At 58.9% G+C, this 165,113-nt stretch carries 148 protein-coding genes and 2 pseudogenes; 69 read left to right on the plus strand and 81 right to left on the minus strand.

Annotation, left to right across the window (positions count from 1 at the left end):
• Positions 1-180: 180 nt before the first annotated feature.
• The 9 genes from FQ185_RS20435 to FQ185_RS20475 form a co-directional block, all read right to left on the minus strand.
• Entirely contained in the window at positions 181-1,683 is a 1,503-nt protein-coding gene (locus tag FQ185_RS20435) for a sensor domain-containing diguanylate cyclase (RefSeq protein WP_149418991.1), read from the minus strand.
• Between the two features lie 182 nt (positions 1,684-1,865).
• A complete protein-coding gene (locus FQ185_RS20440) occupies positions 1,866-3,185 on the minus strand; it encodes an OprD family porin (protein ID WP_149418992.1) in 1,320 nt (439 codons plus the stop codon).
• Positions 3,186-3,378: 193 nt separating this feature from the next.
• A complete protein-coding gene (locus FQ185_RS20445) occupies positions 3,379-3,603 on the minus strand; it encodes a hypothetical protein (RefSeq protein ID WP_149418993.1) in 225 nt (74 codons plus the stop codon).
• A gap of 216 nt (positions 3,604-3,819) precedes the next feature.
• Complete coding sequence (locus tag FQ185_RS20450; RefSeq protein WP_149418994.1) at positions 3,820-5,184, minus strand: heavy metal sensor histidine kinase; 1,365 nt, start codon at positions 5,182-5,184, stop codon at positions 3,820-3,822.
• A complete protein-coding gene (locus FQ185_RS20455) occupies positions 5,174-5,851 on the minus strand; it encodes a heavy metal response regulator transcription factor (RefSeq protein ID WP_077044915.1) in 678 nt (225 codons plus the stop codon). Before FQ185_RS20455 ends, FQ185_RS20450 begins: the two co-directional genes overlap by 11 nt.
• A gap of 8 nt (positions 5,852-5,859) precedes the next feature.
• Complete coding sequence (locus tag FQ185_RS20460) at positions 5,860-8,973, minus strand: multidrug efflux RND transporter permease subunit (protein WP_149418995.1); 3,114 nt, start codon at positions 8,971-8,973, stop codon at positions 5,860-5,862.
• Positions 8,970-10,130 carry an efflux RND transporter periplasmic adaptor subunit gene (locus tag FQ185_RS20465; protein ID WP_149418996.1) on the minus strand — a complete coding sequence of 387 codons (1,161 nt, stop codon included), beginning with the start codon at positions 10,128-10,130 and terminating at the stop codon, positions 8,970-8,972. The genes FQ185_RS20460 and FQ185_RS20465 overlap by 4 nt, the downstream gene beginning before the upstream one ends.
• A 607-nt stretch (positions 10,131-10,737) precedes the next feature.
• Positions 10,738-11,115, minus strand: coding sequence for a DUF6124 family protein (locus FQ185_RS20470; RefSeq protein ID WP_149419122.1), 378 nt, complete (start codon positions 11,113-11,115; stop codon positions 10,738-10,740).
• Between the two features lie 335 nt (positions 11,116-11,450).
• Positions 11,451-12,419, minus strand: a complete 969-nt coding sequence (locus tag FQ185_RS20475; RefSeq protein ID WP_149418997.1) for a LysR family transcriptional regulator — start codon at positions 12,417-12,419, stop codon at positions 11,451-11,453.
• A 192-nt stretch (positions 12,420-12,611) separates the two neighbouring features.
• Here FQ185_RS20475 and FQ185_RS20480 point away from each other — a divergent pair, with 192 nt between their 5' ends.
• From FQ185_RS20480 to FQ185_RS20495, 4 genes are all read left to right on the plus strand, one after another.
• Positions 12,612-14,111, plus strand: a complete 1,500-nt coding sequence (locus FQ185_RS20480) for an efflux transporter outer membrane subunit (protein ID WP_149418998.1) — start codon at positions 12,612-12,614, stop codon at positions 14,109-14,111.
• A gap of 136 nt (positions 14,112-14,247) precedes the next feature.
• A complete protein-coding gene (locus FQ185_RS20485) occupies positions 14,248-16,452 on the plus strand; it encodes an FUSC family protein (protein WP_149418999.1) in 2,205 nt (734 codons plus the stop codon).
• Positions 16,442-16,642, plus strand: a complete 201-nt coding sequence (locus tag FQ185_RS20490; protein WP_008153498.1) for a DUF1656 domain-containing protein — start codon at positions 16,442-16,444, stop codon at positions 16,640-16,642. The genes FQ185_RS20485 and FQ185_RS20490 overlap by 11 nt, the downstream gene beginning before the upstream one ends.
• A 10-nt stretch (positions 16,643-16,652) precedes the next feature.
• Complete coding sequence (locus tag FQ185_RS20495) at positions 16,653-17,516, plus strand: HlyD family secretion protein (RefSeq protein ID WP_149419000.1); 864 nt, start codon at positions 16,653-16,655, stop codon at positions 17,514-17,516.
• A 164-nt stretch (positions 17,517-17,680) separates the two neighbouring features.
• Here the strand turns inward: FQ185_RS20495 and FQ185_RS20500 are convergent, their stop codons facing one another.
• From FQ185_RS20500 to FQ185_RS20510, 3 genes are all read right to left on the minus strand, one after another.
• Positions 17,681-18,079 (minus strand): DUF4440 domain-containing protein, encoded by a 399-nt coding sequence (locus tag FQ185_RS20500; protein ID WP_149419001.1) that lies wholly within the window; start codon positions 18,077-18,079, stop codon positions 17,681-17,683.
• Positions 18,080-18,152: 73 nt separating this feature from the next.
• Positions 18,153-18,977, minus strand: coding sequence for an SDR family oxidoreductase (locus FQ185_RS20505; RefSeq protein ID WP_149419002.1), 825 nt, complete (start codon positions 18,975-18,977; stop codon positions 18,153-18,155).
• Between the two features lie 34 nt (positions 18,978-19,011).
• The gene (locus FQ185_RS20510) at positions 19,012-19,476 is read right to left on the minus strand and encodes a multidrug transporter (protein ID WP_149419003.1); all 465 of its coding nucleotides are present in this window, start codon (positions 19,474-19,476) and stop codon (positions 19,012-19,014) included.
• Positions 19,477-19,643: 167 nt separating this feature from the next.
• Between FQ185_RS20510 and FQ185_RS20515 the strand changes: the two genes are divergently transcribed.
• The gene (locus tag FQ185_RS20515; protein WP_256730458.1) at positions 19,644-22,508 is read left to right on the plus strand and encodes an RHS repeat-associated core domain-containing protein; all 2,865 of its coding nucleotides are present in this window, start codon (positions 19,644-19,646) and stop codon (positions 22,506-22,508) included.
• Between the two features lie 75 nt (positions 22,509-22,583).
• On the opposite strand, the gene FQ185_RS20520 is transcribed toward FQ185_RS20515, so the two are convergent.
• The 13 genes from FQ185_RS20520 to yaaA all read right to left on the minus strand — a co-directional run bounded on the left by FQ185_RS20520 (position 22,584) and on the right by yaaA (position 40,731).
• Entirely contained in the window at positions 22,584-24,035 is a 1,452-nt protein-coding gene (locus FQ185_RS20520; protein ID WP_149419004.1) for a mannose-1-phosphate guanylyltransferase/mannose-6-phosphate isomerase, read from the minus strand.
• Between the two features lie 208 nt (positions 24,036-24,243).
• Positions 24,244-24,897 (minus strand): alginate O-acetyltransferase AlgF, encoded by a 654-nt coding sequence (locus tag FQ185_RS20525; protein WP_149419005.1) that lies wholly within the window; start codon positions 24,895-24,897, stop codon positions 24,244-24,246.
• 14 nt (positions 24,898-24,911) lie between these two features.
• Positions 24,912-26,087, minus strand: a complete 1,176-nt coding sequence (locus tag FQ185_RS20530) for an alginate O-acetyltransferase (protein WP_149419006.1) — start codon at positions 26,085-26,087, stop codon at positions 24,912-24,914.
• Positions 26,088-26,098: 11 nt separating this feature from the next.
• Positions 26,099-27,664 carry an MBOAT family protein gene (locus tag FQ185_RS20535; protein ID WP_149419007.1) on the minus strand — a complete coding sequence of 522 codons (1,566 nt, stop codon included), beginning with the start codon at positions 27,662-27,664 and terminating at the stop codon, positions 26,099-26,101.
• A 146-nt stretch (positions 27,665-27,810) separates the two neighbouring features.
• Positions 27,811-28,935: a mannuronate-specific alginate lyase gene (locus FQ185_RS20540; protein WP_149419008.1), complete on the minus strand. Its 1,125-nt coding sequence runs from the start codon at positions 28,933-28,935 to the stop codon at positions 27,811-27,813.
• A 7-nt stretch (positions 28,936-28,942) separates the two neighbouring features.
• Positions 28,943-30,391, minus strand: a complete 1,449-nt coding sequence (locus FQ185_RS20545; RefSeq protein WP_149419009.1) for an alginate O-acetyltransferase — start codon at positions 30,389-30,391, stop codon at positions 28,943-28,945.
• A gap of 10 nt (positions 30,392-30,401) precedes the next feature.
• Positions 30,402-31,991, minus strand: coding sequence for a mannuronan 5-epimerase AlgG (gene algG, locus FQ185_RS20550; protein WP_149419010.1), 1,590 nt, complete (start codon positions 31,989-31,991; stop codon positions 30,402-30,404).
• A gap of 26 nt (positions 31,992-32,017) precedes the next feature.
• On the minus strand, positions 32,018-33,505 hold the full coding sequence (locus tag FQ185_RS20555; protein WP_149419011.1) for an alginate export family protein: 1,488 nt from the start codon (positions 33,503-33,505) through the stop codon (positions 32,018-32,020).
• The gene (gene algK / locus FQ185_RS20560; protein WP_149419012.1) at positions 33,502-35,004 is read right to left on the minus strand and encodes an alginate biosynthesis TPR repeat lipoprotein AlgK; all 1,503 of its coding nucleotides are present in this window, start codon (positions 35,002-35,004) and stop codon (positions 33,502-33,504) included. Before algK ends, FQ185_RS20555 begins: the two co-directional genes overlap by 4 nt.
• A gap of 15 nt (positions 35,005-35,019) precedes the next feature.
• A complete protein-coding gene (locus FQ185_RS20565; RefSeq protein WP_149419013.1) occupies positions 35,020-36,189 on the minus strand; it encodes an alginate biosynthesis protein Alg44 in 1,170 nt (389 codons plus the stop codon).
• A gap of 35 nt (positions 36,190-36,224) precedes the next feature.
• On the minus strand, positions 36,225-37,706 hold the full coding sequence (gene alg8 / locus FQ185_RS20570; protein ID WP_371926654.1) for a mannuronan synthase: 1,482 nt from the start codon (positions 37,704-37,706) through the stop codon (positions 36,225-36,227).
• A 122-nt stretch (positions 37,707-37,828) separates the two neighbouring features.
• Entirely contained in the window at positions 37,829-39,145 is a 1,317-nt protein-coding gene (locus FQ185_RS20575) for a nucleotide sugar dehydrogenase (protein ID WP_149419015.1), read from the minus strand.
• An 806-nt stretch (positions 39,146-39,951) separates the two neighbouring features.
• Positions 39,952-40,731, minus strand: a complete 780-nt coding sequence (gene yaaA / locus FQ185_RS20580) for a peroxide stress protein YaaA (protein WP_149419016.1) — start codon at positions 40,729-40,731, stop codon at positions 39,952-39,954.
• A gap of 270 nt (positions 40,732-41,001) precedes the next feature.
• On the opposite strand from yaaA, the gene FQ185_RS20585 reads away from it, so the two are divergent.
• From FQ185_RS20585 to FQ185_RS20610, 6 genes are all read left to right on the plus strand, one after another.
• A complete protein-coding gene (locus FQ185_RS20585; RefSeq protein WP_149419017.1) occupies positions 41,002-42,126 on the plus strand; it encodes a polysaccharide deacetylase family protein in 1,125 nt (374 codons plus the stop codon).
• A 337-nt stretch (positions 42,127-42,463) separates the two neighbouring features.
• Positions 42,464-43,858, plus strand: a complete 1,395-nt coding sequence (locus tag FQ185_RS20590; protein WP_149419018.1) for a PhoH family protein — start codon at positions 42,464-42,466, stop codon at positions 43,856-43,858.
• A 232-nt stretch (positions 43,859-44,090) separates the two neighbouring features.
• The gene (moaC, locus tag FQ185_RS20595) at positions 44,091-44,564 is read left to right on the plus strand and encodes a cyclic pyranopterin monophosphate synthase MoaC (protein WP_149419019.1); all 474 of its coding nucleotides are present in this window, start codon (positions 44,091-44,093) and stop codon (positions 44,562-44,564) included.
• On the plus strand, positions 44,561-44,803 hold the full coding sequence (locus tag FQ185_RS20600; protein ID WP_149419020.1) for a MoaD family protein: 243 nt from the start codon (positions 44,561-44,563) through the stop codon (positions 44,801-44,803). The genes moaC and FQ185_RS20600 overlap by 4 nt, the downstream gene beginning before the upstream one ends.
• Before the next feature lie 3 nt (positions 44,804-44,806).
• Complete coding sequence (gene moaE / locus FQ185_RS20605; protein ID WP_149419021.1) at positions 44,807-45,259, plus strand: molybdopterin synthase catalytic subunit MoaE; 453 nt, start codon at positions 44,807-44,809, stop codon at positions 45,257-45,259.
• A 306-nt stretch (positions 45,260-45,565) separates the two neighbouring features.
• The gene (locus FQ185_RS20610; protein WP_149419022.1) at positions 45,566-46,342 is read left to right on the plus strand and encodes an ABC transporter substrate-binding protein; all 777 of its coding nucleotides are present in this window, start codon (positions 45,566-45,568) and stop codon (positions 46,340-46,342) included.
• 133 nt (positions 46,343-46,475) lie between these two features.
• Here the strand turns inward: FQ185_RS20610 and FQ185_RS20615 are convergent, their stop codons facing one another.
• The 5 genes from FQ185_RS20615 to FQ185_RS20635 all read right to left on the minus strand — a co-directional run bounded on the left by FQ185_RS20615 (position 46,476) and on the right by FQ185_RS20635 (position 51,794).
• Positions 46,476-47,102, minus strand: coding sequence for a transcriptional regulator (locus FQ185_RS20615; RefSeq protein WP_149419023.1), 627 nt, complete (start codon positions 47,100-47,102; stop codon positions 46,476-46,478).
• A gap of 91 nt (positions 47,103-47,193) precedes the next feature.
• Positions 47,194-48,321, minus strand: a complete 1,128-nt coding sequence (locus FQ185_RS20620) for an FAD-binding oxidoreductase (RefSeq protein WP_149419024.1) — start codon at positions 48,319-48,321, stop codon at positions 47,194-47,196.
• 145 nt (positions 48,322-48,466) lie between these two features.
• Positions 48,467-49,414 (minus strand): ornithine cyclodeaminase family protein, encoded by a 948-nt coding sequence (locus FQ185_RS20625; protein ID WP_178113570.1) that lies wholly within the window; start codon positions 49,412-49,414, stop codon positions 48,467-48,469.
• Positions 49,415-49,552: 138 nt separating this feature from the next.
• Entirely contained in the window at positions 49,553-51,040 is a 1,488-nt protein-coding gene (gene rhlB, locus FQ185_RS20630; RefSeq protein WP_149419026.1) for an ATP-dependent RNA helicase RhlB, read from the minus strand.
• A 97-nt stretch (positions 51,041-51,137) separates the two neighbouring features.
• Positions 51,138-51,794, minus strand: coding sequence for an alpha/beta hydrolase (locus tag FQ185_RS20635; protein WP_149419027.1), 657 nt, complete (start codon positions 51,792-51,794; stop codon positions 51,138-51,140).
• 467 nt (positions 51,795-52,261) lie between these two features.
• On the opposite strand from FQ185_RS20635, the gene FQ185_RS20640 reads away from it, so the two are divergent.
• The 4 genes from FQ185_RS20640 (at position 52,262) to FQ185_RS20655 (ending at position 56,423) form a co-directional block, all read left to right on the plus strand.
• The gene (locus FQ185_RS20640) at positions 52,262-53,293 is read left to right on the plus strand and encodes an amino acid ABC transporter substrate-binding protein (protein WP_149419028.1); all 1,032 of its coding nucleotides are present in this window, start codon (positions 52,262-52,264) and stop codon (positions 53,291-53,293) included.
• A gap of 65 nt (positions 53,294-53,358) precedes the next feature.
• Positions 53,359-54,540: an amino acid ABC transporter permease gene (locus tag FQ185_RS20645; RefSeq protein ID WP_149419029.1), complete on the plus strand. Its 1,182-nt coding sequence runs from the start codon at positions 53,359-53,361 to the stop codon at positions 54,538-54,540.
• Positions 54,541-54,550: 10 nt separating this feature from the next.
• Positions 54,551-55,648 carry an amino acid ABC transporter permease gene (locus FQ185_RS20650; protein WP_149419030.1) on the plus strand — a complete coding sequence of 366 codons (1,098 nt, stop codon included), beginning with the start codon at positions 54,551-54,553 and terminating at the stop codon, positions 55,646-55,648.
• Positions 55,649-55,658: 10 nt separating this feature from the next.
• Positions 55,659-56,423 (plus strand): amino acid ABC transporter ATP-binding protein, encoded by a 765-nt coding sequence (locus tag FQ185_RS20655; protein WP_008147575.1) that lies wholly within the window; start codon positions 55,659-55,661, stop codon positions 56,421-56,423.
• Positions 56,424-56,488: 65 nt separating this feature from the next.
• On the opposite strand, the gene FQ185_RS20660 is transcribed toward FQ185_RS20655, so the two are convergent.
• On the minus strand, positions 56,489-56,971 hold the full coding sequence (locus tag FQ185_RS20660) for a type II toxin-antitoxin system MqsA family antitoxin (protein ID WP_149419031.1): 483 nt from the start codon (positions 56,969-56,971) through the stop codon (positions 56,489-56,491).
• A gap of 207 nt (positions 56,972-57,178) precedes the next feature.
• Here FQ185_RS20660 and FQ185_RS20670 point away from each other — a divergent pair, with 207 nt between their 5' ends.
• The 5 genes from FQ185_RS20670 (at position 57,179) to FQ185_RS20690 (ending at position 61,114) form a co-directional block, all read left to right on the plus strand.
• Positions 57,179-57,838, plus strand: coding sequence for a FadR/GntR family transcriptional regulator (locus FQ185_RS20670; protein ID WP_149419032.1), 660 nt, complete (start codon positions 57,179-57,181; stop codon positions 57,836-57,838).
• Entirely contained in the window at positions 57,828-59,135 is a 1,308-nt protein-coding gene (locus tag FQ185_RS20675; RefSeq protein ID WP_149419033.1) for a CynX/NimT family MFS transporter, read from the plus strand. Before FQ185_RS20670 ends, FQ185_RS20675 begins: the two co-directional genes overlap by 11 nt.
• Positions 59,136-59,259: 124 nt before the next feature.
• Positions 59,260-59,730, plus strand: coding sequence for a nuclear transport factor 2 family protein (locus FQ185_RS20680; protein ID WP_149419034.1), 471 nt, complete (start codon positions 59,260-59,262; stop codon positions 59,728-59,730).
• Positions 59,731-59,770: 40 nt separating this feature from the next.
• Entirely contained in the window at positions 59,771-60,091 is a 321-nt protein-coding gene (locus FQ185_RS20685; RefSeq protein WP_149419035.1) for a GIY-YIG nuclease family protein, read from the plus strand.
• An 87-nt stretch (positions 60,092-60,178) separates the two neighbouring features.
• Positions 60,179-61,114 carry a glutathione S-transferase family protein gene (locus FQ185_RS20690; RefSeq protein ID WP_149419036.1) on the plus strand — a complete coding sequence of 312 codons (936 nt, stop codon included), beginning with the start codon at positions 60,179-60,181 and terminating at the stop codon, positions 61,112-61,114.
• 33 nt (positions 61,115-61,147) lie between these two features.
• On the opposite strand, the gene FQ185_RS20695 is transcribed toward FQ185_RS20690, so the two are convergent.
• A complete protein-coding gene (locus tag FQ185_RS20695; protein WP_149419037.1) occupies positions 61,148-61,498 on the minus strand; it encodes a glutaredoxin family protein in 351 nt (116 codons plus the stop codon).
• Entirely contained in the window at positions 61,498-62,502 is a 1,005-nt protein-coding gene (gene yejK, locus FQ185_RS20700; protein ID WP_149419038.1) for a nucleoid-associated protein YejK, read from the minus strand. Before yejK ends, FQ185_RS20695 begins: the two co-directional genes overlap by 1 nt.
• 395 nt (positions 62,503-62,897) lie before the next feature.
• Between yejK and FQ185_RS20705 the strand changes: the two genes are divergently transcribed.
• Positions 62,898-63,179: an HU family DNA-binding protein gene (locus tag FQ185_RS20705; protein ID WP_007905514.1), complete on the plus strand. Its 282-nt coding sequence runs from the start codon at positions 62,898-62,900 to the stop codon at positions 63,177-63,179.
• A 198-nt stretch (positions 63,180-63,377) separates the two neighbouring features.
• On the opposite strand, the gene rlmF is transcribed toward FQ185_RS20705, so the two are convergent.
• The 5 genes from rlmF to FQ185_RS20735 all read right to left on the minus strand — a co-directional run bounded on the left by rlmF (position 63,378) and on the right by FQ185_RS20735 (position 71,334).
• Positions 63,378-64,400, minus strand: a complete 1,023-nt coding sequence (gene rlmF, locus FQ185_RS20710; RefSeq protein ID WP_149419039.1) for a 23S rRNA (adenine(1618)-N(6))-methyltransferase RlmF — start codon at positions 64,398-64,400, stop codon at positions 63,378-63,380.
• Between the two features lie 266 nt (positions 64,401-64,666).
• On the minus strand, positions 64,667-67,513 hold the full coding sequence (locus tag FQ185_RS20720; RefSeq protein WP_149419041.1) for a valine--tRNA ligase: 2,847 nt from the start codon (positions 67,511-67,513) through the stop codon (positions 64,667-64,669).
• Between the two features lie 240 nt (positions 67,514-67,753).
• Positions 67,754-69,070: an MFS transporter gene (locus FQ185_RS20725; RefSeq protein WP_149419042.1), complete on the minus strand. Its 1,317-nt coding sequence runs from the start codon at positions 69,068-69,070 to the stop codon at positions 67,754-67,756.
• A 203-nt stretch (positions 69,071-69,273) separates the two neighbouring features.
• Positions 69,274-70,509 (minus strand): HlyC/CorC family transporter, encoded by a 1,236-nt coding sequence (locus FQ185_RS20730; RefSeq protein WP_149419043.1) that lies wholly within the window; start codon positions 70,507-70,509, stop codon positions 69,274-69,276.
• A 12-nt stretch (positions 70,510-70,521) separates the two neighbouring features.
• Positions 70,522-71,334, minus strand: a complete 813-nt coding sequence (locus FQ185_RS20735; protein WP_149419044.1) for an inner membrane protein YpjD — start codon at positions 71,332-71,334, stop codon at positions 70,522-70,524.
• 210 nt (positions 71,335-71,544) lie between these two features.
• Here FQ185_RS20735 and ffh point away from each other — a divergent pair, with 210 nt between their 5' ends.
• The 11 genes from ffh (at position 71,545) to FQ185_RS20790 (ending at position 81,998) form a co-directional block, all read left to right on the plus strand.
• On the plus strand, positions 71,545-72,921 hold the full coding sequence (gene ffh / locus FQ185_RS20740) for a signal recognition particle protein (RefSeq protein WP_149419045.1): 1,377 nt from the start codon (positions 71,545-71,547) through the stop codon (positions 72,919-72,921).
• 250 nt (positions 72,922-73,171) lie between these two features.
• Positions 73,172-73,423 (plus strand): 30S ribosomal protein S16, encoded by a 252-nt coding sequence (rpsP, locus tag FQ185_RS20745; RefSeq protein WP_007944872.1) that lies wholly within the window; start codon positions 73,172-73,174, stop codon positions 73,421-73,423.
• A 5-nt stretch (positions 73,424-73,428) separates the two neighbouring features.
• Entirely contained in the window at positions 73,429-73,968 is a 540-nt protein-coding gene (gene rimM, locus FQ185_RS20750; RefSeq protein WP_149419046.1) for a ribosome maturation factor RimM, read from the plus strand.
• A gap of 2 nt (positions 73,969-73,970) precedes the next feature.
• Positions 73,971-74,723, plus strand: coding sequence for a tRNA (guanosine(37)-N1)-methyltransferase TrmD (gene trmD, locus FQ185_RS20755; RefSeq protein ID WP_149419047.1), 753 nt, complete (start codon positions 73,971-73,973; stop codon positions 74,721-74,723).
• A 45-nt stretch (positions 74,724-74,768) separates the two neighbouring features.
• The gene (gene rplS / locus FQ185_RS20760) at positions 74,769-75,119 is read left to right on the plus strand and encodes a 50S ribosomal protein L19 (RefSeq protein ID WP_003175895.1); all 351 of its coding nucleotides are present in this window, start codon (positions 74,769-74,771) and stop codon (positions 75,117-75,119) included.
• A 207-nt stretch (positions 75,120-75,326) separates the two neighbouring features.
• Positions 75,327-76,223, plus strand: a complete 897-nt coding sequence (xerD, locus tag FQ185_RS20765) for a site-specific tyrosine recombinase XerD (protein WP_149419048.1) — start codon at positions 75,327-75,329, stop codon at positions 76,221-76,223.
• Positions 76,224-76,389: 166 nt separating this feature from the next.
• A complete protein-coding gene (dsbC, locus tag FQ185_RS20770; RefSeq protein WP_123365749.1) occupies positions 76,390-77,121 on the plus strand; it encodes a bifunctional protein-disulfide isomerase/oxidoreductase DsbC in 732 nt (243 codons plus the stop codon).
• Between the two features lie 134 nt (positions 77,122-77,255).
• Positions 77,256-78,560, plus strand: a complete 1,305-nt coding sequence (locus FQ185_RS20775; RefSeq protein ID WP_149419123.1) for a homoserine dehydrogenase — start codon at positions 77,256-77,258, stop codon at positions 78,558-78,560.
• A gap of 64 nt (positions 78,561-78,624) precedes the next feature.
• Entirely contained in the window at positions 78,625-80,034 is a 1,410-nt protein-coding gene (gene thrC / locus FQ185_RS20780; RefSeq protein ID WP_149419049.1) for a threonine synthase, read from the plus strand.
• A 160-nt stretch (positions 80,035-80,194) separates the two neighbouring features.
• A complete protein-coding gene (locus FQ185_RS20785) occupies positions 80,195-81,547 on the plus strand; it encodes a transporter substrate-binding domain-containing protein (RefSeq protein WP_149419050.1) in 1,353 nt (450 codons plus the stop codon).
• Between the two features lie 163 nt (positions 81,548-81,710).
• Complete coding sequence (locus FQ185_RS20790) at positions 81,711-81,998, plus strand: DUF3509 domain-containing protein (protein WP_149419051.1); 288 nt, start codon at positions 81,711-81,713, stop codon at positions 81,996-81,998.
• Between the two features lie 170 nt (positions 81,999-82,168).
• On the opposite strand, the gene FQ185_RS20795 is transcribed toward FQ185_RS20790, so the two are convergent.
• Both FQ185_RS20795 and FQ185_RS20800 read right to left on the minus strand, forming a co-directional pair.
• Positions 82,169-83,005, minus strand: coding sequence for a TIGR02285 family protein (locus FQ185_RS20795; protein ID WP_371926657.1), 837 nt, complete (start codon positions 83,003-83,005; stop codon positions 82,169-82,171).
• Positions 83,006-83,075: 70 nt separating this feature from the next.
• Positions 83,076-84,275 carry a CaiB/BaiF CoA-transferase family protein gene (locus tag FQ185_RS20800; protein ID WP_149419053.1) on the minus strand — a complete coding sequence of 400 codons (1,200 nt, stop codon included), beginning with the start codon at positions 84,273-84,275 and terminating at the stop codon, positions 83,076-83,078.
• A 147-nt stretch (positions 84,276-84,422) separates the two neighbouring features.
• Between FQ185_RS20800 and FQ185_RS20805 the strand changes: the two genes are divergently transcribed.
• From FQ185_RS20805 to FQ185_RS20815, 3 genes are all read left to right on the plus strand, one after another.
• Entirely contained in the window at positions 84,423-84,965 is a 543-nt protein-coding gene (locus tag FQ185_RS20805; protein ID WP_028623872.1) for a YaeQ family protein, read from the plus strand.
• A 66-nt stretch (positions 84,966-85,031) separates the two neighbouring features.
• The gene (gene recJ, locus FQ185_RS20810) at positions 85,032-86,741 is read left to right on the plus strand and encodes a single-stranded-DNA-specific exonuclease RecJ (protein ID WP_149419054.1); all 1,710 of its coding nucleotides are present in this window, start codon (positions 85,032-85,034) and stop codon (positions 86,739-86,741) included.
• Between the two features lie 269 nt (positions 86,742-87,010).
• Positions 87,011-88,117, plus strand: coding sequence for an NADH:flavin oxidoreductase/NADH oxidase (locus FQ185_RS20815; RefSeq protein WP_149419055.1), 1,107 nt, complete (start codon positions 87,011-87,013; stop codon positions 88,115-88,117).
• Positions 88,118-88,186: 69 nt separating this feature from the next.
• Here FQ185_RS20815 and glpD read toward each other — a convergent pair whose 3' ends face one another.
• The 4 genes from glpD to FQ185_RS20835 all read right to left on the minus strand — a co-directional run bounded on the left by glpD (position 88,187) and on the right by FQ185_RS20835 (position 93,324).
• Entirely contained in the window at positions 88,187-89,725 is a 1,539-nt protein-coding gene (glpD, locus tag FQ185_RS20820) for a glycerol-3-phosphate dehydrogenase (protein ID WP_149419056.1), read from the minus strand.
• 314 nt (positions 89,726-90,039) lie between these two features.
• Positions 90,040-90,795: a DeoR/GlpR family transcriptional regulator gene (locus tag FQ185_RS20825; RefSeq protein ID WP_149419057.1), complete on the minus strand. Its 756-nt coding sequence runs from the start codon at positions 90,793-90,795 to the stop codon at positions 90,040-90,042.
• Positions 90,796-90,891: 96 nt separating this feature from the next.
• Positions 90,892-92,397 (minus strand): glycerol kinase GlpK, encoded by a 1,506-nt coding sequence (gene glpK / locus FQ185_RS20830; RefSeq protein WP_149419058.1) that lies wholly within the window; start codon positions 92,395-92,397, stop codon positions 90,892-90,894.
• A 75-nt stretch (positions 92,398-92,472) separates the two neighbouring features.
• Positions 92,473-93,324 (minus strand): MIP/aquaporin family protein, encoded by an 852-nt coding sequence (locus FQ185_RS20835; protein WP_149419059.1) that lies wholly within the window; start codon positions 93,322-93,324, stop codon positions 92,473-92,475.
• A gap of 369 nt (positions 93,325-93,693) precedes the next feature.
• Between FQ185_RS20835 and ybaK the strand changes: the two genes are divergently transcribed.
• On the plus strand, positions 93,694-94,164 hold the full coding sequence (gene ybaK, locus FQ185_RS20840; protein WP_149419060.1) for a Cys-tRNA(Pro) deacylase: 471 nt from the start codon (positions 93,694-93,696) through the stop codon (positions 94,162-94,164).
• Positions 94,165-94,270: 106 nt separating this feature from the next.
• The gene (locus tag FQ185_RS20845; RefSeq protein WP_149419061.1) at positions 94,271-95,053 is read left to right on the plus strand and encodes a PhzF family phenazine biosynthesis protein; all 783 of its coding nucleotides are present in this window, start codon (positions 94,271-94,273) and stop codon (positions 95,051-95,053) included.
• Between the two features lie 51 nt (positions 95,054-95,104).
• Here the strand turns inward: FQ185_RS20845 and FQ185_RS20850 are convergent, their stop codons facing one another.
• Together FQ185_RS20850 and argF are read right to left on the minus strand one after the other, a co-directional pair.
• Positions 95,105-96,214 (minus strand): ABC transporter ATP-binding protein, encoded by a 1,110-nt coding sequence (locus FQ185_RS20850; RefSeq protein WP_149419062.1) that lies wholly within the window; start codon positions 96,212-96,214, stop codon positions 95,105-95,107.
• The gene (argF, locus tag FQ185_RS20855) at positions 96,211-97,131 is read right to left on the minus strand and encodes an ornithine carbamoyltransferase (RefSeq protein WP_149419063.1); all 921 of its coding nucleotides are present in this window, start codon (positions 97,129-97,131) and stop codon (positions 96,211-96,213) included. The genes FQ185_RS20850 and argF overlap by 4 nt, the downstream gene beginning before the upstream one ends.
• Before the next feature lie 407 nt (positions 97,132-97,538).
• On the opposite strand from argF, the gene FQ185_RS20860 reads away from it, so the two are divergent.
• The 3 genes from FQ185_RS20860 to grxD all read left to right on the plus strand — a co-directional run bounded on the left by FQ185_RS20860 (position 97,539) and on the right by grxD (position 100,505).
• Positions 97,539-97,829 carry a hypothetical protein gene (locus FQ185_RS20860; protein ID WP_149419064.1) on the plus strand — a complete coding sequence of 97 codons (291 nt, stop codon included), beginning with the start codon at positions 97,539-97,541 and terminating at the stop codon, positions 97,827-97,829.
• Positions 97,830-97,963: 134 nt separating this feature from the next.
• Complete coding sequence (locus tag FQ185_RS20865; RefSeq protein ID WP_149419065.1) at positions 97,964-100,069, plus strand: molybdopterin oxidoreductase family protein; 2,106 nt, start codon at positions 97,964-97,966, stop codon at positions 100,067-100,069.
• A gap of 97 nt (positions 100,070-100,166) precedes the next feature.
• Positions 100,167-100,505: a Grx4 family monothiol glutaredoxin gene (gene grxD, locus FQ185_RS20870; RefSeq protein ID WP_149419066.1), complete on the plus strand. Its 339-nt coding sequence runs from the start codon at positions 100,167-100,169 to the stop codon at positions 100,503-100,505.
• A gap of 78 nt (positions 100,506-100,583) precedes the next feature.
• Here the strand turns inward: grxD and bfr are convergent, their stop codons facing one another.
• Positions 100,584-101,057 carry a bacterioferritin gene (gene bfr, locus FQ185_RS20875; RefSeq protein WP_017340571.1) on the minus strand — a complete coding sequence of 158 codons (474 nt, stop codon included), beginning with the start codon at positions 101,055-101,057 and terminating at the stop codon, positions 100,584-100,586.
• A 199-nt stretch (positions 101,058-101,256) separates the two neighbouring features.
• Entirely contained in the window at positions 101,257-101,475 is a 219-nt protein-coding gene (locus FQ185_RS20880; protein WP_149419067.1) for a bacterioferritin-associated ferredoxin, read from the minus strand.
• 310 nt (positions 101,476-101,785) lie between these two features.
• Here FQ185_RS20880 and FQ185_RS20885 point away from each other — a divergent pair, with 310 nt between their 5' ends.
• Positions 101,786-102,388, plus strand: a complete 603-nt coding sequence (locus tag FQ185_RS20885) for a peroxiredoxin (protein WP_149419068.1) — start codon at positions 101,786-101,788, stop codon at positions 102,386-102,388.
• Positions 102,389-102,463: 75 nt separating this feature from the next.
• Here the strand turns inward: FQ185_RS20885 and rnt are convergent, their stop codons facing one another.
• Both rnt and pyrC read right to left on the minus strand, forming a co-directional pair.
• Positions 102,464-103,141: a ribonuclease T gene (gene rnt, locus FQ185_RS20890; RefSeq protein ID WP_149419069.1), complete on the minus strand. Its 678-nt coding sequence runs from the start codon at positions 103,139-103,141 to the stop codon at positions 102,464-102,466.
• Positions 103,138-104,184, minus strand: coding sequence for a dihydroorotase (gene pyrC, locus FQ185_RS20895; RefSeq protein ID WP_149419070.1), 1,047 nt, complete (start codon positions 104,182-104,184; stop codon positions 103,138-103,140). Before pyrC ends, rnt begins: the two co-directional genes overlap by 4 nt.
• Positions 104,185-104,343: 159 nt before the next feature.
• Here pyrC and FQ185_RS20900 point away from each other — a divergent pair, with 159 nt between their 5' ends.
• Positions 104,344-105,252, plus strand: coding sequence for an OmpA family protein (locus tag FQ185_RS20900; RefSeq protein ID WP_149419071.1), 909 nt, complete (start codon positions 104,344-104,346; stop codon positions 105,250-105,252).
• Between the two features lie 129 nt (positions 105,253-105,381).
• Positions 105,382-106,599, plus strand: coding sequence for an argininosuccinate synthase (locus tag FQ185_RS20905; RefSeq protein ID WP_007898502.1), 1,218 nt, complete (start codon positions 105,382-105,384; stop codon positions 106,597-106,599).
• Between the two features lie 97 nt (positions 106,600-106,696).
• On the opposite strand, the pseudogene FQ185_RS20910 reads toward FQ185_RS20905, so the two are convergent.
• Positions 106,697-107,381: pseudogene (locus FQ185_RS20910) on the minus strand (hypothetical protein).
• Between the two features lie 568 nt (positions 107,382-107,949).
• Here FQ185_RS20910 and FQ185_RS20915 point away from each other — a divergent pair.
• Positions 107,950-108,576: a response regulator transcription factor gene (locus FQ185_RS20915; RefSeq protein WP_149419072.1), complete on the plus strand. Its 627-nt coding sequence runs from the start codon at positions 107,950-107,952 to the stop codon at positions 108,574-108,576.
• 91 nt (positions 108,577-108,667) lie between these two features.
• Here FQ185_RS20915 and FQ185_RS20920 read toward each other — a convergent pair whose 3' ends face one another.
• From FQ185_RS20920 to metG, 8 genes are all read right to left on the minus strand, one after another.
• Positions 108,668-108,847, minus strand: a complete 180-nt coding sequence (locus FQ185_RS20920; RefSeq protein WP_123410340.1) for a PA3496 family putative envelope integrity protein — start codon at positions 108,845-108,847, stop codon at positions 108,668-108,670.
• A gap of 106 nt (positions 108,848-108,953) precedes the next feature.
• Positions 108,954-109,592: an endonuclease III gene (gene nth, locus FQ185_RS20925; RefSeq protein WP_149419073.1), complete on the minus strand. Its 639-nt coding sequence runs from the start codon at positions 109,590-109,592 to the stop codon at positions 108,954-108,956.
• 25 nt (positions 109,593-109,617) lie between these two features.
• Complete coding sequence (locus FQ185_RS20930) at positions 109,618-110,205, minus strand: Rnf-Nqr domain containing protein (protein WP_149419074.1); 588 nt, start codon at positions 110,203-110,205, stop codon at positions 109,618-109,620.
• Positions 110,198-110,809, minus strand: coding sequence for an RnfABCDGE type electron transport complex subunit G (locus tag FQ185_RS20935; protein WP_149419075.1), 612 nt, complete (start codon positions 110,807-110,809; stop codon positions 110,198-110,200). Before FQ185_RS20935 ends, FQ185_RS20930 begins: the two co-directional genes overlap by 8 nt.
• Positions 110,806-111,798 carry an RnfABCDGE type electron transport complex subunit D gene (locus FQ185_RS20940; protein ID WP_149419076.1) on the minus strand — a complete coding sequence of 331 codons (993 nt, stop codon included), beginning with the start codon at positions 111,796-111,798 and terminating at the stop codon, positions 110,806-110,808. The genes FQ185_RS20935 and FQ185_RS20940 overlap by 4 nt, the downstream gene beginning before the upstream one ends.
• Positions 111,785-112,795 carry an electron transport complex subunit RsxB gene (gene rsxB, locus FQ185_RS20945; protein WP_149419077.1) on the minus strand — a complete coding sequence of 337 codons (1,011 nt, stop codon included), beginning with the start codon at positions 112,793-112,795 and terminating at the stop codon, positions 111,785-111,787. The genes FQ185_RS20940 and rsxB overlap by 14 nt, the downstream gene beginning before the upstream one ends.
• Entirely contained in the window at positions 112,792-113,361 is a 570-nt protein-coding gene (locus tag FQ185_RS20950; protein ID WP_149419078.1) for an Rnf-Nqr domain containing protein, read from the minus strand. Before FQ185_RS20950 ends, rsxB begins: the two co-directional genes overlap by 4 nt.
• Before the next feature lie 129 nt (positions 113,362-113,490).
• Positions 113,491-115,542 (minus strand): methionine--tRNA ligase, encoded by a 2,052-nt coding sequence (metG, locus tag FQ185_RS20955; RefSeq protein WP_149419079.1) that lies wholly within the window; start codon positions 115,540-115,542, stop codon positions 113,491-113,493.
• Between the two features lie 255 nt (positions 115,543-115,797).
• On the opposite strand from metG, the gene apbC reads away from it, so the two are divergent.
• The gene (gene apbC, locus FQ185_RS20960) at positions 115,798-116,892 is read left to right on the plus strand and encodes an iron-sulfur cluster carrier protein ApbC (RefSeq protein WP_149419080.1); all 1,095 of its coding nucleotides are present in this window, start codon (positions 115,798-115,800) and stop codon (positions 116,890-116,892) included.
• Between the two features lie 128 nt (positions 116,893-117,020).
• Here the strand turns inward: apbC and FQ185_RS20965 are convergent, their stop codons facing one another.
• Positions 117,021-117,779, minus strand: a complete 759-nt coding sequence (locus tag FQ185_RS20965) for an SDR family oxidoreductase (RefSeq protein WP_149419081.1) — start codon at positions 117,777-117,779, stop codon at positions 117,021-117,023.
• Between the two features lie 164 nt (positions 117,780-117,943).
• Between FQ185_RS20965 and FQ185_RS20970 the strand changes: the two genes are divergently transcribed.
• The 4 genes from FQ185_RS20970 to groL all read left to right on the plus strand — a co-directional run bounded on the left by FQ185_RS20970 (position 117,944) and on the right by groL (position 121,450).
• Positions 117,944-118,675, plus strand: a complete 732-nt coding sequence (locus FQ185_RS20970; RefSeq protein ID WP_149419082.1) for a HugZ family protein — start codon at positions 117,944-117,946, stop codon at positions 118,673-118,675.
• A gap of 66 nt (positions 118,676-118,741) precedes the next feature.
• On the plus strand, positions 118,742-119,218 hold the full coding sequence (locus FQ185_RS20975; RefSeq protein WP_149419083.1) for an FxsA family protein: 477 nt from the start codon (positions 118,742-118,744) through the stop codon (positions 119,216-119,218).
• Positions 119,219-119,463: 245 nt separating this feature from the next.
• A complete protein-coding gene (locus FQ185_RS20980; protein ID WP_007948593.1) occupies positions 119,464-119,757 on the plus strand; it encodes a co-chaperone GroES in 294 nt (97 codons plus the stop codon).
• A 49-nt stretch (positions 119,758-119,806) separates the two neighbouring features.
• Positions 119,807-121,450: a chaperonin GroEL gene (gene groL, locus FQ185_RS20985; RefSeq protein ID WP_149419084.1), complete on the plus strand. Its 1,644-nt coding sequence runs from the start codon at positions 119,807-119,809 to the stop codon at positions 121,448-121,450.
• 187 nt (positions 121,451-121,637) lie between these two features.
• On the opposite strand, the gene FQ185_RS20990 is transcribed toward groL, so the two are convergent.
• Entirely contained in the window at positions 121,638-122,381 is a 744-nt protein-coding gene (locus FQ185_RS20990) for a phosphatase PAP2 family protein (protein WP_149419085.1), read from the minus strand.
• A 218-nt stretch (positions 122,382-122,599) separates the two neighbouring features.
• Here FQ185_RS20990 and colR point away from each other — a divergent pair, with 218 nt between their 5' ends.
• The 5 genes from colR (at position 122,600) to FQ185_RS21015 (ending at position 126,334) form a co-directional block, all read left to right on the plus strand.
• Positions 122,600-123,283: a two-component system response regulator ColR gene (gene colR / locus FQ185_RS20995; RefSeq protein WP_020799911.1), complete on the plus strand. Its 684-nt coding sequence runs from the start codon at positions 122,600-122,602 to the stop codon at positions 123,281-123,283.
• Complete coding sequence (locus tag FQ185_RS21000; protein ID WP_149419086.1) at positions 123,273-124,556, plus strand: HAMP domain-containing sensor histidine kinase; 1,284 nt, start codon at positions 123,273-123,275, stop codon at positions 124,554-124,556. Before colR ends, FQ185_RS21000 begins: the two co-directional genes overlap by 11 nt.
• A gap of 161 nt (positions 124,557-124,717) precedes the next feature.
• Entirely contained in the window at positions 124,718-125,386 is a 669-nt protein-coding gene (locus FQ185_RS21005; RefSeq protein WP_149419087.1) for a class I SAM-dependent methyltransferase, read from the plus strand.
• 4 nt (positions 125,387-125,390) lie between these two features.
• The gene (locus FQ185_RS21010; protein ID WP_149419088.1) at positions 125,391-126,104 is read left to right on the plus strand and encodes a lipopolysaccharide kinase InaA family protein; all 714 of its coding nucleotides are present in this window, start codon (positions 125,391-125,393) and stop codon (positions 126,102-126,104) included.
• A gap of 2 nt (positions 126,105-126,106) precedes the next feature.
• Positions 126,107-126,334, plus strand: a complete 228-nt coding sequence (locus FQ185_RS21015) for a hypothetical protein (RefSeq protein WP_149419089.1) — start codon at positions 126,107-126,109, stop codon at positions 126,332-126,334.
• Positions 126,335-126,425: 91 nt separating this feature from the next.
• Here the strand turns inward: FQ185_RS21015 and FQ185_RS21020 are convergent, their stop codons facing one another.
• From FQ185_RS21020 to FQ185_RS21055, 8 genes are all read right to left on the minus strand, one after another.
• Positions 126,426-129,458, minus strand: a complete 3,033-nt coding sequence (locus FQ185_RS21020; RefSeq protein ID WP_149419090.1) for a multidrug efflux RND transporter permease subunit — start codon at positions 129,456-129,458, stop codon at positions 126,426-126,428.
• 13 nt (positions 129,459-129,471) lie between these two features.
• Positions 129,472-130,620 (minus strand): efflux RND transporter periplasmic adaptor subunit, encoded by a 1,149-nt coding sequence (locus FQ185_RS21025; protein WP_149419091.1) that lies wholly within the window; start codon positions 130,618-130,620, stop codon positions 129,472-129,474.
• Positions 130,621-130,826: 206 nt separating this feature from the next.
• Positions 130,827-131,924 carry a DUF1513 domain-containing protein gene (locus FQ185_RS21030; RefSeq protein WP_149419092.1) on the minus strand — a complete coding sequence of 366 codons (1,098 nt, stop codon included), beginning with the start codon at positions 131,922-131,924 and terminating at the stop codon, positions 130,827-130,829.
• Between the two features lie 14 nt (positions 131,925-131,938).
• On the minus strand, positions 131,939-133,003 hold the full coding sequence (locus tag FQ185_RS21035; RefSeq protein WP_149419093.1) for an imelysin family protein: 1,065 nt from the start codon (positions 133,001-133,003) through the stop codon (positions 131,939-131,941).
• A gap of 27 nt (positions 133,004-133,030) precedes the next feature.
• Positions 133,031-134,458, minus strand: coding sequence for a di-heme oxidoredictase family protein (locus tag FQ185_RS21040; RefSeq protein WP_149419094.1), 1,428 nt, complete (start codon positions 134,456-134,458; stop codon positions 133,031-133,033).
• A 278-nt stretch (positions 134,459-134,736) separates the two neighbouring features.
• A complete protein-coding gene (locus FQ185_RS21045; RefSeq protein WP_149419095.1) occupies positions 134,737-136,092 on the minus strand; it encodes an imelysin family protein in 1,356 nt (451 codons plus the stop codon).
• A gap of 253 nt (positions 136,093-136,345) precedes the next feature.
• Positions 136,346-138,397 (minus strand): bifunctional diguanylate cyclase/phosphodiesterase, encoded by a 2,052-nt coding sequence (locus tag FQ185_RS21050; RefSeq protein WP_149419096.1) that lies wholly within the window; start codon positions 138,395-138,397, stop codon positions 136,346-136,348.
• Positions 138,398-138,688: 291 nt separating this feature from the next.
• Entirely contained in the window at positions 138,689-139,165 is a 477-nt protein-coding gene (locus FQ185_RS21055; RefSeq protein ID WP_149419097.1) for a hypothetical protein, read from the minus strand.
• A 10-nt stretch (positions 139,166-139,175) separates the two neighbouring features.
• On the opposite strand from FQ185_RS21055, the gene FQ185_RS21060 reads away from it, so the two are divergent.
• A complete protein-coding gene (locus FQ185_RS21060; protein ID WP_123369326.1) occupies positions 139,176-139,442 on the plus strand; it encodes a DUF6124 family protein in 267 nt (88 codons plus the stop codon).
• A gap of 176 nt (positions 139,443-139,618) precedes the next feature.
• Here the strand turns inward: FQ185_RS21060 and FQ185_RS21065 are convergent, their stop codons facing one another.
• From FQ185_RS21065 to FQ185_RS21075, 3 genes are all read right to left on the minus strand, one after another.
• Positions 139,619-140,215, minus strand: a complete 597-nt coding sequence (locus FQ185_RS21065; RefSeq protein ID WP_149419098.1) for a superoxide dismutase — start codon at positions 140,213-140,215, stop codon at positions 139,619-139,621.
• A gap of 176 nt (positions 140,216-140,391) precedes the next feature.
• Positions 140,392-140,994 (minus strand): LysE/ArgO family amino acid transporter, encoded by a 603-nt coding sequence (locus tag FQ185_RS21070; protein WP_149419099.1) that lies wholly within the window; start codon positions 140,992-140,994, stop codon positions 140,392-140,394.
• A gap of 7 nt (positions 140,995-141,001) precedes the next feature.
• Entirely contained in the window at positions 141,002-141,403 is a 402-nt protein-coding gene (locus tag FQ185_RS21075; RefSeq protein WP_149419100.1) for an ACT domain-containing protein, read from the minus strand.
• Between the two features lie 96 nt (positions 141,404-141,499).
• Between FQ185_RS21075 and FQ185_RS21080 the strand changes: the two genes are divergently transcribed.
• The 4 genes from FQ185_RS21080 to FQ185_RS21095 all read left to right on the plus strand — a co-directional run bounded on the left by FQ185_RS21080 (position 141,500) and on the right by FQ185_RS21095 (position 145,420).
• A complete protein-coding gene (locus FQ185_RS21080; RefSeq protein WP_149419101.1) occupies positions 141,500-142,393 on the plus strand; it encodes a LysR family transcriptional regulator ArgP in 894 nt (297 codons plus the stop codon).
• Between the two features lie 68 nt (positions 142,394-142,461).
• Positions 142,462-143,454, plus strand: a complete 993-nt coding sequence (locus FQ185_RS21085; protein WP_149419102.1) for an NAD(P)-dependent oxidoreductase — start codon at positions 142,462-142,464, stop codon at positions 143,452-143,454.
• A 118-nt stretch (positions 143,455-143,572) separates the two neighbouring features.
• Positions 143,573-144,448, plus strand: coding sequence for an ATPase (locus FQ185_RS21090; protein WP_149419103.1), 876 nt, complete (start codon positions 143,573-143,575; stop codon positions 144,446-144,448).
• 123 nt (positions 144,449-144,571) lie between these two features.
• On the plus strand, positions 144,572-145,420 hold the full coding sequence (locus tag FQ185_RS21095; RefSeq protein ID WP_149419104.1) for a cache domain-containing protein: 849 nt from the start codon (positions 144,572-144,574) through the stop codon (positions 145,418-145,420).
• A 46-nt stretch (positions 145,421-145,466) separates the two neighbouring features.
• On the opposite strand, the gene FQ185_RS21100 is transcribed toward FQ185_RS21095, so the two are convergent.
• Positions 145,467-146,984 carry an MDR family MFS transporter gene (locus FQ185_RS21100; RefSeq protein ID WP_149419105.1) on the minus strand — a complete coding sequence of 506 codons (1,518 nt, stop codon included), beginning with the start codon at positions 146,982-146,984 and terminating at the stop codon, positions 145,467-145,469.
• Between the two features lie 81 nt (positions 146,985-147,065).
• Positions 147,066-148,229 (minus strand): annotated as a pseudogene (pobA, locus tag FQ185_RS21105) (4-hydroxybenzoate 3-monooxygenase).
• Positions 148,230-148,407: 178 nt separating this feature from the next.
• On the opposite strand from pobA, the gene FQ185_RS21110 reads away from it, so the two are divergent.
• Positions 148,408-149,304: a helix-turn-helix domain-containing protein gene (locus FQ185_RS21110; RefSeq protein WP_149419106.1), complete on the plus strand. Its 897-nt coding sequence runs from the start codon at positions 148,408-148,410 to the stop codon at positions 149,302-149,304.
• 9 nt (positions 149,305-149,313) lie between these two features.
• Here the strand turns inward: FQ185_RS21110 and FQ185_RS30220 are convergent, their stop codons facing one another.
• Both FQ185_RS30220 and FQ185_RS21115 read right to left on the minus strand, forming a co-directional pair.
• A complete protein-coding gene (locus FQ185_RS30220; RefSeq protein ID WP_170206612.1) occupies positions 149,314-149,490 on the minus strand; it encodes a hypothetical protein in 177 nt (58 codons plus the stop codon).
• Between the two features lie 126 nt (positions 149,491-149,616).
• A complete protein-coding gene (locus tag FQ185_RS21115; protein WP_149419107.1) occupies positions 149,617-150,522 on the minus strand; it encodes a LysR family transcriptional regulator in 906 nt (301 codons plus the stop codon).
• A gap of 114 nt (positions 150,523-150,636) precedes the next feature.
• Between FQ185_RS21115 and FQ185_RS21120 the strand changes: the two genes are divergently transcribed.
• Complete coding sequence (locus FQ185_RS21120) at positions 150,637-151,518, plus strand: MBL fold metallo-hydrolase (RefSeq protein ID WP_149419108.1); 882 nt, start codon at positions 150,637-150,639, stop codon at positions 151,516-151,518.
• A 55-nt stretch (positions 151,519-151,573) separates the two neighbouring features.
• Here the strand turns inward: FQ185_RS21120 and FQ185_RS21125 are convergent, their stop codons facing one another.
• On the minus strand, positions 151,574-152,455 hold the full coding sequence (locus tag FQ185_RS21125) for a LysR substrate-binding domain-containing protein (protein WP_149419109.1): 882 nt from the start codon (positions 152,453-152,455) through the stop codon (positions 151,574-151,576).
• 159 nt (positions 152,456-152,614) lie between these two features.
• Here FQ185_RS21125 and FQ185_RS21130 point away from each other — a divergent pair, with 159 nt between their 5' ends.
• From FQ185_RS21130 to FQ185_RS21160, 6 genes are all read left to right on the plus strand, one after another.
• Entirely contained in the window at positions 152,615-154,252 is a 1,638-nt protein-coding gene (locus FQ185_RS21130) for a 5-guanidino-2-oxopentanoate decarboxylase (RefSeq protein ID WP_149419110.1), read from the plus strand.
• On the plus strand, positions 154,249-155,697 hold the full coding sequence (locus FQ185_RS21135) for an aldehyde dehydrogenase family protein (protein WP_149419111.1): 1,449 nt from the start codon (positions 154,249-154,251) through the stop codon (positions 155,695-155,697). The genes FQ185_RS21130 and FQ185_RS21135 overlap by 4 nt, the downstream gene beginning before the upstream one ends.
• Positions 155,698-155,914: 217 nt before the next feature.
• On the plus strand, positions 155,915-157,018 hold the full coding sequence (locus FQ185_RS21140; RefSeq protein ID WP_149419112.1) for an extracellular solute-binding protein: 1,104 nt from the start codon (positions 155,915-155,917) through the stop codon (positions 157,016-157,018).
• 195 nt (positions 157,019-157,213) lie between these two features.
• The gene (locus FQ185_RS21150) at positions 157,214-158,122 is read left to right on the plus strand and encodes an ABC transporter permease (protein WP_149419113.1); all 909 of its coding nucleotides are present in this window, start codon (positions 157,214-157,216) and stop codon (positions 158,120-158,122) included.
• The gene (locus FQ185_RS21155) at positions 158,119-158,967 is read left to right on the plus strand and encodes an ABC transporter permease (protein WP_149419114.1); all 849 of its coding nucleotides are present in this window, start codon (positions 158,119-158,121) and stop codon (positions 158,965-158,967) included. The genes FQ185_RS21150 and FQ185_RS21155 overlap by 4 nt, the downstream gene beginning before the upstream one ends.
• 13 nt (positions 158,968-158,980) lie before the next feature.
• Positions 158,981-160,036, plus strand: a complete 1,056-nt coding sequence (locus FQ185_RS21160; RefSeq protein ID WP_149419115.1) for an ABC transporter ATP-binding protein — start codon at positions 158,981-158,983, stop codon at positions 160,034-160,036.
• Between the two features lie 122 nt (positions 160,037-160,158).
• Here FQ185_RS21160 and FQ185_RS21165 read toward each other — a convergent pair whose 3' ends face one another.
• A complete protein-coding gene (locus FQ185_RS21165) occupies positions 160,159-161,088 on the minus strand; it encodes an AraC family transcriptional regulator (RefSeq protein WP_149419116.1) in 930 nt (309 codons plus the stop codon).
• 335 nt (positions 161,089-161,423) lie between these two features.
• On the opposite strand from FQ185_RS21165, the gene FQ185_RS21170 reads away from it, so the two are divergent.
• Both FQ185_RS21170 and FQ185_RS21175 read left to right on the plus strand, forming a co-directional pair.
• Positions 161,424-161,777 carry a putative quinol monooxygenase gene (locus FQ185_RS21170; RefSeq protein WP_149419117.1) on the plus strand — a complete coding sequence of 118 codons (354 nt, stop codon included), beginning with the start codon at positions 161,424-161,426 and terminating at the stop codon, positions 161,775-161,777.
• 41 nt (positions 161,778-161,818) lie between these two features.
• Positions 161,819-162,049: a hypothetical protein gene (locus tag FQ185_RS21175; protein ID WP_149419118.1), complete on the plus strand. Its 231-nt coding sequence runs from the start codon at positions 161,819-161,821 to the stop codon at positions 162,047-162,049.
• On the opposite strand, the gene FQ185_RS21180 is transcribed toward FQ185_RS21175, so the two are convergent.
• The 3 genes from FQ185_RS21180 to FQ185_RS21190 form a co-directional block, all read right to left on the minus strand.
• Positions 162,050-162,679, minus strand: coding sequence for a flavin reductase family protein (locus FQ185_RS21180; RefSeq protein WP_149419119.1), 630 nt, complete (start codon positions 162,677-162,679; stop codon positions 162,050-162,052).
• A 249-nt stretch (positions 162,680-162,928) separates the two neighbouring features.
• Complete coding sequence (locus FQ185_RS21185) at positions 162,929-163,144, minus strand: hypothetical protein (protein ID WP_149419120.1); 216 nt, start codon at positions 163,142-163,144, stop codon at positions 162,929-162,931.
• Positions 163,145-163,492: 348 nt separating this feature from the next.
• Complete coding sequence (locus FQ185_RS21190) at positions 163,493-164,812, minus strand: MFS transporter (protein ID WP_149419121.1); 1,320 nt, start codon at positions 164,810-164,812, stop codon at positions 163,493-163,495.
• Between the last annotated feature and the right edge of the window lie 301 nt (positions 164,813-165,113).

The following is a 165,113-nucleotide window of genomic DNA, read 5'->3' on the forward strand; positions in this document are numbered from 1 at the left end:
AAAAAGGAAGGAAAGTATTAATATCGCGCATAAGAACGCCGGTTTGTTAGATGTGTTTGCTCGCACGAACATCATCAATCAAATCGGCGTTCTTGTTTCTGTGTTTCCCGGGATTCCGTGAAGAACCTTTTTTATGCCCCTGTCACGTGATGATCGTTCCCACGCAGAGCGTGGGAACGATCAATCCGCAGTGACCACCCGGTTACGCCCACTTTCCTTGGCCTGATACAGTGCTTTATCTGCTGCAAACAGCAAGCTTTCCAGACCGGTCTCGGTCGCGGTAGTCCAGGTTGCGATACCAATACTGACAGTAATCGGCATTTCACCTACCACCATAAACGGCAATTGCTCTACTGCCTTACGGATATGCTCGGCTATCTGTCGCGCACCCTCCTGATCTGTTTCCGCCAGGATGACTGAAAACTCTTCGCCGCCGTAGCGGGCGACCAGGTCCGTGGGACGCCGAACATTGGCGCAGATCACCTTGGCCAATGCACGCAAGGCATCGTCGCCGCCCTGATGGCCGTGGCGATCGTTGAATGCCTTGAAGTGGTCGGCGTCGATCATCAACACTGACAGTGGCTTGCCGGAACGTTGGGCGCGAAACCATTCGTGACGCAGGGTCTGGTCCAGGGTTCGGCGGTTGGCTACGCCGGTCAATGCATCAGTGGCGGCCAGCTGCGCCAGCTCCTGCTCGGCGTTGTGGCGCAGGCGCAGCTCCCGGCAGAGCAGCCAGGTCAGCCAAAGCAAACCCATGCACAACACGCCGGTGACGCCGCTGATCACGATCGCTGTGCGTTCCCAGGCTGCGAACACTTCGTTGCCGGAGAGGGCAACAATGACCGTCAACGGCAGGTTGCCGACCCGCGAGAAGGTGTACAGGCGTTGCTGGTGGCTGATGCTCGACACGCTTTCGAAGCTGCCGTTGCCCTCACGCAGGATCCGTATGACGTTGGGTCGGTTGGCGAAGCTTTTGCCAATCGAGTCGTTTATCAGGTACGGCTTTTGCGCCAACAGAATGCCGTCGTCATTGATGATGTTCAGCGTACTGCCGGTGCCGATGTCCAGGCTGTTGAACAACTGGTCGAAGTAAGCCAGGCGCATTGACGCGACCGCCACTCCCATAAACTCACCGGTGGAGGAGGAGATGCGTTGGCTGAAACTGATCCGCCATTCGTCGCCGTCTTCGCAATCGCAGGCGGGCTTGAACGGTCGGCTGATGAACATGCCGGTATCGCGGTTGGAAGCATGGGCGAGGAAATAATCGCGGTCAGCGAAGTTGCCAGGTTTGGGCTCGATCAGCGACGAGTCAGCGAGCACCTCCCCCTGTTTGTCCAGCAACAGGATGTCGCCCTTGAAACGCGCCGTGGTAGAGCGGTCGAACAGCAACAAGTGGCGGATCTGCGGCGAAACCTGTTTCAAGTCATCCCGTTGCGCAGCGGCAATCAGGCCTTGCAGGGTGAGGTCGTAGAGTTCGACGGTGCGCAATACGTCGGCGTCGATCAGTTGCGCGATCGTGGTGGCGCTGCGAGTAGCCGCCTGCCGGACATTAGCGTGTTCGCGAATCAGCAGAAAGGCAACAATGCTGAGAATCGCTATGACGGTCAGGGAACTGCCGAGGATCACCATGAGTTCGGGTCGCCCGGTCTTGCCTGTTACATGTGGGGTACGGCTTGCTGTCATGGGTCTGATGTCTGCTTGAGGGACTTTGTAAGCGTAGTTCCATAAACGTAGCTGCCGGTATAGAAGGCGGCTCGGCGCAAAGATCAGTCATTGAGGCTCTGTTGTCACGTGGCGAAGGTATAAGTCCCGAGTAAAAAAAAAGGCCAGCAAAACATGCTGACCTTTTATTGTGTTGCCGGGGATCAGAAAACGTTAAACGGGTAGTCGACGATCACCCGGTATTCATCGGTGTCCTGATCCAGAACCCCGTAACCATTGCCGCCGCGGTTAGTGGCCCATTGCAGGCGTAGCGCCAGGTCTTTGGCCTTGCCGCCCTGGATCACGTACTTGAGGTCGATGTCGCGCTCCCAGTGCCTGGCGTTTTTGCCGTCGGCGCTGTACCACGAGGCATAACCCGGGCTGTCCGGGTCGACTTTGCTCAGGTCCAGTTCGCCACGGGAATAAGAGACCGCCGAGGTCAGGCCGGGTAGGCCGAGTCCGACAAAGTCGTAGGCGTACTTGAGTTTCCACGAGCGCTCGTTCGGGCCATTGAAGTCTGAATACTGCTGGGAGTTGTCGAGGAAGACGCTGTCGCCCTGGTTGATGTAATCGAACGGCGTGTTGCCATTGACCCGCTGGTAGGCGGCGGTGACGCTGTGATTGCCCACGCCGACGGTGAAATGCAGGCTGTAGGTGTTGTTGTCGATGTTGCCCAGCAACGCATCGCCGGTGTCTTGCGTGTGATAGAAGTGCAGGCCCGGGTTGAAGCTGATCAGGTCGTTGAGCGCGTAGGTGTAATCCAGATCGTAGTAGTACTGGTTCCAGATGTCCTTGAGCTCGGCGGCATACAGGCTGCTGGTCAGGCCCGGCAAGCCGCTCCACGCCACACCGGCCCAGTTCAGGTGGCGGCTTTCGTCACCCTCGGCCAGGCTGCCGTAAGACGTGCCGATTCGAGTGTGACCACTCTGGTTGTATGGCTTGGTGAAACTTGCCTGTCCGGCTTCGATCATGACGTCGTCGAAGCTGTGATTGGTCAGGCTGACGCCGCGAAAAGTCTGGGGCAGCATGCGGGTTTCGCCGCCGGCAATCACCGGGTTGGTGAGGAACAGGTCGCCGGCCTTCAATTCAGTATCCAGGGCGCGCATTTTTAATGTGCCGCCTGCCGTCGAGAATGAGCCCGGCGCTTTGCCGTTGCCATCGCTGATCGGCAGGATGCTCGATCCATCGGTGCCGCCACCGCCATCCAGCTTGAGCCCGAGCATGGCGTGGGCATCCATGCCGAAACCAACGCTGCCCTGGGTGTAACCCGATTCGAAGAGGCCGAGAAAACCCTGGCCCCATTCGATGTTGTCGTCGGCCTGCTGCAGCCGGTTGCGGTTCATGTAGTAGTTGCGGGCGTTGAGATTGAGGCTCGAACCTTCGACGAAACCGTCGTTACTTGATTCATCTGCGGCATGAGTAGCAGAGGACATCGTTGCAGCGATTGCAATGAACAGCGGGCTGAATCTGAGAGGGAAACGCACTTGCGATAAAGCTCCTTGGGTCAACTAAGAACCTCATTGTTTTGAGATTCAGGAGGTTTCTTGTCAGGGCAGACGAACCAGGTGTGTTTAACACCGGAACGAAAAAAAGCCGCTGATAGCAGCGGCTTTGAAACAACAGTTCAAGGGGAAGAGCCCCTGAACCGTGTCGAGGGAAACGCAGTGACAGGCTCGATCAGCTGTCTTTCTCAACCTGAGGCTGGGGCTGAGTGGTCGATGCTTGAGGGGTTTGCGCGGCTTCGTTGGCCTTGGCCGTCATTTCGCTCTGATACGCATCGAACGCTGCGGCGCGTGCGGCATTGTGCGCGACGAAGGCCTGCGACTCTTCAGCCATGGCGATCGGGGACAGAAACAAAGAGGACAAAACGAAAGCGCTGGCAATACCCATAGTGTTGGACATCTTTAAAACCTTCTTGCTTGGCAAGTGCTGTTTGGTGCGGCAACGATAAGGGGCTTTAGAGACGGGAAAAAGAGCGGATTGGTGAAAGGACCGTTGCGCTTAAAGCAACAGTGACCGACTGACAGGCTGACCTGATCGTTCCCACGCTTCACGTGGGAATGCAGGCCGGGACGCTCCGCGTCCCACGCAGAGCCTGGGAACGATCATTTAGCGGGGTCAAACGGGGAGGTGGATGCCGAAGGTGTTCATGCCGTGATCACTGCGCACAAACACATCCCCGCCATGCATCAACGCAATCGCCTTGACGATCGCCAACCCCAGCCCGTGGTTATTGCCGCTGTTGCTGCGCGACGCATCAACCCGGTAGAAGCGTTCGAACAGTCGCGACAGGTGCTCGTTGGCAATTGGCGAACCGGGGTTCGCGACACCGATACTGACCTGATGCTCCTCGACTTCGATTCGCACCTGAATGACTTGCCCAGGCTCGGTGTGCTGCACCGCGTTGCTCAGCAGATTGATTAACGCCCGACGCAGATGAGCAATCTCGATCCGCACATGGGCATCGCCGCTGACCGCGACCTGAACCTGGGCGTCTTCGAGGATGAAATCCAGGTACTCCAGGGTCGTGGCCACTTCATCCGCCAGCGAAGTGGACGTGAGCTTGGTGGCTTTGCTGCCCTGGTCGGCGCTGGCGAGGAACAGCATGTCGTTGATGATCGAGCGCAGTCGCTCAAGTTCTTCGAGGTTCGATTGCAGGACTTCGAAGTAGTGCTCTGCAGAACGTCCGCGAGTCAGCGCCACCTGAGTCTGACCAATGAGGTTGGTCAACGGCGAGCGCAGTTCGTGGGCGACGTCGGCATTGAACGATTCCAGGCGCGTGTAAGCCTGTTCGACCCGCTCCAGCGTGGAGTTGAACGAGTTGACGAACTGATTCAGTTCCGGCGGCAGTGACGACATGCGCAAACGCCCGGAACGCAATGGTGGCGCCAGTCGCTGGGCTTCCTGAGACAACTTGATCAACGGCTTGAGGCCAATCCGCGCCACCCAGTAACCCAGCGCCGACGCCAGCAGTACGCCGACAATCGCCAGGCTGATCAGGGCAATCAGCAAATGATGCTGAGTCTGCAAAAACGTCTCGGTGTCGATGCCGATCATGAAACGCAACGGCGGACGCTGATCCTTGGCCGGGAACTGGCTGACCAGCACTTTCAATGGATAAGGCTGATCCGGTAGCGTCAAGTCACGCATGCCCAGCGGCCCCTGCGCGAAAGCGCGGATCTGCGGCGTCAGGTTGCCGTATTCGTAGTGCGGATCGCCGCTGATGATCCAGAAACTGATGCGCTTGTCTTCTTCTCCCAACAACTTGAGCTTGTTGTTGATCTTCACCCAATGTTCTGGCGTGCCGTAACGGCCGACCGTGGATTCGAGCACGCTATAGCGCGCATCCAGCTCGGCTTCGGGCAACAGACCCAATCCTTTGTCGACCTGCTGGTACAGCGCCCAGCCGATCAACAGGAACACCAAAAGCGCCACCAGCGTAAACATCCCGCTCAGGCGCAGTGCAATCGAATTACTGGACACCACGGCTCTCCAGCACATAACCCATGCCACGAATCGTGTGCAGCAGTTTTTCGTCGAACGGCCCGTCGAGCTTGGCACGCAGGCGTTTGATCGCGACTTCGACGACGTTGGCGTCGCTGTCGAAATTGATGTCCCAGACCATTTCGGCAATCGCCGTTTTCGAGAGGATTTCACCCTGACGGCGGGCCAGTACGCTCAACAGCGAGAACTCCTTGGCGGTCAGGTCCAGGCGGGTACCGGCGCGGGTGGCTTTGCGGCTGATCAAATCTATCCACAGGTCGGCGATGCTCACCTGCACCGGTTCATGACCGCCGCTGCGCCGGGTCAGCGCTTGCAGGCGCGCCACCAGTTCAAGAAAGGAAAACGGCTTGCCGAGGTAATCGTCGGCGCCGTCACGCAGGCCTTTGATGCGGTCTTCGACACGCTCGCGAGCGGTGAGCATGATCACCGGGGTTTGCTTGCGTGCACGCAGGGCGCGCAATACGCCGAAGCCGTCGAGGCCCGGCAGCATGACATCGAGGACGATCACCGCGTAGTCGCTTTCCAGCGCCATGTGCAAGCCTTCGACGCCATCACGCGCCAAATCCACGGTGTAACCCTGTTCCGTCAGGCCGCGGTGCAAATAGTCCGCGGTTTTTTCTTCGTCTTCGATAATCAGAACGCGCATGACTCGCCTCAGTCTGTGGTCGCCAACGCCGGTATAGGCGAAGGCGCTGGTGGAAGAGTGTGCCGATGCAAAAGCCGCTCAAGCGTTAAGTATATGACCGGAGTGGTAAACAACGTCAGCGCCTGGCTCACCAACAAGCCGCCGACCACCGCAATACCCAATGGCTGGCGCAGTTCGGCGCCGGTGCCGTAACCGAGCATCAATGGCAACGCGCCGAGCAGGGCGGCGAGGGTGGTCATGATGATCGGCCGGAACCGAGTGATACAGGCCTGGTAAATCGCTTCTTCCGGTGGCAAGCCACCTTTGCGCCGGGCTTCAAGGGCGAAGTCGATCATCAGGATGCCGTTTTTCTTGACGATCCCTATCAGCAGCACCAGGCCGATCAGCGCCATGATTGAAAAGTCCTGACCCCAAATCCACAGCATGATCACCGCACCGAGCCCCGCCGAAGGCAGCGTCGAGATGATGGTCAGCGGATGCACGAAACTCTCGTAGAGCACGCCGAGAATGATGTACACCGCCACCAGCGCCGCCAGGATCAGCCATGGCTGGCTGGCCAGCGAACTCTGGAACGCCTGCGCCGCGCCCTGGAAGTTGCCGCTCATGGCGGCCGGCATGCCGATTTCGGCCTTGGCCTGGTTGAGCATGATCACCGCGTCGCCCAACGCCACGCCGGGCGCCAGGTTGAACGACAGGTTGGCGGCCGGGAACATCCCGTCATGGGCGATGGACAACGGGCCGACGGTGGGTGCATCGAACTTGGCCAGCGCCGACAGCGGTACCATTTCCCCGCTCAGAGGCGAGCGCAGGTAGAAATAGTTCAGGCTTTCAGCCTTGCCGCGCTGCTTGGTGTCCAGTTCCAGGATCACGTTGTACTGGTTGATCTGGGTCTGGAATTCGTTGATCTGGCGCTGACCAAAAGCATCGTACAACGCTTCGTCGACATCGCTGGCGGTCAGGCCGAAACGTGCCGCCGCGCTGCGGTCGATACTGATGTGGGTGATGCTGCCGCCCAGTTGCAAGTCATTGGAAATGTCACGGAAAGCCGGGTTGCTGCGCAGTTTTTCGGTCAGGCGCTGGGTCCAGGTGCTGAGGGTCGCGCCGTCGTTGCTCTTGAGCACATATTGATATTGGGCGCGGCTCGGGCCGGAGCTGAGGTTGATGTCTTGCCCGGCGCGCAGGTACAGCACGATGCCCGGGACTTTCATCAGTTGCGGGCGAATCCGGTCGATGAATTGGCTGGCCGAGACGTCGCGGTCGCCGCGTTTTTTCAGGGAGATCCAGAAGCGGCCGTTAGCGATGGTCTGGTTGCTGCCCGAGACGCCGACCGAGTGGGAAAACGCCTGAACGGCAGGGTCGGCGGCGACGATTTCTGCCATCGCCAGGTGTTTTTTCACCATGTCGCCGTAGGAAATATCGGCAGCTGCTTCGGTGGTGCCGAGGACGAAACCGGTGTCCTGCACCGGGAAGAAACCCTTGGGAATGAAGATGTAACCGGCGATGGCCAGGCCCAGAGACAAACCGAACACGCCGATCATCAACTTCTGATGGGCGAGGGCGCGGCGCAGGCCTTTCTCATAGAGAGCCAGCAAGCGCTCGCCAAACCCCGGTTTGCTATGGGCGTGATGCACGGGCGCGCGCATGAACAGAGCGGCCAGGGTGGGTGCCAACGTCAGGGACACCACCACCGAGATCATGATGGTCGAGGTCGCCGTCAGCGCGAATTCCTTGAACAGTCGCCCGACCACGCCGCCCATGAACAGCAACGGAATGAACGCCGCCACCAGCGAGAAACTGATGGAAACCACGGTGAAGCCGATCTCGCCGGCGCCCTTGATCGCCGCTTCGCGCATGCCGTCGCCGGCCTCAAGGTGACGGTGAATGTTCTCCACCACCACAATCGCATCGTCCACCACAAACCCCACAGCCACCACGATCGCCACCAGGGTCAGGTTGTTCAGGCTGAAACCCATGATGTACATCAGGGCGAAACTGGCGACCAGCGAAACACCCAATACAGCGGACACGATCAGAGTCGCCGACCATTGGCGCAGGAACAGCGCCATCACAGCCACCACCAGCATGATGGCGATCAGCAGGGTGACTTCCACTTCATGCAGCGAGGCGCGAATGGTCTGGGTGCGGTCGATCAACACTTTGACCTGCACCGACGCTGGCAGCATGGCTTCCAGGCCGGGCAGGGCCGCTTGAATGCGATCCACGGTCTCGACGATGTTGGCGCCTGGTTGCCGGGAGATCACCAGGTTCACTCCGGGCCGATCACCGGCCCAGGCTTGCACGTAGGCATCTTCCGAACCGTTGACGACTTTCGCCACATCCTTGAGGTGAACCGGTGCACCGTCCTTGTAGGAAACGATGAGCTGGCTGTATTCGTCGGGGTGGAACAACTGGTCGTTGGTGGACAGGGTCGAAATGCTCGACTCCCCGTACAACGCACCTTTGGCCAGGTTGAGGCTTGTTTGCTGGATCGCCACGCGAATGTCCGCCAGCGTCAGGCCGATGGCGGCGAGTTTGTCGGCCGAGGCCTGGACGCGGATGGCCGGACGTTGCTGACCGGTAATGTTGATTTGGCCTACGCCGTCGATCTGACTGATCTGACGTGAGAGCAACGTTTCCACCAGGTCACTGAGTTCGGTGCCGGGCATCTGCGTCGAGTTGACGCTGAGGATCAGCACCGGGCTGTCGGCCGGGTTGACCTTGCGCCAGGTCGGCAGGGTCGGCATGTCCTTGGGCAGTTTGCCGGCGGCGGTGTTGATCGCTGCCTGGACTTCCTGGGCCGCGGTGTCGATGCTTTTGTCGAGGGTGAATTGCAGGGTCAGGTTGGTCGAGCCCAAGGCGCTGCTCGAGGTCATCTGGGTCACGCCGGGGATGGCGCTGAATTGCACTTCAAGTGGCGTGGCCACCGACGAGGCCATGGTTTCCGGGCTGGCGCCGGGCAATTGTGCCGCCACTTGAATCGTCGGGAATTCGGCTTCCGGCAACGGCGCGATCGGCAGCTTGGGGAAGGCGATGACACCGAGCAGCACCAACGCGAACGTCAGCAGGATCGTCGCCACCGGATGGTCGATGCACCAGGCAGAGACCGAGCCATGACCCTTCATGGTTTCGGCTCCGATTGCACCACTTGCGGTGGATCAGTCAGTACCTGAACCATCGAACCGGGCTTGAGCCGCGACTGGCCGTCGCTGACCAGCACATCGCCCGGTTTGACGCCCTTGATGATGTCCTGGCCGCTGCCCTGATGGACCATTTGCACGGTGACGGTTTCGACCTTGTCGCCGTTGACCCGATAGACGAAATGTTGATCGAGCCCGCGCTGTACGACCGTGGGCGGCACCACCAGCGCATCTTTATCCAGCGCTGTCTGAATCTTTACCGTCACCAGCAGGCCCGGCCAGAGTTTCTGCCCGGGGTTGTTGAATTCAGCCTTGGCGCGGATGGTCCCGGTGTTGGCGTTAATCTGGTTGTCGATCAGCGTCAGGTGGCCTTCGCCCAGCAGGTTACCGGTTTCGCCATCGGTGTCGGCACCGATGTAGGCCTTGACCTGGGCGTGCTCTGGATCGTTGATCAGGCCTTGCAGGGTGGGCAGCATTTGCTGTGGCAGGGAAAACTCCACGGCAATCGGGTCGATCTGGGTCACCGTGAACAAACCCTGGGCGTCGGTCATGCGCAGGAAGTTGCCTTCGTCGACCGTACGAATACCGACGCGGCCGGTGACCGGGGAGCGAATCTGTGTGTAGGAAAGCTGAACCTGAGCGGCGTCGATCGAGGCCTGATTGCCTTGGGCGGTGGCTTTGAGCTGGTTGACCAGGGCTTGTTGCTGGTCGTAGGTCTGTTTGGAAACGCCGTCGTCTACGCTCAGCAGTTTGTAGCGCTTGAGGTTGACGAGGGCCACTTGCAGTTGCGCCTGGCTTTCGCCCAGTTGGGCCCGCGCCTGGTCGAGGCTGGCGCGGATCGAACGGTCGTCGATGGTGGCCAGCAGGTCGCCTTTGTTCACCAGTTGGCCTTCCTTGACCAGGATTTTGGTGAGGATGCCGTCGATTTGCGGGCGCACCACGACGCTGTGCAGGGACAGTACCGAACCGATGCCGCTGACGTAGCGGGGGACGTCTTTTTCGCTGACGCTGACTACCCGCACGGGGATAGCGGTGGGGGCAGCCAGTTTGGTTGTCGCGGGTTTGGTGGCGTACCAAACGCCCAGCGCCGCCAGGGCGATCAGCAGACCTGCGATCAAGGCGTTTTTTTTCTGAATTCGCATGCGAGTGGGGCGCCGGGCTAGGTGGACGGGGATTGGGGCAGGTTTATGCTTTCCTTTATAAACCTGTTAGCCCGTCAGGAGAGTGACTGCTAACTGACGGCGCTGTCAGTTTGGGGCGATCCTGGCGATCTTGGCGGCCCGGTAGCCGACCATTCTCTTTCAGGTGTACATATCCATTTCTGGGGTAACGGCCGCTTGTGGTTCCGCCCTTACGGCGGGTCACTTGGAAGAGCCCCAAGTAACCAAGGGCTCTTGCCCCTGACGTTCGGTGCCTCGCTGTGGCTCGGCATGCCCTCGCTCCGGTCCTGCTCCGTGGGCCCGCCGCCATCGGCCATCCATGGCCGGGGGCGGCTAACCCGGCATCCATGCCGGGTTGCCCACTGCGCAGAACCTGCGCTCGGCCTCTCGATGGGGCGTGCACCTCAAGATCAAGAGCGGCAGGCGAGCTAACGCTCGGCCTGTTGAGTGGTGAGAAGCGAAAGGCGTATCCGATCCATTGAGGGAGCGAGCTTGCTAGCGATGACGGAGTGTTAGTCGCCATCAATGTTGAATGTTAGACCGCTATCGTCGGAACGCCGCCCGGAGCAAGCTCAGCTCCTACAGTGGATTAGCGGTGTGGTGCAGGTTTCGGCACGTCAATGTTATCCAGCACTCGGTTTGCCGTGATCTCCGCCAGCATGATGCTGTTTGAAATACCCAGCAGGGCATTGCGCGACCCACCGTCAAGATGGTCCACCAAGTGATGGACCATCACATCGACCGAGGCCAGCGTCTCGACCAGATAAACCACGAGGGTTTCGGTCGTAGCGTCTGGGTCCACTGTGAACAGGGTGTTGGGCGTGCGCGGGGTGGCTTTGATGTCGGCAATAGACGGGAAGTGGAAGTCGAGGGCGCGTTCGGCGGCTTCGTTGAGTTTGTTTGAATCGGTGGATTCGTAGGGGGAAACGTCGTCGGTTTCCGGGGGATTTGGTGTTTCTTTAATCATGCGGAAGTTACTCATTGGCAGATGAAGTGGAACTGCCATCTTTCGTTTTCCAGACGAAAGGGTGGCAGCCATGCGCGGACTGGAAAAACCGGTACACCCACCAAAAACCGGTAGACCCGAAGGTCTCCCGCGCACAGCCGCCATAACAAGGATTGCGTGCAGAAAAAAGCGCCGCAGTATGCCATGAGGTGTGATGAGCGTTGCCAGGTTTTCCAGACCTGATCGCTGATTTTGCAGCGACCCACAAAGCCTACCCATTTCCCTTCCGACCCAACAACCGACAGAACCCGTCGGAAACGTCCCCCAATATCACCCCGTCTGCGGGACCGGCGAAATCAATTCGCCACCCGAACCCCACCCATGCTCCCGCTCAACTCATACGCCGCCAGTTCCGCCTGATGCGCCGCCAATATCTCCGGCAACGAGCCGCGCAAGTACTCGACCCACGTTTTGATCTTCGCATCCAGATACTGCCGCGACGGGTAGATCGCATAAAGGTTCAGTTCCTGCGATCGGTAGTTCGGCATTACTCGCACCAGCGTGCCGTTGCGCAAGCCTTCAATCGCTGCGTAGACCGGCAAAACCCCAACCCCCATGCCGCTGGTGATCGCAGTCTTCATCGCGTCGGCCGAGTTCACCAAAAATGGAGAACTGTTAATGGTGACCATTTCCTGGCCTTCAGGACCATCGAAGGTCCATTTCTCCAGCGGAATCACCGGACTTACCAGGCGCAGGCAGGCGTGGTTGAGTAAATCGCTCGGTGTGTGTGCGCAGCCGTTGGCTTTTACGTAGGCCGGTGAAGCGCAAACGATGCTGTAGGTGATACCCAGGCGCTGGGAGACGAAGCCCGAGTCCGGCAGTTCGCTGGCGAGCACGATGGACACGTCGTAGCCCTCGTCCAGCAGGTCCGGCACGCGGTTGGCCATGGTCAGGTCGAAGGTCACGTCCGGGTGGGTCTTGCGATAGCGGGCGATGGCGTCGATTACGAAGTGCTGACCGATGCCGGTCATGGTGTGCACTTTGAGCTGCCCGGCCGGGCGCGCATGGGCGTCGCTGGCCTCGGCTTCGGCTTCTTCGACATAGGCCAGGATCTGCTCGCAGCGCAATAGATAGCGCTTGCCGGCCTCGGTCAGCGCGATGCGGCGGGTGGTGCGGTTGAGCAGGCGGGTTTGCAGGTGGGCTTCCAGGTTGGAGACCGCGCGCGAGACGTTGGCCGTGGTCGTGTCGAGTTGCACGGCGGCGGCGGTGAAGCTGCCCGCTTCGGCCACATAACTGAAGGCGCGCATGTTTTGCAAAGTGTCCATGGGGTGCTCTCGGGTGCGATGGCAAATTGTGACACGAAGTTACTGATTTTTTACAGACGACTATAGATGGACCAACGGATTATCGCGCTAACGGTAACAAAGATTCACAAGAAACCCAGCTTATCGCCAACCAAGTCCACCCCTAGAATTGCGCACCTCAGGAACAACTCCCCACCTCAGGAAATCGCAGCAGTGCCGCGTCGCATCAGCAGAGCGCTTCAGACGCTCAGTGTTTTGGCTTTAACCCTGGCAATCAGCGGCTGCATCGGAACCGGAGGTATTGCCCCACAGGGCAAGGCTCTCGAGGCCAATTCATTGGCCACTGACGAAGCTATCCAGCGCGCCGCGCAGGACGCTCACTGGCCCACCGCCCAATGGTGGCAGGCGTATGGCGACCCGCAACTGAACCGCTGGATCGACCTCGCCGTCCAAGGCAGCCCAACCATGGCCATGGCTGCGGCGCGGGTGCGTCAGGCCCGGTCGATGGCCGGTATCGCCGAGTCCGCCGAGTCGTTGCAGATCAACGGTGAATCCACTCTCAAGCGTCACAACTGGCCGACCGATCAGTTCTACGGGCCGGGCGAGTTGACCAATTCCACCACCTGGGACAACAACGCCGCGCTGGGCTTCAGCTATGCCCTCGACCTTTGGGGCCGCGAAAGCAATGCCACCGAGCGCGCGGTGGACATGGCCCACATGAGCGCCGCCGAGGCGCGGTTGGCCCAGCTCGAATTGCAGAACAACATCGTGCGCGCCTACATCGAACTCTCGTTGCATTACGCGCAACGGGACATCGTCGCGGCCACGCTGAAGCAGCAACAGCAAATCCTCGACCTGGCGCAAAAGCGCTTGAGCGGCGGCATCGGCACGCATTTCGAAGTCAGTCAGGCCGAAACGCCGTTGCCGGAAACCCATCGCCAGATCGACGCGCTTGACGAAGAAATCGCCCTGAACCGCAATCAGCTCGCCGCACTGGCAGGTTTTGGCCCGGGGGAGGGCGCGAAGTTGCAGCGACCGACGCTGTCGTTGGGTGCGGCGCTGAAACTGCCGTCGACGTTGCCCGCGCAGTTGCTCGGTCAGCGCCCGGACGTGGTCGCCAGTCGTTGGCAAGTGGCGGCCCAGGCACGGGGTATTGATGTCGCGCACGCCGGTTTCTACCCCAACGTCGATCTGGTGGGCAGCCTTGGCTACATGGCCACGGGCGGCGGGGCGCTGGAGTTTCTGACTGGCAAAAAACTCAACTACAGCGTCGGCCCGGCGATTTCGTTGCCGATCTTCGACGGCGGTCGTTTGCGTGCTGAGCTGGGCGAAGCCTCGGCCGGTTATGACATCGCCGTGGCAAAGTACAACCAGACACTGGTCAATGCGCTGAAAAACATCTCCGACCAGTTGATCCGTCGCGAGTCGATGGACAAGCAACAGGCCTTTGCCAGCGAGTCGGTAGCCACCGCGCAGAAGACTTATGACATCGCGATGATCGCTTATCAGCGTGGGCTCACCGATTACCTCAACGTGTTGAATGCCCAGACGTTGTTGTTCAAGCAGCAGCAAGTTCAGCAGCAGGTTCAGGCGGCACGATTGAGTGCCCATGCCGAATTGGTGACGGCGCTCGGAGGGGGTCTTGGTGCCGGATATGACGTGCCGGACACCGAGCAGACCCAGGCGCCGAAAACCCCGAACCTTTTGCGTTGAACACAACACCTGTGGGAGCGAGCTTGCTCGCGATGAGGGCGTGTCAGTCAGCAATCATGTCGCCTGACACACCGCTATCGCGAGCAAGCTCGCTCACAGGTTCCGGTTTTCACTGGAAATTATTGAGCAGGATTTGATGACTCCTTTGCCCGCACCCTTACGCTGGCTGTACTCCCTGGAATGGCGCCGCGGCTTCTTCGACTGGGCACGCAGCGATGGCGTGACCTGGGTCTATATTTTCAAAGTGCTGTTCGCAGCGTTCCTGACCCTGTGGCTGGCCATGCGTCTTGAGCTGCCGCAGCCGCGCACGGCGATGATCACCGTGTTCATCGTCATGCAGCCGCAAAGCGGCCACGTGATGGCCAAGAGTTTCTATCGCTTCCTCGGCACCCTGGCCGGGTCGGCGGTGATGGTCGCGCTGATTGCCATATTCGCCCAAAGCACCGAACTGTTCCTCGGCTCCCTGGCGATCTGGGTGGGCATCTGCTCGGCCGGCGCGGCGCGTTATCGTAACTTCCGCGCCTATGGTTTCGTGTTGGCCGGGTACACCGCCGCGATGGTCGGTTTGCCCGCACTGGCCCACCCGGACGGCGCGTTCATGGCCGCAGTCTGGCGGGTGCTGGAAATCTCCCTCGGCATCCTCTGTTCGACCCTGGTCAGTGCCGCGATCCTGCCGCAATCCGCCAGCGCTGCGATGCGCAACGCCTTGTATCAGCGCTTTGGCGTGTTCGCGCTGTTCGTCACCGACGGCTTGCGCGGTCGCAGCAAACGGGAGGCGTTCGAGGCGAGTAACGTACGCTTCATCGCCGAAGCGGTGGGCCTGGAAGGGCTGCGCAGCGTCACTGTTTTCGAAGACCCGCACATGCGTCGGCGCAATGGTCGGCTCAGTCGCTTGAACAGTGAGTTCATGGGCATCACCACTCGCTTCAACGCCCTGCACCAGTTGCTTGAACGCCTGCGCAGCAGCGGCACCGACCACGTGGTGGCGGCGATCAAACCGGGTTTGCAGGACCTCGCCGAACTGCTCGATGGCTTCACCGGTCGTGCCCTGACCAATGCCGATGCGGGGCGGCTGGTGGTCGCGTTGACCGCCTACAAAGAAGGCTTGCCCGCACGCGTTCGCAGCCTGCGGGCAACCTTTCAGGAGAGCGCCCCGAGCGACGCCGAACAACTGGATTTTCACACGGCGTACGAGTTGCTCTATCGCTTCGTCGATGGTTTGCACGGTTATGCACAGACCCACGCGTCCCTGGCCGATCACAGCCATGCCCGGGAGCGATGGGATGAGCCTTTCACCCCGCAAACCAACTGGATGGCCTCGGCCGCCTCGGGGATTCGCGCGACGTTCATTCTGCTGGTGCTCGGTAGTTATTGGGTCGCCACGGCGTGGCCGAGCGGGGCGATGATGACCCTGATCGCTGCCGCCACCGTGGGCCTTTCAGCTGCGACACCGAACCCCAAACGCATGGCGTTTCAGATGGCCTGCGGGACTTTGATCGGGGCGTTGATCGGCTTCTTCGAGATGTTTTTCATCTTTCCCTGGATCGACGGTTTCCCGTTGCTTTGTGTGATGCTCGCGCCGGTGATCGTGCTGGGTTCGTTCCTGACTTCGCGCCCGCAATACGCCGGTGTCGGCCTCGGGTTGCTGATCTTTTTCAGCACCGGTTCGGTGCCGGACAACCTCACGGTCTACAACCCTTACGCCTTCATCAACGACTACATCGCCATGGTGCTCGGCATGCTGGTGTGCGCGGCGGCGGGGGCGATCATTCTGCCGCCCAACAGTCGCTGGTTGTGGCGTCGATTGGAGCAGGATCTGCGCGGCCAGGTGGTGTACGCCATCAGCGGCAAACTCAAGGGGTTGGCCTCGGGTTTTGAAAGCAGCACGAGGGACTTGCTGCATCAGGCTTATGGCCTCGCCGCAGGGCAACCGCAGGTGCAACGGGACTTGCTGCGCTGGATGTTTGTGGTGCTGGAAGTCGGTCACGCGATCATCGAATTGCGCAAGGAACAGGCGATTCTGCCGGTGCACCCCGCTTATGCCGAATCCCAGCCGTGGCGCCAGGCGATCCGGGTGATGGGCCGCTCGTTGGTGCGGCTGTTTCTGCAGCCGAGCCAGAGCAATCTGGAGCGCAGCCTGATCGCGGTCGACCACGCGATCAGCCGGGTTCAGGCCACTGACGAACCCTTCGCCCCGCACTTCGACACCTCCGCATTGCGCCGGGTGAAGAGTTACCTGCACTTCATCCGCACCTCGTTGCTGGCCCCGCAATCGCCGCTCGCGGGCTACGTAAATTGCATCGCAACCGCCAAGCCCCAAGGACTTGAACATGCCTCGTGAAATCGCCTTCCACGGCGTGTACATGCCGACCATGACGTTGATGTTTTTCATCGCTGCGGCACTGGCATGGGCACTTGATCGATTCCTGTCCGGGTTTGATCTGTACCGCTTCTTCTGGCACCCGGCGCTGCTGCGTCTGAGTCTGTTTACCTGTCTGTTCGGCGCCCTGGCGTTGACTGTTTACCATTGAGATCACCCTGATGAAAAAGCTTTTCAGCCTGCTCGCCACCCTGCTGGTGCTGGCGCTCGCGATATGGATTGGCCGGACCCTTTGGGTGCATTACATGGATACGCCATGGACCCGCGACGGTCGCGTGCGCGCCGACATCATCAACGTTGCCGCCGACGTCACAGGCGAAGTGGTCAACGTGCCGGTGCGCGACAACCAATTGGTGAAGAAGGGCGACCTGTTGATGCAGATCGACCCCGAGCACTATCGGATCGCGGTCAAACAGGCGCAGTCACTGGTGGCCTCGCGCAAGTCAACATGGGAGATGCGCAAGGTCAACGCCCATCGCCGCGCCGACATGGACAACCTGGTGATCTCCAGGGAAAACCGCGACGACGCCAGCAACATCGCCGACTCGGCCCTGGCCGATTACCAGCATGCACAAGCGCAACTCGAAGCCGCTGAACTGAACCTCAAACGCACCGAGGTCCGCGCGGCGGTGGACGGTTACGTGACCAACCTCAACGTCCATCGCGGCGATTACGCGCGCATCGGCGAAGCGAAAATGGCCGTGGTTGATATGAACTCATTCTGGGTCTACGGCTTTTTTGAAGAAACCAAACTGCCCCACGTGCGGGTCGGCGATAAGGCCGACATGCAGTTGATGAGTGGGGAAGTGCTCAAGGGGCATGTGGAAAGCATTTCTCGCGGGATCTATGACCGTGATAACCCGGAAAGTCGTGAGCTGATTGCCGATGTGAACCCGACCTTTAACTGGGTGCGGCTGGCGCAGCGGGTGCCGGTGCGGATTCACATTGATGAAGTGCCGGAGGGGGTGCTGTTGGCGGCGGGGATTACTTGTACGGTGGTTGTGAAGCAAGGCGATGGTGCATAGCGTGTAGACCGAGTCGCGCCCATCGCGGGCAAGTCGGCTCGCCGCACCGCCGCTCCCACAGGATTCTGCTGGATGGCATAGACAGCATTAACACCGAAGATCCCTGTGGGAGCGGGCTTGCCCGCGATGGGCGCGACTCGGTCCCACTGACAGATAACGGCAGTTCACTCCTTGCAAAACGTCTCATGCAAATGCCGCCAAACCACCTTGCCATCCGCCTGCTTCTCAAACACCACCGTCGATCGGCGATCGGAATGCAGCCCCGTCGCATCGGTTTGCTGCTCGCGATAACTCACCACGGCGCCACTGTCGTACAGAGCGATGCCATGCAATTCGCTGAGCTCGATCCGGAACCCGAGTTTCCTGCCACCCGCCAGCAGGAACAACTCGCTTAACGCGTTGAAATCCAGCACCCGCCCCAGCGGCGAGACCATGGAAAACTGCGGCGAAAAACGCGTCAGCAACTGTTCAAGCTCTGACTCGTCTCGTTCCTCGGCCAACCACTGCTCGATGGCTATGTGGGCCTGGATTACTTCATCAAAGTATTCGGTGTAGTCGGTCATGTTGTTTCCTGAATTTTTGCAGCATCTGTCCTGACATCATCGCGGGCTTGCCCGCGATGATGTCGACTCGGTCTTAGAGTTGCCCACTCAACCCGAACCGCTTCATCAAACCCGACTCCAGCAATCCCTTGGGCAACAACCCCGCCAACAACGGCAACGCCCGGCTGCCATTGCCCAGACGAATCAGGCGCGGTGGTTTGCCCTGCTGCACAGCCTTGAGCAGCCCGGCAGCAAACTCGCTGGCCGGCGTCGGCTTGTCCTGGGATGCCTTGGCCCGGGCACGTATACCTTCACGCAACGGAAACCACGGTGATTGTTCGTTGATCAACTGCTCGGCTTCATGGCCGGCATTCTTGGCGAAGCTTGAGGCGATGGCGCCGGGCTGAACTTCCATCACACGAATGCCGAACGGCGCCAGTTCCATGCGCAGCGCATCGCTAAGTGCATGTACTGCCGCTTTCGAGGCGCAGTAAGCGCCGGCAAACGGCGTGACCAGTACGCCGGAGACGCTGCCGATGTTCACCACCAGACCCTTGGCCCGGCGCAGCACCGGGAACAGCGCGCGAGTGACGCCGACGATGGCAAACACGTTGGTTTCAAACTGGCGCTGCATGGCCGGCACGCCGCCATCGAGCAACGGGCCCATGGCGCCGTAACCGGCGTTGTTGATCAGTACGTCGAGGCCGCCCGTTTGCTGGTTGATACGCTCGCTCAATAGGCCGAGTGCCGCGCCATCGTTGACGTCCAGTTGCACGGCGGTGAAGCCGGCGGCGGCCAGAACTGCCACGTCTTCAGCCTTGCGCGCACTGGCCCAGACTTCGTAGCCGGCGACCTTGAACGCATCGGCGAGGGCGCGGCCAATGCCGCTGGAACAACCGGTAATCAACGCAACGGGCATGGCGCGGTCCTTGTGCAAAAAGAGAAAAGGAAGATCAATCGGAGAAACTACCCTGCAAACGCTCGGCGCGAAACTCCAGCGTTTGCGGGCGATAGCCCGGGCGCAGCGGAGGCAATGGCAAGCAGTCTTCCCAATTTGCCCCGGCTTGCAGTTCGCCGGGGCCGCGATAGCGGGGTGCGGCGTACTGATTGTCAGCCAGGTTGACCGTATCGCCCGGCGCGTAAGCCGCGACACGCCAGCGCAACTCGGTCAACGGCACGTCGTTGCCGTTATTCATGGTTAATTGCAGCGGACGATCCGCCGGGCAGCGTTCGGGCGCGTAGGCGATACGCAACTCCAGGCGCGCCAGTTGCTTGACCTCGCGGTTGTCCATCCAGATCACCCACATAGCCACCACACCCAATCCGAGGGCCGCCGCCACGGAGACCGGCAACGCCTTGGTCGGGTAGCGCAGCAACAAAATCAGCCAGGTGATAACCAGCAGGACGCCGATGAACATGTGTGAACGCTCCTTGAACTCATGACCACCATCCTACCGAAGGACCGAAGGAATGGACATTCGTCGATCAAGGTCTGTTGCCGTTGGTCGGCACTGTAATTTCTGACAGTAGCCTGGCCTGCCCACGAACGGTTAGATGACTGCTGGCAAACAGGGACGCCACCGACATGCAGGCCTTGACGATGGGAATGCACCACAAAACACCCGGATTGTCCGTTGTCGACCCGCGTGGCCTGCCGATCCGTTCGGTTGATTATTGGCGTGAGGTAGAAGGTGATCCCACTCAGGCACGCATCAACCGCACCTTTTACGATGCCGCAGGACATGGGGTTGAACAGTGGGACCCTCGGCTTTGGGCGCTGCCAGAAGAAGAGCCGTTGAGACGCGCCAACCTCATGATGGTGTTTTCGCTGGCGGGTAACGCGCTGTTCACTGACAGCGTCGATGCCGGTTGGCAGCTCAATTTGCCAGGTCTGGGCAATGAGGTATTGCAGGGGTGGGACAGCCGAGGTACGCGCCGTGAGGTTGAGTACGACGACTTGCTTCGTCCGTTGGTGGTGTTCGAACAGGGCACGACCGAGCCGCGAAGGACGGTTGAGCGCATGACTTATGGCGGTCCCGATGATGACGTCTGGAATCAATGCGGGCAGTTGATCCGTCATGACGACCCCGCAGGGACGGTGCTGTTCGAGGCATTTTCAATCACCGGCCAATGCGTGAAGCAAGTCCGCCACTTCACCCTGGATCCTGTTGCACCTGATTGGCCAGAGCTGGAAGTCGATCGCCAGCGGCTGCTTGAGCCGGGGGAGGGCGCCGCTTCGACGTGGAGTTTCGGTCCGCTCAATGATGTGCTGGAACAAGTCGATGCCAAGGGCAATCGCCAGGTCTTCAGCCTGACCCTTGACGGTCGCTTGCGTGAGACGCGTCTGCAACTTCAGGGGCTGACAACCTGGCAAACGCTGGTCAGCGATATCCAGTACAGCGCCGAGGGGCAGGTGACGCACGAAACCGCTGGCAACGGGGTTCAAACAACCCTCCTTTACCGCGCTGAAGACGGCCTGTTGATGGAGCGCCGGGCACAGGACGGGAGTGCTCGTTTGTTGCAATATTTGATTTACGACTATGACCGGATGGGCAACGTCCTCAGCATCGAGGACAAGGCACTGCCGGTGCGTTACTTCGCCAACCAGCGTATCGATCCGGTCAGTCGCTTTATCTACGACAGCCTTTACCAATTGATCGTGGCCTTTGGCTGGGAGGCGGGCGGTCTTAACCAGGGACCGGAATCGGTGGGACGGGCCGATCCGGCGGCGGTCAGCAACTATCACCAGACTTACAGCTATGACGAGGGCGGCAATTTGCTAAAGCTGACGCACGTCGGCGCGCAGGGGCCTGGACGTGATGTGAAGGCCGCGCGTGACAGCAATCGCTGCCTGCCCTGGCGCGACGGTGTGCCGCCCACCGAAGAAGCAATCGCCGCTGCGTTTGACGCCCTAGGCAATTTGCTGGAGCTGGATCAGGGACGGTTTTTGACCTGGAATCTGCGTAATCAATTGCAATCAGTGAGTCCTGTAGAGCGCGCCTCCGGGATCAATGACCGAGAGTTCTATGTCTACGACGGCGGTGGTCAGCGCGTACGCAAAATCCGCTCACTGAATACCAATGCCCGAGTCGTGGTTGCTGAAGTGCGTTACTTGCCGGGACTTGAACTGCGCACCGACAGTGGCACCAGGGAGGTACTGCAGGTCATCACCGCGCAGGCCGGGCTCAATAGTGTTCGGGTATTGCATTGGGAAACCGATCCGCCACCCGGCATAACCAACGACCAGTACCGCTACAACCTCGTCGATCACTTGAACTCCTGCACGCTGGAGCTCGCCGATAATGCGCGCATCATCAGTCGGGAAACCTATTACCCCTTTGGTGCAACCGCTTGGTCTGCCGGTCCGCACGACACCGATGGGGATTACAAAACCATTCGCTATTCGGGTAAAGAGCGAGATGCGACGGGGCTTTATTACTATGGATTTCGGTACTACATACCGTGGTTGCAGCGTTGGCTTAGTCCTGACCCCAAGGGGGCCATTGATGGGCTGAACCTGTATCGGATGGCCCTGAACAACCCGGTTAGCTTTATTGATGATGATGGAGCCGTCACGCGAAAAAAACTGGCCAACGGATTGTGGGAGCCGGTCATTGCAGCGGGTGCTGCGCGCGACATTCCGGGCGCGCGATATATCGATAGGGGCAAACCAAACTTGAGTGTGCCGGCGACCGGTAAACCGACCAACATTCATAAAGCCCTGGAGGTAGGCGAGTTTAGCCGGGTGGAGGTTAGCACCAAGTTCCTGGACCCGGTCCCCGGTCGCTATTCGAACACTACTGTTTCAGGGGTGAATAATAAAAGTGGCGGGAGCGAGTTTATCTTCACAATGGATAAACTCACTTATTCAGGAGAGAGCAAAGGGGCGTTCAATGCATTAAGAATTGTCGACATTCCGAAAGGCGAGATACCCGACAAAGACAATGCGGTATCAGGTTTCTGGGCTCCTCAGGGCGGTTATGTTGATATACCTCTAAAGCCCACGGGAACCGATCCTGATCATGTATTCACGCCAGGCTTCAGTGGTTGTTCCCTGACGGTGGATCAACTAAACGACAACGTGCTTCGCGTTCGGCATGTGGAGGGCTCGAAGGAAAACTCGCAATACAATGAACTTCCTGCAAAGGAACATGGGATGGGGCTCGCTGCGGCGATGGAGTTTCAGGACTACGGATATGCCCCGGACGGGCAAGGCCAACAGGAACAAGTCACAACCGGCGTCGCTTTTATGAAGTACGACCGAAAACAACAGGTCTGGAATATTCATTATCAGACCATTCAAGGGCAGAGCAGTATCGAGCGCTACGCGCCAGGTAAAACGGGATTGTTCAATCGCTCGAACGCTGCTGTTTCCGTTTATTCACAGACGAAGATTAGAAATACCATGGCCAAGCAGGTGGTCATGGCGAAGAAACGAGTCAATGGATAAAAAAAGCCCCCGACCAACCCGCTGCGGATAGGGAACGCAGCGTGCTGGACGGGGGCTTGTTGTGTTACCGGTCAATCACTGCGCGATGGTTTTCACCGACACGCCACGCTCGATCGGGTTGGAGCGACCGTAGATATCTTCAAACCGCTCGATATCGTCTTCGCCCAGGTAGCTGCCCGATTGCACTTCGATGATTTCCAGCGAGATCTTGCCCGGATTGCGCAAGCGGTGGACCGAGGCGATCGGGATGTAGGTCGACTGGTTTTCAGTGAGCAGGAACACGTTTTCGTCGCAGGTCACTTCAGCGGTGCCGCTGACCACGATCCAGTGTTCGGCGCGGTGGTGGTGCATCTGCAGCGACAGGCACGCGCCCGGCTTGACCGAGATGCGCTTGACCTGGAAGCGGCCGCCCATGTCCACCGAGTCGTAGGAGCCCCACGGACGATAGACTTCGCAGTGAGTCTGGGTTTCGCTGCGGCCCTGCTCGTTGAGGGTGTTGACCATCTGTTTCACGCCTTGGACCTTGTCCTTGTGGGCGATCATCATGGCGTCTTTGGTTTCGACGACCACGATGTTTTCGAGGCCGATCACCGACACCAGTTTGCCGTTGCCGTGGATCATGCAGTTTTTGCTGTCCTGGATGACCACATCGCCTTTGGTGACGTTGCCATTGGCGTCTTTTTCGTTCACTTCCCACAACGACGACCAGCAACCGACATCGCTCCAGCCCGCGGTCAGCGGTACAACGCAGGCGCGCTGGGTTTTTTCCATCACCGAGTAGTCGATGGAATTGTCCGGGCAGCAAGCGAAGGTGGCGGAGTCGAGGTCGACGGTGTCGGCATCCTGCTCGCTGCGTTCCAGGGTCAGCATGCAAGTGTCGTAGATGTCCGGATCGTGCTTTTTCAGCTCTTCGAGGAAACGGCTGGCACGGAACAGGAACATGCCGCTGTTCCAGAAGTAACCGCCGGATTCGACGAATTCGGTGGCGCGCTTCACGTCCGGTTTTTCGACGAAGTGCGAGACGCGGCTGACGCCTTCCGGCAGCAACGAATCATTGGCCGACTTGATGTAGCCATAGCCGGTTTCCGGTTTGGTGGCCGGTACGCCGAACAGCACCATTTCGCCGTTTTCTGCAGCGACCGTGGCCAGGGCCAGCGCGCGTTGCAGGGCTTTCTGGTCGTCCAGCACGTGGTCGGCTGGCAGCACCAGCATCAACTCGTCGCGACCTTCGTTGACCAGCATCATCGCGGTCAAGGCCACGGCCGGCGCGGTGTTGCGGCCGAACGGTTCCATCAGGATGCGCTGTACGTCCAGTTTGCGGGCGCCCAGTTGCTCGTTGACGATGAAACGGTGTTCCTTGTTGCAGACCACGATCGGGGTGTCCATGCCTTCGAACACCAGGCGTTCCAGGGTCTGCTGGAACAGTGTTTGTTCGCCGGTCAAGGCGAGGAATTGCTTAGGGAACTGTTTGCGCGAAAGCGGCCAAAGACGTGAGCCGCTACCACCTGACAAGATCACCGGAATCATGTTGTTACTCCTTGAAAATCGTATGGGTTAGAGCTACTGCGTTCTGTCGTTTCACTCTTTTTCTTATTCCGTGTCCCAATTGACACCTCGGTCCCTGTGGGAGCTGGCTTGCCTGCGATGGCATCACCTCGGTCTGAACGTTTCACCGAGTCGTCTGCATCGCGGGCAAGTCCGGCTCCCACAGGAATAGGTCAACCGGGCAAATGTATTAGCGCGTCGAAACCGGGCGTTTTACCCAGACTGGCGACAGGCTGCTGCCGCTGCCGGTGACATACAGCACGGCGGCTTCACCACGTTCCAGGGCAACCGGTTTCACGTCGCCGACTTTCTTGTCGCCATCGTATAGCGCCAGGCTGACTTTGACCGGGTTGATTTCACGCTCGCCACGGCCTTTGGCCGCAACGTTGGGAACCACTTCAGTCTTGCCGTCGGCGGTTTTCAGGGTCAGTGGCTTGTCGCTGAGGTTCTGTACGCGAACCAAGGACTTCTGCTTGTTTTTGAACGGCGGCTCTTCGATCAGTTGCGGTGCGCCGCTGGCGTTGTTGACCAGGGTGTAATAGTGGTCGCCGGCCAGTTTCACCGGCAGGGTCTGGCTACCGACCTTGGCGCTGTAATCGCCGCCCGGCATGAAGCTGAAGTCACTGCTGGCTAGCGGCGCGACTTCGCTCAGGCTGGTGGTGCCGACGGTGGCGCTGACTTCAGCATTACCGGCGTTGTAGACCCGTACGAAGCTCGAACCTTTCGGTGCGGTCGGGCCATAGAGTGCGGCGTCACCCGCGAAGGCGGACATCGACAACACGCTCATGCCTGCAACGAGGGCAAAGGTCTTGGCGAGACGGCGAGGAGTAGTAGTGAAAGTCATGGTGTACCTCTCTTTCAGTTTTGCGCCCGGTCGGGCGTCTCGGATTTAGTGTTTGCGGCTACGTTTTGTTGGCGAACGCCAGCTTCTTTGAGCTCTGCGACCCACTGCGGGTCGGCGTCACCGATTTCGTTGTTCACAGGCAGATAACGTTCAGGAAACTCCCAGATCAGCACCTGTGGCGGGCTGTTCTTGAAAGCATCGCTTTTCAGGTAGCTGAGCATCGGCAGAATCGGGCCGTGGCCGTCTTCGGCGTAATTGACCACGTCGCTGTTCAGCGCTTGTTTCAGCGCACCGACGAAGTTCCAGTTAGGGTTGGCGCTGTAGCTGGTGCCGATCAGGGCCACCGGCACTTCGGTGTTGGCGAACAGGGCGTCATCACCGGCAGCCTGGTCTTGTGCCGCAACGGTATTGCGCTTCTGCAACGGCTCTGGCTTGGGCATCAGGTTTTCGAACAGCGGGTCCAGCGGCAGGAACAACCGCAGGTCGCCCTTGTGAGTCACCTTCTGCGCAGGTTCAGTGACGAAGTGTTGCGGCTCGCCGCTCAGCGGCGTTTTTTCGGCGATCGTTGTGGCCAGGGTCTCAGCAGCGATTTGCGCGCCTTCCGGGGTCCAGTGAGTGTCAGTGCGCAAGAACACTTGCTGACCGTCCAGCTTGGCCTTCAGCATCGGGCCAAACAGGTCGGGAGCGAGGATCTTGTTGGCCGCCACACGTGCGTGGAAGTCCTCATAGAGGTTGGCGTGAATGCTCGAAGGCTTCACCTCACCCAGGTGTTCCGGATACAGGCGAGTCTTGGCCGGCACAATCGCCATCACCAATTTCACGCCTTTCTCTTTCAGGGTCTGGCGCACGCCTTCGACCAGCGCGTAGTTGCCTTGCAGGTTCAGCTCTTCGTTGACGATAGGGTTGAACTCTTCATCGCTGTACAACCATTGGTCGCGACCGAGCACGACGCCCGGACGACCTTCGTTGAACAGTTTGAAATCCAGCGCAGCCCAAAGGTTGGTGCCCAGGCGCTTGATCGGGAACTCGTCGTCGTAGTGCGTTTCCACGGCTTTGGCCCAGCGACCGTTGAGCACCGTCGTTTCGGCAGAGGTACTAAAGCCGAGGAAACTGCGCGTGGACCACAGGCCCAGGGCCAACAGCGTCACCATGAACAGGCCGATGTAGAGGATGCGTAATGAGCGGGTCATAGTCAGATCCCTCAGAACTGGAAGTAAAGGAACGGCGAGAAGCTTTGCGCCGAGAGTTTGAAAATCGAGGCAATGAACAGCACCAGCACCAGCGTGCGCATCACGTAACGCGACCAGTCCGCCGTCCAGTAGGCCGGTTGCACAGTCGCTTCAACGCCGACGGTGTAGCCAGGCTGGTGGATGCTGCCCGGGTTGTCGCCCGGTACGGCTTTGATCATTCCAGGCGTAGCGGCAGCCGGGCCATCGGCTTCGACGTTCACCGCAGGCTTGGTCTTCTCAGGCGGCAGGTTGCTGTAGAAGTCACGGATGCCGAAGAACGCCAGGGTCATGTAAGCCACCACCAGAGTCGCGACTTGCAGACCGGTGAGGCTGGCCGCGTTGAGTTCCGACAGCGACCATTGGCCGAAGCTGAACATCGCGTGGTACATGCGACCGGCAACGTGCAGGTTTTCCGAGCGGAAGATCACCCAACCCATGACCACGAGCAGGAAGGTCAGCGCCCAGCGGATCGGGTTGATGCTGCGCGGCGAGGTGTTCAGGCCGAGGGCTTTTTCGATTGCCAGCCACATGCCGTGCCAGGCGCCCCAGATGACGTACGTGATGTTCGCGCCGTGCCACAGACCACCGAGCAACATGGTCAGGAACAGGTTGCGATAGGTCATCAGCGTGCCTTTACGGTTACCGCCCAGCGTGATGTACAGGTAGTCACGCAGCCAGGTCGACAGGCTGATGTGCCAGCGACGCCAGAACTCGGTGATCGACTGGCTGATGTACGGCTGTTTGAAGTTTTCCATGAAGCGGAAACCCATCATCAAGCCCAGGCCGATGGCCATGTCGCTGTAACCGGAGAAGTCGAAATACAGCTGCGCGGTGTAGGCCAGTGCACCGAGCCAGGCGTCGCCCGTGGTCGGGTTCTGCAAGGCGAAGCAATGGTCGGCCACCACCGCGAGGGTGTCGGCGATGAACACCTTCTTGATGAAGCCCTGCATGAACCGCGTGGCACCTTCGGAGAACTTGTCGAGGGTGTGGGTGCGATTGTTGAACTGGTCAGCCAGATCGCGGAAACGCAATACAGGGCCGGCAATCAAGTGCGGGAAGATCGCCACAAACGCCGCGAAGTCGATCAGGTTACGGGTCGCCGGGGTGTCACCACGGTAGACGTCGATGATGTAGCTGATGGACTCGAAGATGTAGAACGAGATCCCGATCGGCAACAGCACGTGGGTCAGGATGAACGGCGACAGACCGACCGACGTCATCATCGCGTTGATGCTGTCGACGCCGAAGTTGGCGTACTTGAAGTAGCCGAGAATGCACAGGTCGACGCCCACGCCCAGAAGCAACCAGCGCTGTGCCGGTTTGGTCCGAACGCCTGCGGCACCGACTTTGAGGCCGATCCAGTAGTTCCACAACGTGACGGCTGCGAACAGCGCAAGGAAGTCCACACGCCACCAGGCATAGAACACGTAGCTGGCGAGCAGCAGCAGCAGGTTGCGATAGCGTATTCCGCTTAAGTAGTACATGCCGAGAAAGATCGGCAAGAACAAAAACAGGAACACGTTGGATGAAAATACCATCCCGGTCTCTCCATGTTTAACCAACAGTCAAGGGCCAACGGCCCCCCCAAACCCCCCACCGAAAAACCGGGGGTATATCACTCAACTCAAATCTTGCACTGACCCTGTGGGAGCAAGCTCGCTCCCACAGGGTTTTGCGTTTGGCTCTAGGAGCCTTTTTTGCCCTTCTCATTCGCCGGGTCGTAGACCTTGGTCAAATCCCCGCCGAGGCGGAAGGTCTTGAACGGCTGCATCCCATGCTTTTTCTCAAGCACATCCGGCGAGCAGGTGTAGAGCGTGCAGAACGGTTCGAGCCAGGCGAATTTCGAGTCGACCTTGAGGTCGGTCATGTCCTGTTCCTTGCCGTTCTTCTTTTCGAATTCGTCGGGGTCTTTGACGCCCGCGAGTACTCGATCACCCAGGCGTTTGAGCGCGCTGTTGTTTTCCTGACGCAAGTCCACACCGTTGACCTGAGCGAAACTGGCGATCATCGCCAGCGGCGGCAGGGCGTAGTTGTGATAGGCGAGGGCGCGTTGCTGGCGCTTGAGTTCGTTGGGCAGGAAACCTTGAGCGTCGATTTGATTGACGCCGACTTTGTATTCCTTCACCGACCAGTCGAACAGGTCGCGGCGATTGGTGGCGATAGACGTTGCCATCACCGACCAGGCGGACCAATACGAGTGGTTGTTGGTTTTTTCCAGCGGCAGGTTGTCCCAGTCGCTGACCACTTGATCAGCCATTTTGCTGAACCAGGCTTCAATCAACTGCGACTCTTGCTGATGGTTGGCCAACGGATGCGAGTCGGAAAACTTCAGGCGGATATAGGACGACGCCATGCTGCCCAACGCCCATTTGCGCATGGACTTGCCGGTGTGGTTGAAATCCTTGGACATCAACGCATCGGCCTTGGCCCAGGCGGTCAACCAACTGAGGGTGCATTCCAGCTGTTCCGGACGACCGTCACGCATGTACTGCATTACGCGCTTGCTGACGCCGCGCTCAATCTTGGTGATGTCGGCCGTGGTGTCGCGGAAGGCTTTTTCCGATGCCTCGTTCAGGGTCGAACGGGCCTTGTCGGAGCCTTCGTACTTGCTGCGAAATTGCAGTGAACCGGTATAGGGCGTTGGCATTGCGTCGCAGCCTTCGCTCTTGCCGCCGGTTTTGACTTTTTCAATCGGCGCGAAGTAACCCTGGGGCGGACGCAGGGGCGCGGCGGCCTGGGTGGCACCGGCGAACATCGCCAGTGTCAGCAGGGAGGGCGCGAGTAACTTTTTCAAAGTTCGGGTTTGCATAATTGCCTCATTGCCCGGCCTGAGCGGTACGTTGCTCAGCGCTTGGGAACACGTTGCGTTTGCAGATTTTCGCTTCAACTTTTTGCGGCGTGGCGCCTGCTTCAGGCCCCTGGATTTCGACGGCCAGCAGATTCTGCGAGGCCCAGTCTTCGTCCGTGCGCAACTCAAAGGCGAAACGCCCGTCGGTGTCGGAGGTTTCCGGTTTTTCGATCTTGATGTCCTCGTGGCGACCGTTCATGTACCAGAGGGTGGCTTGCAGAGTTTTCACCGACGGATCGGCGAAGCGAATGTCAACCTGGTGACTGCGGTTTTGCAGGTTCAGGTTCTTGCTGTTGACCATCAATTCGTTCTTGCCCGGTTTCAACGTGGTGCTGCCGGTCATCTGTGCATCCTTTCCTTCGCAACCGTTGTCCAGCAGCGCCATCATCTGGCGGTAGATGGTTTCCTGGTCGAGGCGATAGAGCGGCGAGAATTCCCAGATCAGAATCTTCGGCGGCTTGGTCTGGAACTCTTCGCTGCCCAGGTACTGGAGCATCGAACCTTCCAGGCCACCGCCGGGGAACGCCACGTTGAGGATGTCGGCGCCGATGGCCTCTTGGAGGAAACCGGCGAAGTTGTAGTTCTTGCCACTGTGGCTGGTGCCGACCAGGGTGATCTCCGGATTGCCGGAGTCACTGAACAGGTCGCCATCGCCTGCTTCGCCCTTGGGCTCGGTGGTGAATTGATCCATGTACTGGATCGCGTAGCTGGTGCCACAGAGTTGACCGGCCATGTTGTGTAATGTTCCGGTCTTGCCCATGCGACCCGACTTGTGGCTCTCGAATTCGCGTTTCGGCACGTCAGCGAAGGCCGGCAATTGCTTGATTTTTTCGCCGACGATTTTCGCTGTGCGCTGGGCGCCATAAGGCGTCCAGTGTTGGTCGCCGCGGAAGTAGAAGTCGTGAGCCGGCAGGGTGTCGGGCAGCGATTCATTGGTCAGTGGCGACAGGTCCGGCACTACGTAACCCATCTGCTCGAAACGACCGAGCATGGTCTTGTAGTTCTTCAGGGCCTTGTCGAAATCGAACTTGGCTTTGTCTTCCGGGTTGAGCTTGTTGCGGTTCACCAGGCCGCGGGTCGGCTGGTAAACCACGACCAGTTCCACGCCTTTGCTTTTGAACGCATCGTGCAATTCTTTCATGCGTTTGTAGCCGACAGGCGTGGTGTTGAATTCGGTGCGCAAGTCTTCTTGCGTCCGGAACAACCAGTCACCTTGCGCCTGCACCAGCGTGGTGAAGTTCTGCTGGTAGCGGGTTGTGTAGTTCTTCGCGTCGTGGGCTTCCGGGCACAGGTTGCAGCACGGTTCGGCGCTGAAGGCAGGTGCTTTGGCTTCATCGGCACGAGCACCGGCGCTGGCGGCCAGAATGCCGGCGGTCAGGGCCGACAGGCTGAGTAATTTGATCAAGTGTGGGTGCATAAAATTATCCTCAGTCCTGCATTTCGGTCTGGCGTTCGACAGGGTCGATCAGCACGGCTTTCTGCTGGCGCACCAGCAGGTCGAGAATTTCATCCTGACGCTCGCCGAGAATCCCGTTGAAGCTGATGCCGCTGGATTTGGTCGGTGCGAGCATCGACACGCGATACAACTCGACGCTCAGCGGCGAGTCGATGGACAGCGGCCCGCTGCCGTTACCGGCCAGTTCGCCGCCGACGATGATCAGCGACACCTGGGCGTCGAACGGGTCGAGCTTGATGTTCCGGTCGGTGTCGCTCAGGTCCTTGATGTGCCCGTAGACGCCGGTCAGGCCGTTGGCCATGGCGAGGTTTTCGTAAAGGCGAATGTTCACACTGTTACGAATACGGATGCCATGGCGACGGTTGCTGATCACCTTGTTGCCCCACAGCAGGTTGTCGCCACTCTCGTAGAGGGTGATGCCGTCGGTGTGGTTCTTGTAGATCTCGTTGTAGGCGATGACGTTGTTCACGCTGTTACGGTCGATCACCAGGCCCGACAACTTGTTGTCGTAACTGCGGTTGTTGAAGATGAAACTGTCGTTCACCTCACGGGAAATAATGATCCCGTGCTTCTTCTTGGTCCCGAATACTGTGTTGTCGGCGATGATCAGACCGTGGGAACGGTCATGCGGGTCGATGCCGTAGACGATGTTGTCTTTGTAGGTGTTGCCCTTGACCACAAAGTTCTCGGTTTCGTAACAGTAGAAGCCGTACCACATGTCCGAGAACTCGGAGTCGATGATCCAGCCGCTCGGCTCAGGGCGCTTGAGCACCTTGGCCATGTTTGGCGTGTACTGGGAAATACTCACGCCGTAGGACTTACTGTTGGCGTAGCCGAAACTGGCCATCTTGCTGTTGGCGATGTAGGTCTGGGTGCCGCCCCAGGACAGCAGGAACGGACGGAATTCCTTCGCCGACTTGAACGTCGCCGGGCCGTTTTCCTTCTCGCGCCAGCCGGTGATTTTGGTATCGCGCACAAACAGCTGGCCGTCGTTGACCAGGAACGAACCCGCTTCCTGGGACAGGCGCAACTCCTGGGTCTGCTTGTCGATTTCCAGGATGCCTTTGTTGCCGACCACGATCGGCAACTTCGCCAGGAACACGCCCGGCGAGGTTTCGCTGAAGTACTGTTTGGGCACCTCCTTGGCCAGATCCTTGAGGTTCATGTAGCCGTCGTCGACGAAGATGGCCTGCGGGATGCCGTGCTGACGCACTACCCATTCAGCCATCCTGTTGTCGCCGCCGATGAAATCCTTCAGGGCGTTTTCCTGCATCATCCGGCGCACGCTGATTTTGCCGGGCTTGGTGCGCACGATTTTCGCGGCGATGGCTTCGGCGGTGTAGCCGGAGGTGTCCGGCAGTTTTGGCTTTTCCAGTTCCAGCGGCGCGGTCGGTGCGCTGCTGACGGTGTAGGTCTTGGCCTGTTGCAACCCTTTGGCAATGGTCGGCTGCTGCCCTTTCTCGACGGGCGCGGCCGGCCCCACACTGGCGAAGGCCGCCGAGCTGGCCAGCACAATCGCGCCGGCCAGCAAGGTGATCGAGCCTCTCTTCGGATTGTTCATGTCAGGAACTCCCTTCGCGGTTCGCATCAGAAGCGCCAGATCACGTCGACAAACGCACGGTGCATGTACGAGTCGACGCCTTTGCCGTACGCGTCGCCGGGCTTGAACACGCCGCCACGCAAACGCACGAGGGCCGAAGGCTCATCGATCGATTGGCTCAAGGCGGCAGGCAACAGGCCTTGCTTGAAGTACTTGGTGACGACCACGTCCATTTCCTGACCGAGGTCTTTGTTGCCATCTTCCAGCGGCAGGGACGTGCTGGAGAGCACCGCGCCGGTGATGTCGTCGGTGTCGTTCTGCACGGCGTTGATGCCGTTGCTGCCGACTGGCTTGTTGCCGTCGACGCGCCAGAATTTGTGGTAGATGACACTGGCGTCGTATTCGTCGTTGAGCATCCACGAACCGAACAAGGTAGCGCTCTGCATATTGTTCGTTTCGCCACGGAAGGCTTCGCCGAAACGGTGAACCCGCGAGCGAGTACCGGTGTAGTTCGAGCGGTTGCTTTGCAGGCCGTTCTGTTCGTAATCAGCGCTGGCACGGGCATAGGCTGCACCGACTTGCCAATGCGGATCGAGGCGCAGACGCACGCCCAGGTCAGTGGCCCAGCCATCAACATCGCCACTGGTTTTGGCTTGTGCCGGTGCGGTGCCATCGGCGTTCAGCGGGTTGACCTTGTCGCGGTCGCCACTCATGCCGGTCACGCTGCCCCAGTAATTGACGGTGTTGGTGTTGCGCCAGTTGTAGGCATCGCTGTCGGCGGTGAGGCCGATCCAGCTGATGTCGCCATTCTCTTTCTTGTCCAGAGAATCGGCGGCCACACCGGGCTCGGCGTAATCGAGCTTGCCGTCATCGTGGGTGTGATGACCGCGAATGCCGACCCAGTTGCCCGGCGTCCACTGATACGCCGCATCGGCGTAAGCGTGCAGGCGATCCTTGTCCTTGGGCGCAAGTTCGGTGAGGTCGGTGCGGTATTCGCTGAAGCGTTCGGCAACACCGGCGTTGGCACGCAACAGGGTGGTGTCGAAGGTCCAGTTCAGGGCTTCGATGTTGGTGTCGCGCCATTGGCCATCGTCGTTACGCAGGCGTTGGCGACCGAGCTTGAGGATCTCGCCGGGGTACGGCGTGAGGCCGCTGTAGCCGACCCAGAACTCGCGCATCGCCAGGTAGTTTTTCTTGCTCTTGCGATCACCGTTGTCGGTGGCCTGGGTGCCGTCGCTGTCGGACTGCTGCAGAGTGTCGGTTTCGACGATGTCGGTGGACGTCACCGCCTGACCCATGGCGTAGCCGCTCCACGCGCCGCTCTCGCCATAAATCCATGGGCGCAAGTCGAGGCCGACGCCATTGACGTCGCCGCCGCTCTGCGTACCGAGGTCGGTGTCGTCTTCGGACTGGGCAGTGATTTTCACGTCAAGGCCGTAGTTCTTGCTTTCAGTCAGGGCCGCCAGGGTCGGGCACGACCACAGCAGGGCGAACGACAGGCCGATACCGGCCTTAACAAATGGATTCAACTTCATAGGGATTCCTCGCCGTCTTCTTCTTCCAGGGCATGCAGTTCCAGCGAGTTCTGGCTCAAGGAACTCCGAACGGCCTGTTCTTGTTTCAACAGGCGTTGGGCCTCGGCGAGCTGGGCAGGCGGCAGTTGGGCTTCGAGTGTTGTCGCAAGTTCGGTGGCTTGCGGGGTGTCCTGAGCCTTAGCCAATTGGCTGAAGACGTAAGCGTTGAGCGGGTCGGGCCGGGTGCCCTTGCCTTGGGAGAACAGTTGGGCAATGGCGAAGTCGGCGCTGTTCTGGCCGTTGCGCGCAGCCTTGAGCAGGTGATCCAGGGCTTTCTGCGAGTAGACCTTGCCCAGGTAACCGCGGCGGTAGATCTGGCCGAGGTAGTAATCGGCGGCGACTTCTCTGCCGACGGCTTTCTGGAAGTGTTCTTCGGCGACCTTTGCGTCGGCCGGGACCATTTTGCCTTCGTAGTAGAGCTTGCCCAGCAACAGTTCGGCGCGGGGCTGGTCGGCGGCGCGGCCGTTGTCCAGGTACTTCATCATCGTGTCGACATCACCGAGTTCCGGGAAGTCGTAGAGCAATTGCGCCAGGCTGACCCAGGAAGCGGGGTAGCCGGGGGCGATGCCTTCAAGCAGCGACTGAGCGGTTTTCTCGTCGGTCGTGCCCAGGGTTGCATTGCCGAGTACGCGGGCGACGCTGTCGACGCGCTGAGCGGAAACCGTGCCGCGAGCCTGAGCGGCTTGCATCTGCTTGATCAGCTCGGCCTGTTTCTCAGGTTTGGCCTGTTTCTGATAGACCGTGGCCAACTCGACGTAGCAGATGTCGGTAGTGTTCAACGCCGCTTTGCAGATCGTTTCCACTTCGTCCAGATGCTGGTCGTAAGTGCCCTGGGTGCGATAGAGCAGCACTTGGGCGAGGCCCGCTTCCGGTTTGCCTTCGGCGCGCCATTGGCTGATCTGTTGTTGCGCGTTGACGTTCGGGAAACTGTGCGGGTATTGCAGGTAAAGCATGGCCAGCGGGATCAGGGTGTTGCCTTCGCCATGGGCCGAGGCTTTCTTCAAGAGGCCTTCGGCTTCGTGCTGTTCGGCCTCGGTGGAACCGGGCTTGGCCACCAGCAGACGACCCAGGCGAGCCTGAGCCCGCGGCGAGACGTCGACCGCGGCGCGGTAAGTCGCCTCGGCCTGCTTGATCTGCGCCGGGTCACGGCTGTCGACCTGAATATCGGCCAGACCGACCTGTGCTTCGCTATAACCCAGGTCTGCCAGTTGCTTGTAGTTCTGCTGAGCCAGCGCAGTGTCGCCGCGCTTGAGGGCTTCATTGGCCAGACGCTGGTCGGGCAGGCCGGCGCAACCGGCCAGGCTGACTGCCAAAGCCAAGGCACACACCGTACCCATGTGGGAGCCAGCCTGCTGGCGATTCAAGCGGCTCGGTACATCAGACAGACCGCGGCGATCCCATCGCGAGCAGGCTCGCTCCCACAGGGACTGCGGCGTATTCGAAATTTTTGTGATGGTCACGGGCATGTCCTCTGCTTAAATACCGGCGGCCATGGCTTTGTCGATCAGCCAGTTCAGGTTCGGACCACGGGTGGCGTTGACTTCAACCGGGCGACCGGCGAATTTGCTGTCCAGCGGCTCGTCAGGCTTGATCAGCACGCGGATGTCGGACGACAGGTCGGCGCTTTTCAAGCTGGTGCTGCTGATGATCGTGCCGGAGCGGGTTTTGTCTTCGCCGGCGATCTGGAAGCTGACCGAGCTGCCTGGCAGCACGTCGCCGAACTGGCGATAGGAGAAGCGTGCTTCAACGTTGGCTTCGCTGTTACGCGGCACCAGTTGGAAGATCACGTCGCCCTTGCTGGCGTATTGGCCGTCGGCGACCATTTGTTGAGCCACGGTGCAATCGCACGGCGACGTCAGGGTGCCGGTCATTTGCTTGCCGAACAGCTCTTCAACCTTGGCCGGTTGCAGTTGGTTATCGTCCAGATGGCCCTTGAGTACGTCGAGCATGCTGGTGCTGAACGTCGCCAGCGGGGCGCCTTTGGCGGCAACGCCGTCGGGCTTGATCAGGCTCTGCACCGTGCCGTCGCGCGGCATGGTGATGTTCATGCCCGCCACACTGACCAGACCGGCCTGGGCGTGGCTGACGAAGTACATGCCGTACACCGACTTGAAGATGAAACCGAATGCCGTCAGGCCAACGAGGAAAATCGCCAGACTGAAGGTCACCGCACGCAGACGCCCGAACGGGGTCATGCCGTGGCCGCCATCCTTGTTCTTGCGCGCCTTGGTGAAGTTGTCGCGCTGCAGGGTTGCCAGCACTTCACCCATGCTGACGATGTCGCCGGCCAGGTGCGAGGTGATCAGGTGGCGCAGGGTCGAAATGTCTTGTGGTTCCAGGTTCTGGAACTGGCAACCGACACGACCGGTCTGGCGGTCGGAGGAGCGAATCAGCAACTCCACGTCCATGGCCAGGCCCAGGTTATCGATGACGAACTGCAGGCGAGCCTTGTACACGTCGCCGACTTTCAGTGGCAGCTGACCGGCGTTGAAGGCCAGGCCGCCAGCGGAGAGGTCGATGACTCGAGCTTCTACCGGGGTCCGGTCAGGACCGTAGAAGCGCAGCTTGGCCGGGATTTTCACTCGGGCGTGTTGGCGCTGGGCTTCAGATTCATGCACTACGTTGGCGTTGACGGCGGTATTCATATGGGCGATTTCCTAGTTAATTCAGGCGAGTTCGGTCAGACCATCATCAGCAGCACGGCAACAAAGATGCTGCCGGCGGAGAAGGTCATGGTCCGAGACGACCAAGTGTTGAACCAACCTTGAAAGCTGGCGAGATCACGGGTCAGGGAAGTGGGCTGGCGACTCCAGGACTGTCGGTCGAGGCGGAAGAACACGTAGATCTTCACCAGCGCGCCGACGATCTGGTTGTAATAGAGAATCGCCGGGTAGGCCGGGCCGATCGTGTGACCAGACAAAGACAGCAGCACGGTCAAGATCAAGCGGGTAATGCCGATCCACAGCAGGTAAACCAGGATGAACGCGGCGCCATATTTGAAGGTGGCGATGAGCGCGACGGTCAGGCCCAGCAGCGACGTCCACATCGACACACGCTGGTCGAACAGCACCACCGAAGTGAACAGGCCGAGACGTTTCATCCCCAGGCCCAAGGCGCGGGAGTTCTGCCGCAGGTTGTTGCCGTACCAGCGGAACATCAGTTTGCGACTGGCCTTGATGAAGCTTTTTTCCGGCGGGTGTTCCACGGTGTGAATGGCGGCGTCCGGCACATAAAACGTGTCGTAGCCCAGGCGCATCAAGCTGAACCAGCTCGACTTGTCGTCACCGGTGAGGAACTTGAAGCGACCCAGGCGCCAGTGTTGCAGCGAGTCGCTTTCCACGTCGGCGATGAATTCCGGGTTGGTCACCACGGTGGCGCGGAATACCGACATCCGCCCGGTCATGGTCAGCACGCGCTTGGACAGGGCCATCGAGCACATGTTGATGTGGCGTTGGGCGAATCGCAGTTTGTGCCACTCGCTCATGATGTAACCGCCGCGCACTTCACAGAACTCGTTGGTGGTCAGGCCGCCGACATTGCCGAACAGCTGGAACCACGGCACGGTCTTGAGCACAACGCCTTCGGCGAGCACGGTGTCGCCATCGATCACTGCAACCACTGCGCGGTCGTCCGGCAGGTGGCGGGAGATGGCGCGGAAACCGTAGGCCAGGCCATCGCGCTTGCCAGTGCCGGGAATGCGCACGAAGTCGAGCTTGACGCGAGCCGGTGGGTTCATTCGGGCCCAAAGGCTTTTCACCAGCTTCTCATCGGACATTTCCACGATGGAGCAGACCATGGTGGTCGGCAGGCCGCAGTCGATCGCTTCGCGGATCACCGAGGCGTAGACCTGGGCGGTGGTCAGCGCGTCGATACGAAAACTGGTGACCATCAGAAACACATGGGACGGGTCTGCCGCTTTACCCAGCTTGCGCACTTTGCGCCGCAGGTGCGGGTAGACCACGTACAGAAACAGCATGCCGCGCAGAAAGTGCGTAGCACCCATCGAGTAGCGCCAGATACCGACGATACCGATCAGGAGGATGAAGTCCTTCGACTCGGAGTCGAACGTGGACGAAGGCAACGCCATGGCGATGCCCATCAATAAACTTAGGTAAAACAGCCAACCGGCGACCTGAAGTAGGCCGTGCTTTAGCCTGTGCATAATCTGCATCCGTCTCTATCTCGGGCGAGCCTGTGGGGTGGCCCGATGGGGTTAAGGCAGGCGAAAAAGCCGGGAGGGTTTGCAGGCGATATGAGCGCCGCAAACCCTCCCGATGCCGCTTGTTACCAGCAGATGCCTTCAGTCCGGCCACTTACGCTCGTGGCTTGGGACATGAAGCCGACCAGGTCGATCACTTGCTTGCCGTGTGGAGCTTGTTGCGCCAGGGCGCGGAACTTCTCGTCACGGTTGCCAAGGATGATCACGTCGGAGTTGTTGATCACGTCGTCGAAATCAGCGTTGAGCAAGGACGAGACGTGAGGGATCTTCGACTCGATGTATTCCTTGTTCGCACCGTGAACACGGGCGTACTCGACGTTGGTGTCGTAGATGCTCAGGTCGAAGCCCTTGCCGATCAGCATTTCCGCCAGATCAACCAGCGGGCTTTCGCGCAGGTCGTCAGTACCGGCCTTGAAGCTCAGGCCCAGCAGGGCGACTTTGCGTTTGCCGTGGCTGGAGACGATGTCGAAGGCGTTCTGCACCTGGGATTCGTTACTGCGCATCAGCGAGTTCAGCAACGGAGCTTCCACGTCCAGGGAACCGGCGCGGTAGGTCAGGGCACGAACGTCTTTGGGCAGGCAGGAGCCGCCGAACGCGAAACCAGGGCGCATGTAGTACTGCGACAGGTTCAGCGTCTTGTCCTGGCAGACCACTTCCATCACTTCGCGACCATCGACGCCGACAGCCTTGGCGATATTGCCGATCTCGTTGGCGAAGGTCACCTTGGTGGCGTGCCATACGTTGCAGGTGTACTTGATCATCTCGGCGACAGCGATGTCCTTGCGGATGATCGGTGCGTCGAGTTCTTCGTACAGCGATTGCAGAACGTCGCCCGAAGCCTTGTCGAACTCGCCGATGACGGTCATCGGTGGCAGGTCGTAGTCGGCGATCGCAGTGCTTTCACGCAGGAACTCAGGGTTCACCGCTACACCGAAATCAACACCGGCTTTCTTGCCGGAGCAGTCTTCGAGGATCGGGATGACAACGTTTGCGACAGTGCCTGGCAGTACGGTGCTACGAACCACGATGGTGTGACGAGTGGTCTTGTCACGCAGGACAAAACCGATCTCGCGGCACACGGCTTCGATGTAGTTCAGTTCCAGGTCGCCGTTCTTTTTGCTCGGCGTACCGACGCAGATCATCGACAGGTCGGTGTCGCGAATCGCTTCGGCGAAGTTGGTCGTGCCGCGCAGTTTGCCCGTCTCGATACCCTTCTGCAGAAGTTCGCCCAGGCCCGGTTCAACGATCGGCGATTTGCCGGCGTTGATCATATCGATCTTGTCTTTGGCGACATCGACGCCAACGACGTCATGGCCCCGTGCAGACAGGCAACCGGCACATACTGCACCGACGTAACCCAAACCAAATATGCTGATGCGCATCGCATTTACCTCTGTATTTATCAAGCCATTACATGGCCGGAGTTAATGGTGTTCAGCGTCATAGTGCACTCGCAAGTGCGGCTAACAGGCGCCGCAGTGCCGTGTACAGGCATACGTAAGTTCTGAGTGTCTAAATAAGTGCACTCAAGAGGTGCAAGTAGGCCTTATTGTTATGACTTGCCCTGTTATGCAGCCGATCTTCTAATCAGAAGACATTCGTGCAAAGGTCTTGCGCGCCCAATGCCAGGCGATAAGCCCGTAAATCAAGCGGTTGGGTGCTCAGGTGAGCACGTTTATAGGGGCGCAGCCTTGGCCTTATAGGGGATATTTATGAGGCGTATCTCCTGTCCTTCATGTGTTGCCCAAATAAGGGATTAGTAAGCGGAAGTTAATGTGACAACTTTGCTACATGAATCTCTTCTCTGCGTAAGTTATCTCGTACAAGCTCCGAGAAAATGGTTACCGGTGGTATGAGCGACGCATCTGGACATAGTTCCAGTCCGCCCATCGCGAATTCTGAAATTTCTTGAAATATTAGGAAAGATGGCACTGCTTTCATACTGATAGCACTTACCGTTTGGCCCTTTATATATAGGCTAATAATCGAATCAGATAGTTTTGTGCCACTACTGATAAAAAATTTCAGTGCCACTACTGAAAAAAATCATCAAAGTCGAGTGAAACAAAAGTTAGAAAATAGAGTGCTTGAATTTTGGCGCCAATAAAGCGGCGAATGAAGCGGGGGATTGTTCGACGATCGGACGTCGGCGCACGACGAATTTTTGCGGTGTGCGCCGAGCTTTTGCTTACTCTGGCGGGTGATCGCGCAGGAACACTAAATTGTCCGGTTTAGACTGCTCGGCGCTGTAGCGATAGCCTTGTACATCGAACTGTTTGAGGGCTGCCGGGTCATTGACGCGCTCTTCAATGACAAAACGACTCATCATGCCGCGGGCCTTTTTCGCGTAAAAGCTGATGATCTTGTACTGGCCGTTCTTCAGATCCTTGAATTCGGTATTGATGATGCGCGCATTCAGGGCGTTGCGTTTGACCGCCGAGAAGTACTCGTTGGAGGCCAGGTTCAGCAGCACGTCATCGCCTTGATCGGCCAGGGCTTCGTTCAGCCATTCGCTGATTCGTGTGCCCCAGAAGGCATACAGGTCCTTGCCACGGGCATTGGCCAGTTTGGTGCCCATCTCCAGCCGATACGGCATCATCAAGTCCAGCGGGCGCAGCAGGCCGTACAGGCCGGACAACATGCGCAAGTGCTCTTGGGCGTAATCGAAATCGGCTTCGCTGAAGGTTTGCGCATTCAACCCGGTATACACGTCGCCCTTGAACGCCAGCAGTGCCTGTTTGGCGTTGGCCGGAGTGAACGCCGGCGTCCAGCTGCCGAAACGCGCGGCGTTGAGCCCGCCGATCTTGTCGGAGACGTGCATCAACTCGCTGATTTGCGCAGGGGTCAGGTCGCGCAGCTGCATGATCAACTCTTGGGAATGATCGAGGTATTGCGGCTGGGTGAAGCGCTGGGTCGACGGCGGTGTTTCGTAATCGAGGGTCTTGGCGGGGGAAATCACCATCAGCATGAAGTCGTCTCCTTTAATCGTGGGGGCGATTCTAGGGGGTTGTCCGTATTGACTCCAGCTATCGTCGCGATAGGCGCCAGACGGTGATCGTTACCACGCTCTGCGTTTGATCGTTCCCACGCTCCGCGTGGGAATGCCTCCCCGGACGCTTCGCGTCCGCTTCGGCGGTGACGCGGAGCGTCACTGGCTGCATTCCCACGCAGAGCGTGGGAACGATCAGGTAGCGGGATCAGCTATAGTGCGCGCGGGTTTTGTTATGGAGACATCCCATTGCGTATCGTTTTTCTATTCTCGGTCTGGCTGTTGAGCTTCGGTGCCCTGGCGGCGCCGGGTGATGTGGCGACGCTTGATCGCAGCACCTGGCCGGAACAGCTCAACAGCCCGACCCTGTTCGACGTCGCGTCGCGGGCCGAGATCCTGATGTTCGCCCGTGTTCTGCTGGCCAGCGAATCCCTGGATGAGGTGAGCCTGGCCCAGCGTCTGGGTCTGCGCACGATCAATCTGGAATCGATCAACAACCTGCGCCAGCGCATGTGGCAACGCCTCCTGACCAACTACAACTTCGCCCAGCAGAGCTGCGATCAGGATGCCTCCTTCTGTTATCTGGTCGAGGACATGGACACCCTGCGCCAACAAGCGGCCAAGTTTCAGGTCAGCGATGACAGCTACTACATAAAGTGGGCCGAGCCGAGCCGGCTATTCCATGCCCAGTACCTGGACGAGCAATTGCGCAAGGCGGCGCTGTTTCCGCAAACCAGCAGCGAAGTCGATCGTTTTGGCGACTATGAGCGCAACGGCGACGAGATGCATGACCGGCTGTTTCTGCTGACCTTCGACAGTGCCGCCAATGCCGCGCCGGACAACTCGGCCTGGGTCTCGGAATACCTGCGCAAGTCGAACATGAGCGGTACGTTCTTCGTGCTTGGCAAGGACGTCCAGGCGCGTCTGACGGAGCGTTCGGTGGCCAGCCTGCAAGCGACTTACTCAAAGCAGTGCATCGGCGTGCAAGGCTGGGAGTTCCGCTCCCACAGCCACTGGCAGGACTGGCAGGACTCGGTGCGACGCAGCGTCGAACTGGTTAAAAGCAAATTACCGGAGAACTACGTGCCGCTGTTTCGTCCGCCCGATGGCCAACGTCGCTCCGATGCCGAAGGCTTCTTCAAGGCTCAGGGTTTGCAAGTGGCATTGTGGGACATCGATGCCCAGGATGGTGCCGGCAAGCTAAAGGGCAATCAGAGCGCGCAACGGGTGTTGACCCTGATGCTGTTGTGGCGGCATGGGGTGATCAATTTCAACGTTAAGCAGGAGGCCGTGAAAACGGCGATGCCTTGGCTCATTACACAAACGGCGCCAAGCGGGATCGGTTGGGAAGACTGTCAGGATGCGTTTCGCTGAGAATGACGAAAGCCCGTAAACATTGGGCAGAGGGCGATTTTGGAAGAGAATTCGGTGCAGGCGGACTTCCGACTTTAACGGCACATTGCCTGCACGCCAAGGGCTATTCGTCACTCTGAAAAATAAACTTCAAAAAAACGTCAAAGTACTTTTTTCTGTCATGGGTTTTGGAGTATTACGAAGACAGACCGCCGAAACCTGCAACACAGGTGGCGTCTCCCAAGACCCAACTTGTTCGCAGTTCACTTGAGTCCCAACAGGTGAAATTCGGTGGCCACTTCGAGGCGCAGCACTGTCACGGTATTGCGTCGACTGGCTCCCACAAAGGTGACCGAGTATGGATGATCACGGACGTAGTTCTTCCTCCAACCAGCCAATCCTTTATGTACTCGATACCAACGTATTGATTCACGATCCAAACGCCCTGCTTAACTTCGAAGAACACCACGTCGCGATCCCGATGACCGTGCTTGAAGAGCTGGACAAGCTCAAGAGCGGGCATCACAGCGTGGCTGCAGAATGCCGTCAGGCGATTCGCCTGATCGACAAGACCCTGGGCGATGCCAGTCCTGAAGACGTCGAACTCGGTGTGCCGATCCAGCGTGGCAAAAGCGGACCCAAGGGTTTGCTGTCAATTCTGATGAGCAAGCGAGCCGAACCGAACATCATTCTGCCCGAGCATCTGAACGACAACATCATCATCAACCAGTTGATCGACCTGCACGCGCGCGATGCAACGCTGCCGGTGGTGCTGGTCACCAAAGACATCAACATGCGCCTCAAGGCCCGCGCCTGCGGGATCGCGGCCGAGGATTACAGCACCGACCAACTGGTTGACGACGTGTCGTTGCTGCCTAATGGTTATCACAACATGGACGGCTCCTTCTGGGACCGTGTGAGGAATGTCGATACCCGTCAGGACCACGGACGCACCTGGCACCAGGTTCAGCTGATCGACAACCTGCCGGCGGTACACGTCAACGAGTTCATCATCGATGAACAGGGCTTTGTCGGCTGGATCAAGGAGATCGATGAAGACAAGCTGCTGATTCTCGACCTGCATCAGGAACCCCTGTTGCACCAGGAAGCCTGGGGCCTGAAACCGCGTGACATCTATCAGAGCCTGGCGCTGTACGCCTTGCTTGATCCGGATATACACCTGGTCAACCTGACCGGGGCAGCAGGTTCCGGTAAAACCATCCTCGCACTGGCGGCGGCGATCGAGCAGACCATGGTCAGCAAACGCTACCGGCGCATCATCGCGACGCGTAGCGTGCAGGGCCTGGACCAGGAGATCGGTTTCCTGCCCGGCACCGAAGCAGAAAAAATGGAGCCTTGGCTGGGCGCCATCACCGACAACCTCGAAGCCTTGCACATGGATGACGAAAACACCCATGGCAGTGTCGATTACATCCTCAGCAAAGTGCCGTTGCAGTTCAAATCCCTCAACTACATTCGAGGCCGCAGCTTCCAGCAGAGTCTGATCCTGATCGATGAATGCCAGAACCTCACGCCGCACCAGATGAAAACCATCATCACCCGTGCCGGCGCCGGTTCCAAAGTGGTGTGCCTGGGTAACCTGGCGCAAATCGACACCCCTTACCTGTCCGCGACCAGTTCCGGCCTGACGTACCTGACAGAACGCTTCAAGGATTTCCCCAACGGTGTGCACATCACCCTGCAAGGGGTGCCACGTTCGATTCTGGCCGAATACGCCGAATCGCATTTGTAACCTTCACCAAAAACCGGGCGGCCGCAAAGTCGCCCGGTTTTTTATGCCTGAATGATTTCCGGTGGGAGCGTGGCTTGCCCGCGATGGCATCATCGCCGTAATCCTGTTAAACCGTAGCGCCTGCATCGCGGGCAAGCCACGCTCCCACAGAGGTTGTGGTGATCCCATAATCAAAGCTGCGGATAATTGACCCACAGGTTTACAATCGACACTCCTGATCAGGAGTAACCCCGTGCTGACTCATCTCGATTCCCAAGGTCGCGCCAATATGGTCGACGTCACCGAAAAAGACGTGACATTCCGTGAGGCGACGGCCCAAGCGCTAGTGCGCATGCTGCCCGAAACCCTGCAGATGATCGTCAGCGGCGGTCACCCCAAGGGTGATGTGTTCGCCGTGGCGCGTATCGCCGGCATTCAGGCGGCGAAGAAAACCAGCGATCTGATTCCTCTGTGTCATCCGCTGCTGCTCACCGGTGTCAAGGTCGAGCTCAGTGCCGAAGGCGACGACACCGTGCGCATCGTCGCGCGCTGCAAGTTGTCCGGGCAGACCGGCGTCGAGATGGAAGCGCTGACTGCGGCCAGTGTCGCGGCGCTGACCATCTATGACATGTGCAAGGCCGTTGACCGTGGCATGACCATCGAAAGCGTGCGATTGCTGGAGAAGCTCGGCGGCAAGAGCGGCCATTTCCAGGCGGATCAGCCATGAACGTCACCGTGAAGTTTTTTGCCCGTTACCGTGAAGCGCTCGGCGTGGATTCGGTGAAGGTTGAAGGCGACTTCGCCACCATCGACGATGTGCGTGCACTGTTGGCCCAGCGCGATGGCGCCGATGTGCTGACCGAGCAGAACCTGATGTGCGCTCGCAATGAAGACCTCTGCCAGCTCGATGAACCGGTGAGCGACGGCGATGAAGTGGCGTTTTTTCCGACCGTGACCGGAGGCTGATCCATGGCGATTCGTGTGCAAGCCACGCCGTTTGATCCGGGAGCTGAAGTCAACGCCATGCACGCCGCCAATGTCGGCGTTGGTGCGGTGGTGAGTTTTGTCGGCTACGTGCGCGACTTCAATGACGGGCTGGATGTAGCCGGGATGTTTCTCGAGCACTATCCGGGCATGACCGAAAAAGCCCTCGGCAAGATCGCGACAGAGGCCGAACAGCGCTGGCCGCTGCTCAAGCTTGAAGTGCTGCATCGCATCGGCGCCCTGGAGCCGGGTGAGCCGATCGTCTTCGTCGGCGCCGCCAGCGCTCACCGTCAGGCGGCGTTCGACGCCTGCGCCTTTGTCATGGACTACCTGAAAACCCGTGCACCGTTTTGGAAAAAAGAAAACACCAATGACGGGGCGCACTGGGTTGAAGGGCGGGATAGCGATCATGCGGCGGCGGATCGCTGGAAGCAGTAATTCCTGCAGTGTTCTTGAGTAAGTCTTCGCGGGCAAGCCCGCTCCCACAGGTTGATCTCATGTACACAAATACTGTGTACGACATAGATCGTTGTGGGAGCGGGCTTGCCCGCGATGGCGTCACCCGCCGCAGCAAAAATCCTGCTGCCTCACCACCCGACCATCGGCCCGGCACAACCCCGTTTGCCCGATTGACGATCTATACATAAAAGTCCAGTATGGAATTATAAGTACAAAAAAGGCGTTCCCCGTTTCTGCTCTGTCTTCTGTCTTGCCAAACCAACAACAACCCGCGAGAGAATGAACATGAAGAAATTCCCCCTCATCACTGGTCTGGCCTTGAGCCTGTTGGCGTGCAGCACTCTGTTCGCCGCCGATAAACCCCTGCGCATCGGCATCGAAGCGGCTTATCCACCGTTCGCCTCCAAAACCGACAAAGGCGAGATCGTCGGTTTCGACTACGACATCGGCAATGCTCTGTGCGCGCAGATGAAGGTCAAGTGTGTGTGGGTCGAAGGTGAGTTCGACGGTCTGATTCCTTCCCTTAAAGTGAAGAAAATCGACATGGCGCTGTCGTCCATGACCATCAATGAAGACCGTAAGAAGTCGGTGGACTTCACCCACAAGTACTATTTCACCTCATCGCGTCTGGTGATGAAGGATGGAGCGGTAGTGGATGACCAGTACGCCAGCCTCAAGGGCAAGACTATTGGCGTGCAGCGCGCAACCACCACCGACCGTTACGCCACCGAGGTTTTCGAACCGAAGGGCATCAACGTCAAACGCTACGGCAACAACGAAGAAATCTACATGGATCTGGCAGCCGGTCGCCTCGATGCGATTTTTGCTGACACCATTCCATTGAGTGACTTCCTGTCGATGCCTCGTGGCAAGGGTTACGCCTTTGTCGGGCCGGAGCTCAAGGACCCGAAATACGTGGGCGAGGGCGCCGGGATTGCGGTGCGCAAGGGCAACACCGAGTTGGTCAGCGAATTGAACACGGCCATTGATGGCATTCGCGCCAGTGGTGAGTACCAGAAGATTTCAGACAAGTATTTCAAGTCTGATATTTACGGCGATTGATTAACCGCCATCGCGGGCAAGCCCGCTCCCACAGGGATCTACGTTGAACACAGAATTTGTGTTTTATGCAGATCCCTTGTGGGGGCGGGCTTATTCGCGAAGGGGCCCGATCAAACAACACACCTCTCAGGTCCTAGCCCTTCAATTCCTTCAAATGCTTGTAAACAGTTGCCCGTCCCATGTTCAGCACATTGGCCACATAGTTGGAGGCGCTTTTGCCCTTGAAGGCGCCTTCGGCGTGCAGGGCCAGCACCAGTTCGCGTTTGTGATCGCGGGTCAGCACGTTCAGGCTCAGCTGACGCTCGCGCAGCCAGGCATGCAGAAAGGTGTTGATCCGTTCCTGCCAGTCATCGCGAAACAGTGAATCCGGTTGCGGGATCAGCTTGCTCGGCGACAGGAACAAATCCAGCGCGGCCTTGGCATTCTCGAACAGTGAAATATTCAGATTGATGCACAGCACGGCCAGCGGATGACCTTCGCTGTCGCGCAGCACGCTGCTCAGGCTGCGAATCTTCTGGCCATCCCAATTGAGTTTTTCGTACGGCCCGATGTTTCGTTCGCTGACATCCTCGCTGAGCATGTCCTCCAGCGCGGCGTCATCGCCGATTTCCCGTTTGGACAGGTTGTTGGCGATGTAATCGATCTTTTGCGTGCGCAGATCGTGCAGCACCACCTCGGCGTGGGGGAAGAATAACGTGGCGATCGCGTCGGCAATTGCTCGGTAGTTGTCCAGGGCCGGGTCTTTTTCAGGTGCATTCATAAAAGTGGAGCTCCAGGCAACGTCAGCGCCCCATAAAAAGGGCGCTGGAAGTTTGCCGCAATCGTGTCGACACGTCACCTGAGGACGAAGATCAGCCCAGGCGAGCGGGGGAGAGCATCGCGGCGTTCAGACCGAAACGCGCGAGCTGCTCGGGCAACGCTTCACCGCGTGCCAGTGCGGCGCTGGCCTGGCCCATGGCTGGCGAGGTCTGGATGCCGTAGCCGCCTTGGGCCGCGACCCAGAACAACCCTGGCACTTGCTGATCGAAGCCGGACAGCAAATCGCCGTCGTGCACGAAGCTGCGCAAACCGGCCCAGGTTCGGGTCGGACGGCGGATGGTCAGCGTGGTGGCTTCTTCGATCTGGTAGATGCCCATCGCGATGTCCAGTTCTTCGGGCTGCACATCGTGCGGTTCCACCGGGTCGGCGTTGGCCGGCGAGCCAAGGAACATCCCGGCGTCGGGTTTCATGTAGAAGGATTCGTCGAGGCTGACCAGCATCGGCCAATGGTGGATGTCCACGCCTTCCGGGCCGGCGAAGATGAACGCCGCGCGCCGTTTCGGTTGCAGGCCCAGCGGTTTGGCTCCGGCCAGTTCGCCGATTTTGTCGGCCCATGCACCTGCGGCATTGATGATAATCGGCGCGCTGAAGGTCTGAGTGTTGGTTTGAACGTGCCACAGGCCTTCGGCATCGCGGGTCAGGCTCAGGACTTCGCTGTCGGTATGGACCTCACTCTTATTGCGTCGGATGCCGCGCAGATAGCCCTGGTGCAAGGCATCGGTATCGATATCACTGGCGGTGGGGTCGTAGATCGCGCCATGGACTTTTTCCCGGCGCAAAATCGGCAGGCGCGCACACGCTTCGTCGGCGTTGAGCAGTTGCATCTCTGGCACCGTGGTTTTGGCGCTCAGGTATTGGTTGTTCAGCTCGGCCGGGTCGCCGGTGAAGTCCACGGTCATCTCGCCGCGCGGGGTCAGCAGCGGGTGTTCGCAGAAACCGCTCGGCGGCGCGTCGAAGAAATCGCGACTGGCCTGGGTCAGCGCCCGAACTTGAGGCGTGCCATAGGCTGCGGTGTACAGCGCGGCTGAACGTCCGGTGGAGTGATAGGCCGGATGGGATTCGCGCTCGAGCACGATCACCCGGGCGTGCTGCGACAGCCAGAAACCGGTGGAAGCGCCGGCAATCCCGCCGCCGATGATGATGAAATCTGCCTGGCTCATGAACGTCTCCTGGAGGGGCGCAAAATGCCATTGATATAGAAGAACCCTGTGGGGGCCGGGCTTGCCCGCGATTGCATCACCGCGGTGTGCCTGACAGAGCGCGGCGCCTGAATCGCGGGCAAGTCCGCTCCCACAGGGTCAGGTGTTAACGCTGTAGTTGGTAGAGGGCATTGGCCAGCGCGATGTCTTCCAGGCCCAGACCGATCGAGCGGAAGAACACATGACGGTCGTACTCTGGGCGTTGCACTTTCTCGCTGAGCAGGTCGGGCAGGTCGCCGATAATCAAGCGCTTGTCCCAGCCATGTTGTTCACCGGCAATCAGCATTTCGCCGGCCGAGCCCGGGGTCGTCAAACGATAGTCGCAGAAGACCTGCATGTCATTGAGGCTCCGGGGCGGCACTTCGTGGGCACGCGGGGCGTTGGTGCTGATCGAGGTGATCAGCGCCGGTTTGCTCAGGCTCGACGGGTCGATCACAGGTCCCGCGGACGAGGTGCAGAGCATGATCACATCGGCGTCCTGCATGGCCGCTTCGCGACTGTCGACGATGCTCAGGCGTGGATCGAGGCTTTTGAGCGGTGCCAATTCTTCGGGATTCTTGTCGCTCAGGCTCGGCGAGTAGAGGCTGATGCTCTGCCATTCGCGCAAACCTTTCACGTAGTGCAAGTGCGCCTGGGCTACTTTGCCACTGCCGATAATTGCCAGACGTCGCGCATTCAATGGGGCGAGGGCATCGACCGCCACGGCTGTGGTCGCCGCCGTACGTGCCGTGGTCAGTTCACCGGCATCACAGAGCAACAGCGGCTGGCCGGTCTGCATCGACATCAACAGCGTCCACGCCGTCACCAACGGGCCTTGCTCGCGCACGATGTAAGGCGAAGTCTTGACCCCATAGACGCCATCTTCGGCCAGTACACCCAGGTAGTTGATGAAGTCGCCAGCGCCTTGCGGGAACTCCACCAGTTGCTGTGCCGGTTGCACCGCTTGCCCGGCGGCCAGGTCGCGGAACAGTTTGCGCAGGATTTGCGGCACGTCGACCTGTGCCAGCAGTTCGCGGGCCTGGGGTTGGGTGATCACGTAAGGCGTACTGGACATGGTCGGCTCCGGGAGTGGCAAGTAAACTAATTTGTCCATTATGGACTTTTAGTTGTGTCGGGCAAGCGCCTGTTGAAAAACCGGACGAAAAAAAAGCGCAGTCCGTTTCCGGCTGCGCCTCTTTTATTGCGACTCGCGTTACGTACGCTTGCGCTCAACCGCCCGCAGTAGATGCGTCGGTGGTGTTTCACAGCTGATCTTGCGACCCAGCAGCGCCTCGATGGACGGTAGCTGGTAGGAGTCGTCTTCACCGGCAAAACTGATGGACACGCCATCCGCGCCGGCACGACCGGTACGACCGATGCGGTGCACATAGTCGTCCGGGACTTCCGGCAGGGTGAAGTTGATCACGTGGCTGATGCCGTCGATGTGGATGCCGCGACCGGCAACATCGGTGGCCACCAGCACGCGGATCTTGCCTTCGCGGAAACCTTCCAGGGTCTTGATACGCTTGTGCTGCGGCACATCGCCAGACAATTGCGCCGCGTTGACGCCATCGCGTACCAGGCGTTCTTCGATGCGCCGCACCTCGTCCTTGCGGTTGGCGAACACCATCACCCGCTCCCAACCGTTGTCGTTGACCAGGTTGTAGAGCAGTTTGTATTTGTCGGCACCGGCGACGGCATAGATGTGCTGCTCGACGTTTTCGCTGGCCACGTTCTGCGACTCGATCTCGACGATCGACGGGTCGGTGGTCCATTGCTTGGCCAGGTTCATCACGTCTTCGGTGAAGGTCGCGGAGAACAGCAGCGTCTGACGCTCGTTCTTCGGCGGCGTCTGGCGAATGATCTGACGCACTTGTGGGATGAAACCCATGTCGAGCATCCGGTCGGCTTCGTCCAGGACCATGACTTCGACCATGTCCAGGTGCACGTCGCCGCGCTGGTTGAAGTCCAGCAGACGGCCCGGTGTGGCCACGAGGATGTCGCAGTGACGGGCTTCGAGGTGTTTGAGCTGCTTGTCGAAGTCCATGCCGCCGACAAACGTCATGACGTTGAGGCCGGTGTATTTGGTCAGGTCGGCTGCGTCCTTGGCAATCTGCACCACCAGTTCACGGGTCGGTGCAATGATCAGCGCCCGCGGCTCGCCCATGTAACGCTCTTTCGGCGGTGGGGTTTCCAGCAGTTGGGTGATGATCGAGATCAGGAACGCTGCGGTTTTGCCGGTGCCGGTCTGGGCGCGGCCAATGGCATCTTTGCCGGCCAGGGTGAAGCCGAGGACTTGTGCCTGGATCGGCGTGCAATACGGGAAGCCCAGGTCCTGGATGGCGTGCATCAGTTCAGGGGCGAGTTTGAAATCGTGGAAGCGGGTTTTGCCTTCAAGGGGTTCGACGGCGAAGTCTTCGAGTTTCCAAGGGATAACCGGTGCCTTTGGCTTCGGTTCGCGACGCGGTCTTGCTGGTTTCACAGCTTCGCTGCGCGGTTGTTCAGAGGCCTGAGCCTCAACGGGTTGGACGGCCGGGGTGGGCATCGGCTCGTGCTTCGGTACCGCTACGGTTGCGGTCCGGCCAGACTGATTACCGTCGGTGCGGTGGCTGGGGATGTGAGACGGAGCGCTGGAGACTGGCGCGAGCTGTTCAGTCTCGCTTTTACCGAACATTTTCTTGAGTGCTTTGAGCACGGTCATCTCATCAGTTGATTAAGGAATATACGCCGGCCAGTGTAATGCAAGAATCGGGCGCGGCGTAGTGGGATGATCAATGGGCTGTTTTTCACATAAATAGTTAACCCAAGCGTTCGGCGAGCCAGACACCAATGTCGCGAATCTCTTCAGGTAACACTTCGTGGCCCATTGGGTATTCCTGCCATGTCACGGTGACACCATGCTGCTTTAAATACTCGTAAGCGGTGCGGCCCATGGAGTTTTGAACGACGTCATCATACTGGCCGTGTAAAGACAGCACGGGAATGCGCTGCTGGCTGGCGGAAAGCTCCAGTTCATCGCTGAAGGTTGGTGCATAAGTAGAGAGGGCAAGTACGCCACCCAGCGGCCCCTGCCATTTCAGGAACGCGGTGTGCAACACCACGGCGCCACCCTGGGAAAAACCCGCCAGGAAAATCCGCGAGGCGTCTATTCCGCCAGCGCACTGCTCTTCGATCAAATCAAAGATTCTTTGCGCGGACGCTTCCAGCTGCTCGCGGCTGATCGCGCGCGCCGGGTTCATGGCCAATATGTCGTACCAGCTTGGCATCTCGTAGCCACCGTTGATGGTGACTGCGCGGGTCGGTGCCTGGGGCAGAACGAAGCGGGTGGTCAGCAGGACTTCCTGCAAGGCTTCGGCCACCGGCAGGAAGTCGTAGCGGTCGGCGCCCAAGCCGTGCAGCCAGATAACGCAGGCGTCTGCGGGCTTTACGGGGTGAAGAATCAAGGGCTCGGTCATGGCTGCTCCAAATGTGTGCGTACGCTCTCATTGGGTGCGAGATCTGAGTGCGCGTCTGGTTGATCAGTTAAGAAGATGTCGCAAGGCTACAAGTTTTGCTATTGACCTGTCGCTTAACCGCTTAAGCGAGCGGTCTGGTACGGGGCTTGCTATGGGAAATCGGTGCAACCCATCTCACGCCTTGCGGTAACACTATCAGTGTACTGCTGGCGGTGGGATAGCAAAGAATCCGGTGATGGATGTTCGCCAGTGGCCGCTACGGGCTTCGCGAACGTGAAAGGGCTACAGCCCGTTCGGCCGATTGGTGAGAAGTGAGTTGTCCATGATGTGGATTGTCTCCTACTAGACTCATAGCGCAGGTCTTACGTCGGTTGACCCCAAAAAAAGCCAACACGGGTCAACAACGCCTCATAAGGGTGCGACTGGACTCAAGCTCCGACACAACAAGAGCAAAACTGGAGGTTTGAATGAAGATGTTGAAATCCACCCTGGCTATCGTGACTGCAGCCGCAGTACTCGGTGTCAGTGGGTTCGCTCAGGCGGGTGCAACCCTGGATGCAGTGCAGAAGAAAGGCTTCGTACAGTGCGGTGTAAGCGACGGTCTGCCGGGCTTCTCGGTACCGGATTCCACTGGCAAGATCCTCGGCATCGATGCCGACTTCTGCCGCGCTGTGGCCGCCGCCGTATTCGGCGACGCGAACAAAGTGAAATTCAGCCAATTGAACGCCAAGGAGCGCTTCACCGCGCTGCAGTCCGGCGAAATTGACATTCTGTCGCGCAACACCACCATGACCAGCTCGCGTGATGCGGGCATGGGCCTGAAGTTTCCAGGCTTCATTACCTACTACGACGGTATCGGCTTCCTGGTGAACAACAAGCTGGGCGTCAAGAGTGCCAAAGAGCTGGACGGCGCAACCATCTGCATCCAGGCCGGTACCACCACCGAGCTGAACGTTTCCGACTACTTCCGCGGCAACGGTCTGAAATACACCCCGATCACCTTCGACACCTCCGACGAAAGCGCCAAGTCGCTGGAATCCGGTCGTTGCGACGTGCTGACTTCCGACAAGTCCCAGCTGTTCGCCCAGCGCAGCAAGCTGGCCTCGCCGAAGGACTACGTGGTTCTGCCGGAAACCATCTCCAAGGAGCCACTGGGCCCGGTCGTGCGTAATGGCGATGACGAGTGGCTGGCCGTTGTTCGCTGGACTGGCTACGCCATGCTCAACGCTGAAGAAGCGGGCATCACGTCGAAAAACGTCGAAGCCGAAGCCAAGGCCACCAAGAACCCGGACGTCGCTCGTATGCTCGGGGCTGACGGTGAATACGGCAAGGATCTGAAGCTGCCGAAGGACTGGGTCGTACAGATCATCAAGCAGGTCGGTAACTACGGCGAAGTGTTCGAGAAGAACCTTGGCAAGGGCACTCCGCTGGAAATCGACCGCGGCCTGAACGCGCTGTGGAACAACGGCGGCATTCAATACGCACCACCAGTGCGCTGATGGTTCTATCACCCGGTGGGCCAACCGCCGGGTGATGTTCTGTTCCATTACATCCGGGGCACTTCATGCAAAATTCAATCGGCGCACCAAAGCAGAGGCTCAGCCTCAGCGATCCAAAAGTGCGTGCGTGGCTATTTCAGATCATCACCATTGTGGCGGTGGTCTCGCTGGGCTGGTTTCTGTTCGACAACACGCAAACCAACCTTGAACACCGGGGCATCACCTCCGGTTTCAGCTTTCTGGAGCGCAGTGCCGGTTTCGGCATCGCTCAAACCCTGATCGACTACACCGAATCGGACAGTTATGCCCGGGTGTTTGTCATCGGCTTGCTCAACACGCTGCTGGTGACCTTCATCGGCGTGATCCTGGCGACGATCCTCGGGTTCATCGTCGGTGTGTCACGGCTGTCGAAGAACTGGATCATCGCCAAGCTGGCGACTGTTTATGTGGAAGTCTTCCGCAACATTCCGCCGCTGCTGCAGATCCTGTTCTGGTACTTCGCAGTGTTCCTGACCATGCCGGGACCACGCAACAGCCATAACTTCGGCGACACCTTCTTTGTCAGCAGCCGTGGCCTGAACATGCCGGCCGCGCTGGCGGCTGACGGTTTCTGGCCGTTTGTGGTCAGTGTCGTCGTGGCCATCGTCGCCATCGTGCTGATGTGCCGCTGGGCCAACAAGCGTTTCGAAGCGACTGGCGTACCGTTCCACAAATTCTGGGTCGGTCTGGCGCTGTTTCTGGTGATCCCTGCGCTGTGCGCATTGATCTTCGGCGCGCCGCTGCACTGGGAAATGCCGGAACTCAAGGGCTTCAACTTCGTCGGTGGCTGGGTGCTGATCCCGGAACTGCTGGCGCTGACCCTGGCCCTGACCGTGTACACCGCGGCGTTCATCGCCGAGATCGTGCGTTCGGGCATCAAGTCAGTCAGCCACGGCCAGACCGAAGCGGCGCACTCGCTGGGTCTGCGCAACGGTCCGACCCTGCGCAAGGTGATCATCCCGCAAGCCCTGCGCGTGATCATTCCACCGCTGACCAGCCAATACCTGAACCTGGCGAAGAACTCCTCGCTGGCGGCCGGTATCGGTTATCCGGAAATGGTCTCGTTGTTTGCCGGTACGGTGCTGAACCAGACCGGGCAGGCGATTGAGGTGATTGCCATCACCATGAGCGTGTACCTGGCGATCAGTATCAGCATTTCCCTGCTGATGAACTGGTACAACAAGCGCATTGCGCTGATCGAGCGGTAAGGAAAAGCGCATGACGACTCATATATTCAAACCTGACATGCCCCCCCCGAACCGCAGCATCGGTGTCGTGGCGTGGATGCGCGCCAACATGTTCTCCAGCTGGCTCAACACCCTGCTGACCCTGTTCGCGTTCTACCTGATCTACCTCGTGGTGCCACCGATCCTGAGCTGGGCGATCCTGGACGCCAACTGGGTCGGCACCACGCGCGCCGACTGCACGAAGGAGGGCGCCTGCTGGGTGTTCATCCAACAGCGCTTCGGCCAGTTCATGTACGGCTACTACCCGGCAGACCTGCGCTGGCGCGTGGACCTGACCGTGTGGCTGGCGGTCATCGGCGTGGCACCGTTGTTCATCTCGCGCTTTCACCGTAAAGCGGTGTATGGCCTGAGTTTCCTGGTGCTGTACCCGATCATTGCGTTCTTCCTGCTGCATGGCGGCGTCTTCGGCCTGACCACCGTGGCGACCAGCCAATGGGGCGGCCTGATGCTGACCCTGGTGATCGCCACCGTTGGTATTGCCGGGGCGTTGCCGCTGGGTATCGTCCTGGCGCTGGGCCGTCGTTCGAACATGCCGGCAATTCGCGTGGTCTGCGTGACCTTCATCGAATTCTGGCGCGGCGTGCCGTTGATCACGGTGCTGTTCATGTCCTCGGTGATGCTGCCGTTGTTTCTGCCTGAAGGCATGAACTTCGACAAATTGCTGCGGGCGCTGATCGGCGTGATCCTATTCCAGTCGGCCTACGTGGCCGAAGTGGTGCGCGGTGGTCTGCAAGCGATTCCCAAAGGTCAGTACGAAGCGGCTGCCGCGATGGGCCTCGGTTACTGGCGCAGCATGGGCCTGGTGATTCTGCCGCAAGCCCTGAAGATGGTGATCCCTGGCATCGTCAACACCTTCATTGCGCTGTTCAAGGACACAAGCCTGGTGATCATCATCGGCCTGTTCGACCTGCTCAACAGCGTCAAGCAAGCCGCCGCCGACCCGAAATGGTTGGGCATGGCCACTGAAGGCTATGTGTTCGCAGCCTTGGTGTTCTGGATTTTCTGTTTTGGTATGTCGCGCTATTCCATGCATCTGGAACGCAAGCTCGACACTGGCCACAAGCGTTAGGAGTTCTGTAATGAGCGAAGCAATCAAAAAGCCTGTGAGCCCTGAAGGCATTATTCAGATGCAGGGCGTGAACAAGTGGTACGGCCAGTTCCACGTGTTGAAAGACATCAACCTGAACGTCAAACAAGGCGAGCGTATCGTCCTGTGCGGCCCGTCGGGCTCCGGCAAATCCACCACCATTCGTTGCCTCAACCGTCTGGAAGAACACCAGCAGGGCCGCATCGTGGTCGATGGCGTGGAGCTGACCAACGACCTCAAGCAGATCGAATCGGTACGCCGTGAAGTCGGCATGGTGTTCCAGCACTTCAACCTGTTCCCGCACCTGACCATCCTGCAGAACTGCACCCTGGCACCGATGTGGGTGCGCAAGATGCCCAAGCGCAAGGCCGAAGAAATCGCCATGCATTACCTGGAACGCGTCCGCATTCCGGAACAGGCGCATAAATTCCCGGGGCAACTGTCCGGCGGTCAGCAACAGCGTGTGGCGATTGCCCGTGCCCTGTGCATGAAACCGAAAATCATGCTGTTCGACGAACCGACTTCAGCACTCGACCCGGAGATGGTGAAAGAGGTGCTCGACACCATGATCGGCCTGGCCGAAGACGGCATGACCATGCTCTGCGTGACTCACGAAATGGGCTTCGCCCGTACCGTGGCCAATCGCGTGATCTTCATGGACAAGGGCGAAATCGTCGAACAGGCTGCGCCGAACGACTTCTTTGATAATCCGCAGAATGAGCGGACGAAGCTGTTCTTGAGCCAGATCCTGCATTGATTGGCACTTGGCAGTGAAATAAACCCGGACAGTGTTCCGGGTTTATTTTTGTCTGGGGTTTGTGGTCAGGATGCGAGCGCGGATGGGTGTAACTGATCGAGGTTTGCCAATAGACTTTGCAAGTCTGCACCTTCGCGAAGTACTTGCACGTCGTCCAGTAACTCTGGATGCCGATCAAGCAGGCGCATCAGCATAAATAACGGTTGAGGCGGTGCCAGTTCAGCACGCTCATATCGGGAAAATGCGTTGTGGCCGCCACCCGAAAGCAACTTTACCGCTTCCTTCTGCGAGAGTTTCAACTTGCGACGAATACGCTTCATCTCGGTGGCCATAAGTTGACGGCAATCGAGCAGCAGTTGATCGCTTGCCTGGGAGTAGCGCTCTGCGCTGTTGTCATCGAATTCGATTTCGCCGCAAACCCGGCACTCGTAGCCTGAAATATCGCCTACCTGACGTGACATCTGTTTGAAGTCGATGGTGAAGCTGCGCCCATCGAAGGGCTGCAGCCCATCATGAGTACCGCAGCTGAAACATTGCTTTCCATTCATGCGTCTTTCTCCTTGAAGGAGATTACGGGAGGTCCACCACCGGGGCGGTAGGTCACTTTGATAAAAATACCCTTAAAGGGTATTTTTGACTAATCCGAAAATCCCGCTCCTTCTCCTGCCCTTTGAACGTAGGCGGTTGCCGTCCTACATGAAGCTGACTAACATGTCAGAAAATTCATCCTATGATTGGATGAAAGGGCGAATCTTATGTCAGAAATTTCTCCATTAATTAAGCGATCCCTGGTCGATCAGGCCCTGGAGCAGCTACGCCTGCGCATTAATCAGGGCGTTTGGGTAGTCGGCCAGCGCTTGCCCACCGAATCCGAGCTGTCCGCTGAGCTGGGCATCAGCCGTAACACCGTGCGTGAAGCCATGCGCGTGTTGGCGTTTTCCGGGTTAATCGAGATCCGTCAGGGCGACGGCAGCTACGTGCGGGCGGTGATCGATCCGCTGGATACGATGAAGGCGTTGTCCCGCTGCTCCCACGAACAAGCCCGCGAGACTCGACACATTCTGGAAGTCGAGGCCATCGGCCTGGCCGCATTGCGCCGTACCGATGAAGACCTGGTGGCATTACGCGAAGCGCTGGGTGTCAGCGGCAGCCACTACCACGGCGATCTCGACAGCTACATCGCCTGCGACCTGGTGTTCCACCGCCGTCTGGTGGACGCCGCGCACAACCCGACACTCAGCGAGTTGTATCGCTATTTCTCCAGCGTCGTCGGTGCGCATTTGCGTGAAACCCTGAACATCAATCCCCGACGCCAAGAGGTGTTCGACCTTCATATCGAACTGCTTGATGCCGTCGAGCAACGCGACCCGGAACGGGCCAAAGCCCTGTCTAGGCAGTTGATCAATGAACCTTGAAACCGAGAATTCCATGTCTGCCGATAACAGCAACATCACGCAATCCAAGCGCACGGCGGAGCTCGAAGAGCTGCTGATCGATGCCGAGGCCGATGACGAACAGGTCCAGCAAAGTCACCCGATCCTGCGGCGTCCATGGCTGTTATTGCTGGGCCTGATTCTGGTGGCGCTGAACCTGCGCCCGGCGCTGTCGAGCATGGCGCCGATGCTCAGCGAGGTCTCGAAAACCCTCGGATTATCGGCGGCCCAGGCCGGTTTGCTGACCACCTTGCCGGTGCTTTGCCTCGGCTTGTTTGCGCCGTTGGCGCCCTTGCTGGCGCGGCGTTTCGGTGCCGAGCGGGTGGTGCTCGGGATTCTGCTAATGCTGGCCGGCGGGATCATCCTGCGCAGCTCGTTCGGCGAGATCGGCCTGTTTGCCGGGAGTGTGATGGCGGGCGCCAGCATCGGTGTGATCGGTGTATTGCTGCCGGGCATCGTCAAGCGCGATTTCCCGAAACAGGCGGGCACCATGACGGGTGTCTACACCATGGCGCTATGTCTGGGCGCGGCGATGGCGGCGGGCGCGACCGTGCCGTTGAGCGAACATTTCGACAAGCGCTGGGCGTTGGGTCTGGGCTTCTGGGTGGTGCCGGCATTGGTAGCTGCGATTTTCTGGTTACCACAAGTCGGTCGCAAACATGGAGCACATAACGTCGCGTATCGAGTTCGCGGTCTGCTGCGTGATCCGCTGGCCTGGCAAGTGACGCTTTACATGGGCCTGCAATCGTCCCTCGCCTACATTGTGTTCGGCTGGTTGCCGTCAATCCTGATTGGCCGCGGTCTGACGCCGACCCAGGCCGGTCTGGTGCTGTCGGGTTCGGTGATCGTTCAGCTGGCCAGCTCACTGGCGGCGCCATGGCTGGCGACTCGCGGCAAGGATCAGCGTCTGGCGATCGTCATCGTCATGCTGCTGACCCTCGGTGGCTTGTTCGGTTGTCTTTATGCTCCGATCGAAGGCCTGTGGGGCTGGGCGATTTTGCTCGGTCTGGGGCAGGGTGGCGCGTTCAGTCTGGCGCTGACCCTGATCGTGCTGCGCTCGCGGGACGCTCATGTGGCTGCGAACCTGTCGAGCATGGCCCAGGGTTTCGGTTACACCCTGGCGTCCATGGGGCCATTCGCGGTCGGAGTCGTGCACGACTGGACCGGCGGCTGGAACGCCTTGGGCTGGATTTTCGGCATCATCGGCCTTGCGGCGATCATCGCCGGGCTCGGCGCGGGACGTTCGCTGTACGTGCAAGTAGAAAGCGAAAGGGTCTGACAACCACGCACTGTCGGTATTCGGCCCACGAATGCCGATAGTGTTCGGCCTATTTGTTGACTATCGTGCAGGCAATCTTTCGAAGCCACGTGCACATCTATTTGCGATCCAAGAGAGCCTGCCCATGAGTGACGCCCACAACGCATTGATCACCCAGTTCTACCAAGCCTTCCAGCGGCTGGATGCCGAGGCGATGAGTGCCTGCTATACCGACGACGTGGTGTTCAGTGATCCGGCGTTCGGAGAACTGCGCGGACGCGATGCCGGCGACATGTGGCGCATGCTCACCACCCGGGCCAAGGATTTTTCCCTGACGTTTGATAACGTGCGCAGCGATGAACGCACCGGCGGCGCCCATTGGGTGGCCACGTACCTGTTCAGTCAGACCGGTAACACCGTGGTCAACGACATTCAGGCACGCTTCGTTTTTCGCGACGGCAAGATCTGCGAACATCACGACAGCTTTGATATGTGGGCATGGTCTCGACAAGCGCTGGGCTTCAAAGGGTTGCTGCTGGGCTGGACACCTGCGGTGAGAAACGCCGTTCGCGCTCAAGCCTTGAAGGGGCTGAAGGCATTCCAGGCCAGTCGCTGATAAGATCGCGGCTTGTTTCCTTTCAAGCCTTGATCGTCACGTGAACTCCCCGAGCGAATCTTCCGTCATTGCCGCCGAACCGACGCTGCCCGTCAGCAAACCCTGGTTCGTCTACCTCGTTCGCGCGGCGAATGGTTCGCTCTACTGCGGGATCAGCGACGATCCCGTCCGCCGCTTCGCCACTCACCAAAGCGGCAAGGGCGCGCGCTTCTTTCTTTCCAGCCCGGCCGTGGCACTGGTGTACACCGAAGTCTGTCGCGACAAAAGCGAGGCGTTGCGTCAGGAACGGCTGATCAAAAAACTCAAGAAAAGCGCCAAGGAATGTCTGGTGGCGAGTGCGGCTGCGGGCTTATCAATCTGACTGATAAGTGCTCATCAGGCAGATCTGTAGGCCGCTTGTGGATTGCGCGCTAAGCTGGGATTCCTAACCCGTGCGGCGGAGCCGAGCATGTCAGAGTTGATTCTTCATCATTACCCGACGTCCCCTTTCGCCGAAAAGGTTCGCTTGCTGCTGGGCTTCAAGGGGCTGTCCTGGCGCTCGGTGAAGATCTCGCCAGTGATGCCGAAACCCGATCTGACGGCGCTGAGCGGAGGCTACCGCAAGACGCCGGTGTTGCAGGTTGGCGCGGATATCTATTGCGACACTGCGCTGATCGCCCGTCGTCTGGAACAGCAAAAAGCCCTGCCGGCGTTCTTTCCGGAAGGTCAGGAAATGATCGCCGCGACTTTCGCTGCCTGGGCCGATTCGGTGATGTTCCAGCATGCGGTCAGCCTGGTGTTTCAGCCGGAATCGATCGCCGTGCGCTTCGGCCATTTACCGCCGGAAGCGATCAAGGCGTTTATCGCAGATCGCGCCAAGTTGTTCAGTGGTGGAAGTGCCACACGGTTGTCGGCCGAACAGGCTCGGCATCAATGGCCGACGATCATGGCGCGACTGGAACAACAGCTTCAGCGCGAGCAGGGCGACTTCCTGTTCGGCGAGCCGTCGATTGCCGACTTTGCCCTGGCTCATCCGCTATGGTTTCTCAAAGCCACACCGGTGACGTCACCGTTGGTTGATGCGTATCCGGCGGTTTCTGCGTGGTTGGGTCGCGTGATGGGTTTCGGCCATGGTGCGTTCAGCGAAATGACGTCCGAGGAGGCGCTGGAGGTTGCGCGCACGGCCACGCCGGCCGCATTGCCGATTGAGCAGTTTGAGGAGCCGAATGGTTTTGAGGCGGGTCAGCAGGTGGTCATCGCGGCGACCGATTACGGTGTTGATCCGGTGGCGGGGAAATTGCTGTTTGCGGGCAGCGAAGAATTGATTCTGCGTCGTGAAGACGAGCGTGGCGGCGTGGTGCATGTGCACTTTCCGCGGTTCGGGTTTCGTATCGAAAAACGCTGACGGACAAATGTGGGAGCGGGCTCGCTCCCAGAGTTACTTCAGTGCAGCAAGAATCGCGTCCGGGTCGTACCCGCGAATCAACGTCCCGTTCACATCAATGATCGGGATCCCGCCACCACCCAGCGCCTCATAGGCCTTGCGCGCCTGGGCATCCTTCTCGATATCGAATTCCTTGTACGCAATGCCTTTCTGATCGAGAAAGCGCCGGGTCAGTTTGCAGTAGCCACACCATTCGGTCGCGTAGAGCACAACGTTGGCCTTGGCCTGAGTCTGCTCGGGCACAGCTTGTGACGGGTTAAACACCCGCTCGATCTTGCCCCAGTTCTGAAAGACCACAACCACCAGCAGGATCAGCAGGAATTTCTTCAGGATTCCGGTCAGCATCAGTTACGTCGCTTGAGCTGATCGGTGAGCTGGGTCGGCAGACCTTTGATGATCAGCGTGCCGGCTTCTTCGTCGTATTCGATCTTCGAGCCCAGCAGGTGCGCTTCGAAGCTGATGGACAGGCCTTCGGCGCGACCGGTGAAGCGCCGGAACTGGTTGAGGGTGCGTTTATCCGCCGGGATCTCCGGGGACAGGCCGTAGTCCTTGTTGCGGATGTGGTCGTAGAAGGCTTTCGGGCGTTCTTCGTCGATCAGTTCCGAGAGTTCCTCCAGGCCCATCGGCTCGCCGAGCTTGGCTTGGCTGCTGGCGTAATCGACCAGCGTTTTGGTCTTCTCGCGAGCGGACTCTTCAGGCAGGTCTTCGCTTTCGACAAAGTCGCTGAAGGCCTTGAGTAGCGTGCGTGTTTCTCCCGGGCCATCGACCCCTTCCTGGCAGCCGATGAAGTCGCGGAAATACTCCGAAACCTTCTTACCGTTCTTGCCTTTGATGAACGAAATGTACTGCTTGGACTGCTTGTTGTTCTGCCACTCAGACACATTGATCCGTGCCGCCAGGTGCAGTTGGCCCAGATCCAGGTGCCGGGACGGGGTCACGTCCAGCTGATCGGTCACTGCAACGCCTTCACTGTGGTGCAGGAGGGCGATCGCCAGGTAATCGGTCATGCCCTGCTGATAATGCGCAAACAGCACGTGGCCGCCCACAGAGAGGTTCGACTCTTCCATCAGCTTTTGCAGATGTTCAACCGCCACCCGGCTGAACGCCGTGAAATCCTTGCCACCCTCGAGGTACTCCTTCAGCCAGCCGCTGAACGGATGCGCCCCGGACTCGGCATGGAAGAAACCCCAGGCCTTGCCTTGTTTGGCGTTGTAGCTCTCGTTGAGGTCGGCAAGCATGTACTCGATCGCGCTCGACTCCGCCAATTCGGAGTCGCGAGCATGGAGAACCGCAGGTGTGCCGTCGGGTTTTTTGTCGATCAGGTGGACGATGCAATGACGGATCGGCATGGGCTTCTCGGCTGATTGAAGTGAGGAGGGCGTGCTCCCCGAAAAAGCGCCCAGTGTACCGCAACCATTGGTTTTGGCGCGTCATGAAGGGCAAATCCCGGGAGCGAAGCGGCTCTTATGCAGTTTTTTCCCGATTTAGAGCAATAAAGCTGACCAAATGGGTAGCTAGAGGCGGATATTTCCCCGTCTCTGTGCTAGTTTTGCCCGGTCTTACGCGAAGTCACTGCGTTAAGCGTGCATTCAGCATTTGTCAGGTCGAACCAAACCCTGATTTCGGTATCTATAACCCCGACTCGTCGCGGTTATGGCCGAGGGTGCCAGATCCAGAAGATCGGGCTCGATGGCTGACACTGCACTCTGCAATCCATATGAATTTGATAGGGAAGGAACACTACATGGCTCTTACTAAAGACCAACTGATCGCCGACATCGCTGAAGCTATCGACGCGCCAAAAACCACCGCGCGTAACGCTCTTGACCAACTGGGCCAAATCGTTGCCGATCAGCTGGAAAACGGCGGCGAAATCACTCTGCCAGGTATCGGCAAACTGAAAGTGACTGAGCGTCCTGCCCGTACCGGCCGCAACCCTTCGACTGGCGCTGCCATCGAAATCGCTGCCAAGAAAGTTATCAAGCTGGTTGTGGCCAAAGGCCTGACTGACGCTGTTAACAAGTAAGACGCAGTAAAAAAAGCCGTGCTCCGGAGTGATCCGGGCACGGCTTTTTTGTGTCTGCGATTTACAACAAACACCGCTAAACCAATGTGGGAGCGAGCCTGCTCGCGATGGCTGCGTGTCAGTTAACGATGATGTCGACTGATACACCGCCATCGCGAGCAGGCTCACTCCCACAGTTGATTTGTGTCGGTCAGTGACTCAGCTCTTGCGAGCCCAGCGCTCACGCCACACCTGCTGTTCGGACTTGGTCTGGAAGGTCCAGGCGACGAAACGGCTTTGCTTCTGCCCCTGGGACATTTCCACCACCTGGCTTTCCAGTACGCCGGCCTTTTTCAGCGCGGTCTGGATCGCCGGCAGGTTCGAAGCTTTCGAGACCAGAGTGCTGAACCACAGTACTTTGTGCTGAAAATGCGCGCTCTCGGCGATCAGCTGCGTCACAAACCGTGCTTCGCCACCTTCACACCACAGTTCCGCCGACTGACCGCCAAAGTTCAGCACCGGCAGTTTACGTTTCGGGTCGGCACGGCCCAAGGCGCGCCATTTACGCTCGCTGCCCTTGGTAGCTTCATCCATCGAGGCGTGGAACGGCGGGTTACACATGGTCAGGTCAAAACGTTCACCGGGTTCAAGCAGGCCCAGCAGAATGTGCTTGGGATTGCTTTGCAGGCGCAACTGGATGGCTTTGTTCAGCCCGTTGGACTGCACGATGGCTTTGGCGGCGGCCACCGCTGTCGGGTCGATTTCCGAGCCGAGGAAGTGCCAGCGGTAGTCGCTGTAACCGATCAACGGATAGACGCAGTTGGCGCCCATGCCGATATCGAGCACCTTGACCGGCGCACCGCGAGGGATCTCGCCATCGTTGACGCTGGCCAGCAGGTCGGCCAGGAAGTGCACGTAGTCGGCACGGCCCGGAACCGGTGGGCACAGGTAGTCGGCCGGGATGTCCCAGTGGGCCACGCCGTAGAACGACTTGAGCAACGCACGGTTGAACACCCGCACTGCGTCCGGGCTGGCGAAGTCGATGCTTTCCTTGCCGTACGGGTTGATGATCACGAACTTCGCCAGTTCCGGCGTGGTTTTGATCAGCGCCGGGAAGTCGTAGCGACCCTGATGGCGATTGCGCGGGTGCAGGCTGGCCTTCTCGCGCGGTTCCACGGCTTTGGCCGGGGTGGCGGAGTCAGGCTTCTTGCGCGCAGGGCGGGGGGTGCGGGGGGCGTTCATGGGCGTGGTCGATTCGGGTATGGCTAAAAGTGGCGGGTATTGTCACACATCCAGGCGTTGTGAACCCAATTGTGACAAACAGCGCAATCCCCCTGTGGGAGCGAGCCTGCTCGCGATGGCGGCGAAACAGGCGACATCAATGTTGAATGTTATGGCCTCATCGCGAGCAGGCTCGCTCCCACAAGGGATTTGTGGTGTAGGGGGGAAAGTGATGGGCACAAAAAAGGAGGCCGTTGCGGGCCTCCCTGTTTCATTGCGATTTACAGTTACAAACTGGCAATCCGCGCATGCTGCTCGGCCAACTTGCCCAAAGCCTGTTCTGCTTCAGCCAGTTTGGCGCGTTCCTTCTCGATGACTTCGGCCGGGGCCTTGTCGACGAAACCGGCGTTGGACAGCTTGCCGCCCACGCGCTGAACTTCGCCCTGCAGACGCAGGATTTCCTTGTCCAGACGCGCCAGCTCGGCGTCTTTGTCGATCAGGCCGGCCATTGGCACCAGCACTTCCATCTCGCCCACCAGCGCGGTAGCGGACAGCGGTGCTTCTTCGCCAGCAGCCAACACGGTGATCGATTCGAGGCGAGCGAGTTTCTTCAGCAGGGCTTCGTTCTCGGTGAGACGACGCTGATCTTCGGCACTGACGTTTTTCAGGAACAGGTTCAGCGGCTTGCCCGGACCGATGTTCATTTCGCCACGGATGTTGCGCGTGCCGAGCATCAGTTCCTTGAGCCATTCGATGTCGTTCTCGGCGGCCGGATCGATGCGCTCATCATTGGCCACTGGCCAAGGCTGCAGCATGATCGTCTTGCCTTCGATACCGGCCAGCGGCGCGACGCGCTGCCAGATTTCTTCGGTGATGAACGGCATGAACGGGTGAGCCAGGCGCAAAGCGACTTCCAGCACTCGAACCAGCGTGCGACGGGTGCCGCGCTGACGTTCGACCGGCGCGTTTTCGTCCCATAGCACAGGCTTGGAGAGTTCCAGGTACCAGTCGCAATACTGGTTCCAGATGAACTCGTACAAGGCTTGTGCGGCCAGGTCGAAACGGAACTGATCCAGTTGACGGGTCACTTCGGCTTCGGTGCGTTGCAGCTGCGAGATGATCCAGCGATCCGCCAGTGACAGCTCGTAGGCTTCGCCGTTCTGGCCGCAGTCTTCGCCCTTGTCCAGCACGTAGCGCGCGGCGTTCCAGATCTTGTTGCAGAAGTTGCGATAGCCTTCGACACGGCCCATGTCGAACTTGATGTCGCGACCGGTGGACGCCAGCGAGCAGAAGGTAAAGCGCAGGGCGTCGGTGCCGTAGCTGGCGATGCCGTCGGCGAATTCGTCGCGGGTCTGCTTCTCGATCTTCTTCGCCAGTTTCGGCTGCATCATGCCGGAGGTGCGTTTCTGCACCAGTTCTTCCAGCTCGATACCGTCGATGATGTCCAGTGGGTCCAGGACGTTGCCCTTGGACTTGGACATCTTCTGGCCCTGGCCATCACGCACCAGACCGTGAACATAAACAGTCTTGAACGGAACCTGCGGCGTGCCGTCTTCGTTCTTCACCAAGTGCATGGTGAGCATGATCATCCGGGCAACCCAGAAGAAAATGATGTCGAAACCGGTGACCAAAACGTCGGTGGAGTGGAATTTCTTCAGGAATTCGGTCTGCTCCGGCCAGCCGAGCGTGGAGAACGTCCACAGACCCGAACTGAACCAGGTGTCGAGAACGTCGTTGTCTTGTTGCAGCGCAACGTCCGGACCGAGGTTGTTCTTGGCACGCACTTCGGCTTCGTCGCGACCGACGTAGACTTTGCCCGACTCGTCGTACCAGGCCGGAATCCGGTGGCCCCACCACAGTTGACGGCTGATGCACCAATCCTGGATGTCGCGCATCCACGAGAAGTACATGTTTTCGTATTGCTTCGGCACGAACTGGATGCGGCCGTCTTCAACGGCAGCAATGGCTGGCTCGGCCAATGGCTTGGTCGACACGTACCACTGGTCGGTCAGCCACGGCTCGATGATGGTGCCGGAACGGTCGCCTTTCGGCACTTTCAGCGCGTGATCGTTGACGCTGACCAACAGGCCGGCGGCATCGAATGTAGCAACGATTTGCTTGCGCGCTTCGAAGCGGTCCAGACCGGCGTATTCGGCCGGGATCTTGCCGTCGATGCTTTCGTTCAGGGTGCCATCAAGGTTGAACACCTGGCAGGCCGGCAATACAGCGGCGTCCTTGTCGAAGATGTTCAGCAGCGGCAGGTTGTGGCGCTTGCCGACTTCGTAGTCGTTGAAATCGTGGGCCGGGGTGATTTTCACGCAACCGGTGCCGAATTCAGGGTCGCAGTAATCGTCGGCGATGATCGGGATGCGGCGGCCAACCAACGGCAGCTCGACAAATTTGCCGATCAGGGCTTGGTAGCGTTCATCGTTCGGGTTAACGGCCACGGCGGAGTCGCCGAGCATGGTTTCCGGGCGAGTGGTCGCGACGATCAGGTAATCGTTGCCTTCAGCGGTCTTGGCGCCATCGGCCAGCGGGTATTTCAGGTTCCACAGGAATCCTTTCTCGTCGTGGTTTTCCACTTCGAGGTCGGAAATCGCCGTGTGCAGCTTGGTGTCCCAATTGACCAGGCGTTTGCCGCGGTAGATCAGGCCGTCTTCGTGCAGGCGCACGAACGCTTCTTTAACGGCTTCCGAGAGGCCGTCGTCCATGGTGAAGCGCTCGCGGCTCCAGTCGACGGACGAACCGAGGCGGCGGATCTGACGGCTGATGTTGCCGCCGGACTGGTCCTTCCATTCCCAGACTTTCTCGAGGAATTTCTCACGACCGAGGTCGTGACGACTCTGGCCCTGGGCTTCGAGTTGACGCTCCACCAGCATTTGCGTGGCGATACCGGCGTGGTCGGTGCCCGGCTGCCACAAGGTGTTGCGACCCTGCATGCGGCGGAAACGGATCAGGGCGTCCATGATCGCGTTGTTGAAGCCGTGACCCATGTGCAGGCTGCCGGTGACGTTCGGCGGCGGGATCATGATGGTGTAAGACTCGCCCGCGCCTTGCGGGGCGAAGTAATTCTCTGACTCCCAGGTGTTGTACCAGGAAGTTTCAATGGCGTGCGGCTGGTAGGTCTTATCCATGCGCGGCGGGACCCTATTGGCATTTATTCAGGAAAAGCCGGCAAGTATAGCGGGGATGTACCGATGCGCGTAGAGCGAGGTGACAACGGGTGGGCGAAAATTGGCGATCGGTTGGCGTTGTGTTTTGCCGGTCAGGACGTCATCGCGGGCAAGCCCGGCTCCCACATGACTGATGTCGATCACAAGGTTGTGGTACGACAAATCATCTGTGGGAGCGAGCTTGCCCGCGATGGCGATCTATCAGGCAATCCGATTCAAATCGCTATGACGGGTTTCCTTCAGGCACAGCACCGCTATCAAACTGAGCAGCGCCGCCCCGGATACATACCCGCCGACATAACTCAAACCTCCCATGGCCACCAGTTTCTGCGCGAAGAACGGTGCCGCCGAGGCCCCGACAATACCGCCCAGATTGTAGGCCGCCGATGCGCCGGTATAACGCACGCGGGTTGGAAACAGCTCCGGCAGCAGCGCGCCCATGGGCGCAAACGTGACGCCCATCAGGAACAGTTCGATGCACAAGAACAGCGCCACACCCCACGTTGAACCTTGGGTCAGCAGCGGCTCCATCAGGAACCCGGACAGAATCGCCAGTACGCCCCCGATGATCAGCACCGGTTTACGCCCGTAACGGTCACTGGCCCATGCCGACAGGGGGGTGGCAGCGGCCATGAACAGTACGGCGAAGCACAACAGTGCGAGGAAAGTTTCGCGGGTGTAGCCGAGGGTCGATACGCCATAGCTCAGCGAAAACACCGTGGAGATGTAGAACAGCGCGTAGCACACCACCATCGAGCCGGCGCCCAGCAGCATCGGCGCCCAGTACTGGCTGAGCAGCTCGACCAGCGGGATCTTCACCCGTTCCTGGCGAGCCATCGCGTTGGCGAAGACCGGTGTTTCGTGGAGCTTGAGGCGTACGTACAGGCCCACCATCACCAGCGCGGCACTGAGCAGGAATGGGATCCTCCAGCCCCACGAGCGGAACTGTTCATCGTCCAGGGTCATTGCCAGGGTCAGGAACAGGCCGTTGGCCGCGAGAAAACCGATTGAAGGGCCGAGCTGCGGGAACATGCCGAACCAGGCGCGTTTGCCCTTGGGCGCATTCTCCGTCGCCAGCAATGCCGCGCCGCCCCATTCACCGCCCAGTCCCAGGCCTTGGCCGAAGCGCAGAACGCAGAGCAGGATCGGCGCCCAGGCGCCAATGCTGTCGTAGCCGGGCAGCACGCCGATCAGCGTTGTACAGACGCCCATCAGCAGCAGGGAGGCGACCAGTGTCGATTTGCGTCCGATGCGATCACCGAAGTGGCCAAACAGCGCCGAACCCAGTGGTCGCGCGAGGAAGGCGATACCAAAGGTGAGGAACGCCGAGAGCATCTGGGCAGTGCCGGAGGTCTGGGGAAAGAACACCGGGCCGATTACCAGCGCGGCCGCTGTGGCGTAGACGTAGAAGTCGTAAAACTCGATGGCGGTGCCAATGAAACTCGCGGTGGCCACTCGTGTGGCGGAGTTCGTCGGTTGCGCAGGCGTGGTTTCGGTATAAGTCGTGCTGGTCGTCATGCGGTTATCCCTGACAGTCATGTGCCCCAGTGGAGCGAATTATTATGGTCGAACACCCAGGGATGTGGGTTTAACGCAGGGTGCGGGTAGCACGAGGGTAGGGCGGTGCTTGGGTAAGCGGCTCGATTATAGGAAGGCGGCTATCGATTCAACAAGGGGCAACATCTTCGTCTCGACGCTGACTTTGTAGCAGGATCGGTGTATTAACGGATGGCCGGGACGGCGCTGTTATGCCAGATCAGCACCCGGGTGACCCGATTGTCTTCCGTCTCCAGAATCTCCAGCCGATATCGGCCGATCTTCAGGCACACCGCACTTTCCGGAATCGTTTCCAGCGCTTCGGTCACCAGGCCGTTGAGGGTTTTCGGGCCGTCGCTGGGCAGGTGCCAGCCGAGACTCTTGTTCAGGTCGCGTATTGACGCGGCGCCATCGATCACCAGTCGCCCGTCGGCCTGCGGATGGATATGCGGGTTGTCCAGGCTGTGCTGGCTTTCGAACTCGCCGACGATTTCTTCGAGAATGTCTTCCAGGGTCACGATACCGAGCACTTCGCCGTACTCGTCGACCACCATGCCCAGGCGTCGCTGCTGTTTGTGGAAGTTCAGCAGTTGCAATTGCAGCGGGGTGCTTTCCGGCACGAAGTACGGTTCGTGACTGGCTGCCAGCAGGGCCTCCATGGTCAGGTTCGCATCGGCCAGCAAGTGGCGGATCTGGCGGGTGTTGAGTACCGCTTCGACCTGGTTGATGTCGCTGTGGAACACCGGCAGGCGCGTGCGTTTGTTGTGGCGCAGTTGTTCGATGATGTCTGGCAGGGAGTCGTCGAGGTTGATCCCGTCGACGTCACTGCGCGGCACAAGAATGTCGTTGACCGTAATGTTGTCCAGCGCGTGGATACCCGACAGTGGGTGCGGGCGGCAGACAGTGTGTTCGTGATCGTCGTGTCGATCTATCGGTACCTCGTCTTCGCTCTTTTGCACCACTTTGGGCTTGCGGGCGAACGGTCGCATCAGTAACAAACTGATGCCATTGAGCAGCCAGGCGGCGGGGTAGAGGATTTTTAACGGCACACGAAGCAGGGTGTTGCCCAAGGCCAGAATTGCATCCGGATAGCGGACGGCAAGGGTGCGCGGCAGGTAGTCGGCGAACACCAGCAGAATGGCGCCAGCCCCGACACAAGCGAGCCATGGGCCGTTTTCGGCCCAGGTGAAAATCGCCAGCAAAGTGCTGATGACCACCACCAGTGCGCGACACAGGGTATTGCACAGGATCAAGCTGTTGAGCGGGAAGCTCAGCTTCGCCACCGGTTTATCGCTCGAGCGCGAGGCGGTGCGCTGGGCCAGCAAGTACTGTTGCGCAGCTTCGATGGCGGTAAACAGCCCCGACCATAGAATCAGCAGGGCCACTACCGCGAGCATCGGCCCTATGGGCAAGTCGTCCATTAATGCCGCCCGTCAGATGTGCAGGATGTATTCACGAACCAGTTTGCTGCCGAAATACGCGAGCATCAGCAGGCAGAAACCGGCAAGAGTCCAGCGAATGGCCTTGTGTCCGCGCCAGCCGAGGCGGTTACGACCCCAGAGCAGTACGCTGAAGACTATCCAGGCCAGGCAGGCCAACAAGGTTTTGTGCACCAGGTGCTGCGCGAACAGGTTCTCGACGAACAGCCAGCCGGAAATCAGCGACAGCGACAGCAGGGTCCATCCGGCCCAGAGGAAGCCGAACAGCAGGCTTTCCATGGTTTGTAGCGGCGGGAAGTTCTTGATCAGTCCGGACGGGTGCTTGTGTTTGAGTTGATGGTCTTGAACCAGCAGCAGCAAGGCCTGGAACACCGCGATGGTGAACATGCCGTAGGCGAGGATCGACAGCAGGATATGGGCGAGGATGCCCGGTTCTTCGTCGATGATCTGTACCGTTCCGGCGGGGGCGAGCTGCGCGAGCAGCACGGTGGCGGCACCGAGCGGGAACAGCAATATAAGCAGGTTTTCCACCGGGATCCGCGAGCAGGCCAGCAGCGTCAGGGCAATCACCGCGGCGGCAATCAGGCTGGCGGCGCTGAAAAAATCCAGGCCCAGACCGATCGGTGTCAGCAGGTGGGTGAACAGGCTGGCGCTGTGAGCCAGCACGGCAAGCACGCCGAGCGTGACCAGCAGGCGCTTGTTCGCCTTGGCGCCGGTGGCCAGACGAGTGCTCTGATAGAGGGTCGCAGCGGCATATAAGCAGGCGGCGGCGAGGGTAGTTAGCAAGCTGGGTGACAAGGGGAGCATAAATCCTGTTAGGCAAGCCCGAAAGGCGCTGAGTTTGGCATAGAACCCCCGCAGCACGAAAGGCCATGCAACCTGACGACGAGGTGTCCGCCGGACGCAGTCTTCGCTATAATCCGCGACCTGCCCACGCCGCAGGCTCGCCGAGCACATGTTTATTCCGGTCTGGGCCGCCATTATCCCGGTCTACACAGGGCCTGAAAGGATCGCGCAATGTTTGAAAACTTAACCGACCGTCTCTCGCAGACGCTGCGCCATGTCACCGGCAAGGCCAAGCTGACCGAAGACAACATCAAAGACACCCTGCGCGAAGTGCGCATGGCGTTGCTCGAAGCCGACGTCGCCCTGCCGGTGGTCAAAGACTTCGTCAATTCGGTCAAGGAACGCGCCGTCGGCACAGAGGTGTCGCGCAGCCTGACGCCGGGCCAGGCGTTCGTGAAGATCGTCCAGGCCGAACTCGAAAGCCTGATGGGCGCGGCCAACGAAGACTTGAACCTGAGCGCCGTTCCTCCCGCCGTCGTGCTGATGGCCGGTTTGCAGGGTGCGGGTAAAACCACCACCGTCGGCAAACTCGCGCGCTTCCTTAAAGAGCGCAAGAAGAAGTCGGTCATGGTCGTGTCTGCGGACGTATACCGTCCGGCGGCGATCAAGCAGCTGGAAATGCTCGCCGGTGAAGTGGGCGTTACCTTCTTCCCGTCCGACCTGAGCCAGAAGCCGGTCGACATCGCGCAAGCAGCCATTAAAGAAGCAAAACTCAAATTCATCGACGTGGTCATTGTCGATACCGCCGGTCGTCTGCACATCGACGAAGAGATGATGGGCGAGATCAAGGCGTTGCATGCCGCGATCAACCCGGTCGAAACCCTGTTCGTGGTCGACGCCATGACCGGCCAGGACGCCGCCAACACGGCCAAGGCCTTTGGCGATGCACTGCCGCTGACCGGTGTAATCCTGACCAAGGTCGACGGCGACGCCCGTGGCGGTGCCGCGCTGTCGGTCCGCGCCATCACTGGCAAGCCGATCAAGTTCATCGGTATGGGCGAGAAGAGCGAAGCGCTCGAGCCGTTCCACCCTGAGCGAATTGCTTCGCGCATCCTCGGCATGGGCGACGTGCTCAGCCTGATCGAGCAGGCCGAGCAGACCCTCGACAAGGACAAGGCCGACAAGCTGGCCAAGAAGCTGAAGAAGGGCAAGGGCTTCGACCTCGAAGACTTCCGCGATCAGCTGCAACAGATGAAGAGCATGGGCGGCCTCGGCGGCCTCATGGACAAATTGCCGAACATCGGCGGCGTGAACCTGGCGCAGATGGGCAACGCCCAAGGCGCGGCAGAGAAACAATTCAAGCAGATGGAAGCCATCATCAACTCCATGACCCCGGCCGAGCGCCGCGACCCTGAGCTGATCAGCGGTTCGCGCAAGCGCCGGATCGCCATGGGTTCCGGCACCCAGGTGCAGGATATCGGTCGCTTGATCAAGCAGCACAAGCAGATGCAGAAGATGATGAAGAAATTCTCCGCGAAAGGCGGAATGGCCAAGATGATGCGCGGCATGGGCGGTATGTTGCCCCGTGGCGGCATGCCCAAGATGTAAAGAATCCGCACCGGCAGCGATGTCGGTGCATTACCACAGAAATGTGGGAACTCCAGCAAACCCGCACTTGGCGGGAGCTGACTGGCCGTTTTCAACGACGGCTCTATAGCAAATCTTGATGGCGGCCGAAAGACCGTCGGAAAAAGACATTTGCAAAAGTCCGGATATTCCTTAGAATATGCGGCCTTTCGGGCACCTATGCCCGCTGTGCCTTTAGATTTGCAGCACCGACTACAGGAACGATGTTCACATGCTAACAATCCGTCTTGCCCTTGGCGGCTCCAAAAAGCGCCCGTTTTACCACTTGACCGTAACCGACAGCCGCAACCCGCGCGACGGTTCGCACAAGGAACAGGTTGGTTTCTTCAACCCTGTTGCTCGTGGTCAAGAAGTTCGTCTGTCCGTGAACCAAGAGCGCGTAGCCTACTGGCTGAGCGTTGGTGCACAACCTTCTGAGCGTGTTGCTCAGTTGTTGAAGGACGCTGCTAAGGCTGCGGCCTGAGCAATATGAACGCGACGCCAGCCATTGCTGATGATTTGATCGTTATCGGCAAAATCTATTCGATTCACGGTGTTCGCGGCGAAGTGAAGGTCTTTTCCTTTACTGATCCAATTGGAAACCTGCTGGACTACAAAAACTGGACGCTCAAGCGTGACGGTAATGTAAAGCAGGTAGAGCTGGTCAGCGGCCGTGTACATAACGGCAAGTTTCTGGTCACAAAGCTCAAAGGTCTCGATGATCGTGAAGAAGCTCGTCTTCTGGCCGGTTATGAGATCTGCGTGCCGCGTAACCTGTTTCCAGATCTGACCGACGGCGAGTACTACTGGTACCAGCTGGAAGGTCTCAAGGTCATCGACCAACTCGGGCAACTGCTCGGGAAAATCGATCACCTGCTAGAGACTGGCTCGAACGATGTCATGGTAGTCAAGCCTTGCGCTGGCAGCCTGGATGATCGCGAACGCCTGTTGCCCTATACAGAGCAATGCGTGTTGGCCGTTGACCTTGCCGCGGGCGAGATGAAGGTGGATTGGGACGCGGACTTCTAAACGTGGCTAATTTGCGCGTAGAAGTGATCAGTTTGTTTCCCGAGATGTTTTCCGCCATCAGCGACTACGGCATCACTAGCCGAGCGGTGAAACAGGGGCTCTTGCAGCTGACCTGTTGGAATCCGCGAGACTACACAACGGATCGACATCACACTGTGGATGATCGCCCATTTGGCGGTGGTCCGGGCATGGTGATGAAGATCAAGCCCCTGGAAGATGCACTGGTTCAGGCCAAGGCAGCAGCCGGGGAGGCGGCGAAGGTAATTTACCTGTCCCCCCAAGGCCGTCAACTGACTCAGTCGGCGGTACGCGAGTTGGCGAATCTGGATGCATTGATCCTGATTGCCGGCCGCTATGAAGGCATTGACGAGCGTTTTATTGATGCTCATGTCGATGAAGAGTGGTCGATTGGCGACTATGTACTGTCTGGCGGCGAGCTGCCGGCGATGGTCCTGATCGATGCGGTTACACGACTGCTGCCTGGAGCTTTAGGGCATGCGGACTCCGCGGAGGAAGATTCCTTTACGGATGGTTTGCTGGATTGCCCGCACTACACCCGACCTGAGGTGTATGCGGATCAGCGTGTTCCCGACGTGTTGCTAAGTGGCAATCACGCGCATATCCGGCGTTGGCGTTTACAGCAGTCCCTTGGTAGGACCTTTGAACGACGGGCCGATCTTCTGGAAAGCCGCTCGCTTTCTGGAGAAGAGAAGAAGCTGCTCGAGGAATACATCCGCGAGCGGGACGATAGTTAACAACGTATCGATGGTAGATCCGACGATTTACCTTAGGAGCACAGCATGACTAACAAAATCATTCTTGCACTCGAAGCAGAGCAGATGACCAAAGAGATCCCTACCTTTGCCCCGGGCGACACTATTGTCGTTCAGGTGAAAGTGAAGGAAGGCGACCGTTCGCGTCTGCAAGCGTTCGAAGGTGTTGTTATCGCCAAGCGTAACCGCGGCGTAAACAGTGCTTTCACCGTTCGCAAAATCTCCAACGGTGTTGGCGTAGAGCGTACTTTCCAGACCTACAGCCCGCAAATCGACAGCATGGCCGTTAAACGTCGCGGTGACGTACGTAAAGCCAAGCTGTACTACCTGCGTGACCTGTCCGGTAAAGCAGCTCGCATCAAGGAAAAACTGGCTTAAGTCCAGCTTCCGATGCAGAAAAAAGCAGCCTACGGGCTGCTTTTTTGTTGCCTGCGTTTTACCTCACCCAAACCTGTGGGAGCGTGCGGGCGGCGTTCCGACTTGCCTGCGAATCGATCTATCAATCATCACAATGACCGCGGGCTCTATAAAGCCACAGCTGGCTATGAAAGACTTGCCGTCAGTTTTCCCGTTACCTGAGCCTTTATGCCCGCCATTGACCATCCCCTGATAGACCAGTTCCTCGACGCCCTGTGGCTGGAAAAAGGCCTTTCCGATAACACCCGCAATGCCTATCGCAGCGACCTGGCCCTGTTCAACGGCTGGCTGCAGGAAAAGGGCCTGGAGTTGATCAATGCCGGCCGCGAATTGATTCTCGATCACTTGGCCTGGCGCCTGGAGCAAAACTACAAACCCCGCTCGACGGCGCGATTTCTCTCCGGCGTGCGTGGCTTCTATCGCTATTTGCTGCGGGAAAAGCTGATTGCCGTCGATCCGACCTTGCGTGTCGATATGCCGCAACTGGGTCGACCACTGCCTAAATCCCTGTCGGAAGCGGATGTGGAGGCCTTGTTAAAAGCACCTGACCTGAGCGAAGCCATCGGCCAGCGCGACCGCGCCATGCTCGAAGTGCTTTATGCCTGCGGCTTGCGGGTGACGGAGCTGATCAGTCTGACGCTGGAGCAGGTCAACCTGCGTCAGGGCGTGTTGCGGGTGATGGGCAAGGGCAGCAAGGAGCGGCTGGTGCCGATGGGCGAGGAGGCGATTGTCTGGGTCGAGCGCTACATGCGCGATGGCCGCCAGGAGCTGCTCGGCGGGCGTCCCAGCGATGTCATGTTCCCCAGTCAGCGCGGCGAGCAGATGACCCGGCAAACCTTCTGGCATCGCATCAAGCACCAGGCCAAGGTCGCCGGGATCGGCAAGTCGCTGTCGCCGCACACCTTGCGCCATGCCTTCGCCACGCATTTGCTCAACCACGGCGCCGACCTGCGGGTGGTGCAAATGCTGCTCGGTCACAGCGATCTGTCGACCACCCAGATCTACACCCACGTCGCCCGCGCACGCTTGCAGGACCTGCACGCCAAACACCACCCGCGCGGATAAATACACAGGCAATCGATTCGCCTGATCGGGATGTCTCGCGTCACCCGCATTCGGCCACGCGGGCCTTATGTGGTAGGCTTTGCCGGTTTGCACGATGGGCGATTATGACCCGGTGTTTCGGCACGGGCGTTCTGATCGTCCCATTTGTCCGCCTTCAGGAGTTCTCATGCGTCTGACCCAGATTTTCGCCGCCGCAGCCATTGCGTTGGTCAGTACCTTTGCCGTCGCCGATGACGCGGCCGACAAAGCCATTCGTAAAAGCCTGGAAAACCTCCAGCTCGAAGTACCGGTAGAAACGATCACCGCCAGCCCTCTGCCAGGTCTGTACGAAGTCAAACTCAAAGGCAGCCGCGTGCTCTACGCCAGCGCCGACGGCCAATACGTCGTTCAGGGCTACATGTTCCAGCTCAAGGACGGCAAACCGGTCAACCTGACCGAGAAGACCGAGCGTCTGGGCGTCTCTAAACTGGTCAACGAAATTCCAGTGGCTGAAACCGTGGTGTACCCGGCGATCGGCGAAACCAAGTCGCACATCACCGTGTTCACCGACACCACCTGCCCGTACTGCCACAAGCTGCACGCCGAAGTGCCTGAACTGAACAAGCGCGGCATCGAAGTGCGTTATGTCGCGTTTCCGCGTCAGGGCCTGGGCTCGCCGGGTGACGAACAGCTGCAAGCAGTCTGGTGCTCGAAAGACAAGAAAGCGGCCATGGACAAAATGGTCGATGGCAAGGAAATCAAGGCCGCCAAGTGCGATAACCCGGTTTCCAAACAATTCGCGCTCGGTCAGTCGATCGGCGTGAACGGCACACCGGCCATCGTTTTGGCTGATGGCCAAGTCATTCCGGGCTACCAGCCCGCGCCACAAGTCGCCAAACTGGCGCTGGACGCGAAATAAATTCGCATCGTCACGGTCAGCCTTTGACGATCATGGTCCGGCGGCAGCGTTTGCCGGGCCATTAATAGAGAGCCGCGAGCATGCGGCTGTTTTCACGGCCGACCTTGAGTCGGCTGTTTTATGGGGAGTTCACAGTGAAACCGGTCAAAGTAGGCATCTGTGGGTTAGGGACCGTCGGTGGCGGTACCTTCAACGTACTTCAGCGCAACGCCGAGGAAATTGCTCGTCGTGCCGGGCGTGGAATCGAAGTGGCACAAATTGCCACGCGCACGCCAAAGCCTCAGTTCCAAACGACCGGTATTGCGATTACCAACGATGTCTTCGAAGTGGCCACGAACCCTGAGATCGACATCGTTATAGAGTTGGTGGGCGGCTACACCGTTGCCCGCGAGCTGGTACTCAAGGCCATCGAGAATGGCAAGCATGTGGTCACCGCGAACAAGGCACTGATCGCCGTTCACGGTAATGAAATTTTCGCCAAGGCTCGCGAGAAGGGCGTGATCGTTGCGTTCGAAGCGGCGGTGGCCGGTGGCATTCCGGTGATCAAGGCGATCCGTGAAGGCTTGTCCGCCAACCGTATCAACTGGGTCGCAGGCATCATCAACGGCACCGGTAACTTCATCCTCACCGAAATGCGTGAGAAGGGCCGCACCTTCGAAGACGTCCTCGCCGAGGCGCAAGCCCTGGGTTACGCCGAAGCTGATCCGACCTTCGACGTGGAAGGCATCGATGCAGCTCACAAGCTGACGATCCTCGCGTCGATCGCGTTCGGTATCCCGCTGCAATTCGACAAGGCCTACACCGAAGGCATCACCAAGCTGACCACTGCTGACGTGAACTACGCCGAAGCCTTGGGCTATCGCATCAAGCACCTCGGTGTGGCCCGCAGCACTGCTGCCGGTATCGAATTGCGTGTTCACCCGACGCTGATCCCGGCCGATCGCCTGCTCGCCAACGTCAACGGTGTGATGAACGCAGTCATGGTCAACGGTGACGCCGCCGGTTCGACCCTGTTCTACGGCGCCGGTGCCGGCATGGAACCGACCGCCTCCTCGGTGATCGCCGACTTGGTGGACGTGGTTCGCGCCATGACGTCCGATCCGGAAAACCGCGTGCCGCACCTGGCCTTCCAGCCGGATTCGCTGTCGGCCCATCCGATTTTGCCGATCGAAGCCTGCGAAAGCGCCTATTACCTGCGCATTCAGGCCAAGGATCATCCGGGCGTGTTGGCCCAGGTGGCGAGCATCCTGTCGGAGCGCGGCATCAACATCGAATCGATCATGCAGAAGGAAGTCGAAGAACACGACGGCCTGGTACCGATGATCCTGCTGACTCACCGCGTGCTGGAGCAAGACATGAACGACGCGATCGCCGCCCTGGAAGCCTTGGCTGGCGTGGTCGGTCCGGTGATACGGATCCGCGTCGAGCACCTGAACTAAGCCGTTATCGTTCACCGGGCCCGTGAGGGTCCGGCTTTGCGAACACTGTCTATTGGAGTCAGTCATGCGTTATATCAGTACCCGCGGCCAGGCACCGGCCCTGAATTTCGAAGACGTTCTGCTGGCCGGTCTGGCCACTGACGGCGGCCTGTACGTGCCGGAAAACCTGCCACGTTTCACCCAGGAAGAAATCGCTTCCTGGGCCGGTCTGCCGTATCACGAACTGGCCTTCCGGGTGATGCGCCCGTTCGTGACCGGCAGCATCCCCGATGCCGATTTCAAAAAGATTCTTGAAGAAACCTACGGTGTATTCGCCCACAGCGCCGTCGCGCCGCTGCGTCAGCTGAACGGCAACGAATGGGTGCTGGAGCTGTTCCACGGCCCGACCCTGGCGTTCAAGGACTTCGCCCTGCAACTGCTCGGTCGCTTGCTCGACTATGTGCTGGAAAAGCGCGGCGAGCGCGTGGTGATTGTCGGCGCTACGTCCGGCGACACCGGTTCGGCCGCCATCGAAGGCTGCAAGCACTGCGAAAACGTCGACATCTTCATCCTGCACCCGCACAACCGCGTGTCTGAAGTGCAGCGCCGCCAGATGACCACCCTCTTCGGCGAGAACATCCACAACATCGCCATCGAAGGCAACTTCGATGACTGCCAGGAAATGGTCAAGAACAGCTTCGCCGACCAGAGCTTCCTCAAGGGCACGCGTCTGGTGGCGGTTAACTCGATCAACTGGGCGCGGATCATGGCTCAGATCGTTTACTACTTCCACGCGGCCCTGCAACTGGGCGGCCCGGCTCGTTCGGTATCGTTCTCGGTGCCGACCGGCAACTTCGGCGACATTTTCGCTGGTTACCTGGCACGCAACATGGGCCTGCCGATCAACCAGTTGATCGTCGCCACCAACCGCAACGACATCCTTCACCGCTTCATGAGCGGCAATCAGTACGTCAAGCAAACCCTGCACGCCACGCTGTCGCCGTCGATGGACATCATGGTGTCGTCGAACTTCGAACGCCTGCTGTTCGACCTGCACGGTCGCAACGGCGCGGCGATTGCCGGCCTGATGGACAACTTCAAGCAGGGTGGCGGCTTCAGTGTCGAAGAGGAACGCTGGACCGAAGCCCGCAAGCTGTTCGACTCGTTGGCCGTGGACGACGCCCAAACCTGCGAAACCATCGCCGAGGTTTATGAGCAGACGGGCGAGGTGCTGGATCCGCACACCGCTATCGGTGTGAAGGCTGCGCGTGAGTGCCGTCGTAGCCTGGATATTCCGATGGTGATCCTGGGCACGGCCCATCCGGTCAAATTCCCGGACGCCGTGGAAAAAGCGGGTGTAGGAAAAGCGCTTGAACTACCTGCACATCTTTCTGATTTGTTTGAGAGAGATGAGCGCTGCACCGTGCTGCCGAATGACCTGAAAGCCGTGCAAGCCTTTGTCAGTCAGCATGGCAACCGCGGCAAGCCTCTGTAACTGATTAAAGCTGTCACATTTTGAAGCCCGTCTCCTGACGGGCTTTCTCATTTCTGCATGCCACACTTGTCGTGATTCGAACTTGAAGAGTCGCCCATCAAGAGCCGTACTGAAGAGTCGCTCATGAAGGACGGGCGAGTTGATCACCAAGGAAGTGGCAATGCAGTTTTTCAAAGGGTACAAACCAGCCGCGTGCTGGATGTTTTTAGTCGGCGTGATGAGCTTTGCTCAATGGGGGCTGGCGGCGCAATTGGCGGCATCCGAGGCTAAGGGAGTGGTCGGTGCGGTGATCGAGCTGGATGCTCAGGAGCTGCAATGGATCGCCGAGCACCCGCAAGTCATCGTCGCGTCGACGCAATATCCGCTGTACCTGTTCAAGGATGAGCACGGTCAATGGAGCGGGTTGAACAACGATCTGCTCAATCGCATCAGCGCCATGACCGGCTTGCACTTCGTGCATGAAGAGACGTTTTCCTCCGACCAAATGCTGGGACGCCTGGAAAGTGGTCTGGCGGACATGAGCACCACGCTGGCCATCAATGATGAGCGCAAAGTGTTTCTGGATTTCAGCCATGCGTTCGGTGGCGCTGGCTGGGTGTTCGTCGGTCGGGAAGGCGCGCCGGTGGTGCAATCTCTGAAGCAGCTATCGAAACGAGTGTTGGTGCTTCCGGCCAGGCATGCACTCGAGTCTGTGATTCGCCGTGACTATCCGTCCATTGAATTACGCTCGGTCAAAACTTACGCCGAGGCGCGGGCGCTGGTTGAAAGCGGCGAGGCCTATGCCACGATCGAAAACGAAATCGGGGCGCAGCTCTTTCCATCCGGACAGCTCAAGGTGGGACATATGCTGGAGGGAAAGTGGGAGGCCGATCATCTGGCAGTGCGCAAAGGTCAGCCGCAGTTGTTGAGCATCCTCAACAAGGCGCTTGAGGCATTTCCTCCTGCGGAGTTACGTGCCATTCGCCAGAAATGGCTGAATGGAATTGCTCCGGTGCAGTCACCTGGTGTCTGGCAGCGGTTTACGCAGTGGGGCTGCTGGGGGGTGTTTGCCGCCAGTGTATTTGCCTTGCTTTCCCTGCTTTGGAATCGTCGTCTCGCGACATTGATCCAACAGCGTCTGGACGCCGAAACGGGCCTTCGTGATCAGCTGGCATTTCAGCATGCGTTGATGGAAGCCATGCCCGATCCGATGTTTGTTCGTGATCTGGAAGGGCGTTTGATCATGTGCAACAAAAGTTATGAGGAGGACTTTTCGACCCGATTCGATCAGGTTCAGGGGCGGCTGTTGACCGAACTCGATGTTTTGCCCAAAGAGACCGCCGAACTGCTGCACGCAGAGTTCATGGCCCAGCTTGGCACTCGCAAGACCCGCTTCAGTGAGCGTCAATTGCTGTTCAAGAACGGCGTCCGGGATATCTACCAGTGGACGGTGCCGTTTTACAGTGCCGACGGGCAATTGCGGGGTCTGCTGGGCGGATGGACCGATATCGGCAAGCGTACGAGGCAGGCGTGAGGCGGCTGTTTTTTCCCTGTCATCTTTGCCGTGCATGCTCTATCGACCAGGGACGCACGGTTCATCTGCCGTTGCGATCCAGAACTTTCTTCTCGGGCCAGTGGTCATTTAATACAGGAATGCCTCAGGCACTTTGTTTTCGGACTATTGAGTGGTGATCGAGATGGAAAGTATCAGTCTATTGCTCGGTGAGGCTCTGAGCCCGTATCAGGTCACGTTGACCCCGTCGGGGACCCATGGCGAATGCTTGGTGACACTGAAGAATGCGACCGGCGCCATCGTGGTCGAGCGGGAGTTCAATCAGGCCCAGTTGAGCGATAAGCGTCTGTTGACGGATGTAGTCGATGGTTTGCACCGCGATGTGCTGATCGCTGAAGGTCGCCTGGAGCCCTGCGTAATCGCGGCGTTACGCAATGCTGCTCAAGACAAGATCCTGGCCAGCCGAAATTGAATTGTCTTTTGTGGGAACCTTCCTGCGTCAAGGTCAGTCAGACCATGTAACAGCAGGATCAAGCATTGTGCTCCGGTGCTTGTAGCTTGCTGCTACTGGTCTTTATTTAGGCCACGTTTAACCCCGAGTCGTCTCCCCACTTCTCGGGGTTTCTTTTTGCCCGCGATTTGTCATTGCTCGGCCTGATGCTCGAAAAAAGCCTTGGCGTCTTTCAGGTAGTCGCTGCGTCTTTGCGGATCCAGCCAGTCGGCGTAAAGCTGATCCAGTCGCTCGTGGGGCAGGGTGCGCAACAACTGGTTGATCTCGCTGATCGCCTGTCGGCCTTGAGGCGTATCGGAACAACCGATGTGCCCGGACAGGTATTTGCCGGTGCCCCTGATTGGATAGAACTCCAGTTGCGCATCGGTGATGTTTTGCTGCTGGGCCTGGTAGCGGATTTCCGGCCAGTAACCCAATACCACCTGTAAGCGGCCCAGGCGCTGCATCTGTAACAGACTGCCAAGGGCGTCGTTGCCGTAATGGGGCGTCAGTGCGCCGGGTGGAGCCTGCTTGAGCAGCGTGTCGAGGAACTGACCATAACTGCGCTCGGCCACCACGCCGACTTTCTTCCTGGCGCCGCTCAGCAGCGCCGCCAGATCGACTTCACCGTCGATCAGAAAGGGTTCCAGAACCGCGCGATCTTCTTGGCGGACCACTACGCCATTACTCACGGCACGGAAGGCCGGAATAGAGAACGCAATCCACTGTTCGCGCTCCTTGATCCAGACCAGCGAGGGGTCGCAAGTAAACGACTCTTCGTGGAGCATTTGCATGCCACGAGCCCGGTTGACCCGCATCAGGGTGTGATCGTATTGCGGCATGCCCTTGATCAACAGCGGCAACAGTTGATCGATGACGCCCTGACCTTTTTTCGGACCTTCAAAGATCATCGTCGGCGGTAGATCACGCAGTAACCAGATCAGCGTTTCTTTAGGTTGCGCCCACACGGGTAATGACACCCCGGCCATTAGCGCGAAAACCGCCACTGCGCCCCAGTTGCGGGTGTTTCGGAATGCGATGGAAAGCAGGCGTTTCAGCTTAGATGGCCCCATCTTCGCGTAGCTTTGCGATCTGTACTGTGTCGTAACCAAGGTCGTGGAGAACCTGCGCATTGTGTTCCCCCAGTTGTGGTCCGACCCATTCGGATGTGCCAGGTGTCTCTGAGAGTTTCGGCACGATGCCCGGCATCTTGAAATCTTTGCCGTCCGGCAACTTGGCTTTCAAGAACATTTCCCGAGCCAGATACTGAGGATCACTGAACATGTCTTCGGCGCTGAAGATCCGACTGGCCGGTACGTCGGCCTGATTCAACTGCTCGATGATGGTATCGAGCGGCAACGAGTTGACCCAGCGATCAATGACCCCGTAAATCTCGTCGCGGCGGCTGTCACGTCCGTCGTTACTGGCCAGCACCGGGTCGTTGGCCAGGTCCTCGCGACCGATGATCAGCATGAACCGCTTGAAGATCGCATCGCCATTGGCGCCGATCTGCACGTGTTTGCCGTCGGCGCTGGTGTGGATCGAGGAGGGCGTGATGCCCGGCATGATATTGCCGGTGCGTTCGCGGATGAAACCGAACACGTCGAACTCGGGGACCATGCTTTCCATCATCGCAAAGATCGCTTCATACAGAGCGACATCCACCACTTGTCCCAAACCGCCGTTGACCTCGCGATGACGCAGCGCCATCAATGCGCCGATCACCCCCCAAAGCGCAGCAATCGAGTCGCCGATGGAGATTCCGGTGCGAACCGGTGGTCGGTCCTCGAAGCCAGTGATGTAGCGCAGGCCTCCCATGGATTCACCGACCGCGCCGAAGCCTGGCTGATCCTTCATCGGCCCGGTCTGGCCAAAGCCTGAAAGACGCACCATCACCAGTTTCGAGTTCAGTGCGTGCAAGACTTCCCAGCCAAGACCGAGTTTTTCCAGCACGCCGGGGCGAAAATTCTCGATCAGGATGTCCGCTTCGCTGAGCAGTTTTTTCAGAATGGCCAGGCCCTCCGGGTGTTTGAGGTTCAGGGTCAGGGACTTCTTGTTACGCGCCTGAACGAACCACCACAACGAAGTGCCTTCATACAACTTGCGCCATTTTCGCAACGGATCACCGCCGTCCGGAGATTCGATCTTGATCACTTCGGCACCAAATTCACCGCAAATACGCGAGGCAAACGGGCCGGCGATCAAGGTGCCCAATTCGATGACTTTGAGACCGGAGAGCGGTTTGGCGGTAAACGGCATACTGGATCCTGTAGGACGAAGGCTGTGCGAATACAGGGTTTTAACATAGCCGACCGTCAGTCGCCCCAGGTTGATCGCCTTCAATTCGTTGATTGCCTACCGCATCGGTTAGACTTGCCGCCTTTCCACGTATCAAGAAGCCCGTTCATGGCCCAGCCGTCCACGACCTACAAGTTTGAACTGAACCTCACCGACCTCGACCGCAGCGTCTACGAAAGCGTGAAGCAGACCATCGCCCGTCACCCTTCGGAAACCGAAGAACGCATGACCGTGCGGCTGCTGGCCTACGCCTTCTGGTACAACGAGCAGCTGTCGTTTGGCCGTGGTCTGTCAGACGTGGATGAACCCGCCTTGTGGGAAAAGAGCCTGGACGATCGTGTCCTGCACTGGATCGAAGTCGGCCAGCCCGACGCCGATCGCCTGACCTGGTGCTCGCGCCGCACCGAACGTACCAGCCTGCTGGCCTACGGCAGCCTGCGCGTCTGGGAAACCAAAGTGATCCCGGCGATCAAAAACCTGAAAAACGTGCACATCGCCGCCGTGCCGCAGGAAATCCTGGAGACTCTGGCCAAAGACATGCCCCGCGTTATCAAGTGGGACGTGATGATCAGCGAAGGGACGATTTTCGTCACCGATGACCGTGGTCAGCATGAAGTCCAGTTGCAGTGGCTGAGCGGCGAACGCGGTTGATTTTTCGCAGTTAGTCCGCGTCACCCGGTTTTATCCTACGTATTGAAGAGAAGCACCTGTCACCCCATGCGCATCGAACCTCGCCTGTTGCCCGACACCCTGCCATTCCTCGGTGATCTGCCGCCGCTGCTGACCCGCCTGTACGCGGCGCGAGGTGTGCTGACCGAGGCGGAACTGGATAAGAGCCTGGCACGCTTGATTCCGTTCCAGCAGCTCAAAGGCATCGATGCTGCCGTGGATTTGCTGGTGACAGCGCTGGAGCAGCGTCAGCGGATTTTGATCGTCGGCGACTTTGACGCCGATGGCGCGACGGCCAGTACCGTGGGCATGTTGGGTTTGCGCCTGCTGGGTGCGGCTCACGTTGACTATTTGGTGCCGAATCGATTCGAGTATGGCTACGGCCTGACCCCGGAAATCGTCGAAGTGGCGCTGACCCGCACACCGCAGTTGCTGATTACCGTGGACAACGGTATCTCCAGCGTCGAAGGCGTGGCGGCGGCGAAAAAGGCCGGGCTCAAGGTGTTGGTCACCGATCACCACCTTCCCGGCGATGAACTGCCGTTGGCCGATGCCATCGTTAACCCGAACCAGCCCGGTTGCGAGTTTCCGAGCAAGGCGCTGGCCGGCGTCGGGGTTATTTTCTACGTACTGATGGCCCTGCGTGCGCGATTGCGCAGCCTGGGTTGGTACGAGAGCAAGCCGCAGCCGAACATCGGCGAGTTGCTTGATCTGGTGGCCTTGGGCAGCGTTGCCGACGTGGTGCCGCTGGATGCCAACAACCGGATTCTGGTGCACCAGGGTCTGGAGCGGATTCGCGCCGGGCGTGCCCGACCGGGGATCAAGGCTATCCTCGAAGTGGCCAAGCGTGATCATGCGCGCATCACTTCGACCGACCTGGGCTTTATTGTCGGTCCACGCCTGAATGCGGCGGGACGGCTGGATGACATGAGCCTGGGCATCGAATGCCTGCTCACCGAAGACGCGGCGGGTGCTCGTGAAATGGCGGCCCAGCTCGACGGCATGAATCAGGACCGCAAATCCATCGAGCAGGGCATGCAGCGCGAGGCGCTGGCTCAGCTCAAAGACTTGCCGGTGGAGTCGATGCCCTTCGGTTTGTGCCTGTTCGATCCCGAATGGCACCAGGGTGTCATCGGTATCCTCGCCTCGCGTATGAAAGAGCGCTATTTCCGTCCGACAATCGCCTTTGCCGATGCGGGAGATGGCTTGCTCAAGGGCTCGGGGCGTTCGGTTCAGGGTTTTCATATCCGCGATGCCTTGAGCGTGGTGGCGGCGCAGCATCCGAACCTGATCAGCAAATACGGCGGCCATGCCATGGCAGCCGGCCTCACGCTGCCGGAAGCGAATTTTCCGCTGTTCGCCCAAGCCTTTGACGCGGAAGTGCGTAGGCAATTACGCGAAGAAGACCTGACCGGGCGATTGCTGTCGGACGGCACGTTGGCGGTCGAGGAATTCCACCTGGAACTGGCCCGCGCCCTGCGTCACGCCGGACCTTGGGGGCAACACTTCCCGGAGCCGCTGTTTCATGGGGTGTTTCAATTGGTCGAGCAGCGCGTCGTCGGTGAGCGGCACCTTAAAGTGGTGCTCAAAAGCGAATGTGGTTCGGTCAAACTCGATGGCATTGCCTTTGGTATCGACCGTGACATCTGGCCGAATCCGACCATCAAGTGGGTGGAGTTGGCCTACAAACTCGACCTCAACGAGTTTCGCGGGAATGAGACGGTTCAACTGATGATTGCCCACATCGAACCGCGTTGAGCCCATCATGGGCAAGCCTCGCTCCTACAGGATTTGCGCAAACCCTGTGGGAGCGAGCCTGCTCGCGAAAGCGATTTCGCTCACACCGAATCCCTCGGAACCCTCCCTCATCCCCCGATGTCGACTAGGCTCTAAGCACTGCTTGATAATCCTTGTGACGTCTTGTCAATTTTTTTGCCCGCGGGGGCGGGTGCTGCACCTTTTTCCTGTCACTCGTCGACTTTTCAAACAGAACCCTGGAGCCTGCCCACTGATTCGAGAGGTGCCCCATGAGTCTGCTGCTTGAACCCTACACTATTCGCCAATTGACCCTGCTCAACCGTATCGCGGTGTCGCCGATGTGCCAGTACTCCAGCGTCGAAGGCCTGGCCAATGACTGGCACCTGGTCCATCTCGGCAGTCGCGCTGTCGGCGGAGCCGGGCTGGTGTTTACCGAAGCTACGGCAGTCACCGCCGACGGCCGCATCACCGCCGAGGACCTCGGCCTGTGGAGCGATGAACAGATCGAACCCCTGCAACGCATCACTCGCTTCATCGCAGCACAAGGCGCCGTTGCCGGTATCCAGTTAGCCCACGCCGGGCGCAAAGCGAGCACCTATCGGCCGTGGCTCGGCAAGCATGGCAGCGTCAAACCCGATGACGGCGGCTGGGTCCCGGTCGGTCCTTCACCCATTGCCTTCGACCCACAACACACACAACCCAGGCAGCTCAATGAAGGCGAGATCGCCGATGTCATTCAGGCATTTGTCGATTCGGCAAAGCGGGCGCTGACCGCCGGCTTCAAAGTGGTCGAAGTACATGCCGCCCACGGTTACCTGCTGCACCAGTTTTTGTCGCCCCTGAGTAATCAGCGACGCGATCAATATGGCGGTTCGTTCGAGAATCGAATTCGGCTGGTGCTGCAAGTCACCGAAGCGGTGCGTGCAGTATGGCCGGAAGCGTTACCGGTGTTTGTGCGCGTGTCGGCCACCGATTGGGTGGAAGACGGCTGGAATCCCGATGAAACGGTGGAGCTGGCGCGACGCCTCAAGAACCTGGGTGTTGACCTCATCGATGTCTCGTCGGGCGGTACGGCGGTCAACGCCGAGGTTCCTACAGGCCCGGGTTATCAGACCCGCTTCGCCGAACGGGTGCGCAAGGAGTCAGGCATTGCCACTGGTACGGTAGGCATGATTACCGAACCGGCGCAGGCCGAACATATTCTGCGCACGTGTCAGGCCGATATTATCTTCCTCGCCCGTGAACTGTTGCGTGATCCGTACTGGCCGCTGCATGCCGATGATGATTTGGGCGGGCACAAGGCTATCTGGCCTGCGCAGTACCAGCGGGCAACCCATCGCGACCAGCCTATTCATGAATCGGATTTGCGTGACTGAAGTCTGAAGGCATGAAAAAAGCCCCTGAATCGCGAGATTCAGGGGCTTTTCGTTGAAGTGGATCTAAAATCAGGCCGCTTCGATCTTGCTGCGGTTCTGCTCGACCTTGTTCAGGTAATCCTTGAGCTTTTCCTGTTCTGCCGGGGTGGTGAACAGCCCGAGCTTGCTGCGGCGCCACAGAATGTCGTGCGCCGTGGTCGCCCACTCTTCGCTGCACAGGTAATCGACTTCGCGGGTGTAGAGACCGCCGCCGATGTGTTCGCCCAGATCGCTAATATTTTGCACGCCTTCAAGCATGCGCCAGGTGCGGCTGCCGTAGGTGGTGGACCAGCGGCGCGAGATCTCTGTCGGGACCCAGTCGAACTTGTCGAGGATCAGCGAGCTCAGCGCCTGCGGGGTGGTCATGTCTTCGCCGCCCGGCAACGTAGCGCTGGCGGTCCAGCTTGGCTTGATGTTCTTGAAGTACGGAGCCAGTTGCGCCAGCGCCGACTCGGCCAGTTTGCGGTAGGTGGTCAGCTTGCCGCCGAACACCGACAGCAGCGGCGCTTCTTCTCCACTGCCCGACAGCGCCAGGGTGTAGTCGCGGGTGACGGCCGACGGGTTGTCGGATTCGTCGTTGCACAGCGGACGAACACCGGAGTAACTGTGCAGGATATCGTCGCGGCTGATGCGTTTCTTGAAATGCGAGTTGACCACTTTCAGCAAGTAGTCGGTTTCACCTTCGGTAATCGCCACTGCTGCCGGGTCGCCGGTGTATTCGCGGTCGGTGGTGCCGATCAGGGTGAAGTGATTCAGGTACGGAATAGTGAACACGATGCGCTGATCTTCGTTTTGCAGAATGTGCGCATGTTCACCTTCGTACAGTTTCGGCACGATCAGGTGGCTGCCCTGGATCAGGCGAATGCCGTAGGGCGATTCCATTTTCAGGTCGTCACGAATGAACTTGGCGACCCACGGGCCGGCCGCATTCACCAGCGCTTTGGCGCGAATCGAAAACAGGCTGCCATCGGCGCGTTCCAGGTGCAGGTGCCACAGGCCTTTAGTGCGACGGGCGCTGACGCAACGAGTCTGGGTGTGAACATGGGCGCCTTTTTCGCGGGCGGCCATGGCGTTCAGTACCACCAGACGAGCATCGTCGACCCAGCAATCGGAGTATTCGAAGCCTTTGGTGATTTCGCTTTTCAGCGGGCTGTCCGGGCCGAACTTCAGACTTTTCGAGCCTTCCAGTTTTTCCCGCTTGCCGAGGTGGTCATAAAGGAACAGGCCGGCGCGGATCATCCATGCCGGACGCAGATGCGGACGGTGCGGCAACACGAAGCGCATCTGTTTGACGATGTGCGGCGCCTTGGCCAATAGCACTTCGCGCTCGGCCAGGGCTTCGCGCACCAGGCGGAATTCGTAATGTTCGAGGTAGCGCAGGCCACCGTGGATCAGCTTGCTGCTGGCTGATGAGGTGTGGCTGGCCAGGTCATCCTTTTCGCAAAGGAACACCGAAAGACCGCGGCCGGCGGCATCCGCTGCGATCCCCACGCCATTGATCCCACCACCGATGACGGCGATATCGTAGACCTCGGCGAGAGGGGGCGTAGGCAAGGTAGAAGTGGGCATCGGCTGGCCTCGGGCTTTTTTGATTTTCTGTATTGGAATTCGAACATTAATGTTCATTTGCGAAAATGGTAGCCTATAAAGCTGCCCACAGCCAGTTAACTTCGATTGAAAATACTGATCGAAGGGCCGTTAAAGGAAAATTTCCGAACATTTGGATGCGCTATAAGGCGCGAAAGGTGTGTTGCGTGGACGATCGTCATCGCGGGCAAGTCGAATCGTCGCACCGCCGCTCCCACAAGGGTTTGCGTATGACCTGGGGGAGCGTGGCTTGCCCGCGATGGCGCCGGTACAGGCGCCGAAGATGTGAGGGGAGGTTAAACGACCTCGAGCCGAATCTTGTGCTGACTCAACAACTGCGCCAACGCCGGCACCGGCTGCTGATCGGTCACCAGGCAATCAATCAGGCTGATCGGTCCCAGGCGAATCATGGCGTTGCGCCCGAATTTGCTGGAGTCAGCCGCCAGAATCACCTTCCGGGCATTGGCGATGATCGCCTGTGAAACCCGCACTTCCTGGTAATCGAAGTCCAGCAGGCTGCCGTCTTCATCAATGCCGCTGATGCCGACCAAGGCGAAATCAACCTTGAACTGGTTAATGAAGTCGACACTCGCCTGGCCGACCACACCGCCGTCACGCCGCACATTGCCACCCGTCAGCAGGACGTCAAAATCGTCCTTGGCGCTGAGCATTGAGGCTACGTGCAGGTTGTTGGTGATGATCTTCAGGTGACTGTGATTGAGCAGCGCTCGGGCGATGGATTCGGTCGTCGTGCCAATATTGATGAACAACGAGGCGTGGTCGGGAATCTGAGCCGCAATGGCTTCGCCGATACGCTGTTTTTCATCGCGCATCTGATCGGCACGCATGGCGTAGGCAGTGTTTTCGACGCTGGAGTCATAGGCTGCGCCGCCATGATAGCGGCGCAGTAAATTGGCTTCCGCGAGCTGATTGATATCGCGGCGGATGGTTTGCGGTGTAACGACGAACAGCTGAGCCATTTCCTCGATGCTGACATAGCCACGTTCGCGGACCAGTTCGAGGATTTGCTGCTGACGGGGAGGCAGATTCATGGGGCTTCCTTTGGGCTGCCGTGCAAAAATTTGCCCATGATGCCGCAGGAATCCGCTCCCTACCAGTTACAACCGGATACGAGTCCGGTCCTTGGCTTATTCAGCTCCCTCGTGTGGTTCCCAATCGCGGGTGCGGCTGACGGCTTTTTTCCAGCCGGCGTAGAGTTTTTCTTTCGCGGGTTCGTCCAGGGTCGGTTCGAATTCACGCTCGATCACAGCCTTGCCGCGCAATTCGTCCAGGCTGCTCCAGAAGCCGCAAGCCAGGCCCGCCAGATAGGCAGCACCCAATGCTGTGGTTTCACGCATCTTCGGACGCTCGACCTGAGTGCCGAGAATGTCGGCCTGGAACTGCATCAGGAAGTTGTTCGCCACGGCACCGCCGTCCACGCGCAGCGACTTGAGGCGTTCGCCGGAGTCCTGTTGCATGGCGTCGAGTACGTCGCGGGTCTGGTAGGCAATCGACTCCAGGGCTGCACGAATGATGTGATCCACGCGTACACCGCGAGTCAGGCCGAACAATGCGCCACGGGCATACGGGTCCCAGTACGGAGCGCCCAGACCGGTAAAGGCGGGCACCAGGTACACGCCGTTGCTGTCCTTGACCTTGTTGGCGAAGTATTCAGTGTCGTGGGCGTCGTTGATGATTTTCAGCTCGTCACGCAGCCACTGAACGGTGGAGCCGCCATTGAACACAGCGCCTTCCAGCGCGTAGGCCACTTCGCCACGCGGACCGCAAGCGATGGTGGTCAACATGCCGTGCTTGGACTTCACAGCTTTGTCACCGGTGTTCATCAGCAGGAAGCAGCCGGTGCCGTAAGTGTTTTTCGCCTGACCGGGCTCGACGCACATCTGGCCGAACAGGGCCGCTTGCTGGTCACCGGCGATACCGCCGATGGCGATGCCGCTTTTAGTGTGGCCGTAGATTTCGGACGAGGATTTCACTTGCGGCAGCATCTCGCGCGGAATATCCAGCACCTCCAGCATCTTCGCGTCCCACTCCAGCGTGTGGATGTTGAAGAGCAGGGTGCGCGAGGCGTTGGTGTAGTCGGTGACGTGCACCTTGCCACCGGTAAATTTCCAGATCAGCCAGCTGTCGACGGTACCGAACAGCAGCTCACCGTTGCGCGCACGTTCGCGGCTGCCTTCGACGTTGTCGAGGATCCATTTGAGCTTGGTGCCGGAGAAGTACGGGTCAGTGACCAGGCCCGTGGTGTCGCTGATGTATTGCTCGTGGCCATCGCGCTTGAGCTGCTGGCAGATCTCGGTGCTGCGGCGGCACTGCCAGACGATCGCGTTGTAGATCGGGCGGCCGGTTGTCTTGTCCCAGACCACGGTGGTTTCGCGCTGGTTGGTGATGCCGATGGCGGCGACCTGGTCGTGATGCAGGCCGGCTTGAGCCAGGGCCTCGACCATCACGGCGCTTTGGGTGGCGAAGATTTCCATCGGGTCGTGTTCGACCCAGCCAGGTTGCGGGTAATGCTGTACGAATTCGCGTTGGGCGGTGCAGACCACGTTCGCGTCGCGGTCGAAAATGATCGCGCGGGAGCTGGTCGTACCCTGATCGAGGGCAATGATGTAGTTCTTATTCTGAATGTCGGTCATGTCGATTGCCTTGGACGAAAAAAGGGAGTGAGGTCTGGCGCGCGATCTTATGGGCAGTAGCACGCGCCAACGGTATCAAGAAGTTCTTGGTTTGCCGTCAATGGCCGGTGTTGCATCCTTTGTAGCAGGTATGGCGCTGGGCAGATGACGGGCAATCAGCCCGCGATACGCTGCAGCACCGAGGCAGGCACCGACAATCGGTGCAAAAACCGGAATCAGGAAATACGGGATATCGCGCCCGCCAGTGAAGGAAATTTCACCCCAGCCTGCGAAGAAAGTCATTAACTTGGGGCCGAAATCACGGGCCGGGTTCATCGCAAAACCGGTTAATGGGCCCATCGAGCTGCCAATCACGGCAATCAGCAAGCCGATCAGCAGCGGCGCCATTGGCCCGTTCGGCAGTCCGTTGTTGTCGTCGGTCAGGGACATGATCACGCCCATCAGGATGGCGGTGATGATCACTTCAACCAGGAAGGCCTGGGCCGTGGACAAGGCCGGGTTGGGGAAGGTTGAGAACACCGACGCCAATTCGAGGCTGGCCTGAGTGCCACGAACCATATGGTGTGTTTGTTCGTAATCGAAGAAAAGATTGCTGTACAGCGTGTAAACCAGCAACGCCCCACAGAAGGCGCCAGCAATCTGGGCAAAAATATAAAAAGGCAATTTGCGCTTTTCGAAGTCAGCGAAAATGCTCAGGGCGATGCTCACGGCAGGGTTGAGGTGAGCTCCGGAAACCCCGGCGGTCAGGTAGATCGCCATGCTCACGCCGACGCCCCAGATAATGCTGATTTCCCACAAGCCAAAGCTGGCACCCGCGACCTTGAGCGCGGCAACACAACCGGTGCCGAAGAAGATAAGCAGTGCAGTACCCAGGAACTCGGCCATGCATTGGCTTGAGAGCGACGGTTGTTGTAAAGCAGTTGTCATTGAAAACCTCATTTTTGTTGTTGTCTGGCGCTTTGCATCATGGTCAAAGCGCGATTTTCACCGAGACAGAATCCCCATCCTGTTCTCGGCCTACTGCTGGGTGCTGCGGTGTGACATTCGTACAGTATTCACATTCGAAAAAATATAGACAAGAAACGCTGATGTCAAAGGTCGAAAGTGAACGGTCGGTCACAATTAAACTATTAGTCACGTGAATGATCGTATCGTTCACGCGTCGGCCTGAACGTGGATGAACGGTACAAGGCGCCGTCACGTCTTTGAAACAGTGCCGCAATAGAGCCTTTTGCTGATCAATGACCTAGAATCCAGCGCAGTCTTTTTGTTCTGCCGCCAAAGCCTGGAGCTGCCATGACCCCCGCATTGGATTTGTTGAAAAAAGTTCGTGCCGAACATCGCGTGCACAGTTACGAACATGATCCCAAGGCAGCATCCTATGGGCTGGAGGCTGCGGAGAAACTGGGATTGAACCCGGCGCAGGTGTTCAAGACCTTGCTGGCGGCCAGTGAGAAAGGTGAATTGCTGGTAGCGGTGGTGCCGGTCGTCGGAAGTCTTGATTTGAAGGGGCTGGCTCATGCTGCCGGCGTGAAAAAAGTCGAAATGGCCGATCCTGCCGCTGCGCAACGATCCACCGGTTACCTGTTGGGCGGGATCAGTCCGCTGGGACAGAAAAAGCGCTTGCGCACTTTTATCGATAAATCAGCTCAGCCCTTTGCCAGCATTTTTGTCAGCGCGGGGCGGCGTGGGCTGGAAGTGGAACTAGCGCCGGCCGTGTTGGCCGAACATACCGAGGCCAAGTTCGCTGATATCGGCCGCGCCTGACGCGGGCTATCGGCCTGGCGCTGTATGGTGCAAATTTACTGGCTCTGTCACTGGTGCCGCATTGTTGGCAACTGCATGCTCGGTGGCCTGACAAAGGGAGAAGGTTATGCAGCTTGAGTTTCATCAGGTCGATGCGTTTAGTGATCGGCCATTCAGTGGCAATCCGGCGATGGTCTATCGCCTTGATGCCTGGCTCGCCGATGAGCTGATGCAGAAGATCGCGGCCGAGCACAACCTCGCCGAAACGGCCTTCGTGATGCGCGAAGGGCAGGGTTGGCATATCCGCTGGTTCACCCCGACGACTGAAGTGCCGTTGTGCGGTCATGCGACCCTGGCCAGCGCTTACGTATTGTTCGAAATCCATAAAGAGCCGGTCGAACGGCTGGACTTCATCTGCAAGTCCGGCCCGCTCAGTGTGAGTCGTGAGGGTGAGCGCTTGTGGCTGGATTTTCCGGCGATCATGCCGTCGGAAGTGGGCGTGACCCTGGATGTCGAGCGCGCGCTGGGTGTGGAAGCCGTCGATGTGCTCGGTTCGAATGAATTGTTGGTAGTGCTGGAGTCTGAGCAAGCGGTGCTCGATTGCCGGCCCGATATGGTCGCGCTAGCGAAACTGCCGTGGCTGGGCGCTATCGTGACTGCGCGGGGCAACAAGCACGATTTCGTTTCCCGTTACTTCGCCCCGGCAATCGGCATCAACGAAGACCCGGTGACCGGCGCTACCCATTGCAGCTTGATTCCGTATTGGTCGAAACGTTTGGGCAAGTCGAGTCTGACGGCTTATCAATGTTCGACGCGGGGCGGGGAGTTGTTCTGCCGGCTGGAAGGGGATCGGGTGAAGATCGGCGGGAATGCGACGCTCGTTGCGAGCGGAACGCTAATGCTGGGTTGATCAAAACCACTGTGGGAGCGAGCAAGCTCGCTCCCACAGGGATTGTGTAGGTCAACTGGCAGTGCTGTAGCGCCGAACACCGGAATCTACAGCCGGAATCTGCGCCGCGATGCTGCCCGATGCCTGGAACAGCACCAGGTGTTCCGCCGCGACACGAATGCCGACCTCGGAACCCACCTGATGATCAGCATGACTCGGAAATATCGACTCAAGCTGTGCGCCCGTCGGTAACTGCAGGCGATACAGGGTGGACGCGCCCTGGAAAGACTTGCCGACGATGCGTGCTTTCAAACCGTTATCCGGTGCATAAACGATATCGTCCGGACGCAGCAACACATCCACCGCGCCGCCAACCGGCCAGGTGTAGGCACGGTTACCGCGCAATTCACCCAGCTCGGTTTGCACTGACTCCGGGCTACTCAGCTGACCGCGAATGAAGTAGCCCTGACCAATGAAACTGGCCACAAACGGTGTAAGCGGTTCGTGATACAGATTGTAGGGGGTGTCCCACTGTTCCAGCCGACCTTCCTTAAAAACCCCGACATGATCGCTCACCGCGAAGGCCTCTTCCTGGTCGTGGGTCACCAGAATCGCGCTGGTGCCACGGGCCTTGAGGATGTCGCGCACTTCATGGCTGAGCTTGCGACGCAGCTCGCCGTCGAGGTTGGAGAAGGGTTCGTCGAGCAGCAGCAATTGCGGTTCCGGCGCCAGGGCGCGGGCCAGGGCGACACGCTGTTGCTGGCCACCGGACAGCTCATGGGGGAAGCGCTTGCCGAGGTTTTTCAGGTTGACCAGTTCCAGCAACTCTTCGGTGACGCGATCCTTCTGCGGATGCTTGCGGATCCCGAAAGCGATGTTCTCGGCCACGCTCAAGTGCGGAAACAGCGCGTAGTCCTGGAACACCATGCCGATCCGGCGTTTCTCCGGCGCGAGGGTGAAGCCGGCGCGGGAGATCGTCTCGCCTGCCAGCTGGATTTCCCCTTCGTGCACCGGTTCGAAACCGGCAATGGCCCGCAGGGTGGTGGTCTTGCCGCAGCCCGAAGAGCCCAGCAAGCAACCGATATCGCCGGCATTCAAGTGCAGGTTGAGGTTCTGCACGACCCGCTGGTCTTGGTAGCCGCAGGCGAGGTTGCGCAGGTTAAGCAGTAATGGCTGGCTCATGCGTGGTGATACGCCGGCTCGACGAGAAACTCGAGCAGGGCCTTTTGTGCGTGGAGACGGTTTTCGGCTTGATCCCAGGCGACCGAGCGGGTGTCATCGAGCAAGTCGACGCTGATTTCCTCGCCGCGGTGGGCCGGCAGGCAATGCATGAACAGCACGTCCGGGGCAGCCAGGTCGAGCAGGGCACGATTAACCTGGAATGGCGCGAACAGCTTCAGGCGCTTGGCGGTTTCCTCTTCCTGGCCCATGGAGGTCCAGACGTCGGTGCTGACCAGGTGGGCGCCGCGCACGGCGTCCTCCGGATCGCGGACGATAGTCACCCGATCGCCGGCCTTGGCCACGAACTCAGGGTTGGGCTCGAAACCTTCCGGGCAAGCGATGCGCAACTGGAAGTCGAACTGGATCGCCGCTTCTATATAGCTGTTGCACATGTTGTTGCCGTCGCCGATCCAGGCCACGGTTTTGCCCTGGATCGAGCCGCGGTGTTCGAGGAACGTCTGCATGTCGGCCAGCAGCTGGCACGGGTGCAGGTCATCGGACAGGCCGTTGATCACGGGCACGCGGGAATTGGCGGCGAATTCGCTCAGGGTGCTGTGGGCAAAAGTACGAATCATCACCGCGTCGAGCATGCTCGACATGACGATCGCGCAGTCGCCGATCGGCTCGCCACGGCCCAGTTGGGTATCGCGCGGCGACAGGAAGATGGCCTGGCCGCCGAGCTGGATCATGCCGGCTTCGAACGAAATACGGGTGCGGGTCGAGGATTTCTCGAAAATCATCCCGAGCACGCGGTTTTTCAGAGGCTCGAACAGTACGCCGCGGTTACGCAGGTCCTTGAGCTCAACGCCTCGACGGATCACGCTGACCAGCTCTTCGGGCGTGCAATCCATCAGGGAGAGAAAGTGCCTTGCGCTCATCATTGACTACCTTTTTGCAACAGACCGCAGATACTCAAAGCCTTGTTTAACTGAAAAACGGGCGAGACCTGCGGCGTAAGCCGCACGGGGCGACGAATAGGGGAAGGCGCGATCTTATAATTAAATGTCGCGTCTTACCAATAGGGCTACGGTTTTTAGGGGATTTCAGAGGGGCTACGGGGTGACCGCAGTAGCGCTTTTGAAGCCTGTTTCCTGACAGCAGCCAACCATTTGTACACCGGGGCCGCGGGGCTTTGCAATCAAACGGGGCGGGGGCGGCATGGTGACAGTCGGTTTCTGACCTGTCACTCGAAGCTTTGCCCGGGCAAGGTATCTGATTTGAAACATTTGCTAAAGCAAAGTGCTGGGGTATAACTACTTCACGAGCGACGCAGGAAGCCTTCGAAATGGAATCGAAAGAACAGCAACTCATGGAGCTACTCGGCCTCACGGCCCGCTCTCTCACCCATCTCACCGCTTCAATGACCTCGATGTCCTTCGAGCTGATGCGCAGTCACGACGAAGTCACCAGAGCCGCCGGCCGGCGGATGATCGACCGCATGGCCACCATCAGCAGCGGACTCGACGAGCACTGGCGACTGATCGGCGAACTCACCGGCGTGCACGTCGCCCACGAGCAGATCGAAACTATCCAGGAGATTCAGTTGCTGGCGCCGTCGAAGCTGCCGCCGAGCTGATCCCATACGGCCATTGGCTGGCCTGATGGGGGGCGATTCACAAGACGAACGTCGCTGGCGCAGTCGCGGGGCAGGCGCCATAGTTTTGTTCCCGCGGCTGATATTGCCCGCCCAGAACAAGACAGAGACTGGCCATGACCAAGACTCTCCATCACCGTGCGTGCCACCTGTGTGAAGCCATCTGCGGCCTGACGATCGAAACCACCGAAGTCGAAGGCGACGTGCAGATCACCTCGATCAAGGGTGACCCTCAGGATACGTTCAGCCGCGGGCACATCTGCCCCAAAGCGGTTGCGCTGCAAGACATTCAGAACGATCCGGACCGTTTGCGTCAGCCGATGCTGCGGGTCGGCAGCGAATGGCAGCCCATCGAGTGGGAAGACGCCTTCAGCCTAGTAGCCGTACGGCTGGCGGCGATTCAGGAACGTCATGGGCAAAACGCGGTGGCGGTCTATCAAGGCAATCCCAGCGTGCATAACTATGGGCTGATGACCCACAGCAATTACTTTCTCGGCCTGCTGAAAACCCGCAACCGGTTTTCCGCGACCTCGGTCGACCAGTTGCCCCATCACCTGACCAGCCATTTGATGTACGGCCACGGCTTGCTGTTGCCGATTCCGGACATCGATCACACCGATTTCATGCTGATCCTCGGTGGTAATCCGCTGGCGTCCAATGGCAGCATCATGACCGTGCCGGATGTGGAAAAGCGTCTGAAAGCGATTCAGGCCCGGGGTGGCAAAGTGGTGGTGGTCGATCCGCGTCGCAGCGAAACGGCGGCGATAGCCGATCAGCATCTGTTCGTGCGCCCCGGTGGCGATGCGGCGTTGTTGTTCGGGTTACTTAATACCTTGTTCGCCGAAGGCCTGACCCGCGACAGTCATTTGCCGGTGGATGGTCTGGAAGAGGTGCGAGAGGCGATCACGAATTTCACTGCCGAGGCCATGAGCCCGTTGTGTGCGGTGCCGGCCGAGCAAATCCGCCAGCTGGCTCGGGACTTCGCAGCGGCGCCGACAGCGGTCTGCTACGGCCGCATGGGGGTCTCGACCCAGGCATTCGGCACCTTGTGTCATTGGGTTGTGCAGTTGATCAATCTGGTCACCGGTAACCTCGACCGTGTGGGCGGTGCGTTGTGCACCGAACCTGCGGTGGACCTGGTGGCGTCCACTTCCGGCGGACATTTCGATCTGTGGCAGAGCCGGGTGTCCGGGCGTCCGGAGTATGGTGGAGAACTTCCGGTGTCGGTGCTGGCCGAAGAGATGCTCACCGAAGGAGAAGGGCAGGTCCGCGCGCTCATCACCGTGGCGGGTAATCCGGTGCTGTCGACGCCCAATGGCCGTCAACTGGAACAGGCGCTGGACGGTTTGGAGTTCATGCTTAGCATCGACCTGTACATCAATGAAACTACGCGTTATGCCGACCTGATCCTGCCGTCCACGTCGGCCCTGGAAAACGATCACTACGACACCACGTTCAATATGTTTGCAGTGCGTAACGTCAGCCGGTTCAACCGCGCGATTCTGGCCAAGCCCGAAGGTGCATTGCACGACTGGGAGATTTTCGTGGGCTTGGCCAAGGCTTTTGCGGCGAAGACCGGCAAGGAATTGAAGCCGACCGTCGCCCCGGCACAGATGATCGATCAAGGATTGCGGATGGGCCTGTACGGCGACGCTTCGGAGCACAAGCTGTCGCTGGCGACTTTGTTCGATCATCCTCATGGCGTCGATCTGGGGGCGCTGAAATCCAACCTTGCCCCCCGTCTGAAAACCGCCAGTCAGCGAGTCCAGGCAGCGCCCGCCGCGATCCTCGCCGACCTCACGCGCTTCGCGGCGTTGCAAGCGCCCCCTGTCGATGAGTTGCTGATGATCGGCCGCCGTCATGTGCGCAGCAACAACTCGTGGATGCACAACTATTACCGTCTGGTGAAGGGTAAGCCGCGTCATCAGTTGTTGATGCACCCGGACGACCTGGCCAGCCGTGGACTCAACGATGGGCAGCAAGTGCGCGTCAGTTCGCGGGTCGGCGTGATCGAAGTTGAAGTGCTTGCCAGTCTGGATATGATGAAAGGCGTGGTCAGCCTGCCTCACGGTTGGGGCCACGCACGGCCGGGTGTGCAGATGACAATCGCCAGTGGCCAACCGGGTTCCAGCGCCAATGACTTGACCGACGAGTGTCAGCTCGATGAGTTGTCGGGCAATGCGGCGCTCAATGGTGTGCCAGTGAGCGTGGCGGCGGCTTGATCAAGTCTGTCGGGGAGACCGCGCATGGCGCTCGGGTTTCCGTTACAATGCGCCACCGTGCCGACCACTGAGTCGGAAAGTTCAGCCGAGGTGCTCCATGGATATCATTGAAACGATTAAAGAGCAGATTGCTAACAACACCATTCTGCTTTACATGAAAGGTTCGCCGAATGCCCCGCAGTGTGGCTTCTCAGCGAAAGCCGCGCAGGCTGTGATGGCGTGCGGTGAAAAGTTCGCGTACGTGGACATCCTGCAGAACCCGGAAATCCGCGCCAACCTGCCAAAGTACGCCAACTGGCCAACCTTCCCGCAACTGTGGGTCGGTGGCGAGCTGGTAGGCGGTAGCGACATCATGACTGAGATGGCTGCAGACGGTTCGCTGCAAACCACCATCAAAGCTGCTGTCGAAGCTGCTGCTGCCAAGACCGAAGCCTGAAACCAGGGCGATAAAAAAGCCCCGCCTCTTTAAAAGAGCGCGGGGCTTTTTATTGTCTCGAGTTTAGCGGGCGCTAACTTACTCTTCGCCCATCTGCGATTGCAGATAGTTCTCAAGACCGACTTTATCGATCAGGCCCAGTTGGGTTTCCAGCCAGTCGATATGTTCTTCTTCGGACTCAAGAATATCTTCAAGCAGTTCACGGCTACCGAAGTCGCCAACGGTTTCGCAATGCGCGATGGCTACTTTGAGATCCGCGTGACCGGTGCGTTCGATACGCAGATCGCACTCAAGCATTTCCTGGGTGTGCTCGCCGATCTGCAGCTTGCCCAGATCCTGGACGTTCGGCAGCCCTTCAAGGAACAGGATGCGCTTGATCAGCTTGTCCGCGTGTTTCATCTCGTCGATGGATTCGTGGTATTCGTGCTTGCCGAGCTTGTTCAGACCCCAATCTTCATACATGCGCGCATGCAGAAAGTATTGATTGATCGCGACCAGCTCATTGGCAAGGATCTTGTTGAGATGCTGGATGACTGTAATGTCGCCTTTCATGATGGGGTCCTGCCCTGTATTAGCTGTCTATAAGACAGAGTTTGAGCCGCGTAATTAAGAGTGTCAAACCTAAGTTATTGAAACTTAAGTGAAAATTAATCGGAATAAGAATGTTTTTGTTCCGCGTCTAGACCCTAAGCGATTGATTTGCAGACATAAAAAAACCGGACATAGAGTCCGGTTCTTTGAAATAGGGTATTTAGGCGGCAGTAAATTCTACAGGATAAGGAATAGAAGCCTGGGCCGATTGCAGTTTGGTCAGGGTTTCGCGGACCACTTCCTTGGCAAGGCAGGCACATTTGCCGCATTGGCTGGCTACGCCGGTGGCCTGACGGACTTCTTTATAGCTGCAGCAACCTTCATAGATTGCATCGCGGATTTGACCGTCGGTGACGCCAGTGCAGAGGCAGACATACATAAGTAAAAACCGTCGCTGGTTGTGACTCAATTGCGATGGATCTTAATGTTAACGAGAATGATTGTCAAAGTGGTTTCTGAAAGCTTTGCGTTATATGCGTGCGTGACTGACGAACGGTTTCCAAGGGCCATCCGCCAGTCTCCGCGAAACGGCAATTTCACCGCGGGTTGAAAATCCGTTGAGGACAGCTCAAAAACGCCGTGTATGATGGTCGGTCCTTGCGAAGGGGGTCGTGTCACAGGGCTGTCGCCTGAGGGTGGCAGGCTGACGCGAACCCAGTTCTTCACGTTAATAGACCAGGAGATATTCAATGAGCGTACTCGTAGGCAAACAAGCCCCGGACTTCACCGTACCGGCCGTACTCGGCAATGGCGAAATCGTAGACAGCTTCACCCTGTCGTCGGCCATCAAAGGTAAATATGGCCTGGTGTTCTTCTACCCACTGGACTTCACCTTCGTTTGCCCGTCCGAGCTGATCGCTCTGGACAACCGCATGTCTGACTTCAAGGCACGTAACGTTGAAGTGATCGCCGTTTCGATCGACTCGCACTTCACCCACAACGCCTGGCGTAACACCCCGGTCAACAATGGTGGTATCGGCGAAGTCCGCTACACCATGGCTGCCGACATGAAGCACGAAATCGCCAAGGCCTACGACGTTGAGTCCGAAGGCGGCGTGGCTTTCCGTGGCGCGTTCCTGATCGACGACAAAGGCGTTGTCCGTTCGCAGATCATCAACGACCTGCCGCTGGGCCGTAACATTGAAGAGCTGGTCCGTCTGGTCGACGCTCTGCAATTCCACGAAGAGCACGGCGAAGTTTGCCCTGCCAACTGGAAAAAAGGCGACAAAGGCATGACCGCTTCGACCGAAGGCGTCGCGGCTTACCTGACCGAGCACGCTGCGGCCCTGTAAGCCCAAGCGTCAGGCATAAAAAAACCGGCTGCCAAGGCCGGTTTTTTTATGGGCGGGATAAACCAGCGACAAGGCTCAGTCGTTGAAGTCTTCCCAGCCACCCATTTGTTTCCAGCGATTGACGATGCCGCAGAACAGTTCAGCCGTCTTCTCGGTGTCGTAGCGAGCCGAGTGGGCCTCGCGACCATCGAAGTCGATATCGGCTGCCTGACAGGCCTTGGCGAGTACGGTTTGACCGTAAGCCAGCCCAGCGAGTGTTGCGGTGTCGAAACTGGAGAACGGATGAAACGGGTTACGCTTCATGTCCAGACGCGCGACAGCGGCGTTGAGGAAGCCCAAATCGAAGCTGCTGTTGTGCCCGACCAGGATTGCCCGCTTGCAGCCGTTCGCTTTCAACGCCTTGCGGATGCCACGGAAGATATCGGTCAGCGCGGTTTCTTCGCTGACGGCCATTCGCAGTGGGTGATCAAGTTTGATCCCGGTGAACTCCAGGGCTGCCGCTTCGATGTTTGCGCCTACAAAGGGTTCTACGCGAAAAAAGTAGGTGTGATCGGGGTACACAAACCCCTTCTCATCCATGCTGATGGTAGTCGCGGCAATTTCCAGCAAGGCGTCAGTGGCAGAGTTGAAGCCACCGGTTTCAACGTCGACAACAACGGGCAGGTATCCACGGAAGCGAGCTGCCATCGGGTGGCGCGAACCACCTCCGCCGCCTTGACCGTCCTGTTCGTCGTCGAAATGGTCTTCACTCACGCGTGTTCCTCCAGCAGGCGCCAGCGCAGTTTTTCACCGGCGCGCAGCGGGATTACGGTCAGCTCGCCAAATGGCAGGCTGGTTGGGGCGGTCCACTCATCGCGGACCAGGGTGATGCTATCGGTGTTCGCCGGCAGGCCATAGAAGCGCGGCCCGTTAAGACTGGCGAAGGCTTCGAGCTTGTCCAGCGCGTTGCGCTGTTCGAACGCTTCGGCATACATCTCGATCGCCGCATAAGCGGTGTAGCAACCTGCGCAACCGCAAGCGGCTTCTTTGGCGTGCTGGGCGTGGGGGGCCGAGTCGGTGCCGAGGAAGAACTTTTCGCTGCCGCTGGTGGCGGCGTCGAGCAGGGCTTCCTGATGGGTATTGCGCTTGAGAATCGGCAGGCAATAGAAGTGCGGCCGAATCCCGCCCACCAGCATGTGGTTGCGGTTGTACAGCAGGTGATGGGCCGTAATGGTCGCGCCAACGTTGGCCGAAGCCTCATTGACGAACTGCACGGCGTCAGCCGTGGTGATGTGTTCAAACACCACTTTGAGGGTCGGGAAACGCTCGACCACACGACGCAAGTGCTCATCGATGAAGAATTTTTCGCGATCGAACACGTCGACGTCTCCACGGGTAACTTCACCGTGAACCAGCAAGGGCATCCCGATTTCGGCCATGGCCTCAAGTGCAGGGAAGATCTTGTCGACGCTGGTGACGCCAGAGTCCGAGTTGGTGGTCGCGCCGGCCGGGTACAGCTTGGCGGCGTGAACGAAGCCGCTGGCCTTGGCCTCGCGAATTTCTTCAGGCTGGGTGCGATCGGTCAGGTACAGGACCATCAGTGGTTCGAATTGGCTGCCAGCCGGGCGTGCAGCGAGAATCCGCTGGCGATAGCCGTCGGCTTCAGTCGCGTTACGCACCGGAGGTACCAGGTTAGGCATGATGATGGCGCGACCAAAGGTGCGCGCGACATCCGCAACGGTATTGGGCAACACAGCACCATCGCGAAGATGAATATGCCAGTCGTCGGGACGCAGCAGGGTCAGGCGGTCGGACATGAGGGGATTCCAGGCGGGTCAAACTGAGGGGAATGCTACCGGAAAAGACTCTCTCAGGCACTCGCTATCAAGTTTTGCGGGAAGCTTCCGATATCCAACAGGTATGCCGTGAACATGTGTGTGTCGGTCTTTTTGTTGTAGAAGCCAGTGGAGCCTCCCGTGCGCCAGCGTTATTTAGCCTTGCTCAGTGTGTTTGCCAGCCTTCCCGCGATGGCGCTCACTTTCCAGACCCGTCTGGAGAGCATCGAGTGGACGGTCGAAGGGGACAAGTTCGAATGCCGCCTGACTCAACCGGTCACCGATTTTGGTTCGGGTGAATTCGTGCGCCGCGCCGGCGAACAAGCGACGTTTCGTCTGAAGACCTACAACACGATGATCGGCGGCGGTTCGGCGACCTTGCTGGCGGCCGCTGCGCCTTGGCAGCCAGGGCGTGGCGACATCAACCTTGGTTCCGTGCGAATCAGCAGCGGCAATGTGCTGTTCAACAGTTCGCAGGTTCAGGCCGGACGCTTGATCAGCGGCTTGTTGGATGGTCGCAGTCCGGTCGTTCGACATTACTCCGGCGATGGTCGGGTGTCGGAAGTTCGCCTGTTGCCGGTCAAGTTCAGCAAGGCCTTCAACGAATACCAGGGCTGTGTGGCGAAGCTGCTGCCGAAGAACTTCGAACAGGTCAAACAATCCGCGATTGGCTTTCCCGGCGAAGGCATCGATCTGGACGCGCACGCCAAGGCTCAGTTGCAAGTGATGCTGGAATTCATGAAGGCTGATCCGACGGTCAATCACATCGAGCTCGATGGCCACTCCGACAACAGCGGCAACCGATTGACCAATCGTGACCTGTCGCGGCGTCGAGCGTTGGCCGTCATGGAGTTTTTCAAGGCCAATGGTATTCAGGAGTCGCAGATCACCGTGCGCTTCCACGGCGAGCGTTATCCGTTGGCGCCCAACACCAATTCAGCCAATCGGGCTAAGAACCGCCGGGTCAATGTGCACCTCGCGCGGGTCGCGCCCACCGAGAAACCGGCCCCTCAGACCACTGCATCGGCAAGCGCTGCGTCGACCTCCTGATTCCGCCGAAATCGTCGCGCGCTCGACAGAATCTGTCGCTTCGTCGTCATAAGCTGTCGCGCCTCTGTAAATTATTCTGCATGACCGGTAGACTTGACGGCTTTCCGTAGAACCCCGTGGAGTGATGGCATGGCGGACGTAAACAAGGTCGTTCTGGCGTATTCCGGCGGCCTGGACACTTCGGTGATCCTCAAGTGGCTGCAGGATACTTATAACTGTGAAGTCGTGACCTTCACCGCTGACCTGGGTCAGGGCGAAGAGGTCGAACCTGCACGCGCCAAGGCACAGGCCATGGGCGTCAAAGAGATCTACATCGACGACTTGCGCGAAGAGTTCGTGCGCGATTTCGTTTTTCCGATGTTCCGCGCCAACACCGTTTACGAAGGCGAGTACCTGCTGGGTACTTCCATCGCTCGTCCGTTGATCGCCAAACGTCTGATCGAAATCGCCAACGAAACCGGCGCTGACGCTATTTCCCACGGCGCCACAGGCAAGGGTAACGACCAGGTTCGTTTCGAACTGGGCGCCTACGCGTTGAAGCCTGGTGTGAAAGTGATCGCTCCATGGCGCGAATGGGACCTGCTCTCGCGTGAAAAGCTGATGGATTACGCTGAAAAGCACAACATCCCGATCGAGCGTCACGGCAAGAAAAAATCCCCGTACTCGATGGATGCCAACCTGCTGCACATCTCCTATGAAGGCGGCGTGCTGGAAGACACCTGGACCGAGCACGAAGAAGACATGTGGAAATGGACCGTCTCCCCGGAGAAGGCTCCTGACAAAGCGCAATACCTGGAACTGACCTACCGCAACGGCGACATCGTTGCACTGGACGGCGTCGAAATGACCCCGGCCACCGTGCTGGCGACCCTGAACCGTATCGGTGGCGAACACGGTATCGGCCGTCTGGACATCGTGGAAAACCGCTACGTCGGCATGAAGTCCCGTGGCTGCTACGAAACCCCTGGCGGCACCATCATGCTGCGCGCCCACCGTGCGATCGAATCGATCACCCTGGACCGCGAAGTGGCTCACCTCAAAGACGAGTTGATGCCTAAATACGCCAGCCTGATCTACACCGGTTACTGGTGGAGCCCTGAGCGTCTGATGTTGCAACAGATGATCGACGCGTCCCAGGCCCACGTGAACGGCGTTGTGCGCCTGAAACTGTACAAGGGCAACGTGATCGTCACCGGTCGCAAGTCTGACGAGTCGTTGTTCGACGCCAACATCGCAACCTTCGAGGAAGATGGCGGCGCCTACAACCAGGCCGACGCAGCGGGCTTCATCAAGCTCAACGCGTTGCGCATGCGCATTGCGGCGAACAAAGGCCGGAAGCTTTTCTGAGACCTTTGAGACCGTAATAGGATGGGTGGCCTTGTCGCCGACAAAGCCACCCATCTGAAATGGGGTTCACTGCCTGACCTTGCGGTTCAGTGTCCTGTTAATGTCTGTTAATTCCTTCCTGACCGGTTCTCTCTGGTTGATCTTCGAGTGCTACCGACTGCTGCGTATCAGTTGGCAAGTATTGATCTATGATCGTTACACTATGTGAACTCAAATTGTAAGCAATGCAGAAGCCGCTGTGTTTCTTTGCGCGCTTTGAATGTCTAAGTGCACTTTCTCTCAGTAATATCTCCGATTCGACACACGTGACAAATACAATGACGTGCGCAGGTTTCTCACGTTCTTTCTGAATTTTCTCCATCAAGTAGGCGAACTCGACTTTTTCGCTCATCCAGCGTCCATCAATGATGTATAGATCTTTTAATCGCACGGGCAAGCGGACGTAGGCGGATCGCCTCACTCGTTGACGTACGCCGAGGATAACTTTCGGACGACAGCTTGGGTGCGCTGTTTTTCGAGCGTTTGCTGTTATCCATGACTTTTATGAAATGCTTTCCCTTTTCAAAATCGGAAGGTGCATAAAGCGATCGATAGTTAAAGTTGAGCGTGATGAAAAATAGAAAAATCAAATAAAAAGGAAAACTGATCAGGAACCAGATGTAGACCTCTCTTTCCTTATCATCAAGGAAGGGCAGGGCGACGGTAGCCGAGGCTTCAGACAGTGTTGCGAATATAGCGATTACTGTCATGGGGTTGGTGATTTTCTTTTTGAGTTTGGTCATATTTTATACTCATGTAAGTTGGTCTTTTCTCAATGGGTTGATGGGTGTGATTTGAGTGTTTAGTTGTTATGGTAGCTGCATTGATCGCAAATCGGATATATCTGTTTTTCTTTTGTTTAAAGGACGGAGTGGTTTTTTCGGTGTGATGACTCGTGAGTCTTCGTTGATTTGTCATGATCCTTTCATGATTGTTCATTGGAGGTTTTTCGCTGTAAGAATAAGTGGATACTTGATGTGTGATATTTCTGGTATGAATATTGATCAGGAAAATATCGGTTACTTTTAAGCCTCGCCTTATAGTCGACAGCAGTCGGATCACCAGCGCCGAGTCTTGTTATTCCGCTTTTCTGGTTGTAAATCGATACAAAACTGTTGAAAAATCAAATGCCGGTGATTGGAAAAATCATCCCGATGCATTGTGATGGACGAGTTTTTGTAAGACTAATCCGCGTTATTTGTAGGGAATGTCTCTCGGTGCGGGTGGCCGGGGGGGGCGGCATGCCATAGGTGAAACGACTAGGCTATTGTGCGGGCTCTAAAAATTCGAACAGCGAAATTGGACTTGCCCATGAATAAAGTGCTGATCGTGGATGATCACCCCGTCATTCGTCTTGCGGTACGTATGCTGATGGAGCGTCATGGCTACGAAGTCATTGCAGAGACAGATAATGGCGTGGATGCATTGCAACTTGCCCGTGAACATATGCCGGATATTATTATTCTGGATATTGGAATACCGAAACTGGATGGGCTGGAAGTCATTGCGCGTCTGACATCGACAGCGCTGCCAATGAAAGTACTGATATTGACGTCCCAGGCACCTGGGCATTTTTCCATGCGTTGCATGCAATCGGGTGCCGCCGGATATGTTTGTAAACAACAGGACCTCACTGAATTGCTCAGTGCAATAAAGGCTGTGTTGTCAGGCTACAGTTACTTCCCGAATCAAGCTTTGCATACCGTACGTTCCAGCTTGGGGAACGCGAGTGAATCCGATATGGTGGATCGTCTGTCGGGGCGGGAAATGATGGTTTTGCAACAACTGGCCCGAGGCAAGACCAATAAAGAAATTGCGGACGGAATGTTCCTCAGCAATAAGACAGTCAGCACCTACAAGACTCGCCTGTTGTTGAAACTCAATGCTCGTTCCTTGGTCGATCTGATCGAGTTGGCTCAGCGCAACGGGTTGGTGTGACTGACTCAGCCTTCAGCAGGCGCGATGAATGAGCGTTCATCAAGGGTTGAGCACTTAGTAAAAAGCCTCCGTTTCGGGAGGCTTTTAGGTGTCATAAGTCAAAATCGTAATCGGCCAATTGCTTTTGCAGTCGGCGCTCCTCCAGCAGATTGTCGATGGTGCGGCGTTTACTCAGGTTGGTCTTCGCCACTTCAGCCACCGGTTCAGCGTCATCGGCCTCAACGGGGGTGAAGTCGTCTTCTACGTCCAATTGCTCTTTGCCAGTACTCATTTTGTTACTCCAGGCTAAGACTGCCTTTGGCGCTCCTTATATCGACATTCTCCCGGCGGGTAAAAAAGATTTTTTCAATCGATAAATCAAAAATCCTAATAGTGCCTCAATCGTCCGAGGTCTTTTGCTTGTACTCGCATAAATCCTCAATCCGGCAACTGCCGCAGCGAGGCTTGCGAGCCAGGCAAACGTAGCGTCCATGGAGGATCAGCCAATGATGGGAATCAAGCAGATACTCCTTGGGTACGAACTTCATCAGTTTTTTTTCCACCTCGACCACATTCTTGCCCGGGGCAATGCCGGTACGGTTGCTGACCCGGAAAATGTGCGTGTCCACGGCCATGGTCAGCTGACGGAATGCGGTATTGAGCACCACGTTGGCGGTCTTGCGGCCGACGCCAGGTAACGCTTCCAGTTCCTCGCGGGTCTGAGGTACTTCGCCTCCATGGCGCTCTACCAGCAAGCGGCAAGTCTCGATCACGTTTTTCGCTTTGCTGTTGAACAGTCCGATGGTCTTGATGTACGCCGACAGTCCCTCGACGCCCAGCGCATGAATCGCCGCTGGGGTATTGGCCACCGGGTAAAGTTTGGCAGTGGCCTTGTTGACGCCGACATCGGTCGACTGTGCCGAGAGAATGACGGCGATCAGCAACTCGAACGGCGAGGAATAGGCCAGTTCGGTCTTCGGTTCCGGGTTGTCTTCGTGAAACCTGCGGAAAATTTCCAGGCGTTTTGCAGCATTCATGGGCAGTGCGTTTCCTCAGAAGCGGTCAGTGTGAGGGCGTTGGGCGGCGCCAGGCCTGCCAGGCGGCGATCAGCAGTCCCAGCAGAATGAATCCGCCAGGGGCCAGGGTGGCCAGTCGCAAGCCGCCATCGGCGGTCAGCACCCAGCCTTGCCAATCTGCTTGCGTCGCGCCAGCCAGCCATGGCAGGTGGCTGCCGAGAGTGCCGCTGCCGATCAACTCGCGCAGCAGACCCATGCCCACCATCAACGCGCCGAACAAGCCACACAGACGCAGACGATCACGCCATGTGTCCTGGAAAAAACCAGTGTGTTCCAGCACGACGCATTGCAAGGCGATCAATCCCGCATAGAACCCCAAATGTTGGTGCCATGGCAGCGACCAGGCTTGTATGGCAAGTTCTGCACAGCTGTTCAGCGTGGCCGCCAGCAGCACGCCGGCGAGCAAGTGTGTCGCCGGGACCAGTCGGGATCGCAACGCGCCCATGCTCACGCCAAAGGCACTGATCACCACGATGAACATCAGCCACAGCCCGAGCGCGATGGCCAACGAGTTCGTGGCACCGATCAACGGTGCAAGCATCAGTGAGTTCTGCAGGGACGATGACTTATTCATGGGCGCTGCTCCCGACAAGCTGTTGCTCATGTTCATCGAAGTAACGCAATGAATCATGGAGGGCGTTGATCACCGCTCTTGAGGTGATGGTCGCTCCTGCCATCTGATCGAATTGCCCCTGATCCTTTTTCAAGGCCCAGCCACTGTCGGCGGGTTCGGTTGCGGACTTGCCGGAAAAGACCTGAAGCCAGGTATTGGGCCAGTCAGCGAGTTTACCGCCGAGCCCCGGGGTTTCCGATTGTCTGAGGGTTTTGACACCCAGCAACTTGCCGTTCGCATCAATGGCGATCAGCAACTCGATGGAGCCTGCATAGCCCACGGCCTGGCTGCGCAACAACACGGCGGAGGGTTGCCCTGCTCTGGTTGCCCGATAGCCACCGAGCAGCGTGCTGTTGGGCAAAGCGACGTTGTCGAGGTTGAGCGGCTGTTCCAGCGGCTGATTGTCGTAACTGTCAGGGGGGAGCAGGTCCAGCAGGTTGCGACTGTCGATCAGGCGTTGTTCGGCCGCAATACGCGGCGCGCTGGCGTGCTGCGCGAGGTAAGTTGCGCCAATCCCCACGCTCGCCAGTAACACCACAATCACAACGCTCGACGTTCGGTTCATGGCGCAACCCGTTCCTGCCTGGACACGACGAGCCGTTCCAGCGCTGGCACACAGAGGTTCATCAGCAGCACGGCAAATGCCACACCGTCCGGATAACCGCCCCAGGTGCGAATCAAATAGGTCAGCAGCCCAACCCCCGCGCCGAACAGCAGTCGGGCACCAGGGCTCTTCGCCCCGGACACCGGCTCCGTGACGATGAAGAAAGCACCCAGCATGCTGGCACCGGTGAACAGATGAAACAGCGGCGAGCCATGGGAGTCGGAGCCCGAACCGTTCCAGCACAGCAGGCTGATGACGAACAGGCTGGCGAGCATGCCGACCGGTGCGTGCCAGCTGAACACCCCTCGTTGCAGCAGAAACGCGCCGCCCGCCAGGAAGGCCAGGTTTACCCATTCCACGCCTCGGCCGCCGTAATGGCCGAACGCCGGGTTGCCGGCGAAGAGTTCGTCCATGGTCAGGCTTTTGTTGATCCGCAGACTGTCCAGCGCCGTGGCCTGGACCCAGGCATCCGGGGTCTGGTCGAGACTGAATCCGAACACCTGCTGCAAACCACCGAGCAGGTCCATGCCGTGTGACGACGGCCAGTGAGTCATCTGTTGGGGAAAGGTCACCATCACCAGGGCGAAACCGAGCATTGCCGGGTTGAAGGGGTTCTTGCCGACGCCGCCATACAGGTGCTTGCCGAACACCATCGCGAACGCCGCAGCACAGACGGTCAGCCACCATGGGCAGTAAGGCGGCAAGGCCATTGCCAGCAGCGTCGCGCTGACCAGCGCACTGCCATCGCTCAAGGTCGGCTTGAGCGCTCGCTTGCGCAGCTGCAACACGGCCGCTTCAACGGCCAGTGCGGTCACGCTCGCCAGAATCAGATTGATCAATACACCCCAGCCGTACAGCCAGAAAAACGCCAGTATTCCCGGCACGGTGGCCAGCAATACCAGCTTCATGGCTTGCTGAAGGCGTTCGTCGACTGATTCAAGGGGTGACATAGGCATTCACCTGATGCTCGGCTTCAGTCACCGCAAGTTCTAAGGCTTCGATTTGCTCAGCCGGGGCTTCGCGGGCTTGGGCTTTCTTGAGTTCGGCACGGCGCATGGCCAATTGGATCTTTGTCTTATTCAGCTGTGCATTTTTTGCCGGAGCGACGGGCGCCGGGGCTGGCGGTGCGCTGTTTTCCAACTGTGCCAAGGCTTGTTCGGCCACTTCGAACTGCTGTTGCAGCACGATCAGTTGCGACTGCTGTTCGAAAGTCGGTGGATGCCCGAAAGCCTTGAGCGATTTGTTCAATTGCGCGCGGCTCATCGCCAGATCGATCTTGGCTTTTTTCAATGCTGCGTCGGCGTTGGTTGCCTTCTGCACGCGGACCCGCTCAAGGGCGGCCTGAACCGGGTCGAGCGTCGCCACTTCACTGTGCTGCACAGTGCGTTGAGCGCGGGCCTGGCGCTCAGCGAGTTTGTGTTCTTCTTCACGCTGCAGGCGGGCGTTGCGTTGTTCGAAGCGGCGCCGTGCATGGTTACGCTTGACCGCCCGGGCTCGCTGTTCTTCAAGGCTTGCTGCCAGGCCACCGACAATCGGCACCACCGTGGCCAGCGGTAACGGGCGCATCTCGATGCAATCCACCGGGCAGGGCGCCACGCACAGGTCGCAACCGGTGCATTCATCGAAGATCACCGTGTGCATCAATTTCGCTGCACCGACGATGGCGTCAACCGGGCAAGCCTGGATGCACTTGGTGCAACCGATGCACTCGGCTTCACGAATATAGGCAATCTGCGCCGGGGCCGAACCGCGACTGGCGTCCAGTTCCAGCACCGGCACTTTCAGCAGTTCGGCCAGCGCCGAGATGGTTTCGCTGCCGCCCGGTGGGCACTTGTTGATCGGCTCACCGTCGGCAATGCCTTCAGCGTACGGCTTGCATCCGGGGTGGCCGCATTTGCCGCATTGAGTCTGCGGCAGGAGGGCGTCGATGCGTTGAATCAGACTCATGTTGTGATCAGTCCGCTGAATCCGAGAAAGGCCACCGCGATCAGGCCGGCGCCAATCAGGTCGATCGGCAGGCCACGAAAGGGCAGTGGTACATCATTATCGAGTGTGCGTTGGCGCAAGTCGCTGAACAGACTCAGCACCAGCCAGAAGCCCAGCCCGGAACCGAGGCCCAGGGCTGTGGCATGAAAGAATCCTTTGTCGTCCTGAGTGTTGAGCAACACCAGCCCAAGTACGCCGGCATTGCCCAGCAGCAGCGGCCAGAGTCCCTCGAACGAAAGCTTCGCAAATATCCGTGAAAGCAGCTTCAGCAACGGGCCGATCAGCAGAACGCTCAGTGGCAGGAACACGAACAGGCGCAGCGCCGTCAGTTCCAGCGGCATCAGCAGCCAATGGTAGGCCGAGTACCCGAGTATGCCGACGATCAGCATCAGGCAAGTCGTTGCAATGCCCAGCGCATGAACCTGACCGCGCTCGCTGCCCAGCAATGGATCGACGCCCAGCGGCCAGTGCAACACGAGGTTGTTGATCAGGGCTGTGCTGATAAGCGTAAGAAGCAGTTCGGTCATGGTCGTGCCGGCAAGAGGAGGCCTGTCTAACAAGGTTAGGCATTATCCGGCAAGGACGGAGGGTGGGCCAGACATGAAAATCCCACAGTCGCGCGAGGCACGATTGTGGGATTGTTTTAACGCGAAAACCTACTTGATGCGCTGACCAGGCTTGGCGCCGCTGTCGGGGCTGAGCAGGTAGATTTCTTCACCGCCAGGGCCGGCGGCCATCACCATGCCTTCGGAGATGCCGAATTTCATTTTTCGTGGTTTGAGGTTGGCGATCATCATGGTCAGGCGACCATCGAGCTTGGACGGATCCGGATAAGCGCTCTTGATGCCGGAGAACACGTTGCGTTGCTCGTCACCGATGTCCAGTGTCAGGCGCAACAGCTTGTCGGCACCTTCCACGTGTTCAGCCTTGACGATCAGCGCAACGCGCAAGTCGACAGCGGCAAAGGCATCGAACTCGATCTCTGGCGACAGCGGATCCTTGGCCAGTTCACCGTTGCCGGCAGGCACAGCGTCGCCGGTGTCGGTTGCGCTGGCGGTCAGGTCTTCTTTCGAGGCGTCGGTCATGGCTTGCACTTTTACCGGGTCGATGCGAGTCATCAACGGTTTGAACTCGTTCAGTTGATGGTTGCTGAGCAAAGTCGCGTGGTCATTCCAGGTCAGCGGCGCGACGTTCAGGAACGCCTCGGCGTCGGCGGCCAGCAGCGGCAGTACCGGTTTGAGGAAGATCACCAGTTGGCGGAACAGGTTGATACCCAGGGCGCAGATCGCCTGGACTTCTTCCTGCTTGCCTTCCTGTTTGTTCAGCGACCACGGTGCCTTGTCGGCGATCCAGGCGTTGGCACGATCGGCCAGACCCATGATCTCGCGCATGGCGCGGGCAAAGTCGCGAGCCTCGTAGGCTTCGGCGATGCTCGGTGCTGCCGCCAGGAACGCTTCGGTCAGCTCTGGCGCGGCATTGCCCGCCACCAGCACACCGGCGTTGCCTTTATGAATGAAACCGGCGCAACGGCTGGCGATGTTGACGACTTTGCCGACCAGGTCGGAGTTGACCTTCTGCACGAAGTCTTCGAGGTTCAGGTCCAGATCGTCGACCCCACGGCCCAGTTTGGCCGCGTAGTAGTAACGCAGGTATTCCGGCGACAGGTGGTCCAGGTAGGTCCGGGCCTTGATGAAAGTGCCGCGGGACTTGGACATCTTCTGACCGTTGACGGTCAGGTAACCATGCACGTTGATGCCGGTCGGCTTGCGCAAACCCGCGCCTTCGAGCATCGCTGGCCAGAACAGGGCGTGGAAGTTGACGATGTCCTTGCCGATGAAGTGGTACAGCTCGGCGGTGGAGTCTTTGTTCCAGAACGCATCGAAATCCAGCTCCGGCTTGCGGTCGCACAGGTTCTTGAAACTCGCCATGTAGCCGATCGGCGCGTCGAGCCAGACGTAGAAGTATTTACCAGGCTCGCCTGGAATCTCGAAACCGAAATACGGCGCATCGCGGGAGATGTCCCACTGTTGCAGGCCCGCATCCAGCCATTCGGCGATCTTGTTGGCGACTGCGTCTTGCAGGGTGCCGCTGCGGGTCCAGGTTTGCAGCATTTCCTGGAAGTCCGGCAGTTTGAAGAAGAAGTGCTGGGAATCCTTGAGCACCGGAGTGGCGCCAGAGATCGCCGACTTCGGATCCTTCAGGTCGGTCGGCGCGTAGGTCGCACCGCATTTTTCGCAGTTGTCGCCGTACTGGTCTTCGGTGCCGCATTTCGGGCAGGTGCCCTTGATGAAGCGGTCGGCCAGGAACATTTTCTTTTCCGGGTCGAAATACTGAGTGATCGAGCGCGTGGCGATGTGCCCGGCGTCGCGCAGCTTCAGGTAGATCTGGCTCGACAGCTCACGGTTTTCTTCGGCGTGAGTGGAGTGGAAGTTGTCGAAGTCCACCAGGAACTCGGCAAAGTCGGCGCTATGTTCAGCCTGCACGTTGGCGATCAGTTGTTCCGGGGTGATGCCTTCTTTTTCCGCGCGCAGCATGATGGCCGAACCGTGGGCGTCGTCGGCGCAGACATAAATGCATTGATTGCCGCGGTGCTTCTGGAAGCGCACCCACATATCGGTCTGGATATATTCCAGCATGTGGCCAAGATGGATCGAACCATTGGCATAGGGCAGGGCGCTGGTGACGAGGATCTTGCGTGGCTCGGACATGGGGCTCGGCTACTTGATGAAACGGAGGTCGGCCACTATAAAGCGCCGGCGCATATTTTTCACCCCGTGAGGTTGTTTCCTCCGATGATCGAATCGGTGGTGCCGCCGAAAGATCGCAGCCTTCGGTGCTCCTACAGGTTCGGCGTTATCCCTGTAGGAGCTGCCGAAGGCTGCGATCTTTTGGGCATCCCCCCAAAACCATCAGAACAGGTACGATACCCGCCTGATTTTCCAGTCTTGCTATCGGAGTTGCCCATGAGCGCCGTCAATCGCGCAGCGGTGGAAGCCGTCCTTCGCCAATACACCGACCCTTATCTGAACCAGGACCCGGTCAGCGCCGGGTGCGTACGCAGCATCGACATTCAGGGTGATCGCGTCAGCGTCCAGCTGGAGCTGGGTTACGCCGCCGGTCTGTTCAAGAGTGGCTGGGCGCAGTTGTTGCAAATGGCCATTGAAGGGCTGGACGGCGTGACCGTCGCCCGCGTCGAGATCACCAGTGTCATTGCCGCGCATAAGGCTCAAGCGCAGATCCCGGGCCTGGCCAACGTCAAGAACGTAGTGGCCGTAGCGTCCGGCAAGGGCGGTGTGGGCAAATCCACCACCGCCGCCAACCTCGCGTTGGCCCTGGCCCGCGAAGGCGCCAAGGTCGGGATTCTCGACGCGGACATCTACGGTCCGAGCCAAGGCATCATGTTTGGAATTCCCGAAGGCACTCGACCCAAGGTCAAGGATCAGAAATGGTTCGTGCCGATCGAGTCCCATGGTGTCGAAGTCATGTCCATGGCGTTCCTGACCGATGACAACACGCCGATGGTCTGGCGCGGGCCGATGGTCTCCGGTGCGCTGTTGCAACTGGTCACGCAGACCGCCTGGGGCGACCTGGATTACCTGGTCATCGACATGCCGCCAGGCACCGGTGATATCCAGCTGACCCTGGCGCAGAAAGTTCCGGTGGCCGGTGCGGTGATCGTCACCACCCCGCAAGACCTTGCACTGCTGGACGCCCGCAAGGGCGTGGAGATGTTCCGCAAGGTCAACATTCCGGTACTGGGTGTCGTGGAAAACATGGCCGTGCACATCTGCTCCAACTGCGGGCATGCCGAGCATCTGTTCGGTGAGGGGGGCGGTGTGAAACTGGCCAACCAGTACGGGGTTGAACTGCTGGCTTCGTTGCCACTGGCGATGGCCATCCGCGAGCAGGCCGATGGCGGCAAACCAACGGTGGTTGCCGAGCCGGACAGCCCGATTGCGCTGGTTTACCAGGAACTCGCCCGCCATGTCGGCGCGCGGATCGTGTTGCAGGAAGCGGTATCGCCGGCCATGCCGAACATCACCATCAGCGACGATTGATATCCTTCGGATAACACGCTGAACCTGTGTGCGAGCTTGCTCGCGATGAGGGTGTCACATTCACCATAGATGGTGACTGACGCACCGCTATCGCGAGCAAGCTCGCTTCCACAGTTGTTGTGTGTGCGCTAGACGCGTAACCCGCCATCCAGCTCCAGAATCCGACCAGTGTAATAGTCGTTCTCGAAGATATAGGCCGCCGAATGGGCGATCTCATCCGGCTTGCCCATGCGCTTGAGCGGAATTCCTGAAGTCATTTTTTCCAGCGCTTCGGGCTTCATGCCCAAGGTCATTTCGGTTTCGATGAAGCCCGGCGCAATGGCCGCCACACGGATGCCATAGCGTGCCAGTTCCTTGGCCCAGGTCACGGTCGCCGCAGCCACACCCGCCTTGGCGGCGGAGTAGTTGGTCTGGCCGACGTTGCCAGCGCGGGAGATCGACGAGATATTGATGATCGCGCCGCTGTTGTTCAGTTCGATCATTTTCGCTGCGACTTCACGGGTGCACAGGAACACGCCGGTCAGGTTGACGTCGATGACCGCCTGCCACTGGGCCAGGCTCATCTTCGTCATTTCGCCGTCCTTGACCTTGATCAGCAGCGCGTCGCGCAGGATCCCGGCGTTGTTGATCAAACCATGGATCGCGCCGAAATCTTCGGCCACCTGGGCAACCATGTGCGTCACTTGCTCTTCATTGGCGACGTTGCACAGGTAGGCGCGGGCTTCGACACCCTTTGCCTTGCAGGCGGCGACGGTGTCGTCGAGCTTTTCCTGGTTCAGATCGACCAGCGCCAGCTTCGCGCCTTTTCCGGCGAAATACTCGGCCATGGAACGGCCCAAACCCTGGCAACCGCCAGTAATAATGATTACTTTGTCAGTGAGTTGCATTCGCATGCCCCAATAGCAGGTCAGAGTGGTTTCCTTCTACAGGGCCTCTCGATCTGCACCTGATGTGGCCTGGTTGCACCGAGAACTGCCCCAATGGCGTTCCTGGAACTTATCCCCAGGCGCCTGTCCGTTTTTTCGACGGATTCTATATAAGGAGTCATAAATTGAGCGTTGAAGCGGCCAAGAATGCCCGAGAATTGCTTCTCAAGGAATACCGTGGAGTCCTCTCGACTCACTCCAAGGCGATGCGCGGTTTCCCGTTTGGCTCCGTGGTTCCGTACTGCCTGGACGAGCAGGGCCGGCCGCTGATCCTGATCAGCCGCATCGCCCAGCACACTCATAACCTGCAAAAAGATCCGAAATGCTCTCTGTTTGTGGGCGAGCGTGGGGCCGAAGACGTGCAAGCCGTTGGTCGTCTGACGTACCTCGCCGAAGCAGAAAAGCTTGAAGATGAGGCTGCCATCGAAGCGGCGGCCGAGCGTTACTACCGCTATTTTCCTGAGTCGCAGAGCTACCACAAGGCTCACGATTTCGATTTCTGGGTGCTCAAACCGGTGCGCCACCGTTACATCGGCGGTTTCGGGGCGATTCATTGGGTCGATCAGCTGACCCTGGCCAACCCGTTCGCCGGTAAAGCCGAAATCAGCATGGTCGAACACATGAATGCTGATCACGCCAAAGCCATCGCCCACTACGTCGAATTGGCCGGTCTGCCGAAAACCGAGCCGGCGCAATTGGCGGGTATCGACACTGAAGGCATGCACCTGCGCATTGGCCAGGGGCTTTACTGGCTGCCGTTTCAAGCGCCGTGTAATACGCCGACACAAGTGCGCGAAGCCTTGGTTTTTCTGGCTCACGCGGAGCAATGGCCGAAAAATGAAGTGGCCGACGCTTGAATTCACGAAACGGCGACGTCATCTAGGGAAGACTGGCAAGGCATTCTTGCGTTGAGGAACCATTTGATGCGCCCTTTTTTATTGCTCTTTGTACTGTTTCCGGTGTTGGAGCTGTTCGTATTCGTCAAGGTGAGCGGGGCGATCGGGTTTTTCCCGGCCTTGCTGCTGGTCATTCTCGGCTCGATGCTCGGCGTGTTCGTGCTGCGCATCGCTGGTCTGGCAACTGCGCTACGTGCTCGTGAAAGCCTGAACCGCGGCGAACTGCCGGCCCAGACCATGCTTGAAGGCTTGATGCTGGCCCTGGCGGGCGGCTTGTTGATTCTGCCGGGCTTCGTCACCGACGTGCTGGGTCTGATCATGCTGCTGCCGATTTCTCGTCGTCTGCTGGCCAATAAAATGCGCCAGCGCGCCGAAGAGGCGGCGATCCGTCAGCGTGCGTTCGCCGATGATCTTCAGCCCCGTGGCGGTCCCGCCCCACGTCAGCCGCTGGGCCGCGAGCCCGACGTGATCGAAGGCGAGTTCGAACACCGCGATACCAAGTAATCCGCTTCACCGCACGGCACCTTCGGGTGCCGTGTCGTTTTCGGGGAATCAATGTAAAAAATTTCGATCCCCGCCCTTGTAATCAGCTTGTGCGCCCTTATGTAACGGTCACCGCAAGGTTTCTGGCAATCACGCCAGACAGACTTCCGCGTCTCGCTTGTCGAGGCGCACCCGGCACCGCCGGATTTGTTAAACCCGCCGGGAATACACCGGCCGATGAAAACCACAATTAGGAGAGATCGACAATGAAGCTTCGTCCTCTGCATGACCGCGTCGTCGTCCGTCGCAGCGAAGAAGAAAAGAAAACCGCTGGCGGTATCGTTCTGCCAGGTTCGGCTGCTGAAAAGCCAAACCAGGGTGAAGTCCTCGCTGTAGGCCCAGGCAAAGTGCTGGACAACGGTGAAGTGCGTGCACTGTCCGTGAAAGTGGGTGACAAGGTTGTTTTCGGCCCGTACTCCGGCAGCAACACTGTGAAAGTCGACGGCGAAGACCTGTTGGTAATTGGCGAGAGCGAAATCCTCGCCGTTGTCGAAGGCTGATTCCCCGCTCATTTTCCCGCTACTACAAAGTATTTAAGGAATATCGATCATGGCTGCTAAAGAAGTTAAATTCGGCGATTCCGCCCGCAAGAAAATGCTCGCCGGTGTCAACGTCCTGGCTGACGCAGTAAAAGCGACCCTGGGCCCTAAAGGCCGTAACGTGATCATCGAGAAGAGCTTCGGCGCTCCGACCATCACCAAGGACGGCGTTTCCGTAGCCAAAGAAATCGAACTGAAAGATCGTTTCGAAAACATGGGCGCGCAGCTGGTCAAAGACGTTGCCTCCCGTGCCAACGATGACGCAGGCGACGGCACCACCACCGCTACCGTTCTGGCTCAGTCGATCGTCAACGAAGGCCTGAAAGCCGTCGCTGCCGGCATGAACCCGATGGACCTGAAGCGCGGTATCGACAAAGCGACCATCGCTATCGTCAAAGAGCTGAAAGCCCTGTCCAAGCCTTGCGCTGACACCAAGGCCATCGCTCAGGTCGGCACCATCTCGGCCAACTCCGACAGCTCCATCGGCGACATCATTGCCGAAGCCATGGAAAAAGTCGGTAAAGAAGGCGTGATCACCGTTGAAGAAGGCTCGGGCCTGGAAAACGAACTGTCGGTTGTTGAAGGCATGCAGTTCGACCGTGGCTACCTGTCCCCGTACTTCGTCAACAAGCCAGAGACCATGACTGCCGAGCTCGACGGTCCGCTGATCCTGCTGGTCGACAAAAAGATCTCCAACATCCGCGAAATGTTGCCAGTACTGGAAGCCGTTGCCAAAGCCGGCCGTCCACTGCTGATCGTGGCCGAAGACGTTGAAGGCGAAGCCCTGGCGACTCTGGTTGTGAACAACATGCGTGGCATCGTTAAAGTCGCAGCCGTCAAGGCTCCAGGCTTCGGCGACCGTCGCAAGGCCATGCTGCAGGACATCGCTGTCCTGACTGGCGGTACCGTTATCTCCGAAGAGATCGGTCTGAGCCTGGAAAGCACTACCCTGGAACACCTGGGTAATGCCAAGCGCGTGATCCTGTCCAAAGAAAACACCACCGTAATCGACGGTGCCGGCGTTGAGGCTGACATCCAGGCTCGCGTTCTGCAAATCCGTCAGCAAGTGGCTGATACTTCGTCCGACTACGACCGTGAAAAACTGCAAGAGCGTCTGGCCAAACTGTCCGGCGGCGTTGCAGTGATCAAGGTTGGCGCTGGTTCCGAAGTTGAAATGAAAGAGAAGAAAGCCCGCGTTGAAGACGCCCTGCACGCTACCCGTGCAGCCGTTGAAGAAGGCGTGGTACCTGGCGGCGGCGTGGCACTGGTTCGTGCTCTGCAAGCCATCAGCGAGCTGAAAGGCGACAACGATGACCAGAACGTTGGTATCCAGTTGCTGCGTCGCGCTGTTGAAGCGCCACTGCGCCAGATCGTTGCCAACTCCGGCGACGAGCCAAGCGTAGTGGTCGACAAGGTCAAGCAGGGTTCGGGTAACTACGGTTACAACGCTGCTACCGGCGAATACGGCGACATGATCGAAATGGGTATCCTGGACCCGGCTAAAGTGACTCGTTCGGCTCTGCAAGCGGCTTCGTCGATTGCCAGCCTGATGATCACCACCGAAGCCATGATCGCTGAGATCAAGGAAGAAAGCTCGGGTGGCGGCGGTATGCCAGACATGGGCGGTATGGGTGGCATGGGCGGCATGATGTAAGCCAGCCTTACCCCTGTACTAAAAAAGCCCCGTCTGCGAAAGCAGGCGGGGTTTTTTAATGCCTGCAATTTGGTCTGTCGGGAAACCGAGTCGCGGCCATCGCGGCGGTGCGGCGATCCGACAAGCCACGCTCCCACAGGTTTAGCGCAGTCCATGTGGGAGCGGGCTTGCCCGCGATAGCGTCAGCTCAGGCGCTGACAGGTTGTGTCTTGTTTACCTTTTCAGCTTTGGGAGCCGGTCGATAAAGAATCCAGTAATACGCCCCCAGACAAATCAACCAGCAGAAAATCGCCGTCCACACGTTGTGCGAAAAGAAGTGCGCACCTTGCATCATCCGGCTGATGGAAAACACCGAGCCCAAGGCGAAGGCAAGCACAAACGCCTTTCGGGCCAGCTTCGGACGACGGTCACGCAGCATAAAAAACAACGCAAACAGCGTGAAGCCAGTCGCCGCATGACCGCCGGGCCAGCAACGGCCAGGTTTTTCGGTGTGCGGGCGAGGGCTGAGCAGTTCGCTGTAGGTTTCGTGACCACCGAATTGCTCAAGGCTCCACGGGCATTGCACCGCGGTCACCGCTTTGACGGGTGTAACAAAGGAAGTCGCCAGTGCCAGAGACAACACAAGGCAACCCAGTTCCCGTTTAATCGGTTTGAGTTTGTCCACGTAAAAGGAAGCGATGAAGCCGAAGATCGCCAACACCGAAAAGGCGATAACGACCTGCTTTGCGCGGTCATGCAGGATGTTTTCCAGAAGGTAACTGTGCCGCCCGATGAAATCCCCCGCGACCGGGTCATAGAACAGCTTGGCCAGGTCCATGTCCAGGGACGTCAACTCGAGCAGCACCAGAATGATCGCCGCGACGGCGGGAACCCCCAGGCACACCCGGAAATTAAGCGGGCGGGAGGCGGGGCGGACGGTGGTCGACACCATGGCAATTCCTTGGTCGGTTAAGTGTTCTGAAAGCGCAGCCGCGCGGAGTTTGAACCAGATCCTGTTGTCAGCGTGTGAATCGACAGTGAAAAAAACGTTGAGGTCGCAAGGGTTTTAACGGTTGGATTGACAACTGCACGCAGTCCTAGCCCTAAGCCACACTAGGCCTTAAGCTGCGCGGGCCGAGACGGCCGTAACTGTGTACGGAGGAGATGCCCATGCGAATTTTATTGGTTGAAGACAACCGCGATATCCTGGCCAATCTGGCCGATTACCTGGGGCTCAAAGGCTATACCGTGGATTGCGCACAGGACGGTTTGTCAGGGCTGCACCTGGCCGCCACCGAACATTACGACTTGATCGTGCTCGACATCATGCTGCCCGGCATTGACGGTTACACCCTGTGCAAACGGCTGCGCGAAGACGCCCGTCGCGACACGCCGGTGATCATGCTCACCGCTCGCGACCAGCTTGACGACCGGCTGCAGGGCTTCAAGTCCGGCGCCGACGATTACCTGATCAAACCGTTTGCCCTGTCTGAACTGGCGGCGCGGATCGAGGCCGTCATGCGCCGTACCCAAGGTGGCGGTCGCCGCACCTTACAGGTCGGTGACCTGAGCTACGACCTCGATACCCTGGAAGTGACCCGCGAAGGCCGTCTGCTGAAACTCAACCCGGTGGGCCTGAAGTTGCTGGCTGTGCTGATGCAGAAAAGCCCGCATGTATTGCGCCGTGAAATTCTCGAAGAAGCGTTGTGGGGCGATGACTGTCCGGACAGCGACAGCTTGCGAAGCCACGTCCACCAATTGCGTCAGGTGATCGACAAGCCGTTCGCCAAACCGTTGCTGCAAACCGTGCACGGTGTGGGTTATCGCTTGGCCGAGGGGCGTGATGGAGTTTAAACAGAGCCTTGCTCAACGGATCATCATTGCTTTTGCGCTGATGAGCGCACTGGTCGCGGGAGCCTTTGCCATGGGCATTGTGGCGACCGTGCACCTGGTGGAAGAAAAGCTGATTTCGGCAGGCCTGGGCGGCGATCTGCAACGTCTGTTGCTGATGGACAGTGTCTCGGACTGGAGCCATCGCCCGGAACCCGACCAGCTGTTCTATTTCAGCGGCGGGCCTGGCGACTTCGAATTGCCCAAGGATTTGCGTCACCTGGACTCGGGTTTTCACGAAGTGTTTCGCGAGCAGTTGTCGTACCACGCGATGGTTGAAGTCGTCGACGGCAGGCGGTATGTGCTGTTGCAGGATCAGAGCGATTTCGAGGAGCGTGAACGGGTGCTGTTTGCCGTGGTGCTGGTGGGCTTCGTGCTGAGCCTGGCGCTGGCAGTATTTCTTGGCTGGGTGCTGGCGCGCAAAGTGATGGCGCCCGTGGTTAGGCTGGCCCGTCAGGTCCGTCATCGCGATCAATTATTGGGTCTTGCTCCCCCTCTGGCGCCAGACTACGCCGCCGATGAGGTGGGCGAGTTGGCGGTAGCCTTCGATGCCACCCTCGGGCGTTTGCGTCAGGCATTGACCCGCGAGCGATTGTTCACCAGTGATGTCAGTCACGAACTGCGCACACCCTTGATGGTGTTGGCCAGTTCCTGTGAGCTGCTGTTGGAAAACCCCGGTATCGATCAGCGTGGCCGGGCGCAAGTCGAGCGAATCGCCCGTGCCTGCGAAGAGATGCGTGAGCTGGTGCAGACCTTCCTCATGCTGGCCCGTGCTCAACATGAACACGCCAGCATGTCGCCGCAGCAGACCCTGAGCCAGGTGGCTGACGGGCTACTCAATCTATGGCGCGAGCCGATCGAGGCCAAGGGCTTGCAACTGATGTTTGAGCCGGGTAATCCGACAAGCACCCGTTACAACGCAACCCTTCTGAACGCGGTGATGGGCAACCTGCTGCGTAATGCACTGCATTACACCGAGCATGGGTTCATCCGCTTGACCTTGACGGCCACAGGGTTCGTGGTCGAGGACAGCGGTGTGGGCATTCCCGAGGAAAAACGCGAAGCGATGTTCGAGCCTTTCGTGCGTGGCAACGAGAAACGCGGAGAAGGCCTGGGGCTGGGCTTGTCGCTGGTACAGCGGATTTGCGAAAACCAGGCTTGGATCGTTAGTCTGACGAACATGGAGCCTAATGGCTGTCGTTTTCAAGTGGATTTGTATTCATCAGACGTGAACTGATCGACCCGCTTCGGGGGAGTGGCCCAGAGCTATCATTGGCCGCCTGTAAAACCCTGAAATAGTTTGGGCTTTTACATGACAATTTTTTCACAATGAGATGACCTGACGCTGACATGGCACTCCCTAACTTGGGTGCCATCAGACGTTCAGGAGACTTGATGATGGATGGCCCGATCAAACTCGATTTTTCCGAAAAGTACGACGATCAACACGCTCAACGATATCTGCGCAAACATCAGGATGGTCTCGGCCGTCGTCTGTCCCACTGGCGTGACGAACAACTGGCGCGAAAGGCGCTGGCACTGGTTGGTGAGCCCGGACTGGTTCTCGATTTACCCTGTGGCGCGGGGCGTTTCTGGCCATTGCTGGCGGAAAAAACCAATCGGGCAATCATCGGAGCCGACAACTCCGAGTCCATGCTGAAGATCGCCACCCAGGCGCAACCCGGTGAGGTGGTAAAACGGGTACAACCTTTGCACACTTCTGCATTCGACATTGCCTTGCCCGATAACGCCGTCGACAGCATTTTCTGCATGCGTTTGCTCCATCACATCGGCGAAGCCGAACATCGACTGGCCATTTTGCGTGAATTCGAACGAGTCACCCGTGACAGCGTGATTATTTCGCTGTGGGTGGACGGCAATTTTAAAGCGTGGAAACGTAAACGCACCGAGAAAACTCGGGGGCAGGAAGGTTACCAGAATCGATTTGTGTTACCCGCCGCTACGGTAGAAAAGGAATTCGAGCAGGCAGGTTTCCGTATCCAGGAACAACTGGATTTTTTACCACTCTATGCCATGTGGCGAGTTTACGTATTACGCAAGAGGTAGCAGGATGGCAGTGCAATGTGCAGCAAAATCGGAAGTTGCTCCCCAGGACCGCTTCGACTATTTCTGGAATCTGCGCGGTGAATGGGTGGAAGAACCCAACGTCCGTCGCGGTGGGGAAAGTGGCGTACAGCGCGTTTTGGGCAGCAATGGACAGCTGCTCTACACAAAACGCCAGACCGGGCATATCTATCGTAGCTGGCGGTACCCGTTCGGTCGGCCGACTGTATTGCGCGAACTTGATGCCCTCACCGGCATGCACCTGCTCGGCGTTCGTGTTCCGGAAATCGTGTTTTGCGGTGCACAGCGCGATCCGGTACACAAATGGCGTGCGTTGCTGGTCACCAAGGCGCTGGATGGCTTCGAGGAACTCCAACATTGGTACGCCGGCGGTGGTCGCGAACGATGCGGTGAGGCGGTGCATGATCGAGTGTTGCAGGACCTTGCCGAGAATCTGGCCCGCATGCACAAGGCGCGTTGGCAGCACAGCTGCATTTACATCAAGCACGTATTCGTGCGTGTCACTGGCGAAGGAGAGGCCGCCAAAGTCGAGGTTGCCTTGATCGATCTGGAAAAATGTCGGCAGCGTTTGACCGCCGATCGCGCGGCGGCCCATGACATGAAGCAACTGCGTCGCCACTCGTCGTTCAGCCCGACGGACTGGCGCAAACTCGTCTATTTTTATGAGACGGCGTTTGGCAGCGCTATCAAGGGTTTATAACAATGAAACTCGAAATTGCACGAGGTGTGTTTTTGTTAGGAGCCTTGGCAGTTGCTTCATTGGCAGTGGCGGCTTGGGAACAGCCTCGCACGCAAGTTCTCAGTTCCATGAACGGTGACGCGAATTGTCCGTTGCCACGAGTTGCCAAGGCATCCGTGGCAACTCAACCCGATCATGATTTATTGTTATTCATGTTCGGACTTTCTCAAGGATTGAGGCCGCAGAGTTGAACACAATGAAGCCCAAATAAAAGGCCTCGCAAATGCGAGGCCTTTTTTGTGCCCGACGCTCATCGTTCCCACGCAGAGCGTGGGAACGATCTTAGCGTGAGGGTTTATCGGGTTTGGCCAGCAAGGTGTACACACACGGCAACACGAACAAGGTAAACAGTGTCCCGATCGACATCCCCGTCGCGATCACCGTGCCGATGTCGAACCGGCTGACGGCGCCGGCACCCGTGGCGATGATCAGCGGCACCATGCCGAACACCATCGCAGCGGTGGTCATCAACACTGGCCGCAGACGAATGGCCGCCGCTTCCTCCACCGCCTCGCGCGGCGTCAGCCCTTTGTCCTTGCGTAACTGGTTGGCGAACTCGACGATCAGGATCCCGTGCTTGCTGATCAGCCCGATCAACGTCACCAGGCCGACCTGGGTGTAGATGTTCATGCTCGACCAGCCCAGGAACAATGGGATCAACGCGCCGCAGATCGACAGCGGTACCGTCACCAGAATCACCAGCGGGTCGCGGAAACTTTCGAACTGGGCAGCCAGCACCAGGAAAATAATTGCCAGCGCCAGGGCGAAGGTCACCCACAGCGCGCTGCCTTCCTGGACGTATTGCCGTGATGCGCCGGCATAGTCAAAGGCATAACCCACCGGCGCTTCTTCCTGGGCGATCTGGCGTACGGTATCGATGGCTTCACCCATGCTGACCAGCGGAACCCCGGAAAGAATGGCCGAGTTGAGTTGCTGGAACTGGTTCAACTGCCGTGGACGCGCCCGGTCGGTCACCGTGATCAAGGTCGAAAGGGCCAGCAGTTGGCCTTGAGTGTTCTTGACGTAATAGTTGTTCAGCCAATCGGGGTTATCGCGGAAGGGCCGTTCAACCTGAGCGATGACTTTGTAGCTGCGCCCTTCAATGGTGAACCGGTTGATCTCCGCTTCACCCAGCAACGTCGCCAGTGTTCCACCCAGGTCCTGCATGGACACGCCCATCTGTGCAGCCTTGGCGCGATCGATATCCACCACCACTTCGGGTTTGTCGAATGCCAGATCGAGGTCGACGAAGGCGAACTTGCCCGACTCCATCGCCCTTTTTTTCACCCGGTCGACCACCTGCAGCAACGACTCGTAATCGTTGGCAGAGTTGATGACGAACTGAAACGGTAACCCCTCGCCGGTGCCGGGCAGAGAGGGCAGGTTGAAGCCGAAAATCTGCAACCCGGAAATGCCCTCCAGTTTTGCCTGAACCTCGGGCAGGATCTGCATTTGCGTGCGACTGCGATCATTCCACGGTTTTAGCAGGAAGCCGCCGATGCCCGATTGCACGCCATTGAAGCCATTGATCTGGAAGGATGAGTAGTACTCGGGAAACGTTTTGAAGATGGTGACGAACTCGTCGGTGTAGGCGCTCAGGTAGTCGAGGTTGGCCGTTTGCGGGGCGTTGGCCATCATGAAAATGATGCCTTGGTCCTCGTCCGGCGCCAGCTCCGATTTGGTGAACTTGAGCAGCACCGGAATCAGGCACAGCACGATCACCGCGAACACCAGCACCACCGGCCGGGTGTTGAGCGTGCCATGCAGCATGCTTTGGTAACGGCGCTTGAGGCCTTCGAAAATCAGGTCCAGTCGATGGGCCAGCCCCGTGGGGTTTTCGTCGTGGCGCAGCAAGAAGGCACACATCATCGGCGACAGGGTCAGGGCGACGATACCGGAGATCACCACCGCCCCGGCCAGGGTCAGGGCGAATTCCTTAAACAACGCCCCCGTGAGCCCCGTCAGGAAGCCGATCGGTGCATAGACCGCCGCCAGGGTGATGGTCATCGAGACCACCGGCATGGCGATTTCCCGGGCGCCTTCGATGGCCGCATCCATCGGTGTTTTGCCTTCCTCGATGTGCCGGTGAATGTTTTCCACCACCACAATGGCGTCGTCCACCACCAGGCCGATGGCCAATACCATCGCCAGCAGGGTCAGCAGGTTGATCGAGTAACCCATCATCTGCATGAAGAACATCACGCCGATCATCGACAACGGGATCGTCACCACCGGGATCACCACCGAGCGCAGCGCACCGAGGAACAGGAATACCACCACGATGACGATCAGCACCGCTTCGAACAGGGTTTTCACCACTTCGTCGATCGAGGCCTGAATGAACAGCGTCGCGTCGTAGGCAATTTCGCCTTTGAGGTTCGGCGGCAGCTGGGCTTCCAGGTCCGGCATGATCTTGCGCACTTCCTTGATCACGTCCAGCGGGTTGGCGCCAGGCGTGGCCTTGATGCCGATGTACACCGAGGGCGTGCCACCGAAGGAACTGATGGTGTCGTAGTTTTCCGCGCCCATTTCAACCCGCGCGACATCACTGAGCAGCACGCGGCTGTCGCCGTCGACCTTGAGCGGAATCGCTGCAAAGGCTTCGGCAGATTTGAGCTCGGTGTTGGCGTTGATGCTGGTGACGACGTACTCGCCTTTCACCTCACCGGCGGCGGAGAGGAAGTTGTACTGGCGCACCGCATCGGTCACGTCGCTGGCGCTCAGGCCGAAACCGGCCAGTTTCACCGGGTCCAGCCACAGGCGCATGGCGAATACCTGGTTGCCGAGAATCTCGGCTTCGGCCATACCCGGCAGGGTGGCGAGTTTCGGCTGGATGACTCGCGACAGGTAGTCGGTGATCTGCGGGTTACTCAGTTCCTTGCTGAAGAAGCTGATGTACATCAGGGCGGAGGCGTCGGCGGCTTCCTTGCTCAGCACGGGGTCTTCGGCGTCCTGGGGCAGCTGGTTTTTTACCTCGTTGGCCTTGGCCAGCAGCTCGGTGAACAAGCGGTCGCTGTTGGCGCCGATGCGCGCGTAAATCGAAATCACCGAGAAGTTCTGGCGACTGACCGACGTCATATAGTCGATGCCCTCGGCGCTCGCCAGGCTCTGTTGCATCGGTTGGGTGATGTAGCCCTGGATGGTTTCAGCATTGGCCCCGGGGTACGCGGTGGTCACCGTGATCAGGGCGTTTTCCATTTGCGGATATTGGCGCAGCGGCAGCTTGCTCCAGGCCTGGAAGCCCAGCAGCACAATCAACAGGCTGACCACGGTGGCGAGCACCGGGCGACGGATGAACGGGTCGGTAAAAGCCATGGGGATTCCTTGATCAGTCCGCGCGCGGCGGGCTGTTCTTCTCGGCTAGGGTCTTGTCGTCGCTGATGGCAATGTGTGCGCCGTTGTCCAGTTTGATCTGGCCGCCCGTGACCACTTTTTCACCGTCCTGTACGCCTTTGGTAATCATCACCAGACCATCGCGGCGTTCGCCGGTTTCGATGAAGCGCCGTTCGGCGATCAGTATCGGTTGGCCCTTGTCATCTTTTTCGACGCTGCCATCTTCGGTTTTTTTCTGCGCGACCACGTAGATCGAGTTGCCGTACAGCGTGTAGGTGATCGCGCTTTCCGGTACGACAATGCGCGGCTGCGGGTCGGGCAACAACACTTGCAGACTGGCGAACATCCCCGGCAGCAGTTTGCTGTCGGGGTTGGCCAGGGTGGCGCGGACCTGAACGTTGCGGGTGCTGTTTTCGACTTTCGGGTTGATCGCACTGATGGTGCCGGGGAAGTCTTGCGTCGGGTAAGCCGAGACGATGACCTGTACCGGTTGGCCGAGGGCGATTTTCGGCACCGATTGCTCGGGTATAAAGAAGTCCACGTAGAGGCTGCTGAGGTCTTGCAGAGTGGCGATCATGGTGCCGCTGGCCACGTAGTCACCCACGTCCACCTGGCGAATGCCGATGGTCCCGCTGAACGGTGCGAGGATGCGTTTTTTATCGAGCGCAGCCTTGAGCTGATTGACCGTGGCCTTGTTCTTTTTCAATACCGCCGAGAGACGGTCGAACTCGCCTTTGGAAATGGCCTGGCTGCCCACCAGTTGGCTGCCGCGCGAGTAATCCACCTGGGCCAGCCCGAGGTCGGCCTGAGCGGTTTCCAGCAGGGCGGTTTCCACGGCGCTGTCGAGCTGGACGATCGGCTGACCGGCCTTGACCTTCTGCCCTGACTGGAACTGCACATCCGTGACCGTGCCGGCGATCTCCAGGCTGAGGTCGACGCCTTGTAGCGCCGTGAGGGTGCCGACGGTCGGCAGGCGAGCCTGCCACGGGCGTTCGGCGGCAGTCGCCACGGCGACGCTGATCGGTGGTTTCGGCGCGGAGAAGCCTTGAATCATCGTATAGATGGAGAAGGCTTTGTAACCGGCCAGGACCAGTACGATCAGCAGAACAACACCCAACATGATCAGCATGCGGCGACGCAGCATATTTCCACTTCCTTGGAGAAAATCAGGTGAGACAGTCGGGCACATTACTCCGAGTGTGCCGAGGATTCCAACTGCCACTTTTTACAGGCAAGCGCAAAACCTGTGGGAGCCGAGCTTGCTCGCGATAGCGGCTGCACATTCGACACCACCGTGACTGACACACCGCTATCGCGAACACGCTTGGCTCCTACAAGGGCGGGGCGAGATCAGATCAAATGCAGGTGGTTGTCCCAGAGGCCAGCAGGCAGCTCCAGCGGTTTTGCAACAAGATCTGTCTGGCGGCAATCGTAGTACCGGCAGCGTCCTTGACCCGAGGTCACGACAAAACCATCAGCCACCGCCCCAACCCCTGCGCAATCGGGAAGCGGCGCATCCAGGCGCACTTCACCGCTGTCCAGGTCCCAGATGAAAAAGCGGTTGCCCCGCGGTGCAGTCAACGCGACGAGGCGCAGTTCGCTGTGTACGGCGACGCTGGCGGTGTAATGCCCCATGGCCTGCAACTGGTGCTCAGGCACCGGGAAGGCCACGAACGGCTGGCCGGGACGCTTGATCGCCAGCAGTTCCGACGACTCGTGGGATGGCCCCATGAACTGTTGCCCCGCGACGATGGTGCCGTCGCTGGCGATCCCCAAATGACGCACGCTGTTCATCTGCTGGGCCAGGGTTTCCTTGCTCAACAGGGTGCCGTTGCGTTGCATCAGGACCAGGCTCGGTTCCATGGCGTTGAGGTTCATCTCGACGCGGCTTTCGGCCTCGGTGCGAATACCGCCATTGGCCACCACCAGGGTTTCGCCATCGGGCATCCACGACACCTGATGCGGGCCGACGCCGTGGGTAGGAATTTCGCCGCTGTGGATAAGTCGCTCACCTTCGAACTTATACACACCCAGCAAACCACGGCCCGGATCGGAAGTGTCGTTCTCGGTGGCGTACAGCCAGTCGCCGCTCTTGTGAATCACCGCGTGGCCGTAGAAGTGCCGGTTCGGAAGCGAGGCCACGGTTTGCAGCAGCGTGCCGTCGCGCAGGTCGATCAGGTAACTCTCGGTGCCTGGGCGACGGGCGACAAACAGCGCAATCGGCAGCGCCGGGTGGTTGATGATGTCGTGGCAACGCTGGCCGACCTGAGTGGCGAACACCCGCGTGCCGTCCAGCCGATAACCGACGGCATAGTGCTTGCCGTCGCCATCGTCCCGCGCCGAGAGCAGCAGCGGGCTTTTGTCTTTTTGTTTGAACAGCGTCCAGCCGCCCAGTGTCACTGCTCCCAGCAGCAAACTACCTAAAGTCAGAGCCTGACGTCGCAGCATGGCACTCGCCCTCATCAGTCACCGTCGTTGGCGTTGAAGCCCAGTTGGATGCCCAGCGCCTTCGCCAGCTCGCCTTCGTGCAGGCGGTGGACGACGTTGAGGCTGTCGTAGAGGTCGTTGAGTTGCTGGCGGCCCGCGTCGTCGCCGAGCATTTCGGTCAGCGAACGCTGGTTGCTGGCGAACAGTTTCAGGGACGCGGCATACGCGGCGTCGATCTTGTCGGCCAACGGTTTTTGCTCGCTTGGCAACAGGCCGCGCAGGCCTTTGTTGTCGACCCCTTCCCACACCGTTTTGGCGGCAGCGAGACTGGCTTCGAGGCCGGTCAGGGACGACTGGCTGCGCCATGCATCGGCCTGGAACGGTTGCGGCACACCCTTGGTCTGGCGGCCCATCGGCGTGCCGAGTTTTTTCTTCAGGCTATCGAGGGCGGTCACTTGCACACGCAACAGATCGGCGATGGCTTCGTGGGAATCGGCGTAGCGCTGATTAGGGAACTTGCTCATCTGCGCGAGCATGCCGTCGGTGTTGTTCCAGCTTTTGAGAATGTCTTCGGCCAACAGTTTTTGGCGCTCGCCAATCGCCTTGAGCAGCGGGCAGTACTTAGCTTTCTGCGCCTCGTTGGCCACGTCTGGCTTGCTGTCGAACAGGATGTATTCGTAGGCCGAGAGGCCTTGAACCACAACGCTTGACTTGGCCAGCGCAGCGGCATCGATCTGCGGCTGGGCGCTGACCAGTTGTTCGACCTGACGGCCGACGAGGTTTTTCTTGTCCGGCCAGAACTGCACCTGCCAGGCGCGATTGCCCTCGGCCAGTGGCCCGATCAGCAACGGCTGCAACTCGGCCCAGGCTTTCTGCGCATGCAGGAAGTCGGCGCGGGCGGTGTCGAGGTTTTCCTTGCCTTCGCAGTAGGCGAGGGCACTGACGGCCAATTGGCGATCGGCTTCAACCCAGCGGGTGTAAGTCGGCAGGATCACCGATTTGGCGATGGCCGCCGAGGTGACCGCTTGCGGATCCTGGGGCGAGCAGGCGCCCAGGGCTAGCGCGGCAAGGCTGGTGAACAACAATTTGGGACGGAACATGTCGGGCTCCCGCTTAAGGAATAGGTATTAAAGGGAATTCAGGAACGCCAGCAACGCAGCGCGCTGCTCGGCATTGAAAGACAAAACCTGTTGCTGCGCCGCTTGAGCTTCGCCGCCATGCCAGAGCACGGCTTCGAGCAGGTTGCGAGCGCGACCATCATGCAAAAACTGGGTATGGCGACTGACCGCCTGCGTCAGGCCGATGCCCCACAACGGCGGGGTGCGCCAGTCGCGGCCGCTGGCCTGGAATTCGGTACGGTTGTCGGCCAGACCGTCGCCCATGTCATGCAGCAGCAGATCGCTGTAAGGGCGAATCACTTGATTGGCCAGTTCAGGTTCTGCGGCATTGGCGGCGGTGGTGTATTTGGGGGTATGACAGGACTGGCATCCGGCCTGGAAAAACAGATTCTTGCCGGCCAGCACTTCAGGTGTGCCGACATCGCGGCGGGCCGGTACGGCGAGGTTGCGGCTGTAGAACAGCACCAGGCGCAGGATGTTATCACTGACTTCCGGTTCGCCATCCGGGCCATTGCCGTTGGGCGCTTGCTTGCAAGCGGTTTGCCCTTCGGTGCAGTCATCGACAGGGCGCAGACTTGTGGTGAGGCCCATGTCACCGGAAAACGCGTGCACATTCTGTTGATTGAGGTTCGGTTGGCCGGCCTTCCAGCCAAATCGCCCGAGGACGGTTTTTTGCTGCGCGTCATCCCAGACCCGGTTCGGGCGTCCGGCGATGCCGTTTTTGTCTTTTGCCTGCGCCGCGGCGTTGGCCAGGATCGCCTCGTCGGGAATCGCTTCGAGCAGGCCCAGGCCAATCATCGGCGGTGCGATGCGCGCCGAGAATCGGGTGTCAGGGTGCATCGGGCCATAACCGAGCTGGGTGATCTGCAATATCGGCTTGCGCAACTCGACTTCGGTGCCGTCCTTGAAACGGACCGGAACGGGGGTGTAATCGACGCGCACCTTGCCTTCCGGGATGACGCCGGGCACAGCCATGTCCTGGAGTTGTCCGCCGTAGACCGGCTCCGGGACAACACCCAGCTGCTCAATCACTTTGGCATACGCCGGCGCATCGGGAATCGACAGGCGTACCAGCATCGACACGGCGTTCTGCGCATCAGGCGTGGGCGGATGACCGCGGCCGTCCTTGATGTGGCAGTTCTGGCAGGCATTGGTGTTGAACAGCGGGCCGAGGCCATCCCGGGCGGTGGTGGTCGCCGGGGCGATCACCCAGGGGTTGCGGAAGAAGCTGTTGCCGACGCTGAAGTCGACGCGTCGTGACGGTGGCAGGTTGGCGGACGGCAGGGAAAACGAGTTCTGATCGGTCTTGCGCACGGTTGCGCTGCCACCGGAGCGGGCTTCACCGGGTTCGGCCTGGGTAAAACGCGGGGCGTCATCGCAGGCACTCAGGCCCAGAGCCAGCAACAGTGCGGACAAGCGAAGAAGCAGCGAGGGCATCAGACATCCTGCAAGACGAGCAAAACAAGGGCGCAAAGTCTAACAGGGCAGGGGAGATTGAATAAGAGGAATTATCGTTTGGTTGATGTAGCGCATTTTTCCAGGACACCCACACCCCCCTGTGGGAGCGAGCCTGCTCGCGATGGCGTCATCACAGTCGACATTGATGTTGAATGTACGACCGCTATCGCGAGCAGGCTCGCTCCCACAGGGGACACGCATCAGGCAGGTATGAAAAAGGCGACCCGAAGGTCGCCTTTTCATTCAGCCAGCGTTGATCAGAACTCGTGATCAGCGTTGTCCGGGTTCAGGTCGCCGATGCCCATTTTGCCTGCGGCGGCTTCGATCGAACCGGTCTGCTTGACCAGGGAAGCGATAGCGTCGCGGACGATCTGGTTACCAGCGGTATTGCCGGCGGCGATCAGTTGGTCGTAGTGCTCACCCTTGTTGGCGTGTTCGACGATGACCTGCATCTTGGCTTCGGTGGCAGCCAGGTCGGCTTTCAGCGCGGTATCGGCAGCCGGGTCGGCCTTGGCCACCAGGGACGACAGGCTGGCGCCGGTCATTTTGGTGCCGTCGACGCGGGTGTACTCGCCCAGGTAAACGTTACGAACGCCTTTGGCATCGTAGAACTGTGAGTTGTGGGTGTTGTCGCTGAAGCAGTCGTGTTCGTCTTCCGGGGAGTTGGCTTCCAGGGAAACCTTCATGCGCTCGCCCGCCAGTTCGCCCAGGGACAGGCTGCCCATGCCAAACAGCATTTTGCGCAGGCCGGTTTCAGCCGATTCGGCTTCCAGCGTGGCGCGATAGTTGTCGGCCACGTTCGGCTTCCAGTTACCGACCATTTCTTCCAGGTCGCTGACCAGCAGTTGGGTCACGGACTTCAGGTAAGCGCGGCGACGATCGTTGTGACCGCCGGTGGCGCCTTTGCCTTCCAAGTAGTCAGATGCTGGACGGTTGCCAGCGCCGGGGCCGGTGCCGTTCAGGTCCTGGCCCCACAGCAGGAATTCAATGGCGTGGTAGCCGGTGGCGACGTTGGCCTCCGAACCACCCAGCTCGTTCAGGCTGGCGAGTTTTTCCGGGGTAATGTCTTTGACGTCGACCTTGTCTTCGCCGACCTGAACCTGGGTGTTGGCGATGATATTGGCAGTGGCGCCCGGGTTACCCAGTGCGTGCTCGTAGGATTTGTCGACGTAGTCGATCAGGCCTTCGTCCAGGGGCCAGGCGTTCACCTGACCTTCCCAGTCGTCGATGATGGTGTTGCCGAAGCGGAACACTTCACTCTGCAGGTAAGGAACGCGGGCAGCGATCCAGGCAGCCTTGGCGGCTTTCAGGGTGTCGGCGTTCGGCTTGGCGAGGAAAGCGTCGACGGCGGTTTGCAGGGTTTTCGCGGTAGATTCGGCATCGCTGTAAACGGCGAAGACGATGTCGGCGTAATGCGCGACAACGGCTTTGGCTGCGGCTTCGTCGACTTTGCTTGCAGCGGCAGGCGCAACAGCCGGCGTTGCCGGGGCCGTGGTGGTGGCGGCCGGTGCAGGCGTTTGCGGAGCGGCAGCTTTGTCTTTGCCTTCGCCGCAACCGGCGAGGGAAATAGCGATGGCCAACAGACTGGCGGTAGCCAGAGGCATACGAATCATGGTGAACATCCTGCTTCGAGAGGGGGTGGAATGGCGCAGCAAGCGCGCAAAACTTCGACATAATGCAAATCTTTCGCATTATGTGTAAAGGGTTGTACCTGGAAATATTTCTTATTCACGGTATTGGTCTGCCACCACATGATTTGTAATTGGATGGACTCGCCCTCGCTGTCGATGGCTGTTTAGACTGCCACCGTGGCGCATTGACGCCTCGGCCTGGGCGAGTCCATCCAGTTACATGGTCCGTATAAGGTCAATGGATGGCTGCGCTACTGCGCTGGGCCTGTTTCAGGTAGACGCTCAATTCTCGCGCCGGCAGCGGTTTGCTGTAGAGATAACCCTGACCTTCGTGACAGCCTTCAGAGATGATGTAAGCCTCTTGCTCCGGGGTTTCCACGCCTTCGGCAATCACCTGCATGCCCAGGCTTTTGCCCAGTTGGATGATGGCGCGAACGATGGTCGCATCGTCGTCGTCATCGAGCAGGTCCTGAACGAAGCTCTTGTCGATCTTGATCTTGTCCAGCGGCAGGCTTTTCAGATAGCTCAATGACGAGTAACCGGTGCCGAAGTCGTCGATCGCGATCAACGCCCCGGAGCGGCGCAGGCTCAGCAGATGCTGGGCGGCCGTGCTGATGTCTTCCATCAGGCCGGTTTCGGTGACTTCCAGTTCCAGGCTGCGCGGTGGCAAGCGATACATCTGCAGCAGATTGTTGACCACCCGTGGCAGCTCTGCTTGGTGCAGCTGTACGGTGGACAGGTTCACCGCCATGCGCAGGTCGACGAAACCCTGGTCATGCCAGTCGCGCAATTGCTTGCACGCCTGATCCAGCACCCATTCGCCGATGGCGATGATGGTGCCGTTCTGCTCGGCCAAGGGGATAAACAGGTCCGGCGGAACCAGCCCGTGCTCAGGATGCTGCCAGCGAATCAGCGCCTCGACGCCCACTACCCGGTGATCGCGGTAGCTGATCTGCGGTTGGTAGACGAGGTAGAACTGATCACGGATCAAGGCATCGCGCAGGTCTTTTTCCAGCTCGCGGCGGCGGCGCATCTCGGTGTCGACGCTGGCGATATAGAACTGATAACGGTTGCGCGAGCGAGTCTTGGCCAGGGTCATGGTCTGCTCGGCTTTTTGCAGCAGTTTCTCGGTGCTGTCACCGTCCTCCGGGAACAGGGTGATGCCGATGGTGGCGCGCAGACGAATCTCTTGATGGTCGAGGGCGAACGCCGCTTCCAGGTCATCGAGAATGCTTTGGGCCAGTTCGGCCGCTTCGTAGGGTTGTTCGATATCGGCCTGAACCAGGGCGAACTGGTCGCCGCCCAGACGGGCGAGGGCGCCGAGGCGACCGCTGTGGGCTCGCAGGCGATCGGCCAGTGCCAGCAGCAGTTGGTCGCCGGTCTGGTAGCTGAACTGTTCGTTGATGCCCTTGAAGTCATCCAGGCCGACCACCAATACCGCGACCCGCCGTTGCAATTTGCCGGCGTCGACGAGGATTTTGTCCAGCTGTTGCTGCAACTGCTGGCGGTTGGGCAGACCGGTGAGGAAATCGTACTGGGCCATGCGCAGCAGGCTGTTTTCCGCTTCGTGGCGCAGATGGGTGTTGCGCTCGATGGACTCGAGCAACTGGTTGGCGGTGTTGATCCAGATCCCCAGTTCGTTTTTCTCGTGGCCCTTGAGCTGCGGAATCTTGTGTTCGCTGGGGCGATCCGGATTGATATTGGTCAGGTGTTCGATGATCCGCGACAGCGGTTTGGTCAGCAGCCAGTGATAGACCAGATACAGCACCAGCGCCATGGCCAGGACGCGCAACACGCCGGAGATGAAAATGATCACCGAGCTGACAATGAAACCCTGGCCGTAGGTGGCGGTGTCGAGGGTGATGCTTAGGTCGCCGTAGTACTCGCTGTAAGGGCCGCGACCCACCAGTTGGGTGGTGAAGGTGCGCTCCCTGCCAAGGATCAGGTCGGTCAGCCAGCGGCTATTGGAGTGCTGCAACTCGCGAGACTTTTGCGCGAGCATCGCTTCGTTGGGATGGCCGATGGAGGCCTGGCGCACGGCGTCGTCCTGGAACAGGCCTTCGATCACCTGCATACCCATTTCACGGTCCAGGCTGTAGACGGCCTGGGTCGAGGGGTCGCGGAACATGTCGAGGATCCGTTGGGCATCGTTGGCCACGGCCTGGCGTGTTTTATAGGCATCGAAAACGATCTGCGCGCAGCTCAAGACCACGCCGACGATCAATGCCGACAGGAGCACCACTCGAAGCAACTTCACCGACAAGCTGTTCTTGAGTTCCAGCTTCAAAGGGTTATTCCTTGTTCCGTGCGGGTAGCGTCAAGTTGCCATGAGTATTGGCAATCCCGTGATGGCAGTCAAAGGGACAATCAATCACATGGGGTTTTGCCTGTAGCTTGGCCGAAATGCTGTGGCTTGGAGTGTTTGCCTATTCGTACTGTGTCGGTTGTTGGGGCCTTCAACTTGAGGGGGGTTGGGACATATTTTCCGTTTGGTTGATGTTAGACGGCTGTGGCGTTGGGGCAAGGGGCTGAAGGCTTGTTTCATCGTGGGAAATCGGCTTGGTTTTTGCGGATGCACCTATTGAGTGGTGAGGGGCAAAAGGCGAAAGGTGAACGCCGATCCCCCTGTGGGGGGCTTGCTCGCGAAGGCGGCCTGACAGCCGACCAATCTCTTCCTGCCAAACATCCAATCCCTGTGGGAGCGAGCCTGCTCGCGATGGTGGCCGCGCAGGCAGCGGATGCGTCCGTTTAAACAGCGGTAAAAAAACCAGACCTTTCCCACGAGGTTTTCAGGTTGCCTGTAGGAAGCGGGTTCAATTACCTTTTGGCTGTCGCTGAAAATCAGCGATGGGGTGTGAGAACCCGGCAAGTCATAGTCATCCAGCGCCAGTATCCGCATAATTGCCGCCAGCTTATCTGCTGCATATGCGTTATGGCGGCTGTGTGCGGGCAGACTTCGGTCTGGCCGGGTGTCTATGACCGGTTTCTCACCTCGCACATAGCTGCCACCTCTTCGTCGCGTGAGAAACGGCGAGGGAATGGCACCCAACGTCATAGGCATTCCCTTGGATAAATTAATCCCCGATCCCCCCTTCAACAGCTCCAAACCCTACAACCCCAGCCCCATGTTCCTGATCTCCCCGGACATGAACACCGAGACCCTCCTGGCCCACGCCTGTGAGTCATTGGCTTCAGCCAACGTCTTGGCCAGTGATTTCGCCACCTACCTGACCGGCTCCCAGCGCAGTACGGCGTTGGCCATTGCGCAGATCGTCATGCTGGCGGACTTGGCCGTTAATCGGGCGTTGGATATCGTCGACCCGCAGGAATAGGCGTTCGGTCAGTTATACCGCGTTATCGTTCTTCGCGAGCAGGCTCGCTCCCACAGGTACATCGGTGTCCTTGTGGGAGCGAGCCTGCTCGCGAAGGCGGTCCAACTGCCGCCGCAAGACTTTTCCTGGCCCATAAAAAAACCCGACCTAAGCCGGGTTTTTTATGGGCATCGATCTTAAGCGGTGAAGGTTTTGCCTTCGAACTGCTCAGCCACGAATTTCCAGTTGACCAGGTTCCAGAACGCTTCGACGTACTTCGGACGAAGGTTGCGGTAGTCGATGTAGTAAGCGTGTTCCCAGACGTCGCAGGTCAGCAGCGGGGTGTCGCCGCTGGTCAGCGGGTTGCCGGCGCCGATGGTGCTGGCCAGGGCCAGGGAACCGTCAGCCTTTTTCACCAGCCAGCCCCAACCGGAACCGAAGGTGCCGATGGAAGTCTTGCTGAACTCTTCCTTGAACTTGTCGAACGAACCGAAAGAAGCGTTGATGGCCTCAGCCAGCGCGCCGGTTGGTTGACCGCCGGCGTTTGGCGCCAGGCAGTTCCAGTAGAAAGTGTGGTTCCAGACTTGAGCGGCGTTGTTGAAGATACCGCCCGAGGAAGACTTGACGATTTCTTCCAGAGTCTTGCCTTCGAACTCGGTGCCTGGCACCAGGTTGTTCAGGTTCACGACGTAGGTGTTGTGGTGCTTGTCGTGGTGGTATTCCAGAGTTTCCTTGGAAATGTGCGGCTGCAGGGCATCGTGTGCGTAAGGCAGCGGCGGCAATTCGAAAGCCATGATGATTCTCCTAATCAGGTCAGTTGCGGTGAGCGCAAGGCCGATCACGGGCGGCCAGACAAGCGCCGGGGAGTTTGTACTCTTTGCGGCGCATCGGACCGGATCATAGCACCGGGGGTGCGGCATAACCACGCAACAACTGTGTGGGAAAGAGGTTCCAGAGCCTTTTGGAATAATCAGCCAGCGGCGATTAATTGAAAGGCTACGGAAAACATCATCACCGCTACCAGCAGATCGAGAATTCTCCAGGTGCTCGGTCGTGCCAGCCATGGCGCCAACCATGCTGCGCCCAGCGCCAAGGTGAAAAACCACAACAACGACGCACTGGCTGCGCCCACGACATAAGCGCCGGGCTCGGTTTGTTGGGCGCCGAGGGAGCCGATCAGCAACACGGTATCCAGATAAACGTGCGGGTTGAGCAACGTTACCGCCAGGGCGCTGAGCATCACCGCGCGCAGTGAGCGCACAGTCTGATTTTCACCCTGTTGCAGACTTTGTTTCGAACAGGCCCGACGCAACGCCAGGCTGCCATACCAGATCAGAAACGCCGCGCCACCCCAACGGGCGACTGCCAGTAATGTCGGGTTTTGCGCCAGCACCGTCGCCAGGCCAAATACCCCGGCGGCCACCAGCAACGCATCGCAGGTCACGCAGAGTGCCGCCACTGGCAGGTGATGTTCGCGCCTCAGACTCTGAGCCAGCACAAACGCATTCTGGGTACCGATCGCCATGATCAGCCCCGCGGCCACCAACAGGCCGTTCACATAGCTTTGCCACATAAGATTTTTACTCCGCGTTCGCCGCCAGGTCCCGCAGTACTTGCAGGGCGCGTTCGGCATCGGCCTGGCCGACGAATAAATGGTCGTGGAAGTAGCCGGCGATCACGTTGCAGCTGATGCCGGCCTGGCCTAATGCCGTGGCGAACGCGGCGGTCAGGCCGACGGCTTCGAGGGCTGAGTGCACGTTCAAGGTGATCCAGGCCGCGACGTAATCGAAACTGAAGCCTGCCTTCTCGGCGTGGGAACGTTCCAGAATCACCGTCAGACCTTCCTGCTCGCGAAAGCTGCCGACAACCTCCAGACCCGCTGGCAACTGGCCGTCGCGCAGGGTGCAGAACACGTATTCGCCGACGTTGAGTTGCGGGCTCATGCTGCGCAGCAAGGTTGCCAATGAAGTTTCGCCAGCCATGTCGATGATCCTTGTTCAAGAGTTCTTGCTGGCCATTCTCCGGTGTGACGTTGTATAAGAAAAACCAATAGTGCTGATCGCTCATTAGGAAAACTGATGTTCGACTATAAATTGCTTTCTGCATTGGCCGCGGTGGTCGAGCAGGCCGGGTTCGAACGCGCTGCGCAGGTGCTGGGCTTGTCGCAATCGGCGATCTCCCAGCGCATCAAGTTGCTCGAGGCGCGGGTCGGCCAACCGGTGCTGGTGCGGGTGACACCGCCGGCTCCGACCGAAATCGGCCGACGGCTGCTTAACCATGTGCAACAGGTGCGTTTACTTGAACGGGACTTGCAAACACTGGTGCCGGCACTCGACGAAGAAGGCCTGCCGGAACGTCTGCGCATTGCCTTGAATGCCGACAGCCTCGCCACGTGGTGGGCCGTGGCAGTGGGCGACTTTTGCGCAGAACAGCATCTGCTGCTGGACCTGGTGGTTGAAGACCAGACCGTTGGCCTCAAACGTATGCGCGCCGGAGAAGTTGCAGCGTGCGTCTGCGCCAGTGAACGTCCGGTGGCCGGCGCGCGTAGCGTGTTGCTGGGAGCCATGCGCTACCGCGCGTTGGCCAGTCCGGCGTTTATTGCCCGGCATTTTCCTGGAGGTGTGCGCGCCGATCAGTTGTCGAAAACGCCAGCGTTAGTCTTTGGCCCGGATGATTTCCTACAGCATCGCTACCTGGCGTCCCTCGGCGTTGATGGCGGTTTCGAACACCATCTATGCCCCTCGTCCGAAGGCTTCATCCGCCTCACGGAAGCGGGCCTCGGTTGGGGCCTGGTGCCTGAATTGCAGGTTCGCGAGCAACTGGAACGCGGTGTATTGCTGGAGCTTTTGCCAGATAAGCCGATCGATGTGCCGCTGTACTGGCATCATTGGCGCAATGGCGGTCAGCTGCTTGGGTTACTCACCGATCAATTGGTGCGCTCGTCAAAACAATGGTTGGTGCCGTTGGACTGACGGGCAGCGTCAAGACCTCACGCCCTACGCAATGTGCAGAACGCAAAACGAAATATTCGGAGCAATTCATGAAGATTCTGGTCACCGGCGCAAGCGGTTTCATCGGCGGGCGCTTTGCGCGTTTCGCCCTGGAGCAAGGCCTGGACGTGCGGGTCAACGGTCGCCGGGCCGAGAGTGTGGAGCATTTGGTGCGTCGCGGCGCTGAGTTCATCCAAGGCGACTTGAGCGACCCGCAACTGGCGCGTGACCTGTGTTCAGAGGTCGAAGCCGTGGTCCATTGCGCCGGTGCGGTCGGCTTGTGGGGCCGTTATCAGGACTTTCATCAAGGTAACGTGCAGGTCACCGAAAATGTGGTCGAGGCCTGCCTGAAACAACGGGTCCGGCGGCTGGTGCACTTGTCGTCGCCGTCGATTTACTTCGATGGCCGCGATCACTTGGGTTTGACCGAAGAACAGGTGCCCAAACGCTTCAAGCATCCCTACGCCGCGACCAAGTACCTGGCCGAACAAAAGGTCTTTGGCGCCCAGGAGTTCGGCCTTGAAACCCTGGCCCTGCGCCCGCGATTCGTGACGGGGGCCGGTGACATGAGCATCTTCCCGCGCTTGCTGAAGATGCAACGCAAAGGTCGCTTGGCAATAGTCGGTAACGGTTTGAACAAAGTCGATTTCACCAGCGTGCAAAACCTCAACGAAGCATTGCTCAGCAGTTTGCTGGCCAGCGGTTCGGCGTTGGGCAAGGCTTACAACATCAGTAACGGGACGCCGATTCCGTTGTGGGACGTGGTCAATTACGTCATGCGCAAGATGGATGTCCCACAGGTGACCCGTCACCGTTCCTACGGTTTGGCCTACACCGTTGCAGCGCTCAATGAGGGCGTGTGCAAACTGTGGCCGGGTCGTCCCGAACCGACCCTGTCGCGCTTGGGCATGCAGGTGATGAACAAAAATTTCACCCTGGACATCAGCCGCGCCCGGCATTATCTGGACTACGATCCGAAAGTCAGTCTCTGGACCGCCCTCGATGAATTTTGCGGCTGGTGGAAGGCTCAGGACATTCGCTGACACTCAAGCACCCGCCGCAACACTGAACCGAGTTGGGGGTTGAAGGTCAATCGGTGCAGCAGTGGGGTTTATACTGCGTCGCATCACGCCATCACCGCGTTCCACAAAGGTTGACTCAATGTCCATGCGTAACGATGCCAACGACGACTTCGACAATGTACCGGGCCTGCGTGCCGACAGCCTCGACGACGATGATTTTGTGCCCGCCGCCCGCGCTTCCGTGCATTCGCGGAACGCGCCAGTCGTCAAAGTCAAAAGCCCGAGCACCGGCCCGTTGTGGGCGCTGGTCGGCGCCTTGTTCTTTGCCTTCGCCGGCCTTGCCTGGTGGAGTTTCCAGCAGCTCTCGCTGATGGAACAGCAGTTGGTGGCGACCCAGGAAAGTTTCGCCCGCATCAGTGAGGACGCGGCGGGGCGCTTGCAGGACATTTCCGGCAAGGTTGTCGCCAGTCAGACCAACGTCAGCAGCGGCAGCGAAGCGCTGAAGCTGCAGATCAAACAGCTGGAAAGCAAACTCCAGGAACAAAGCAAGCAGCAGCAAGGTGTTGCCGGCCAGACTTCGGAGCTGGACAAGCGTCTGGCGCAGATGACCGCCCAGACCAGCGAACTGGACAAACGCTTGGCACAGATGACCGCCCAGACCACTGAGCAACAGACCGCCACCATTCAATTGCAGGCTCAGGTCAAAGTCTTGAACAGCGACGTAGCCGTGCTGAAAAGCACACCGGCGGACACTGACAAATTCGACGCCCAGCTGAAAAGCCTCGGCGCCGACATCGTCGCGCTGAAGAAGCAAGGGAACCCGAGCGCCGCTATCGAACGCCTGGAGCAGGAAGTCATTGTTCTTAAAAGCGAACAGGACAATCGCCCGGCCGCTGCGCAAGGTGGCACTAACACCGCTGAGTTTGATGCCTTCCGCGGGCAGACCACCCGCAACATCAACACCCTTCAGGCGCAGATCCAGAATCTGCAGCAGCAGCTTCGCGCCCGGCCTTGAGCCATGAATCATTCCCGGATTCACCGGGAATGATTTCCTTACACACTGCGATTCGCTGAATATCCATACATGCCCCATTGCCGTCTACGCTCTTGAAACACCGACAAGAACGAGGGATGCGCAATGGGGTTTTTGCATAAATGGGCCTTGCTGGGCGGGTTGTTGTTGCTGTGCCTGGGCCAGGTTCAAGCCGCCGGCACGGAAAAGGATGACAGCCTGGCCGCCAAAGCCCTGCTGGAAAAAGCCCTGGCCTACTACCACGACAATGGCGACAAGGCCTTCGCGGCATTCAGCCGTCAGGGGGAGTTTGTCGACAAGGATCGATACGTCTTCGTGGTCGACACCAAGGGCGTGATGCTGGCCAGCGGCGGGCCGTCATCGGCGCTGATTGGCCGGGATGTGTCCGACGCACTCGGACCGGATTTGCAGAAAGCCTTCAAGGACGCCTTGAAAGTGCCGGAGGGCAATGGCATTCAGCAGGCGGAATATCGTTGGCAGAACTGGTCCGATGGCAAAGTCGAACGCAAGCATGTGTTTTACCAGCGCATCGGTCAGCGGATCCTGGCGGTCGGTTACTACCTGCCACGGGCGTCAGCGGAGCAGGCGATGGCCTTGCTGAACAAAGCGGCGGCCGATCTGGCCAAGGACGAGAAGGGCACGCTCACGGCGATCAACTCCCTGAAAGGCGGGTACTTGCAGGATGACCTGTACGTGTTCGTCGTCGATCTGGACAACCAGCGTTATGTCGCTCACGGCACCAACTTGCGCTTGATCAACACCGACTTCGGCAAAATCAAGGACCCGGAAGGCAAACCGGTGGGCGAGCCGATCCTTGCCTCGATTGCCAGGCAGGATCACGGCGAATACGAATACCGCTGGAAAAACCCGGTGACCGGAAAGGTCGAAAACAAGCATGCGTACCTGAAAAAGGTCGGGCATTTTCTGGTGGCTGTCGGGTATTACAGCCCTTGATGGTGATCGTTCCCACGCAGAGCGTGGGAACGATCAGTCGGAGGTATCAGAGAACCTTGTCTTCGCGCCCACGCAACAACATGTTCGGCATGGCAATCGCCGCCGCCAGACCCAATAGCGACACCGCCGCGCTGACCATCAGCAAATTGCGGAACGTCAGCAGCAGTTCTGCGCGCAAGGCATTCTGTGCATCCCCCGGCGCGGCGTTCAAACCATCGAGCAGGACATTCCCCGAACTGCCCTCACCGATTATCGACGAGCTGGCCAGGTGGGCGAAATTCGAATCCTGCAACAACGCCAGCAGCAGCGCCGACATCAACGCCACGCCCACCGCGCCACCCAAAGAACGGAACAGGTTGGTGGTGCTGGTCGCAACACCGATGTCCCGTTGTGCCACCGAGTTCTGCGTCCCGACCAACGAGGTAGGGAATTGCATGCCGGAGGCGATCCCGCTGAGCAACATGAACAGGCTGCTCAGCAGCAATGCGTCAGGCGCACTGAGCGCCATCCCGATAATCGAGATCGGCATCAGCACGGCGCCGGTCAGGATCATCGGTTTGTAGCGCCCGGTTACCGAGGTTCGGCGTCCGGCGAAATAAGCGCCTATCGGCAAGCCGATGGCCAGCGGCAACAGGTGCAGCGCGGCGCTGTCGGCCCCGGCGCCGGTGACGCTCTGGAAGCGCAGCGGCATCAGTACGATCAGTGAGATCGCCTGGAAACTGGTGAAGAAAATTGTGCACCAGCAGAGGATCGCGTTGCGGTTGGCGAACAAATGCATCGGCAACAACGGCTCTTGCGTCCTGCGCTCATGCCAGACAAACAGCCCCAGAACCAACACCGCACAGCCGAGCAGGCCCAACACTTCAGTACTGCGCCACGAATGGCCTTGACCGACCTGCGTGATGCCCAACAACAACGTGGTCAAACCGATGATCATCAGCAATGTGCCGAGGTAATCGATGATCGGTTTGCGTTGTGGCACCGGCAGTCCCACCAGCGTGCGATTGGCCACCAGCCATGCGCCCAGACCCAGCGGCAGGTTGATAAGAAATACCCAGCGCCACGACAGGTATTCAGTCATGTAACCGCCGAGTACCGGGCCGGCCACGCTGGCCACTGCGTACATGCTGCTGAAATAACCCTGATAGCGGCCGCGCTCGCGGGGCGGCACGATATCGCCGATGATCGCCTGGCTCACCGAAACCATCCCGCCGGCGCCAATGCCCTGAAGAATCCGCGCCAGCACCAATTGCTCCATGCTCTGGGCCATGCCGCAGAACAACGAAGCAATCGTGAATACACCCATGCCGAACAGCATTAACTTGCGGCGGCCATACAGGTCACCCAGTTTTCCGTAGATCGGCACCGCAACCGTCATCGCCACCATGTAGCCGGAAATCACCCAGGCCAACAGGCTGACGTCTTTAAACTGTGCGGAAATGGCCGGCATCGACACCGCGACGATGGTTTGGTCCAGCGCGCCGAGAAAGATCGCCAGCATCAGGGCGATCAATACGCTGCGAATGGCGGGTTTGGGCGTTTCAGGCTGGTTGAGATTGGTCACGGGTTAAAACCTGCGGGCAATGATTGACCCGCGAGGAAGCACGGCGAGCGGGAATGCTTGCCAGTGTAAGTCGGTAGGAGGCTATTCGATAGCCTCATAAGGAAGACCGACGTCATTTTCTGCAATGGTTTTTCGACCCGCTTCTGAATCGACGAAGTACGCCAGTTCCGACTCGGCGATGCCCTGACTGAAGGCATCGTGGTCGTCGAAGCGGTGCAGCATCGAGGTCATCCACCAGGAGAACCGCTCGGCTTTCCTGACCCGGCGCAAACAGACCTCGGAGTATTTCTCCAGCAAATCCAACTGACCTTTCCGGTAAACCTTCAGCAGAATATTGAACAGCGTACTGACGTCGCTGGCCGCCAGGTTCAGGCCCTTGGCACCGGTGGGCGGGACAATGTGCGCCGCATCACCGACCAGGAACATCCGCCCGTATTGCATCGGTTCAACCACAAAGCTGCGCAGCGGCGCGATGCTTTTTTCGATCGACGGTCCGGTCACCAACGTGTCGGCCAAGGCCTGTGGCAAGCGGGATTTGAGTTCATCCCAGAAACGTTGATTGGACCAGTGATTATCCGCCGGCACCTGAAGGTAATAGCGAGTGCGCGTTGCCGAACGCATGCTGCACAAGGCAAAACCGCGCTCGTGGTGGGTGTAGACCAGTTCTTCGTGGACCGGAGGGGTATCGGCCAGAATCCCGAGCCAGCCAAACGGATAGACCCGCTCGAATACATTCAGGCACTCGGCGGGAATCGACTGGCGCGCCACGCCATGGAAACCGTCGCAACCGAGCCGATACGTCTCGCCATCCTTTTCGAAAGTGACAATGGCTTCATCGGTTTTCATGCCGTGGAGCACGACGTTTTTGGCTTCGTAAAGGGTCTGCGCGTGGGCCATCTGACGAGCGGCCATCAGGTCGCGGGTGACCTCGGTCTGGCCATAAATCATGGCGGTTTTGCCACCGGTCAGAGCTTGCAGATCGATGTACGCGGCGTGCGTCGAGGGCCAGCTCGAAGCCTCCATGAACCGACCCTTCGGCGTCCATGCGCTGGCCCACACCGGCCTGGCGCAACAGCTCTACCATGCCTTGTTCGAGGACACCGGCACGGTTTCGCCCGAGCACATAAACCGGGGTCTGGCGTTCGAGAACCAAGTATCGATGCCGGCATTGTGCAATAACTGACCGAGTAACAAACCAGATGGACCTGCACCGATAATGGCAACTTGGGTTTTCAGCATTTTCATTGTTTTATGACTCGCAAGCTCCACGCGGCCAAGGCCGATGAATGATTTTTATGGATCGAGTGCTTGCATTTTTCACTTGTTGGTCTGTCAATTGAAGGGGAAAACTGAGCCGATACCTGTACATTTTGCCAATCGGTGCGATTATCGCCCGCCTACCTCTGAGGCCTGGATTGAAGTGATGAACAAGCCTGACTTGCCTTCGATTCCAGTGTTCAAGCTCTACGGTGAAAGCCTGGATTGGCCGACCCCGGACTTGCTGCACTGTGAAACCATTTCCAAACGCAGCCGCGAACATCAATGGGAAATCAAGCTCCATCGCCACGCTGATTTGTGCCAGTTGCTCTTCGTATTCAAAGGTCAGGCAGAGCTTGAAATCGAAGGCAAACGTACGCAGCTGACTGAGCCAGCGATCCTGATCCTGCCGCCGTTATCGGTGCATGGTTATCGATTTTCCGAAGACGTCGAAGGGTTCGTCGTAACGCTGGCCGCGCCGCTGGTCGCCCATCTTCAAGCGCAGCTGGGTAACTCGGTGAATGCCTTGGCCCAGGCCGAAAGTTATCCGGCGGGCAAGGACAGTGAGTACCTCAACAGCCTGTTTACAGCGTTGCAAAACGAATACACCGGCCATCAACCAGCGCGTGAAATGCTCATGCATTCGCTGGTCAGCGTGATCATGGTGTGGGTTAGCCGTCAGGTGATTTCGCGCCGCAACGCCAGTCAACGTCCGCAACGTGCCCGGGAATACCTCAACGGTTTTATTCAACTGGTGGAAGAGACCTATCGTCAGCACGTCAAGGTCGAGGACCTGGCCCATCGGCTGGGGATTTCCGTGTCTCACCTCAACGGCACGTGCCGTGAGCTGGCGGGACAACCGGCGTTGCAGATCATGCACGAGCGTCAGCTACTGGAGGCCAAGCGCTTGCTGACCTACACCAGCATGACGATTTACGAAATGTCCGACGTATTGGGGTTTTCCGATCCGACCAACTTCACACGCCTGTTCCGACGTCGAGTGGGGATCTCGCCCAAAGCTTTTCGCGACCGTTTGAAGGCCGATCAGGACAACGAAGCCTGATCCCCTCCGTTACTTGAGGGCGTTGAGGGTCGCGTTGTGGGGAATGCAGCGCTCGAAGTTACAGCTCGCGTATTCACGGGGCAGTTGTCGCAACTGCTCGACGCGCCAGGCCGCGGTGCCATACAGCGCAAGCGTGGCGGCGCAGGTGATGAAAATGGCGAGGTATCTTCTTGTTTTGATGTTCATGGCGTTGACCTCTGAACGAATACCCTTCGGTACTACCTTCAGCATAGGTCAGGGCCGGTGAGTTGCCAGCAAAGCGGCGTTTGCATCCCGATCGTTCCCACGCGGAGCGTGGGAACGATCGTCCGGTTACAGGCCGATATCCCACGCCGGCTCTTCAGGAAACCTCAACACCAGAAAATCCAGCATGCTGCGCAACGTCGCCGGCATGTGTTTGCGTGAGGCATACACCGCGTAGATGTTCATCTGACGCGGCTCGGCGTGGGGCAGCAAGCGGATCAGTTCGCCGCTGTGGATGTGCACACCGGCCTGATAACTGGGCAGCATCGCCACCCCGGCGCCGGCCATCGTCGTGCGCAGCAGCGTGCTGGCTTCGTTGGCGCTGATATTGCCCTGCACTGGCACCGAGACCGGCTCGCCGTCCTCCTCGAAATGCCAGAGGCTTTTGCCAAAGTAGGAGTGGGTCAGGCAATTGTGCTGGCTCAGCTCCTCGACCCGCAGTGGCGTCGGGTGCTCGAGCAGATAAGCGGGGGAGGCACAGATCACCGAGCGGCAGACCGTCAGCCGTCGCGCGATCAGGTTCGGGTCCAGGTCATTGCTGGTGCGAATCGCCAGATCGATGCGCTCATCCACCAGGTTCACCGTGCGATCGAGCATCTGCAGGTCGATGCTGACGCCAGGGTAACGCTTGACGTACGCGGCCATGGCATCCGCCAGCTGCGCCTGGCCGAACGAGGTGCTGACGCTTATCCGCAGCAGGCCGCGCGGTGCATCGTCCGGTTCGCTGATGGCGGCTTGCATGTCGGAGGACAGATCGAGCATCTGCCGACAACGGGGCAGGATTTCGCTGCCGGCAGCGGTCAGGCTCAGCTTGCGTGTGGTGCGGTGCATCAGACGCGCGCCGACCCAGTCTTCCAGCTCCGCCAGATACCGGGAAACCACCGGGCGCGACAGGTCCAGATGATCGGCGGCGGCCGACTGACTACCGAGATCGACCACTGTGACGAACACCCGCATTGCTTGTAGACGATCCATGATTTGCCCGCTTTCAGAAACAAACTATGTTCAAGCATCGCATTTTTTGTACTGAGTCAGGCAACTAAGCTCTGTCCCATCGCCAAGCACGGCATTCGGACAACGGGGCAACAGATGATCGGCTTCACTTCGCTTAAACGTATTCTTTGGGCAACCGCCACTCTTGGCTTCGCGGCCCATGCTGCTGCCGCATCGACCCTGACCCTGGATGTCTACAACCCGGGCGATAAAGCTATCTTCCCGGTGACCTCGGTACTGGTCAGCGGTGAGAAAGAGGCGATTCTGGTGGACGCTCAATTCGGCAAGTCCCAAGCCGAACAGGTGGTGGAGAAAATCCGCGCCAGCGGCAAGCAACTGACCACCATCTACATCAGCCACGGTGACCCGGATTACTACTTCGGCCTCGACACCCTGACTGCCGCATTCCCTAAGACAAAAGTGCTAGCCTCGCAGCCCACCGTTGATCACATCAAAAAAACCGTCGACGGCAAACTGGCGTTCTGGGGCCCGAAAATGGGCGCTGACGTGCCAGACAAGACCATCGTACCGGGCGTACTCAAGGGCGACAGCCTGATGCTTGAAGGGCAGAAATTGCAGGTGGTGGGTCTGGAGGGCAAGCAACCGGATCGCAGCTTCGTCTGGATCCCGTCGATCAAGGCTGTGGTCGGTGGCGTGGTCGTTGCAGAAAACATCCACGTGTGGATGGCCGACACTCAAACCGCACAATCCCACGCCGATTGGCTGACGACGCTGCACGCTATCGAAACCTTGAAACCGAACACCATCGTGCCGGGCCATTACCTGGGTGAGAGCGCCCGTTCCCTGGCCGCCGTGCAGTTCACCGCCGATTACATCAAGGCCTTCGACGAAGAAACCGCCAAGGCAAAAGACGCTGCCGCGCTGATCGCCGCCATGAAAAAACGCTTCCCGACCCTGGGCGAAGAAAGCTCGCTTGAGCTGAGCGCCAAAGTCGCCAAGGGCGAGATGAAGTGGTAGCCCGTCGTTCCTGATCGTTCCCACGCTCTGCGTGGGAACGATCAGTTACCCGGCATTAGCGCGCCTGGGCCTGCTCCACCAACCACCTCATCAATTCACGCAACTTCGGCGAAGGTCCCGGTTTTTCCGGGAAAACCAGGTAATACGCCAACCCCGTCTTCACCTTCAATTCGAACGGCATGACCAGCCGTCCCGCACTCAAATCATCGCCAATCAACGACCAATCCCCAATCGCCACGCCTGTCCCTTGGGACGCCATCGACATCGCCAGGTCCAGCGTTTCGAAATGCTGACCCTTGCCGACATTGCTCAGGCGAACATCCGCGGTGGCCAGCCACGCCTTCCAGTCCCGTTCATCCCGGGTCGGGTGCAGCAGCATGTGCTGCTCCAGATCCTCCGGCGTCAGCAGCGGCACCGGACCTTCGAGCAACGGCTTGGAGCAGACCGGCGTCAGTTGCTCATCAAACAAACGCTGGGACACCAACGCGCTGTCCGGCGGCACGCCGTACATCACCGCCGCATCGAACTGCTCGCGATGAAAATCGACGCCGTGTTTGACCGTGGTGGTCAGTTCCACCGGCACATCCGGCCGCTCGCGCTGCCACTGCAACAGCCGTGGCAACAACCAGCGCATGACGCAGGTCGGGGCTTTGAGCTGCAAGGTTTCGCGCTTCTCGCCGATCTGCTCGACCGCCTCGTCGATCAGCCCGAAAATCTGCTGGACCCGCGGCAGCCACTCCCGTCCTTCGGCCGTCAGGTCAAGACCCCGGGCCTGGCGAATGAACAGCTCATAACCCAGATGATCTTCCAGCCCGGCGATCTGCCGACTGACCGCGCCTTGTGTGATGTGCAGTTGTTCGGCGGCCCGGGTGAAGTTGCAGCACTGCGCAGTGATCAGAAAAGTATGCAGCGCCGGCAGGGGAGGCAGTCGTTTCATTGGGATCCAAGGTATGACGTGAGGACATGGCTAGTATGACTTTTTATCCATTGTTGCGGCTACGTGTCGCCCGTTCCAATGAGGCCATCCCTGGACCTGCCAATTCATCATAAACACTGCGCAGGCCCGGCGTCTCAAACGAACAAGAAGGGCAAAGACATGGCGACGTGCGGCGAAGTATTGGTCAAGTTACTCGAAGATTACGGGGTTGAGCAGGTGTTCGGCATTCCAGGGGTTCACACCGTGGAGCTGTACCGAGGGCTGGCCCGTTCGAGCATCAACCACGTCACTCCGCGTCACGAACAGGGCGCCGGCTTCATGGCCGACGGTTACGCACGCACCAGTGGCAAGCCGGGTGTGTGCTTCATCATCACTGGCCCGGGCATGACCAACATCACCACCGCGATGGGGCAGGCCTACGCCGATTCGATTCCGATGCTGGTGATCTCCAGCGTGCAATCGCGCAGCCGGTTGGGCGGCGGTCGCGGCAAGCTGCATGAACTGCCGAATCAAAGCGCTTTGGTCGGCGGTGTTGCAGCGTTCTCCCACACCTTGATGTCGGCGGCTGAATTGCCAGGCGTGTTGGCGCGTGCTTTTGCCCTGTTCCAGGCCGGTCGTCCGCGGCCGGTGCACATTGAAATTCCGTTGGACGTGCTGGTCGAAGAAGCTGATGACCTGCTCGCCAGTGTGCCGGTGAACATCGACCGAGCCGGTGCTTCGCCGTCGGCCATTTCCCGCATGACAGCATTGCTGGCCGGTGCCAAACGTCCGCTGATTCTCGCTGGTGGCGGTGCCATCGAGGCTGCGGCCGAGTTGACTGAGCTGGCCGAACTGCTGGACGCACCGGTCGCGCTGACCATCAACGCCAAAGGCATGCTCGAATCCAACCATCCGCTGTTGATCGGTTCGACCCAGAGCCTGGTCGCCACCCGGGCGCTGGTGGCCGAGGCCGATGTGGTATTGGCCATCGGCACCGAATTGGCCGAGACCGACTACGACGTGACCTTCGCTGGCGGTTTCGAAATTCCCGGCGCACTGCTGCGCGTGGACATCGACCCTGACCAGACCGTGCGCAACTACCCGCCGCAGGTGGCGCTGGTGTCCGACTCGCGCAACGCTGCCCAGGCCTTGCTGAGTGCGCTGTCGCACAAGTCGCTGGCCGAGCGCCGCAACGATTGGGGCCAGGTCCGTGCCGCGCGTTTGCGCGAAGAACTGGCCGCCACGTGGGACGCCCCGACGCTGGCGCAGACGCGTTTCCTGGAAACCGTTCTGCACCAATTGCCGGACGCTGTGTTCGTCGGCGATTCGACCCAACCGGTGTACACCGGCAACCTGACGTTCAACCCGGAGCGCCCGCGTCGCTGGTTCAACTCATCCACCGGTTACGGCACCCTCGGTTACGCCTTGCCGGCAGCCATCGGTGCCTGGCTCGGCGGCAGCGTTGAGAACGGCGCGCGTCCTCCGGTGGTGTGCCTGATCGGCGACGGGGGCCTGCAATTTACCCTGCCGGAACTGGCCAGCGCCGTTGAAGCGCGCACCCCGGTGATCGTTTTGCTGTGGAATAACCAGGGCTACGAAGAGATCAAGAAATACATGGTCAACCGCGCCATCGAGCCGGTGGGCGTCGACATCTACACCCCGGATTTCATCGGTGTGGCCAAGGCGCTGGGCTGTGCGGCCGAAGCCGTCAACGGTGTCGAGCAACTGCGCAGCGCATTGCGCGCCGCTACCGATCGCCAAGGTCCGACGTTGATTGAGATTGACCAGACTTCGTGGATGGAGGCGGTGTCGAAATGAGCTTTCCGACAACCCTCGACGGTCTGTACATCGACGGCCAATGGTCGGCTGGCAACGAACACCTGCGCGTGATCAACCCGGCGACCGAAGCCCTGTTGACCACTGTTAACGGCGGCGATGAACGGGCTGTTGATCAAGCGGTTAAAGCTGCCACCGAAGCCTTCAAGAGCTGGTCAAAAACCACCGGCGCCGAGCGTGGCGCGATCCTGCGAAGAATCGCTGCGGGCGTGCAGGCCGGTCGCGAACAGTTGATGCATTTGCAGTCGAGCAACAACGGCAAACCGCTGTTCGAAGCGGCCATCGATGTCGACGACGTGATCGCCACCTTCGAGTATTACGCAGGGTTGGCTGAAGGTCTGGACGCCAAACAGGACAGCACTGTTGAGCTGCCAACTGACGACTTCAGTGCCCGCGTGCGCCGCGAGCCGTGCGGTGTGGTCGGCCTGATCGTGCCGTGGAATTTCCCGATGGTCACCACCGCCTGGAAGCTCGCTCCGGCCCTGGCCGCGGGTTGCTGCGTGGTGCTCAAGCCTTCGGAAGTCACGCCGCTGCCGGAGCTGGAACTGGCGGCGATCATCGCCGAGGCCGGTCTGCCAAATGGCGTGTTCAACCTGATCTGCGGCACTGGTCTGGCCGTTGGCGCACCGCTGTCGGCTGACCCGCGTATCTCTAAGATTTCCTTCACCGGCAGCAATGCCGTCGGCGTGCAGGTCATGCAACGCGCGGCGGAAACCGTCAAAGGGGTGAGCCTGGAACTGGGCGGTAAATCCTCGCTGCTGGTGCTCATGGATGCTGATATCGAACTGGCTGTGGACGTGGCCTGTGGCGGCGGTTTCTTCAACGCCGGGCAAATGTGTTCCGCCACCAGCCGCGTGCTGGTCGCCGATGAACTGGCGGAAGAATTCCTGAAACGCCTCAAGGCCCGCGCCGAAGCCATTCGTGTGGCTGACCCGTTCGACCCGAACGTGGAAATGGGCGCGCTGGTCAATCAGGCGCAATACCAGCGCGTGCTCGGTCACATCGATCGCGGTTTGACGGCTGGCGCCAAGCTGATCTGCGGCGGCAATCGTCCTGCAGACCTGCCTCGCGGCTATTTTTTGCAGCCGACCATTTTCACCGACGTGCCCCTCGACAGTGCGCTGTGGTGTGAAGAGATTTTTGGCCCGGTGATCTGCGTGCGCAGTTTTGCCTCTGAAGCCGAGGCGATTGCCTTGGCCAACGACAGCCAGTTCGGGCTGGTGGCCAGCGTGGTCACTCGCGACAACGCAGCCGCGGACCGGGTCGCCAACGCTTTGCAGGCGGGGCTTGTGTGGGTCAACGCGCCGCAAGTGATCTTCCCGCAGGCCGCCTGGGGTGGCTACAAACAGAGCAGCATCGGCCGTGAGTTGGGGCCGTGGGGTTTGCAGGCTTTCCAGGAAATCAAACACGTGATTCGAGCGCTCTGACGGCTCGAAAACGGTCAGCGCATGCCTCTTGATGAGGCATGCGCTGGCGTCATGGCTTCAATGAGTTTTTATCGATAGTCAGGTGTTTTGCACGACCTCAGGATGAACCCGTCGGCTCAGCGCAAGCCCTTTGAAACCGGGGGCTTCAAGCAGATAGACGGCGCAGATGCAACGGTTGCGACCAACCTCATACTTACAAAAACAAAGGGAGTCCTTCATGGGCGAGCATGATCTGAACAGACGTCAATTTATCAAAACCGTGGGCGTGGCGTCCGTAGCCGCGGCGGCCATGAGTCTGCCCTTCGTCCGGGCCAATGCCAGCGATACACGCTTCCAGGGCAAGACCCTGCGTTTGCTGACCTGGTCGGATGACACTGGCCTCGCCGCACTGCGCAACATCGCTGCAACCTTCGAGGACAAGTACGGTTGCAAGGTCATCGCCGACCGCACCGGCAGCACCTCGGAAATGGTCGCCAAACTGAAAGCAGCCGGTGATCGTCCGCAGTACGACATCATCACCCTGGCTGGCGTCGGTGCCGAAGGTCTGGCCGCAGCGGGTTTTCTGGAAAAACCTGATCTGAACCGCATCCCCAACCTGGTGGATGTACCGGAGAAATACCGCACCGGCGCCAGCGGCCACGGCATCGGTTACCTGCTCTGGTGCAACAGCCTGGTCTACAGCACCCGCACCATCAAAGAGGCACCGGACAGCTACGCCGCCCTGTGGGACGCGGAGCTGTCGCCGAACATCTTCCTGCCGCCGCCGAACTGGACCGAGGCCATGGACCTGATCATCATCGCCGCCAAACTGGCCGGTGGTGACGAACACAACATCGAGCCGGGCTTCAAGAAACTCGCCGAGTTGAAGGATCGCGTCGTGACCCTGGGTGAAAACCCCAACCAGATCGCCGAGCTGTTTCGCACCGGCTCCCTGGACATGGGCGGCCTGTACGCGCCGGCGTTTTTCCCGAAGCAGATCCGCGATCCGGCTTACGGCCTGGGCGCTACGTTCGGCATGAAGGAAGGTTTCTACACTGACTTGATGCTGTCGGTGATGCCGAAGAATCGTCCTGGCGATACCGACCTGACCTACGCCTTCATCAACCATTCTCTGGACCCGCTGGTGCAGGGCAAGATGGCTGAAGACATCTACAACGGTCCGGTCAACGCCAAGGCAATCATCTCCGCCGAAGCGCGCAAGAGCCCGTTCATCCTCACGCCGGAGCAGATTGCCGAGAAAGCGATCATGCACGACAACGCCTTCCTGGCCTCCGTGCATGACCAATGGATTCGTCGTTACACGGAAATCTTTTCTTCCTGATCGAGTGACGACCACAGGATCTTCAACCACTGAAGATCCCCTGTGGGAGCGAGCCTGCTCGCGATTGCGGACTGACATTCACCGATGATGTTGGCTGACACACCGCTATCGCGAGCAGGCTCACTCCTACATGGGGTCGATGTGGTTTCCAGGACTTGTGTTTGTCCGCTGCTTTCCATTGACGAGACCCTTGCTATGGAACACCAACCTCTGACCCATCCGGTAAGCGTGGCTCCCGTGCGCGCCAATCGGGGTGTTTCGCCGACGGCGCGCGCCTGGATTTTCCTCTCGCCGTCGATGCTGTTTCTTGGCGTACTGATTGCCGCCAGCCTCCTGGTCCTGCGCATGAGCGTCGGCACCAAAGGCGCGGAATGGACCGGGTTCAGCCTGGCCAGCTACGCGCAATTGCTGGAACCGTACTACCTGAAATCCTTGCTGCTGACCCTGCGCCTGGCGCTGATCAGCGCGGTGATCGCCGTGGTGCTGGCGATCCCGGTGGCCTACACCATGTCGCGGCTGACCTCACCGTTTGTGCGACGGATCTTCCTCGCCGCGGTGCTGCTGCCATTGCTGGTCAACCTGTTGCTGCAAAGCTACGGCTGGCTGGTGATTCTGGGACCTGGCGGGATGCTCAATCAGGCGCTGATGGGCCTGGGCCTGATCAAGCGTCCGATCATGCTGCTGTACAACCAGAACGGCGTGTTGATGGGCCTGGTGCAAACCGCGTTCCCGTTGGCCGTGCTGCCGATTGCCAGCGCCATGCGCGGCGTCGCCCGTACCTACGAAGAAGCTGCCGCAACCCTGGGTGCCAGCCGTTTTCAGGTGTTCCGCCAAGTGGTGCTGCCGATGAGCATGCCGGGGATCATCACGGGTGCGACGTTGGTATTCGCCTACAACGCCAGCAGCTTCGTGGTGCCATTGCTGCTCGGTGGCCGACGCGTGCCGATGCTGGCGGTGATGGTGCATGACCAGATCGCCCCGCTGATGAACTGGCCTGCTGCATCCGCTGCCGGCGTGGTGTTGATCGTCACCACCCTCGCGATCATGACCTTGTCCGAATACTTTACTGGCCGCCGTCGGCGCATGCTGGAGGCTTCTCAATGAACACCCTGACCAAGAAGCGTTATTCGCTGCTGCCGGGCGAAACCGGCAAGTTTGCCGGCATCCTGTCGGGCTTCATCCTGCTGCTGGCGGTGTTGCCGATCCTGACCATGATCGTGATGTCCTTCAGCGGTGCATCGAACCTCGACTTCCCGCCGAGCAGCTACAGCCTGCAATGGTACAAGGCTGCCTGGAACACCTTCGTGTCGCCGGATTCCAGCGATGTGCTGAGCCTCGGCAAAGCCATGACCACCAGCCTGATGGTGGCGTGCCTGACCATGATCTTCGCGACGATTATCGCGGTGCCGGCGGCTTACGCACTGACCCGTTGCGAGTTCCGCGGCAAAGCCGTGGCGCTGCAACTGATGTCGCTGCCATTGGTGTTCCCGATGGTGGTGTTGGGGCTGGCGTTATTGCTGGTGTTCGACAGCCTGCCGTTCCACATCACGACCTCGCGGCTGGTGATTGCCCACGTGATCCTGGCATTACCGTTCGTGGTGAAAAACTGCACGGCGGCGATGCTCTCCATCGGCAGCGAAGTCGAAGAGGCCGCGCAAATGCTCGGTGCTTCGCCCACCCGGGCGATTATCGATGTGGTGGTGCCGTTGATGAAGTCGGGGATTCTGGCGGGGATGCTGCTGGCGTTCATCGTCTCGTTCAACGAATTCACCGTGACCTATTTCCTCTACACCATCGACGTCATGACCGTGCCGATCTGGATGTACAGCCGCACCGTGTCTTCGCTCGACCCAACCGTTTTCTCGTTTGCCGTGCTGATCGTGCTGATCGACTTCGTCCTGATCTGGGCGTTGGAGAAGCTGGTGGGCGAGGGCGGCGTTTCCTTTTGATTTGAGGTGCAACATGACTGGTCTGATTCTAGAAAACGTCGAGAAACATTACGGCTCGGCCTGCGCGGTAAAGGATGTAAACCTGCATTTGCCCGAGGGCAAACTGGTGTGTTTTCTCGGCCCTTCGGGTTGCGGCAAAACCACCTTGCTGCGAATGATCGCAGGGCTCGAAACCCTGAGCGGCGGCGAGATTCGCCTGGACGGTGAAGACATCGGCAACACCCCGGCGCATCAACGTAATTTCGGCATGGTGTTTCAATCCCTGGCGCTGTTTCCGCACATGACCGTGGGAGAGAACATCGCTTATCCGCTGAAACTGCGCGGCGTCAGCAAGGTTGATCAGCAGGCGCGGGTAGTGGAGTTGCTTGAGCTGATTCAATTGCAGGAAATGATTGATCGCCCGGTGGCAAAACTTTCCGGTGGCCAGCGTCAGCGCGTGGCGATTGCCCGGGCGATTGCCAATCACCCGAAAATCCTGCTGCTGGATGAACCGCTTTCGGCGCTGGATGCCAAGCTGCGTGAGTCGATGCAGGTGGAAATCCGTCAGCTGCAACAGCGCTTGAACATCACCACTATCCTCGTGACCCACGACCAGCGTGAGGCCATGACCATGGCCGATATCGTCGTGGTATTGGGTGAGCATCGGGTGCAACAGGTGGGCACGCCGATTGAGATCTACCGGCACCCGGCCAACGAATTCGTCGCGGACTTTATCGGTTCAGGCAACATCTTTCCGGCCACCGCGCTGGGCAACGGGAAGGTTGGGTTGCCGGGCGGTGATGCGCTGGAAGTACCGATCTGCGGCAGCATTGTGATCGGTGAAAAAGTCAAAATGCTGATTCGCCCTGAGGATCTGCAACTGTCCCATCCACAGGCCGCGGCGGGTAACCGGTTGCTCGGTAAGGTGACGTTTGTGCGTGATATTGGCGCGACGATTGAGACGACCGTGGAGTGTTCCGGGGTGTCGTTCACGGCGCTGAGCACGCCGTGTCAGGGGTTTGGGTTGAGCATTGGCAACCCGGTGTCGGTGACTATTCCGGCAGAAGCTTGCCGCGTACTCAGCGCCTGACCTACTGGCCCCATCGCGAGCAGGCTCGCTCCCACATTAGACCGAGTTGTTCATGAGAACGCGGTCAACTGTGGGAGCGAGCCTGCTCGCGATGAGGCCGGCACAACCAACACAAATCTCAGCTAGACCGTCAACCGCAACCGCGCCAAATCCCGCAACGGCGGAGCCCCGAACAATCGGCTGTACTCACGGCTGAACTGCGAAGGGCTTTCGTACCCGACCCGATACCCCGCCGCCGACGCTTCCAGCCCTTCTGCCAGCATCAACCGCCGTGCTTCTTGCAGGCGAAGTTGCTTCTGATACTGCAACGGGCTCATTGCCGTCATCGCTTTGAACCGGTGATGCAAAGTCGACACACTCAGGTTCACTTCCTTCGCCAGATCATCAATACGCAACGGCTGCTCATAGTTGCCGTTGAGCCATTTGATCGCCTGGCTGATGCGGTGGCTCTGGCTGTTGGCGATGGCGATTTCATACAGCCGATGACCCTGCTGGCTGCGCAACAATCGATAAAGAATCTCACGACGAATCAGCGGCGCGAGCATGGCGATGTCTTTCGGCGTATCCAGTAATCGAGCCAGACGCAGCACGGCGTCGAGCATCGCGGCGTCGAGTCGTTCGACATACAAGCCGCGACCGGTCGGCCGTGTGGGTACGCCAAGGGGCCCGGCATCGGCAATCAGCGCGGAAATTTCCGCCGGGTCGATATCCAGCCGCACCGCGAGGATCGGTTCTTCAGACGTGACGTTCACGACCCGCCCGCTCAGAGGCATCGAGACCGACACCACCAGGTAGTTCAGCGGATCGTAATTGAAGTATTCGTCGGCTAGCCTGACCTCTTTGCGACCCTGGGCCATGATGCACAACGCCGGTTGCGCCAGCACTGGGGCAAAGTCATGGGACTTGCTGTGTTTCGCCATGAACAGCGAGCCAACGGCAGTCGCATAATTGCCATCCTCCATCGTATTACGGCGGATGATAGCGGCCAGTTCCGCGCGCTGTTTCTCCATTTCGGCGTCCAGCGGGGCTTGAAAGTGATCGAGCGACGACATGCAAGGCATCCTCGGTGAGGCGTTGGTAATGAGGCGAGCTTAAGTTTGTGCAAGACGAAGCGGTAGACACATCCTGCCTCAAGCTTGCCTGATTCTGCACGGAGTGAATTAACGGTGCCTCTATGACAAGGTCGCCCAAGGAAAACTTGCTTGAAAGCCGTATTCCTCGGTTTTTAAGGCTTTTACAGGTTGTTACAGGTTTATCGAGAAGCCACGCAGGATTGTGCAATAAGCCGGCAGGAATCGACTAACCGCGATAGCACGGGCGCGCTTAACCTTTGATCCTGTCGCAGCCCGTCCCACGGCTGCCACTCGACTACCTGGGAGGGTTGAACATGTCTACGCAGATCCCCGTCAGTCATATGGCTTTTGTCCGCGCCCGTGCCGGGCGTTCCGCGGAACTTGGTGCGCGCCTCAGCGCCCTGATCGAGCCGTCCCGCACCGCACCGGGTTGCCTGAGCTTTGCTTTGCAGCATTCGCAATGCGATTCCGAGTTGTGGCTGGTGTCCGGATTCTGGACTAACCAACAGGCGATGACGGCGTATTTCGGTAGCCCGGCCATGGAGATTTTTGCCGAGCTGGTTCAGGAACTGGTGGTCAACAGCCTGGATTTCCATACCTTCAAGGAAGTGTCGGCCGCTCAGGCGCTGGGTCAGTCCCAGTCGTGGGTACACAAAATGGCGGGTTGAGGGTTTAATGGCTCAATTCTCCATTAGCCAGGATCCGCGACATGGCACGCAAAGCCTTTGAAACCTTCGAAGCCGTATCTGCCGTAGTACCCCGTGAGGGCGGTTATTACGCCGCAATCGCCACCAAAGCCATCGGTGGTTCGGGCGCACCGCGCTTTCACAAGCTGCTGGAAGAACAAACCTTCAAAACTGCCCGCGAGGCCGATGAAGCCGCCGCGCTTGAGTTGACACGCCTCAAAGACGTGAGCGAAGACGGCGACCTGATCTGGTAATTACCTTTTCGCCCCCGGGCGATACATCTTGAACAACGCCTCAGGCCCCAGCTGGAAATAATCCGCTGGCCCGCCGCCGCGCAGGATCGGTTCTGCCGCGGCGGTGTCGTACACCCCATCCTTCAATAGCCACTTGGCGATATGCACGGCCACCACTTCGCCGAGAATCAACCAGCTCGGCACCACTTCGCCGTCTGCACGCTGCAACTGAATGATCTGCGTGACCTTGCACTCAAAGGACACCGGGCTCTCGGCCACGCGCGGCACCTGAATGACTTTCGAGGCAACCGGCGTCAGCCCGGACAGCTCGAATTCGTTGGTGTCGGGCGGGACCATGGCGCTGCTCTGATTCATCCGCTCGGCCAGCGGCCGGGTTGCCAGGTTCCAGGCGAATTCGCCGGTCTGTTCGATGTTATTGAAGCTGTCTTTGCGCCCGACGCTGGAAAAACCAATGATCGGTGGAATGTAGTTGAAGGCGTTGAAGAAGCTGTACGGCGCCAGGTTCAGATGGCCGTTGGCGTCCTGCGATGAAATCCAGCCGATAGGGCGCGGGCCGACGATGGCGTTGAACGGGTCATGCGGCAAGCCGTGGCCGTTGGCGGGTTCGTAATAATGGATGTCGTCGGGCATGTGAATTCCTGGGGCGGTGTTCGATTGGGGCCATAGTGCAAGGGCGCACAGGTTATTTCCAGTCAGATGGAGATCTTGTGGCAGTGAGCTTGCTCGCGATGGCGGTGTAACAGATAAATCATCGTTGAATGTCGAGCCGCTATCGCGAGCAAGCTCGCTCCCACAGGGTTCTTCGACAATCCTTGAGATTTGCTTTGCGCCAGAAATGACTAAGCCCGGCCAAAGCCGGGCTGTGGTGTTGCTGGCGGATCAGCTGATGGAAGCGGAGCCAGTGCGATCGTAACCGTCGGCTGCGAAAGTCGCCGAGCCGGTGCGGTCGTAGCCATCAGCCGCGACAGTCGCGGAGCCGGTGCGGTCATAACCATCTGCTGCAACAGCGGAGCCCGTGCGGTCGTAACCATCGGCGGCGAAGGTGTTGGCGGCCAGTACGGAAAGGGCCAGGGCGAGGAACAGTTTGGTTTTCATCTTCGTAACTCCAGATTCGGTTGGCGTGTTGTGCCTTGGGCATGGGACTCATGCTACGCCAGATAAACTGATTAAAAAGCGCAAAATAATGCTTAAAGCAATCGATTAATTAGATGTTATGGTCGTCAGGCTTTTTCGCTTTCAAAGACTGAGTGAGCACATCGCAGTAAATCGATCAGGCCGGTGCAGGATGGGTTCTGAGCATTAACCGGTGATTAATCCGGCGCATTGCTTACGTGACGGATTTTTCATACAGCGGCTTATCGATGATGAATGCATCTTTTCCGGAGCCAGTAAAAAGGGGCAGACCATGGCTAGGTCTGCCCCTTTTTTGTGACGCGAGTGGACTTAGTCCGTCTCGATCCGCGAATGCTTGCGGGTGTCTTTCATGGTCACGTAGACCAGCAGCGACACGGCAATGCACGCGGTGACATACCAGTAGTAACCGGTTTCCATGCCGATGCTCTTGAACCACAGCGCGATGTATTCAGCAGTACCGCCGAAGATCGACACGGTCAGTGCGTAGGGCAGGCCGACGCCCAACGCACGGATTTCGGTCGGGAACAGTTCGGCTTTGACCACCGCGTTGATCGAGGTGTAGCCGCTGACGATGATCAGCGCTGCCATGATCAGGAAGAACGCACCCCACCAGGTCTGAACGGTGTGCAGGGTGGTCAGGATCGGCACGGTGAACAATGTCCCCAGAATACCGAAGGCAATCAGGATCGGCCGGCGACCGACTTTATCCGACAGCCCGCCAACGATCGGTTGCAGACACATGAACAGGAACAGCGTGGCCGCGGAAATGGTGGTGGAGTCGGAGATGCTCATGCCGACGGTGTTCACCAGGTATTTCTGCATGTACGTGGTGTAGGTGTAGAACGCCAGGGTGCCGCCCATGGTCAGGCCGACCACGGTCATCAGTTCCTTCGGATGGCGCATCAAGGTGCGCATTGCGCTTTCCTTGGCCTTTTCTTTCTTGGAGAACGATTCGGTTTCTTCCATGCCGCGACGCAGGTACAGCGCGACCACGGCACACAGTGCGCCGATGGCGAACGGGATGCGCCAGCCCCAGGCGTAGAGCTCCTCGGTGGTCAGGGTCTGTTGCAGCACGATCAGCACTGCCAACGCGATGAGCTGACCCGAGATCAGGGTCACGTACTGGAAGCTGGAGTAGAAGCCGCGACGATCCTTGGTCGCCATCTCGCTGAGGTACGTTGCCGAGGTGCCGTACTCGCCACCGACCGACAGGCCTTGCAGCAGGCGGGCGAAAATCAGCAGGATCGGTGCGCCAATGCCAATGGTTTCATAACCAGGGCTCAGGGCAATCAGCAGCGAGCCGAAACACATCAGATACACCGAAGCCATCAGTGCTTTCTTGCGACCGGCCTTATCGGCGTAGAGGCCCATCAACCAGCCACCGATCGGGCGCATCAGGAAGCCCACGGCGAAGATCGCGGCGGTGTTTAGCAGTTGCGCGGTGGTGTCGCCCTTGGGGAAAAAGGCCTTGGCGAAGTACAAGGAGAAGGCGGCATAGACATACCAGTCGTACCACTCGACCATGTTGCCGACAGAGCCGCTGAAGATCGACTTGATGCGGCTGGACGTGGTTCTTGCTTTGGCCGGCGCGGCAGCCGACCCAAGGGGCAGGGTATTGGAGTTATCCATTGAAGGATCCTTCGTTTAATTGTTTTTGTGGAGTGCGAATTAACGCAGCCTGCATGGGCTATAGCAGGAGCTGTGCCAAGGGAAGGAGGGCCGGTTTAGAGGGGGTAGGACGGTTTCTTGAGCGAAAATCCGCTCAAGGTGCGGTCTGGATGAGCGGATTTCCGCCGACTGATGGTTCCCACGCGGAGTGAACTGACCCCCAAAGGTTGAACACAACCTTTGGGGGTGTCATGGGTAAGTACACAGAGCAAGTAAAACTGGCAGCAGTGCAGGACTACTGTTCCGGTAGCGCGGGTTTGAG

Source organism: Pseudomonas sp. ANT_H12B, assembly GCF_008369325.1.
Taxonomy (GTDB): Bacteria; Pseudomonadota; Gammaproteobacteria; order Pseudomonadales; family Pseudomonadaceae; genus Aquipseudomonas.

What these genes read in the sequence shown, in the direction of transcription:
- FQ185_RS20435 (WP_149418991.1), bottom strand. Translation starts at nt 1,683, where the DNA reads ATGACAGCAAGCCGTACCCCACATGTAACAGGCAAGACCGGGCGACCC.
- FQ185_RS20445 (WP_149418993.1), bottom strand. Translation starts at nt 3,603, where the DNA reads ATGTCCAACACTATGGGTATTGCCAGCGCTTTCGTTTTGTCCTCTTTG.
- FQ185_RS20455 (WP_077044915.1), bottom strand. Translation starts at nt 5,851, where the DNA reads ATGCGCGTTCTGATTATCGAAGACGAAGAAAAAACCGCGGACTATTTG.
- FQ185_RS20460 (WP_149418995.1), bottom strand. Translation starts at nt 8,973, where the DNA reads ATGAAGGGTCATGGCTCGGTCTCTGCCTGGTGCATCGACCATCCGGTG.
- FQ185_RS20465 (WP_149418996.1), bottom strand. Translation starts at nt 10,130, where the DNA reads ATGCGAATTCAGAAAAAAAACGCCTTGATCGCAGGTCTGCTGATCGCC.
- FQ185_RS20470 (WP_149419122.1), bottom strand. Translation starts at nt 11,115, where the DNA reads ATGATTAAAGAAACACCAAATCCCCCGGAAACCGACGACGTTTCCCCC.
- FQ185_RS20475 (WP_149418997.1), bottom strand. Translation starts at nt 12,419, where the DNA reads ATGGACACTTTGCAAAACATGCGCGCCTTCAGTTATGTGGCCGAAGCG.
- FQ185_RS20485 (WP_149418999.1), top strand. Translation starts at nt 14,248, where the DNA reads ATGACTCCTTTGCCCGCACCCTTACGCTGGCTGTACTCCCTGGAATGG.
- FQ185_RS20490 (WP_008153498.1), top strand. Translation starts at nt 16,442, where the DNA reads ATGCCTCGTGAAATCGCCTTCCACGGCGTGTACATGCCGACCATGACG.
- FQ185_RS20495 (WP_149419000.1), top strand. Translation starts at nt 16,653, where the DNA reads ATGAAAAAGCTTTTCAGCCTGCTCGCCACCCTGCTGGTGCTGGCGCTC.
- FQ185_RS20500 (WP_149419001.1), bottom strand. Translation starts at nt 18,079, where the DNA reads ATGACCGACTACACCGAATACTTTGATGAAGTAATCCAGGCCCACATA.
- FQ185_RS20505 (WP_149419002.1), bottom strand. Translation starts at nt 18,977, where the DNA reads ATGCCCGTTGCGTTGATTACCGGTTGTTCCAGCGGCATTGGCCGCGCC.
- FQ185_RS20510 (WP_149419003.1), bottom strand. Translation starts at nt 19,476, where the DNA reads ATGTTCATCGGCGTCCTGCTGGTTATCACCTGGCTGATTTTGTTGCTG.
- FQ185_RS20515 (WP_256730458.1), top strand. Translation starts at nt 19,644, where the DNA reads ATGCAGGCCTTGACGATGGGAATGCACCACAAAACACCCGGATTGTCC.
- FQ185_RS20520 (WP_149419004.1), bottom strand. Translation starts at nt 24,035, where the DNA reads ATGATTCCGGTGATCTTGTCAGGTGGTAGCGGCTCACGTCTTTGGCCG.
- FQ185_RS20525 (WP_149419005.1), bottom strand. Translation starts at nt 24,897, where the DNA reads ATGACTTTCACTACTACTCCTCGCCGTCTCGCCAAGACCTTTGCCCTC.
- FQ185_RS20530 (WP_149419006.1), bottom strand. Translation starts at nt 26,087, where the DNA reads ATGACCCGCTCATTACGCATCCTCTACATCGGCCTGTTCATGGTGACG.
- FQ185_RS20535 (WP_149419007.1), bottom strand. Translation starts at nt 27,664, where the DNA reads ATGGTATTTTCATCCAACGTGTTCCTGTTTTTGTTCTTGCCGATCTTT.
- FQ185_RS20540 (WP_149419008.1), bottom strand. Translation starts at nt 28,935, where the DNA reads ATGCAAACCCGAACTTTGAAAAAGTTACTCGCGCCCTCCCTGCTGACA.
- FQ185_RS20545 (WP_149419009.1), bottom strand. Translation starts at nt 30,391, where the DNA reads ATGCACCCACACTTGATCAAATTACTCAGCCTGTCGGCCCTGACCGCC.
- algG (WP_149419010.1), bottom strand. Translation starts at nt 31,991, where the DNA reads ATGAACAATCCGAAGAGAGGCTCGATCACCTTGCTGGCCGGCGCGATT.
- FQ185_RS20555 (WP_149419011.1), bottom strand. Translation starts at nt 33,505, where the DNA reads ATGAAGTTGAATCCATTTGTTAAGGCCGGTATCGGCCTGTCGTTCGCC.
- FQ185_RS20565 (WP_149419013.1), bottom strand. Translation starts at nt 36,189, where the DNA reads ATGAATACCGCCGTCAACGCCAACGTAGTGCATGAATCTGAAGCCCAG.
- alg8 (WP_371926654.1), bottom strand. Translation starts at nt 37,706, where the DNA reads ATGCACAGGCTAAAGCACGGCCTACTTCAGGTCGCCGGTTGGCTGTTT.
- FQ185_RS20575 (WP_149419015.1), bottom strand. Translation starts at nt 39,145, where the DNA reads ATGCGCATCAGCATATTTGGTTTGGGTTACGTCGGTGCAGTATGTGCC.
- yaaA (WP_149419016.1), bottom strand. Translation starts at nt 40,731, where the DNA reads ATGCTGATGGTGATTTCCCCCGCCAAGACCCTCGATTACGAAACACCG.
- FQ185_RS20590 (WP_149419018.1), top strand. Translation starts at nt 42,464, where the DNA reads ATGGATGATCACGGACGTAGTTCTTCCTCCAACCAGCCAATCCTTTAT.
- FQ185_RS20600 (WP_149419020.1), top strand. Translation starts at nt 44,561, where the DNA reads ATGAACGTCACCGTGAAGTTTTTTGCCCGTTACCGTGAAGCGCTCGGC.
- moaE (WP_149419021.1), top strand. Translation starts at nt 44,807, where the DNA reads ATGGCGATTCGTGTGCAAGCCACGCCGTTTGATCCGGGAGCTGAAGTC.
- FQ185_RS20610 (WP_149419022.1), top strand. Translation starts at nt 45,566, where the DNA reads ATGAAGAAATTCCCCCTCATCACTGGTCTGGCCTTGAGCCTGTTGGCG.
- FQ185_RS20615 (WP_149419023.1), bottom strand. Translation starts at nt 47,102, where the DNA reads ATGAATGCACCTGAAAAAGACCCGGCCCTGGACAACTACCGAGCAATT.
- FQ185_RS20620 (WP_149419024.1), bottom strand. Translation starts at nt 48,321, where the DNA reads ATGAGCCAGGCAGATTTCATCATCATCGGCGGCGGGATTGCCGGCGCT.
- FQ185_RS20625 (WP_178113570.1), bottom strand. Translation starts at nt 49,414, where the DNA reads ATGTCCAGTACGCCTTACGTGATCACCCAACCCCAGGCCCGCGAACTG.
- rhlB (WP_149419026.1), bottom strand. Translation starts at nt 51,040, where the DNA reads ATGACCGTGCTCAAAGCACTCAAGAAAATGTTCGGTAAAAGCGAGACT.
- FQ185_RS20635 (WP_149419027.1), bottom strand. Translation starts at nt 51,794, where the DNA reads ATGACCGAGCCCTTGATTCTTCACCCCGTAAAGCCCGCAGACGCCTGC.
- FQ185_RS20640 (WP_149419028.1), top strand. Translation starts at nt 52,262, where the DNA reads ATGAAGATGTTGAAATCCACCCTGGCTATCGTGACTGCAGCCGCAGTA.
- FQ185_RS20645 (WP_149419029.1), top strand. Translation starts at nt 53,359, where the DNA reads ATGCAAAATTCAATCGGCGCACCAAAGCAGAGGCTCAGCCTCAGCGAT.
- FQ185_RS20650 (WP_149419030.1), top strand. Translation starts at nt 54,551, where the DNA reads ATGACGACTCATATATTCAAACCTGACATGCCCCCCCCGAACCGCAGC.
- FQ185_RS20655 (WP_008147575.1), top strand. Translation starts at nt 55,659, where the DNA reads ATGAGCGAAGCAATCAAAAAGCCTGTGAGCCCTGAAGGCATTATTCAG.
- FQ185_RS20660 (WP_149419031.1), bottom strand. Translation starts at nt 56,971, where the DNA reads ATGAATGGAAAGCAATGTTTCAGCTGCGGTACTCATGATGGGCTGCAG.
- FQ185_RS20670 (WP_149419032.1), top strand. Translation starts at nt 57,179, where the DNA reads ATGTCAGAAATTTCTCCATTAATTAAGCGATCCCTGGTCGATCAGGCC.
- FQ185_RS20675 (WP_149419033.1), top strand. Translation starts at nt 57,828, where the DNA reads ATGAACCTTGAAACCGAGAATTCCATGTCTGCCGATAACAGCAACATC.
- FQ185_RS20680 (WP_149419034.1), top strand. Translation starts at nt 59,260, where the DNA reads ATGAGTGACGCCCACAACGCATTGATCACCCAGTTCTACCAAGCCTTC.
- FQ185_RS20690 (WP_149419036.1), top strand. Translation starts at nt 60,179, where the DNA reads ATGTCAGAGTTGATTCTTCATCATTACCCGACGTCCCCTTTCGCCGAA.
- FQ185_RS20695 (WP_149419037.1), bottom strand. Translation starts at nt 61,498, where the DNA reads ATGCTGACCGGAATCCTGAAGAAATTCCTGCTGATCCTGCTGGTGGTT.
- yejK (WP_149419038.1), bottom strand. Translation starts at nt 62,502, where the DNA reads ATGCCGATCCGTCATTGCATCGTCCACCTGATCGACAAAAAACCCGAC.
- FQ185_RS20705 (WP_007905514.1), top strand. Translation starts at nt 62,898, where the DNA reads ATGGCTCTTACTAAAGACCAACTGATCGCCGACATCGCTGAAGCTATC.
- rlmF (WP_149419039.1), bottom strand. Translation starts at nt 64,400, where the DNA reads ATGAACGCCCCCCGCACCCCCCGCCCTGCGCGCAAGAAGCCTGACTCC.
- FQ185_RS20720 (WP_149419041.1), bottom strand. Translation starts at nt 67,513, where the DNA reads ATGGATAAGACCTACCAGCCGCACGCCATTGAAACTTCCTGGTACAAC.
- FQ185_RS20725 (WP_149419042.1), bottom strand. Translation starts at nt 69,070, where the DNA reads ATGACGACCAGCACGACTTATACCGAAACCACGCCTGCGCAACCGACG.
- FQ185_RS20730 (WP_149419043.1), bottom strand. Translation starts at nt 70,509, where the DNA reads ATGGACGACTTGCCCATAGGGCCGATGCTCGCGGTAGTGGCCCTGCTG.
- FQ185_RS20735 (WP_149419044.1), bottom strand. Translation starts at nt 71,334, where the DNA reads ATGCTCCCCTTGTCACCCAGCTTGCTAACTACCCTCGCCGCCGCCTGC.
- ffh (WP_149419045.1), top strand. Translation starts at nt 71,545, where the DNA reads ATGTTTGAAAACTTAACCGACCGTCTCTCGCAGACGCTGCGCCATGTC.
- rpsP (WP_007944872.1), top strand. Translation starts at nt 73,172, where the DNA reads ATGCTAACAATCCGTCTTGCCCTTGGCGGCTCCAAAAAGCGCCCGTTT.
- rimM (WP_149419046.1), top strand. Translation starts at nt 73,429, where the DNA reads ATGAACGCGACGCCAGCCATTGCTGATGATTTGATCGTTATCGGCAAA.
- rplS (WP_003175895.1), top strand. Translation starts at nt 74,769, where the DNA reads ATGACTAACAAAATCATTCTTGCACTCGAAGCAGAGCAGATGACCAAA.
- xerD (WP_149419048.1), top strand. Translation starts at nt 75,327, where the DNA reads ATGCCCGCCATTGACCATCCCCTGATAGACCAGTTCCTCGACGCCCTG.
- dsbC (WP_123365749.1), top strand. Translation starts at nt 76,390, where the DNA reads ATGCGTCTGACCCAGATTTTCGCCGCCGCAGCCATTGCGTTGGTCAGT.
- thrC (WP_149419049.1), top strand. Translation starts at nt 78,625, where the DNA reads ATGCGTTATATCAGTACCCGCGGCCAGGCACCGGCCCTGAATTTCGAA.
- FQ185_RS20785 (WP_149419050.1), top strand. Translation starts at nt 80,195, where the DNA reads ATGCAGTTTTTCAAAGGGTACAAACCAGCCGCGTGCTGGATGTTTTTA.
- FQ185_RS20790 (WP_149419051.1), top strand. Translation starts at nt 81,711, where the DNA reads ATGGAAAGTATCAGTCTATTGCTCGGTGAGGCTCTGAGCCCGTATCAG.
- FQ185_RS20795 (WP_371926657.1), bottom strand. Translation starts at nt 83,005, where the DNA reads ATGGCCGGGGTGTCATTACCCGTGTGGGCGCAACCTAAAGAAACGCTG.
- FQ185_RS20800 (WP_149419053.1), bottom strand. Translation starts at nt 84,275, where the DNA reads ATGCCGTTTACCGCCAAACCGCTCTCCGGTCTCAAAGTCATCGAATTG.
- FQ185_RS20805 (WP_028623872.1), top strand. Translation starts at nt 84,423, where the DNA reads ATGGCCCAGCCGTCCACGACCTACAAGTTTGAACTGAACCTCACCGAC.
- recJ (WP_149419054.1), top strand. Translation starts at nt 85,032, where the DNA reads ATGCGCATCGAACCTCGCCTGTTGCCCGACACCCTGCCATTCCTCGGT.
- FQ185_RS20815 (WP_149419055.1), top strand. Translation starts at nt 87,011, where the DNA reads ATGAGTCTGCTGCTTGAACCCTACACTATTCGCCAATTGACCCTGCTC.
- glpD (WP_149419056.1), bottom strand. Translation starts at nt 89,725, where the DNA reads ATGCCCACTTCTACCTTGCCTACGCCCCCTCTCGCCGAGGTCTACGAT.
- FQ185_RS20825 (WP_149419057.1), bottom strand. Translation starts at nt 90,795, where the DNA reads ATGAATCTGCCTCCCCGTCAGCAGCAAATCCTCGAACTGGTCCGCGAA.
- glpK (WP_149419058.1), bottom strand. Translation starts at nt 92,397, where the DNA reads ATGACCGACATTCAGAATAAGAACTACATCATTGCCCTCGATCAGGGT.
- FQ185_RS20835 (WP_149419059.1), bottom strand. Translation starts at nt 93,324, where the DNA reads ATGACAACTGCTTTACAACAACCGTCGCTCTCAAGCCAATGCATGGCC.
- ybaK (WP_149419060.1), top strand. Translation starts at nt 93,694, where the DNA reads ATGACCCCCGCATTGGATTTGTTGAAAAAAGTTCGTGCCGAACATCGC.
- FQ185_RS20845 (WP_149419061.1), top strand. Translation starts at nt 94,271, where the DNA reads ATGCAGCTTGAGTTTCATCAGGTCGATGCGTTTAGTGATCGGCCATTC.
- FQ185_RS20850 (WP_149419062.1), bottom strand. Translation starts at nt 96,214, where the DNA reads ATGAGCCAGCCATTACTGCTTAACCTGCGCAACCTCGCCTGCGGCTAC.
- argF (WP_149419063.1), bottom strand. Translation starts at nt 97,131, where the DNA reads ATGAGCGCAAGGCACTTTCTCTCCCTGATGGATTGCACGCCCGAAGAG.
- FQ185_RS20860 (WP_149419064.1), top strand. Translation starts at nt 97,539, where the DNA reads ATGGAATCGAAAGAACAGCAACTCATGGAGCTACTCGGCCTCACGGCC.
- FQ185_RS20865 (WP_149419065.1), top strand. Translation starts at nt 97,964, where the DNA reads ATGACCAAGACTCTCCATCACCGTGCGTGCCACCTGTGTGAAGCCATC.
- grxD (WP_149419066.1), top strand. Translation starts at nt 100,167, where the DNA reads ATGGATATCATTGAAACGATTAAAGAGCAGATTGCTAACAACACCATT.
- bfr (WP_017340571.1), bottom strand. Translation starts at nt 101,057, where the DNA reads ATGAAAGGCGACATTACAGTCATCCAGCATCTCAACAAGATCCTTGCC.
- FQ185_RS20880 (WP_149419067.1), bottom strand. Translation starts at nt 101,475, where the DNA reads ATGTATGTCTGCCTCTGCACTGGCGTCACCGACGGTCAAATCCGCGAT.
- FQ185_RS20885 (WP_149419068.1), top strand. Translation starts at nt 101,786, where the DNA reads ATGAGCGTACTCGTAGGCAAACAAGCCCCGGACTTCACCGTACCGGCC.
- pyrC (WP_149419070.1), bottom strand. Translation starts at nt 104,184, where the DNA reads ATGTCCGACCGCCTGACCCTGCTGCGTCCCGACGACTGGCATATTCAT.
- FQ185_RS20905 (WP_007898502.1), top strand. Translation starts at nt 105,382, where the DNA reads ATGGCGGACGTAAACAAGGTCGTTCTGGCGTATTCCGGCGGCCTGGAC.
- FQ185_RS20915 (WP_149419072.1), top strand. Translation starts at nt 107,950, where the DNA reads ATGAATAAAGTGCTGATCGTGGATGATCACCCCGTCATTCGTCTTGCG.
- FQ185_RS20920 (WP_123410340.1), bottom strand. Translation starts at nt 108,847, where the DNA reads ATGAGTACTGGCAAAGAGCAATTGGACGTAGAAGACGACTTCACCCCC.
- nth (WP_149419073.1), bottom strand. Translation starts at nt 109,592, where the DNA reads ATGAATGCTGCAAAACGCCTGGAAATTTTCCGCAGGTTTCACGAAGAC.
- FQ185_RS20930 (WP_149419074.1), bottom strand. Translation starts at nt 110,205, where the DNA reads ATGAATAAGTCATCGTCCCTGCAGAACTCACTGATGCTTGCACCGTTG.
- FQ185_RS20935 (WP_149419075.1), bottom strand. Translation starts at nt 110,809, where the DNA reads ATGAACCGAACGTCGAGCGTTGTGATTGTGGTGTTACTGGCGAGCGTG.
- FQ185_RS20940 (WP_149419076.1), bottom strand. Translation starts at nt 111,798, where the DNA reads ATGTCACCCCTTGAATCAGTCGACGAACGCCTTCAGCAAGCCATGAAG.
- rsxB (WP_149419077.1), bottom strand. Translation starts at nt 112,795, where the DNA reads ATGAGTCTGATTCAACGCATCGACGCCCTCCTGCCGCAGACTCAATGC.
- FQ185_RS20950 (WP_149419078.1), bottom strand. Translation starts at nt 113,361, where the DNA reads ATGACCGAACTGCTTCTTACGCTTATCAGCACAGCCCTGATCAACAAC.
- metG (WP_149419079.1), bottom strand. Translation starts at nt 115,542, where the DNA reads ATGTCCGAGCCACGCAAGATCCTCGTCACCAGCGCCCTGCCCTATGCC.
- apbC (WP_149419080.1), top strand. Translation starts at nt 115,798, where the DNA reads ATGAGCGCCGTCAATCGCGCAGCGGTGGAAGCCGTCCTTCGCCAATAC.
- FQ185_RS20965 (WP_149419081.1), bottom strand. Translation starts at nt 117,779, where the DNA reads ATGCAACTCACTGACAAAGTAATCATTATTACTGGCGGTTGCCAGGGT.
- FQ185_RS20975 (WP_149419083.1), top strand. Translation starts at nt 118,742, where the DNA reads ATGCGCCCTTTTTTATTGCTCTTTGTACTGTTTCCGGTGTTGGAGCTG.
- FQ185_RS20980 (WP_007948593.1), top strand. Translation starts at nt 119,464, where the DNA reads ATGAAGCTTCGTCCTCTGCATGACCGCGTCGTCGTCCGTCGCAGCGAA.
- groL (WP_149419084.1), top strand. Translation starts at nt 119,807, where the DNA reads ATGGCTGCTAAAGAAGTTAAATTCGGCGATTCCGCCCGCAAGAAAATG.
- FQ185_RS20990 (WP_149419085.1), bottom strand. Translation starts at nt 122,381, where the DNA reads ATGGTGTCGACCACCGTCCGCCCCGCCTCCCGCCCGCTTAATTTCCGG.
- colR (WP_020799911.1), top strand. Translation starts at nt 122,600, where the DNA reads ATGCGAATTTTATTGGTTGAAGACAACCGCGATATCCTGGCCAATCTG.
- FQ185_RS21000 (WP_149419086.1), top strand. Translation starts at nt 123,273, where the DNA reads ATGGAGTTTAAACAGAGCCTTGCTCAACGGATCATCATTGCTTTTGCG.
- FQ185_RS21005 (WP_149419087.1), top strand. Translation starts at nt 124,718, where the DNA reads ATGGATGGCCCGATCAAACTCGATTTTTCCGAAAAGTACGACGATCAA.
- FQ185_RS21010 (WP_149419088.1), top strand. Translation starts at nt 125,391, where the DNA reads ATGGCAGTGCAATGTGCAGCAAAATCGGAAGTTGCTCCCCAGGACCGC.
- FQ185_RS21015 (WP_149419089.1), top strand. Translation starts at nt 126,107, where the DNA reads ATGAAACTCGAAATTGCACGAGGTGTGTTTTTGTTAGGAGCCTTGGCA.
- FQ185_RS21020 (WP_149419090.1), bottom strand. Translation starts at nt 129,458, where the DNA reads ATGGCTTTTACCGACCCGTTCATCCGTCGCCCGGTGCTCGCCACCGTG.
- FQ185_RS21025 (WP_149419091.1), bottom strand. Translation starts at nt 130,620, where the DNA reads ATGCTGCGTCGCCGCATGCTGATCATGTTGGGTGTTGTTCTGCTGATC.
- FQ185_RS21030 (WP_149419092.1), bottom strand. Translation starts at nt 131,924, where the DNA reads ATGCTGCGACGTCAGGCTCTGACTTTAGGTAGTTTGCTGCTGGGAGCA.
- FQ185_RS21035 (WP_149419093.1), bottom strand. Translation starts at nt 133,003, where the DNA reads ATGTTCCGTCCCAAATTGTTGTTCACCAGCCTTGCCGCGCTAGCCCTG.
- FQ185_RS21040 (WP_149419094.1), bottom strand. Translation starts at nt 134,458, where the DNA reads ATGCCCTCGCTGCTTCTTCGCTTGTCCGCACTGTTGCTGGCTCTGGGC.
- FQ185_RS21045 (WP_149419095.1), bottom strand. Translation starts at nt 136,092, where the DNA reads ATGATTCGTATGCCTCTGGCTACCGCCAGTCTGTTGGCCATCGCTATT.
- FQ185_RS21055 (WP_149419097.1), bottom strand. Translation starts at nt 139,165, where the DNA reads ATGACGTTGGGTGCCATTCCCTCGCCGTTTCTCACGCGACGAAGAGGT.
- FQ185_RS21065 (WP_149419098.1), bottom strand. Translation starts at nt 140,215, where the DNA reads ATGGCTTTCGAATTGCCGCCGCTGCCTTACGCACACGATGCCCTGCAG.
- FQ185_RS21070 (WP_149419099.1), bottom strand. Translation starts at nt 140,994, where the DNA reads ATGTGGCAAAGCTATGTGAACGGCCTGTTGGTGGCCGCGGGGCTGATC.
- FQ185_RS21075 (WP_149419100.1), bottom strand. Translation starts at nt 141,403, where the DNA reads ATGGCTGGCGAAACTTCATTGGCAACCTTGCTGCGCAGCATGAGCCCG.
- FQ185_RS21080 (WP_149419101.1), top strand. Translation starts at nt 141,500, where the DNA reads ATGTTCGACTATAAATTGCTTTCTGCATTGGCCGCGGTGGTCGAGCAG.
- FQ185_RS21085 (WP_149419102.1), top strand. Translation starts at nt 142,462, where the DNA reads ATGAAGATTCTGGTCACCGGCGCAAGCGGTTTCATCGGCGGGCGCTTT.
- FQ185_RS21090 (WP_149419103.1), top strand. Translation starts at nt 143,573, where the DNA reads ATGTCCATGCGTAACGATGCCAACGACGACTTCGACAATGTACCGGGC.
- FQ185_RS21095 (WP_149419104.1), top strand. Translation starts at nt 144,572, where the DNA reads ATGGGGTTTTTGCATAAATGGGCCTTGCTGGGCGGGTTGTTGTTGCTG.
- FQ185_RS21110 (WP_149419106.1), top strand. Translation starts at nt 148,408, where the DNA reads ATGAACAAGCCTGACTTGCCTTCGATTCCAGTGTTCAAGCTCTACGGT.
- FQ185_RS30220 (WP_170206612.1), bottom strand. Translation starts at nt 149,490, where the DNA reads ATGAACATCAAAACAAGAAGATACCTCGCCATTTTCATCACCTGCGCC.
- FQ185_RS21115 (WP_149419107.1), bottom strand. Translation starts at nt 150,522, where the DNA reads ATGGATCGTCTACAAGCAATGCGGGTGTTCGTCACAGTGGTCGATCTC.
- FQ185_RS21120 (WP_149419108.1), top strand. Translation starts at nt 150,637, where the DNA reads ATGATCGGCTTCACTTCGCTTAAACGTATTCTTTGGGCAACCGCCACT.
- FQ185_RS21125 (WP_149419109.1), bottom strand. Translation starts at nt 152,455, where the DNA reads ATGAAACGACTGCCTCCCCTGCCGGCGCTGCATACTTTTCTGATCACT.
- FQ185_RS21130 (WP_149419110.1), top strand. Translation starts at nt 152,615, where the DNA reads ATGGCGACGTGCGGCGAAGTATTGGTCAAGTTACTCGAAGATTACGGG.
- FQ185_RS21135 (WP_149419111.1), top strand. Translation starts at nt 154,249, where the DNA reads ATGAGCTTTCCGACAACCCTCGACGGTCTGTACATCGACGGCCAATGG.
- FQ185_RS21140 (WP_149419112.1), top strand. Translation starts at nt 155,915, where the DNA reads ATGGGCGAGCATGATCTGAACAGACGTCAATTTATCAAAACCGTGGGC.
- FQ185_RS21150 (WP_149419113.1), top strand. Translation starts at nt 157,214, where the DNA reads ATGGAACACCAACCTCTGACCCATCCGGTAAGCGTGGCTCCCGTGCGC.
- FQ185_RS21155 (WP_149419114.1), top strand. Translation starts at nt 158,119, where the DNA reads ATGAACACCCTGACCAAGAAGCGTTATTCGCTGCTGCCGGGCGAAACC.
- FQ185_RS21160 (WP_149419115.1), top strand. Translation starts at nt 158,981, where the DNA reads ATGACTGGTCTGATTCTAGAAAACGTCGAGAAACATTACGGCTCGGCC.
- FQ185_RS21165 (WP_149419116.1), bottom strand. Translation starts at nt 161,088, where the DNA reads ATGTCGTCGCTCGATCACTTTCAAGCCCCGCTGGACGCCGAAATGGAG.
- FQ185_RS21170 (WP_149419117.1), top strand. Translation starts at nt 161,424, where the DNA reads ATGTCTACGCAGATCCCCGTCAGTCATATGGCTTTTGTCCGCGCCCGT.
- FQ185_RS21175 (WP_149419118.1), top strand. Translation starts at nt 161,819, where the DNA reads ATGGCACGCAAAGCCTTTGAAACCTTCGAAGCCGTATCTGCCGTAGTA.
- FQ185_RS21180 (WP_149419119.1), bottom strand. Translation starts at nt 162,679, where the DNA reads ATGCCCGACGACATCCATTATTACGAACCCGCCAACGGCCACGGCTTG.
- FQ185_RS21185 (WP_149419120.1), bottom strand. Translation starts at nt 163,144, where the DNA reads ATGAAAACCAAACTGTTCCTCGCCCTGGCCCTTTCCGTACTGGCCGCC.
- FQ185_RS21190 (WP_149419121.1), bottom strand. Translation starts at nt 164,812, where the DNA reads ATGGATAACTCCAATACCCTGCCCCTTGGGTCGGCTGCCGCGCCGGCC.